The organism is Lentilactobacillus farraginis DSM 18382 = JCM 14108 (assembly GCF_000583655.1).
GTDB classification, from domain to species: domain Bacteria; phylum Bacillota; class Bacilli; order Lactobacillales; family Lactobacillaceae; genus Lentilactobacillus; species Lentilactobacillus farraginis.
In genome coordinates this window covers 1-184,662 of the sequence record NZ_BAKI01000001.1, presented here as the reverse complement: position 1 = coordinate 184,662, position 184,662 = coordinate 1, and the positions used below count along the sequence as shown (strand labels likewise).

The window sequence follows — 184,662 nt, the reverse complement described above, 5'->3', positions numbered from 1 at the left end:
CTTTAAAATTTGGTTTGACAAATCCGATTAATCTTTTAAGCCATGGCTTCGTCTTCTTCCAGTTCAAGCCAAAGGGCCAACGGACTGGGGTTGAAGTCCGGCCAGTTTGAAATATGCGTATAACCGCGCTCCAAAAGCGAACTGACTTTGCGTTTTTTTAAATCATTAAAGACACTGAGAGCGAATATATTATCTTCCAAATCGGTAATGACAGTGTCTAATTTATGCTGCCATTCAGCAACCAGGTCTTGATAGATCAGCAGCTTACGGGCATTCTTGATAGTGTAGTCGACGCCTTGGCGCCGCAACAGCTGCTTATAATCTTCATATTCTTCTAAAACCGCGTCCTTGGCCTTTTGCCATTGATCGTGGTTATAGGTTGGTAACTTATCGCTCATACACTGTTCCTCCTTATTCACACAATCGTCAATTTGTATTGACTGACGTTGCGGAGAAGAAAATTGTTTTGATCATCGAGGTCGAAAAATCTCTTCGAGAACAATTAAACAATAAAAAGAGGAATTTTGCAAAGGGCATTCTAAACCAATGGGTGAATCAGACTTGATTAGTCAACAACACTGGCACCCAAAACATTCTTGAAGTGGTCCAGTGCCCAAGTTTGGCCTTCTGGTCCTAAAGCTGCGACTCCCTTTTGATGAATCACAAGATTGTAGTTTAAATTATAGGCGTCAACGGCAGTATGCAGCACGCAAATATCGGTGCAGACACCAACCAGGTGAAGTGTATCAACGTGGCGTTCACGCATTCTCAAATCCAAATCTGTGCCGGCAAAAGCGCTGTAACGGGTTTTGTCATACATATAAACTTTTTCCTGGCCTTTATTTTGCTGATACCACTTTGCAACCGGGCCATAAAATTCTCGGCCCCAAGTGTTTCGGACGTTGTGGGGCGGAAAAAGCTTGGTTTCAGGATGATAAGGGTCGTTGGGTGTATGAACGTCGGTTGGGAAAATAACCCAGTCGCCATTCGAAACAAATTTATCAGCCAAGTCAACAATTTTTGGTGCCAGTTTTTGTCCTGGCAGCCCGCAGGATAACGCTCCCTTGTCAGCGACAAAATCATTTGTGTAATCAATTATTAACAGTGCGGTATGTGATGCCATTTTAATCGACCTCCCGAATATTAAAGTACCTTTTACTTTTATTGGTTCTAACCTACTATAATTTCGTTCGAATTTCAAATATCATGCGCTAAATATTCTTTGTCTATATATGCTTGACAATTGTTCATGAATCCGTATACTAAATAGTTAATGAAAAGAGAGTCGGCAACCGCTGAAAGTCGATACGATTATTATGGCGAATTACAAAGGCTGCATCCTTTATCTGCGTTGAAAGGCAATTCAAGGATGAATTGTAGAACTTGGGTGGAACCGCGTTTATGACAAACGCCCCTGGTACTTGTTTTTGCAGGTACCGGGGGCGTTTTTTACTGTCGATGAAAGTATTGGAGGAAAATGATGGAAAAGAGTAAAAATGCAACCAGTTTATCGCGCTCGTTAAAGAGTCGGCACATTCAAATGATTGCGATTGGTGGTGCGATTGGAACCGGACTATTTCTGGGCTCCGGAAGTGCGATTCATACGTCGGGTCCGTCAATTATTATTTCATATTTGGTTGTTGGGATATTTTGTTTTTTGTTGATGCGGGCGATCGGTGAGTTACTGCTATCGGATACGTCAAAGCATTCTTTTCTGGATTTCGTTAAGGAATATTTAGGTGATCGTTGGGAATTTGTTACCGGTTGGACATATTGGTTCTGCTGGATTAGTTTGGCAATGGCCGATTTAACGGCAACCGGAATCTATATTAAATACTGGTTTCCGGGAGTTCCCCAGTGGATTCCGCCGTTGGCGATTCTGCTTTGCCTTTTTGCCGCTAATTTGGTGAACGTTGGCCTATTCGGCGAATTGGAATCCTGGTTTTCGATGATTAAAGTAGTCGCAATTATTTTGCTGGTGATCGTTGGTTTTGGATTGGCAATTTTTTCAGTTAAGGTCGGCGCTTCCACTGCCTCATTCAGTAATTTGATCAGCCACGGTGGTTTATTTCCAAAGGGGGCCCACGGCTTTTTATTATCATTTCAAATGGTCGTTTTTGCGTTTGTCGGAATTGAAATGGTTGGGCTGACTGCCGGTGAAACCAATGATCCGGCAGAGAACCTGCCCAAGGCGATTAACAGTCTGCCAATTCGGATCGGCCTGTTTTATATTGGATCAATGGTTGCGGTTATGAGTGTCTATCCATGGAATGACATTACGACAACTGCCAGTCCGTTTGTCCAGGTCTTTTCCGGGGTTGGAATTGTTGGTGCGGCCGGTATCTTGAATTTTGTGGTTCTGACAGCGGCCATTTCGGCTACCAACAGTTGCCTATTTAGCACCAGCCGAACGATGTATGCCCTCAGTATGGGCGGCAATGCGTCCAACTTTCTTACCAAGCTTGGTCGAAATGGTGTGCCAAATATCGCACTCAACTTCTCAACAGCATTTTTATTAATTATTGTTGTTTTAAATTACTTCATTCCTGAAGGGGTGTTTAACTTGGTTTCCAGTGTTTCAACGATTAACTTTGTCGTTGTCTGGGTGGTTCTTTTGGTTGTCCACGTTAAATACCGTCGCAAACATCCTAAGGGAAGCAGTCATTTTAGGATGCCGGGTTATCCGATTACCGACTATTTAAGTCTGGCTTTCTTTCTGTTTATTTTGGGCTTTCTGCTGGTAAGTTCGTCTACCAGGGTGGCAATGATAATCTCGATTATTTCAATCGGTGTCATGCTAATTGCTTTCCAATTAATTAATCGCCAAAAAAGCCACTAAGGTTAAAAGTCTGTGAAAAATATTGAATTCATGCAATCCTTCATCTACAATTTGAACAGGATATTAGCGCAATTACATTTATGAGGAAGACGGCAATGGTAAGGATTCATCAATTAAAAAATTATATTTGGATTGAAGCGGCTAATCCCCGACAAGCGGAACTTGATCGCGTTATCGATAAGTACCAGCTGCCCGAAAAATTCAAGGGTTACATGCTTGATCGGCATGAACAGCCCCGAGCAACTTACGATGCCATGACGGGTACAGGTGTTGTGGTGATTCGGGCATTGGCAAGCGGCCTTGACAGTGCAATTACTGTGCCGATATTTTTAGGATTTAATGATGATATCATCATTACTGCCTGTCATAGTGAAGAACAAGCCAAGTTGATTAATCAGCAGTCTCAAACGGGCTTCTCATTAATTAGCGACCATATTTTTACAATCCTGAAAGGGATTCTTGGGCCTTACTTTCAAATGTTGGACGAAGTTAGTCAGCGAGCGGATAACTTGGCCAGTCATCGGTTGACGGCAATTACCAAACGGCGCTTGGATTCACTGACGATTTTGAAAACCCGACTTGTTTATCTAAGGTCGGCAACCGCCGGTAACTTGGTGGCTTTAGAAGAGCTGCAGGGCGTGCTTCGGCAAAGACTGGGAATGACAACCGATTTGGCGCGACAGGTAACCCAGCAGCTTTCCGATTTGGTTGTCGAGTATCGACAGTGTCAGACGATGTTTAGTGTTCAAGGAGACGTTATTAACGAAACTGAGGCGGCTTATGGCAATCTGTTGAATAATAAGTTGAATCAAACGATGAAATTTTTGACAGTGTGGTCATTATTATTAGCGATTCCGCCGATTGTCTCGGGTTTCTATGGCATGAACGTTAAATTACCATTTGCCGATCAGGAAGCGGCGTGGTTTGGTACCATTATCCTGACTATCGGGTTGATGATTGGCATGCTGGTTATTTACATTGGAAAAAATAAGCGTCATTAAAAACAGATTATTAAAAAAAACTCGTTGACGGCAGCCGTTTTAAACAGCTGTTATCAATGAGTTTTTTATTAGTCTGCCAAAATTATTTGTAAGGTCCAATGTCTAAGTATCTAAATGAAATTGTCTCAGCAATTCCAACACTTTCAAAACATTACCGCGAACCAAATCAGTGTGATCAATATCAATAATTCGATATTGGGACTGAACATTGGCTGGTAATAGATTTAGGATTCGCCGATCCACCAAGAGAAGGTCATCCGTTTGAATGGCCGGATTAAAAAAGTGTTCTGCAATGACGTTGACTTGAAGATTGGTTTTGCTAACCCGATCCTTTAGTTCGTTACAAAAGTTTTGAATTAGTGCGTCGTCTACAATGGCATTTCCGGTTAACGAAGGTTGAATTTTGCCGGTCCGAATGTCGCCGATTACTCTGATATTCAATGAATGATATCCCCCGTCGTTTTTTGATCAATAGTATATTAACACTTTAAAGACTTCGTTAATCAAAACGGCCGCTGATTTTGCACAAAATTAAAATAAGTAAAGAAAGATTTAACATTTGATTAGAGACAGGCAACCAGCGAAAAAATCAGTAGGCAAATCAGTGATGTATCACTTCGGGTATCGTATTTGTTAACGTTTACGCGCCATTCAAAAAATAGGTAGAACCCTAAGATTAATATGATAATTAAAATTTTTAGCGCTCCCAGCATCAAGGTAGCACAAATTGCCAAAATCAATCCCATAATAACAACTAGTGAGAGCCGGTTGCCCACTTTGATAAAAATTGAAAATGAAAAGAAAATATTGGCAAAAATAAGTAGGGTGATACTCATTAACGAAATCAGTGAAAAGTAATGATGAGCGGTAATGTTGAATAGAAAGGTCATACCACTACCGCTGATTACACCGTAGATAATCCATTGACAATGCGGTTCGTTAATTAGCCGCGTCAGGCTGAGTAGGTTGGCCAGGATGAAATCGAGCAGCAACAGCCAGCCGTTGAATGCCGAGGAGCTAAAAAATAGTTTGATGCCTAAAATTAAAAAAACGCTATCCCAGCCAATCAGGATAACCGGTTGTTTATTTTTTGCGGTTACTTGACTGAGAATTCCAGAAAAACTAAGGGCCAATAAAAGCAGGTAGCTTAGGTCGTGATTGGTTAAAAACAAACGAAAGCCAACTTTTGAAAAGAGCCCCCAGATTAGGACCGGGACAAGTATCCGGATGTCGGAGCGGATCAGATTGGTTTGCTTGACTGTCAAAGTTTCACGTCACCTCCGTTTTATCTTAGTTATGCGTTTATCATCTGCAGAAAAGGGTTTCATTCAAGTTAATGGTAATAAAATTATCTTAATGTTTTTTGGCAAACCGGTCAACGAGGTCTTTAAAATAAAGCTTCCAAAAATAAAAAAATTATGATAACATAGTGAAGTTATGAGTTCCCGATAGGATTCACGCTGGACGTGAAGAAGCCTTGTAACCTAAAAAATATATAGGGGGAAATAAAATGCGCGAAAAACATTTATTTACTTCGGAATCTGTATCAGAAGGACATCCGGATAAAATCGCTGATCAAATCAGTGATGCAATTCTGGATGCATTATTAGCAAAAGATCCTGACGCTCGGGTTGCTTGTGAAACTTCAGTAACTACTGGTTTGGTGCTGGTGTTTGGTGAAATTTCAACTAAAGCCTATGTCGATATTCAAAAAGTCGTCCGTGATACGATTAAGCGGATTGGTTATTGCGATGGTCGTTACGGCTTTGATGGCGATTCCTGTGCAGTGATCGTTGCACTCGATGAACAATCACCTGACATTGCGCAGGGGGTTGATGAGGCGTTGGAAGAAAGAAACGGCAACACGGATCCGTTTGATCAAATTGCGCCGGTGATCAGGGCTTGATGTTTGGGTATGCCATTAATGAAACGCCGGAATTAATGCCCTTACCAATTTCGTTATCGCATAAATTGATGCGAAAACAGGCTGAGCTGCGAAAGAATGGCACCATTAGTTACTTGGGGCCGGATGCAAAAGCTGAAGTAACGGTTGAATATGATGACAACAATCAACCGGTTCGAGTTGACACGGTTGTCTTGAGTACCCAGCATTCAGACGGCGTTGAGCTGGACCAGGTGCGTCAAGATGTGATTGAAAAAATCATTAAGCAGGTAATTCCAGCCAAGTATTTGGATGATAATACCCGGTACCTGGTTAATCCGACCGGCCGATTTGTAATTGGCGGACCGGAAGGCGATGCCGGCTTAACCGGTCGAAAGATTATCGTTGATACTTACGGTGGCTTTGCCCATCATGGTGGTGGTGCTTTCTCCGGGAAGGATGCCACTAAAGTTGACCGATCTGCCAGTTACGCTGCCCGATACATTGCTAAAAATATCGTTGCGGCTCACCTGGCTGATGAAGTTGAGATTCAATTGGCTTATGCCATCGGGGTTGCCAAACCGGTTTCCATTGACGTCAATACATTTGGTACCGGAAAGGTTTCAGAAGAAAAATTAGTTGAAGCGGCTCGGGCCTTGTTCGATTTACGTCCAGCCGGCATCATTAAAATGCTTGATTTGAAACGGCCAATCTATGAACAAACGGCTGCTTACGGGCATTTTGGCAGAACCGATATTGACCTGCCTTGGGAACATACCGATAAAGTTGATGCCTTAAAAGCTTATTTTAACAAATAATTTAATATTTAATTACGTATTCAATTACGTGGGATGGGGCTGGTACAAAATCTTTTTTGTACCGGTCTTTTTTTGTCTTCAGAAAACATTTTATCAAATCTATTTAATTTGAGAGGGGTTATTTAATGACTGCAGCAGCTTCAAAAAGAAACGTTATTTTTGTGACAATCGCGCTTTTTATCGCGACGTTTATGTGCGCGATTGAGGGGACAATTGTTTCGACCGCCATGCCGACGATTGTTGGCGACCTTCGGGGTGTCGCTTTAATGAATTGGGTATTTTCCATTTTTTTACTGACTAACGCGATTGCGACACCGATTTACGGCAAGTTGGCAGATAGTATCGGTCGTAAGCCGATCTTTATGGTTGGCACAACCATTTTTATTTTGGGATCGGTTATGTCCGGGTTCTCTCAATCAATGATGGGGTTGATCGCTTGGCGGGCAATTCAAGGAATTGGTGGTGGAGCCATATTACCCGTTGCCAATACGATTATCGCTGACATCTATCCCTTGGAAAAACGCGCCCAAGTATTAGGATTAAACAGTTCTGCCTGGGGAATTGCTTCGGTAATCGCGCCGTTATTGGGAGGCTTTATTGTCGACAATCTTAGTTGGCACTGGATCTTTTTTATTAACTTGCCGATTGGCGTGATTGTGTTATTGATGATTCAGTTCTTTCTTCAAGAAGAAAAACAGAAAATTGATAGTCATATGGATATTGGTGGGACCATTTGGCTGACAATTACGCTGCTGGCAATCATGTATGCATTTCAAATTATTGGTCAAACGGTAATTAACTGGCAAGTGGTTGCCGGATGCATTATTTTAACGGTCGTTGGTGGCATTATGTTTATCAGAAAAGAACGGCTGGCAAGTGACCCGCTGATTCCAATGGAACTTTTTAGCCAACGGACATTTGTTGTTCAAAATCTGGTAATTGCCTTAATGAGCGGTTTTTTGATTGCCTATGAAGTTTATTTACCGGATTGGACACAGGGTATTTTAGGACTGCGAGCATCGATGGCCGGCTTTGCGGTAACGCCAAGTTCATTAATGTGGATTGTCGGGTCATTTATTGCCGGTAAATTATTGGTGAAGCTTTCACCAAACCAGATTATCAATATTAGTTTGGCATTTATTTTGGTCGGGGCAATTGTCATGGTTCTCATTCCGGCTTATACGCCGTTTGTTGCGTTCCTGTTGATTTCAACAATTTGCGGGACCGGCTTTGGTTTAACCACAACGACTTCCATTATTAGTGTTCAAAACGTTGTGAAACCTTCAGAAATTGGTGTTGCAACCTCATTTAATACGTTATGCCGGACACTCGGGCAGACCCTGATGATTTCTGTCTTTGGGATTGTTATGAACATGACGATGTTAAGAGGCGTCTCTCAGACAAACGGAGCAACTTTGAAAATGATGGACAAGCTTATCAATCCACAGACTGCTAATCAGTTATCGGGTGAAATCCTGCCCAAACTACGGCTGATTTTATATCAATCACTTCATAATGTGTTTATCGTCGGCCTGCTTTTAATCTTGGCTGCTTACGTGATTAATTGGTTTGATCGAAAGCGAAACTAAAAAGCGTGTGCCAAAGGTCAGGAAGTTGCCCCTTGGCACACGTTTTCTCGGGATTACACAAAAGGGACTGGACAAAATTACTTCCGTCTCAGTCTCCTTAAAGATTTCAAAGTTATTTAATTTTTTGGATGGCCAACAAAAAGGGCGGCTCATGCATTTGATTGATAAACTGGTATTTTAAAACACCGTATTTTTCTTGTGGGAGGGTCTGACAGAAATGAAGCACGGCTTCTTTTTCAGTCTGGCCGCCGGGATGACCATAATAAACAACTACAATGACCAGACCGTTAACGGCTAAGTGATCAAGACAGGCTGTTAGAGCTGCCGTGGTAGCTTTACTTTTAGTGACAATCGCTTTGTCACCACCAGGCAGATAGCCCAGATTAAAAATAGCGGCAGTAATTTGTTGAGATTCGGGCAATACCTGATTAATATTTGCATGGCTCCGTTGGTAAAGGTGAATGTTCTTTAAATCAATTTTATGTCGTAGCAACCGATCGGTGGTATTTTGGAGCGCTTGTTTTTGAATATCGAAACCGTAGACTTGGCCGGATTTACCCACCAATTTTGCTAAAAACAACGTGTCATGACCGTTGCCGATTGTACCGTCGATCACCGAGTCATTTGGTGAAACCGCTGCTTTTAGCAATTGATGGCTGAACTGTAAGGCATTGGGTAAACGTTTTGTCATGCTGTCCCTCCTAAAAATTTTTCAAAAATAAATCGGCTGCTTAATAACAAGCTTAGGCCCAGGCTCCAGCCACCGACAACGTCACTGGCAAAGTGGACGCCGACATAAATTCTGCTTAGTCCGACCAGCAAAATCAAGCAGCCGACTAATAGATCAAAGATAAACCGGCGGCTTTGGCTTTTAAGAAAATGATTTCCAATAATGATCAGACTACCACCAAGCATCATGGCACTCATTGAATGACCGCTCGGAAAGCTGGTTGAGTGAACGCTGACTAAATGGTGAAAGGTTGGCCGTGGGCGGTTAATCAGGTATTTAAACAACGTATTAACCGGGCCTGCCAGCCCCAAACTATTGATTAGCAGGAAAAAGGCCGCCCGACTTTTTCGAAACAGGATTAAAATCAGTGTCATGCCCAGTGTAAATGCAATTACGGGTAAGACGTTGACCAGTTTAGTAAAATGAATTATCAGCAACGTCAATTGTGGGGTGGCTGTGCCTCTGATCAGGCTGGCGATTTGACTGTCAAAGCGACTGATCCAATTTGCATGGGTTAAAACGCCAGTCATAAAAACCAGAAAAACAAGTAACGCGCCGCACCATACCCAAAATAAATGATGACGTAAATATTTCATTGATTCCGCGGCTTTCTTTTTAGGTTGAATATAGTTATTATAGCACGTGTATGTATTGTTTTTTGGGGAATGATTTGTTATGATAATAGGCAACAATCTCAATATTAATGAAAATGAAGAGACGAATTAGTAATTATGAATCAATTTAAGAAACCGGATGGGTGTTGAAAATCCGGATTGATTAATGATGAACTCATCGTCGAATGCTTGATTGAAATTTAGTAGGTTAAGTCGGTTAATCGCCGTTATCAATGTTTAGAGTGCTCAACGCCCGTGGTCGGCGTTAAGAATATAGGTGGTACCGCGATTAATCGTCCTATAGGAAGTTGAATATGGCTTCCTGTAGGCTTTTTTTCGTTAATTTAAGAAATTGAAAGGTGGAAGTTACAGAAATGGCATACAATCATGATGTAATTGAGCGTAAATGGCAGCATTATTGGAAAGAACACAAGACATTTAAAACGCTGGATGATACCAACAAGGAGAAGTACTACGTTTTGGATATGTTCCCTTATCCATCAGGTCAGGGGCTTCACGTTGGGCACCCTGAAGGCTATACAGCAACTGATATTATGGCCCGAATGGCCCGGATGCAGGGTAAAAACGTGCTTCATCCAATGGGTTGGGACGCGTTTGGCCTGCCGGCAGAACAATATGCCTTAAAGACCGGCCACAACCCACGCAGTTTTACGGCTCAAAATATCAAAACCTTTAAGCGACAAATTCGCTCACTTGGTTTTTCGTATGACTGGGATCGGGAAATTAATACCACTGATCCGGCTTATTACAAATGGACGCAGTGGATTTTTGAACAGTTATATAAAAAGGGCCTGGCCTATGAAGATAATATCGAAGTTAACTGGGCGCCGGATTTCATGGGTGGGACAGTTGTTGCCAATGAAGAGGTTGTTGATGGAAAGACCGAACGGGGCGGCTATCCGGTTTATCGGGTACCAATGCGGCAATGGGTTTTGAAAATTACGGCCTATGCGGATCGGTTAATTGATGACTTGGATTTGGTTGATTGGCCTGAAAGCATTAAAGAGCAGCAGCGAAACTGGATTGGCCGGTCACGGGGAGCCAGTGTTTTCTTCAAAGTAAAAGGACATGAGAATGATCAAATCGAAGTGTTTACGACTCGTCCCGACACGTTATTTGGCGCTACATACATGGTTTTGGCCCCTGAACACAAATTAGTCGATCAGATTGCAACACCAGAACAAAAGGCAGCGGTTGCGGCCTATAAAGAAAAGGTTTCACGTAAATCCGACTTGGAAAGAACGGATTTAAACAAGGACAAGAGTGGGGTCTTTACCGGTGCTTATGGAATTAATCCGATTAACGGCAAAGAAGTGCCAATTTGGATTGGTGACTATGTGCTTGAATCATATGGAACGGGTGCGATTATGGCGGTCCCGGCTCATGATGATCGGGATTATGAATTTGCAAAAAAATTCGGCTTACCAATTGTCCCGGTGATTGAAGGTGGCGATGTTGCAGACGCAGCTTATACCGGCGATGGCCCCCACTTTAATTCCGGCTTTATGGACGGTATGAACAAAGAAGATGCCATTAAGGCAGCCATTGATTGGCTTAAAGATCATCATGCCGGTAAAGAAAAAGTCAATTACCGACTTCGGGATTGGATTTTCTCCCGTCAACGGTATTGGGGAGAACCAATCCCAGTAATCCACTGGGAAGATGGTGAAACGACGCTGGTTCCTGAAGATGAGCTACCGTTGCGGCTGCCCAAGGCCAAGGATATTCAAACGTCCGGCGGTAAGGAAAGTCCATTAGCTAATCTGACTGATTGGGTAAACGTTGTTGATGAAAATGGCCGTAAAGGAAAACGTGAGACAAACACAATGCCACAGTGCTGGTAGTTCGTGGTATTGGCTGCGCTACATTGACCCGCATAATGACCAGGCGATTGCTGCGCCGGATAAGTTGAAGTATTGGTCACCGGTAGATCTGTATGTCGGCGGTGCTGAACACGCGGTGCTTCACTTGTTATATGCCCGCTTCTGGCATAAATTCCTGTATGATTTGGGAGTTGTTCCAACACCGGAACCGTTCCAAAAGTTGGTTAACCAAGGAATGATTTTAGGTACCAATCATGAAAAAATGTCGAAGTCAAAGGGAAACGTCATTAACCCGGATGATATTGTTAAGGAATACGGTGCTGACACGCTGCGGGTTTATGAAATGTTTATGGGGCCGATTGATGCTGCCAAGCCTTGGAGCACTGAAGGAATCAATGGTGCCCATCACTGGTTGGACCGGGTATGGCGACTAATGATTGATGACAACAATCATTTGCGTGACCGGGTAACCACGATTGATGATGGTAAACTTGACAAAATTTATAATCAGACGGTTAAAATTGTTACGAATGACTTTGCGCATATGCGCTTTAATGTCGGTATTTCTCAAATGATGGTTTTTGTTAACGAAGCTTATAAGGTGGATGCCCTGCCAATCCAATATATGGAAGGCTTCGTTAAAATGCTGTCACCGGTTGCGCCGCATATTGCAGAGGAACTTTGGCAATTGTTGGGTCATGATGAAACAATTACGTACGAAAAGTGGCCAACTTATGATCCGGATAAACTAGTTGAAAATACCGTTCAAATGGTTGTTCAGGTTAACGGCAAAGTTCGGGCGCATTTGAAGATTGCTCGAGATGCTGCTAAAGATGATGTTGAAGCGGCTGCCAAAGCGGATGAACATATTAAGCATTATCTTGAAGGCAAGACGATTCGAAAGATGATTGTTGTGCCAAACAAAATTGTTAATATTGTTGTTAAATAAGCAGTTTTTAAATTATTGAAAATGGTGACCGGTTTCTTCTTGAAGAAGCGACCGATCACCATTTTTAATTGACTGAACTTAAAATTCTGAGAGTTAACCCGATTGGCTACCCATTGACGGGGATGTTTTTATGCCGGTTCTGCTTAAATCGGCGTTTTAAGTAAGCGTACAGCAGCGATAAGATGAATGAAATAATAACCGCCAGAATGGTTTCCATAATGGCACTCTTGTAGCCCATTTCATCAATAATATCAATGACTGCCTTGTGAAGATACATAATCCCAAGGGTTTGTTGGCCAAGCAATTGAATTGGCTTAATAACGAATTGTGGGAAAAATTGACAGAGGTAATAACTGAAGCTAAAGACCACCATACAAATTAGAATCGGGATAAACAAAATGTAGGATACCCGCGAAATTGGAATATGATGGAAAGTTGCGTGAATAATTTTGGACTTTAAGTAAAAAGCAAAATTAAAGCGATCCATATGCTGCATCCAGAAAATCCATAGTGTGATTAAGCCACATGGAATCATAATCCATAAATCTTTTACGAACTGCTGAATTTTATGGAAATATAAATAACCGAACAACATAAAGAACAACGCAATGAACGCAACGTCAAAATCCCAGGGAATATATTTCCAATTGAAGAACCAGACGTGTTTATAACTGGTCGAAACAATTAGCGAAATAAAAGCGATGATGATTTGGTACTCACGTGTTTTGACATATGTAATCACAATGGATGTGAGAACCAAAGCCAGTAAATAAACGTTAATGTACCAGAAGACACTTAGGTAGTGATTCAGTGTTCGGCCACCCCATAGTAGGCGGACAAAATAAAACGCCGTGTATGACCAGCTTTCACCTCTAATAAAGTGTGAAAGCAGGATTAAGCCGCTGCCGCAAATGAGATAGGAAATTAATAACGGGATAATTCGTTTTTTGATAAATCCCCACCAGTTATTATTAATAATGGGTTTTAAGAAAAAACCACCCATAATAAAGAAGATTGGCATATGCCACCAATATAGGAAGTGAAACATAGTCCCATGCCGAGTCATGGCGTGACCAAATACAACCGCGACAATCCCGATGGCTTTGGCCACGTCAATCCATTCGATTCTCTTTTTACTCACAAACTCTTCACCTCTACGATTTTTTAACACATATAACAATATTCTAGTGCATTTGGGGGTTGAATGACAATAATTTTTGATTACAGTTCTCACAATTAAAAGACTAATTGGATGTTATCGATTTAAACAAGAGTGAGACAAAAGGCGGTTAACTGCCTTTCGTCCCACTCTTGGCTTAAAATTGTAAATTAGTTGGTCCGCTGGTTTTTAAGCATGAATTTTGGCAGGGCCTCACTGATTTGGTGAGGTAACACAACGTACTGTTTTTTTGCCAATTTATCGGCAATCGCGCTGTGAGTGTAAACTGCGGCCAGGGTTGCGTTGGTTTTATTATCAAATTGAGCAGTAAAGCCACCGATTAACCCTGCCAGCGTATCGCCCATACCACCGGTTGCTTGCGCGGGTGTACCGCCGGTGTTTTGATAAATTTTACCGGCTGCATAAACCTCTGTTCGATGGGATTTGACAACCACAATTGCGTTTAGCTGGTTGGCAGCGGCTTGATTTTTCTCGGGCGTTTGATCGGCGATCTTAATACCCGAGACTCGCTGCCACTCCATTTGATGAGGGGTCAGAATATTCAGGGATGCTTCGGGCAGAGCCAAGTGGTTATGGGCAATCAACGTTAAAGCGGAGCCGTCAATGACCAATGTTTGTTTGTCATGGGCCAATTCAAAGGTTTTGGTTAGAATAGACAGCGCGTTGTTGTCGGTTCCCAGCCCCGGCCCGATGACAACCACGTCAGCGCTTTTAATAATTGGCGCCGCTGTTTTTAAATCGTGATAGTCGACAAACATAGCTTCCGGCAGCCAGTCGTGAAGGCTGGTTTGATTTGTGGGATCAGTTATTGTGGTAACCAGTCCGGCTCCGGAATAGACTGCGGCCAATGAAGCCATAATAATGGCACCGCCAAAGTTTTGACTACCGCCAATTAAGGCAATCCGACCATAAGTGCCCTTATAACTATCTGCAGGCCGCTTACGAATAACCTTTGCTAAAATATCGTTTGTAATTTCCTTCATCTTTAAAATCCCCTCCAACTCAAAGATCTTTTCAAACTCAGTATACCATTGCTCGTGACCTGCAAGCACAGTGAGATGTGCTAAAATATAAACATAAGATGACAGGAGTGAGAATCAATGACAATCGATTGGCAAAAGCAGGCTGAGAAGTATCGTGATCAGTATTTAAGTGATTTAAAGGAATTGATCAGTATTCCCAGTGTGCGGGACGACGAACACAAAACAGACGATTATCCTTTGGGTGAGGGCCCGGCCAAAGCCCTTCAAAAATTTTTATCATTTGGTGAACGGGATGGTTTTACAGTAAAAAATCTGGACAATCTAGTAGGGTATATTGAGTACGGTTCAGGCGAGCAGACGTTTGCGATGCAGTCACATGCAGATGTAATGCCTGCCGGTGACGGCTGGGAAACTAATCCCTTTGAAATGACCGAGAAGAACGGTAATTTGTACGGTCGGGGAACATCTGACGATAAAGGCCCCGGCTTAGCTGCCTACTATGGGCTGCGGATGTTAAAAGACAACGGGATTTTGCCAAAAATGAAGATCCGCTTGATTATCGGTACCGATGAAGAAAGTGATTGGACTGGTATGAAGCATTACTTTGAGGTTGAGCCGCAGCGACATTGGGATTTTCGCCGGATGCTGAATTTCCGCTTATCAATGGTGAAAAGGGAAATGCGGCTTACGAGACAACCTTTGGTAAAACGAATGGTGCTGAATACACCCTTAAAGAATTTGATTCAGGGCTGCGAACGAATATGGTGCCGGGAAACGCAACGGCTTTGATTGAAACGGATAACAATGAAAAATTTGTGGACGCCTTTACCGACTTTTTGGACAAACAGCCATTATCAGGTGATATTAAAGCGACTGGCGATGGGATTGCCGTGCATCTAATCGGCAAGCAGGCCCACGCGATGGCGCCTGAAAACGGTATTAACGCGGGAACTTATTTGGCTGCCTTTCTGAACCAATTTAATTTTGAAGGCGCCGCTAAACAATTTCTTTCGTTTATCGCCGAGTATCTTCATGATGATACGCGAGCTCATAAAATCGGTGTCAACCATGTTGACGATGTTATGGGTGAGTTGACGATGAATGTTGGGATTATGAAGTTTGACTTTCGAACGGGTGGTTTGGTCAATACAAATTTCCGCTATCCAAAGGGAATAAACGATACGCAAATTTTACAGGCATTATTAAAAGTTGCTGATAAGCTTGGTGGCGAGGTAAAGGAAATCAGCCATATGGTGCCACATTATGTTGATCCCGATGATCCGATTGTCAAAACCCTATTGGCAGTTTACGCCCAACAGACCGGTGCCAAAGATGTGAAACCTGAAGTTGTTGGCGGCGGCACGTACGCACGGATGATGCCCCGTGGCGTGGCATTTGGTGCGCTTTTCCCGGGAACTCAAGATACGATGCACCAGGCCAACGAATTTCAACCGATTAATGATTTACTGAAAGCAATGGCGATCTACGGCCAGTCCATTTATGAGTTGACAGCCAAATAACATTCGATTGGGGTGTTTCATATGTTGGAATTTAATTATCACCGGATTCTGGTAGGGGTTGACGGTTCCAAGACTGCCGCAAAAGCTGTAAAAAAGGCGATTGCGATCGCTCATCGAAATGCCGCCAAATTATATATTGTAGCGGTTATTAATAATCGAGACTTCATTGGTGTGTCCAAATCAGCTTCGATTGGGTTTGGCAACGTTGATCCGTCAACCATTGAAAATTTAAAAAATAATTTTGAGAATTTGGTTCAGGGTTACGTTGACGAAGCCAAGAAAGCAGGGGTGTCGGAAGTGGCAGGCTTTGTTTCCTATGGTGATCCCAAAACCCAATTAGCCACTGAAATTGTTGCTGATAAGAAAATTGACGCAATTGTGATCGGGGCAACGGGTGTGAATTTCTTTACCCGCCTGACATTGGGGTCAACGGCAGCCTTCGTTATCGCTCACGCCCCGTGTGACGTCTTTATCGTCCACCGGGATAAAAAGAAGCGCCTCTAAAAACTAAAAACGTCGGAATTATCATTAAAAAGATTGTGAAACCTGGCCGATTTTCAGCAGTTTCACAATCTTTTTTGAATTGGTTGATGATTTATTTGCAATTATGTACCGGAAACGTTTATAATTTTCAGAGTTGTCATTTCGAGGAAGTATCAAAATTTTGAAAAAATGAGGGATTTGCGTGGCTGATATAGTATTTAGCGATGGTTTTGCCGTAACTTTAAAACATTATTATACAACCCATCAGATTGACTGCCAGGTTATTTTGTTACCATTACTGTTGGGATTGGGGGATATTGCGCAAACCAATCTGCTTGAAACCCGAAAAACGCTATTGAAAATCCGCAATACCCATGAACGCCATGATGATACCGATGAATGGTATCAATCGATACTTGCCGGTCTTAAAGCATTGGATCAAGCTATTATTGAACAAAAGCCGCTGCGGATTTGGTGGACGGATCTGCCGGATGACAGCTGTGGCTTTGCCTGGTTGTGTGATTATTTAAGAGACGCACAAAATCAGGTAACATCGGTTCATGTTCCCCTGATTCTTTCTTATGAACAATTCTTATTTAGTATCCATAGTTTGGGTGAATTATCGACAGCTGATTTTGCCAAATACCATTTATTTAGTGGTGAACAGCCGTTGCTAAGGGATACGCGAATTGCTCACAGTTATCTGTGGCGGGATCTGCGAAAGGATAATACCCCGCTTAGAATTATGATTAATGGCCATTTGATGAGCCAGCCAATTAATTTTTACGACCGATTTTTGCTTTCCCATGTCAGTCCGGTTGATTTTAAAAAGATTCCTGAGGTAATTGGCGAAGTGCTGGGGGATGGGCCAAGTGGCGTACCCGCCTGGTGGTATCGACACCGGGTCGACTATTTAATTTCTAAAAAGGCACTTTGGTATGAAAAAACGCCGCAGCAAAAGTGGGGGCGGGTTAAATTGCGGAATCTTCAAAATTAACCGGTTGAAAATTGATCAAACAAATGAAATCAAGGCCTTGAAGCAGTCGTAAGCGGACGTTTCAAGGCCTTGTTTGATTAATATTGTGACAATATCGTGAATATAGATGATTTACATCGCTGCTTGACGGGGATCGCGGATCTCTGCTAACTTTTCATCAATCATTCCAAGTACCAGATCGACATTTTGGGGTTCTGAAAGGTCATACTTTTGAAGATCGATTTTAAGCTTTGGACTAACGTCATAGTTTTTAAACCATTGCTGATATGCCCGCCACATTTTGTAATAGTAATGTTCCAGTTCCGGATTATTTTCAAACTGTTCGTAATCCCGACCTCTTTTTTTGATGCGGTACTTAATTGTTTCAAAGTCACTGTCAGCATAGACCAATAAATCGGGCGCCTTCTTTGGAAGCTGATCCAATTCGGTCATCATGTTATCCAAAAGCTTCAGATAGACTGCCAGCTCTGTATCACTGATGTTGCCGTCCGCATTGTTTTCCCGGGTGAAAAGGGCATCTTCGTAAATCGAACGATCCAGGACGTTGTTATCGTCACTTAGCGCCTGTTTAATCATCGAGAAGCGTTTATTTAAAAAATAGATCTGTAATAAGAATCCATATTGTTTAGGATTTGAGTAGTAGAGCGGCAGGACAGGATTATCGCCAACCGGTTCAAAAAATGCCTTGGTCCCTAAGTGTGCTGCGATTTTGCCTGTTAAAGTTGTTTTGCCAACGCCGATCATACCTGCTGTAATTATCACCATGGTAGCCCCTCTTTTAATAAAATATACGATATCTAGTGTATCATAAATTTTGATACCACAACATCTATAAATCGGAATTTTCAGGTTGCTTTTTCCAAGTGCGGTTTAAATAAGTAGTACAATAAGATTAGTGAATCGAATGGAGGTAAACTAATGTATAAAGCGGTTGTATTTTTTGACCTTGACGGGACTTTTTTTGATAATGAAAAGAATGTTTCTAAGGAAAACATCGCGGCAGTCAATGAATTACGGGAAAATAATATTCTGCCGATTATTTCCACCGGTCGAAACATTTTTGAAATTCAGTATGTCATTGATGAGACCGGAATAGATTCATTAGTCAGCGCAAACGGCAGTTACGTGCAGTATGAAGGTAAAAAACTGAAAGCTGAAGAAATTCCGGATGACGTTATCGAAGAAATTTTGGCTTTTGCCAAAGAGCAGGGTGATGTGATTTCGTTCTATAATAATGCGGAATTTGCGCTAACTGCCGAAAACGAATTAACAAAGGTTAATTATCGTTTGCTGCGGTTGACACCACACGTTGACCCGACTTTCTATAAAACCCATCAGGTCAATTTCCTAAATGTTTTTAATTATGATAAAGATAAACTTTACCAAGATCATTTCAAGGGTAAATTATCGTTGGTTCGAAATAATCCGCGTTGTTTGGATACCATGAACTGGGGTGTTTCCAAACAAACCGGAATTCAGGCGATGCTGTCCGAAGCGCACTTGGATAAGATCCCATCGTATGCATTTGGTGATCAATTAAACGACCTGCAGATGTTCGAAGAGGTTGATTATCCAGTGGCAATGGGCAATGGGCATCCCGATGTTAAGGCAAAAGCCTCGTTTGTTACAACGTCCAATATTAATCATGGGATTGTGAATGGTTTGAGACATTACGGTTTGATCAAGTAGGACTGATTAGAAAATCAAAAACGGGATTGAATCCAAGGCATTACTGCGTTGGACTCAATCCCGTTTTTTAATTAAGTTATGATTAACAAATTATTCGGTCATTTGCTTTTTAATATTGGCTAAAGTCATGTCAGCCGTATTCTCAAAGTGAATGTCCGCATCTTTTAGAGTTTGTTTGTCACCAATGCCAATCGACGTTTCACCAGCCGCGTTAATTGATTCAACACCGGCCGCAGCATCTTCAACACCGATGCATTGTTCCGGCTTTAGATCAATTAATGCTGCGCCTTTCAGGTAAATCTCCGGATCCGGTTTACCTTTGGAAAGGATCTTTGGATCAACAATCTTTGGGAAGTAGTCTGTTAACTGCAGTTTCTGCAATACTTTCGGTGCGTTTTTTGAGGCGGAAGCCAATGACAGTAGGTAACCGTGATCTTTAATTTCGTCTAGGAAGGCTTTAATTCCCGGGAGGATGTTAGCTGGCGTCATTTGGTCAACCAACTTTAAATAGTTGGTATTTTTTTCGGTTGCCAAGGCGACTTTTTGGTCTTCCGTGTATTTATCAGAAAGATTCCCGGCCTTTAAGATCATCTCCAGTGAATCCATTCGGCTAATGCCTTTTAAGCCGTCTTCCAGTTCTTTAGACCATGGCGCGCCGACTTTATCGGCTACCTGATGCCAGGCTTGACTGTGAAAAACAGACGTATCCGTAATAACACCATCCAAGTCAAAAACAAATCCCTTAATGTCAGAAAATTTTGCCATTTCAAGTCACTCCTCGTTATTTGTAGGAAATTGTTGCCGCTTTATTTTTGGTTAGGGAATAATCTTTACCCGCTACTTTAACGTGTGTACCGGCATCTGCCGCGACGGTAACATCATGGTGGGTGATTTCAAATTGGTAATTGATTCCCCGATAGGCTTGTTTAAATGAAATTTTTTGCCAATTCTGTGGCAGATGCGGATTGATTGATACTTCGTTTGATTCCAGCCGAACACCTCCGTAGCAACCGGTCTCAATCTGGAGCGTGGCGCCCATAACACCTAAATGAATTCCTTCAGCCGTGGTCCCTCCTTGGATATCGTAATAATCGGAAAACAGGGCGGTTGAGAATAACTGCCAGGATTGATCCATGCTGCCGTCCATTTCATCCAGAACTGAGTAAACAATTCGTGACAATGTTGAGCCATGGGTGGTTCGATCCAAGTAGAACCGCAGATTGCTGGTAAAGTAATTTGCCGGCAGTTTGTAGCCCAAGCGGGTGATGACATCCTGAACCTCGGAAAACGGCAGTTCATAGTAGGCCATTAACGTGTCCGCCTGCTTGGCAACCTGATAAGAATCCGGTGATTTTCCTTCACCTTTAAGCAGGCGATCGATTCTGGAAATATCACCGTACTTTTTCCGGTAGGCATCGAAATTTAGCTTAGAGAGGTTGAAGTAACCGGCAAACTGACCGATGATGCCTCATCATTGATATCCAACCGAAGTTTGTGGGCAATATCATGCATTTGCGTTAGCAGTTTTTCATCCGTACCGGCTTTCTCATTAGCCGCCTTTAAAACGGCCGTCTTTTGATTGGAAACCAGGGTGGCAACTTTATCAAACAGCCAGGAAACCATGATATTGGTGTAGGCGTTGTTGGTCAGACCCTGCTCGTCCGCATTTGGATACTCTTCATGAAATTCGTCGGGCCCCATGACGTTATGGATATCATAGCGATCAGCTTTTTTATCATAAGAAGCCATGCTGACCCAGAATTTACAAATTGACAACAGCATTTCCAAACCATACTTGGCCATAAAACTATCGTCACCCGTAATCTGAACGTACTTCAAAACATCATAGGCTACGGAAATGGAAACGTGCCGTTGGAGCCGGCTGTTATCAGGGTCCCAGTTACCACTAACAGGGTTGAGGTGAACAAATTGTGATTGTTCATCACCATACATGCCGGATTGCCATGGGAACATGGCCCCCTGTTTATCTTCGGATTTGGCATATTTGCGGGCCTCGCCAATGCGATTATAACGGTAAAGCAGGCATTGCTTGGCAATTGCCGGATAGTGAATTGCGTAGAACGGCAGGTCAAACGTAACGTCCCAGAAAATGTGGCCACGATAAGCTTCACCATGAAGCCCCCGGGCACCTACAGAAGCGTCCAGTTTTCCGGATGCCAAGGCGGCTCCGGTTACCAATAAGTGATAAATATTTACTCGGGTCAGCTTCTGACTGGTAATATCATTGGTAATCTGAATGTCTGATTTCTGCCAAACATTTTTCCAAAACTTCTGACTGTCTGCCAGGGTATCTTGAAATGACGAAGCGTTCAGTTCTTTTTGCGCAGCTTCTTCAAGAGAATTATCACCGCTATCACCGGTGAAAATTGAAACATTTTTTTCAAATTCGTAACTGCTTTCCGGTTCGACATTCAAATTAAGTGTTTGGCGAATAATTTGGTTTTCGGTATCCGTATTAATAACTTTTGCCGGATCAAGATCTGGACTATCCAGTTTGGCGTTAATAACAAAAGCAACTTTGGAAGTCTTTGTCTGACCGGCCATTGAAATCTGGTTGTCGTGAGCCGACATGCCGATAATATCCAAATGGTGCTGGTTGAAATCGGCGTATCGTTCGACGTTGCCGTTGATAACGCTGCCGTCAATTTCAGAGTAAACCTGCAGGCTGCCGGAAAAGTTGATCGGCTTGATTTCGTATTTTATGGCATAGCGGTGCCAATTGGTCATGTTGGCTACTTTAGTTGCCCGGACTTGTAAAATGTGGCCGGTTGACAATTGAATATGAAGGGTCGTGGTTAAAACACCGGTTTTTAAATCAAGGCTGCGATAAATATCTTGAATGTCTTCCTTCTTGATTTTAAACGGCTTTTGGTGGTCAACACCAAAACTGATAAACTGTGAATTTGGCAGGTTAACCAAATCTTCATTAACAACGTCACGGCCGTTAATATTGGTTGTCAGTTGATTATAAACGCCGGCGACATACATGCCGGGATAATTATCCTGGTCGGCATTTGATTCAACATAGGCGCCTCGAAGGCCAAAGTAGCCGTTACCAATTGTCAGCATGGCTTCCTGACCATAGTTTCGTTTTCCGCTATACTCGCCATAGTAATCCAAGTGCCATTTCAAGTAATCGGCCTTTTCGGAAACGGCTTTTTGCAGACCAACGGCTTTGACTTTATTTAGATTAACAACCGGAATATTCATCATGTTGGCAATCGCCAAACCAATATCGATCTTTTGGTGATTGATTCCAATGATCGTATCTGAAAATTCGTAATTCAATGAATTTTCGATGATAGCGGCATCAACCGGGAGCCCGGTTAAAGCGGCTTTAATATTTTCAAGGTTATCGCCAATTGAAAATTTGGGGTTGTATGTGATCATAAACTTTCTAAAGGGCGGTTTGTTGGAATCTTCTGAATAATTTAATTCCATGACCCCGTCGCGGGCCCTGATAGCAAACGTTCTCATAACAAAACCTCTTCTCGAATTTTTGACATTATAAAGTTTTTCTAATAACTTAATTCTAGAACAAAGGCGTACGAAGCGCAATAAATTGGCGTTTCAAAGTCATTTGCGGTTGAATTGGGAACCTATTTTGGCGTTTGATTTTCTTCTTTCAGCAGGTCCCTGATTTCTTCCAGAAGCACCTCTTTTTTGTCCGGGGTTGGTTTTGCCGGTTCCTTTTTGACAAGGCGATTAATGGCTTTAATCAGGACAAAAACCACAAACGCGATAATTAAAAAGTTGATGATCGAATTCAGAAAGGCACCGTATTTAAAGGTTGTTCCACCGATTTTTACAACTAGATTGGATAAATCGATGCGGCCTAAAAACAGACCAATGAATGGATTGATCAAATTGGTCGTTAGTGAGGTGACGATGGCTGTAAAAGCACCGCCAATAATAACCCCGACAGCCAGGTCAATCACATTTCCTCTGGATATAAATGCTTTAAATTCTTTCAACATTTCCTTCACCTCCGAGTAATGCTTGTGTTATTGTATTCACATCAATTATACTTGACCAAGGAGTGGGTCACAAACCAGCGCTCTGAACGTTACTAATTTAGAATAGGATGTTTAATTTAAATTATGAAGAAAAAAGTCGGCTTAATTTTGCTATTAATTATTTTAATTTTAACAGGGGCATTTTACTTAACCAGGCAAATGGCCTGGAACTCGATTCGCTTTATTATCATTTGGATCGGTGCCATTGTTGTGATGCATTTGGTGATTACACCACTGGTCATTTCAATTGTTCGTGCAAGAGACCAACGCAAGGCTGCTTTGGAGAAAGCAGCTGCCAAGCACCGTTCGGAAGGGGCCTCCGAAGAATAAGCAAGCCAAATCCCAAAATAGTCTGATTCGAGGAGAAGTTTATGCGAAAAAAGATACTAAAGAAATTAATATTGATCGTTGCGACCAGTACTGTTGCTATAACGGCAGGCGTAATTGAAAGTTCTTCGGCTTCGGCAAAAACCAAAACAACGGCTGTTTCTGCTTCTAAACAGCAATTGATCGATGTGGTGCTAAAACCACGAAGCCAAAAGAAATTGGATCAATTTGTTTATCAATCAGTTGACCCGACAGCTAAAAATTATCGTAAATTTGTCACATCCGGCCAATTTGCCGACAAATTCGGTCAACCTACCAAAAACGTTCAAAAATTCCGTCACTATCTGAATCGATACCACCTAAAGACGGTTGTTTATCGTGGTAACTTGGTTATGGCCGTTAAGGGGTCAACTAAAAATATCCAGAAGGCATTTAAGGTTAAGCTGGTCAACGTTTCAAAGAATAAAACAACTTACCAAAAGACGACAAAAAAGCCAACCATTCCAAAATCATTTGCCAAGTCAATTCTGGCAGTCATGGGATTATCAACATACACGACCGTTTCTAAAAGCAGTCTTACCTACAAGCCGGCTTCCCTTTATACGCGGGCAGCGGTTGGTCTGAGCCAAACGGAGGTTGCCAAACGGTATTCGCCGGCTAAGTTTATCGGTCATTATGGGGTTTCAAAGCTTTATGATAATGGCTCAACCGGCCGTAGTAAGACGATTGGGATTATTTCTTTTGCCAATTATCATCCCAGCGATGCTTACCGGTTTTGGAACGGGATGGGAATTGATGTTAAATCTAATCGATTAAGTACTTATCGAACAAACGGCTATCGGGGTACTTGGGACGGCTATAACGAAACGACAACCGATATTGAGCAGGCTGGCGCGGTGGCGCCGGATAGTAATATTCGAGCTACATTGGCAAGCCCAATATTACCGGAATGGTTAACTCATTGGCAGCAGCCACCGGGCAGAATACAGTTGATGTCTTATCGTTGAGCTGGGGGCAGAGTGAAGCCCAGCTGGCGTATGAAATCAAGCAGGGGGTGACACCTGCCAAATACAATCAGATTATGAATTTATTATTTGAACAGGCGGCTGCCCAAGGAATCAGCGTGTTTGCAGCCAGCGGCGATAATGGCGCTTACGATGGAATCTCGGGTGGCAGTACTGCATTGAGCGTTGACACACCGGCTAATTCGCCTTTTGTGACAGCTGTCGGCGGAACAACACTGCCGCGAACTTATAACGTTAATAAGCAAACGGTTCAAATTAATAAGGAACGGGCCTGGGCTTCCGAATTTCTGTATCCGCAATATAAGAATCAGCAGTTCAACGGCTTTGAAGATTGGGTTCAAACTTTCTTTGCCGGCGGTGGTGGCGGATTCAGCCGCTATAATGCAGTTCCCAAGTATCAATCCGGCTTTAGTGGTGTTGGCACTTATGATGCCACTCGACTTTGGTCGTTTAAAAACGGCAAGGCCAAACTGCTGGATAAGCCGGTTGCTGTCAGTGGCAAAGCTAAGGGCCGTAATGTGCCGGATTTATCAGCAAATGCGGATCCGAATACCGGGTATGCCATTTTCATAACACCCAAGAAAGACTCCTCAGCTACGGGTGAGTGGGAAGTTTCCGGCGGCACCAGTGTCGTTGCCCCGCAGATGGCAGCTGCCAGTATTTTAATGTCAAATAATACTTCTGGCCGGTTGGGCTTTTGGAACCCGCAGATTTATCGCTTTGCCGCGCAGACCAATTCACCATTTACGGTTTTGGACAGTCGAACCAATAACACGAATTTATATTACACCGGTCAACCGGGAAAATTGTATAACCAGGCAACTGGTTTGGGAACGGTTGATTTTAACAAGCTGGACAAACTGTTCAATTCATAACATATTAACAGGAGGACTAAATGGATAAAAACAACCAACTAAGAGCAGGGGACTATTTTGAGCGGATTGCCGTTTTTGTTGGCTTGGTAGTACTGGTTTTAATTGTTCAATTACCATTGTCATTTATTATGTATGGGCACTATTCGGCAATTGGCCGGTACACTTGGGCAGGCATTTATTTATTGGGGTTTGCATTGGCAATCACGATTGCTGTCTACTGTTATCGAAAATACGCGCATCCTCAAAAATGCCATTAACCCGTCAAGATGTTTCGATGATTTTGGTGGCGTATGTGTCATTTTTTGTTATTCAGATTGGGCTTGGCTTATTGAACCAGGCAATTTATCATCAAACATCAACGGCAAACAACAAAGTAATCTATCAAATAATGGGAACCAATCACTTCACCTTGGTTTTAATGGGGTTTACGGCGGTCTTTTGTTCGCCAATCTTGGAAGAACTGGTATTTCGGGGCTTTCTGATTGGCGCCATGTTCACGACCAGGACCAAAGCATTGGCAGTTGTAATTAGTGGCGTCTTATTTGCGTTCCCACACATGGCAGATATCAACGTCATCAGTTTCTTAACGTATGCAATTTTGGGCGGTACGTTGGCTTATTTGTACGTTCATACCAATAATATCAAGGTGCCGATTGGCCTGCACTTTTTAAATAATTTAATCGCAATGGGTATGATGCTGCTTCAGGTAACATTAAACAGCCATTAGGACAACGATGTTGGGGGAAATTTGAAATGGGACTTGAACAACCACTTGTAAACGACTTATCTCAAGGGATTAAAGGCAGTTTAAACCTGATTACGGACGTGCCGGGCGTTCGGGTAGGGCAAATCACCATCGACAATGGCGATGTTCATACGGGCGTGACTGCAATTCGGCCGCATCCGGGAAATTTATTTCGAAAAAAGGTGCCGGCAGCCGCCTATGTCATCAATGGTTTCGGAAAAAGTGTCGGTTTGGTGCAGATTGACGAACTGGGAACAATTGAGACGCCAATTTTACTTACCAATACGTTCGGAGTTGGTACCGCCATTAATGCGTTGACAAAGCAGCTGCTGGCAGAGAACAAGGAAATCGGTGATACTACCAGCACCGTTAATCCAGTGGTCGCGGAATGTAACGATGGTGATGTGTCCAACATTCGCAAAATGGCATTAACCGAAAGTGACGTTTCCCGGGCATTAAGCATCACTGACGGTCAATTTGCCGAAGGGGCAGTTGGCGCCGGTCGGGGGATGATGTGTTACGATTTGAAAGGCGGTATCGGGTCTTCTTCCCGGATTGTTAAAGTTGACCAAGATCATCAGTATACAGTTGGTGCGCTGGTAATGACCAATTATGGCTTTTTGGATGACTTTATTGTTAATGGGATTCCCATCGGCAAGCCACTGGCTAAGTTAATTGCTGCCAATAAACAAAAAGAGGAGAAGGGCTCTATCATTACGGTGTTGGCAACGGATGCGCCTTTAAATTCCCGTCAACTAAAGCGGTTGGCCAAGCGCGCGACGGTCGGCATTAATCGAACCGGCGGCTTCATTGGCAATGGCAGTGGTGAAATTGTTTTTGCTTTTTCAACGACTAATCTGATTAATCACTTTGCCAAGCGTCAATTTGAGACGATCACCCGGTTTAACGATAACCAAATCGATTTATTTTTTAGAGCAGCCGCGGCTTCAGTAGACGAAGCTGTTTTAAGTTCACTGGTTCACGCTGAATCGGTGATCGATCGAAAGGGCCGATTGCGGTTATCCTTAACTGATGCTTTGCAGCAGCTTAAAGTCAGCCAGCCGCAGTATACTGAAATGGTTGACAACGTTAAATCACAATTAGGGGTTAAATGATGGCAGAACAGATTTTGTTGGGAGCAGAAAATATTCGTCAAATGGCTTGGGGAGCCGTCAATGGTTGCGAGGCGGCCAGTTTATTGATGGGGCTTCATTTTAAATGCCGCGCACTAAATTTGAGTTACGGCCAATTTTTAAAAACGATGCCGATCAATCAAGCCGGTAATCCTTATCGTGGTTTTGGTGGGTCTCCTTTTAAAAACCAATCGGGAAAGTTTGAAGCGATTTTTGTTCGGCCGTTGTTGAACTGGGGCCGACAATATGGCCGGCTGATTGATTTAAGCGGTGCAGCCCCCGCCTGGTTGTATGCTGAAGTCGCAAAACATAATCCGGTCGTTACTTATGTCACGGTTCATTTTGAGGCACCGGATTGGGAGATATATCCCTTTGGCAGGGTACCGGTAAATAACCATGCAGTTTTGTTGGATGGTTTTTCCGATCAAAAGGTTCATGTCAGTGATCCGATTGATGGCAAATATTGGCTGGCGAAGGAAAAGTTCGAAGCAATTTATAATACACGGCGAATGGCGGTTGCCGTCATTAATTAAATATGTAAATTTAACGGGCTTGATGAAAAATTCATTAAAAAAGCCTGTTTTTTTATAATATTTATGCTAAATTAGAGTTTAAGCGGGGTTCGTTAAGAATCGCACATATTTTGAGGAGTGATGATGATGCACATGTCTCGTAACATATCGATGTTAGCAAGTATTGCCGGCATTTCGTTAATTCTGGTTGGGTGTGGCCAAAAAACAGGCCAACAGAAAAAAACGATCACAACGTCGACTGATTCGGAATTAACAACGGTTGATCCGTCAAAGACAACGGCCGTTGGCACCTTTAACGTCTTAAACAACGTTGATGAAGGTTTGTTTCGGCTTGGGAAGAACAGCAAGGTGGAGCCGGGGATTGCCACTTCATCGACTATTTCAAAAGATGGGAAGACCTATACATTTAAGCTTAGAAAGAACGCTAAATGGAGCAATGGTGATCCGGTTACCGCTCAGGACTTCGTTTATTCCTGGCGGCGGACGTTAAATCCCAAGACAGCTTCCCAGTACGGCTATTTATTCTCGGGGATCAAAAATGCTGATAAAATCCAAAATAAAAAGGCCCCCGTTTCGTCGCTTGGTATTAAAGCAAATGGCAAGTATCAATTGACGGTGACGCTGGAACAGCGAATTCCGTACTTCAAGCTGCTGATGGGCTTTCCGGTATTCTTCCCGCAAAACGCCAAGACAGTTAATAAGTATGGCAGCAAATACGGGACATCATCCGGCACACAAGTTTATAACGGGCCGTTTACACTGAAAAAGTGGACCGGAACAAACTTGAATTGGACACTAAAGAAAAATAATACTTATTGGGATAAACAGCATGTCAAGCTAGATAATGTGAAGTTCAAAGTCGTTAAGGATCCGTCAACCGGGCTAAACTTATTTAATCAGGATAACTTAGATATGGCTCAATTGTCGGCCACCCAGTCCAAACAAATGAAGAAGAAGAAAGATTTAGTTTCACGGCAGCAATCGTCGAGTTATTATATTGCCGTTAATCAACGACTGAAGGCTTTTAAAAACCTGAAGATCCGCCAGGCAATGTCAATGATTATTAATCGGCCATTGTTGGCAAACCGAGTTGTTGCCGGCGGGGCAATCAGCACTGACAGCTTTGTATCGAAAGGACTGGCCGTTTCACCGAAGGATGGGACTGACTTTACCAAAGATGTAACGGCGCCTGCGTCCATGTCCTATAACCCGACCCGGGCAAAGCAGCTCTTTAAGCAGGGCCTTCAGGAAGTTGGGCTTAAATCACTGCACTTTACATTGCTGAATTCGGATACGTATGATCAAAAGCAGTTGAGTGAATACCTGCAAAGCGCACTTGAGAAGTTGCCAGGACTTCACGTAACTTTAAATAATATTCCCGGTCGGGTTATCTTATCCCGGCAGGCAAACCATCAATTCCAGGCAACGGTTGCCAATTGGTTTGCTGATTTTTCCGATCCGATTACTTTCCTGAATATTTTAACGTCTAAAAACCCAAGTAATATTTCAGGATGGAAGAACACGCAATATGATCAGTTGATCGATGCAAGTAATAATGATGACGGCAGCAATGCCCAGTCTCGGTGGAATGATATGGTCAAAGCACAAACCTTGGCTTTAAAGGACCAGGCGATTATTCCACTGTATCAATCCGGTGAAAAATGGTTAATTAAATCAAACGTTAAAGATGTGATTTACAACACTGCCGGCGCAAATTACAACTTTAAAGATGCTTACATCAAGTAGGGGGGCGCTTATAAGTGACGCCGGTTATTAAAAAAATCTTGGTTACCGAAGAAGCGGTTCCTTTAAAGCGACCGTTTAAAACGGCTTTACGAACGGTAACAACCGCCCAAACACTTATCATCAAGGTGATCGATAGTGATGGCTTGGTGGGCTTTGGTGAAGCAGCGCCCACACCGGTCATTACCGGTGACACCGTTTCAAGTATAAAAGAAGCGATTAATGATATTATCGGGCCCAAATTGATTGGTAAGTCCCTGATTAATTCCGAAGATATTAAGGCAACAATCGATCAGGCAATGGTGCATAATTCGAGTCCTAAAGCGGCCTTAAACATTGCGGTTAATGATCTGATTGCGCAGCACTATCACGTCCCATTGGTTCAAGTTTTGGGCGGTAACGCGGACCATATTACAACAGACTATACGGTCAGTGTTGATTCAACGGAAAAAATGATTCGTCAAGCGCAGGACTTGATTGCGGCAGGCTTTTCGACATTAAAAATTAAGGTTGGCAGTCAATCGGAACGCGCGGACGTGCAACGGGTAGCTGCCATTCGCCAAGCGGTTGGCCCGTCGGTTAAACTACGGTTGGACGCCAATCAGGGCTGGCATCATAAACAGGCAGTTGCCGCAATTAACCGGATGGCCCAAATGGGATTGGCAATCGAACTGGTTGAACAGCCGGTGCCGGCAGCTGATTTTGAAGGGCTGGCTTACGTGACCCGGCATACTCAAACCATGATTATGGCGGATGAAAGTGTTTTTTCAGTCGCAGATGCGCAGCGGTTAATTTCAATGCGGGGATGCGATTTGATTAATCTAAAGCTGATGAAAGCCGGTGGTATTGATAATGCCTTAAAAATCAATACTTTAGCGGAAACAGCCGGTATTTCCTGTATGGTCGGCAGTATGATCGAGTCTTCTGTTTCGGTAACGGCAGCGGCTCATTTAGCTGCAGCCAAACGCAATGTGAAGTATGTCGACTTGGATGCCTCAATGATGTTTTCAAGCAATCCCGTTCAGGGAGGCTTAATTAATCAAAAAGCGCGGATTCAACTGCCTGACGTCCCTGGATTGGGATTTCAGGACCGTCATTAAAATGACCATTAGTTGAATAAAAGATTTGGCGAAATGGAAGCGGCGCGATTTGGCGGCGCTTCTTTTTTTGATTAGGTTTATGGATTGGCATTGAAAAGTCGCTCTTATTTATTGAAAGTGATATTCGTGGTATCATAATTAAAAACGAATAGGGGGTGTCACGGTGGAAACAAGACGTGTTAAAGTACCTGTGGCAACTATCTGGAAATCCAAAACAGCACCGCGACAAGTGGATCAACCGGCGTTGGCCGGTGACGTCAAGAGCTGGGTTGCTCAAATGAGTGATGAAGCGTCCGTTCAACTGAGCGATGATGATCTTTTGGAGACACAGGCGTTATTTAATGATGAATTGATAATTGACCATTTTGATGGTGATTGGGCAAAGGTGTTTGTTGTCAATCAAAAAGACGATTCGGATTCCAGGGGGTATCCCGGCTGGGTACCGGCGAAATTACTGACTGATCGACAGATCACTTATCCACCCGTCACATCAACGGTTCGAGTTGCGGTTAAAACAGCTCAATTGTATGATGCAAATAAGGAACCCTTAATGGTTGTCAGCCTGGGAACCATTCTGCCGGAAACCGGAATTGACGGTGATTTTCTTGAGGTTGCGACACCGTTTGGGAAGGGCTACTTAAAAAAGGAAGCGGCAATTGTACCATTTGCGGAACAGAATGCTGGTGAAACAATGGTGGCAATGGCACGGCAATTTCTTGGAATGCGTTATTTGTGGGGCGGTATCAGCGCTTATGGTTTTGACTGCTCCGGTTTGGCCTACACGCTGCATCGGGTTTTGGGCTTTGAAATCCCCAGAGATGCTGACGATCAACGTGAAGGCGGTATGCCAATTGCGCCGGAGGCTATTTTGCCGGGTGACCTGGTCTTCTTTGCCTATAATCATGGCAAAGGTTATGTGCACCATGTCGGGATGTATATCGGTAACGGTAAAATGATTGAATCCAGGACACCGGGAAAAACAGTTGACATTGCCAGCTTAACTGAGCCCAAGTTTGCGGCTGAATTTGCAGGGTTTAGGAGATATTGGCGATGAAAGCGGACTTGATTCGTTCAATTCGTAAATTGATTACCAGTCAACCTTATGAAATCGGCATCACAATTAAAATTGACCGTCAACAGGAGCTGGCCATTAATGCTGATCGGCAATTTCGGTCAGCTTCTTTAATTAAATTGGCTGTTATAAATTACGTCTTGGCCAGTCATCAGGATTTATCTCGAGAAATTCAACTGAATCCTGATAAAATGGTTGGTGGCGCGGGTGTTTTGCAATTACTTTCAATTCCCCGACTCCGGTTAAGAGACTTATTGGCTTTGATGATTAGCGTTTCCGATAATGCGGCAACCAATTTTGTGATTGACAGTGTTGGCAAACCAAAAATTAATCAATATTTACAACAACGAGGATTCACTAAAACCCGACTTAATCGTAATTTGATGGATACAAGTGCTTTAAGAAACGGGCTTGATAATTATACATCGGTTAGTGAAAGTCAACGCTTATTGGAAATGGTATTGGCAAAGTATCCGATTGCCAAACCGTGGTTTTTGAATCAACAGTTTCGCTATAAGTTAGCCGGTGCTTTTGATGAATCGGGAAATGGTATTCAGGTGTTTAACAAAACCGGTGAGGGTTATCAAATTGACCATGACGTGGCTGAATTTGTATATGGCAACCACACTGTTTCGGTCGCACTGCTGACCTTTGGTTCGAGAGATCGTTCAAAAACAATTCAGTTGTTTAATCAGATTGGTGAAAAATGTGCTGATTATCTTTTAAATAGATAGTTAAGATGCACAGTCAGGTTTAAAATGATAAAGCAGTTTTGACAATCCTGGTTGTTTGCTGAAACGTTAAGTGGTAATATATGAGGCAACTAATGTTAGAAGATATAACATTAGTTGCCTTTTAATCATTTTAATTGTTTTTAAATTAAGAAAAGCAGGCGATATGTATGCAGAGAAGTGAAACTGTGACTACTTTTAAGGGAAACTATATTGATGGTCGTTGGCAGCCGGCGATGAGTGGAAAACAGCGAAATGTCTATAACCCAGCCACTGGCAGTTTAATCGGGATTGTGGCCGAAAGTTCCAGAGAAGATGCTGTTAGGGCAGTCTTAGCGGCCCAAAAATCATTTTATGTGACTCGGGAATGGCGAGATATGAACACGCAGGCTCGATCCGACATTCTGTATCAAATTGCTGAAAAAATTAGTGAGAATCGAGATGAATTAGCCTATTTGGATACTGTCGACAATGGGAAGCCATTGCGTGAGGCTGAAGGGGATGTTGATGATGCCTATCACTGTTTTTTATACTATGCTGGATTGATTAAGGCCCCGAGCGGCAGTAATTATGGTGTTAATGACGGCTTTGGCAGAATGGCCGCAAGTACTATTCATGAACCAGTTGGGGTTTGCGCTCAGATTGTGCCATGGAATTATCCGCTATTAATGGGCGTTTGGAAACTGGCGCCAGCGTTAGCAGCCGGTAATAGTGTTGTGTTTAAGCCTAGTGAAATAACACCGTTGTCCACTGTTAGATTATTTGACATCTTCGATGAAGTTGGGTTACCGGCAGGCACGGCCAATTTAGTAATTGGAACGGGAGAGCAGGTTGGTGCCGAATTGGCAAAAAATGAAAACGTTGATATGATTACATTCACGGGGAGTACCGCGGTTGGCCAATCAATTATGCGGGCTGCAGCTGGTAATGTTAAAAAAATCGGGCTGGAACTTGGTGGTAAATCTCCCAATATTATTTTTGCCGATGCTGATTTTGAAGGTGCAGTGGAATGGGCAATGCTGGGAATTTTTCTGAATCAGGGAGAAATTTGTTCAGCAGGGTCAAGGATTATTATTGAAGAACGTTTGAAAGATAAATTTATCAAGCGGCTAAAAGAGCGGGCCGAGGCTTTGACGATAGGCAACGGTTTGGATAATCCGGACATGGGGCCGGTAGTTTCCAAACGCCAGTTGAATCGGATCCTTGATTACATTCGGATTGGTAAGCAAGAAGGAGCCAAGTTGGTTTGTGGTGGTTACCGGCTGACGGATCCGCCTTATGGGCGGGGGAACTTTATTGCACCGACAATTTTCGACGATTGTACGTCACACATGCGAATTGTTCAAGAAGAAATCTTCGGCCCTGTTGTGACGATTCAAACATTTCAAACGGAAGAAGAGGCGGTTAAGCTTGCCAATGATACCCGTTATGGTCTTGCCGGAGCCGTCTTTACAAGCGATGGGGCAAAGGCGCTTCGAGTGATTAAGGAGATCCGTGCCGGTATTACTTGGGTGAACTGCTACAATCCAACTTTTAATGAAGCACCTTGGGGTGGTTATAAAATGAGTGGTATCGGTCGCGAGCTGGGAGAAGCCGGCTTAAGAGAATATCAGGAAACCAAACAGATTAATATCAATTTAACCCCTGGTCCGGTTGGCTGGTATCAACACGGCTAGTTGGCTATTCAAATGAATCATTTTTATAAGTTTAGATAAAAACAGAACCTCACTAAAAGTTAATTTAGCAAGGCTCTGTTTTTAATAATAGTATTTATATTGCCTCAAGCTGACATATCGCCCCTCTTTAGCAGTGAAAGTGGTTGAAACTCATTGAAATTAAATCACATTTTTTAAAACTAAGTAACAAATTATTTTTTTCCACAACCAATTTTTGCTTTTAATTCCATTTTTAATCACCTCGATATCTAATTACGATTAAAAAAGGTGAAAATTTTTAAAAAATTGCTTTATACGGTGTGTAAATTATATGATGTGCAAAATTTTGTGCAAAAAAAATTTCGGTTTCTTATGTTTTTTAATGCTAACTGAAAAATAAGAACCTCACTAAACGTTGATTTAGCAAGGTTCTTATTTTTTAAAAGTTCTTTATTCTTCATAAAAATGCCCCAAGCAGGATTCGAACCTGTACTTGATTACTCAAACAGCGACCTGAACGCTGCGCGTCTGCCAGTTCCGCCATTGGGGCATCAAAACAACATAGTTTATTTTACACTAAAAGTTGTAACTTGAAAAGATGTTTTGACGTTTTGATTTAAAAAATAAATAACGCCCCGCTTCCGGATTGTGTTTCATCAGTAAATAACCGATTAACGCCATTAGAAAAGCGCCGGTGACATCCGCAATCAAATCAGTCATCGTATCCATCAAAGCTGCCCGGCCAACCAGAAGTTTACCGGCTGCTTCGTAACGCTGCAGGTTCATACCGCCAAGGCCATCAGCGGTAAACTCGTAGAATTCCCAGAAAATACCGCAGGTGGCCCCAAACGTAAAGGAAAACAAACTCATTAAAAAGGGGTTTTCCCAAGCATTTCTTTTTGAGCGGGAAATGCCTTGAAAAATAGCGTATCCCAACCCGGCCAACATTACAGCAGACAAAACATGTTCATATTTATCCCAGTAGGCAACCCCGTAAAATTGAAGACCGGACCCCAGGAAAATAGACATATAAAGAAAAATATAAAAGAAAATCAGCTCAATCTGCGGGAAGTAAAAACGACCGATTTTTTCAATCAAGTAAGGCAATAGGGCGATTAGAATGCCAATTGCCACTTCAATGAGTAAAAGTGATTGATCTGAAAATTTGGGCTGACCTGTGAAAAACCAATAGCCATAATATCCCAAATAGCCAACCATCGAAACAATACTGATGACGCAGAGCCACGTACTCAATCTGATTTTATTTATTTTCATTATGTACAAAATCCCCCTTGACGAAGTTAGAAAATCGACTACAATTTAATCGTTATTGAAATAAATGCCTTGCTTTTAAAACAAAATAACCTACAATGTTATTATACACTACGCGAACGGAGTTGAACCAAATGCCAGAAACACAGCCAATTAGACTTGATTCACAGTTATGTTTTCAAATCTATACTGCTAATAAAAAGTTTAATAAATTCTATCAAGATGCTTTAAAACCCTTTAATTTAACTTACCCCCAATACATTGCTTTACTAACACTTTGGGAGAACGCACCCATGTCGGTTAAAAAAATCGGTAAGCATCTGCATCTTGACAGTGGAACGTTAACACCTTTGTTGAAGCGTCTTGAAAGTCATGGGTGGATTACCCGGAACAGGAGCCCGCATGATGAGCGGACGGTTATTATTCAATTGACAGATAAAGCATTGTCTCAGCGCGATGCAGTTTATGACCGCGTGAACAGCTGTCAAGACCTTTTGAACTTAACCAATGATCAAATTGAAGATTGCATGGCAACGTTGACCATGTTGGATGAACATCTTGATTCGTATAACAATCGCGACACAGATGAATAGTCAAAATTTTAATAAAAAGCCGTTTTAGTCAAGACTGCCGGGAATATCCGACAGAAATGACCGAGCCGGCTTTTTATTTTTAACAAAACTGACAGCTTGTGATTAATAGTATAATCGTTAAACTTCTTATTTGCTTTCCTTTTATAAAAAAGTCATTATAATAGTAATTGGAAGGATAATTACGCTTACATGGAAAGGGTGAGAGTTATGTACGAACACATTCTTGTACCACTTGATGGTAGTCGTAATTCAAAACAGGCGCTTGAAGAGGCTGTTAAATTGGCAAAGCAGTTTAAGTCAAAGATCAGCTTGCTGACGGTTATTAACAACACGAACTTTTATTATGGGACTGGTGCTGCCGGCATGCCGCCAAGTATGTACGATGATCAGAAACAGATGGCTGAAAAGATTTTGGCAGACGCCAAGAAATACGTTGAGACGCAGGGGATTGCTTATGAAGCAACTGCCGATATTGGCAATCCAAAGAATATCATTGCACATATTTATCCGGATCAACACGGTATTGATTTAATTGTCATCGGTAAATCCGGAGTTGATGCGCTGAACCGACTGTTGATTGGATCGACAACGGCATACGTTGTTCGAAATGCAGCCACTAAAGTATTGGTGGTTAACGCTAAGGATTAAGCAATCACGCTAAATGAAACTTGAACCATAAAAGAGTCGAAACCCACGAGAAAATTCGTTGGATTTCGACTCTTTTAAATTAATAAAGTTCACCAAAAGCTTAAAGCTTATCGGAAACCCGATAAGGCTTTTCGGTTGTATTATGATTGCTGACGGCTTCGTTGGTATGGGTAATAGCATCATCTGCCAGGAAGATATCGAATGATTGACTATTGGCGCCATGAACCACTAAAACTTTTTTGTCGGCTTCCTGTTTTTGCTTATAAATCTGAGCTGTTTTAACTGCCTCGTTATGATCGTGAAAGTTACCGATCGAATCCCCGGGATTGAAGAATACAATTTCATCCATAGGTACCGCTCCCTTCAATTGCTTTTTCATACTCTTAAGTCAAGTATAACTTATATTGGTGGTAAAATGAAATACAACGTCGGCTTAGACGCATAACGACGCCGTTTTTTAAGAAAGCATTATTCTACTGGTAGCTATGGAGGTTATCTGATAAAATAAAAACCGTTATGTTCGATATATTAGGCTAACAAAGTTAGATTTACAACAGAAGGGGAATTGATTATGTGTGGATTTGTTGGTTATGTTAACCAAAAAGATGTTCCTGAAGGTACGATTAATGACATGGCAGACAGAATCAAGCATCGTGGTCCCGATGACGAGGCTTATTTTGCAGACGAAAATGTATCAATGGGATTTCGACGACTTTCCATCATTGATTTAGCCCATGGCCGTCAGCCGATGTTTAATGCTGATCAGACAAAGGTATTAACTTTTAATGGTGAAATATACAATTATAAAGAAATCCGTGAAGAGTTGCGCGACCTTGGCTACGAGTTCCGAACTGACGTGGATTCCGAGGTGCTGGTTTATGGTTATGAAGAGTGGGGACCGGCACTGCTTGAAAAGCTAAGGGGAATGTTTGCGTTTGTCATTTATGATAAGAAGAAAAACGAGGTGTTTGGTGCCCGGGATCATTTTGGTATCAAACCGCTTTATTACTATGATGACGGCCAATCATTTTTATGGGGATCTGAAATTAAAGCGTTCTTGGAACATCCCAACTTTAAAAAGGAACTGAATTTAAAGCTGCTGCCGATTCACTTGAGCTTTGAATTTATTCCTTCACGGGAAACGATGTTTAAGCATGTTTATAAATTGCTCCCAGGTCAATATTTCCTTCATAAAGACGGCAAGACAGAAACTCACCGTTATTACAAATTTAATTATGATCATATTGATAACAGCCAGACGATTCAAGGGGATGCCGACAAAATTCAAAAGATTGTTGACGATTCCGTCAAGGCTCATATGATTGCGGATGTTGAAGTTGGCAGCTTTTTGTCCAGTGGGATCGACTCAAGCTACGTTTTAAATGAGGCTGCCAAATTAAAGCCAATCCAGTCATTTTCAATTGGTTTTCACCACTCCAAATACAGTGAGTTGGCTTGGTCGACTGAATTTGCTAAAAATATTAAGCAAAAAAATACCCCAATCTATATGGATGGGGATGATTATTTCAATTTTCTGCCGACAATGATGTACTACATGGACGAGCCACTTTCCAATCCGGCAGCGATTCAGCTTTATTATTTATCAAAAGAAACTTCCAAGCATGTTAAAGTTGCCCTTTCCGGCGAGGGTGCCGATGAGTTCTTTGGTGGCTATAACACTTACTTGGAATCAATTCCATTTGATCGTTATCAAAAGTATGTTCCAAAGCCGATTAGAAAAGGCTTGGCTGCCGTTGCCAACAAATTGCCGCGTTTCCATGGCAAGCGCTTCCTGGTTCGGGGCGCGCAGCGCTTAGCGAGCGCTACTATCGGGTAAACTATGTCTTTAATTACGATGATCGGAATAGGGTTTTAAAGGACCCGTCGATTAATGTCGACTCGGGCGCCTATACAAAGCATATTTTTGATGACGTTGCCGGTAAGGACGAAATGACGCAGATGCAATATTTTGACATTAACACCTGGTTGCCTTATGACATTCTGCATAAAGCGGATCGAATGAGTATGTGCAACTCCTTGGAAGTTCGGGTACCACTGGTTGATAAAAAAGTTGCGGAATTTGCTTCAACAATGCCGGTTAAAACCAGGATTACCCCGGAAGAAACCAAAATTGCGTTAAGAACCGCGGCTGAACGGGAGATGCCGAAGAAAACGGCTTTGAAAGAAAAGCTGGGCTTTCCGTCACCGATCGCCAGTTGGATTAATGATCCAAAATATCATGAAAGAATTGTTCATGAATTCCATTCGGATACGGCTAAAAAATTCTTTAACGTTGATCAACTGGACTTTCTTCTCAAGCAGCATGCTGAGGGCAAATCTAATATGCAAAAAATCTTCACTATCTATACCTTTATTTTGTGGTATCAGGTTTACTTCCCGGAAGATACGACCGAAGAGACGGTTAAATTAGTTCATCGAACCAAGATTTAGAATTTATATGAAACGGAAGGTGCATATATTGGCACAGATTACGGTTGATGAAGTTTTATTGCTTCTTAAGGAGCATGATTTACTCGTTAAGAGTCAATTTACTGATTTGAATCAAAGTTTTAAGGCGATTGCCTATAATTCCAAGGTTGTTTCTGCCGACTGTCTGTTTTTCTGTAAGGGCAACTTCCGGGAAGCTTATTTGCAGGATGCCGAACAGCGGGGCGCCGCCGGCTACGTTTCAGAAAAAGTGTACGGAAAAGCTACTATTCCGGGAATCATTGTTCAAAATATCCAAAAAGCAATGTCGCTCTTAAGTGCGGCATTTTTTGGGTTTCCACAAAATGCATTGCCGACAATCGCGTACACTGGAACGAAGGGGAAGACAACTTCCGCCTACTTTACCAAATCGATTTTGGATAAAGCTTATGACCGGCGGGTGGCACTATTTTCAACCATCAATACGGTGGTTGGACCCAATGCCACGGATGTCGTTAAATCAAGCTTAACAACGCCGGAGTCCCTGGATTTGTTTACCAACATGAATCAGGCTGTTCAAAATAACATGACCCATCTGGTGATGGAGGTTTCTTCTCAAGCCTATAAAAAACAGCGGGTATATAATCTGCACTACGATGTAGGGGTCTTTTTAAACATTTCACCGGATCACATTGGTCGAAATGAGCATCCAACTTTTGCGGATTATTTACACTGTAAGGAACAATTGTTGGTTAATGCAACTAAATGCGTGCTGAACGCGGATAGTGATCATATGGTCGACGTTTATTACGCTGCCAAAGCAACCAGTCAGCCAGAAGACATCTTTGTTTATCATCGTAAGGGATCGGCTATGAATCGTGAGCTGCCAAAAGATTTTGAATACGAATCATTGGTTGACTCGCTAAATGAAAATAAAATTTATTTGCGGTCCGTCAGTGACAAAGCCCAGCGGTTAGGAATTGACGGCACCTATGAAATCAGTATTCCTGGAGATTATAATGAAGGTAATGCCGTCTCAGCCGCGATTACCAGTGCCATGATGGGCGCCCGACCGGCTGAGATTGCTTATGGCTTGGCACATACAACGGTTCCCGGTCGAATGGAAATCTACCCAACCAAGACACATGGGACGATTTACGTTGACTATGCCCACAATTATGGCAGCCTACATTCGGTATTGGCGTTTTTGAAAAAGCAGTCCCCCAGCGGAAAGATTACCGTCATTACCGGTAGTACCGGTGATAAAGGTATCGATCGGCGTGAAGGCTTGGGAAAAGCAATTAATGAACTGGCAGATGTTGCCTATCTGACAACGGATGATCCGGCAACCGAAGATCCTAAAGTAATTGCCGATGAAATTGCTGCCCACATTGATGAAGACCGTGTTAAAACCAGTTACATTGCAGATCGTCGGGCCGCAATTGAAAAGGCGGTTTCAGGCAGCCGACAAGGCGACTTGGTAGTTGTAGCTGGAAAGGGACACGACGCCTTTCAGAAAATTAATGGGAAAAACGTTCCCTATGCAGGGGACGCGGCAATCGTTGCAAATTTAGTGAAAGGACTATGAGTTTAAATGACTAATCAAAGCATTGACTTCACCCCGGTTTTACTAGGCAGCGATTTTAATGTCTACGGTATGGCTCGAAGTTTATATGATATTTACGGTAAGCCGGTTAAGGCATTTGCCGAAGTGAGTTTGGCACCAACGAGATACACCAAAATTGTTGATTTGGAATTAATTCCGGGCTTTAGTGAAGACCCGGTTTGGATCAACGAGATGCAAAAGATTAAGCAACGTTACGCTGATCATCAGGAACCGGTTATTTTAATTGGTTGTGGTGACGGGTACGCGGAACTGATTTCTAAACACAAGGCGGAACTCGAGGACGTTTTTGTTTGCCCATACGTGGATTACGAGATGCTTCGGCATCTGAATAATAAAGAGAATTTTTACAAAATGTGTGACAAGTATGATTTGCCATACCCCAAGACTAAAATTATTACAAAAGCAATGTATGAATCCGGTGAGAAAATTACACAGCCGTTTGGTTATCCTGTTGCGCTCAAACCGGCTAATAGTGTTGAATGGCTGGATATTCATTTTGAAGGCCGTAAGAAGGCGTTTATTATTCAAAATGAGGCGGAATTTAGGGATGTCGTAGCTAAAAGTTATACTAACGGCTATACTTCTGACTTTATTCTTCAAGACTTCATTCCCGGTGATGATAGTAATATGCGGACTTTAAACGTCTACGTTGATAAAAATCATCAGGTAAAATTAATGTGTCTTGGCCATCCGCTTTTGGAAGATCCGGCACCGGCTGCCATTGGGAATTATGTGGCAATTATTCCGGAATTCAACCAGGATATTTATAATCGGGTTCAAACATTTTTGGAAGAAATTAAGTTTACCGGTTATTGTAATTTTGACATTAAATTTGATACCCGGGATCAGTCTTATAAACTATTTGAAATTAACCTCCGAACGGGGAGAAGCAGTTTCTTCGTAACGTTGAACGGCTATCACTTGGCAGACTGGGTGGTTCAGGACTACGTCTTTGATTCGCTAAAGGATCAGGACCCGGTTTACGCAAATAAGAATAAGCAGGATTATTTCCTTTGGTTGGGCGTTACACCGAAGATTTTTGAAAAGTACGCCCAAAATAATGCGGTCAAGAAACAGGCTATGCAGCTTATTCATGAAGGTCGCTATGGCACTACTTTCTGGTACGCAAAAGATAAGAATCTAAAGCGGTTTGCATTATACAAATGGATGATGCACAACTATTCTAAAGACTATAAACGTTATTTTGTTGCCAAATAAGGACTGATATTCAAATGAAAAACTTTTTTACAATTATTGGTGGCATGGGAACGGAAGCAACCGAGCTTTTTATTCATATTCTAAATGACCGCACACCCGCCAAGAAGGATCAGGATTATTTAAATTACATTTTGGTTAATCATGCGACTGTCCCGGACAGAACGGATTACATTTTGGATCACCAAAAACCGAATCCGTTTGTCCCACTGGCTGAAGATATTAAGCAGCAGAGCAGTCTAAAACCGGATTTCTTTGTTATTCCTTGTAACACGGCTCATTATTCCTTTGACGAGTTACAGGCTTTAACGACGATTCCTATCCTGCATATGCCAAGAGAGACGGTTAAAGATATTAAACAGTACGCGCCAAATGCCAAACGAGTTGGCTTGATTGCCACGCAGGGAACACTTCATGATGGTATTTACGATCGTGAAATTCGAAATGCCGGTTATGAGTTGGTAAAGCCCGATGAACAAACGGCCAACCAAACGATGACATTAATTTATGATAATATTAAAGAGAAAAATCAAGTAGATGGTGAATTATATCATCAGATTTTATCAACGATGGTGGACAAACTTTCGTGTGACATTGTCATTCTTGGCTGCACTGAGCTGTCAGTTGCCCAACAGCGGGCAGGTAACCATCCATACCCGGTAATTGACGCTCAGACGGTGTTGGCCGATCGAACAATTGAATTAGCCTTGAAGAACCGGAAAGCGGCTGAAAAAGCGTTAGATTGAGTTTTAAATAGGACTGTGCGTTGCGGACAGCTGAATTGAATTGTAAAGCAGTGGGGTGAGCGAAATGCTGAATGCCACTGTTTTTATTTTGACTTTTTGGTTATTTTTTCGTGAGGCGGTCGTATCATTGGACGCAAAAACAGCACATCCCACGCCTACGACAAGTTTAGGATGTGCTATTTCGTAAAAAATGGAGTAAATCTACTGAGTGGGTAGATTCACAGTTAAAATTATAATCCAACAGATTGCTGGGCGCAATATCTGTGATTATTGACATGTATCAACCATAAAAGTATGTGGCGATCGTTAGCCATGCCAAATAAAAAAACTGCTATTTTAATGATCAACGGCATTAAAATAGCAGTTCTTCTATAAATATATCGATTGGGTATACTGGGCTCGAACCAGTAAATTACGGATTCAGAGTCCGCTGCCTTACCAATTTGGCGAATACCCAATGAACAAATATCACAGTTAATAATATTATCGATTTTTCCTCGATTTGTCAACCAAAAATTTGATTTAAGTTGTTTGTTGACAAATTCATGAGATTTCGATACACTATTATTTGTGAGTTTGAGAGCATTGCCCGCTGGTCAAACTGGTTTAAGACGTCGCCCTCTCAAGGCGGAGTTACGGGTTCGAGCCCCGTGCGGGTGATAATTTAAAAGATGTGTGAATATAATAAGTTCCCAGGATGCTGATATAAAGGCATTCCGGGAACTTTTATTATGTCAAATTATTATAAAAAATTGAATATATTAAAAAGCCGGTCAAACCCACCTTAAAAGTGAATTTGACCGGTTTTCAAGCGGACATCTTTATTCGAGCTTGAAGTGAATTACCAATACCCCAAAATACCTGCTAATTTGGCTCTGTCAACGTCTCTTGAGGTGAGGGTAGCCGAGACATAGGCTCTATCATCGGAAGGGTCCTTTGCCTGCGTCCAAGCGTATTTTACAGGGCTGGGTGTTGCGTCCTGTTCACTGCTTGAGGAAGCATACATAACATCACTTCGATAGGGAGTGTGATACAGTCCAAGGCCGTGGCCCAATTCATGCATGATAACCGTTGTCCAGTAATTTTCGGTTGAGGCTTGGGAAATAGATGGCTGTTCTTGATTGTAGGCATCTTTAACGGCTTGCTGCAGTTGGGAAACTTCGGCATTATAATTTTCTCGAATTGCCTTATTTTGGGTGTCGTAGTTTGAAGTTAAGTCACTGATTTGTTTTTGAATAGCCGATTTGGTTGAAGAACTATTTGAACTATTGTATTTTCCTTGTAATGTCAGGTATTGGAGCTGATAGTTGATTCGCAGCTTGTTAAGTAGTGTGTTGGTTAAATCAAGCAGACTGGAAGCCTGATTTGAGATGTTGGTAAGTTTAGTTTCAAGTGCTGGAGAAGTGGTCAGATTGTTGCTTGCGTAGTTGGGATCCGTAAAATTAGTGGTATTTATCATGATTGTGTTTCCACTAAAGAGACCATCCCAGCCTTTCTCTGAATTATCTGACAATTTAATGGTTAGCGTGTGGTCCGAAGCACTGCCGATTGAAAAAACATTTTTTCCCAGTGCCGAATTCCAACGTTGAATAGCTGTGTTAACGTATGAATTTAATTGGCTGTCGGCTACGTATATTTTGGCGTGATTATTTTTAAAAACATCGGCAGCGGCGAATTGACCGAGATTATACTGCTGACTTAGAAGCGATTTGTATTTTGAATATACGTTTGTTTCAAATCCCAAAACAGTTAAGCTGGGGTCAAGGTCTGGCGCGTCGTTAACGTATGACATTAATTGAGATTGTGAATTAACGGTTGCCCCAATAATGCTGGTTGACGATTTGGAATTTGAATTTTTTTTGGTCAGGTAACCTCGCCAAACCCAACCGGCGATGCTTTTTTTGGTAGCACTTTTGACATAATAATAAATTCGGGATTTATTATTAATTTTTAATTTTTGATGATAGTAGGTCGTAAAAGTCCGATTTGTGTAATTTGAAAGTTTAAACAGCTTTTTTCCCAGTTTAGCAGAATAGGCATATGCGTGATTTGCTTTGGATGGATTAATCGTGTAGGTCCCATGGGTCATCTTTTGCCGCCAAACGACTTTTACGGATGCTTTTGCCTGGGTAACCGTGTGTTTTCCCGATGATAGGCCGACTGAAAGGGCCAGTGTCATGAGTATGAAACTCGGGAGAAGTTTTTTACTGATGGTCATTTTAGATTGCCTCCGAATATAATTGCTTTTCATTAATCGCCGTTTTGATTTACGGCTTAGGTTGCAGCCTGTTTCATTGCGTAAATGATATAAGGGCACAACTGTATATGCCCTTATTATAACGCGGGTTGGTTAATGATGCTGAAGAAACCAACGCCGTAATTACTGTCCCGCTTCATAATACTGATCGCTGAGTGCTTTTAAATGATCTGCGGACAGCTGTTGGGGATTTAATTTTCTAATGGCGGCTTGTCGGTAACGCGTTTTGAGTCTCATTTCAGGATTTGCTTTATCTGACTGAAAAGAGATCGTAAATTTCTGATATTTCTGATAGCGAGATTTCTTGATTGCTTTTAGCAGATCCACGGTTGTTAATTTAAGGGAATCGACAGTATCTCTATTATCGAGAATGGTCACGTTGAAATTTTTATTTTGAGTTGAAATAAAAGCCCGATGTTTAAACAAAAGCGTGGGTGATTTTAAGGCTTGTCTGACCTGCTTTTCAGTTGATAAAGTCGAAACCTTTTTGGTTGAGCGGGCAGTAGTCGTTTCGCCAGCGTTTCCCGCTTTTAAAACGGCTTTACCTTTCGGCGAGTTGAAAAAAAGCGTTCCAAAAACGGCAAACAAGAGTAGTGAAATCAGCGCGTAGCGGCCATAGGGGTATTTTTCGGGCTTTCGGGTGACCTTGCTGTAGCAAAAAGGGCCAAGAAAATAACCATTGCATACGAAGAAAGTTTCGTAATAACGTCCAGTAATTGACTAATCAAATTGAATCTCCTCACAGAATTAAAGATATTTAATTCTAATTGTATAGGAGATACTTATGATTTGCTAGATGGCAGCAGCAATCTTAAGGGTTGTTAAAAAGACCCACCCAAGCATGTATTGCCTCGGGGGGTCTTTAGCTGCCTGAAAATTAATTTTTGAGTGCTTGCAGGAGACTGAAGCAAAGCAGACCGATTCAGATAAAAATAATTATTCAAACGACAAATCAATTAAATATTTATTTTTATCAGCCAAATGCGACGTCGTAATCCACAAATCATGATAACTGCTGTCCTTGACGGCAGTTTTGTCGTGAAAATAATCTAACAGATCACTATTTGTCGATACGAAATCGGGGGCCATTCGGTTAACTTCCAATCGTTGGGTTGGAAAATAAAGTTCAGGGTTTCCAAGTTTTACGTCGTCATCCAAATACATTTCGACGACGTTATCGTATTTATCGGGCTCAATGATTACCTTGGCCGGATGTGCTTTAATGTATGATAAAACGTGATAAATCGTATCGGAATTACTTGCCAATGGCTAAATCCTCCCATCGTTAAAACTTTCACTCGAAATCCATTATAGCAAAAAATAAAGAAAAAAATCGTTAAGGGTGGTCAACCTGTAAAAATTGACGAGTAACTGACTTTTAATAATTGAAAAGACTGATAGAATAATGGTAACGGAAAGTACCCGGACGGTTGCTGCTTTCCGGATAAGCGCTGCTGCAAAGCGCTAATTCCAGCAGATAGAGAAAGGGACAATAAGATTATGAAGTATGCCAATACAATTTTAGAAATGCATCAATTTGTGAATGATCAGGTTGTTCCCGGTGTTACATATGGTATTATTGATGGCTCAGCGATTAAGACCGGCTATTTTGGTGATCAGGAACTGGTTCCGCAGAAATTACCTTTACAGCCAAACGAACTTTATGATTTGGCATCACTAACAAAGGTAGTCGGGACCACTAACTTGATTTTAAAACTGCTTTCAGAACGGAAATTATCATTGACTGATTCAATCAGCCAATATTTGCCGGCTTGGCAGTCGCCGCAAGTAACAATTCGACATCTGTTAACGCACACTTCTGACATTGTCGGTTATATTCCAAACCGAAATGAATTACCTAAGAAAGCGCTAGTGCCGGCATTGTTACAGTTAAAAAGCGGGCCAAATCTTGGGAAGGTCATTCGCTATCAGGATTATAATTTCATTTTTCTTGGATGGATTGCGTCCAAAATTTTAGGGGAACCCGTCCAGCAATTAATTACTGAAAAAGTATTGCAACCATTGGAGATGACGCAATCAACATTTCATCCCAGGCAGATTGAGCGGGTTGTTCCGACTGCTAATCTTCCGCAGATTGGCTTGCTGAGGGGGACGGTCCATGATCCCAAGACCCGAATTTTGGGAGCGGATTGTGGTGCGGCCGGCTTATTCGCACCGCTTCATGATCTGCTTCATTTTGCCCGTTGGCTGCTTGGTCAAATTTCTTATCCAAACTTTTTATCAGACAATTGGCTGGATCAATTATTTGTTGATCAAACACCAACACACATAGGGAACCGTTCGTTTGGCTGGATTTTAAGAAATTATCAGGGACATCCCTACATCCTTCACACTGGTTATACCGGTACGTTGATTATCGTTGACCGGGTTTGCCAGCAGGCACTGGTCTTTTTAACGAATCGGGTCCATCCGGATGCAGCCAATCAGCAGTTTTTACCATATCGGAGCCGCTTGATTCGAACGTTTATTAAAGAAGCCAATCAATAAAAGCCGGTAACAATAGCAAATAGCCTGCGACCACGCCGGATCACAGGCTATTTAATATGCTTTAAGCTGTTACTTGGATAATTGATTAAAAGGTACTGCCGACTTTAACGCTTTGAGCTTGACTCAGATCAGCATTCGGATATTTGCGCTCCAGGGCATTCATTAAGACATGTTTAGCGATTTCGTTGTTTCTTGCCAAAATCGGTCCATGAAAGTAGGTGCAGTAAACGTTTTTGTAGATGGCACCTTCTGTGTGATCCTGCCCGTTATTGCCGTGGCCTTCCAAAACTTTTCCAAGTGGCCGTTCGCCTTTTCCAAGGAAGGTAATTCCCTGGTGATTTTCAAAACCGTGGTACTTTTCACCGGTTTCTTCGTTTTGAATGACGACGTTACCAATAAAACGATGATCTTTTTGCTTATCAGTGTAGTGATCTAATGCGCCGATTCCTGCCAGTTTTTCACCGTTGGCACCAATATAGTAACGGCCCAGTAATTGATAGCCGCCGCAAATGGCAACTACCGAACCACCATTCTCAATGAATTGCGTGAGCCCTTTTTTCTTGGTTTGAATATCTTTGGAAACAATGGATTGTTCAAAATCCTGGCCACCACCAAAAACGACAATGTCAAATTTATCCGGGTCAAAGTCTTGCCCCAGACTGACAACTTCTGAAGTTAATTTAACGCCCATTTTATTCGCCAAATACTTGAGTACCAGAATGTTACCCAGATCACCATACGTGTTCATTAAATCGCCGTATAGATGGCAGACGTGTAACGAGTAGGTCATTAACCCATTCCTCCTTTAATAAAGCCTTTGGCCGCGAATGTTTTTCGTAAACTTAACATCGCGGTGTAGGTAGCCAATATATAAACTTTTTTAGTCGGTGCTTTGGGAATCATTTCAACGACTTTATCCAAATCAGGTTCAACAAGGTGTTTCTTGGGATCAACACCGGCTACCTGAAGGCGATACGTGATATCACGATAGCGCTGTCCGCCGGTAATGAATTGCTTGATAGCCATCATTGGCAGTCGTTCAAAATCACCGTCCCAGATCCAACTGGTGTCAATGCCATCCGCGTAGTTGGCATTCAACAGCCCGATAAATGTAAATGGATCTTTATCCGTTGAAATCATATCGATCACTTGATTCAAACCGACCGGATTTTTTACCAGAATCAGGGTAACCAGTTTACCACCGATATTGATCTCTTCCTGACGGCCAAAGATGCGTTTATCTTTTTCGAACGCCTGTCTGGTTTGTGCCGGGCTGACCCCCATAAAGCGGCCAACCGTATAGGCGGCTAATGCGTTGTAGATGTTGTAAACACCGCCTATGTCAATTTTAATAGGTTCACCGTCAATTTCAAAGCTGGACGACTTGGGTGTTAGATTGGTGATTTTGTTTAAAGCAAAATTCAATTTTGGCCGTTTGTATCCACAGTTTGGACAGAAATAATCGCCCAGGTTTGAATAACTGATAAAGTGGTAGTGAAGAATGTGCTGACATTGCGGGCATAGTACGCCGTCTGTATTTGGGGTTGCTTTAATGTCGCCACTTGGCTGATTATCAAAGCCGTAATAGATGATGGGGTTGGGTAACTGTTTGGAATGAAAAATCGGTGCATCGCCATTGGCAATAATGGTGGCGTTAGGTGCCAGTGCCACACCGTTAAGAATTTTTTGATAAGTCGTATAAATCTCGCCATAGCGATCCATTTGATCCCGAAAAATATTGGTAAAAACAAATGCTTTTGGCTTGATATATTGGGTCACTTTGATGACGTTGGCTTCGTCAACCTCCAAAACAGCTAATGGTCGCTTCCCCTTTACCTTGGCAGCGTGCAGAAACGTTGTAATGATCCCCTGTTCCATATTGGAGCCGGTTGGATTTGTTAAAATATTTTCGTACTTTTCTTTTAGTACTTGGACGGTTAATGCCGTGGTTAATGTTTTCCCGTTTGTACCGGTAATAACAATGACATCATAGTCTCGTCCGAGAGTTGCCAGGATGTCCGGATCGAGTCTTTTGGTGATTTTACCGGGCAGTGAACTGCCTCCTTTAAAAAAAGTGTGCAGAAACCAGTAAGACGACTTACCGGCTGCCATTGCAATTGAACTTTTCAAAGACATAAATGGTTACTCCTTTAAATGAAGTCTTTCGAATTCTTATAAACAAACTCTTAGTTTATCATATAGCGGTTAAATCGGGTAAAAATATGTGGAATCCAGCCAATTTTTAAGGTTGATATCGATATTCGGCCAAATATCTGTATAATAGAGGAGAAGCTTTCAAGGAAAAAGGTGGAAAATTTGGCTCAACTCTTTTATCGCTACGGCACAATGAATAGTGGCAAAACTATTGAGATTATCAAGGTTGCCCATAACTATGAGGAACAAAACAAAAGTGTTATTATTATGACTAGCGCGCTTGACACCCGAGAGAAGCAGGGGATGATCGAATCAAGAATCGGCTTGGAAAGAAAGGCGATTTCAATTTATGATGATACCAATGTTTTTAAGCGGGTTTTCGAAATCAATCCCCATGCCAGTTGTGTGTTGATTGATGAAGCACAATTTTTAAAACGGAAACATGTTTTTGAACTGGCCCAGATTGTTGACGAACTGCATATTCCGGTGATTGCGTTCGGCTTAAAAAATGATTTTCAAAATCATTTGTTTGAGGGATCCGAGAACTTGTTGCTGTATGCGGATAAAATCGAAGAAATGAAAACAATTTGTTGGTTTTGTGGTAAAAAAGCAACAATGAACCTGCGCTTGCACGATGGCAAGCCGGTTTATGAGGGTGAGCAGATTCAGATGGGGGGAAATGAATCCTATTACCCCGTGTGTCGGCGTCATTACTACAATCCACCGATGAAGTAACAAAGAGAGGAATTATCAATGGACGAAATATTTGATAAATTACAGGCCGTTGTGGACCGCTATGATGAATTGAACGAGTTGATCAGTGATCCGGAAATTATCGCTGATACCCAAAAATTTATGAAGCTTTCCAAAGAAGAAGGTGAGTTGCGGGACACGGTTGCGGCATACAATAAGTATAAACAAATTTCCAAGCAGCTTGACGATGACGAAGAAATGCTTCGTGAAAAGATTGACGATTCCGATTTGGAGACAATGGTCAAAGATGAAATTACCGATTTTAAAGATCAAAAAGCCAAGTTGGAAGAACAGTTGAAGGTCATGCTGCTGCCCAAGGATCCTAATGATGAGAAAAATATTATTATGGAAATCCACGGGGCTGCCGGTGGCGATGAAGGTAGTTTATTTGCGGCCGATTTATTTGGGATGTACTCAAAATATGCTGAACGGCAAGGCTGGAAAGTTGAAATTGTTGATAAAAACGAAACTGAGGTCGGTGGCTTTAAAGAAATTGTTTTAATGATCACCGGTGATAAAGTTTATTCAAAATTAAAGTATGAAAACGGTGCCCATCGGGTTCAACGGGTGCCGGTTACTGAATCGGCCGGCAGGGTTCATACGTCAACTGCAACTGTTGGTGTGATGCCCGAAGAAGAGGATGTTGATATTGATATCGATCCTAAAGACATTCGGGTGGATGTTTACCGTTCATCAGGGGCCGGTGGCCAGCATATTAACAAAACCTCTTCAGCTGTTCGGATGACGCATTTGCCAACCGGTATCGTCGTTGCGATGCAGGATGAACGATCACAGCAGCAAAATCGGGCAAAAGCCATGAAGATTTTAAAAGCCCGGGTTTATGATTATTACGCCCAACAGGAGCAGGACCAGTATAACGCTGAACGAAAATCGGCTATCGGTACCGGGGACCGCTCCGAGCGGATTCGGACTTATAACTATCCGCAAAATCGGGTAACCGATCATCGGATTGGGCTGACCCTAAATAAACTGGATAAAATAATGAACGGCGAACTCGACGACATTATCGACGCGTTGATTTTGTCCGACCAGGCTAAGAAACTAGAGAATCTAACGCATGAATAATTTAGAAGAACCAACTTTGTTTGAAGCCCGGAAATGGGCTTCTTTTCGTATTCAGTCGATTAAGCAGCTTGATATGTACGACATTGATTTCTTGATCCAAAAGCGGTTTGGCTTTTCCACAGCCGAAATGCTGGTTCATTATCATGATCGACTAACTGCCAAGGATTGGCGCCGGTTCCAAAATGATGTGAACCGATTGATTCATGGCGAGCCGGTTCAATATATTGTTCAACAGGCGGATTTTTATGGTATGACATTGAAGGTGACGCCGGCGGTATTGATTCCCAGAGTTGAAACTGAGGAATTAATTGACTGGATTTTAAAAGAAACAGAGTCAAATCGCATGCAACCCTTGAAAGTACTGGATATTGGAACGGGCAGTGGTGCGATTGCGATTGCCCTCAAAAAAAATCGACCGGCCTGGCAGTTGACTGCCAGTGACATTTCAGAAGCGGCGTTGGCGGTTGCTTCACAAAACGCTCGGAATCAAGGCGTTCATTTAAATTTGATTTTAAGTGACGTTTTTGAGACGATTAAAGACCGCTTTGACTTGATTATTTCAAATCCACCATATATTTCATCATCAGAAACGGCTTATATGGATGAAAGCGTGTTAAATAACGAACCAAAGCTTGCTTTATTTGCGGCTGATAATGGTTTGGCAGTTTATAAAAAAATAGCTGCCGGCATTGACATCCATTTAAAGCCGGGCGGTCGATTATTTGTCGAGATCGGCTTTCACCAGGAAATGGCGGTTAGTCGGTTATTTTCAACCGTTCCAAAGGCAGTTGTGACGACCAGACACGATGTCTCCGGGCACCAACGAATGATTGAACTTAGAAAGGAAAATTAATAATGAAAACACAAATGTTAACCAGGGACCAGCTGGATCAGGCCGCGGCATTTATTCGCCAAGGCGAGTTGGTTTCATTTCCAACCGAAACGGTTTACGGCTTGGGAGCCGACGCGACTAACGAAGCGGCAGTAAAAAAGGTATATGCTGCTAAAGGACGTCCGAGTGACAACCCACTTATCGTGACCGTTTCTTCAGAAGAAATGGTTAAAAAATATGCTGCGAATATCAGTGAAGATGCACAAAAGTTAATTGACAAATTTTGGCCGGGGTCTTTGACGATGATTTTTAATTTAAAGCCCAACGTACTTTCCAAAGCAGTAACCGGTGGCTTGAGTACGGCTGCTTTTCGATTTCCTAAGAATCAACTAACGCTTGACCTGATTACCAAAGCGGGGGTGCCAATTGTCGGACCGTCGGCAAACACTTCCGGTAAACCCAGCCCGACAACTGCCCAACATGTCTTTCACGATTTGAATGGGAAAATTGCGGCAATTTTAGATGACGGGCCAACAACTGTTGGGGTAGAATCAACGGTCCTGGATATGTCAGTTGAAACACCGTCAATTTTACGGCCGGGAGCAGTTACCAAAGCGGATATCGAAGCAGTAATTCATAGAAACGTGATGGATGAGCGACATCACGTAGGAACCGATCAGACTCCCAAGGCACCGGGCATGAAGTATAAGCATTACGCGCCCAATGCCCAGGTTTACATTGTTGATCCGGATGACAGTTGGTTGGATGTTGCCAAGTGGATTGAAAAACATCCCCAGCCAATTGGCGTAATGGCGTTCGATAATATTATCTCATCAATTGATTGGCCAATGAACGCTCAGATTATAACACTAGGCAGCAATTCCCGAACGGCAAGCCATGATTTGTTCGCAGATCTTCGGGAATTCGATAATCACCCTGAAATAAAAATTATTTTTACGCAAGGCCTTAAGCCGTCTGGGATTGCCGAGGCTTATATGAACAGACTTAATAAATCCGCTGGGCAAATGCATTTCAAGCAGTTATAATCAATATATACCAAATAAAAAAATGATGAGGTGTTGCAGTTGAATTACGATTACAAGCAGGAAGATCCCGAACTATGGGATGCAATCGCAAAGGAAGAAAACCGTCAGGAGCATAATATTGAATTGATTGCTTCTGAGAACATTGTTTCAAATGCCGTTCGGGCTGCCCAGGGATCGGTTTTAACCAACAAATATGCCGAAGGGTATCCGGGTCGCCGTTATTATGGCGGTTGTGAATTTATCGACGTTGTTGAGCAACTTGCTATTGACCGGGCTAAGGAATTATTCGGTGCTGAATATGCGAACGTTCAGCCACATTCCGGCTCTCAGGCAAACCAGGCGGTCTATGCAGCCTTATTAAAACCGGGAGATAAAATCTTGGGGATGGGCCTTGATGCAGGTGGCCATTTAAGTCATGGTGCCAAAGTCAGCTTTTCTGGAAAGCTTTATGATTCATACTCTTATGAACTGGATCCCAAAACGCAATTGATTGATTATGACCAAGTTGCCAAAATTGCACAGGATGTTCAGCCGAAATTAATTATCGCCGGCGCTTCAGCATATAGTCGGATTATTGATTGGGATAAGTTCCGCGAGATTGCGGATTCGGTTGGCGCTTATCTGATGGTTGATATGGCGCACATTGCCGGTCTGGTTGCGGCTGGTCTTCATCCAAATCCGGTTCCGGTGGCCGATGTTGTAACGACAACGACGCACAAGACCCTTCGCGGCCCTCGTGGCGGCCTTATTTTGGCTAAGCAAAAGTATGCCAAGAAACTTAATTCTGCCGTATTCCCCGGCAGTCAGGGTGGCCCATTGGAACATGTTATTGCCGGTAAAGCTGCTGCTTTTTACGAAGACCTGCAACCCTCATTTAAAGATTATGCTGCAAAGATTATTAAGAACGCACAAGCGATGGCTGCTGTTTTCCAAGCTGCCGATAATGTCTCTGTTTTAACCGGTGGCACAGATAATCATTTAATGACTTTAAATTTGACACAAGCTGGTCTAAATGGTAAAGATCTTCAAAATATTCTGGATACGGTTCATATTACAACTAATAAGGAATCGATCCCCAATGATCCATTGCCACCTTCGAAAACCAGTGGTCTGCGAATTGGAACACCTGCAATCACAACCCGTGGTTTTGATGAAGAAGATGCTCGTCAGGTTGCCCGATTGATTTTACAAGTTATTAAAGCACCTCAAGATGACAATAATTTAAAGGATGTTGCTGCAAAAGTTGAACAATTAACAGAAAAACATCCACTGGACTAACTTTGGCCTTTTTGAAAAGTTGGTTACAATGTTGTTGATAACTTTATTAAGATTATTTAAATAACTACCGGTCGTTAATTGGCCAAGCCCGAAACTAATTGTGGTTTCGGTCTTTTTTTATGAATTTGGGGCTTGCATGTGTGATACAATTATCTAGAAATAAAAAAAGGAGTGGGAATAATGGGTAAGTTTCAAGTCATGGATCATCCGTTAATTCAGCATAAATTGACAATTATCAGGGATAAGAATTGCGGAACAAAAGAATTTCGGGAAATTGTTAATGAAATTGCAAATTTAATGGCGTTTGAAGTTACTCGCGATATGCCTTTGGAAGACGTTGACGTTCAAACCCCAGAAGGTATCGCGCACGCAAAACAGATTTCTGGTAAAAAAGTCGCAATCGTTCCAATTCTGCGTGCGGGAATTGGAATGGTTGATGGCATTTTGGATTTAATTCCAGCAGCCAAGGTAGGTCACATCGGGATGTATCGTGACGAGAAGACACTGGAGCCTCATGAGTATTTTGTAAAATTGCCGTCTGATATTGATCAACGGCAAATTTTTGTGGTTGATCCAATGTTGGCAACTGGTGGCTCTTCAATCATGGCCATTGAAGCATTGAAAAAGCGGGGGGCATCAAATATCAAATTTGTTTGCCTGGTAGCCGCACCAGAAGGCGTTAAAGCGCTTCAAAAGGCACATCCGGATGTGGATATCTACACGGCTGCGCTGGATCAAAAATTAAATGAGAAGGGCTACATTGTTCCCGGACTTGGTGATGCCGGTGATCGCTTGTTTGGAACCAAATAATCACGAGGGCAGCGGCTTTTATCGCACAATTTTTAAAATTTTGTTGACGGGTTGAGAATGAAGTGGTAAAAAAATATTAGCTTTTTAAAGCTGACCGTTTATTCTGAAAAGTAATTAACGGTATGGGCCCTTTCATTTTGTTTTCAACTTTACGATGTGACAAGACGTTGTAAGTTAGGCTGATCCCTTAGTTTGACGGGATGCATAGCGTGTCAATATTGTTTTGAATTTTGTAATGAATGGTGGTATAGTTTCAATTGTATTTGGATGCTGAGATGTATTCATTACCATCGCAAAGTTCACTTTGGTATTAATGTCTTCCCGACCGAATAACCAGATTGATTAGCTTGCGTAGATTATGTCGTAGAAAGAGGTGAGATTTGAATGTCCATTGGAGGGTCTAATCATACTTTTACATTCTTAGGACTGACGTTTAACGCAGGTAACATGATTTCAATTTTACTCGCTTGTTTGATCGTTTTAGCGCTGGTCTTTGCCCTTTCCAGGCACATTACAATGAAACCCGGAAAGGCACAAAACGTTCTGGAATATGCCGTTGATTTTACCAACGGTATTGTGGGTAGTTCAGTTCCCGGAGAAGCAAGTAAAATGTTAGGCTTGTGGGGCTTTACATTGTTCATGTTCTTATTGGTTGCCAATAACATGGGATTGTTTTTGCACGTCGACGTCTCAGGCATTACGTATGTAAAAAGCCCGACTTCTGATCCGGTTGTGACGATGACCTTTTCTCTTATGACCTTGACACTTGCGCAATTTTTGGGTGTCCGGAAATTAGGTTATAAGAAACATTTTGAGAATTATCTCAAACCGTTTAAGCTATTCTTAATCGTCAATCTTTTTGAGGAATTCACCAACTTCCTAACACTGGGATTACGACTGTTTGGTAATATTCTGTCAGGGGAAATGCTTCTGACGATGATTACCGGAATGGCAACTGGTGGTGGACCGGTCATGTGGATAGGAATGCTGCCACTTGAACTGATCTGGCAAGGCTTCTCAGTCTTTATTTCATGTATTCAGGCATATGTGTTTGTAACGTTATCGTCTGTTTATATTTCCCAAAAGATTGAGGTAGAAGAAGTATAACAAGATATTTTTAAGGAGGATTATTAATTATGGGAGCAATCGCTGCAGGTATCGCTATGGCAGGCGCCGCAATTGGTGGTGCTATTGGTGATGGTATTTTAATCGCTAAGATGTTGGAAGGTATGGCACGTCAGCCGGAATTATCTGGTCAACTTCGTGGTAACATGTTCATCGGTGTTGGTTTGGTTGAAGCTATGCCGATCATCGCCTTCGTTGTTGCTTTACTGGTTATGAACAAGTAGTCAAGCTAGTATAGTTAAAATAACCCAGAAGGAGGTGCCAATTAATGTTTTCATATTCGGTAGTTGGAGCTCAGCTTTATACCGGTGACATGGTGTTTGTCATGATCAGTTTCTTAATTTTGATGTATCTGATCAAATTAGTCGCATGGAAGCCGATTACTAAGATGATGCAAAACCGTTCGGATAAGATTGCCAATGATATTGATTCTGCAAAAGAATCTCGTGACAAGGCAGCTGAACTTGCGCAAAAACGTCAGGCCGAACTGGCCAAGACGCGTGAAGATGCCAACAGCCTTATCAACACTGCCAAACAGAACGGTCAGAGACAACGTGAACAAATTGTTGAAGATGCTCGTCAAGAAGCATCCAATCTTAAGAGTTCTGCTGAAAAGGATATTGAACAACAGCGACAAGAAGCTTTGGCTAATTCTCGTAAAGATGTGGCAAGCCTTTCAATTGAAATTGCATCCAAGATCATTTCAAAAGAATTGAATGAACAAGATCAAAAAGGGCTGGTCGATTCTTATATTGAAGGGTTGGGTAAGCAGAAATGAAATCAACTAACGTAACAGCGGCTAAGAAATATGCCAAGGCAATGTTTGAAGTTTTAACAGATGCCAAGGAACTTGAAAATGGCTATGCTGATTTAATTGAACTTCGAAAAATTTTTGCTGCCAATCCCAAGTTGATTGATATTCTTGATGATATTCGAGTTTCCGATGATCAAAAAAATCATTGTTAACGCCTATCACTGAAAACGCGTCTGATTTTATCAATAACTTTCTTAAAGTTGTTGGCAGTTATCGACGATTCCCTGATATCATAACTATCATTGATCAGTTTCAGAAACTGTATGAAGATGACAAAAAAATCGTTCGTGCAGAAGTCGTTTCCGCAACTGAACTTGATAGTGATCAGCAAGATCGCTTGGCAAAAGCTTTTGAAAAACGAGTTGGTGCTGCCAAAGTTATCTTTGACACAAAAGTTGACAAGTCATTAATTGGTGGCATTGTTATTAAATCTTCTGATGTCATTATTGATGGTAGTGTCAGAACTCGAATTAATAAAGTTAAAGATTTACTGTTGAACTAACGATATCTATTTTAAAGAGGTGAAACTTATGAGCATTAAAGCTGAGGAAATCAGTGCTCTTATCAAGCAACAATTGCAAGGCTACCAAAACGAGCTTGATGTTAAAGAAACGGGTATCGTTACATATGTTGGTGATGGTATCGCTCGTGCACACGGTCTTGAAAATGCGTTGTCAGGAGAGTTGCTCGACTTCGGCCACGGTGTTTTCGGAATGGTCCAAAACCTTGAAACCAATGATGTTGGTATCATGATTTTAGGTGATGACACGAATATTCGTGAAGGAGATTCCGTAAAACGAACTGGTCGGATTATGGAAGTTCCTGTCGGGGACGAAATGATTGGACGGGTTGTTAATTCACTCGGTCAACCAATTGATGGTAAAGGACCTATTAAGGCCGATGATCATAAGGCAATTGAACACAAAGCACCAGGTGTTATGGATCGTCAATCTGTTTTTGAACCGCTTCAAACCGGTATCAAAGCGATTGATTCCTTGATTCCGATTGGTCGTGGTCAACGTGAGTTGATTATCGGTGACCGTAAAACTGGTAAAACGTCAATTGCCATTGATACAATTCTGAATCAAAAAGATCAGAATATGAAGTGTATTTACGTTGCAATTGGTCAAAAGGAATCAACTGTTCGTGCATCTGTAAGTACATTGGAAAAGTATGGCGCAATGGATTATACGACAGTTATTTCAGCTGGTCCTTCTGAACCGGCTTCATTACTGTATATTGCACCATATGCCGGCGCAACCATGGGTGAATATTTCATGCACAATGGTCAACATGTTTTGATTGTTTATGATGATTTATCAAAACAAGCTGATGCTTATCGTGAATTATCTTTGATTCTTCGTCGACCTCCTGGCCGTGAAGCTTATCCTGGTGATATTTTCTACACCCACTCACGTTTACTGGAACGGGCTGCCAAGTTGAGTGACAAGTTGGGCGGCGGTTCAATGACTGCTTTGCCAATTGTTGAAACGCAGGCTGGAGATGTTTCGGCATATATTCCAACCAACGTTATTTCCATTACCGATGGTCAAATCTTCTTGGACGCTGACAGTTTCTATTCCGGTGTTCGACCTGCCGTTGATGCCGGGACGTCAGTTTCTCGAGTTGGTGGAGATGCGCAGGTTAAAGCAATGAAGAAAGTTGCTGGTACATTACGACTTGATTTGGCTTCCTATCATGAATTGGAATCATTTGCGCAATTTGGTTCCGATCTTGATGAAGCAACTCAAGCTAAGTTAAATCGTGGTGCCCGAACGGTTGAAGTTCTAAAGCAGCCGCTTCACTCACCAATTCCTGTTGAAAAGCAGGTTCTTATCTTGTATTGCTTGACTCACGGTTTCTTGGATAAGATTGAGATTGACGATATTCTTCGTTATCAAAATGAGCTCTTTGACTACTTTGACCATTCACACAAAGACCTGTTGGAAGGAATTGCCAAGACTGGTAACTTACCTGACACGTCTAAGTTGGATGCTGCTATCAAAGAATTTGAAGAAACTTTCCAACCAAGTAATCAGGATGACGGGCAGGCAGCTGCCTCAAGTGATGATCAGAAGTCAACTGCAAAAAATGACTAGTTTTTAAGGAGGGTGAGATTACATGCCTGCTTCGCTAAACGATGTTAAACATCGGATTACTTCTACAAAGAAGACGCGGCAAATTACCAATGCGATGGAAATGGTTTCACAAGCTAAGTTAAATCAGATCCAAAAGCATACGGCAAGTTACGCGGAATATGCAAGCCAAGTAAAATCTGTAGTTATGCATTTAGCTCAATCCCATATTCTGGATGGGCTAAAATCCTCAGGTCATTCAGCAGATAATGATCAGTCTAAAGTCAAAAGAACTGCCTATTTAGTTATCACCTCCGATCGTGGGATGGTTGGTAGCTATAATGCCAATGTCATCAGAGAAACCAATGAATTTATCAGTAAACATTCTGGTGCTTCAAACGATTATACGATTATCGCCGTTGGCGGTAACGGCTCTGATTTTTATAAAAAGCGTGGTCAAAATGTTTCTTATGAATATCGGGGTGTGAGTGACGTGCCAACATTTAATGAAGTTCGTCAAATTGTCAAAATGATTACATCGATGTATGATAAGGGCGAATTTGATGAGTTGTATGTTTGCTACGAACATTTCGTTAATCGACTGATTTCCCGCTTCCGGCTGAGAAGATGCTGCCTATTGACAGTGAGGCTATTCAAAGCGAAGCCAGTCAGGAAATTAAAGCAAAAGAATTAACTGCTGAATATGATGTTGAACCATCTGAAAAAGAAGTATTGAATGTTGTCTTACCGCAATATTCTGAAAGTTTGGTTTATGGTGCGATTCTGGATGCTAAGACATCGGAACACGCTTCCAGTGCAACTGCTATGAAGTCGGCTTCAGATAATGCTGATGACTTGATTTCATCTTTGGAACTGCAATATAACCGGGCTCGTCAGGCAGCGATTACGACTGAAATTACTGAAATTACTGGTGGTCAGGAAGCTCTTAAGTCAGATAACAATTAGATGGAGGAATTAACTAACATGAGTACTGGTAAAGTTATACAAGTTATCGGACCAGTTGTTGACGTTGAATTCTCCTTGGACGACAAATTGCCAGAAATTAACACTGCCCTTAACATCCACGTAAGTGACACTGAAACACTTGTTGTTGAAGTGGCCCTTGATTTGGGTGATGGGGTTGTCCGGACGATTGCCATGGACGGAACCGATGGTCTTCGGCGCGGAATGGAAGTTGAAAACACTGAAGCTTCCATCAGTGTTCCAGTAGGTAAGGACACACTTGGTCGTGTGTTTAATGTTCTTGGAGAACCAATTGATGGCGGTCCAGAATTTGGCCCAGACGCAGAACGTTGGCCAATTCACCGTGATGCCCCGAAGTATGATGAATTGAATCCATCAACTGAAATCTTGGAAACAGGAATCAAAGTGATTGATTTATTGGAGCCATATATTCGTGGTGGTAAAGTTGGATTGTTCGGTGGTGCCGGTGTTGGTAAAACCGTTTTAATTCAAGAATTAATTCATAACATTGCCCAAGGTCACAACGGAATTTCAGTGTTTACCGGTGTTGGTGAACGGACCCGTGAAGGTAATGATATGTACTTTGAAATGAAAGGTTCAGGTGTTCTGGCAAAGACGGCCATGGTTTATGGTCAAATGAACGAACCACCTGGTGCCCGAATGCGGGTTGCTTTAACCGGTTTGACAATTGCTGAATACTTCCGTGATGAAGCGGGACAAGATGTGTTGTTATTTATTGACAACATTTTCCGATTCACGCAAGCTGGTTCAGAAGTTTCTGCTTTGCTTGGCCGAATTCCGTCAGCCGTTGGTTATCAGCCAACGTTGGCAACTGAAATGGGTCAATTACAGGAACGAATTACGTCAACCAAAAAAGGTGCGATTACATCAATCCAAGCAGTTTATGTGCCGGCCGATGATTATACCGACCTGCGCCGGCAACAACTTTTGCCCATTTGGATGCAACTACTAACTTGGAACGTTCATTAACGCAACAAGGAATTTATCCGGCCGTTGATCCGTTGGCTTCAACCTCTTCAGCGTTGGATCCACAAATTGTTGGTCAGGAACATTATGAAGTTGCAACTGAAGTTCAACACGTCTTACAACGATACCGTGAACTCCAAGACATTATTTCGATTCTTGGTATGGATGAATTGTCTGACGAAGAAAAGACAATTGTTAACCGTGCTCGAAGAATTCAATTCTTCCTTTCTCAAAGTTTCTCAGTTGCCGAACAATTTACCGGACTTCCTGGTAAATATGTTTCAGTTGATGATACTGTTAAAGGATTTAAAGAAATTCTTGAAGGTAAGTACGATGACATCCCCGAAGATGCATTCCGTAACTGCGGACCAATCGAAGATGTCATTGCAAATGCCAAGAAGATGCAGGGCGACACAAGTGATGAGAAGCAAAGTGCCGCAAACTAAGGGAGGGAGTTTAATTGGCTGATAGTTCAGTTATTAACATTAATATTGTGACTCCCGATGGAAAAGTTTACGAGCATAGTGCTGCTGACATGATAGTTGTTTCAACACAATCGGGACAACTTGGAATCATGGCTAATCATGTGCCAATCATTGCAACCCTTGATGTTGATGAAACTCGGGTTAAACATGGTAACGAGGAAGATGAAATTGCTGTTAATGGCGGTTTTATTGAATTCTCAAATAACACTGCAACGATTGTGGCTGATAGTGCCGAAAATCAAAGTGATATTGATGTTGCCCGGGCAGAAAGCGCTCGTCAACGTGCCCAGAGATTGATTGCCGAAGCTCGTCAAAAAAATGACAAAGCTGCGCTGGATCGAGCTCAGGTTGCGTTACGGAGAGCTGTTAACCGGATCAATGTTGCAAAAAAATAAATAAAATTATTTGTGTGACCGAAGCAATCATTATTCTTGCTTCGGCCTTTTTTTATCTGTTAATATATAGGAATCCGATTAGTCTTCGGCAAACGGGAACAATGTGTGTGGTTGAACAAATCCATCATCGTGGGTCATTTGTTGTGATGAACGGCTGTTGACAAGGGATTTCCTGGAGGATCGATATGATGAGAAAACGCACACTTTTTCTAAAAAAGCGCGGAAAAATGAGACAAGTTTCCGTCTTTATGATATAGTTGTCAGTGAATTGGGGGAATTTTGATGAAAATGATTGGCATCCAAGCCATCGTAACACTTGTTACGTATTTTCTATTTATTGCAATGGCGTTTAGGAGTGTTCAGGAAATCCATATTGAACGTTACATCCCTCTTCGTGCGTTGCCCGGAAAACTGTTGATCGTACTGTTATCAATCGCGATTGGTTATGCTTGCGCACAGTTTTTCCTCTCGGTAATCACTAATATTCAAAATTTAATTTATTTAATCAAATAACGTAGGAGGCGTTCTTGTGGAAAAAATTATTGTACATGGCGGGAAGCCGTTAAAGGGAAGAGTACATATTGACGGGGCAAAGAATGCGGTGTTGCCAATTCAAGCTGCTACGATTCTGGCGAGTGAAGATCAAACCACAATTTCAAACGTACCACTATTATCAGATGTTTACACGATGAATAACGTGTTACGGTTTTTAAACGTAAAAGTTGATTTTGATGAATCACGTAATCAAATTACTTTTGATGCATCTACCGGTCTTTCAAGCGAAGCACCGTTTGAATATGTTTCAAAAATGCGGGCTTCAATTGTAGTAATGGGGCCGTTATTAGCCCGTTTGGGACGGGCAAAAGTTGCCTTGCCAGGCGGCTGTGCAATTGGTTCCAGGCCAATTGATTTACATTTGAAGGGCTTTGAGGCACTAGGAGCAACAATTGAACAGCATGACGGCTATGTTGAAGCAACTGCACCTAACGGGCTTATTGGGACTGACATCTATTTAGATTTCCCAAGCGTGGGAGCCACTCAGAATATTATGATGGCTGCTACTTTAGCAGCTGGGAAAACGGTTATTCAAAATGCGGCCCGTGAACCTGAGATTGTTGATTTGGCTAACGTCCTCAATAAGATGGGGGCTAATGTTGTTGGAGCAGGAACCGAGCAAATTCGAATCCAGGGTGTCTCCAAACTACATGGAACCGACCACGCAGTTGTCCAGGATCGGATTGAAGCCGGAACTTTTATGATTGCTGCTGCTGTAACCAAGGGTGATGTCTTGGTTGAAGATGCCATTGCCGAGCACAACAAGCCATTGATTCTGAAGATGCGTGAGATGGGGGTTTCGATTACTGAAACAGATGCCGGAATCCGGGTGATTGGCCCGGAACATTTAAAGCCGGTTGATGTCAAAACGCTGCCACATCCCGGGTTTCCAACTGATATGCAGCCCCAGATGACAATTTTACAATTAGCGGCTGATGGTAATAGTTCGATGACGGAAACTGTTTTTGAAAACCGTTTCATGCATATGGAAGAACTTCGGCGAATGAATGCCAAATATACCATTTCCGGTAGAACAGTTGTAATGGACGGACCAACGGACTTCAATGGTGCGGAAGTTGCCGCTACTGATCTACGGGCCGCCGCTGCCTGGTAATTGCTGGTCTTGTCGCAAAGGGATACACCCAGGTCAGCAATCTGCAATACCTTGATCGGGGTTACCATAATTTCCATAAGAAGCTGGCAAGTTTGGGCGCCGAAATCAAACGAGTTGATGTTGAAGATGATGCCATTATTGTTAATCAACCATCTTCAGTCAATCATTTAAAATAAATAAGTTTAAAGCCGGGTGAAAACGAGACGAGTTTTGAACCGGCTTTTTTCTATAAGGTCGGCCGATTATGAATTGAGTTTAAATCTTTTCTAAAGTCCGGGCTGATTGTTGAGATTACTTAAGAACTGTTAGAAACTGGTAGTAGATGTGCTATAATTAATTTTTGAGATTAAAGTTTTTCAGGAGGAAGTTCACAGATGGCAAAAGACATAGGAATTGACTTAGGAACTGCCAACGTACTTATTTACGTTGCCGGCAAAGGGATTGTTTTAAACGAGCCTTCCGTTGTGGCAATTGATACGCGAACGGGTAAAGCTTTGGCAGTCGGAACAGAAGCATATCGAATGGTTGGCCGAACACCAAGTAATATTCGCGCGATCCGTCCATTAAAGGATGGGGTTATTTCCGATTTTGATATTACAGAAGAAATGCTGACTTATTTTATTAATAAACTAGACGTTAAGGGATTCATGTCCAAGCCAAAAATCATGATCTGTGCGCCAACAAATGTAACCGAAATTGAAAGAAATGCCATCGTTCAGGCAGCTGAAAAAGCGGGTGGCGGTCAGGTTTATCTTGAAGAAGAACCTAAGGTTGCCGCTGTTGGTGCAGGAATGGATATCTTCCAACCCCGTGGCAATATGGTGATTGATATGGGTGGCGGTACCAGTGACATTGCCGTCATTTCGTTGGGTGATATTGTTGCCAGCAAGTCAATTCGAATTGCCGGTGATAAAATGAATACAGAAATTGTAACCTATATCAAACAAAAACACGGGTTGATTATTGGTGAACATACTGCTGAAAAAATCAAAATCGAAATTGGAACTGCTAAAAAAGACCAGAAAGATGTTAAAAAGCTGGAGGTTCGTGGCCGAGACGCTGTTTCGGGCATGCCGCGCGCAATCACAATTGACAGTAACGAGGTTGCTGATGCAATTGCCGATACGGTTCAGTTAATCGTTGATGGTGCCAAAGAAGTTCTTGAAATTATTCCACCGGAATTAGCCTCTGATATTGTTGACCGGGGCATTATGTTGACGGGTGGCGGTGCTTTGCTTCGCAACATTGATCAAGTAATCGCCGATGCATTGACAGTGCCGGTTATTATTTCAGAAAATCCTTTGGATAATGTTGCCAAGGGAGCTGGCGTTCTTTTGGAACAATATATCAAAAACCCGAAGCTTAAAACAAAGTAAAAAGTGGGCGGTTGCGTGAAAAAAGTTTTAATGAAGTTGGTTCATGGTTATCAGCGCTTTATATCGCCTCTCTTTCCGCCTACATGCCGTTACTACCCGACTTGTAGTAATTATATGTTAACCGCTTTAAAGAAGCATGGTGCGCTTAAGGGAACGATTATGGGCCTTGCCCGAATTTTAAGGTGTCATCCGTTTGTCCGGGGCGGTTACGATCCGGTACCGGATCACTTTACAATTTTCAGGAATAAGGCGGCTCGCGATAAGTACCGCAAATCAATGCACTTAAAGTAGACTAACAGGAGAGATTTTATGAGTAAAGCTATTAAAAGTATTAATGTCGAAATTAAAGATTCCAAGGACCAAAATGGTAACCAGGTTTCCGATTTACTGATTGGCCGCAAGCGGATTGGCTCAATTACAAAAGTGAGTGATCAAAAGTTTCAAGCTGTCAATACACATCAGGAAAGTTATCACGTAAAAACGTTTGATGAAGGTGTTCAATTGTTGATTAAGGATTTTCACCTACATCATTAATTGTGATTTCGTGATAGGGAGGTTTAAATTTGGATACCAAACGCAGTACGGACAAAGATAAGGCGTCCAGAATTGACTGGGGAATTATTTTCTGCGTTTTGATGCTTGCATTAATTGGCTTGGCGTCAATTTACGTTGCCGCAACTCATGATTCAAGTGCTACCAGTGTTACGAGACAGGTTGCTTCGCAGCTGGTATGGTATGTTATTGGGGTTGTAGCAGTAGTAATCATTATGCAGTTTGATTCCGAACAACTCTGGAAAGTGGCACCACTTGCTTATTGGCTGGGGATCTTGCTATTAGCAAGTGTTCTGGTATTGTACAGTCGGACGTATTATATTAATACAGGTGCTAAAAGCTGGTTCTCCTTTGCGGGATTGACTTTTCAGCCTTCTGAGGTAATGAAGCCGGCCTATATTTTAATGATGGGCCGGGTGATTGTTGAACATAATGACAAACATCCGCTCAAAACGGCCAAAACGGATTGGCTGCTAATCGGTAAAATGATTTTATGGACGGTGCCGGTAGCCGTTCTTTTAAAGTTACAGAATGATTTTGGTACCATGCTGGTTTTCTTTGCTATTTTAGGTGGTATGATTATTGTTTCCGGGATTACCTGGAAAAATTATTCTGCCGTCGGTAATTACAATTTTTGGAATTGCCGGTACAGCACTTGCACTGGTTATTCCAGAATCCGGTCGTCAAATCTTGGAAAAAGTCGGCTTTCAATCTTATCAGTTTAACCGGGTTGATACTTGGCTTCATCCATCAGCAGATACTACCAATCAAGGGTATCAGTTGTGGCAAAGTATGAAAGCGATTGGTTCCGGTGGTATTTTCGGGACCGGTTTTGATAAGTCCCACGTTTATGTGCCGGTTCGTGAATCCGATATGATTTTTTCGGTGATCGGTGAAAACTTTGGCTTTATCGGCAGTTGTGTCCTGATTTTTCTGTATTTTCTATTGATTTATCAAATGATAAAGGTTACATTTGAGACACGGAATGTTTTTTATGCTTATATCTCCACTGGCGTTATTATGATGATTTTATTCCATGTGTTTGAAAATGTTGGTATGAGCATCGGGTTATTGCCATTAACGGGAATTCCACTGCCGTTTGTGAGTGCCGGTGGTTCAGCGCTGATTGGCAATATGATTGGAATTGGTTTGATTATGTCGATGCAATATCATAATAAGAGTTACATGTTTGGTGAAGATAAAGAATTTTCTTAAAAAGGATGGTTTGAAGATGGATAAAAAATATTATTGGACGGACGAAAGTAACGGTGTTGTGACGGTCGGCTTGACAGCAGACGGTCAAAACGAACTTGGTAACATTACGTTTGTTTCACTGCCAAAAGTCGGTACATCATTGACAACCCAAGATACATTGTTGAATGTTGAAGCTGACAAGGCTGTTTCAGATATTCCAAGCCCGGTTGCCGGTAAGGTAATTGCCGTTAATGATAAAGCCACTGATGATCCATCGTTATTAAATAAGACTGATAAGGCTGATTCATGGATTGCCAAGATTCAGAAGTAGCTTTGCTTGACGCTGGTATTGAATGTAAGTAAACTAGCAAATAGTTAAATGATAAAACGAAAAACAAGATGAGTAGGTAGTTGTGGTTAAAACAGAGAACTCCAGTTGGTGAAAAGGGGTTGAGCGTGGCTATTGAAGATGGTCTTGGTAATTTTAGGTGCTAATGAGCAGCGATGTAAATTGGCAATGGTTAACGCCCATTATTCCGTTGAGGCTCTTTTGTAGTGAGCCTCGTTGAGGTTGTTATTGCAAAATAGCAACGAATAAAGGTGGTACCACGGAAAAAGCTTTTCGTCCTTCAGGCAATTTTTAATTGTTTGGGGGACGAAAAGCTTTTTAATTTTTGGAGTTGGGAGTGAATTTAATTGATTCGGTTTAAAGATGTGTCGAAAGAATATACCACCAAAGATGGTGCTTTAACAGCCGTTTCGGATGTCAACATCGAAGTTGAAGATGGCGAAATTTTCGGCATAGTCGGTTATTCAGGGGCTGGTAAAAGTACCCTGGTCCGAATGTTGGACGGGCTTGAGGCACCGACGAAAGGTGTTATTGAAATTGATGGAACCGATATTGCAAAGCTTTATGGTCACAAATTACGGGTTCAACGACAGAAAATCGGCATGATTTTTCAGCATTTTAATTTGCTGTGGTCGCGAACGGTAATCGATAATATTGCTTTGCCATTGGAAATCGCAAAGGTCCCAAAAGCCAAGCGGTTGGCTCGGGCTAAGGAGTTGGTTAAGTTGGTTGGTTTGGAGGGCCGGGAGCATTCCTATCCCTCCGAACTTTCAGGTGGTCAAAAGCAACGGGTGGGTATTGCCAGAGCGTTAGCGAATGAACCAACCATTTTGATATCCGATGAGGCAACCAGTGCTTTGGATCCGGATACAACTAACGAAGTCTTAGATCTATTATTAAAAATTAACAAGCAAATGAATCTGACCGTTTTACTGATTACGCATGAAATGCACGCAATTGCCAAAATTTGCGAAAAAGTAGCGGTAATGGATTCGGGACAGGTGGTTGAAAGTGGGACAGTCTTTGATGTTTTTCGTCATCCCAAGGAAGAAGTCACCAAAAAGTTTGTCAGTGAAGAATTTTCACCACAGCAGGATGATACAACCATCACGCTGGATGAATTGATTAAAAAGTATCCTGAAGGCCAGATTATCAGATTGGTTTTCCATGGACCGCAGGCAGAATTACCAATTGTTTCGGACGTTATTAAGCATTATCCGGATTTGAAAATCAGTATCCTGGCCGGGGCAATTCGACAAACCCAAGAGGGTGCCTTGGGATCGCTTGATTTACAATTTATTGGCGATGAAGCTCAAATTGCAGCTGCCCTTGATTACCTTCAGAAGATGCGGGTTGGAACGGAGGTGATTCATCATGAGTAACGCGACAGGGCTTAAATCCTATTTTATTTTTAAAAATGTTGATTGGCCGTCAATGTGGGCTGCAACTTGGGAAACAATTTGGATGACCTTAATTTCCATGATTGCAGTCGTTATTTTTGGTATTATTCTGGGCTTGATTCTATATGAAACCAGAGTTCATAATGGTTCTTTATTCAAAGTTTTGAATTGGATTGTGGGGTTGTTTGTCGATATTTTTCGTTCAATTCCGTTTATTATCTTAATCGTATTATTACTTCCGGTCACAAAGGAAATGATTGGGACCATCATTGGGCCCCGCGCTGCGTTACCATCCTGGTAATTTCAGCATCACCATTCTATGCCCGAATGGTGGAGTCGTATTTTCGGGAAGTAGATTCAGGTGTCATTGAAGCTGCTGAGTCGATGGGGGCAACGACTTGGGAAATTATCATTAAAGTGCTGCTGCCGGAAAGTAAACCGGCGTTAATAGCCGGCGCAACGGTAACGACGATTTCGTTAATTTCCTATACGGCAATGGCTGGTGCGATTGGTGCCGGGGGCTTGGGTAACCTGGCCTATTTGGATGGTTTCCAGTCCAACAACAACACCGTCACCTTGGTGGCAACGGTCATTATCTGTTTGTTTGTCTTTTTGGTTCAATATATTGGGGACTTTTTAGTCAAAGTAACCGACAAACGGACACTATAATTTTATTTGGAGGGTTTCACATGAAGAAAAAATTATTAAGTATTTTCGCAGTTCTATTTACTGCTTTCTTACTGGTAGGTTGTTCATCTTCAAGTTCAAGCAAGAAGACAACGACTTTAAAAATTGGTGCTTCGAACGTGCCACATGCACAAATCTTACGACATGTTGCGCCACAGCTGAAAAAGGAAGGTGTTAACTTAAAGATTACGGTTTTCCAAGATTATGTAATGCCTAACAAGGCTTTAGCAGATAAAGAACTGGATGCCAATTATTTCCAACACGTTCCCTTCCTAAAGCAATGGAATAAAGAGAACCACGGTACCCTTGTAGACGCTGGCGGTGTTCATATCGAGCCGATTGCCGTCTTTTCCAAAAAGGCTAAAAGTTTGAAAGACTTAAAGAAGGGTGCAACGATTCTTGTAAGTAACAACACGCCTGATTATGGTCGAATCCTTCAATTATTTAAGAACGCCGGTTTGATTACCCTGAAGAAGGGCGTCAATATCGAATCCGCAACTTTTGATGATATTGCTTCAAATCCTCGCCATCTTAAATTCAAGCATAGCTATGAGCCTAAGTTGATGCCGCAAATTTATAAGAACGGCGAAGGTGATGCAGTGGTTATTAATGCCAACTATGCAGTTCAAGCCGGACTTGATCCAATCAAGCAGTCAATTGCAATTGAAGGCCGAGATACGCCATATGTAAATATTATCGCCACTCGTAAGGGTGATCAGAATAAACCGGCGATTAAAAAACTGGTTAAAGTACTTCAGTCGACAAGTACCCAAAAATGGATTTACAACAAATATAAGGGTGCTGTCTTGCCAATTAAGAACGTTAAATAAATTTTAATTAAAGGGCTTCCGCTTTATACTGGAAATAGCAGGGATGTTGCTTTTTTCAGCGAAGGGGGAGTCTTTTTTGAAAGAGAAAAATGTATTTCACGTTAATGGCTATGTTGGGTTAATCATTGCCTTGGTATTACTCGCGTGCGGCGGCTATCTTTTGTGGATTGGCAGCCAGAATTCATCTGTTGGGTCGATTATTTTGGGTACGGTGATTATTATTGTGGATTTACTATTTGCAAGTTCGTTAACGATCATTCAACCAAATGAAGCTAAAGTGCTGACGTTTTTTGGAAATTATATTGGGACAATTCGCACCGCCGGCTTGTTTATGACGATTCCTTTAACCAGCAAGCAACCGATTTCATTACGGGTTCGTAATTTTAATAGTCAAATTATTAAAGTAAACGATTCCAAAGGAAACCCGGTTGAGATTGCAGCTGTGATTGTTTACAAAGTAGTTGATTCGGCAAAGGCAATTTTTAACGTTGAAGATTATGAACAATTTGTGGAAATTCAAAGTGAATCTGCTATTCGTCACATTGCCAGTCAATATCCTTATGATAGTTTTGATGAGGAATCCGATACGTTAACGCTGCGTGGTAATTCAACCGAAGTTTCGGAAGCTTTGAAGCGTGAACTCCAAGAACGATTGGAAGTTGCGGGGTTAAATGTAATGGAAACCCGATTAACCCATTTGGCTTACGCAACGGAAATTGCCAGTGCGATGCTTCAGCGACAGCAGGCAACGGCAATTCTTTCGGCTCGAAAAATTATTGTTCAGGGTGCTGTAGAGATTTCAAAAGAGGCGGTTAAGCAACTTCAGCATGATATTAGCATCGAGATTCCGGATGAGAAAAAGATCCAAATGATTAATAATGTTTTGGTATCTATTATTACCGAACGGGGAACGCAAAACGTGATTAATACTGATAAGATGAATTAAATAAATCAATTAATGACCAAAAAGTTTGGCGGACAAATGCTAGACTTTTTGGTTTTTTTGTTGACAGAAAATGGATTTACATATATAGTTGCCTACATGAGTAATTAACTAACGTAGGAGGACAATATGACAACTGAAATTGTAAATACACAAAACCTGCACAAAATTTATGATCAAAACTCTGAAACACCTTATGAAGCATTAAAGGGCATCAGTTTTACTGTTAATAAGGGAGAATTTGTTGGGATCATGGGGGCTTCCGGTTCGGGAAAAACAACTTTATTGAATATTTTAGCGACTTTGGATAAGCCTACCAGCGGCTCGGTTCAAATTGGCGGTGACGATATAACCCAACTGACGCCTAATGAAATGTCTGATTTTCGATCAAAAAAATTGGGATTCATTTTTCAAGACTTTAACCTACTGGAAACATTAACAGTTTTTGAAAATATTGCTTTGCCGCTATCTTTACAGAACGTAAAGGGAAGTGTTTCCAAAGAAAAAGTTCAGCGGGCTGCCAGTCGGCTTGGTATTGACCAATTATTGACAAAATATCCAACCCAGTTGTCCGGTGGACAGAAGCAACGGGTTGCCGCTGCCAGAGCACTGGTTTCAGATCCGTCAATTATTTTTGGTGACGAACCGACTGGTGCGCTGGATTCAACCAATGCTCGAGAATTACTGGATACACTGCAGCAAATTAACCAAGCAGGCGTTTCAATCCTACTGGTAACGCATGATCCTTTTTCAGCCAGCTTTTGTAAACGAATCTTGTTTATTAAGGACGGTCGGATAGGAGAAGAAATTCAGATTGGCAACCGTAATCGAACTGAATTTTATCAGGAAATTTTAGAGAAACTGGGAACGTTTGAACAATAATTGGAGGGAAGCACATGCTGTTTAAAATTGCATTTTCCGGGGTAAGGGCGCGTTGGAAGGATTATCTGGTGCTTTTTTCCGGAATCATTATGGCTGCTGCCATTTTTTATATGTTTGAGGCAATTGCACTGAATAAAAAATTTGTTGCTTCAACAACTGTGGGTCAAAATGCTCGGGCTGTCTTTATCCTTGGAGCAGTGTTGTTGGTCATTATCACATTAGTGTACGTATTTTATGCCAATAATTTTTTGATGGGTATGCGAAAACACGATTATGGATTATTTATAATGTTGGGTGCCAAGAGTACCAAAATCAGTAAGCTGATCGCCTTTGAAACTTTAATTGTCGGTTTGGTTTCAACGATGGTAGGTGTTGTTGCCGGGATGGCTCTGACAAAAATTGTGAGTGGCTTTTTGGTTTCGGCACTGGAAATCCCCGTTAAATACTTTCAGGCTCTTTATGGACCAGCGGTTTGGGTGACCTTGATTTTGTTTATGGTCCTATTTCTAATAGCAAGTTTTATCAACGCAAGAATTTTTGCCAAAACGCCGGCACTTAAGTTACTTAAAGCAGAGAATCAAACTGATTGGAAGCAACCCAAAACAAGTCGGCTGCTCATTCAGGCGGTACTGGGAATTTTCCTATTAGTCGTTGGCTACTATGCGATGTATAATATTCAGTCATTAAAGCTTAACGCGATTTGGATTGGGCTGGTTACGATTGTTGTTGGGACGTATTTTATTGTCAACTCATTTTTCGTAATATTACTTCAGAAGATTCAAAGATCTGCGTTAAATAACCGGGGAATCAACAGTTTTACGATTGCTCAGTTGAAATTTAGAATTCGTGATTACACTAAAATTCTATCCGTTGTTTCGTTACTGTTTGCGTTGGCTTTGGGAGCTATTACGGTTGGTGTTGGTTTTCAAAGTGATATTCCGGAAATTGCCAATGGACAAAATGCTTATGCAATTTCCGCCACTAATCCTTCAGCTGAAATATCGGCTCGAATTGCCAAAGTTGGTGGTAAGAGTACGGTAAATTATCAACAAAAAATTAGCGGCAAAACGGTTTACTATCGAGCCGGTGAATTTCAGCAAAAGCCAATAAAGTACGCGGCTTTTGTAATGAAGGGCAAAAATGCCGGTTTTTCTCAGGTTAAAACCAGTTCATTAAATCAATTAAAGAATCCTGATTCATCAGCCTATCAACAACTGGTAGCCCTCCAAAATCCAAATTTACGTGCGTTTAAAGTGAAATGGGTTTCCGATGGCGTGTTCAATCAGCTTAAGGGACGGGTTAATCAATTGCAATTGGTGCGGGTGCGAGATATTAACAGCCAGTACAAATCTTTAAAAGCTGTTCTGGAACAGCAAAAGAAAGAATTTGGCCCTCAAGTTGTTCAGACAATGGGGGAATCGATTGTGATGTATACAATGGTCAAAAGCGCTTTCGCCAGTATGGAATTTATGGGTGTCTTTTTGGGAATCGCCTTTTTGGCCATGTTGGCAAGTTGTTTGATGTTTAAAATTTTAAGTGGTGCGGAAAGTGATAAAGTACGCTTTGAAATGTTAAATAAAATTGGCACTCGCCGGCGGGTCTTAAGGCAATCGATCATGCTTCAGATTTTAGGATTATTTGCTTTACCGGCAATTCTGGGACTGATCGATGTTGGCTTTGGCTTACAAATGTTTTCTCAAACACACCTGCTGTATCATGCGTATAATACATTTATGTATTCTGCAATTGCCTTTCTTGTGTTATATTTGATTTATTACGGTGTAACGGTACTGATTTATCAAAAGATAGTCATTCCCAAGACCAGAAGTGAAAAATAATAACAGAAATGGTGGCGTGGTATGCGATGCAATTTCAATTTAACAGTTCCGAACCGATTTACCGCCAGGTTGCCGAACAAATCGAGGATGCCATTGCCGCGGGCGGCTTTGAGGAAGGCCAACAGATTCCATCGACAACCGAAATTTCCAAGGAATTTCATATTAATCCGGCAACGGTTTTAAAAGGAATGAATATTGCAGTTGCCAAGAATCTGATTGAAAAACGGCGTGGCTTGGGGATGTTTGTTTCCCAAGGTGCCAGACAACGAATTGTGGCCGAAAAAAAAGACAGTTTTTTTGAGACATTTGTTGTGGGACTGGTTAAGGAAGCACAGAATTTAGGAATTTCCGAGTCAGAATTACTGGCATTGATAAAGCGAGGTTATGAACAATGAGCGTGTTGGAAGTCAGTCACATTTCGAAGTCGTTTGGGTCAAAAAACGTCCTTCAGGATGTCAGCTTAACATTTGAAGAAAACAAAATATATGGGTTGCTGGGTCGAAATGGTGCTGGGAAAAGTACGCTGCTGAACATTATAACGAATCGTATTTTTCCGGATACCGGCGAAGTAAAGATCGATTCGGAAAACGTTAATGATAACGATGCTAAACTTGGACTGATGTTTTTAATGAGCGAGGTAAATCTGTATCCGAATGGCAGTACCCTTAATCAAATTATTGCCGATACGGAATTGATTTATGGGAGCTTTGATTATGCGTTTGCCAAAAAACTGGCTCAAAAGTTTGAATTGGATTTAACATCCAAATTTGGTAAGTTATCGACAGGTTATAATTCAATTTTTAAATTAATTTTGGCTTTATCAGTGCCAGTTAAATTTGTTTTGTTGGATGAGCCGGTGTTGGGGCTTGATGCCAACCATCGTGAAATGTTTTACTCGGAATTGATCCAGTCCTATACGGATCATCCCCGGACCTTTATTATTTCAACTCACCTAATTGAAGAAGTTGCTAATTTAATTAGCGATGTAATTGTGTTGGATGAAGGCCGGACCATGCTTGACCAACCGGTTGAAGAAGTTCTTGCCAAAACACACTCAGTTGTCGGCCCGGAAACTGATGTGACTGCCTATACAAAAGGCTGAACGTAATCGGGCATGACAATATCGGTACAATTCGAGTTGACTATGTGTATGGTGATTTGGATGACCGTCAGCTACCTGACACGGTCAAAATTTCAAACTTTGATCTTCAAAAACTGTTTATTTTCCTCACAAATCAATTTGAGGGGAGCCGGCACTATGAAAACTAATAAAATTACTAAGTATTTATTTAAGAAACAAGTTGTAATCCTGGGAGAAATGTATTTAGTAACGTTTGCGGCTATTTATATTCTACCGCTGATTCTTTCACTCATTACGGGGACACTGCATGATTATTCGTTTGTTGATATTTTGAGAACTTCACCAATTACAGGTTTCTTTGGTTTCTTTATGTTTGTCATTGCAACGTTATCATATGAAAATTTTAAGTTTTTAATTCAAAATGGCATTTCCAGAAAAACATTTTTTGAAGCACAAATTACGGTTTATGGGCTGTTTCTTTTGATTGGTAACTCAATTAATCTTTTATACAACTACTTTGTTTATATACCAATGACTCACAAGACAACGTTTAACATTTTTATGGCTGCTTATGCTAAGTTCTTTCATAACGGATTGGTAGCTGTGCTCTTTAATTTTATTTTTAGTGCTTTGATATTGGCATTTGTTACGTTGGTTGGTATGACTATTGGCAGTTTTTTGTCACTCTTCTCTAAAACCTGGCAGCGGATTTTATTAGTCGCAACGCCGGTGATTGGTGGGGTCACTTTGATATACCTGGTTAACGCGTTGGAAACTTCATCACTTAAAATGACTTGGGTTGCGGATTTAGGCTCGTTTATTTTAGGGTATGACCGAAGTGGTATTTATAACCCGTTTCCAATGATTATTACGTTGCTGCTTATTTGTATCGGGTTGTTGTTGATTATCAGGTACCTGTTCTCAAAAAAGCAGCTAAAACAGGAATAATTGGCTGCTTTTGGATTAAGATGAACTGATTCGTATTTTATGAGAATGTTATTAAAAGGCGGCAAATGTATTTATTATCCGTTTTTTTAATGGTATACTTAGGTTTCCGAAATATATACGAATAGGATGGGAAATCATGGAAAATAATAAGAAAATTCATGTTGGCCTGATTTTTGGTGGAAACTCTTCCGAACATGATGTTTCGAAGCGTTCTGCCCACAACATTTATGATGCGATGGACAAGGACAAATATGACGTAAGTCTTTTTTTTGATGACCAAAGACGGTTATTTCTTAGGAACAAAAGCATCAACCGGGTTTTTAATGGTGAACCCGAGGATGATGTTGCGCGCCAGGAAATTGCAAAACTTGATAAAAGTAATCCCCTTGCACCGATTTTGAATTTAAGCGAGGATTCGAATATTGATGTTTTCTTCCCGATTATCCACGGCAATTTAGGCGAAGACGGTACGATTCAGGGACTGTTACGCTTATTGAACAAGCCATATGTTGGCAGTGGTGTTTTGGGATCCGCTATGTCGTTTGACAAGGATATCACCAAGAAGATTTTGAAACTGGCCGGGGTGGCGACAACTCGCTATGAGTTACTGACGCCATTTACAGTTGAGAACTATAGTTACCAATCTTTGAGCGCGGAACTGGGACAAATTTTATTTGTTAAGCCTGCTAATCAGGGGTCTTCAGTCGGTATTCACAAGGTTGAAAGTAATGACGATTATGAAGAAGCTATTCGAGATGCTTTTCGATATGACAGTAAGGTCTTGGTTGAAGAGGCAATCGAAGGGCCGGAAGAATTGGAAATTTCCGTTTTGGGCAACCATCATCCGATTGCTTCTAAAGTTGGTGCAATTAAGGTACCGGCTGATGATGCATTCTACACTTACGATAATAAATTTGTTGATGCCAGTCAGGTTGAGTTTGATGTTCCGGTTGACATCCCGGAAAGTCTCGCGCAACAACTTACTAAAATGGCACTGGATTCGTATCGGGCGCTCGGACTAAAGGGAATGGCCAGAATTGACTTTTTGGTTTCTCAGGATAGTGAGCCTTATGTAAGTGAAGTTAATACACTTCCAGGGTTCACCAACATCAGCCTGTATCCGCAGTTATTTGCGGCTTCTGGAATTTCATATAGCGAATTAATTGATCGATTAATTCAATTAGCTGGCGAGGAATATGAACGTCAATCCAAGATTCTATATGATTTTAAACCATTACCACCGCGGGACCAAAATATAAAATAAGTCTCGTAACTATAAATAACGATTTTTTAAAAGGCTGGCACCGGCTTATTTCAAAAGCTTGGACGGCCTTTTTATTTAGGGTGGGTTTAAAAATGAATCAATTGCAAAATCAAAAATTAAACCATTTTATAATCACTTTTGCAGTCATCATTTCGACATTAAAGTGGCTGATGATGCTAACCGCTAATCGCTTTTTGATATTTATAAGTGTCGTTATCTCGATCTATCTATTAGGGAGAATGATTTGGATCGGCCGGTTTAAGCATCTTAAAAGAAAACCAAGAACCATTGTGGCCTTTTGGGCCGATATCTTGTTATTGTGGGTTGCCTCACTGCCAGTGGGTCTATTTGGCTTAAGCAGCTTTTTTAAGGTCGCATTTCCCTTAACGGGTGATCAATTTACCTGGCTAACGGTTAACCGTCATTGGTTGGCACTGTTGGGTGCGGTTATTTATATTAGTTTATTTTGTTGGCTGCTTTTAATGAGACATTTTTTTGTCAACCTGCTGGCAGTGCCGGAAACACGTTTTGAAGCGGCTTTTAAAATAACGGCTAAATCAGTTTCCTTAAAGGATTTGTGGTTCAGCATTAGATTGATTTTACAGGCAATTGTCGTGATTACTGGTTTGATCATTGCCCTGGCAGGAGTGAATTATCTGTTACCTTTGAAAGCAACGTTGGTGATTTCGGAGGGAATTGCAAATCTTGTGGTACCAATTATCGAGGCACGGTTATTTTTACAATTATTTGCTTTAGCCAAGCCGGGACCAGTAGCGACTTTTAAGAACTGTTTTGGCTATTTAACGATTGCTTTTGGGTTGGTTTCGATTATGGGAATTAATTTTAATTCTCAGACAAGTAAACCGGCGCAGCAAACGATCATTGTTCATCGCGGTATTATTAATAATAACGGTCAGCCAAACACAATTGGTGCATTAAAAAGAAGTGCCCGTCATCATTTTCCGTTTGTTGAAATGGATGTTCAGGAGACAAAGGATCGGTTTTTTATTTGTGCACATGATGATACCATTTTGATTCCTCATCTGGGTCATCGGGAAATTAATCGTTTGAATCTGAGGACGATTCAAAAATATCACCATGTCGAACTCTTTCAGCAGTATTTGCAGACGGCAAATCGACTTGGTCAGCCATTAATAGTAGAACTAAAAGTAACTAACCAGTCGGATCGCCAAATGGGAAGCCGGTTTGCCAAGGCGTTTGGGGCGGAAATGTTAAAACAACCCAATATGGTTCATTCTACCGGTTATCGCTATCTTCGCCAGATTAAGGCGCAATATCCTGAAATTAAAGTCGGGTTGGTAACGATGCTGAATTTTTCCGATCTTTCCCGTTATAAAGTTGATTTTTATACCCTGCAGCATTGGACGCTGACACCGTTCCTGCTTCGGATGATTCAACCGCAGCGGCAAGTTTATGCTTGGACTCAGGATCATGCTTTTTCAATGCAGCGACTTGATATGATGGGGGTTAATGGCCAGGTGACGGATCAGGCGACCCAATTAAGTCGGCTGTCCATGAATCCATCTGAAAATAATTGGTTGCGCGTGTTAAATTTATTAATCATTTACCTGTAATTTTTCGTATATGATTAATAGAGGTGAAAATTAATGGTAATTAGATGTCCATGGGCGACCAAAAGTCCTATGTTGATGGTTTATCATGATACCCAGTGGGGAAAGCCAACTCGGGAAGTTCAAGAGTTGTTTCGGGCTTTGTGTTTGGAGGTGCTTCAGGCAGGGTTGGCCTTTCAAGTTGTTTTAAAACACGAAGAAGGAATGGATCAGGTGCTTCATCATTTTTCGATTGATTATTTAGCAAATCTGACGGCAACGGATATTTTAACATTGTGTCGGGATGAGCGGATAATTAGAAATCGGGTAAAAATTGCAGCATTGGTTGAAAATGCGGCAATCGTCGCAAAGAATCCGGGAAAATTTGTTGATCTCACTTGGGCGCCGGTTCATTACGTCCAGTTGGATCACTTACCGACTGCCAAATTGAAAAAGAAAGATTATGAGGCATTTGTGACGCCCTTTGTTGCAGCGTTCAAAGAGTTAGGCCTAAAGCGAATGGGACCGATAACCGTCTATAGTTATCTACAGGCTGTCGGGGTGGTTAATGATCATCAATTGAACTGTGATTTTAGATAAATATTTAGTAATTGATAGCAAAAATAACTTGACTTGTTTATTTATGTGTAATAAAATTAATGCCATCAGTTTTTAATTTAAATAGAAAAGTTCTAAATGAAGAAGGGGAGTATCATGGCAACTAAAATTACGGGAGCGGCGATTCGAAAGGCCCGAAAAAAGAAGGGGTTGTCGCAAAAACAACTGGCAGATGGCATTTGTACCCAAGCAACCATCAGTCTGATTGAAAATAAAAATGTTTGTCCAAACTTCAATATTCTTAACCAACTTTGCCAGCGACTGGGCGTAAACGTTACGGATATCTCCTTTAACCCCCGTTATGGTGAAAAATTATTCTCGTATATCGAAAGCGATATGCGGCGACATTGTTATCTCCAAGCCAAGAAACGGATGGCTGGTGTCTGTTTTAAAAAATTGGATTCCAAGGTATCCGAGGGAAAATATTATTGTTACCAGGGCTTTGCTGAACTTTACATTGATGATGATATTGAGGAAGCCATTTATCATTTTAATTGGATGTTGACGAAGTATCCAACTGAAAATTTAAATTTTTATCGAGCGTGGTCAAATTTAGGCTTGGGGCTGGCTTATCAAAAGCTTGGTAAGACAACCCGAGCACCTAAATTTATTGAAGAAAGTGTTCGCATTTTAGATAAAATCCAAAGTTATAAGGATCATCATCGGAAAGATGATCTGTTTGCGGTTACGGATTTATACATTGACATCATTGCAACCTATATTGAATTGGGAAAACACGATCGGGCATTGCAGCTTTGTACCTTAATTTTAAAACGTTTAACCGAAGCTAACTCGATTTATAAAGTAGACGTGTTGGAAGAATTAGCTTCCCGATGTTTATATGCAAGCGGTCAAATTATAGAAGCAACTATGAAGCAGTTTGCGGCAATGTTTGTAGCGGATCTTCGTGGAAATCATCAGCTTTGCGAAAAAATCATGACTAAAAATCAAAGACATATCATTGAATTGGTAAAAAAGGAACTTGATAAAAATGATGGCCATCAAACGTTAATTATGTAACGATTTTTGATGATATTAAAAGAAGAACAGATTGCTCAATTTCTCAATAGGCAACCTGTTTTTCTTTTCTTATTAAGTTAAGACTGACTAACCGACTCGTTTGCTGGGGTTCTTGGCCGGTTTATTGTCTAAGTCGGTTCGAACAACCAGTACGTCACAGACCGCGGTTCGGGTAACGTATTCAGTAACTGAACCGATTAGGAGCCGTTCAACGGCATTAAGACCGGTTGCACCAATCATAATCAGGTCAATGTTTAAGTTCCTTGGGATATCCCGAGCAATCACGGTTTTTGGGGCGCCGTATTCGATTGAGTAATCAACATCTGTTAAACCGGCTTTTTTAGCTTCATCGATGTATTTATCCAATGTTTGTTTTGCCGTATCGGTTACTTGTTCAACCATTGAGGTATCAAAACTTGAAATGTTTTGAAAAGCCCGTGTATCGACGACGTGAAGCAGGTGAAGGGATGCATGGTTTCTTAGTGCAACAGCGACGCCTTTCTTAAATGCTAATTCGGCTTCATATGATCCATCAACGGGAACCAGAATTTGATTATATTGTTGTATCATTGTGCCACCCTCATTTCATCTTTATACCTTAATTGTACGTTATTTTCCCATGAATAAAAAGCATTAGATATTTGGATTTTTAGTGGTGATTGATAATATTCATTATGACCATTTCAAGGATTGTTCCTGAAAAAGTTGTCGCGAGAAGAACAGCCAAAATGAAAATATCATTTTGAATGAAAATTGATAAGAGACTCAAAGCTCCTAACAAGATGAATGTCCAACCACCGACCTTTGCTGCGTGTAGCAACCTTGAATTATTTTGAACGTCAATTTCGAATAGGGTTTTGTTCAAATGGGACAGCAAATAATAGCCGATAAAAAAAGCAATCAGGACAGCAATGCTGACGAGAATAGTAATTATCAATTTTTTTCACTCCATCTTTTTAGTGGCCAAAAGACCGCCGTAGCTTTAAATACTGGTCTTTTAATGCCTTCTCAATTCTACCATTATCCTTAGGCTGATAATATTGTTTGTTTTTAATTTTATCCGGGAGATATTGTTGCTTGACCCAATCATTTGGAAAATCATGCGGATATTGATATGTGACACCACGCCCTAATTTTTTGGCCCCTTTGTAGTGAGCATCTTTCAGCCAAAGCGGAATTTCACCAAAGTTTCCGGATCGGACGTCACTGAGTGCATTATCGATGGCTGTCATAGCTGAATTGGATTTTGGACTTAAGCACAATTCAATGATTGCATTTGCCAAAGGGATTCGCCCCTCCGGCAACCCCAGCTGATTAGCGGCATAAACGGCATCTACCGTCCGTTCACAAGCGGCTGGGTTGGCCAGCCCAACATCTTCGTATGCAATTACTAATAATCTTCTAACTAATGAAACCAAATCACCGGCTTCAATTAACCGTCCTGCATAGTGAAGTGCTGCGTCCACATCCGATCCGCGAATGGATTTTTGAAATGCCGAGATGACGTCGTAGTGGGCATCGCCGCTTTTATCTGCACCTAACGATTTTCGTTGAAGGCACTCTTCAATAACGGAAAGTGAAATATCAATTGTGTCCTGATCATTTTTGGGCGTTGATTTAACTGCCAGTTCCAATCCATTTAGAGCGCTTCTAAGATCGCCGTTTGTTGCCGTTGAAAGGAACTGCATGGCCTCATCAGATAGATTAACTTTATACTGTCCAAGTCCCTTCTCAGAGTCTCCCAGAGCCCGCTGGATGGCTTGACAAATATCTGCTGGAGAGAGGGGGTGGACTTCAAAAATTTGAGTTCGGCTTCGAATGGCCGGATTAATATTGATGTAAGGATTCTCAGTAGTTGCACCAATTAGGATGATGGCACCCTTTTCAAGTAGTGGCAGTAAGAAATCCTGCTTGGTTTTATCCAAACGATGAATTTCATCCAGCAATAAGACGACAGTACCGCTCATTTTGGCTTCTTCCGCAACTACCTGTAGATCTTTTTTCGTGTCAGTAGCGGCATTTAAAACCCGAAAAGCATATTTGGTAGAACCGGCAATTGCACTGGCAATACTGGTTTTACCCGTTCCGGGCGGTCCGTATAGAATCATAGATGACAATAGTTTGGCTTTGACCATCCGATTAATGATTTTTCCCGGGCCGACCAAGTCTTGTTGACCAACAATTTCGTCAATTTTAGTGGGGCGCATTCGATAGGCTAAAGGCTGTTGCATTGTTTGAACCCTCCTTTACCAGGTTTTTAAGTTAAAAACGTCGTATAGAAAAAGACGTTTCGCTTTCGCAAAACGTCTTTTGATTGTCATGATGATATAAATTAACCCAACTTGTTGTAGTATTCAACAATTAGTGATTCATCAATATCAGCATCGAGTTCTTCACGTTGTGGAAGACGAACCAATGATCCTTCGAGTTTGTCCGCATCGAAGTTCACGTATTGTGGGCGACCCACAACTGCTTCGACAGCGTCTTTAATAACTTGAAGATCTTTGGACTTTTCACGTACTGAAACCACTTGTCCGGGTTTAACTTCATATGATGGAATATCAACTCGTTTGCCATCCACCGTAATGTGGCCATGGTTAACTAATTGACGTGCCTGACGGCGAGTAGTTGCCAAACCTAAACGGTAAACAACGTTATCCAAACGTCGTTCGAGCAGGATCATGAAGTTAACACCGTGTTTACCTTCACGAATTTTACCGGCACGAATGAATAAGTTGGCGAATTGACGTTCAGTCAATCCGTACATGTAACGAAGTTTTTGCTTTTCCTTTAATTGTAAACCGTATTCAGAAAGTTTTTGACGACGGCCTTGGCCATGATCACCCGGTGCATAAGGACGACGTGATAATTCCTTACCAGTACCGGAAAGTGAGATACCCAATCGACGTGAAATTCTCCAACTTGGACCTGTATATCTTGACATAAAAAAATCCTCCAATTATTTTTTGGAGTAAAATAAGCCATTGCAGGTTTAGTATTCGTGCATGTTGCTTTGCTCTTTCGCTCAAGCAGCCGAATTGAGTTACTTGCAGAACCTGAAACAGGCAACAACATGTTGACGAGCTTACCACCTACTGCTGCATTATTTTACACGCATTACATCGTATCAGTTGTTAGACGATTAGTCAATATGTTTAACGAAGATATCGATAAAATCATTAAGAAGGGCTTCATCTTTTTCGGAAAATCGATCCAGAATCGGAGAATCAATATCCAGGACACCCAACGGCCGGCCTGCTTTTATAATTGGAATAACAATCTCAGACTTTGAATCACCATCACAAGCAATGTGACCAGCAAATTGATGGACGTCAGCCACTCTCAAAGAATGCTTTTCCGCCAGCGCAGTTCCACAAACGCCCGAACCGTTTTTGATATGCATACAGGCAACTTTTCCTTGGAAAGGTCCCAAGATTAATTCATCATTTTCGGGGACGTAGCGATAAAAACCGACCCAGTTAATTTGATCAAGACTTTGATTTAAAAGGGCAGCCGCATTTGCCATATTGGCAACTAGATCGGTCTCTTCATAAAGCAGTGCGTCAAGTTGTTGGTTTACCAAATCTGTTACGTTTTGCATAAATTTTTTCCTCACTTAAAAATATTCTGGTGAAACGGACCTACTATGATATAATTCAGTTTAGGGCACTTTTATCAATTATTAATACATAATAGAATCTTTTGGCATTTTTTTCTACAATCTGGTTTTGTTTTTATATGACTTTTAATATCTATACTTCTGAAGGATGGGATCGAATGTTTATTTTGCTGGTAATAATTATTGTAGTAGTTGGAGCTGGTTATTTGGGGTTTGCCTTTTACCAACGACGAACAATTAAAATGGCAACGAGCGTGTATGAAAGTAAAAAGGAATTAAATAAAATTCCGCTTGATGATGAATTTGCGCTGGCCAAAAAGATGAATTTAACAGGTGAGTCCAAGAAAAAATATGGACAGCTGCACGATAAATATCAGCATTATCAAAATCAGATGTTACCGGATATTGAGCAGCAGATTAAAACCGTCAAGGCGGACGGCAAAGGGATTAACTTTATTAAGACCCGCAACGATTGGCAAAAAGCCAACCAAACAATAAAAACTGCCGACACGACATTAAAAGAAATTCAGGCTGGATTGGCACAACTATATGATTTAAATAAACAGCATCAACACGCAGTTTCTGAGTTGGAAAAAAAGTATCAACACTTGCGTGAAGATATTTTAAACGAAAACGCCTCATTTGGTCCCAGCATTGATGGGCTTGAAAAAATGTTGGCTGATATCGAGGGAACTTTTGACAAATTTACCAAGCTGACCAAGAGTGGGGACCCCAGCAGCGCAGACGAAGTGTTGACAGATTTAAACGCGGCAACAGATAAATTGGAAGATTATATGAAACGAATCCCCAAGTTGTTTGCGTCCCTAAATAAAGAATTCAAGGCTCAGTTAGATGAAATTCAAACCGGCTACACGGAGTTAAGGTCAAAGGGCTACCAATTTCCCAACGATCACTTTGACGTTGAATTAGCACAGCTGCAGGATCAGATTGATAACAATTTGGATTTGTTGACAAAGCTCAAAGTGGAAGATGTTACGGCTGCCAATGCTAAAATGGCAGCAGCCATTGATCGGCTGTACGCGGCTCTTGATGATGAGTTCAAGGCGCGACCACAAGTGGAGAAGCGAACCGGTATGCTTGGTGAATACATTAAGCACGTCCGTCGACAAAATGACGATCTTGCCAAACGATTGCAGGTTTTAAATGAAAGCTATGTTTTAAACCACCAGGAAATTGAGGATAATCATCAATATGATCGACAAATAACGGGATTGGAACGCGAATACCGCCGTCAGGTAGATGACATGAATGCGGGAGAAGCGGTGTATTCTCAAATTAATGCAACTCAAAAGAAAATGATGACTGACTTGAAAGAACTTGAAAATGCCCAAAAAGCATTATTCAGCAGCATTATCGATTTGCCTGAAAAAGAGCAGGCAGCCAGGGAAGCGTTGCGTAAATTTGATTTGGCAATGCGAAATAAAAAGCGGCGAATTGATAATCAAAATCTACCAGGACTGCCGGATTCTTATCAAAATAGTTTTGCTTCGGTTATTCGGGAAATTAATCAACTTGATGAGGATTTAAACAAAGCTCATGTCAACATTGATGATGTCAGTAAACAGGTAATTATTATTCAGGCGGATATGGACACACTGGAAGAGCGAACTGGTCAAATGCTGGATAATGCAAATTTAGCGGAGCAGACAATTCAGTATGCAAACCGATATATTGGATCAAATCCTGAGATTGCTTCTGCCAGTGTGAAGGCTCAAAATTATTTTGAGAAGCAGTATGACTATGCCAAGAGTCTCAAAACGATTTCTGAAGCACTGGAAAATCAGTCTACGGGCGCTTTTTCAAAGATTAAAAAGGATTACTTGGCAGCTAAAAAATCACGTGGCAATGTGAAACCAACGGCCGAAGACGCTGAAAACGATGACTAGTCAGCTTTAGCTAATTAAAGGTGGTCCAGTTAGCTAAGTGTGAGCAGAACTTCATTAACTGTTAAATATAAAGTTCAAGGGACTGAGACAAAGTAATTTTGCCCGGTCCCGTTTGTTTAATTACAGTTATTACCGTAGAAAAACGTGCGCTGAAGGGCAACCTTCTGTCACTCTTTGCCTGGTATGACATAATCAGGCTGGATGACTTGTTACAAAGCCTATTTGGGTGTATTATCGTGGAAGTTATATTTGTTGGAGTCGAACCAATAAATAAAGAGAAGAAGGTTTCAAATGATTTATTTTGATAACAGTGCGACAACGCAAGCGTTACCGGAAGTAGTTGACACATATGATAAAGTCAGCAAAAGTGTCTGGGGGAATCCATCAAGTCTTCATAACTTTGGTGAGCAGGCTTTTAACCTGTTAGAGCAGTCCAGAAAGCAAATTGCTGATTTATTGCATGTTCACGCGGACGAAATTTATTTCACGAGCGGCGGTACTGAAGGTGATAATTGGGTAACCAAAGGAACGGCGATTCAAAAGCGCGAATTTGGCAAGCACCTGATTACAACTGCCGTGGAGCACCCCGCTATTCACAATTCGATGGAGCAGTTAAAAAAACTTGGCTATGACGTTACTTATCTGCCTGTTGATGACGAGGGTCGAATCTCCATTGATGATCTGAAGTCAGCAATTCGACCGGATACAACGTTGGTTTCAATCATGGCGGTTAATAATGAAATTGGCACCATTCAACCAATCAAGCAGCCGCGGAGGTTCTAAAGAAGTACCCCAAAATTCATTTTCACATTGATGCCGTTCAGGGAATTGGTAAGGGGATTCAAGACAAGATTTTCAATGACCGGGTTGATTTTGTGACCATTTCCGGTCATAAATTTCATGCGCCCAGAGGCATTGGCTTTCTTTACGGCCGTCGCGGTCGTCGAATTGCCCAATTGATGAGTGGTGGCGGTCAGGAGAAAAATCAACGTTCCGGAACCGAAAACCTGCCGGCGATTGCGGCAATGGCTAAAGCCTTGCGCTTGTTGCTTGAAAAAGAGCCACAGGCAATAAAAACTGAGCAGCAAATTAAGCAGTTGATCAGTGACCATATTCGTAAGTTTGACAAAGTAACCATTTTTTCCAAAAATACAGATCAGTTTGCACCCCATATCTTATGTTTTGCAATCAACGGGGTGCGTGGCGAGACCATCGTGCACGCCTTTGAAAAATATGGGATTTATATTTCAACGACCAGCGCCTGCTCATCGAAGAAGCACGTTGCTTCCAGCACATTGACTGCCATGCACGTTCCTGAAGATGTTTCCACGAGTGCCGTCAGAATTTCTCTGGGCGACCAGAATACACTTGACGAAGCCAAAGAATTCATCCAAGCTTTTGACCGGTTATATGAAGAATTTGACAAATTAAGTTAGGAGTCACTTATGCACTATACTGAAATTATGGTTCGCTATGGCGAACTTTCCACGAAAGGGAAAAACCGTAAAGACTTTATCCGCCAATTAGGGAGAAATGTCCGAGCTGTTCTTCACCGGTTCCCGAGAGTAGAGGTTAAAGCACAACGGGACCGATTGCACGTTGCCTTGAATGGCGAAGATGATCAGAAGGTTATTTCAATACTTCAAGGCGTCTTTGGTATTGAGACGCTCTATCCGTCAATTCGAGTAGAGAAGGATATGGCTGTTGTAAAACAAACGGCATTGCAAATGGCCAAAGAACAGTATCATACCGGCGAAACGTTTAAGATCAATACCCGCCGGCAGGACAAACATTTTGAATATCATACGAATCAAATCAATAATATATTGGGAGACTATGTTTTGGAAAACATTGACGGGATTTCGGTTGATGTTAAGCATCCTGATATTGCGATTCGAGTTGAAGTTCGGATGAATGGTGTTTTCCTGTCTTCCGAAACGATTCATGGCGCCGGCGGCCTTCCGGTTGGAACTGGTGGTCGGGCAACAATGATGCTCTCTGGTGGGATTGATTCGCCGGTTGCGACTTATTTGGCAATGAAGCGGGGCGTTAAAATCGACATGATTCATTTTTACAGTCCGCCTTATACCAGTGAGCAAGCTTTAAACAAGGCTAAGCAGCTGACGTCAGTTTTGGCAAAATATTCGGGAAACATTCAATTTATTCAAGTCCCGTTTACTGAAATTCAGGAGACTATCAAAGAAAAGGTCCCCGAAGGTTATTTAATGACGATTCAACGGCGAATGATGCTGAGAATTGCGGCTGAAATCACCAAAAATCGGCATTGCACCGGTGTGTTTACTGGTGAAGCTTTGGGACAGGTGGCTTCGCAGACGCTTGAAAGTATGTTGGCAATTAACGATGTAACCAATATGCCGGTCTTACGGCCGTTGGTCTCAATGGATAAAACCGAGATCATTAAAATTTCCAAGCAAATCGGGACTTATGATCTTTCAATTATGCCGTTTGAAGATTGCTGCACGATTTTTACACCACCGGCACCAAAAACCAAACCAAACTTACAGCGTTCACGGGAATTTGAAAATTACATTGACGTTGCCGATCTTATGAAAAAGGCAATCGAACATATTCAAATTACAGATATCAAGCCTGGTGAAGAATTTATGAACCAAGATGCGGACGTTTTTGCAGAATTACTTTAAATTCGTCTGACTACTTGCTTAAAATACCGGAATGGGCTACATTATTTGTAAGCTTAAACTTACTCAATACACACCAAGGGAGTGTTTGTATGCAAGTCACAATCAATGGCAAAGATGAAAAATTGTTTGGTAATCCGCCGGAAGTTGGTGAACAGCTTCCAAAGTTTAAATTAGAAGACGCACAGGGCAATAAGGTTAAAACTGCCGATATTATTGGTCGGGTAACACTGATCTCAAGTGTTCCGGACATTGATACACCGGTTTGTTCCATTGAAACCCGTAAATTCAATCAGCAGGCCGATAAGTATCCGGATGCCCGTTTTTTAACGATTTCAAACAATACGCTCGAGCAGCAAAAAGATTGGTGTGCGGCTCAGGGGGTTCGTAATTTGCAATTGCTATCGGATGAGAGTTTATCGTTTGGCTATGCAATGAAATTGTATATGCCAAATTTCGGCGCACTGGCCAGAACCATTTTTATTGTAGATAAGACCGGAAAAATTGTTTATCGGCAAATTGTTCCTGAAATTACGGATGAACCGGATTATCAGGATGCATTATCTGCTTTGGAAAAATTGGCAAAGCGTGTTGACGATTAGCTGATTGTTGAGTAAGATTAGTATTAAATTAAAGTTAAAGCATTGATCAAGAGAGTAGTCGATTAGGACGTTTCAGAAAGAGAATTGTTAATGGAAGATTCTTACGTCTTAATAAGATGAAAGTAGCTTGTGAGCTGATCGTTCGATAGAAATTGAGAGCGAGCCGGTACTATCTGACCGTTATCAGGATACTGAGTGGGGGTTAAATACCCAATTTAGGTGGTACCGCGAAAACACTTCGTCCTAATAGTTATAATAATTAGGACGAAGTGTTTTATTTTTTTACATAAATCGAAGGGAGAATTGGCATGGCAGAAAAAGACGTGAAATCGACAGAAAGCACTGAAATGTCGACAAAATATGATCCAACCGCTGTTGAAAACGGCAGGTATAATGAGTGGCTTCAAGAAGGGGTATTCAGACCCAGTGGTGACAAGAAGGCAAAACCATTTTCAATTGTTTTACCGCCGCCAAATGTTACTGGAAAGCTTCATCTAGGGCATGCGTGGGATACGACGCTCCAGGATATGATTATCCGCAAGAAACGAATGGAAGGCTACGATACGCTCTGGCTGCCTGGAATGGATCATGCCGGAATTGCTACTCAGGCTAAGGTGGAAGCTAAACTTCGCGAACAGGGAATTTCCCGGTATGACTTAGGTCGGGAAAAATTCGTTCAAAAAGTTTGGGAATGGAAAGATACGTTTGCTGCTACCATTAAGCAGCAGTGGGCCAAACTCGGTTTGTCACTGGATTATGAGCGCGAACGATTCACTTTGGATAAAGGATTATCGAAAGCGGTTCGCCGAGTATTCGTTGATTTATATAACAAAGGTTTGATCTATCGGGGCGAGTACATCATTAATTGGGATCCCCAGGCACGAACAGCGCTTTCCGATATTGAAGTTATTCATAAGGATGATAAGGGTGCCTTTTACCACGTTAAGTATCCGTTTACGGACGGTACCAAATTTAACGGTAAGGACTATATTGAAATTGCGACTACCCGGCCGGAAACAATGATGGGTGATACAGCCGTTGCTGTTAATCCCGGTGATGACCGTTATAAAGAAATTGTCGGCAAAAAAGTTTTGGTGCCGCTGGTTAATCGTGAGGTACCAATTATTGCGGATCAATATGTTGATCCAGAAGAGGGAACTGGAATGGTGAAGATTACGCCGGCCCATGATCCAAATGACTTTAAGGTGGGTAATCGTCACAACCTCGAACGAATCAACACGATGAATCCGGATGCTTCAATGAACGAGAAAGCCGGCAAGTATCAGGGGATGGATCGTTTTGAAGCTCGAAAAGCAATGGTAAAGGATCTTCAGGACCAAGGTTATATGCTGAATATCGAACCGATTGTCCACTCGGTTGGTCATTCGGAAAGAACCGGTGTCCAAGTAGAAGCTCGTTTATCAACCCAGTGGTTTGTTAAGATGAAGCCACTGGCAGAACAAGCTGTTCAAAATCAAAGTACGGATGATAAAGTTAGCTTCTTCCCGCCGCGGTTTGAAGAAACCTTTACGCAGTGGATGGATAACGTTCATGATTGGGTTATTTCCCGACAACTTTGGTGGGGCCATCAAATTCCGGCTTGGTATAACAAAGAAACCGGTGAAACTTATGTTGGTATGGAAGCACCAAAGGATGCTGAAAACTGGGAGCAGGATCCGGATGTTTTGGATACTTGGTTCTCATCAGCACTTTGGCCGTTTTCAACAATGGGCTGGCCGGACGATACTGAAGACATGAAACGTTACTTCCCAACGGATACGTTGGTTACCGGATATGATATTATTTTCTTCTGGGTTTCCCGAATGATTTTCCAGAGTTTGGAATTTACTCACCGACGACCGTTTAAGGATGTTTTGCTTCACGGCCTTATTCGTGATTCACAGGGTCGGAAAATGTCGAAATCATTGGGTAACGGCATTGATCCAATGGATGTCATTGACAAGTACGGTGCTGATGCATTGAGATGGTTCTTATCAGTAGGCGGCACACCAGGTCAAGATCTTAAATTTAGTTATGACAAGATGGATTCAGCTTGGAACTTTATTAATAAGATTTGGAATGCCAGTCGGTACGTTATCATGAATTTAGATGGCGTTACAAAGCCGGAATTACCGGATCAATCTGAATGGCAGCTTTCTGATAAATGGATTTTGAGCCGGTTAAACACGACCATTTCTGAAGTGTCCGATCTTTTTGATAAATATAATTTTGGTGAGGCAGATCGCAAACTTTATGATTTCATTTGGAATGATTTTTGTGATTGGTATATCGAAATGAGTAAGGAAGCCTTGACAGGGTCGGATGAGAATCTGAAACAAAATACGCAGCATATTTTAGCATATGTGTTGGATAAGACACTTCGGTTACTCCAGCCGATTATGCCATTCGTTACTGAGTATATTTGGCAGAAAATGCCACATGAGGGCCAATCGCTGGTAACGGCTGCTTATCCAACGGCTGACAGTCAATTTGATAATCCAACTGCGGAACACGAGATGCAGTCGTTGATTGATTTGATTAAAGCAGTTAGAAACATTCGAAACGAGGCTAACGCGCCATTATCTTCGCCGATTGATTTATTGGTTCAAACTGAGAATCCAACACTTAAGCAGATCTTTGAAACTAATCGCGACTATATCGATCGTTTCTGTCATACGCAGGAATTGACGATTGGTGATCAGGTAGATGCACCCAAATTGTCGATGTCGGCAGTTATTACCGATGCCACGATTTATGTACCGTTGGCTGAATTAGTTGATTTAAATGACGAAAAGAAGCGGGTTCAAAAGGATGTTGCCAAGTTTACTTCGGAAGTAACCCGATCAACGAAAAAACTTGCCAATAGTAGGTTTGTTGAAAATGCGCCGGAAGCCGTTGTTAATGAAGAACGGGAAAAGCAAGCCGACTATCAATCCAAATTGGATGCTGCTAAGGAACGGTTACAGCAAATCAGTAATGAGTTATAAAACAAATTAGATTGAGATGAAAAGTTGAGGGGACCAGGGCAGTAACAATGTTGCTCATGGTTCCCTCGTTTTGTGAGGAGCAGACAAATTTATGATTGAAGCATATGATCAGGCAGTGGCTTTTATTCACGGTAGAACAAAGTTTAAAAAAATTCCAACTCTTAAAAGAATGCGGCGCTTTCTTGACGAACTCGGTGCGCCGGATAAGCGTGTTAAAGCAATCCACATTGCCGGGACTAATGGCAAAGGCTCGACACTGGCTTTTCTAAGAAACATGCTGCAACAGGATGGCATTAAAGTGGGAAGCTTTACGTCGCCTTTTTTAATTAAATTCAATGAGCGAATCAGCGTTAACGGGGTGCCAATTTCGGATAAGGATATTTTGCGGCTGGTTCAAACCGTCTATCCGATCGTGAAAAAATTGGATTTGGAACTTCCCGAGGGTGGGCCCACAGAGTTTGAGATCATTACGGCAATGATGTTTCGTTACTTTGCTGAAGGACATGCGGATCTTGTTCTCATTGAAGTCGGATTGGGTGGCTTGTTGGACTCAACCAACGTGGTGGTTCCCGAATTATCGGTTATTACGACAATTGGTTGGGATCACATGCACATTTTAGGTGATACACTGCCTAAGATTGCCTATCAAAAAGCGGGGATTATTAAACCGAACATACCGGTAGTGGTCGGTAAAATTCCCGAGGCCCCATTGAATGTTATTAAGCACGTAGCATCAGAGAAGAAGAGTCCTATTGCTATTCTTGGAAAAGACTTTACAGTTGAAAATGATGAAATCCGTAACTGGCAGCAATCGTTTACGTTTAAATCAAACGCGGTTTCACTAGCCGGTTTAAAAACGCAATTGTTGGGGGAATACCAAATCGATAACGCAGCCCTTGCTATTCAGGCTTACATTACGTATTGTCGAATAAATGAGCAGCCGATAATTGAAGCCCGAATTCGGCAGGGAATTTCGCAGACAAAATGGGCCGGCCGATTTGAAAAAATTAGTAATTCTCCTACAATTGTTATTGATGGCGCCCATAATATTTCCGCGGTGGACGAAATCGTAACACTCTTGAAATCGAATTTTGCGGGCGGCCGGGTTTACGTTTTAATGGGGATTCTTGCCGACAAACAGGCGGACAAAATGGTCGAAAAAATGGCGGCCGTAAAGAATGTTTCCGTTACGTTAACCAGTTTTAATGGCCCGGGGAAACGAACTGCCGCTGATCCAAGGTTACTTGAACAGCAGGTGGATGAACAAGAGAAAAAGCAAACCGTAACGGCTGTTATTGATGATTGGCAAACAGCTGTGAACCAAATCAAGCAAAGATTAACGGTGAATGATATGTTACTGATTACAGGGTCATTGTATTTTATTTCGGATGTTCGCAGGTACCTGCTTGCAGATAAACACTAAATTTCAAATAATATCTTAAATCATTCTTTCATTCCCGTGATTTGGTTCATTTTTACGTCCGTTATGATATACTTATTTCGTTAAACAATAATTAATTTATAAAATAACACCAAAAATCGAATTAACATGATAAAGCAATGAAGGGATGGATAACGTGTTCGGACTTGGGGAAAAAAACATAGGAATTGACCTTGGAACAGCTAACACAATTGTTTACGTTGAAGGAAAGGGAATTGTTCTTCGTGAACCGTCAGTTGTTGCCAAGAGTACAAAAAATGGTGATGTTATTGCCGTTGGAGAAGAAGCCCGTGCCATGATTGGTAGGACCCCTGCCAGTATTAATGCTGTCAGACCAATGAAAGATGGTGTCATTGCTGACTACGATACAACCGTTGCGATGATGAAGTATTTTATTCAAAAGGCGCTGGGACATTCATCTGGCAAACCGTACGTTATGGTTTGCGTTCCGACCGGCATTACCGCTGTTGAGAAACGTGCTGTTATTGATGCAACCCGAGTTGCCGGTGCCCGCGATGCATATGTCATCGAGGAGCCGTTTGCGGCTGCAATTGGTGCCGGTTTACCCGTAATGGATCCAACAGGTAGTATGGTTGTTGATATTGGTGGCGGTACCACTGATGTTGCAACAATTTCTTTGGGCGGGATTGTTTCAAGTCGTTCAGTACGGATGGCTGGAGACAAGCTCAATGAGTCAATTGCGCAATATGTTCGTCAAAAATATAATTTATTAATTGGTGAACGGACGGCTGAACAGCTAAAAATTGACATCGGTTCCGCTTCACCCAAAGCTGCCAAGGAAATTGAAGCCGTTCCTGTCAGGGGACGGGATCTGGTCACTGGTTTACCAACAACGGTGCAGGTTACTGGTTCGGATGTTAATGAGGCAATTAATGAATCTGTTACAGAGATCATTGCCACCATTAAAGAAACATTGGAAGAAACGTCTCCAGAAATTGCTGCTGATGTGATTGATCACGGGATTGTTTTAACCGGTGGCGGTGCATTGCTGCGAAATATCACTGATGTAATTGCCGAAGCAACGCAGGTACCGGTTTCAATCGCATCTGATCCTCTTGACTGCGTTGCAATTGGGACAGGTGAATCACTAAAAAGTATCAATGTTATGAAGAAGAAGCAGTAAGCAATAAACAATAAACAGTTTTTACCCGGGTGATGGCAAAACCGTCTCCAGGGTGATTTATGAAACGGATGGAGGCAATTATGCAAAAATTTTTCTCCAGTCGAAAACTTGTCATTGTTATTGTGTGTTTGATCATTAGTTTTGGCTTGATGTCGGTTTCAGTTGCTTTTAGAAATAATCGAAATACACCACCATTGGTTCAACAATTTGGAAATGACATTGTCGGCTTTGCTGATCGGGTTGTTGCAGTCCCAATGAATGGGATTCATCATGGCTTTACGTCGATTAATAACCTTTTGAACACGTATCAGGAAAATCAGAAGCTCAAGTCAAAAGTTGATCAACTTGCACAAACACAGGTTAAGGATCAAGTTTTAGAGAGAGAAAACAAACAACTCAAACGTCAGCTTAATGTTGGAAATACACTGACAGGTTACGAAAAAATTAATGCAGCCGTGATTACTCGAACACCCTCATCATGGGCCAGCCAGGTGATTATCAACAAAGGCCAAGCTGCCGGTGTGAAAAAAATATGCCGGTTATTGCCGGTCCTGGCTTGATTGGTACCGTTGCTGAAGTTAATAAAACAAATAGTAAAGTTGTTTTGATTTCAAACACTGCAGAAAACTCTAACCGGTTTGCCATTCAAATTATTGGCGAAGACTCAAAAGTGGTTAATGGCATTATTACATCATATGATTCCCAAAATAATCGAATTGTGATGGGAAATATTACGTCCAAAGCCAAACTTTCCAAGGGTGATCGGGTGACAACCAGTGGCTTGGGCGGTGTGATTCCAAAAGGAATATATGTCGGAACTGTTTCCAAGATTGCCGAAGATGACTACGGACTGGCGAAAAAAGTTTATATTAAACCGGCAGCCAACTTAAACGATATTGAAGTCGTTTCGGTTGCTGTTCGCGATTGATTGGGGGTCGTTTAAATGAGACGAAGAATGCCAATCGCGATTATTTTTGCCGTTGGTCAATTCATAGCATTCTTTTTAGACGGTTCAATTAGCCAAATATTATCGGGAACTTTATATAAGTATCCCAATTCACTGGTTCCGGCATTGACATTGCTATGGTTGGTATTAGCGGTTTTCTTTGGTAATAATAAGAAGTTACATTTGGGGATATGGGCTGCTGTGATCGGCTTTATTTTTGATATGTACTATACGGGCTTATTAGGGGTATATGTATTTATTTTTCCGCTCGTGATTTATATTTGCCGAACTGTTTACCAAATGTTACCGCCGAATTTTATGAGCGGCTTTTTGGTTTATTTTTTGGGGATCACAGTCTGGACAAGTCTTGGATTTATGGCAAATGCGTTCATCGGGCAAACTTCAGCTTCCGTTGCACAATTCCTGGTTAACACATTGGCACCAACGCTTGCAATCAATCTCGTGTTTATGGCGCTGGCCTATTTCCCAGTGGATTCGTTATATCGAAGCCACAGACGGTAAAAAGGGGAGAGTAGTATATGCAGGATGCAGCTGTTTTAAAAGGTACAAATGATGGATATGAAATTATCTTGGATGATGAAGCGGATTTGAACGATGTATTTGCAGCTTTAAGAAAACTGCTTAAAAAGCTTGAAACTCAAACAGCAACCGGTTCGTCCCAACCGATTGCTTTTGATATTCAAACCGGCCTTCGATTATGGTCGGCGGATAACCGTTCGGAGATCGAAAAAATCTTTTCTAAATTTCAACTTTTTTCGGTTCATAAAATTATTTCGGATGTGATCACAAAAGAAGAATCGGCTCGAATTTTAGAACAGGAAAGTGTTCATATTTTGGATCGCGTTATTCGAAATGGTCAGATTATTCACATCCAAGGGGATGTTTTGTTTTTAGGAAAGATCCATGAAGGCGGTAAGCTTATTGTGGGTGGTAATGTTTACGTTCTTGGCGATGTTCATGGTGTCATTCAAGCAGGCTATCCTGACTTGGAGGACAAAATGATCATCGGGGATGTACATAACGCTCAGCAGGTTCGAATTGGCGAGCAACATGAAATCCTAGATGACACCAACCAAAAGATTACTGAAAATACGGTGGTATACGTAAATGATTTACATGTCTTGGACTATGGAAAAGTTGAAGATCTTAAACAAATTAACCCAAAGTTCTTTAATCAGATAGGAGGAGTCATTAATGGGTAAAGCATATGTAATCACTTCGGGAAAAGGTGGAGTTGGTAAGACGACTTCTTCTGCCAATATCGGAACTGCTTTGGCAATGCTCGGTAAAAAAGTTTGTTTAATGGATTTGGATATTGGCTTAAGAAACTTGGACGTTGTTCTGGGATTGGATAACCGAATTATGTATGACATTGTGGATGTTGCTTCCGGTCGGGCCAGCCTTGGCCAGGCACTGGTTAAGGATAAGCGGTTTGATGATTTGCTCTACCTGTTACCGGCTGCCCAGAACACTGATAAAACAGCACTTACACAAGATCAAGTGGTTCAAATCGTAAATGAAATCAAACCGGATTTCGACTATGTTTTGATTGATTGTCCAGCCGGGATTGAACAAGGTTTCATGAATGCAATTGCCGGTGCTGATTGTGCTATTATTGTCACCACCCCTGAGATTTCTGCCGTTCGAGATGCTGATCGGGTAGTGGGACTGCTTGAACAGCATCCTTTGAAAGAAGAGCCACACCTAATCATTAACCGTATTCGTACGCACATGATGAAGGATGGGTCTGTGATGGATGTTGATGAAATAACGCATCACTTGGGAGTCGCGTTATTGGGGATTATTTTTGATGATGATGCTGTTATTACGACGTCCAATCAGGGAGAGCCGGTGGTTTTGCAGGCAGATGATCCAGCTGGTCAGGGATATCGGGATATTGCCCGTCGGCTGGAAGGCGAATCAGTGCCTTTGATGCAAATGAAAGATGAGGTTCACCCTTCGTTTTGGAAGAAAATCGGTAATTGGTTTAAAAAAGGTTAATTAATGGCTTGACGGATAGCCGTTTTGCGATTATGATTGTTAGCATAAATTAAAGAGCGTTAAAGACGAGGATCAGAACAGCGGGTCATTGGGTCATTTTAAATTACAGAAAGTCCACGGTGATGGAAAGTGGGCATTTGAGTGGTTTGCGACACATCTGGGAGTCATTTTTCTGAACAGAGTAGGAAAAAGCGGTGAGCACGTTATTGCTGAAGTTTAGTTTTCTAAACTCGTTGAGGCTTTTTGCATGAGCAAAAAGTAAAACTGAGGTGGAACCGCGATTAATAATCGTCCTCTTAAGTCTGTTGAGACTTAAGAGGCTTTTTTATTGCGATGGAAAATTAAACTTCCTGAGACAGTGAATGTGAATTTACTGTGAAATGAGGTGGCACCACGAAAACGATCGTCCTCTTGAGCTGTTTAACTCAAGGGGCTTTTTTATGGAGGGATTTATATGATTCAATATATTGAGCAGATTTTACCAGCATTACTTTCAGGGACCAAGATGACGTTATCAATTTTCTTTTGGACATTAATTTGTTCGATTCCCTTAGGTGCCATTCTGGCGCTGGGACTGGTTAGCAATTTTAAGCCGTTGGTTTGGGTTTTAAATGTATATGATTGGTTAATGCGGGGAACGCCACTACTGTTACAATTGATTTTTGTTTTCTATGGACTGCCGGTGATTGGGATTATTTTCGAACGTTATGACGCTGCTTTATTTGCCTTTATTTTAAATTATACCGCCTACTTTGCTGAAATTTTCAGAGGTGGGTTCCAGTCGGTACCGCGCGGTCAGTTTGAAAGCGCCCGAGTCTTGAGACTATCCTATGGTCAAACTATTCGGAAAATTATTATTCCCCAGGTGTTTAAAATTGTTCTGCCATCTATCGGCAATGAAGTCATCAATCTGGTTAAGGATTCTTCGTTGGTGTACGTAATTGGGCTGGGCGACTTGCTTCGAGCAGGAAACGTTGCGACTGCTCGGGACGTGACGCTATTACCACTGGTATTAGTGGGAATTATCTATCTGGCCTTAACAGCGATTTGTACGGTGGTGTTAAAAGTCATTGAAAAACGTTCAAGCGTTTGGCGATAGGGGGAATTAAAATGTTGGAGATTAAAAATCTTACCAAAAAATTTGGTAGTAAAATCGTTATTAATAACCTTTCAATGACGGTTAAAGACAATGAAATAATGGCAATCGTTGGTCCCTCGGGGGCGGGGAAGACGACGTTATTGAGATGTATTACCGGTCTTGAACGGGTCAATAGCGGTGCTTTTTATTGGGATGGCAAACAATTTGACCCGGCCAACCCAGGCAAGGAAGACACCATTATCGGTGTTGTCTTTCAAGACTACCAACTCTTCCCAAATTTGACGGTTATGGGAAATATTACGTTGGCACCAACGATGGTTAAAAAGGAACCTAAGCAACAGGTTATACAAGATGCCAAAGAGCTGCTGAAAAGACTTGGCCTACAGGGGAAGGAAGACCTATACCCATACCAGCTGTCCGGCGGCCAAAAGCAACGGGTGGCAATTGTCCGGGCTTTAGCGATGAATCCGAAAATTTTGTGTTACGATGAGCCGACTTCTGCTTTGGATCCAGCGTTACGGGATGAAGTGGCACAGATTATTTTAGATTTGAAAAAACAGGAAATGACTCAAATTGTGGTTACTCATGATATGGATTTTGCTAAAAATGTGGCAGACGAGATTAAACGGGTGGAACAAATTCAATAGGAGGGAAGGATTAACATGCCAAAATTTTTAAAACGATGTTTGTTTGTTATCGTAACCCTTCTGCTCATGATCGGCCTGTCAGGTTGTCGCTTTGAATCCAGACATAAATTGGAAACCAACCCGGATACGTGGTCCATTGTTTCAAAACAGAAAAAAATTGTTATTGGCTTGGATGACAGTTTTGTTCCCATGGGTTTTGAAACCAAAAGCGGCCGGATTGTCGGTTATGATGTTGATTTAGCCAAAGCCGTTTTTAAAGAATATGGCATTAAAGTTGATTTTCAGCCAATTGACTGGTCGATGAATGTAACGGAGCTGCGAAACGGGACTATCGATTTAATTTGGAATGGTTTTTCGATTAATCCCCAGCGTCAAAAGAAAGTAACGTTTAGCAAGCCTTATTTGGTTAATAAACAGGTTTTGATTTCTAAAAAGAAAAACCGGATAAACAGTTTTGCGGATATGAAAAATAAGGTTGCTGGTGTTCAAGCGGGTTCAGCCGGCGCAATGGATATTGACTCCCAGCCCAAGCTGTTGAAAGATCGAATTAAAAATCATACGCCGATTCTCTATGATTCGTTCACCGAGGCCTTCATTGATTTAAATTCCAATCGAATTCAGGGGCTGCTAATTGACAGCATTTATGCCGGTTATTATATTGGACATCAAAAAAACCGTGAGAGCTATCAAAGTATTTCGAGTCAATTTCCAAAGGAGTACTATGGCGTTGGCATGCGAAAAGGCGATACGGAACTGAAACAAAAAATTGATGCGGGACTTGATCGGCTTGCTAAAAACGGTCAGTTGGCAAAGATCAATCAAAAATGGTTTGGGACCAATGCCTACAGTCCGCTAATGAAGCGGTAACAGAAAATAAAAGTTTTGTAGAGTTTGGATGAATTGTTTAATTTGTTCAAACTCTTTTTATCAGCTGTTGAGATTTTAGCAATTTTCTATTATGATGAAAATTGTGACTAATTGAGGAGGAAATCGATTGAATATTCAGATTGCAAAGGGTGTCAATTTAAATGTGATTCAAACTGAACAGTTTAAAAATAATACAATCATGTTTAATTTTAGTGTGCCATCTCGGCACGAAAATTTTTCCAAATTAGCATTATTGGCCGATTTATTGGAAAATGCTGCTGATGCGTATCCAGGTGAAATGTTGGTGTCACGGAAACTTTCCGAAATGTATGGCGCCGGTTATGGTGTTACAGTTTTGCGTTACGGCGAGCAGCATACTTTAAGAATCCGTCTGACATTTCCTAATAATCGTTATTTACCCAACCAAGCTGACTTATTGGAGCAGGGCCTTGCGTTTTTAAGAGAAATGATTGAACGGCCTTTCATTAGGGGAAATCAGTTTGAGCCCCGTTATTTTAAGATCCACCAAAAAAATTTGGCTCGGTATATACAAGGGATTCCAGATAACCGGGAGTTTTTCTCGGTACTGCAGCTTCAGAAATTGTATTATGCAAACAATTTGGACGAGGGAACCTATCTTTTAGGTGATGTGGCTGGCATGCAACAGCTTCATGGCGATGACTTATATCATTTTTACCAGAATTTTCTGCGTCAGGCTCGGATTACAATTGTTGCTGCTGGTCGAATTAACGCAGAGCAGGTCGTTTCACAATTAAACCGGTTCTCTATTTTTAACGATCGGGATTATTCGGCACTGCGTTTATTTATTGAACCTCAATTACCAAATAACCCCCGTGAAGGAAAGGATACTTTCCCGGGTTCACAGTCGTTATTAAATCTTGCGTATCGGCTGCCGGTTTACTATGGCAGTTCTGAATACTTTGCGGCTAATGTTTTCAATCAACTTTTTGGTGCTTCAACCAGATCTTTGTTATTTACAAATATCCGTGAAAAATCAAGCTTGGCATACGACATTCACAGTAATTACAATTCACTTGCGGGAATGTTGAGTATTCAGGCAGGCATTAATGCGCAAAATTTGGTGCAGGTCATGCATATGATTAATACGCAAATTGAAGCTGCCAAGAGTGGTGCGTTTTCAGATGAATTACTTGCCGGCGTCAAAAAATCAATGATTAATCAACATCGGGCACAATCTGATTATCTGAACACTTTGGCTGAGAGGCAGTATGTGCGGCAAACTTCTCATGTTAATTATCAGCCCGCACAGTGGGAAGCATCGGTTAACGCTGTAACCAAAATGAAAATTGCTGAAATTGCTGATCAACTTCATTATGAAGCACGGTATGTTCTTCAAAGCCAGGAGGAAAATAATGAAAACAATTGACTACGCAGCGTTTAATGAACAACTCTTTGTTGAGAAATTGGCGAATGGGCTAACAGTTTATGTTCAACCTAAAAGCGGGTTTCAAAAAGCGATTGCCACTTTGGGGGTAAACTACGGATCAATCGATACGCAATTTACCGTCGACGGCAAATTGTTTGAACAGCCGGCGGGTATCGCACATTTTATAGAACATAAAATGTTTGATAAAAAGGATTATGATGTTTTCGAATTATTTAATCGAACAGGCGCTGCCGCAAATGCCTACACAAGTTTTACCAAAACTAATTATTTATTTTCGACAACCGAAGATTTAAAGGCCAATTTGGATATTTTGCTTGATTTTGTTCAAATTCCTTATTTTACAAAAGAAAAAGTTGAGCGGGAAAAGGGAATTATCGATCAGGAAATCAATATGTATTTAAATGATCCTGATAATCGACTTTATTTTCAGACAATTCATGATTTGTATCCAAATTCTCCTTTAGCGGAAGACATTGCCGGGACGGTTGCCAGTGTTGACCAAATTACACTGCCGGATATCGAGCAGGCTTATCAGTTGTTTTATCGACCTGAAAATATGACGCTGTTTATCACGGGAAAAGTGGTTCCGGAGCAGGCAATCGCTTGGGTCAAGGAGAACCAGCAGCAGAAATCGTTTCCGAAGGGGCCTACCGCTAAACGGATGTTGCGTTTGCCACCGATTGATCATAATGATATTCACTTTCATCAAATGGCAATTTCTCGTCCCAAAGCTGCGATTGGTATTCGGGGTAATGATGTGTGCCCCCATGGTCGCGATGGGCTGGCTTACGAGATTGCAATTTCGCTGGTCATGGATCTATTCTTTAGTGAGACGGCTGAAGATTATACTCGACTTTACCAGGAAGGGGTTCTTGATGACTCTTTTTCTTGGGAATTTGAAAATGAGCGGGGATTTCACTTTGCCTTACTAAGTGGTGATACTAATCAACCGGAAGAATTTATTAATCAAATTTTAACAATTATGCATCAGATTCCGGAAAGGCTACCGGAAATGCACTCGGCGTTTGCGCTTCAGAAAAAGGAATTACTGGGGAATTACATTGAAATGATGGACTCTGAAGAAGCAATTAGCGGCCAATTTGATGGGTTTACTGAGGCACCTTCAACTATTTATGATGAAGTAGCCGTCCTAAATTCATTAACTTTGCAGCAGGCTTTGGCTTTTGTAACTGATTATTTAGAAACTGCGTCTATTCAGCCGGAAATAATTCAGGAAAACCGGTAACTTATACTTTCTTTAAAATAACCGGGTCCTTTCGTATGATATACTGAAATTGGATGATTAATTAACTTTAATGGAGAAATGGTTATGAACGACGAAAAAGATAATTTAACAATTGGAAAAAAGCTTCATGATGCTCGGGTCGCAAAGGGTTATACATTAGATGACCTGCAAAAAAATACAAAGATTCAAAAGCGGTATTTAATTGCGATTGAGGATAACGATTTTGATTCGCTGCCGGGAGAATTTTACGTTCGGGCATTCGTTAAACAGTATGCGGACTCTGTCGGTTTGAACGGCAGTGAGCTGTTGGCGCAATTTGACAATAAATTGCCCGATACTGAAGATCCCGAGTATGTAAACCGGGTTAACAGTGACAATCCTAAGACGCGATCCGCACAGCGTCAGGTTGACCAACGAAATGAAAAGATCAGAAAATATATTCCGGTTATTTCAGTTTCCGTGGTTGTTTTAGTGATTTTAATTGCAATCTGGGTGGCTGCTGCTCACAGCACGCGTGATACTTCTAAAACTCAAATTGAAACCAGTAAAGTTTCAGTATCCAGTGATAAAAAAGCCAAGTCTTCCGCCAGTTCCAGTTCGAAACCGGCCAAGTCCACTAAAAAGAAAACCGCTTCAAAGAAATTAACATTTAAGAAGTTGACTGAATCCGGCAGTAACGTTACGTATCAGGTAACCGGTGCTTCAAGCAAGCCAAAGATTAAAATTGCTACCACGGGGTCAGGCAGTGCTTGGACTTCCGTAAGTGCAAATGGTTCAACTCTTTGGCAGGGTTCTCAAGCCGGTGGTAAATCACATACTGTCATGTTACCAAGCAACGTTTCAACTGCAACAATCAACACTGGCAATGCGCCGCAAACGGCGATTTATGTTGCCGGTAAACGCCTTAAGCTTTCTGATCCGAGTGACGGCAGTTCAAATCAAGTACGGGTTATTACCCTCCAATTTGGTAAGTCAGCCACAGCCAGTTCAACAACCGGCACGACTTCCAGCAGCACAACGGGAACTGGCAATACAACCGGAACAACGACCGGGTCCACACAGTCGTCATCAACAACCGGCACGACAACCGGCACTGATACGGGGACGACGACCGGTTCAACAACTGGGACGACAGGTTCTTATTAATTGGTGTTGGCTGGAGGCATTTTGATGAATTTACCTAATAAATTAACAATATTTCGAATTATCTTAATTCCGTTTTTTATTTTAATTTTGGCACTGCCGATATTTTCCGGCAGTACTGTAGTTGCCGGTACGGCGGTCAGCTATACGCGGTGGGCTGCAACAATTATTTTTATTGTGGCTTCGCTGACTGATTTTTTGGATGGCCAAATTGCCCGCCGACAGCACTTGGTAACCAATTTTGGCAAATTTGCTGATCCAATGGCGGATAAGATGCTGGTCATGACAGCATTTATCTTTTTAGTGCAGTTGAAGGAAGCACCGGCATGGGTGATTGTCATTATTGTTTGTCGAGAGCTGGCGGTAACCGGATTAAGGTTGATCGTTGTGGAAAATGACGGGAAAGTGGTTGCAGCTGCCTGGCCGGGAAAAATTAAAACCACCACTCAGATGTTGGCAATTATCTTTTTATTATTAAACAACATCTTTTTTGCGGCGATTAATTTTCCTTTTGCCCAGCTGATGTTATATATCTGCTTATTCTTTACGATTTACTCTGGTATTGACTACTTTGTTCAAAACAGAGATGTTTTTTCAGATTCTTTTTAAATCATAACTTGTCTGGACCGGGCGATTCATTTTATATCCCCGGTTTTTGTATTCTTTTGAGTTATTCTTTAAAATATTAGTAGGTTGTTTTCGTATTTAATTCTTGAAAGGGGAAGTTTATAAGTGACACTGGAGCAGAAATTAGTTGACCAGTTGCTAAAAAAGCATCTCACAATCACGGCGGCTGAGAGTTTAACCGCGGGGATGTTTCAGAGTACATTGGGAAATGTCGCCGGCGTTTCAGCCGTTTTTGAGGGTGGCTTTGTGACGTATTCTGACCGGGTTAAAGAGCAACTGTTACAGGTCCCGCATGATGTAATTGCTGAAAACAGCGTTGTCAGTGAGCCGACAGCAATTTGGATGGCTGATCAGGCAAGGCAGATAATGAAGAAAGATTTGGCAGTCTCCTTTACTGGCGTGGCCGGACCTGATGCACTTGAAGGTAACCCGGTTGGGACTGTTTGGATCGGAATTGCGCATGGGACTCAAATCAGTTATGCCAAGAAATTTCAGTTTGCGGGCGAGCGAAATCAAATTCGAAAAGCGGCAGTTGAAGCTGGTTTGAAATTAGCATTAGAAGAAGTTAAAAATTAACTTTGAATTTTGAACTTTCGTTCGTTTTGAATTGCATTTTTATTGCTTTTTCGATCGAACGTTTGTATAGTAATGTAAGTGTTTATTTCAGTTTGGAAAAGAGGGAGGACTTTTATGGCTGATCAAAGAAAAGTAGCTTTGGATAAGGCACTTAAAGATATTGAAAAAGAATTCGGTAAGGGCTCCATTATGCGAATGGGTGACAAAGCCGATACGCAAATTTCAACAATTCCGACCGGCTCGCTGGCACTGGATGAAGCGCTGGGAGTAGGCGGTTATCCTCGTGGCAGAATCGTTGAAATATATGGGCCGGAAAGTTCCGGGAAAACCACCGTTGCACTTCATGCGGTTGCAGAAGTTCAGAAACGTGGTGGGACAGCCGCTTATATTGATGCGGAAAACGCATTGGATCCGGTTTATGCGACCCATTTAGGTGTTAATATTGACGACTTGTTACTGTCACAGCCTGATACGGGTGAACAGGGACTTCAAATTACCGACGCACTGGTAACGAGTGGGGCAATTGACATTGTCGTCATTGATTCGGTTGCGGCATTGGTTCCCCGGGCAGAAATTGAGGGGGAAATGGGCGACGCGCACGTTGGCCTTCAAGCTCGACTGATGTCTCAGGCGCTCAGAAAGTTATCTGGAACGATTAGTAAAACCAAGACTATCGCGATTTTTATTAATCAAATCCGTGAAAAAGTTGGCGTCATGTTCGGCAGCCGGAAACGACTCCGGGTGGTCGTGCGTTGAAATTCTATTCGACAATTCGGCTTGAGATTCGGCGAGCTGAACAAATTAAAACCGGGACTAATATCGTTGGTAACCGGGTTCGAATCAAAGTTGTTAAAAATAAGGTTGCACCGCCATTTAAGCGTGCTGAAGTAGATATCATGTATGGTAAGGGAATCTCTCAGTCCGGTGAGCTGGTTGATATGGCGGTTGATAAAGATATTATTGACAAGTCCGGTTCATGGTATTCCTATGGTGAAGAGCGAATTGGCCAAGGCCGTGAAAATGCCAAGACTTATTTGGAAGAACACCAAGACATGTACCAGGAAGTGATGAAAAAAGTTCGGGATGCTTACGGTATTCCGGATGATGCAGATGATAAAAAAGTCTGATAATGAAAAAAGTACCGGTAAAAAGGCGACGGCTAAAAAGACGGATAAGCCCAAGAAAACATCAGCTGACGAAGCAAAATCGGTTGATAATATCGATTTAAATATTGGCAAATAAAATATCAAACAATTTTTTGAGATTAATAAATTCTGATTGAAAAATGAGAATTGTTGGTCTCTTTTTTTTAACCATTACTGATAATACAGGCGTTATTAAGAAGTAAATGATTGCGTTAAAGTTGATTTCTAATTTAATTTTTGGCTGTTTTTTTAATTGCTATATACAATTAATTGCGGCAATGCAATAAGATGATTGACACTGCCCGTAACAAACATTAAAATTAAGGTTGTGTCAATAATCAAATAACATCTTATAATTGGTTTAGAAAATAATCATTTTTATGATGATTTGGAGGTGAAGCCATGAGTATGGCTCAAATAATCCTCGCAATCATCGCTATTATTGTTGTCGGTTTTGTTGGTTTTTTAAGCTTTCTAATCGGGAAGTCTGCACAGAAAAAGATCCAGGAAACAAAGCTTGAAGGTGCAAAGGGTTCCGCAAAATCAATTTTGGCTGAAGCAAAGAAAAAGGCTGAAACGGTTGTTAAGGAAGCCACGTTATCTGCGCAAGAAAAGAATCATCGTTACCGTTCAAAGATTGAAAAGGAATTAAAACAACGGCGAGCGGAGATTCAAAAGCAGGAGGATCGGCTGTTGCAACGAGAGGAAGCTCTTGATCGAAAGGACAGTACTTTCGAGCGACGTGAAAATAGTTTGAATCGCAAAGAGCAAAAGATTAATCGTGAACAACAGAATCTAGTTACACAACAAGAAAAAGCAAACTCACTTATTGAAGCACGTCAGGCGGAAGTTCAAAGAGTTGCGGGACTTACTCAAGAAGAAGCCCGTAACGAAATTTTAAGGGAAACCAGTGATCAACTGGCGGAAGAAAAAGCCAAAATGGTTAAGGAAAGTTATTATCAGGCTCAAGCAGAGGCTGATAAGAATGCTAAAGAATTAATTGTTGAAGCTATTCAGCAGAGTTCTGCCGATGTTGTTTCTGAAACGACCGTTTCCGTTGTTAATCTGCCCAGTGAAGATATGAAAGGGCGTATTATTGGTCGTGAAGGTCGAAATATTCGAACATTTGAAACCTTAACAGGAATTGATCTAATTATTGATGATACTCCTGAAGCGGTTGTTTTGAGTGGGTTTGATCCAATCCGTCGTGAAATCGCCAAGATGACGTTGGAAAAGTTGATCAAGGATGGCCGCATTCATCCAGCTCGAATTGAAGAGATGGTTGAAAAGAGTCGTAAAGACCTTGATGAGCGGATTCAAGAGATTGGTGAAGAAACCTTATTCGACCTTGGCATTCATTCAATGAGCCTGAAATGATCAAAATGGTTGGCAGAATGAACTTTAAAATTTATCAGGGTCAGAACTTATTGGCACACGCAACGGAAGTTGCCAAACTGGCCGGTGCTTTTGCTTCAGAGTTAGGTGAGGATGTTACTTTAGCTAAACGCGCGGGATTATTACACGATATCGGAAAAGCTGTTAATAACAGTGTTGTTCAAGGCTCGCATGTGCAAGTTGGTGTTGATTTAGCCAAAAAGTATCACGAGAGCCCAGTCGTAATTGACACAATTCAAGGCTATGAGAATGAACATCAGCCGAAATACATTATTTCGGAACTGGTGGCAGTTGCTGAAAAGATTGCAATTTCTCGTCCTGGTGCCCACAGTGAGTCTCTCGAAAGCTTTGTTCACCGTTTGGATAACCTTGAAAAAATTACGGATAGTTTTGAAGATGTACAGAAGAGTTACGCAATTCAAGCCGGAAGAGAAATCCGTGTAATTGCAAAACCCGATAACATTACTGACACGCAGGCGATCGTGCTTGCTAGAAGGATTAAACAAAAGATTGAAGCTGAAATGAAGTATCCTGGTCACATTAAGGTTACGGTGATTAGAGAAGTTCGTTCAGTTGAATACGCAAAGTAAAAGATCAGGTTATCTGGTCTTTTTTCTTTTATAATAGATGATGTTAAAATTATTTAAATACAAATATTAGAAAGTGTAGGAAAGTTTGATGCGAGTTCTTTTTATTGGAGATGTAGTGGGGGATAAAGGTGTCTCAATGATTAGCCGTTATTTGCCCAAGCTTAAGCAGGAAATAAAACCGCAAGTAACAATTGTGAATGGTGAAAATGCAACTTCGTTTGGCCGCGGGATTAGCCGAAGCATTTATAAACAATTAATGAGTGATGGGGTTGATGTGGTAACATTAGGGAATCACGCTTGGAGCAATAATGAGATTTTGGACTTTATTGATGATACCAATCGCTTGATTCGGCCCTACAATTTCCCCCAAAATGTCACACCTGGCAAAGGCTATACGCTGATTAACGTGAACGGGAAGCAATTGGCCGTCCTAAATTTCCAAGGGCGGGTTTTTATGGATAATTTGGACGACCCATTTTCATTGGCTGATGCGTTGGTTGACCAGCTTCAAGCAACCACCAATTGTATCTTTATGGATTTTCACGCTGAAGCCACGAGTGAAAAGTTGGCAATCGCAAGATATTTGGATGGTCGGGTTTCAGCGGTGGTCGGGACACATACGCATGTTCAAACAAATGATGCCCGAATTCTACCGAAAAGAACGGCCTTTTTGACAGATGCCGGTATGACCGGCCCGGCTGATGGGATGTTGGGAATGAAACCGGATAATGTGATTGGTAGATTTTTAAATCAGCGACCGGCAAGATTTCAAGTGTTGGAAACTGGCCGGGGGATCCTTTCAGGCTGTGTTGTTGACATTGACGATAAAACCGGACACGCGACAGCTATCAAAACAATCCTTTATACGGATGACCAGGTAATGGGCTAGTAATGCTTTTATATAACAAGTAGCAGCAAAAATATTATAGAATGATGTTTATTTGCGATCTTTGAGGAGCGTTGGAATTGACAAAAACAAAAACAACACCAATGATGGTGCAGTATCAAAAAATTAAAGATCAGTATCCCGATGCATTTTTGTTTTATCGATTGGGTGATTTTTATGAATTGTTCAACGATGATGCGATTAAAGGGTCTCAACTATTGGAATTAACATTGACTAATCGGTCTCGAAACGCGGAGAACCCAGTGCCAATGTGTGGTGTGCCTCACAAAGCGGCTCAAAATTATATCGATATTTTGGTTGACCAGGGTTATAAGGTTGCTATCTGTGAGCAGATGGAGGATCCTCGGTTAACCAAGGGAATGGTAAAGCGGGCTGTCATTCAGCTGGTAACCCCGGGAACGCAAATCGATGTCGGGACGCAAAATGCGAAAAGCAATAATTATTTAACGGCATTGGTTTATGACACCGATCACCAAACATTTGGCTTTTCTTACGCAGATTTATCAACGGGAGAGCTTAAAACAGCCAAGTTGGACAATCAGGCCGAATTGGTTAACGAGCTGGTTTCATTGCAAACCAAAGAAACGGTGATCGACAGCGACGTTCCCAATACAATTCAGGAAACTATTCAAAAACTGGGAATTTTAATTTCCCACCAGGAACTGCTTCCTGTAAATGCCTCCGTCAGCTACCTCAGTCAAGACGTCGACAGTGGGCCGCTGAAGCGAGTTGTAAAGTTACTGTTGGATTATATTCAGACGACTCAAAAACGCAGCCTGCAGCATCTGAAGCGGGCTGTTGTCTACGAGCCGTCGGACTTTCTGGAGTTGGATCACAATTCCCAGTATAATCTGGAATTAACCCGAAATATTCGAACCGGAAAAAAGAGCGGCACCTTACTTTGGCTGCTTGATAAAACCAAAACAGCCATGGGAGGCCGAAAGCTCAAGCAGTGGATTGAACGGCCGTTGGTAAACCGTTCCAAAATTACGGCGCGACACGATGCGGTTGGTGTGCTGCTTGACCATTATTATGAGCGCAGCCAGCTTCAGGACGAGTTGATTAAAGTTTACGATTTGGAACGTCTGGCCGGTCGAATTGCTTTTGGCAGTGTAAACGGTCGGGATTTGATCCAACTGAAAACGTCATTGCAGCAAGTACCGAAAATCAAATATATTCTTGAGCAAATTGCAGACGATAGCTTTAAAGAGATTCTTCAAGATCTGATTCCCCTGGATGATATCGTGGATGAAATTCAAGACGCCATTGTTGATCAACCACCAATTTCAGTTACCGATGGTGGGGTTATCAAAGACGGGTTCAATGCCCAGCTTGATAAATATCGGGATGCTTCGAATAATGGTCAAAAGTGGCTTGCTGAATTGGAAGCTAAGGAACGCCAGGTTACCGGCATTAATAACTTGAAGGTTGGTTTCAATCACGTTTTCGGTTATTATATCGAAGTAACCAAGGTGAATTTAGATAAAATACCGGAAAATCGCTATCAGCGTAAACAGACTTTAGCCAATGCCGAAAGATTTTCAACGCCGGAACTGAAGGAAAAAGAAGCCTTGATTCTCGAAGCTCAGGAGCAGAGTAAGACACTTGAATATAAACTCTTTGTTCAAATTCGCGAGCATATCAAGAAGTCAATTAAGCGGATTCAGGCACTGGCTGATTCAATTGCCTCACTGGACGTCCTCCAAAGCTTTGCAAGTATTAGCGAAGAGTATCGGTTTGTCCGGCCAACCCTGACAAATGATCACCAAGTTAAAGTCATTGAAGGTCGTCATCCGGTTGTTGAAAAGGTGTTGGGACATCAGCAGTATGTGCCAAATGACGTTGACATGGGCCAAGCGACAAGTGTCCTGTTGATTACGGGACCCAACATGTCGGGAAAAAGTACCTACATGCGTCAAATGGCACTGTGTGTCATTATGAATCAAATGGGGTGCTTTGTGCCCGCCAAGAAAGCCGAATTACCGGTTTTTGATAAGATTTTCACGCGGATTGGGGCCGCTGATGACCTGATTTCCGGTCAAAGTACGTTTATGGTTGAAATGAAAGAAGCAAATGATGCAATTGAAAATGCGACACCCAACAGTCTGATTTTATTTGATGAAATCGGCAGAGGGACGGCAACTTACGATGGTATGGCACTTGCCCAGGCAATTATTGAATATGTGCATAATAACATTGGAGCCAAAACGTTGTTTTCTACTCACTACCATGAACTTACCGGTTTGGATGAGACGCTTAAACATCTTCAAAATGTTCACGTTGGAGCAACCGAATCAAACGGCGAGCTGGTCTTTCTGCATAAGATTCAACCGGGGCCGGCAGATAAGTCTTACGGGATTCACGTGGCCAAATTGGCCGGATTACCGAACGGCTTGCTGAAACGGGCCGATCACATTTTGGCCGGGCTGGAAAAGAAGGCTGAAGGATCAGGGAGCGGTGATCACGCGAGTCAGGCAATTTCCGGGCAACCGCAATTAAAGCACAGCCGAAAGAAAGCCGCGGGTGAAGAGGAACAAATCTCCCTCTTTCCGTTGGAACAGGTTGACGATAATCAAGCGGAGGTTGTGTCACAATTAAAAAACCTTGACCTGATGTCGAAAACGCCCATGCAGATTATGAACCAAGTTTATAAATGGCAGCAAAAGATTAACAGAGAATAAGGTGGTCTAGTTGAAACAAATTCATGAACTGCCGGCAATTCTGGCAAATCAAATTTCAGCGGGTGAGGTTGTTGAACGACCCGCTTCCGTTGTGAAGGAACTGGTTGAAAATGCGCTTGATGCGCACAGTACAGAAATTGATGTAACTGTAGCGGATGCCGGCCTTAAAACAATTAAAGTGGTTGATGACGGGGATGGCATCGACAGCTCACAGGTACAAACGGCTTTTTTGCGTCATGCAACCAGTAAGATAACCGAACAACGGGACCTTTTTCGGGTAAGGACGCTTGGCTTTCGTGGCGAGGCGCTGCCAAGTATCAGTTCAGTTTCAAACGTTGTCTTGAAAACTTCAACCGGTTCTGTCGGGACAGAAATTGAATATAAAGGTGGCAAACTGGTTTCTCAAAAGGCGGCGGAATCGCGAAAGGGAACCACCGTTATTGTAAATTCGCTTTTTTATAATACGCCTGCCAGGCTGAAGTATTTGAGCTCGCCAAATACCGAACTTGCTAAAATTTCAGATATTGTTAATCGGTTGGCACTTAGTCATCCCGAAGTTGCTTTTTCCTTTATCAGCAATGGTCGAGAACTTCTGAGAACTTCGGGTAGAGGAGATCTGCTTCAGGTTTTGGGCGCCATTTATGGTGTAAAGACCGTCTCACGCATGCAGCCGATCAAGTCGGAAAAACCTGATATTTCGATCAGCGGTTACGTCAGCCTTCCAGAGCTGACACGGGCAAGCCGCAACTACATTTCACTAATTCTAAACGGGCGCTACGTTCGAAACTTTCCGCTTACCAAGGCTGTTATTAACGGCTATGGTTCAAAATTAATGATCGGCCGATTTCCTATCGCCGTTATTAACATCAAATTGGATCCGGCTTTGATTGATGTTAATGTGCATCCTACCAAACAGGAGGTTCGGATTAGTGAGGAGCCCAGAATCGGTGATATGGTAGCGACTGCCATTCGTGATATGTTGGCCGATAAACAGCTGATTCCAGATGCCACCCGGGAATTTAAAAAGCCGTTTTCACCATCACAGCCAGCCAGACATCGTCAACCGGCAATAATGAGTCATGTCGACTCGAAGAACCAGCCCCTGTTTGAAGCTGATTCAACGCCAACAGTGGCCTTGCCGAAAAACGGTGATCAACAGCCAATTGAGCCGATCGTGGTTAAAAAACGGTCTGATTTGAATAGTCCAACTGTTGCCAAGTTCGATTCATTGTTGGCCGATGAGGCTTCAGCCGTGCCGGTATTTGATCAGCCAGCAAGTGTTGAGGTGGCTAACCAAAATTCTAAAGCAGTCACTGAGCATACTGTATCGCTTCAGCAGGAAGAGTTGGTAGGTTCGACTTCTCAAACCGGATTTCCGAATCTTCGTTACGTTGGCCAAGTTCATGGGACTTATTTAGTTGCTGAAACCCCTGATAACATGTATTTAGTTGACCAACATGCTGCCCAGGAAAGAATTAATTATGAATTTTATCGAAAGGCCATTGGTGAAGTTGGTCGTGATCAGCAGCGGCTCTTGGTGCCGATCGTATTGGATTATTCAACATCGGATTTTTTATTAATCAGTGAGAAAATACCGTTACTGTTGAAGCTTGGCATTCACCTTGAGCCCTTTGGTCAAAATAGCTTTATTATCCGCCAACACCCAATGTGGTTTAAAGCCGGCCAAGAGGAAGATACGATTAAGGAAATGATTGATTGGATTTTGGCCGATCATCGAATTTCGGTGGCTGCATTTCGAGAAAAGACGGCGATTATGATGAGCTGCAAACGGGCGATTAAAGCTAATCATCATCTTGACGAACGCCAGGCCAAAGCATTACTTCAGAAATTACCGGAATGTGAGAATCCTTACAATTGTCCTCATGGCAGACCGACACTCGTTAAATTTACCAATGCCGATATTGAAAAAATGTTTAAACGTATTCAGGACCCGCACCGAACGGACGAAGAAATTTTATAAATTAACCTCGAGTCTGACGGCAACTTGTGATACAATTTATTAGCAAACATACGTTTTAACAAAGAGGAATAATTATGTATGAATTTATGGATGGAAAAGTAGTTGAAGTTACGCCGGCCTATATTGTGTTGTTGGTTAACGGTATTGGTTATTTGATTTACACGGCCGATCCCTATCGATTTGAAGTTGATCAGGATAGAACGGTTCGGGTCTATATTTATCAAGCTGTCAGCGATTCGGCAATGCTGCTCTATGGGTTCTATGAAAGCGCGGATAAAAAGTTATTTGAAAAGTTGATTAACGTTTCGGGGATTGGGCCTAAAAGTGCGCTGGCAATTTTGGCTGGAAAAGATCGAGGCGGCTTAATTTCAGCGATTAACAATAAAGATGTTAAGTTTTTGACCAGATTCCCGGGAGTTGGCAAAAAACTGCGCAGCAGATTATCTTGGATCTTCAAGGAAAAATGGCGGATTTGATTCAGAATGCCGCAGTGGAGACTGAAACGCAATCGGATGAAGGCCAGTCTGTCGAGCTTAAGGACGCGCTGTCTGCTCTAAAGGCTTTGGGCTATCCGGCTAAGCAGGTTATGGCAATTGCCCCCGAGCTGGCGAAAAAAGATGGTTTGACAACTGACGAGTATCTCAGTTTGGGTCTTAAATTATTGATGCATTAATGTAAGGGGTGATTGGTTGGATAAAGACGATCGAATTGTATCACCGGATAATGTGTCCGGTGATGAGCACAACATTGAAAAAACACTTCGCCCTCAAACGTTGGCCGATTATATCGGTCAATCAGACGTCAAAAATGAATTAAAAGTTTATATCAAAGCTGCCAAACAGCGTGAAGAGTCTTTGGATCACGTTTTGCTGTACGGCCCACCAGGACTTGGCAAAACGACGCTGGCCATGGTGATTGCCAACGAGATGGGGGTTAACATCAGAACAACCACCGGCCCGGCGATTGATAAGCCGGGTGATTTATTGTCATTATTAAATGAATTAAACCCCGGTGATGTTTTGTTTATTGATGAGATTCACCGGCTGCCAAAAGTGGTTGAGGAAATGCTTTATTCGGCCATGGAAGATTTTTACGTTGATATTATTGTTGGTCAGGGATCGGGTGCACATCCCGTTCATTTCCCATTGCCGCCATTTACGTTGATTGGGGCAACCACGCAGGCCGGGATGCTTTCGGCACCCTTAAGAGATCGATTTGGAATCGTTGAACATATGAATTATTATCAAGTAGCTGATCTGGAAAAAATTGTTGAACGAACGGCTGATATCTTTCAGATTTCGATTTTAAAGTCCGGAGCTCATGAAATCGCGATGAGATCCCGAGGAACACCTCGGGTTGCCAACCGATTATTAAAGCGAATCCGTGATTTTGCCCAAGTCTTTGATAAAGACAGTATTGATTTGGAGATTGTGCAATACGCGCTTCAAAAGCTAAAGGTTGATAATTTGGGCCTTGACGCGACTGACATCAAACTTTTAAAAACAATGATTGACTATTATGATGGCGGCCCGGTTGGTTTGAAGACGTTGGCAGCCAATATTGGCGAAGAAACTGATACAATTGCGGAGATGTATGAACCCTACTTGCTGCAGATTGGGCTGATTAAGCGAACTGCCAGGGGAAGACGGGTTACGCCCAGAGGATACGAACACCTGCATTATCCGCAGACACCCCAGAATTTGGTATGAAAGGAACTGGAACGTTGAAAACAAATTATACTTTAGAGGATTTTGATTATGATCTGCCACATGAATTAATCGCACAGACGCCGATTAAGGATCGGGATGAATCACGCCTGCTGGTTCTGGATAAGAAGACCGGCGAGATGCAGGATCGACGATTCTACAACATTATTGATTATTTGAACCCGGGAGACGCCTTGGTAATGAACGATTCCAAAGTTATGCCGGCTCGCATTTACGGTGTCAAAAAAGAGACCGGTGCCCACATTGAAGTGCTGTTGCTGCACAATATTGAAGGTGACCGGTGGGAGACGTTGATGAAGCCGGCTAAACGAGCCAAGGTCGGTACCGTTATTGATTTTGGTGAAGGTCAGCTTCAGGCAGTCGTGACCAAAGAATTGGATCATGGTGGTCGGGAAATTGAATTTAAATATGACGGTATTTTTATTGAAATTCTTGAAAGATTGGGAGAAACACCATTACCACCGTATATCAAGGAAAAACTGGACGATCCCAACCGCTATCAGACTGTCTATGCGAAAGAAATGGGTTCAGCCGCAGCGCCGACTGCCGGTTTGCACTGGACAAAAGCGTTATTGCAGAAGGTTGCTGATAAGGGCGTTCACTTGGTCTATCTAACACTGCACGTTGGTCTGGGAACTTTTCGACCGGTCGAAGAGGACAACATTGAAGAGCACAAGATGCACAGTGAATTTTATCGCTTGTCTCAAGAAGCTGCCCAAACGCTGAATGACGTTCGGAAAAATGGTGGCAAGATAGTGGCTACCGGCACGACTTCAATTCGAACTTTGGAAACGGTTGGCACCAAATTTAACGGTGAAATTCATCCGGACTCCGGCTGGACGGATATTTTTATTAAACCGGGATATCATTGGCAGGTTGTCGATTCGTTCATCACGAATTTCCATCTTCCCAAGTCAACGCTTGTCATGCTGGTGGCTTCTTTTACCGGCCGTGAAAATATTTTAAACGCCTACCAGCATGCCATTCAGGAAAAATACCGATTCTTTAGTTTCGGGGATGCAATGTATATTCATTAGAATTTTAGGAGGATTTATATGCAACCAGCGATCAGTTATCGCTTGATTAAAAAAGAAAAGCATACCGGTGCCAGACTGGGTGAAATAACAACCCCACATGGTACTTTTCGGACACCGATTTTTATGCCTGTCGGCACACAGGCAACCGTTAAAACACTGGCACCGGAAGAATTGGATGAAATGGGTGCGACAATCATTCTTGCCAACACTTACCATCTTTGGCTGCGACCTGGTGAAGACATTGTGAAGCAAGCTGGTGGTCTTCATAAATTTATGAATTGGGATCACGGTATTTTGACTGATTCCGGCGGTTTTCAGGTTTTTTCATTGGCTAAAAATCGGGACATTTCTGAAAAAGGGGTCACTTTTAAAAATGAAATTAATGGCGACAGAATGTTTTTATCACCTGAAAAAGCCATTCAAATTGAAAATGATTTGGGCCCTGATATTATGATGAGTTTAGATGAATGCCCACCTTTTTTTGAAACGTATGATTATGTTAAAAAGTCGGTTGAACGAACCAGTCGTTGGGCAGAACGGGGACTCAAAGCCCATCGAAACCCGCAAACTCAGGGCCTCTTCGGAATTGTTCAAGGGGCTGGTTTCGAGGATTTACGGAAGCAGTCGGCAAGTGACTTAGTCAGCATGGACTTTCCCGGATACTCAATTGGCGGTTTGTCGGTAGGGGAATCAAAGGCTGAAATGAATCGGATCTTGGAAGTTACAACGCCACTTTTACCTGAAAATAAGCCCGTTATTTAATGGGGGTTGGTGTAACCGATTCATTGATTGATGGCGTCATCCGGGGAATCGACATGTTTGATTGTGTGTTACCGACTCGAATTGCCAGAAATGGGACTGTCATGACTTCTCATGGCCGTTTGGTTGTTAAAAATGCTGAATACGCACGTGATTTCGGACCGTTGGATGATCAATGCAGTTGCTATACCTGCCGCAACTACTCACGCGCCTACATCCGACATTTAATCAAATCGGGGGAAACTTTTGGCTTGCGGTTGGCAAGTTATCATAATTTATACTACCTGATTCATTTGATGAAACGGGTTCAGCAGGCCATTTTGGATGATAATCTACTGGATCTCAGGGCAGAAGTTTTTGAGCAGTATGGGTATAACAAACCTAACGCAAAAAGTTTTTAACTATGGACGGTTGACAAGTTATTTGGTAAAGTATTCTTATGGAAAGTGTGGGTGAAAAATATTGAACAGTTCTGTTTACTCAATCTTAATGATTGTTGTTTTGTTTGCGCTGATGTACTTTTTGATGATTCGGCCGCAAAAAAAGCAGCAGCAAAAGCGTCGGGAACAGTTATCAAAGATTAAACCAGGAGACCAAGTTGTAACAATTGGTCGGCTTCACGCGTCGTTGATGAAATCAATGAGGCGGATAAGACCGTAACACTTGATTGTGACGGCATTTACCTGGTCTTTGATTTGAGTGCGATTGCTCAGGTTAAGCAACCAGCTGTCACAGCGGCTGCAACTTCAGCTGAAGCATCTCAATCAGCCAATGCTTCAGAAAACCAATCCGATGAAAAAACAACTGACACAACTTCAGATTCAGCTGACCAAAAATCAACTGAATCAACTGATGATCAAAAGTCTGAGGATAAGTAAAACAAAGAACGGTTGGAGACAGAACCTGGTTTTGTGCCAACCATTTTTTTCGCTGGTCCATGAACATACGTTTGAAGTCTTTGATGGAGGTGGCTTGCAATGTCTCAGCATTTTCGCCATATTCTACACGTTGATATGGATGCCTTTTACGCTTCGATTGAAGAACGACAGGACCCTAGGCTGAAACGGCTGCTTTAATCGTCGCCAAAGATCCTAAAAGAACCGGTGGACGGGGTGTGGTAACAACTGCCAATTACGTTGCCCGAAAATACGGCGTTCATTCGGCGATGAGTGTTCAAAAAGCGCTCGAACTGTGTCCCCAAGCTGTCTTTCGTTTCTCGGGATTTAAACTTTATCGCCAAGTTTCGGCACAAATCCATCAAATATTTCATGAATATACAGATATTATTGAGTACGTTGCGTTAGATGAAGCTTATTTGGATGTCACCAACAATAAACGACATTTGGATGACCCGGTTCAGCTTGGTCGCATGATCCAGGCTGAAGTTCTGCACCGAACCAGCTTAACCTGTTCTGTCGGCATTTCTTACAACAAATTTCTTGCCAAAGAGGCCTCCGATTACGCCAAACCTTTTGGAATAACAATTATTCAGCCAAAGGATGCCTTAACTTTTTTGGCGAAATTACCAATTGAAAAGTTCCGGGGAGTCGGCAAAAAAACCGTCCCTAAAATGCATTCATTAAACATCAATAATGGCAGTGATCTGTTGGAGTGGTCACAAATGGATCTCATTAAACAGTTTGGAAAATTTGGCTATGTTCTTTATGAACGGGCTAGGGGAGTTGACAATCGGCCAGTCGAATATCAACGGGTTAGAAAATCAATCGGTAAGGAACGGACTTTTGGTCCCGAAATTACGAACCAGACGCAGGTCGACAGCGAATTAATGAAAATTGCGGAATTGGTTGCGGCTGAAATGGCCAAAAAGAAAAAACATGGCAAAACCCTCGTTTTGAAGGTTCGTTATAAAGACTTTTCAACTTTTACAAAGCGAACGACTTTTGACAATTTTATTCGAAATGATCCAAACGATTATTTTTCTTTGGCAGGTGACTTATTGGCCGAAATGCCGGATATTAAGTCCGGCGTGCGATTGTTAGGTATTACGTTAACCAATTTGGCCGACTTGAATTACGAAAATATTGTGTTGGATTTATTTCATACCAAGGGTTGTTTATAAGTATTGACATTTAGTGTATACTTAAGTGTTCGAGAAAAAGTGTTATCAAATAAAATCGATTAATCATAGCGTCACCCATTTTTTTGAAATTGAAATATGGTTATGACGATTATGTTGAAAATTAAAATTCATTAATAAGAGGTTATTGGTTATGTCCATTCAGAAGCAAATACTAGATCAGATCAAGCAAGCCAAAACGGTTATTATTCATCGGCACAAACGTCCAGATCCTGATGCAATCGGTTCACAGATGGGGCTGGCAGAAATTATCAAGGCGTCCTTTCCAGATAAAAGAGTTTTTTGTGCCGGGAAAAATTTTCCGGGCTTTAAATGGCTGGGAACCGCTGATGAAATTCCGGATGACCAGTATAAAGATGCTTTGGTGATTGTAGTCGACACGGCTAATCAGCCTCGGGTGGATGATGCCCGTTACACAAAAGGTAAGACGCTGGTTAAAATTGACCATCATCCAAACGATGATCAATTTGGCGACTTAATGTGGGTGATTCCTGAAGCCTCAAGTACATCTGAATTAATCTTTGATTTCTATGATATGTTTCGTTCCGAGCTCACGCTTTCAGATGAAGGCGCTCGACTGCTTTATGCCGGTATTGTTGGTGACACAGGCAGGTTTATGTATCCATCGACGTCATCGCATACATTTGAAGTTGCTTCAAAGTTGACCAAATATCATTTTTCCGCCAGTGACGTTAATCAAGCTGAGGATGAAATCGATATGCCGTTGGCCCGATTATCAGCATATGCTTATGAAAACTTAAAAATGTTGCCTAGTGGCGCCGCTTATCTGGTTTTATCCAATGAGATTCTAAAACCGTTTGGGCTTGGGGATGAAAGCACTTCATCAATTGTACCGTTACCTGGTCGTATCAAGGAAGTTATTTCCTGGGCAATCTTTGTTCAGCAAAAAGAGGGCGATTATCGGATTCGCTTACGATCGAAGGGACCTGCCATTAACGAACTTGCCAAAGCTTATGGCGGTGGTGGTCACCCATTGGCCAGCGGCGCGGTAATTGAGAGTGATGACCAGATTAAGGATTTTGTCCGTGATTTGGATAATTTAGTTAAGAAAAACAAATAGGAGAATTTATGACCAAATTTTCAGAATTTAATTTACAGCCATTTATTTTAAATGCGTTAAATGACTTAAACTTTAAAGAACCAACGCCAATTCAGGAAAAACTAATTCCGGTTATTTTGCAGCACCGGGATGTGGTTGGCCAATCGGCAACCGGCAGCGGGAAAACCCACGCTTTTTTATTGCCAATTTTTAATGAACTGGATCCTGATATTGATGAGGTGCAGGCAGTTATTACCACGCCCAGTCGGGAATTGGCTTATCAGATTTTAGAAGCGGCCAAACAAATTGCCAAGTTTAGTCCAAAACCAATTTCAATTGGCAGTTACGTGGGCGGAACTGATAAAAAGCGCCAGGAAGATCGTTTGAAAAAGGACCAGCCACAACTGATTGTCGGGACACCTGGCCGGGTTTGGGATCTGATTCAAAACGGTGGTTTGGATGTTCATACGGCTTCCAAGCTGGTGATTGATGAGGCGGATATGACCTTGGACATGGGCTTTTTGGACGTTGTTGATCATATTGCGGCTAGTTTTGGCAAACATGTTCAAATGATGGTTTTTTCAGCAACAATGCCACAAAAGATCACGGTTTTCTTGAAAAAGTATTTGGATAACCCGGTTATTGAGGAAATCCCGGTTTCTTCAATTATCAGCCCAACAATTGATAACTGGCTGATTTCAACGAAGGGGCAGGATAAAAATCAGCTTATTTATAAACTGTTAACAATTGGTGAACCGTATCTGGTTTTGATTTTTGCCAATACTCGAAAGCGGGTCGAAGAACTAACTGAATATTTGCGCGATCAAGGGTTGAAAGTGGCCATGGTTCATGGCGGTGTAAAACCTCGGGAACGAAAGCAGATTATGAAACGGATAAAAAATCTGGATTTTCAATTTGTGGTGGCAACCGACTTGGCAGCCAGGGGAATTGATATTGAAGGGGTTTCTCATGTCATTAATGACGATATTCCTACTGATGACTTAGAATTCTTCATTCACCGAGTTGGGCGGACCGGTCGAAACGGTATGCCGGGAACGTCGATTACACTTTACTCCCCAGATGAGGAAAAGGAAGTTGCAGAACTGGAAAGTATGGGGATTCATTTCAAACCCAAAGCGTTAAAGGATCATGAAATTATTGACACTTATGATCGTCGGCGTCGGCAAACGCATCGTAAGAAGAAAGATAAACTTGATCCGACGATGATTGGTTTGATTAAGAAAAAGAAGAAAAAAATCAAGCCAGGGTACAAACGTCAAATTAAGATGTCAATTGCCCGCAAGGAAGAAATGGATCGTCGCGTTTCCAAGCGGGAAGAGTCCCGCGCAAAACGAAAGCAGCGCAAGCAGAGTTCCAAGCGATATAAATAAAATTCAATTGACATTAAATTCACAAAAACGTATACTTTGAATGTCTTAAGAATATGCCAGGTTAGATTAATTTTCAGAAACGTTTTGGCTGATGTGAAAAACGATTTAATCGATTTGGTGCTCTCTTAACCGTTATACAATTAAACACAAACTCTAATTTTAGAGATAAAGTGGTTACGATCAAACATCGTTGCAATCAGAGTGGTACCGCGTCAATCGGCGTCTCTGTTAGCAACGGTGTTTTATTTTGTTTAAAGGAGAAATGGGAAATGAAGAATTTGAGCAGTGGTCAAATCAGACAGATGTTTTTGGACTTTTTTCAAGAAAAAGGGCACACCATTGAGCCCAGCGCTTCACTAATTCCAGTTGATGATCCAACTTTACTATGGATTAATTCTGGGGTTGCCACAATGAAAAAGTATTTTGATGGGACAGTTGTGCCAAAAAATCCACGGATGACAAGTTCTCAAAAGAGTATTCGAACAAATGATATTGAAAATGTCGGGAAAACACCTCGCCACCATACGTTATTTGAAATGCTGGGGAATTTCTCCGTTGGTGATTACTTCAAAAAAGAAGCGATTACGTGGGCCTTTGAGCTCTTAACTTCTCCAAAGTGGTTTGGTTGGGATAAAGATAAATTATATATGACTGTTTATCCAAAAGATACAGATGCTAAAAAGTATTGGGAAGCCGTTGGGGTTGCTCCGGATCACATCATTGAAATTGAAGATAACTTTTGGGATATCGGCCAGGGCCCTTCAGGACCGGATTCTGAAATCTTTTATGATCGCGGCGCTGATTTCGATGAATTGGCACCAGACGATCCGGAAAACTATCCCGGTGGTGAAAACGATCGTTGGTTAGAAGTCTGGAATATCGTCTTTTCACAATATAACCACACCCCTCAGGGGACTTATGAACCATTGCCCCGGAAAAATATTGATACGGGAATGGGATTGGAACGAGTGGTTTCCATTTTTCAAAATGCGCGAACTAACTTTGAAACAGATTTGTTTTTACCGATGATTAGACAGACAGAATCATTTAGTGATCATAAAAAATATGGTGTCAGCAAGCAGGATGACGTTGCGTTTCGGATTATCGCCGATCATGCCCGAGCAATTACGGTTGCGATCGGTGATGGCGCCCTTCCTTCAAATGTGGGTCGCGGGTACGTTATTCGTCGCTTAATCAGACGAGCAATCGTCAATGGTCAACGACTTGGGATTAAGTCGGCCTTTCTTTACAAGCTGGCACCGGTTGTTGGTGAAACGCTCAAATCCTATTATCCTGAAGTCCTTGAACAGCGTAATTATATTGAAAAAGTTATTCATTCAGAAGAAGACCGGTTTAATGAGACCTTAAATGATGGGTTGAAGTTGCTTCAAGATGTTATTAATAGCACTAAAGCAGCAGCCAAAAAAGATATTGACGGGGCAACCGCTTTTAAACTTTATGATACTTATGGTTTTCCATATGAATTAACTAAAGAAGAAGCCGCTGATGCCGGATTGGGTGTTGATAAAAAAGGTTTCCAAGCTGAAATGCAAAAGCAAAAGCAACGGGCTCGAAATGCTCGAAGCGGTGCCAAATCAATGAAGATTCAACGTGACTTGTTGGTTAAAGTGAAGGACGATAGTCAATACGTCGGCTATGATACTTTGGATGTCAAGGATGCCAAGTTGCTTGAAATTGTTGAAGATGAAAAGTTGGTTTCCGAATCAAAAGCAGAGACGGTGGAATTGATTTTTGATAAGACGCCGTTCTATGCTGAGATGGGTGGTCAAGTAGCCGACAGAGGCGTTATTTTAGACGACAATGGCGATAAGGTTGCTGATGTGATTGACGTTCAACATGCACCAAACGGTCAAAACCTGCACACGGTCAAAACTGAGGAATCATTGGTCCAAGGGCAGACTTATCACTTGGTAGTTGATCGATTGTTCCACAGTCGGGTAGAAAAGAACCATACTGCTACGCATTTGCTTGATCAGTCCTTGAGAAATGTGCTGGGTGGCCACACCCAACAAGCTGGTTCACTGGTTGAACCCGGTTATTTGCGCTTTGACTTTAATCACTTTGGTCAAGTAACGGATGAAGATTTACAAAAAGTTGAACAAATGGTCAATCAACAAATCTTTAAAGAAACTGATGTCAAAACGGTGGTAACCGATCCGAAGACTGGTAAGAAAATGGGCGCAATTGCGCTTTTCAGCGAAAAATACGGTGATAAGGTCCGAGTTGTCAGCATTGGTGATTTTTCGGTTGAATTTTGTGGTGGGACCCACGTTGCCAACACCCGGGATATCGGTTTGTTCAAGATTGTTTCAGAGTCCGGTGTGGGTGCCGGGGTTCGCCGGATTGAAGCAGTTACGTCAAAAGATGCCTTTAGGCTGCTCAACAATCAATCAAATGAGTTAAAGCAGATTTCGAATCGCTTAAAAGTTACGCAACTAAAAGACGTGCCAACCCGAGTTGAACAGCTGCAGGAAGAAATCAAAGACCTAAAAGCCAAGCAGGATTCACTGGAAGCCAAATTGGCTGGGCAACAGGCTGAAGCTGTCTTTGATAATAAACAAACTGCTGGTCAATTTACGATTATTACGGGTAATATCAAGGATGCCGGCATGCAGCAATTGCGTCAGTTGGCAGATACTTGGAGAAGTAATAATTTGTCCGATGTTTTAGTATTAGGGACGGGTAGCGGTCAAAAAGCCAACTTGGTGGTTGCCGTGGCTGACGAAAAGGTGAAGTTCGGTCTTAAAGCCGGTGACTTGATTAAAGCCATTGCGCCAAACATTAATGGTGGCGGCGGTGGTCGCCCGAATATGGCCCAAGCTGGTGGGAAAAATCCTGCCGGTCTGCAAACCGCATTACAGGCAGCGATTGAGTGGTTGGAAAATAAGTAATTATTACATCAGGATTACATGTCGGTTACATTCGTTCACTTGATTGTAGTTTCAACGATAATCAGTTAAAATTAATACAAATGACCTTACGTCATAGAGGTGAATTGTATGAGTTCGTTAGATAAAACCATGTTTTTTAATTTCAATGAAGATCAGCCCAAAGATGTTCGAGATACATTGTTGACGGTTTATAAAGCATTGGAAGAGAAGGGTTACAATCCATATAATCAAATTGTCGGATATTTAATTTCCGGTGACCCTGCCTATATTCCACGTAACTTGGATGCTCGGAACTTGATTAGAAGACATGAACGTGATGAAATAATCGAAGAATTGGTTCGGTTTTATCTTGATAACCATCCAAATGATTCAAAAAAAGGTGAAGAATGAGATTAATGGGATTAGACGTCGGCTCTAAAACAGTTGGAGTCGCGGTAAGTGATGCATTGGGGTGGACTTCTCAGGGAGTCGAGATTATCCCGATCGATGAAGAAGCCGGTGAATTTGGGCTAGAACGAGTAACCCAATTGGTTAAAAAATACGAAGTCGATGGGTTTGTTGTCGGATTGCCGAAGAATATGAACAATTCTTTGGGCCCCCGGGCAGAAGCTTCCGAACAGTATGGCAATCGGTTGAAAGAGAAATTCAACCTTCCTGTGGATTTTGAAGATGAACGACTGACAACGGTTGAGGTACAGCGAATGCTTACCGAGGAAGCAGACATTTCACGTAAGAAACGTAAAAAGGTCATTGACAAGTTGGCTGCAGGACTGATCCTGCAGAACTACTTGGACCGTAAAGGAAAATTAACTAGGATATGAGGTATGCAAAATATGGCAGAAGATCCAACACAACAACAAATTACGTTAGTTGATGATAACGGTGAGGAAACACTCTACGACGTTTTATTCACTTTCAAATCAGAAGACTTCAATCGCTCATACATCTTAATTTACCCAGCAGGTAAGAAGGATGACGAAGAAGTTGAAATTCAGGCATATGCGCTTCCTGCCGGTGATGATCCAAGTGACCCACAAGGTGGCGAACTTCAGCCGATTCAAACTGATAAAGAGTGGGATATGATCGAATCTGTTTTGAATACCTTCTTAGGCAAAGATGGTGACGATCAAAGCGATGCTGACAGCAATGCCGGTGATAATCAGTAATTAAGGATTTGGAAATATCATTTTTATGCAGGGATTGAGTACAAAGATTTGGGCTCAGTCCTTTTTAGTTGAATATTTTTAGGATGTGATTTAATGTCGGAAAAAGATGAAAAACGACGATTTAAAACAACAATTGGTGGTAAAAAATATATTTTGGTTGGTAAGGGATCAGATGAGCATTTGCAGTCGGTTTCCGATTTGTTAAACGAGCAGTTAACGCAACTTCGTCAGACAATCCCGGAAGCTTCTGATGAACAGCGGGCCATTTTAGTTGCGTTTAACGCAATTTCCAAACAGTTTGAACTGGCAGATCAGTTGACACAACGGTCGAAAAACATCGACCCACGGGAAGTGAAGTGAAACTGACGTGCTGTTAAACATTGCTATACTACTGATTCTGATAGCTGCTTTTTGGCGGGGAATGAAAAAAGGTGCTTTAAATGAGCTGTTGAACTTAGCTGGCGTAATTATTTCAATAACTGCCGGACTGTTATACACTGCACCGATAACGGCTTTTCTTAAAAATTGGCTGTTGGCACGGATTAACGGTGACCAAGGGCAATTGCCACTTGTCAAACTGATTGTGTTTATAGCCTTGTTTACTTTGGGATGGCAGGTCATTAGACTGATCCGCAGGCTGCTTTCGCCGATAGTCAAACTGCCGGTTATTAGCCAGGCAAATTCGCTTGCGGGTGGTGGTATTAACTTGGTGACCCACTATTTGCTTATTTTTGTTTTGCTAAGTTTTTTAATTCTGCTGCCAAATCAAAAGCTGCAGCAGGTTTATGATCAATCAGTCATTTCACAATGGATTGTTCGGCAGACGCCGGTTTTGTCAGAAAAATTGACAAACTTTTGGATTTCAAATTCAAATGAGGAAGGTTTATGAATAAAAAAGTTTTAGAAACACTTGAATATAATAAAATTAAAGAACAACTGAGCGCATTTCTAACAACTGATCGCGGTCAAGCGGTTGTTGACCAGTTGACACCCAGTGCCGATTTCAATGAAGTAAGCCGTCGACTTGCAGAAACTGAAGACGGTGCCAATATTGTGCGTTTAAGAGGTGAAATTCCTGTTCCAAAATTAACGGAAATCGCGCCCTATATGAAACGGTTACGGATCGAAAATGCCTCTTTAAGTGGTACAGAATTAGCACATATTACCAAGCTTTTAAGAGCTGTCAAAACGATTCATGACTTTTTTGAAGATTTTCAGGAGGAATCAGTCACATTGACGGTTGTTTCCCAAACGGTTGATCAGTTGACGCTGATGCCGGAAATTACCAAACGGATGATGCAGTCGATTGATGATGACGGCCGGATTTTGGACGATGCCTCTGCTGAATTGCGGGCAATTCGACGGACAATTGTCCGAACACAAAATGATATCCGTTCACGAATGGGGAAGTACTTGAAAGGCGCTGATGCCAAGTATTTGACTGAATCGATTATTACCATGCGCGATGATCGCTTTGTGATTCCGATTCGAGCAGAATACAAACAGCATTTTGGTGGCATTGTTCATGATCAGAGTGCCTCGGGACAGACGCTGTACGTTGAGCCGAGTAATGTTGTTGAAATGAATAACCAACTAAGGCGTGATCAATTGGCTGAACGGGCAGAAGAACGCCGAATTCTGGCTGAATTAACGGATCTTCTCCGGCCGTCCCGCCATGAACTGTTGGCAAACATGAATTTGGTAGGGCGACTCGATTTTGTAAATGCCAAAGCAAAATTGGCTCATCAACTTGGTGCGGTTTTACCGGAAGTATCTCAAGAAAATATTGTAAATCTGCGGCAGGCCAGGCATCCTTTGATTGCTCGGGAGAAAGTTGTTGCCAACGATATTCAACTTGGTAAGGATTACAACACCATCATCATTACCGGGCCCAATACGGGTGGTAAAACGATCACACTGAAAACAGTTGGCCTACTGCAGCTGATGGGCCAGTCTGGTTTGTTTATTACCGCAAATGAAGAAAGTCAAATTGGTGTATTTGATGACGTCTTTGCCGACATTGGTGATGATCAATCCATCGAAGCTAATTTAAGTACTTTTTCATCCCATATGGACAATATCATTTCGATTTTAAACAAACTGACTTCGCGAAGCTTAGTATTATTGGATGAATTGGGTGCCGGTACGACCCGAAAGAAGGGGCTGCTTTGGCAATGGCAATCATTGACGCAATTCATCAACGAAAATGTGAATTAATTGCGACGACCCATTATCCGGAACTGAAAGCCTATGCTTATAATCGTCCAGGCATCATCAATGCTTCTATGGAGTTTGACGTTGAAACGTTACAGCCTACCTATCGCTTCTTAATGGGGATTCCCGGGCAAAGTAATGCGCTTAACATTGCCAGCAAATTGGGCCTTTCTCCAAAAATTATCGAGCAGGCACGCGCCTTTACGGACTCCGAAAATCAAGATATTAATAACATGATCGCCGAATTAACTGCGCAGACTAAGCGGGCTCATGATGAGGCTGATCAACTCGACCAGGAATTAACGGAGTCAACGAAATTGCACACGGCCCTTCAAGATAAATTTGATCAATATCAAAATCAAAAAGATCGATTATTGGAGCGGGCTCGCGAGCAGGCCAACCAAGTGGTGGCGGAAGCTAAAAAACGTGCCGACCAGATTATTGCTGATCTGCACAAGAAGCAGCGACTGGTTGGTAAAAGCACGATTAAAGAAAATGAGTTGATTGATGCCAAGGGGGCACTAAATCAGCTTGAAGTAGCGCCAAGTCTGAAGAAAAACAAAGTTCTCAGAAAAGAAAAAGCCAAACATGATTTTCATCCCGGTGATGACGTAATGGTTAAATCATATGGTCAGCAGGGAACCCTCATTCGTCAAGAAAAAAACGGCAGTTGGGAAGTGCAGCTTGGGATCTTGAAGATGCAAATTGATGAAAACGATTTGGAAAAAGCTGCTCCGGAAAAGAAAGCCAAGCAAACTTACCAGACACGGGTTTCACGGACCCGTTCCAGCGGCATGTCACCAACGCTTGACCTGAGGGGCCATCGTTACGAGGAAGCGATGTATGAGCTTGACAGATATATTGATTCGGCTTTGCTGGCAGGGTATCCATCTGTTACAATTATTCATGGGAAAGGCACAGGCGCTTTACGAAAAGGCGTCAATGAGTATCTTAAATCAAACCCGCGGGTAAAGAGCTTTGGTTACTCTGCACCAAACGCTGGGGGCGACGGTTCAACTGTGGTTAAATTTAAGTAATCAGCAGCTTGTCTTTGATATTAATTGGCAAGAGCAAAAAGATATCGTGCAATTTGGTTGCTTTTTACTATAAAATTGTTAGTATAATAATATTGAAAGATTGGAGTGTTTGAAATGGTAAAAGAAACAACAGATCAAACTTTTGAAAATGATACTGCCAATGGTGTTACACTGACTGACTTTTGGGCAACTTGGTGTGGTCCCTGCCGGATGCAGTCACCAGTTGTTGAAGAATTGGCCGATGAATTGGACAATGTGACTTTCAACAAAATGGATGTCGATAAGAACCCAGAGACAGCTTCCAAGTTTGGAATTATGAGTATTCCAACCCTCTTAATCAAAAAAGACGGTAAGGTAGTCGACACGGTTGTTGGTTATCATCCTAAGGAACAATTGAAAAAGGTTTTAGCTCAGTATACTGACTAATGCTAATGGTTTTTGGCAATATGTAAAAAGAGCGGTACGATTTTTTCGTACCGCTTTTTTTATATTTGGAACTTATTTATCCGATGTTTCATCAGGAGTCGCCGATATTAGTTTAAAAATATCAGTTGCTTCCTGATCTTCACTGGGTTTATCCTTGCCAAGAAAGGTACTTATTAAAACAATCCCTTTCGATGGGTTGGTCTTTGTAATTTCAGCTTCTGCTGTTTGATCAGATATATATTGGCAGCTTTGCGCGATAAAGCCGCTTTCGAGGTAAAAGTCCGGATCATCAAATAAATCCAGTCGGTTTTTAACGATTTCACCACTTAGCTGCCAGTTAATTTGTCGGCCGACTTTTTTGACCAGCTTTAAATTTCCCAGTTTAAATTGGGTGAAAAAGGTTGCTAAATCATCAAATGTTGCCAATCGATGATTGCGGGCCAGATGTTTACCGGCCCAGTATGAAATTTCATGATTGTCCGAACCAAGAATACTGGGTAAAAGCTCGTCTCGGATCAGTTCCTGGCCCAACAGATCAGTCATTCGCGGGTTGTTTACGATTGCTTTGTATGATTCATTATCCATTTTTTAATCTCCATCAATGTAAATTGTCATAAATTTATTATACAATATATTCAGCAAATCTGTTTTGTTTGTCAAATATCGCAAAGAATAATTAACTTGATAATTGGCAAGAAGGAAGAAGGAATTAACGTGGATAATCGGCCAATTGGCGTAATGGATTCAGGAGTTGGCGGTTTAACGGTCTTAAAAGAGATTGTTAAGGTTCTCCCCAGTGAATCATATATTTTTGTTGGAGACCAAGCTAACCTACCATATGGCCAAAAAAGCCCAGCGACTGTCAGAAGACTAACAAAGCGAATTGCTGATTTTATGATGCGGCAGAATGTTAAAATGTTTGTCATTGCTTGTAATACATCAACTGCTGCTTCATTAGACTATCTGACGGCGCAATTGCCAATACCTGTAATTGGTGTGATTACACCCGGTGCAGAGTCGGCGGTTGCGGCTACTAAAAACAATCAAATAGGTGTTATCGCAACAAATGGAACGGTTAAGTCCGGTGACTATCAGCGGATCATTAAAGGGTTGAATCCGCATACAAATGTTTATTCCCTTGGGTGTCCGGATTTTGTAACGATGGTTGAGCACGGCGAGGCTGGCAGTCAAATTGCTCTGGAAAAGGTGCGTCAGCAGTTGGCTTATTTTAAAGGGAAGCCGGTTGATACCCTGGTTTTGGGTTGCACACATTTTCCAGTGCTGGAAAATGAAATTCGTCAGGCTGTGAATGCAAACGTTCAATTAATTGATCCCGGCATCTCAACAGCTCAAAATGTAGCTGCTTATTTAAGGTCGCATGATCAGCTTAGAGATCCCAACGTTGATTCTCAAATTAAAGAATTTTATACAACGGGAAATCAGAAAGAATTTACACAAATTGCCGATCAATTGCTTGGCAAGCAGATTCATGCCAAGCATCTTAGTTTGGGAAGGGAAGATGTTATCAGTTGAAAAAGCCATCAGTGATTGTTATTGCCTCGAAAAACGCCAATAAAGTAAAAGAATTTGAAGAGGCCTTTAAGAAAAGCGCAATTAAAGTTGAGTCTCTGAACGCTTTTGAAAACGTCCCGGATGTTGATGAAACCGGTCAGACGTTTGCGGAAAATGCCATGTTAAAAGCGGCTGCTATTATGGCCTTTACCAAATTACCGATAATTGCAGATGATTCCGGGTTGGTGGTCCCGGCTTTGAATGGCCGACCGGGTGTTCATTCGGCCCGTTATGCCGGCGATCATGACGACGATGCCAATAATGCCAAACTTCTTAAAGAAATGGAAAATAAATCAGATCGGACTGCCTATTTTGAATCAGTTCTGATATATTTAACACCAGAGGGAGACAAGATTACCGCCAATGGTCGTGTAGCTGGTCAGATCTTGCGAGCTAAGCGGGGAACTAATAATTTTGGCTACGATCCCTTATTTTACGTTCCAGAAAAGCAATTGACGTTAGCTGAAATGTCAACCCATGAGAAAAATGCGATCAGTCATCGTGGACGGGCAATTCGGCAATTAATTTTAAAATTACGTGAGCGGTGGGATAGTTGAAAATACTTGTTGTCAGTGACAGCCATGGTGACCGCCAGATAATTGCCTCGTTGGTGAAACGGTATGAACAACAGGTTGACGGCATCTTTCATTGTGGTGATTCAGAATTAAAACTTGATGATCCGTTAATTTCACATTTGCACATTGTCAAGGGGAATATGGACTTGGCAGATTTTGCGCCGGCTGAGGTTGAGGAAGTTGATAATCATCGAATTTTATTAACTCATGGTCATTTACAGGGAGTAAATGATGGGTTACTAAATTTGAAACTATACGCAAAAAGTAAGGCTGCTGACATTGTCTTATTTGGACATACGCATCAACTTGGTGTCGCCCTGGATCAGGGGATATTATTTGTAAACCCCGGCAGCATTTCGTTTCCTCGGGGCCAATATGCGGCGATTGGCGGTACTTATGCGATTATTAGTTCGGCGGGGCAGCAACTGACCGTTCAGTATTATGATCGACAGTTTAATGCGCTTAATAAGTTGAAGTTCAGCTTCTAATCGGTTGAAAGGCAGGTCATTTTTTAGATGATTGACAAACCAATTGAAGCGGTGATGCGGCAAAGCAACCGGGATATTTTAATTCCGGCTGATTTGGTTGCAACCGTGAATGAAGATAACAATTTACAACACGCGTTTCTTGTCTTGACAAAAGTTAAATATGCTAAAATTCCAGTACTTGATAATGATAATCATTTTAAGGGATTGATTTCTTTATCTATGATTACCGAACAGATGCTATTGGACACCGGGATTACAACCCGGCCCTTGGATAGCATGAAGATTAAAGAAGTTATGCAAAAAGATGTACCGACTATTTATGAGCGTGATAATCTGGAAGTGATTTTGCGGCATTTGGTAAATGAAAATTTCATTCCATACGTTGATCACAACAATAAATTTTTGGGAATTATTACCCGACGTGAGTTGTTTAAGGAGATTAATTATCTAGCTCATAACTTTTCTAAACGATATGTTGCTTTGTCGGCCTATCATGAAAAGAGTGTTCAGCAGACAGCTGTTCAATAAGTTGGATTGATTAAGTATTTTAAAAGCCCAAACCAGGCCGCCTGGTTTGGGCTTTTAAAATGGTAATAATTTCATTCTATATCACGATTGTTTTTGAAAAACAACCGGACTGGAAGGAAGTTGGATTCCCTTTTGATTAAGTTCTGAAAGATAGAGGGCTAAAAATTGGTGTGATATTTCGGCTTGAGCGCCGTTTTTAGTTGTGATGTTGACTTGAAAAACCAGCTACCATCAGGAAGGTTCATTGTGCCGATGATTTTTGGCTCGCCAATAATATCCGGATAGTTTTTAACTTCCCGTTGGTTTACCTGTTCAATAATTTTAATTAGTTTGGTGATTGGTGTTTCCGGTAAGATACTGATCTGAACCATGGCAGTCATATTATTACGTGACATGTTAGCGATCATCGTAACTGATCGGTTTGGGATAAAATTAAGTGTTCCGTCGTCAGAGACAATTTGTGTGGTTCTTAAACCGACGGCGGCAATTGTTCCCCGAATATTGTTAATTTGAACATATTCACCAACTTCAACCTGCTTTTCCAATAAAATGAAAAAGCCACTGACAATATCAGTAACGAAACTTTGGGCACCAAGTCCAATGGCCAAGCTGAAGACACCGGCACTGGCAATCAGTGTGCCTACTGGGACGCCCAGTGTTGAAAGAACCGAATACAGCCAGAAAAACCATAAAATATAACTTAAAATATTGATAGATAACGTGTGAAAAGTTCGAATTCGTTTTTCAGTAACGGTATCTTGATACTTTGCCCGATAGCGTTTGAAAAAGTGATTGATTAAAGCCTTGCCGATTCTTCTCAAGAGAAGCATGAGAACGGAAAAGAGAAAAATAATGCCAACCTTTTCACCAACGGTGATCAGCAGTTTTTGCCAATCAATAAAGTTTACGTATTTTTGCCAGTTAATGGCGCCTAGGATTAATTCATATAGTTGCATTTTTACCTGTCCTTATATTGAATCTATTTCATTCAATACTATCAAAAATCTAATATATAACACAAGTCGCTTTGAAATCTTGTTGGTAAAATAAACAATTTCATTGTCAAAGCCTTGCTATAATGCTATTCTAAAGTAAATCGTTGCACAAGGAGGAAGAACATGACAGCTGGACAAATTGCGGGACTGATTGCGGCAATTGCATTCTTACTTTTAGTCATTTTTATCGGAATGTTTCTTTTAAAGATAAGTCGAACAATTAGTGAGGTTAATTCATCAATTCGTTCGATGACGAGTAATATTGATGTGATTGCCAAACAAACTGACAAGATTATGGCAACTTCAAATACATTGGTAAAAGATGTCGATGAGAAATTAAATATCGTAACCCCCGTATTTCAAGCTGCCGCCGACCTTGGTGAGAGTGTTTCGGATTTGAACGAGGCAACTCATCACCTGACTGACAAGGTAAAAAATACCGGCAAGAAGGGGGCTGCCGCCGGTGTTGCCGGAACTGTTGGCAAAACGGCTTGGAAGATGTTTTCCAAGCATCGACATTCAAAGAAAAAATAATTTCAAAAATTTGAAAGGGATGGTTAATAATGGGTAAAAAATTAGTAGGTGGTTTGTTTGCAGGACTTTTAGGTGCCGGTTTATATGCGGCTTATCAGAAATTAGATGAAAACCGAAAACATCAGCTAAAACGGGACCTAAAAGAGAAGACGGATGAATTGCGTGACCGGGCGGTAGACTATGCTTTCTATGCTAACGACGCGGTTAGCGACTTTAAAGACGCTTTTAAGGATGAATTTGACCATACCAAGAGCACTGTTAAAGATGCTTCTTCCGACTTTGCCGAAAAAGCCAAGAACTTTAAGTCAGCTAAAGAAGCAGATGACGTTGATCATGCAGCTGAAGAGAAAGCTGACCAGGATGATATTATTGTTGATGCCCGGGATGCTTTTGGGGACTCGGACTATGCCAAGGCATCGACCGATGGAAAAAACGCGGCTGAGCACTCGAGTGAAAATGATTCGGTGGCTCCCACTGATTCAAACGGTCAGACAGATTCTGACAATTCGGATAAGCCAACTTCTGATTAACATTCAGGTAATCAAAACAATAAAAACGTGGGACTGTCGGCAAATTTACATACGGCAGGGACCCACGTTTTTTGTTCTGGAAAAATGTTCTGGAAAAATGGTTAAAGTTTAGCCAAAATATTGAAGCTCTTTAGTTGTATGCGTAAATGGCTCGTTGCCGTTCTCAGTAATGTGAATGCAGTCTTCAATTCGAACGCCGGCAACATCTGGAATATAAATACCAGGTTCAATTGAGAAGCACATCCCCGGCTGCAAAACAAGATCGTTTCCCGCCATGATTGATGGAAATTCGTGTTCACTCATCCCCATTCCGTGGCCTAGACGATGGTTAAAGTATTCGCCATAGCCGGCTTTGGTGATAATATCCCGGGCAACCTTATCAAGCTCCGCAGCTGTAATTCCGGGTTTGGCAGCATTTTGAGCGGCCAGCTGGGCCTCTAAACAGACTTTATAAATATCGAGCGATTTTGCATCCGGCTTACCGACAGCAATGGTTCTGGTTGCATCACTGATGTAACCGTCCCAAACCGTTCCCAAATCAAACAGGACCAGGGCGTTGTTTTCAATTTTTTTATCACTGGTAGCCCCGTGTGGTTCGGCAGCGTGAGTGGCAGATTGAATAAGCGCCGGGAAACTAAGTTCCATAATCCCGTTTTTCATTAGGCGTAAGACATTTCGGCTGCGACCCGTGATTCGGGAAGGCCTGCTTTAACAGCTTCAAAACAAGTTTTAAAAGCGAAATCATCCCATTTACCGGCAATCTTTAATTTTTCAATTTCGTCGGGAGTTTTAATCATTCTCATTTGATCAATCATTGGCGTTAGATTTGCCGAAAAATCACCATTTGGGAATTGAGATTTAGCTTGTTCAAGCCACGCCACGGACAAATTGGCTTTTTCAATTGCGAAAGCCGTTTGGTCGGTTTGCCGAGTGCGAATCTGGTCGGCAATCATCTGCCAAGGATCCTCATGATCTAAATAGCCATACACCGGCTGCGACCAGCCCGATTCTTTAATTGCCTCGGTTTCAAGCGCCGGGCCGAAGAGAAAGGGTTCCTTATTCTTGAAAACAACCAACACTAAAACCCGTTCGTTTGGGTCACTGAAAAATCCTGTGAGGTATTGAATGGTTTTGGGATCGCTAATCAATGCGATATCGCGGTTATTATCAGCAAGCCAGCGCTGTACCTTTTCAATTTTGTTCATTTATAATGCAACTCCTTTGTAGAATATCAACAGTATAGCATACATAAATAACGCATTTTGCCTTAATTTACCGTTTTCACTTGAATTTTCACAGATCTTAGTTTATGATTTACTTGAAAACGTTTTCAGTTTGCCGTAACTGCTTTTATTTGGTATATTGAATGATGTTTTGAAAATATATGAAAACTTACTATATTTGAAAGAAAGGGCTATTAAAATGGACAAACAAACAATTACAATTTACGATGTTGCCAGAGAAGCAGACGTTTCAATGGCAACAGTTTCAAGAGTGGTTAATGGAAATGCAAATGTAAAACCGGCCACGCGAAAAAAAAGTGCTGGACGTTATCGAAAAGTTGGATTATCGGCCCAACGCGGTTGCCCGGGGACTTGCCAGTAAAAAAACAACGACCGTTGGCGTTATCGTGCCTGATGTTACAAACATGTACTTTTCATCTTTGGCTCGGGGAATTGACGATGTCGCAACGATGTATAAATACAATATCATCTTAACCAATTCGGATGCTGACAGTGAGAAAGAAATTAAGGTTTTGAATACCTTACTGTCTAAACAGGTTGACGGAATTGTCTTTATGGGAAATGAAATTACCGATAAATTACGTGAAGAATTTAAACGAACCAAAACGCCGATTGTGCTTGCCGGCTCGGTTGATGAACAGAATCTAAAGCCAAGTGTCAATATTGATTATGTTGCGGCAGTACAGGAAGAGGTCAAAAACTTGATTGATCGCGGCAACAAGCGGGTTGCTTTTGTCTGCGGTCCATTGGAACAGGCTATCAACAGTAAGTTTCGACTTGAGGGATATAAAAAAGCGCTTAAGAGTGCGGGAATTCCTTATGATGACAAGCTGGTCTTTGAAACGGATGATACATACAAGACCGGTACGCTGCTGCAGCCTGCTTTGATGTCGGTAAACGCTACTGCTGCCATGGTCACCGATGATGAATTGGCTGCCGGGATTATGAACGGGATGTCCGATGCCGGGGTTAAAGTACCTGATCAATTTGAAGTTATTACCAGTAATGATACCAAGCTGACCGAAATGGTTCGACCAAAGATGTCTTCGATCACACAGCCGCTTTATGATATTGGTGCGGTAGCCATGAGATTACTGACAAAATTAATGAATAATGAAGAAGTCGACGAAAAGAACGTTTTATTACCATATGGATTGATGAAACGGGAATCAACCAAATAAGAAGGACGCTTGAAACCGGTCTTCTTATCTGGTAAGATATTGTCGTATGTTTGAAACTAGCTAATAAACTTTAGAAAAGAGGAGTCATTATGTCAGGACATTCAAAATGGCATAACATTCAGGGACGTAAAAACGCCCAGGATGCTAAACGTGGAAAGATTTTCCAAAAAATATCACGTGACTTGTATCAAGCCGCTAAAGCAGGTGATCCTGATCCAGAAAACAATCCTCAATTACGGTTGGTAATGGAAAAAGCTCGAGCTGCCAACATGCCGAAAGATAACGTTCAACGCGCAATTGACAAGGCTTCGGGAATCGGTGGCGCCAAATTCGAAGAAATCACCTATGAAGGTTATGGACCCGGTGGCACGGCAATTATGGTTTCTGCTTTAACAGACAATAAAAACCGGACTGCTGCCGCAATTCGTTCCGCTTTTACACACCATGGCGGTTCATTAGGGGCCAGTGGATCGGTTTCATATATGTTTGACCGCAAGGGATTTATTGAAATTCTTCGCGAAGGCTTGGACAAGAGCGAAGACGACGTATTGATGGATGCGCTGGATGCCGGTGCTGACGATATGAAGACAACTGACGAGACTTTTCAGATTTATACCGATCCTTCGGCAATGACGTCTGTTCGTGATGAATTGCAAAAGAAGGGGTATGATTTGGATACCGCCGAAGTCAGGTTGTTTCCAGAAACGACAACCGAAGTTCCGGAAGAAAAGATTTCCCAATATACCGGCTTGATTGACGAGCTTGAAAACAATGATGATGTTCAAGACGTCTATGAAGCTGCTGTATTGCCGGAAAACAGTTAAAGATCAGAATAATAACTTGTAGCTAAAAAAAGAAAGTCAACCAAAAGTAAAAACTTTTGGTTGACTTTTTTTCGAAAAAAAGCATTCACTTAATCGTATTTATTTACTGTGAGGTGAAAGCTAATGGAAATAGATGCACAAATTGCTAAATTATATGGTGAGGCGATTAAACGTCGTGCCAGCGATATTTACTTCTTACCATTTGGTAATCAGTATCAAATTAAAATTCGAGATGCTCAAACATTGACAACCTGGGCAACTGTTTCAGAAACGAGAGCCCGGCGAATGATTAATTACTGCAAGTATATGGCTGACATGGCGATAAGCGAGAATCGACGGCCGCAAGTTGGCGCGATGGCGTGGCAATTGGCAGATAGACATTATTCGTTAAGATTATCTTCAGTTGGTGACTTTTCAGGAACCGAATCAATGGTTATTCGGATTATTTATGATCTGCAAGAGATTAAAACCGCATTTCTTACACAGGAAGATTTATGGAAGGTTCATCAAGTATCCAAACGGCGGGGATTAATTATTTTTTCCGGGCCAACCGATTCCGGTAAGACAACCAGTATCTATAATTTGGTAAATCAAATTAAGGCTGACAAAGTTGTGATGACCATTGAAGATCCAGTTGAAATTAAGCAGCCTGATTATTTACAGCTCCAGGTAAACCATGAGGCCGGAATGGATTATTCGGATTTGATTAAAGTTGGTTTGCGTCACCGACCGGATATCTTTATTATCGGCGAAATTAGGGATGTCTTGACAGCCAAAGCAGCTGTTAGGGCGGCTTTGAGTGGCCATTTGGTTTATTCGACAATTCATGCGCAAAGCCCCAAAGGTGTTATTAACAGGCTGTTGCAATTAGGCGTTGCAGAATCATTTATCCTGCAGGCCGTAACGGCGATTTGCTATCAGCGTTTAATTCCGGTAAAGAGCGGTGAACGAAAGGCATTATTAAAATGCCATTTATTGGCCGAACTGATGGCTAAAACTTCTTATGATTGGAGCGAATGGCAGAATGAACTCGAAGAAGCAGTTATCAAGCAACAAATTTCCCGAAAAACTGCGATTGACTTTCAATTCGGATAATCGGTGGAATACGGCAACCCAGGCAGAATTTTTTAGCACGTTGGCAAATTTACTGAAAATCGGTTTTTCATTGACAGCTGCATTGAAATTTATTTGTCAGACCGATCAATCTTTGAAAAAAGGAACGGAAAAAATCATCCACGGGTTGCAAACCGGTTTGGACTTTTCGCAATGTCTTCAGCCACTGATTGCGCCGCAGGCATACTATCAAATTCTAATCGCCGAAAAACACGGCCAGCTTCAAAACGTTTTACAGGAGTTGGCGATGTTTAACCGCCTTAAGATCAAACAAATCCGCAAAATAAAAACGATGATGGTTTACCCGTTATTTCTTTGCTTGATTCTTTTGATTCTCATTGTTTTGATTCATGTGGTTGTCTTTCCACAAATTGAAACGCTGCTTCCCAGTGTTTCGGCAAACCGTTCCAACTTTTTTAATTTGTCGTTACTTAAATGGGGAGCAATGGGAGTATCCGGTCTGCTCATTGTGGCAGTTACCTATTTGCTTAAACAGCCACCTTTGGTCAGAGCATCAATTGCGGTTAAGATACCGATATTTGGTAGATTGTTTAAGAATTATCTAGCCTACTACTTGGCGAGTAATTTAGCTACGCTTTTAAAAAACGGTCTTAGTGTTAAAGAAATTTATGAAACCTTGTCGAGCCAAAAACAGGCGTCAATTATTTACGCATTGGGAAAACAGTTAAACAGCGCTTTGACTAAGGGAAATTCCCTTAAGAAAGTTATTGATACCCATCCGTTTATTCCTCGGGAGATTATCAAATTTCTAAATTCCGGCGACACGATTGAGGAGATGGCCAATTCGATGACGGCATATTCAAGATTGATGTTTGATGAGATGATTATGACAACAAATAAGCTGATTGCCGTTATTCAACCAACGATGTTTTTAATTATTGGGATTACCATTATTACGACTTATTTTCAACTGTTGTTGCCAATTTATAACTCAGTGAAAGGACTTTATTAAATATGGTTAAAAAAAGTAACAAGAACGTTCGGTCCGGTTTTACTTTAATTGAAATGACGATTGTGTTGTTTATTATTTCGTTATTAATCATGATTGTTATCCCTAATTTAGCAAATCAAAGAAACCACGCGCAAACCATTCACACTTCAGCTATGAAGTCAATGGTCAAGGCCCAAGTTGATGCGTATCAAAGTCAACATCCGAATAATGACCATATCTCATACGAAGCGTTGGCAAAAGATGGTTATTTGACAGCCAAACAGGTTGCTCAGGCCAAAAAAGCGGGCATTAAAATTTCAAAAAGCGATGGCAAATAGAAAGGGGTTTACCGTTCTGGAGCTGATTATTTATTTGGGGATTTTAGCGAGCGCCCTTCTAATTAATTTAATGCTGATTTCAATAATTAATCAGAAGCATCCGGATGAAGCGCTCTTTTGGCGTTCGTTTCAAACATGTTGGTCCCGGACACAACAGCAGGCGATTGCCAAGCACTGCAAGTACGAAGTGTTGATAGAAGCGGGGCAGGGTCAGATAGCGTTTATTCCTTATCAAGCATCTTTAAAAAAACAGATTTTGCAATGCCCGCGTCAGATACGGCCGCATAATACCAGACGGTTATTTATAAATCCGGATGGCTATTCCTCTCCGACGACGGTTTATTGGCAGGCTGACGGTGGCAAGCGAATCTACTTACAAAAAATTCAATTGGGATGGAGTGGCTTTAAAGTTGAGCAAAAATAATCACGACGGTTTTGCACTGGTTGATTCAATCATCGGTTTAACAATCATTTCGCTGTTCAGTATTTTTTATATTGGCATAACTCGACAAATGAATCGGCAAATTGATAATCATCAGCAAACGATGATGACAGAAAGGAATCGTTATGAAGATCAGCTTCATCAAAAATAACCGCCGACCTGGTTATCTATTAGTGGAAAGTATGATCAATCTATTTGTTTGCGTCTTGGCAATTTGGACGATTATCACGATGACAAACTTTATGGTTCGCACATTTAGTTCACAAACGACTGATTTTTATGCTGCCATTAATTTACTTGAATCCGATCACTTTGATTTTAAAGTTTTGCGGCTTCGAAATGATGATGTGCTATTGTACAGTTTAGCTACTAAGAAACGTTACCACATGCAGAAATATCAGGATATGCTACGGTTTACAGGGGATAATCTTGGTCATGTACCAACTCTGACCAATGTCCGGGAAGTACACTGGCAGAGAAGTGGAAGGGGGCTAATAACCAGTGTGGTCTTTAAAAACGGTGAAAAACATCAGGCGTATTCCAGGCTGGCGGTTAAATAACCACCGAAATGGTTCATTGACGGTGGTTGCAATTATTTTTATCAGTGTTATTTTTACCTGCTTGGTTTTTCAGTGTGTTTCCTACAAACAAAAAATTGAGACTATCGATACAATGACTCAAATTTACCAGAAAAAATATCGGCAGGTCGTTAAAATTAATAGGAAGTCGTTAAAAAATAGCTCAAATCAAGTCGTGAATCAAATCACAAAAGCACATCGTTAGTTAATATTATGATAAAGCCACTTGAATTAATGAAGCCTTTTCTGGTAGTATTTAGTAGTATTATAGTAATTTGTGAAAAGGAGTTGAGTGTTCTGGCAGAAGGACAAATCGAACGCTTCTTTAATATCCTTAACGAAGTCACCGAGATTGTTCAGAAACAAAAGGATCAGTCATACTTGGATTCGCTAATCGAGGTGTTGGATACAGTTCAAAGTGGCGATGTTGATGCTTTAGGATTGACTAGTGCTGATGCAAAAAAGGTTGACCATAAATATGCCGAGTTCAAACGGGATGATTATGATGCCGAAACATTGCGCAAATCAATTCAAATGGCTGTATTGAAAGCGACCCGAGTTGATAAGATTCAGGCAAATTATCAGATAACTCCGGACACAATAGCTGATATCATCGGTTACATCATTTCTGGAATTTTCAGTGGGCAAAAACAATTATCTCTGCTGGATCCGGCAATGGGAACGGGTAATTTATTAACTGCGGTTTATAATCAACTTGATAATAATCTTCATATCAAGCCCGCGGTTTCCGGAATTGAAAATGACGATGCGATGTTTGAGCTGGCTGCCAGTTCTTTTGACATTCAGCATATTCATGCGGAATTATTCCATGAAGACACCATTCAAAATGTTTTGGCACCAGTAGTGGACGTTGTCATCAGCGATTTACCGATTGGGTATTATCCAATTGATGAAAACACCAAGGGATTCCGTACGCGTTCCAGTAACGGCCACTCTTATGTTCACCATTTACTGATAGAATTTGCCATGGATCATGTTAGAAATGGCGGGTTTGGCTTTTTTCTCGTGCCTAGTCAATTGTTTAAAACGAATGAAGCCAAGCAACTGCTTAAGTGGATGCAGGGTAATGTATATTTACAAGGCCTTTTAAATTTGCCAAGTGAACTTTTTCAAAATAAAGCTTCTCAAAAAGCAATTATGATTTTGCAGAAGTCGGGTGGCAATGCCAAACAGGCTAGTCCGATTATGTTGGGAGAATTCCCTTCATTTAAGGATCGGTCGGCATTCCAAAAATTCTTAACTGAAATTGACGATTGGCAAAAGAAGGATCTTTTACAATAATAGATAGAGGAGTAATATTACGATGGGAAAATCGATTGCAATTAACGCTGGTAGTTCCACATTAAAGTACAAATTGTTCCAAATGCCTGAGGAAACTGTTTTATCAAGTGGGGCAATTGATCGGATTGGGTTGGGTTCATCATCTGTTTCAATTAAATATGATGACGGTAAGAAATACAAAGATACCCTTGACATTGACAATCATGAACAGGCCATTCAACTGGTGCTTGATAAGCTTTTAAGTTTAAACATTATCAAAGATTATAATGAAATTACCGGTGTTGGTCACCGAATTGTGGCTGGTGGTGAGGACTTTAAGGATTCAGTTGTTATTGATGATGATGTTATCAAGAAAATTGAAAGCTTAACAGAATTTGCGCCGCTTCATGAACCAGCAGCTATTCTTGGAATCAAAGCATTTAAGAAGATTTTACCCAACACGATTAGTATTGCGGTTTTTGATACTTCTTTCCATACGACATTACCTGAAATCAACTATATGTATAGCTTGCCTTATGAATATTACCAAAATTATAAAGTACGTAAATATGGCGCTCACGGAACCAGTTACCGTTATGTTTCCCAGCGAGCTGCTAAAATGCTCGGCAAACCATTGGCAGATCTGAAATTAGTTGTGCTTCATTTGGGGGCCGGTGCTTCAATTGACGCTATTAAAGACGGCAAATCTTTCGATACATCCATGGGCTTCTCACCAGTTGCCGGGATTACAATGGCAACTCGTTCAGGCGATGTTGACCCTTCGGCGCTTCAGTATGTGATGGAAAAAGCGCACATCAAAAACATGGACGATATGGTTGATATTTTGAATCATAAGTCCGGTTTGGTTGGCGTTTCGGGTGTTTCGGCCGATATGCGTGAAATCGAAGGCGTCATGCACGAAAATCATCGAGCAATGCTGGCTCGTGAAATCTTTAAGAACCGGATTATTCGATACATTGGGAGCTATGTTGCTGAAATGGGTGGCATCGATGCGCTGGTCTTTACAGCCGGGATTGGCGAAAATGATATTATGATTCGTCAAGAAGTAACTGATAAGTTGGGTTATTTTGGCATTAAGGTCGATCCTAAGAAGAATGACATTCGTGGCGAAGAAAGAGACTTGTCAGCAGAAGACGCAACTGTTAAAACGCTTTTAATTCCAACTGACGAAGAGTTAATGATTGTTCGTGATATTGAAAGATTACGTAAAGAATAATAAATTCAAAATTATGATCAAAACAAAGAATGGTATTTTTTAATTAATCTAATCATTTTTGTAGAGGCTGATTGCAAAACGGTTTGTGTTTTGTTTCGGCCTCTTTGTTTAAAAAGTTTATTTAACTATTTTCTAATTTAAGAAAAAGGAGGGCTTTTTTTGGAAAGCCAAAATGACGATCACCAACTCTCACGTGGCTTAAAAAATCGTCACGTTCAACTGATTGCTTTGGGTGGTACAATCGGAACCGGACTCTTTTTGGGCGCCGGGCAATCAATTCACCTTGCGGGACCGTCAATTATTCTTGCTTACTTATTGGCAGGCTTTGCTTGCTTTTTATTAATGCGTGCATTGGGGGAATTACTTCTATCCGACCTTGGCGGCAATTCATTTGTATTTTTTATAAAAAAATACTTGGGTGAAAAAGCCGGCTTTGTAATTGGGTGGACTTACTGGACCTGTTGGATATCAATTGCGATGGCGGATTTAACCGCAACGGGGCTATATGTTCAATTCTGGTTTCCAAAAATTCCAGTTTGGCTTACCAGCTTAGTTGTTTTGGTGATTTTATTTTTAGTCAATATTATTGCCGTTTCTGCGTTCGGAGAAACTGAATTCTGGCTTTCAATCATTAAAATTACAGCAATTGTAGCGTTAATCGTTATTGGGATTATTTTGGTATTGGTGCATTATAAAACACCATTCGGACATGCTGAGCTTGGTAATATTTTAAGCGGCGGCTTTTTTGCGAATGGTATTTCGGGCTTTGTTTTGTCTTTTCAGATGGTTCTTTTCGGCTTTGCCGGAATTGAAATGATCGGGATGACGGCCTCTGAAACTCAGGATCCGGAAGTGACAATCCCTAAAAGTATTAACGAGGTGCCAACCCGGGTATTACTATTTTACGTTGGTTCCCTTTTGGCTTTAATGAGTATCTTTCCATGGCAGCATGTATCACCATCATCCAGCCCGTTTGTGCAGGTCTTTTCCGGTATCGGCATTCGTTCGGCAGCAACCATTATCAACTTTGTTGTTCTGTCAGCTTCGATTTCTGCCTGCAACAGTTCGATTTTTACCACCGGAAGAATGATGTTTTCAATGACTTACAATGGTAAGTCAAAGTTTCACCAAACTGTTGGCCGATTGTCCCGTCGCCAAATTCCATTTAATGCGATTCTCTTTTCAACCTGTGTGATCGCACTAATTGTTGTTTTGAGCATTTTAATGCCCGGCGATGTGTTTAGCTTTATTTCAAGTGTGACAACGACCTGTTTTCTATTTGTTTGGGGAATGATCGTTTTAGCACATTTGCGATATCGAAAAAACTTAAAGAAAGGATCGACGACACACAAATCGACTTTTAAGATGCCATTTTATCCTTTTTCAGATTACTTTGTTTTGGCGTTTTTAACATTTGTAGGTGTTGTTTTGGTCTTAAAGACGGATACACTAATCGCGCTAATCGGTTCGATTATTTGGCTGTTGATCTTATTTATTGGTAAATCAATTACAAGTAAAGTTGCGTCACCAAAATAAGAATTGGTTTAAAGTAGGGGTTGAAGCAAGCATGATTTGTTTTCAACCCCTGTTATTTTCGCTATAATAGCGGGAAAATATTATCAAGCGGTGGTATCATAGAAAAAGTGACTAGCGCGTTTGAAAGAAGAATGTTAAATGCAATTTTTTACAGCTGATACGCATTTTTTTCATGAGAGGTTACTTGGCGTGAGTGAGTTTGCGCCCCGCCCCTTTTTGACGGTTGAAGATATGAACGATACGATTATAAAAAATTGGAATGACAGAGTCGGCAGAGATGACATTGTTTATCATTTGGGAGACATTGCCATTCTTCATATGAGACCGGAAAAAGAAGCTAATGAACGAATCTTTGATATTCTGAACCAATTAAATGGGCGGCTGATTTTGGTTAAGGGAAATCACGATTCCCGAAATTTATTTAAGTATTTGGCAAAACATAATTATACTATTGATGGGCATCCCAAGTTTGAATTTCACGACGTCGGTGTTTTAATTAAAATGAATCATCGACAGTATTATATGACGCATTATCCAATGATGATGGGAATTGTTAAGCAGATTATTAATCTTCACGGGCATATCCACCATTATGCGGTTCCGATAAAAGAAGATATTAATGTCGGTGTTGATACGCCCGAAGCCGATTATTTAAAGCACAAGCCGCCATTTGGGACGCCTTTTTCACAGCAGGAAATCGAAGAAATGGTGGTTCAAAAACAAATTGATTTTGCAAAGCGACATTGATTAGGTGGTCTTATGACGGAAAAAATAACGATTCTACACACAAATGATTTACATTCACATTTTGAAAATTGGCCGCGAATTCGACGATATATTCAGACAACTCGGAAAACATTGTTAAGTGAAAAAAATGCTGCCGTTTTAACGTTTGATTTAGGGGACGCTGTTGATCGGGTTCACCCTTTAACGGAGGTAACCAACGGCCAGGCGAATGTTGAATTGCTCAATCAGATTCATTACGATGCGGTGACAATTGGTAATAATGAAGGCTTGACCAATACGCACGAACAGCTCAACGAACTTTACCATGAAGCCAATTTTGACGTTGTTTTAGGAAATTTATTGGATATGAAAACAAAATTAATGCCGAAGTGGGCGCAACCTGCCAAAATTATCACTACGCCCAACAAAACCCGGGTATTGATCTTGGGGCTAACGGCACCTTATTTACTGACTTATCCTATTTTAGGATGGCGACCAATTGAACCGGAAAAGATTTTACCGAAATTGTTGAAAAAATATGCCGGCCAATATGACATTGTGGTTCTATTGTCACATTTGGGGTTGCCGGAAGACCAATTACTTGCTCGTAAATTCCCACAGTTAAATGTGATTATTGGATCGCATACCCATCATTTATTGGTGCACGGCCAACGGGTTAATAATTCTTTGCTGGCAGCGGCTGAAAAGTGGGGTCATTACGTTGGACGGATAACGCTTGAAGTTGATGACGCCCATCACTTGACGGCAAGTCAGGCACAAGTTGTTAAGACAGCAACTTTGCCCGAACTTTCGGCAGACAGAGAAGAAATTGATAATTATGAAGAGACTGGTGAAAAATTACTAGCCCGCAATAAATTAGCCAGAATTAAAACGCCGATGACCACTAACCTGACTGGCAATTCGCGGTTGGTTAATGAGGCTTTGCACGCCATTATGGAAAAGGCTGGGACCCAGGCAGGCATCTTAAGCTCCGGCCTGTTTCTCCGGGATCTGCCACAAGGAATTGTTGATCGAAATGAACTGCATCAAATGTTGCCACATGCAATGCATGTCATGCGGGTGACTCTGGGTGGTTACGATTTGTGGCGGTTAATCAAGGAGATGGAAAAGAATCGTAATTTCTTGATTAAGTTTCCCCAAAAGGGGATGGGGTTTCGGGGGAAGGTCTTTGGCGAGCTTCATTACAGCGGCCTTAGATATGACTCTGAGTCTGGCCGGTTATTTTATCGGGAAGAATTGGTTTCGCCAATTGAAAAATATCAGATTGCCATGCCCGATCATTATTTATTTATTCCGTTTTTTCCGACGTTGGAGATTGTTGGGCAAAATGAAATTCTGTACGATGAAAATTTAAGAGATGTTTTTGGGGATTATTTAGCAAAACATTATCCCATTAATGGATGAAAGGAGAATGTGTAGTGGATCGCAAACAACTTGATGCTCTAATTACCGAACAGGATGAAAAGCGGCATCCACTTGCCCAGATTCAGCACGAATCGGAGACTGAACTTTTAATCAATAATCACCAGTATAAAGTGGTCTTAAATTCACAAAACGGGTTTCAGTTTGATGAATTTGTTCGTCGATATAACCCGGCTTTAAGCAATATGATTATATTGTTGGTGATTGGGGATATGGGCAATTACGACTAAAGGGTTTTTATAACAATGATCGGGATGTTGCCAACGGCCCCTTTATTGCATCTTTAAACGATTATTTGCTGGAAGATATTAATTTTGGGGCAGCTTATTTTGTTATTCAGAACCCCGATGCCAGACCGATTATTCATAAGTCAAGAAATAATCGGAATTCACATTCCCGTAATCATCGGCGGTCAAATAAAAATTATTCGCGGAATAATAATCGGCGAAGCAATCATCATGCATTTGTCGAACAAAAAGTTGCGCCGGTCAAACCACCGCTTAAAAAACGAAATAATTTGGTAGTTAAAACGGAAGAAAAGTCGCATAAACACCATTTTATTATTCGTGAAAGTAAAAAATGATTATCGAAGGGAAAGAAAAATGAAACAGTATAAGGGCTATTTTATTGATCTTGACGGGACAGTTTATGCTGGTAAGAAAAAAATTCCAGCCGCTAAAAGGTTTATTGAGCGACTTCAGGAAAAAAAGATCCCCTTTCTTTTTGTGACCAATAACTCTACGCAGTTGCCGCGAGATGTGGTTAAAAATCTGAGTGAGAATCATGATATTCACGTTAAACCTGAAAATGTCTATACATCCGGGATGGCAACGGTTGATTTCATGAAAGCGGATAAAAAGACTGAGCAGCCTTCCGTTTATATTGTTGGCGAGATTGGTTTAAAACAGGTAATTTTAGCCAATGGATTTCGACTGGAGGCGGACCATCCGGATTATGTAGTAGTTGGCTTGGATTCGGATTTAACCTATGAGAAGCTCTCAGAAGCAGTTTTAGCTGTTCGGAGCGGTTCTCGGTTTATTGGCACGAATCCGGATACAAATATTCCAAAGGAACGGGGGATGATGCCGGGCGCAGGATCAGTTGTTAAGTTTGTTGAGTATGCGACTCAACAGGAGCCGATTATGATTGGGAAACCAAAAGCGCGGATCATCGAAAGTGCTTTACAAAAAATCGGTTTGAAAAAGGATGACGTTGTCATGGTTGGCGATAATTATAATACCGATATCAAAGCAGGCATTAATGCGGGCGTTGATACACTACTGGTTTATACCGGCTTGTCGACCAAATCGCAGGTAGCGGCTGAAAAAGTTTTACCAACTTATCAGATTGACACATTGGATGAATGGCGGCTGTAGCGTGAAATTAACGATTAAACAAATTTTATATGCGGTCGTTATTTTACTGGGATCCTTATCATTGGCGATCTTTTTAACGATTAATTCAGTTTGGCTTTTTAATATAAATATTCATTTGCTGCATTTGCCGGCAGTGACCGGTATTTCGGCAGGAAAGTTGCACGGTGAGTATCTTCGAATCGTTAATTATATTCAAAATCCATTTATTCACGAATTGAAATTGAAATATTTTATCAGTTCACCAAATGGTTTACAGCACTTTAAGGACGTCCGTCATCTGGTTATTTTTAATAATATAATGGCGTTAATTTTTGCGCCGATAGCTGGGGTACTTATTCACAAATTAAATAAACAATCACTAACATGGCTGTTGATGACACCGGTTAAAGTCGTCGCCATCTTAGCGTTAGTGATTGTTTCAATTATGTTCGTTAATTTTGAACAGCTCTTCGTATACTTTCACGAACTGTTGTTTAGGAACAATGATTGGATCTTTGATCCTAATTTGGACCCGGTTATCAATATGCTGCCGGATACATTTTTCTTTGAATGCTTTGGTCTGTTTTTTACCATTTTTCTGCTGCTGCAGTTCGGAGTTTATTTATTGGGAAGAAAATCCCTCATCAGGCAGGATCCTTCATTAAAATCATCAAAATCAGGTAAGCAATAATTCCCGGGAAAAAGGGGGTGAATGCTAATAGGACAAATACGACTCTGGCAAGAAATGGATTCCAGTCGTATTTCTCGCTCAATCCCCCAATAACACCGGCAATAACACGATTATTTTTTGAACGATGAATATTAATTTTCATCTTCGATTCCTCCTTATAAGGGTTTTAATAAACCCTTAAATTAACCATACCGAAATAGAAAACAGATTTCAATTATGATACACTATTATGTTAGATAATTGATTAACTAGGAGAATTTTATGCGATTAACTTTAAATATCAATGCAAATTTGGGAAATCAAGAGGTTGTCCTTTCAGACAACTCTTATGGCCAATTATCCGGTATCCGGGTCTTTGGGACACCAGCTGGTGGTGCTCAGGTTATTCAATGGACCTTTACGTCAACTGGTCATAAGCACGAAGGTTTTGTGTTTGCCGGGAATTTAACTGAAGGATTGGTTATTAATTCAATTAACGGCAAGGATCAATACAAGATCCATTTTGTTACTGAATAACGTTAGTGGTGGAAAAGCCACTGTACATAATGAGACGAAGATCATAACTTGAACGAATAAATTATGATTTTAGTCTCATTCTTTTATAAAAGGAGATTTAACGATGGCTATAGGGATTGATAAAATCGGTTTTTTTACGTCACCATATTATCTTGACATTGTTGATTTGGCACATGCGCGAAATGAGGAGCCAAATAAATTTTTAATTGGTATCGGTCAAAAAAACAGTCGGTTATCCCACCGACACAAGACGTTGTCACCTTGGCAGCCAATGCAGCTGAAAAAATTTTAAGCACTGCTGACAAGCAACAAATTGATATGATTATTTTTGGTACGGAAACAGGTATTGACAATTCAAAGTCCGCTGCGATTTACATTCAATCACTGCTGGGAATTTCCAATCAGGCGCGTTCATTTGAAATTAAGCAGGCATGTTATGGCGGTACCGCTGGTCTGCAAATGGGTGTAGAGCATATTCGATTACACCCTGACAGTAAAGTCTTGGTTCTTGCGGCCGATATTGCCAGATATGGTATTAATACGCCAGGTGAAGTTACCCAAGGAGGCGGTGCGGTGGCAATGTTATTGGCAGCAGACCCCCAAATTTTGGAAATTGAGGATAAGCGAACCTTTTATTCTGATAACATTATGGATTTTTGGCGACCACTTTATCGAAAAGATGCCGTTGTTGATGGTCATTATTCAAATGAGATCTATATTGACTTTTTTAAGCGGACTTGGGAACTATATCAGCAAAAGTATAATCGACAACTTGACGATTTTAGTTCACTAATTTTTCATTTGCCATATACAAAGATGGGATTGAAAGCTTTGCGATCGATTATTGATGAAAGTAATCATCCCCAAACATTGTTGGCTCAATTTGAAGCTTCTCGAGTCTACAATGCTTTGGTGGGCAATCTTTATACCGGTTCTCTATATCTCAGTTTGATTTCCTTGTTGGCAAATTCAAATCAACTTGCAGGTGGCAGTTTGATCGGCCTTTTCAGTTACGGATCAGGTGCTCAGGGTGAATTCTATAGTGCCAGAATCAGCAATCGATTTGATAATAAGAATTTAAAGCGTGAAATGACTGATTTACTAGCTAATCGGCAGCAACTAACAATTGACCAGTATCAAGATATGTACCGGTCCGCTCTGTCACTGAGTAATGAAAATCAAAAATTTGATCTGTCGAATGATTCGAGTGATTTTGTTCTGGCGGGGCGTCAAGATGATCAAAGATTGTATCAAAGTCAAAAATAGCTTTTAGTAAGCGAAGGCCCTTTTAGCCCAAAATAAAAGCCTGGGAATCATAATCCAATCCCAAGCTTTTATTATTAGCGATAAATAAGTTTAATCGATTTCGCCACGATATAAGCTAACAACTTTACCAAGAATGCTGACTTTTGTTAGAATAATAGGCGCCATTGCATCGTTTTCCGGTTGGAGCCGGAAGTGATCGCTTTCTTTGAAGAATCGTTTGCAGGTTGCTTCGTTTTCATCAGTCATAGCAATCACAATGTCACCATTATCGGCATACGCCTGTTTTCGGACAATCACATAGTCACCATTAAGAATACCGGCGTTAATCATACTTTCACCGCGAATTTGTAACATGAACAAACTTTGATCATCATGTGCCAGTTGTGGCGGCAGTGGGAAATAATCAGTTGCGTCTTCAACAGCTAAAATTGGCTCGCCGGCGGTGACTGTGCCTAAGATTGGAATCTGCTTTTGTTTAGGCGCAATTCCCAATAGATCCATTCCGGCAGGTGTTACTTCAAGCGCTCGGGGCTTTGAAGGGTCTTTGACGATATACCTTTCTTTTGCAGTCTGGCGATATGGCCGTGGACTGTTGAAGTTGATGAGAGATTAACCGCCTCGCCGATTTCTCTGACTGTGGGCGGGTATCCTTTTTCATTGACTCTTTCCCAAATATAGTGCAAAATCTTATACTGTTTGTTTTTAGCATCTTTTGCCATTGTCCGACACCTCATTAGTTACTTTAATTGTTGATTTAATCGTAACATAACTTGTTTAAAAATTCAAACACGTGTTCGTGATTTTTTAAATTTTTCTGTTATAATGATTTTATTGGAGGAATGTTTATGAATGAAAAAGAAAAAAAGGCACTGGAATCTAAAATCGGCGATCAGGTGCTCAAAAAAATTGTGCCGCGAATCAATGAATTAGCTCACAAAGCTAAAACAGAAGGTTTGACGGAAGTCGAAAAAGTGGAACGGGCTGAACTTCGTAAAAAATATGTTGCTCGGTTTCGAGAAAACTTTAAAAATCAAATTGAACTGATGAAAGTTTATGACAAAAAGGGTAAAGAAGTGACCCCAAAAAAGGTCAGGAAGATTCAACGTAAAAAGGGATTACGGGATGATTAGCCAACTGTAAGCGGCTTTTTTTGCAGCCTTTTTATGATTAACCTTTTATTTTGCTTAAGAATTGTGTAAAATTAACCAGTGAGACTATAGAAGGAGGCCTTGTTTTGGCAACTTGGATTTGGATTCTGATTGTTATTGTGGCCCTGGTCATTGGCTTAATTGGCGGCTTTTACGGTGCACGCAAATACATGGAAAAGTATCTTAAGGAAAACCCACCGTTTAACGAAGATCAATTGCGTCAGTTAATGTTACAGATGGGACAAAAACCTTCTCAAAAGAAGTTGAATCAGATGATGCACACCATGCAGAACAACATGGGAAAGAAATAGTATTCATTTGAATTCAAAATGAAAGGAGACCAGCTCAAAATGAAAGCATTTTGATTGGTCTCCTTATTCATTTTATTTTTACAACCAATTATTTCGTCGTTAATTGGCTTTTTTCTTGGAAATATCAACATACTTGAAATCAGGGTTGACGGCGAAGTCCAACGCATCAAAGGCCGTTTGCATTTGCTGTTCAACTTCTTTTTGATATTGTTCATCAAGTTTGCGTTTTCGGTCAATGTAAATGGGTTCACCAAACGCCACGGTTACCCGTTGCCGACTGAATAAGCGTTTAAAACTTAGTGGTCCTTGGTAAACGGTGGGAACCAGCGGTACTTTTGATAGTTGGGAAATTAACGCGGCCCCGCTTTTTAGCTGTTCAGAATGTCGGGTTCCTGAGGGAAAGAGAATTAGTGATAAATCTGATTTTCTCAGGATTTTTACTGGCGTTTTAATTGCTGATGGGCCAGGGTGATTCCGATCTACCGAAAAGGCGTTGGCATGATCTAAAATCCATTTTAAAATCGGATTGGCAAAAAGTTCTTTTTTGGCCATAAAGCTGAATTTCTTTGGACTGGCTGCCAGTGCAAAAAAAATCGGGTCAAACCAGGTTCGATGTGGTCCCACTAAAATGTAATTTCCTTTGGGAAGGCGTTCCTTGTTTAAAAAATGTGTATTTCCGTTGATGATAAAGACTAAGATCCGGACAAGTACACGGATGAACGAATAAAACAATCCCATTTCCTTCTTTCTTGTCTGATAGAATTATATTAACTTAAAACAGAAGCATTTGGCAAACATATTTGTGAGAGGTTTAAAGCATGCAGGTAAAATTGAATAAAGATGAACGAATTGATCAATTATACAGTAACAAAGTGTCGATTATCCAAAGTAGTCAGGTGTTTTCTTTTTCCCTAGATGCCGTTTTATTGGCTGATTTTGCACAGGTCGGAAATAAAAAGATTAAAAAAGTAGTTGATCTTTGCGCGGGTAACGGGGCGGTTGGCCTTTTTTTAAGTAGCAAGACGGCTGCTGATTTAGTCTTGGTGGAAATTCAAAGCAAACTGGCAGATATGGCGCGTCGAAGCGTTCAGCTGAATGATCTTCAAAGTCGGGTTCGGGTTATTAATGATGACTTAAAGAATACGACAGACTATTTGCCAAAGGATTCAATCGATATGATTGTATGCAATCCACCTTATTTTATTAATTATGACACCAGTGAAAAGAATCCCAATCGTTATTTGGCAATCGCCAGGCACGAAATTAAAACCAAACTTGATGATGTGACCAGGGTTGCCAGTGAACTGCTTAAGACAAATGCTAAACTTTTTATGGTCTATCGTCCCGATAGGCTGACGGATTTGCTGCTTAGCTTGCGTCAACATCGGTTAGAGCCAAAAAGGTTGAAATTCGTGCGGTCTAAAACGACATCAGAAGCAAATATGGTTTTGGTTGAAGCGATTAAAGATGGTAAGCCGGATGGCCTTCGGATATTAAGTGATTTGATTACCCACGCCGGTACTGAATACTCAAGCGAAGTGAAGCGAATTCTTTATGGACAAACCCGCTAAAAAATACTTTATGTATGTTTTATTATGCAATGATAATACCCTGTACACAGGGTTTACAACTGATGTTGAAAAGCGATTTCAAGCACATCAAACTGGAAAGGGCGCTAAATACACGCGTTCTCATCGGCCTGTTAAGGTCCTTTTTCAAAAAGCGTTTTCTCAAAAGCACGATGCCTTGAGTGCGGAATATCATTTTAAACAGTTATCCAGGAAGCAAAAATTGTACTATATTCAACATCCCGAAGCATTTAAATAAAGATCGGTGAATTGATACACAAACTTTTTGATTTTCACTAAAAAGGAAAACCAAAAGTGTTATAATACAAGTAACATGTTTAGGAGGTAGTATTCGTGAAAATTATTGCTTATGGCATTCGTGACGATGAAAAACCGTATTTAGACAAATGGAGTGAAGAAAATCCAGATGTTGAAGTTGCATCAACCGGTGAATTGTTGGACGAATCGACAGTTGATCAAGCTAAAGGTGCCGATGGGGTTGTAACATATCAGCAAAAGCCTTATACAGCTGCCGTTTTAGATAAACTAGGCAAGTTTGGGATTAAGTTCCTGTCGTTGAGAAACGTTGGTGTTGACAACATTGATGCTGATGCTGCTAAACGTAACGGCATCCAAGTTACCAATGTACCGGCATATTCACCAGAAGCCATCGCGGAGTTTACGGTAACGCAATTAATGAGATTATTGCGTCGGACAAACACTTTCGATCGTAAAGAAGCAAACGGCGACCTTCGTTGGGCACCGGATATTGCTGAAGAATTAAATCAATTGACAGTAGGTGTTTTTGCTACCGGCCGAATTGGACGGGCTGCAATGCGGATCTATAAAGGTTTCGGTGCTAAAGTCATCGCCTATGATATCTTTCATAATCCTGAACTGGAAAAGGAAGGCGTTTATGTTGACACACCTGATGAGCTTTATGCGCAATCCGATGTGTTATCAATTCATGCACCAGCAACCAAAGAAAATGAGCACATGTTAAATGACGAAGCCTTCAGTAAAATGAAGGATGGCGTTTATATTTTGAATCCGGCTCGTGGTGCATTAATTGATACCGATGCTTTAATTCGAGCACTGGATTCAGGAAAAGTTGCCGGTGCCGCCCTTGATGTTTACGAAGATGAAGTTGGAATTTTCAACACTGATTTTGGCAGTTTTGATAAGATTCCTGACGAACGTTTAAAGGGACTTATGAAACGTGAAAATGTTTTGGTTAGTCCACACATTGCCTTCTATACTAAACGTGCGGTTCGAAATATGGTTTACTTTGCAATGGATGCAAACAAATCATTAATTTCAACAGGTAAATCAGATAAACTTGTTAAACTATAAAATATATTTTTAACAAAAGACTCTCAGGTCAAATTGACTTGAGAGTCTTTTTAATATGGCAGTGAAATAGCCGTCAAACTTCAGCAGCCAGTTCCAACAGCAGTTCCTGCAACTGAAGACTATTGTTGACGGTTTGGTCCGGGATTATGGTCGGGTCGACTATTGAGCTGTCATGATTGTTGTACACACGGCTTGCCAACCAGCTTTCTTGGCGGGAACAATATCGTTTAGATAAGAGCTCCCCACGTACATCATTTCACTTCCTCGAAGCTTAAATTTTCGATTCATGAGGGTGAAAATCATTGGATCGGGCTTTTGTGCATTCACTTCTTCGGATGTAATGATATTTTCCCGGCTAAACCAGTGATGCAGATTTAAACGGGTAATTTTTGAAAGTTGGGTTTCTGTTTTACCATTCGTAATAATGCCAAGTTTGAACTTTTCAAATAGGCGATTAAAAACGGTTGCCAACCCATCAAATAACTGGATTCTTTGGCTCAGTTCACTGTACAAACGCCAAAATTCGGCAGCTTTTTGTCGGGTGAGACTCTCTGATGAAAAAGCTTTAAAAGAATGGTGTAAACAGTGAAAACTAATGTCGGCTTTTGAAAGCTGAAGTTGGTTATCAAGATTGTTTTTTGCCACAACTAATCGTTCTTGACGAACGTAGTTGGAAAAAATTTTAGCGATCAGGTTATTATCAAAGTTATTTGAAAATACTTGTTTAAAAGCGGCGTCAAATGACGGCTTTTGATCATATAAAGTATCGTCAACGTCAAAAACGATGGCTTTGAGCATATCGATTCCTCCTCGTCACGATAAAACATTTTAACACGTTTTAAAAAAATTTAACAATTTCACCAGGTTTTATAAAGTTTGGGTTTAATGTTAATGGTCTGAATTAGGATCAAAGTTCAAATTTTTTGAGATTGGTTTGCGGTTATTTTGGGGGTTAATCGGATTAAGTTTAAGTTAACGCTTGCTTTCAAGCCCAAATTTAGCTATACTCTTATAGGTGTTTTAATTACACACCCGATGTGATGTGGCTGGCGTTGCTGCAGTTGGAGTCCCAGTTGCAAATGACCGTCGGGGAGGAAAAAAACTTAATGGAGGCTATATCATGGCTGTAATTTCTATGAAACAATTATTGGAAGCCGGAGTTCATTTCGGTCACCAAACTCGTCGTTGGAACCCAAAGATGAAGCAATATATCTTTACTGAACGAAATGGGATTTATATCATTGATTTACAAAAAACTGTAAAATTAATCGATGTTGCCTATAACTTCATGAAGGAAGAAGCTTCAAAGGGCGCCGTTGTCTTATTTGTTGGTACTAAAAAGCAAGCTCAGGACTCAATTGCCGAAGAAGCTACCCGTGCTGGTCAATACTATGTTAACAACCGTTGGCTTGGTGGTACATTGACCAACTGGGATACAATTCAATCCCGTGTAAAGCGACTTAAGGATTTGAAGAAGATGGCAACCGATGGTACATTTGATGTTTTGCCAAAGAAGGAAGTTTCACTGCTTATCAAGCAACGTGACAAACTCGAGAGATTCTTAGGCGGAATTGAAGATATGCCTAAGCTTCCCGATGTGCTGTTTATTGTTGACCCTCGTAAAGAACAAATCGCGGTTCACGAAGCCCAAAAGCTGAATATTCCGATTGTTGCGATGGTTGATACCAACACTGATCCTGACCAAATTGACGTTGTTATTCCGTCAAACGATGATGCAATTCGGGCCGTTCGTTTAATTACTTCAACGATGGCCAACGCAATCATCGAAGGCCGTCAGGGTGAAGACGAAGTTAACGAAGAGACTTTCGAAAAAGATTCAAAAGATAACAAGAAAGATTCAAAAGAAGATTCAATTGAAGACATTGCTAATGCTGTAGAAGGCAAAGGCAATTCTGATAATCAGTAATAGCACTTAGGCTGACTCTATTGCTATAGACCTATTTGGCCTTAGTGTAGGGTCAGTTTTTATGTAAAGAATTAAGGAGGCCACTAAAATGGCAAAAATTTCTGCGTCACAAGTTATGAAATTACGTAAGAAAACAGGGGTCGGCATGATGGATGCCAAAAAGGCGCTTGTTGCCACTGAAGGCGATTTCGACAAAGCAATTGAAGTTTTACGTGAAAAAGGTGTCGCCAAGGCAGAAAAGAAGAGTGACCGTGTGGCTGCTAACGGTTTGGCAACAGTTGTTGTTAAGGGGAATACAGCTGCAATCATTGAAGTTAACTCCGAAACCGACTTTGTTGCTTCAAGCGATCCGTTTAAGGCTGCCGTTGCTCGTATCAGCGAGGCGATCGTTTCAAATAAACCAGCTGATGTTGATGCAGCTATGGCACTTAAAACAGATAAGGGAACGGTTAAGGACGATCTGATTGAAACAACCCAGGTTACTGGTGAGAAGGTAAGTTTGCGGCGCTTTTCGATTGTCGAAAAGAATGATGATGAGGTCTTTGGTTCATACCTGCACAATGGCGGCTTAATTGCTTCACTTGTTCAATTAAAGGGCGCCGATGAGACGACTGCTAAAGACGTTGCGATGCACGTTGCTGCTACTAATCCTGAGTACTTGAACCAAGCAGAAGTTCCTGCGGATCGTTTGGCTCATGAAAAAGAAATTTTGACCCAGGAAGCTTTGAACGAGGGTAAACCGGAAAAGATTGTTGAAAAGATGGTTGAAGGTCGTTTACACAAGTTCTTGGCAGAAATTTGCCTGGAAGATCAGGAATTTGTTAAGGATCCGGATCAAACAGTTGCGCAATACGTTGCTTCCAAGAATGGTTCAATTGTTAAATTTATTCGCTATGAAGTTGGCGAAGGCATCGAAAAGAAGCAGGAAAGCTTTGAAGATGAAGTTCGCGATCAATTAGGTAATTAATTTATTACTGAAGAACTGGGACAACGAAGGTGGTTTGTTCCAGTTCTTTTTTTGTGAATTTTGGAAAATGATAATTCAGGTTGGTACTAATTATATTTAAAAGCTTTTAAGAATCCGTTTAAGAATTGCTGAATTTATCAGTTTTATTGTTGCAGCTAACTTGAGTATGCTAAAATTGATGTTAATGATTAACTATGGGAGGCACTTTGATGTCCAAAGTAAAATACAACCGAATTATTTTAAAACTAAGCGGTGAAGCTTTAGCTGGTGACAGAGGTTTTGGAATTAACCCACCGGTTATAAAAGACGTCGCAAAAGAAATCAAAGATATTTTCGAGATGGGTGTTCAAATCGGAATTGTCGTTGGTGGTGGAAATATGTGGCGTGGCGAAGCTGGCGCTGAAATGGGGATGGAGCGCGCCCAAGCTGATTACATTGGGATGTTAGGAACAACAATGAATGGCTTGGCACTTCAAGACAATCTTGAGTCCTTGGATGTACCAACTCGGGTTCAGACATCAATTGAAATGCGTCAAATTGCAGAACCGTATATCCGTCGTAAAGCTGTTCGACACTTGGAAAAGGGTCGCGTAGTTATTTTTGCGGGTGGCACGGGAAACCCATATTTTTCTACTGATACGACAGCTGCTTTGCGGGCTGCGGAAATTGGTGCCGATGCTATTCTAATGGCTAAAAACGGTGTTGACGGCATCTATACTGCCGATCCGCGCACTCACAAAGATGCTAAAAAATATGAAACTTTAACCTATATGGATATTCTGGAAAAAGGTCTTAAAGTAATGGATTCGACCGCCAGTTCATTGTCCATGGATAACCACATTCCATTGGTAGTCTTTAATTTGAATAAACCGGGAAATATTCGTAAAGTAGTATCTGGAGACAGCATTGGAACAACTGTAGAGGAGAAATAGAAAATGGCAGATTCGCAGAAAGTCTTAAACGAAGCAAAGTCAAAAATGAAAAAGGCCCAAGAGGTTCTGGAGCACGAATTGGGTAGTATCCGGGCAGGCCGGGCAAATGCAAGTTTGCTAAGCGGGGTTACCGTTAATTATTATGGTGCGCAAACACCGCTGAACCAAATTGCGTCGATTTCAATTCCCGAAGCAAGAGTTATCTTGATTACACCGTATGATAAATCTTCCCTTGATGATATCGAAAAGGGAATTTATGAGGCGGACCTCGGCTTAAGCCCGGCAAATGACGGGTCGGCAATTCGGTTGGCAATCCCAGCTTTAACCGAAGAGCGGCGAAAAGAAGTCGCTAAGCAGGTAAAAGCAACCGGTGAGAAGAGTAAGGTTGCTGTCCGAAACGTTCGTCGGGAAGCGATGGACACCTTTAAAAAGGGTCATAAAAATGACGAAATTACTGATGATGAGTTGCATCGCTTAGAAGAACAAGTTCAAAAATTAACGGATAATTCGATAAAAAATGTTGACAAAATTGTTGCCAGCAAAGAAGACGAAGTCATGAATGGCTAGAAAGCAGGTTCAATAATGGCAGATAATAATAACAATCATAACGATGATGAAGTTTCTGTAGTACCGGGTACACCGGAATTTGAAAAGATGTTGTTTAAATTAAACAAACCGGTGACCGACGATAATTTAGGCGATTTAGATTATAACGAAGGTCGATTACAGGCTGTTCAAGATGGCCTTTATGCGATGCCGGCATACGTTACGGATGATTTTAATCTATTTTTTATCGTTTCACAGTTGGTTGAAGATGATTGGGTAATTGCCTTTTCACACGCAACGATTGAAAATGATCATGAGATTACCGATTTGTCTGAACCAATGACGACAGGCAAGGGCTTGAATGAACTTGGAGAAAAAAGCCCTGCCGATGCCAATAAACTGTTGAAATACTTCAATACTTTAGCAGAAGCAAATCGTGGCGAATGGCGAATGGTTGAACGTCCGGATGGTGCAGAAGATTAACAAGTAAGTGCATTTTTAGGATGAGTTTAACTTCTCATCCTTTATTTTTTCCTGAATTGTTTAGAGGAGAATTTGATGTTTAACAATAATAAGAAACAAATTGATTCAGCCAGTCAATTGGACCTTGACCGAATTCCAAAACATATTGCAATTATTATGGATGGTAATGGTCGATGGGCAAAAAAACGGCATTTACCAAGAGTTGCCGGCCATAAGCAGGGAATGGAAACAGTTAAAACGGTGACCGTGGCAGCAAGTAAATTAGGTGTTAGGGTCTTAACCCTGTATGCCTTTTCAACTGAAAACTGGAAACGGCCGATGGATGAAGTTAATTTTTTAATGGGCTTACCGGTTAAATTTTTTAACAATTTTGTCCCGGAATTAATTGAAAACAATGTTAAAGTTTCAGTAATGGGACTAATTGACCAACTCCCCGAGAAGACTCAAAAAGCTGTTCGGGATGCGGTTGCTCAAACCAGCCAATGTACTGGCATGATTTTGAATTTTGCTCTAAACTATGGCAGTAGATTGGATATTCGAACGGCGATGCAGCAGATTGCCAGAGAAGTTGAAAACAAAACGATCACAGTTTCTGAAATTGATGATGCGTTAATATCCCGCCATTTGATGACAGGTTTCTAGGGGAAAATGCTGACCCTGATTTACTGATTCGAACAAGTGGTGAGCAACGGATTTCAAATTTTCTGCTTTGGCAAATCGCATACAGTGAATTGGTCTTTACGGAAACGCTTTGGCCCGATTTTGATGGTGATACTTTAAAGGAAATGATTTTAACTTATCAACATCGAAATCGGCGGTTTGGTGGTTTAAAAAATGAAGAGTAGGAGCAAATTCAAGTGAAACAGCGTGTAATAACTGCAGTCGTTGCATTGATTATTTTTATTCCGATTATTGTGTTGGGCCATGTATGGCTTGATATTGCTGCACTCGCTTTGGGCATTGTTGCAGTTTCGGAGATTTTGGTTATGAAGAAGCGGATCCTGGTTGCCGGCGAGTCAATCATTGCCTATTTAGGTGTTAGCGCACTGATTTTACCGGATAATTGGACTGGCTTTTTACCAAATAATGTTAATCAAACCTTTATTTTTTTCTTGTTTGTCCTAATGCTGTTGCTGGTTACGGTTTTGAGCAGAAACCTGTTTACGTTTGATGATGCCGGCGTGATCGTCCTGGGAATGTTATATATTGGCATAGGTTTTCATTATTTCATCGCCGCACGAGCCGTGTCGTTAAGTGTATTGTTATATGCACTGTTTATTGTATGGATAACTGACAGTGGTGCTTATATTTTCGGTAGATTATTAGGTAAGCACAAATTGGCACCTCGAATCAGTCCGAATAAGACTTGGGAAGGTTCCATTTGCGGGTCGCTATCGGCCATTATCCTCTGTTCAATTTTTGTTGTCTTTTATCCGATTGCCGGTTACTCATTGGTTGAAATGATTTTTATTACAGCTTTTCTATCGATTGCCGGTCAATTTGGTGATTTGATTGAATCGGCATTAAAACGCTATTACGGTGTCAAAGATTCTGGGAAGGTTTTACCTGGACACGGTGGTATTTTAGATCGATTTGACAGTTTACTTTTAGTGATGCCAATGCTGCATTTGGTCGGTATTATTTAGTCTGAAGTTTAGGAGGAAAGTGCCACTTGATAACTACAATTATAGTTTTTGTCATCGTCTTTGGTATTTTGGTTATCTTTCATGAATTTGGTCATTACATTATGGCCAAACGTTCTGGAATCTTGGTACGTGAGTTTTCTGTTGGAATGGGACCAAAGGTTTTCTTTCACAGAAGCGGCAGCACGACCTTTACTTTGCGGCTGTTACCGTTGGGTGGCTATGTCCGAATGGCCGGTGAAGTTGACGATGGCGAAGAAGAACTCAAACCGGGAACGCCCGTTACATTACAATTAAATGATCAAGGCGTTGTTACCCGAATTAATACGAGTAATAAGCATTCATTGTTTCAAGGGATTCCGTTAACTGTAACGGCAACCGACCTAGCCCATGATTTGTATATTAAAGGTTATGAAAACGGTGATGAATCCAACGTTAAATCATATCCTGTTGATCATGATGCCATTATTATTGAAACTGATGGTACCGAGTTACAGATCGCACCAGAGGACGTTCAGTTTCAGGCCGCACCACTTGGAAAAAGGATGATTACCAACTTTGCCGGTGTTTTTAATAATTTTATCTTGGCAATTTTGGTTTATACAATTTTAGGGTTTGTCCAAGGCGGTGTTCAGTCAAATACCAATAAAATCAATGTAATGCCGTCTGATTCAGTCGCCCGCCAAGCTGGTATAAAATCAGGTGATCAAATTGTTGCCGTTAACGGTCATAAAACGGCAAACTGGGATCAACTGGCGGTCCAAATTCAATCGAATCCCAATAAAAGAATTACTGCTAAAGTTGTCCGAAATGGGCAGGACAAAACAATTCAACTGACACCCAAATCAAGTAATCAGGGTGGCAAGCGAATTGGGATGATTGGCATTACCCAGTCATTGGACACCAGCTTTAAGGCAAAGGCCTTATCCGGATTTACCCAAACTTGGACAATGACAAAGACGTTATTGGGGGCGCTTTGGTCAATGGTAAGCGGCCACTTTAGCTTAAATGATCTTGGCGGGCCGGTTGCAATTTTTGCAACAACCTCTCAAGCTGCTTCAATGGGAGTTTCTGGCGTCTTGACATTTTTGGCTTGGCTGTCGTTGAACCTGGCGATTATTAATTTGATTCCAATTCCCGGACTTGATGGTGGTAAACTAGTTTTAAATATCATCGAAGCTATCAGGAGAAAACCGGTTTCTCAACGAACTGAAACGATTGTGACGTTGATTGGGTTCGCCTTCTTAATGATTTTAATGATTTTAGTGACGTGGAATGATATTGAACGTTATTTTCTACACTAAAAATTAAATTTTTAATAACAATAATCAAAATAGATATTTGACGCAAAGGAGCAGTTGATTAGATTATGAAGCAGTCTAAAATGTTAGTACCTACCTTGAAGGAAACGCCCAAGGGAGCGGAAGCACTCAGTCACAAGATGCTGGTTCGAGCCGGTTACATTAAACAAATTTCGGCGGGGATGTATGCTTATTTACCGCTGGCTTATCGAGTGTTGTCCAAAATTGAAGAAATTGTCCGCCAGGAAATGGCCAAAACATCGGCTCATGAAATGTTGATGCCGGATATTTTGCCTGCAGATTTGTGGAAAGAATCCGGTCGGTATGAAACATACGGCCCGGAATTGTTCAAATTTAAGAATCGGCATGATACAGATTTTATTCTTGGACCAACTCATGAAGAGACCTTTACAGAGTTGATTCGGGATTCGGTTAAGTCTTATAAGCAATTGCCGTTAATTCTTTATCAGATTCAAAATAAATATCGGGATGAAGATCGTCCACGTTATGGCTTATTGCGAAGCCGTGAATTCATTATGAAAGATGCTTACTCGTTTGCCGCTAATGAAGCTGACCTTGACACTGCCTATCGGGCAATGGAAAAGGCCTACCGGGCTATTTTTGATCGAATTGGATTGAAATACCGGGTAATTATTGGCGATGGCGGTGCAATGGGCGGCTCGGACTCAAAAGAATTTTCAGCCATGGCAGCTGTTGGTGAGGACACCATTGTTTACTCGGACGAGAGTGACTATTTTGCAAATCTCGAAATGGCTAAGGCTAAAGTAACGGATGGCCCATCAACTGAGGCTGATGAAGAACTTAAAAAGGTTGCAACCCCAAATATCAAATCCATTGACGAAGTTGCCGACTTTTTGGGAGTTACTGCAAAAAAGACAATCAAATCAATGTTATACATTGCGGACGAAAAACCGATCTTAGTTTTGGTTCGTGGTGACTATGACGTGAACGAAGTAAAGCTTAAAAATTATTTGAAAGCGGATTTCCTCGATCTGGCAACTGATGAACAGGCTGTTAAATACTTAAAAGCTGATTTTGGTTCGCTTGGCCCGGTAGGTGTCGGTGAGGATGTCAGGATTCTGGCGGATACGCGGGTTGCGAATATGAAAAATGCAGTGGTTGGTGCTGATGAAGATGGTTACCATTACGTGAATGCCAACTCTGGTCGAGATTTTCGGATTGATGATGTAACTGATTTAGTAGTTGTTAAAGAAGGCGAGTTGTCCCCGGATGGAAAGGGAAAGCTGAAGTTTACGCGCGGTATTGAAATCGGCCACATCTTTAAATTGGGAACCCGATATTCCAAGAGTTTAAATGCAAACGTGTTGGACGAAAATGGACGGTCAATTCCGGTTATCATGGGTTCTTATGGGATCGGTATCAGTCGACTGCTTTCAGCAATCTCCGAGCAAAACGCTGATGAAAATGGGTTGGTATGGCCAGTAGCCGTTGCGCCATTTACGGTTCATGTCATTCCAATTAATGCAAAAAAAGACGTTCAGATGAATTTGGCAAATCAGATTGAAAAACAACTAACCGAAAGTGGCCTTGAAGTGTTGGTTGATGATCGAAAAGAACGCCCAGGGGTTAAATTTGCCGATTCTGATTTGATGGGAATTCCGTTAAGAATTACCATCGGTAAAAAGGCTGATGAGGGAATTGTTGAAATCAAAATTCGACAAAACGGCGAAACGGTTGAAAGTAAAGTAACGGAATTAAGCGAAACCGTAAAAATTCTGTTAAAGAATCTCAATTAGTTTTATAACTAATCGACCGTCTATTTGTTATGATAATGGCTGTCAAGAAGGTGGGATCGAAAGTTACTTTTGTTCTCAGCTTCTTTTTGCACTAGATGAGGAGGATGCTCTTTGAGTTTGGATCAGAAGGCTTTATTTGAGAAGTTATTGGAGCAACTTCAATGGGAGGAGGCGAAGCGCTCACCATTCTTTCAAGACGCTAAAATTGATCGTCTGGAAGTTCATGAGCAGAGTCTTCGCTGGCAATTTGATATCTCTGTACCTAAAATACTACCCTTCGAAATTTTTAAGGATTTTGACGCTCGTTTAAAAGCGGCTTTTCAGCAAATTGCCAAAGTTTCTTTAAATATAACTCCTAAAAACGACCATTTTAATGAACAGCTGCTGCGGCAATACTGGCAATGGGTAGTTGTTAATAGCGGGGTGACGTCACCGCTCATTCAAGAACTTTGCGGCAATCGGGCCCCTTCGATTGTCGATTCGAGAATTGAGTTTATCGCGGAAAATGAAATTGTAAAGAATTTTATGACCAATACGGCGCTTGGCCCAATCGAAGAAATGTATCAAAAAGCAGGTTTCCCGAATTTTTCAATTCACACAATTGTTGATGAAACTTCATCACAGAAAAATATCGAAGCCTTACAGAAGAAGAATGAGGCCCAAAACGCTGCGTTAGTTAAAAAAGCCAATGAGGCAATTAAGGAAAATGCAAAAAAACGGGCCAGCCATCCCAGTGGTGGATCCAGTTCAGCTGTTATCGGTAAAAAAATCAGTAACGATGCGCCGGTCACAAAGATGGAAGAGATTGTTGAAGAAGAACGTTCGATTGTTGTTTCAGGGTACATTTTCAACAAGGAAGTTCGTTCACTAAGGTCTGGCCGGCAATTACTGATGATGAAAATTACCGATTACACATCTTCGATTCAAGTCAAGAAGTTTTCCAATCGAGGAGATGAAGCGTTATTTGATGAAATTAACGAGGGTGATTGGGTAAAGGTTCGGGGAAGTGTTCAGGAAGATAACTATTCTCATGAGCTAACCCTAAATGCATATGACATTAACCCGGTCAAAAAAATTGCCCGCAAGGATACCGCACCGGAAAATGAAAAGCGGGTTGAATTGCATCTTCATACCTCAATGAGCCAGATGGATGCTACTAACAATATTACCGATTTTGCCAAGCAGGCCAAGGCCTGGGGGCATCCAGCCCTGGCAATTACCGATCATGCAGCGGTTCAAGGATTTCCGGATGCCTTTCACGCGGGCCAAAAAAATGATTTGAAAATGCTGTATGGGGTTGAAATTAACTTAGTCGATGATGGGGTTCCAATCACCTATAACGATAAGCACATCCCCTTAAAGGACGCCATTTACGTCGTTTTTGATACTGAAACAACCGGCCTTTCGGCTATCTATGATCGGGTGATTGAGTTATCGGCTGTTAAAATGAAAAATAATAACGTGATTGATCAATTTGAGGAATTTATTGATCCTGGTTTTCACCTTTCCGAACAGACAACGAATTTAACTTCCATTACTGATGAGATGGTGCAGGGATCCAAATCTGAAGAAGAGGTATTCAAATTATTCCGAGAATTTTGTGGTGACGCAATTGTTGTTGGGCATAACGTTACTTTTGATATTGGGTTTATGAATACCGGCTATGTTCGCCATGGGATGTCGGAAATTAAGAATCCCATTATCGATACATTAACGTTGGCGCGCTTCTTGTATCCCAATATGCGGGGATATCGATTGAATACGTTGGCTAAAAAATTTGATGTCAATTTGGAACATCATCACCGGGCGATTTATGATGCCGAGACGACCGGGCATCTTAACTATCTGTTTTTGAAAGATGCCGAAGATCGTTACGGAATCGTTTATCATGATGAGTTAAATGACCACATGACTGAAAACGATGCTTATAAGCATGCCCGTCCGTCTCACGCAATTATTTTAGCGAAGACTCAGACTGGGCTGAAAAACATGTTTAAGATTGTTTCCTTATCTAATGTTGATTACTTTTTCAGGGTGCCGCGAGTGCCACGAACCCAACTGGAAAAGTATCGGGAAGGTATCATTGTCGGTTCAGCCTGCGCCTCTGGCGAAGTCTTTACGGCGATGATGCAAAAAGGCATGGATGAAGCCCGGCAAAAAGCCGGTTTTTACGATTATTTAGAAGTCCAGCCAAGACGGCTTATGCGCCATTGATTGAAAGTCACTTAATTTCCGATGAAACTAATTTGGAAGAAATTTTGAGCAATATTGTGAAACTGGGAGAGGAACTTCAAAAGCCGGTGGTTGCTACTGGTGATGTTCACTATCTTAATCCGGAAGATTATATCTATCGAAAGATTTTAATTAATTCGCAGGGGGGTGCCAACCCGCTAAATCGTCAGGAATTACCGGATTTACACTTTTTAACTACCAATGAAATGCTTGATGATTTTTCATTTTTGGGGCCTGAAAAGGCAAAGGAAATTGTCGTTGCAAACACAAATAAGATTGCTGATGCAATCGAAGATGTTCATCCATTGAAGGACCGTCTTTATACACCGAAAATGGCAGGCGCCGAAGACGAAATTCGAGAACGAACAATGACAACTGCCCACCAATGGTATGGCGATCCATTGCCTAAAATTGTTGACGATCGTTTAAAAACGGAACTTAAAAGTATTATTGGAAATGGGTTCTCGGTAATTTATTTGATTGCGCAACGGTTGGTAGCTAAAAGTAATAAAGACGGTTATTTGGTTGGTTCCCGAGGTTCGGTTGGGTCCAGCTTGGTTGCCACGCTAACGGGGATTACAGAAGTTAACCCGTTACCGCCGCACTATCGTTGCCCGCACTGCCGTCATACGGAATTCTTTACCAAGGGTGAATACAGTTCCGGATACGATTTACCAAGGAAAAAATGCCCGGAATGCGGCACGCAAATGATTGGTGACGGCCACAACATTCCGTTTGAAACCTTCTTGGGCTTTACCGGTAATAAGGTACCGGATATTGATTTAAACTTTTCCGGTGACTATCAACCAATTGCCCATAACTACACAAAAGTGTTGTTTGGTGAGAAAAATGTTTTTCGGGCCGGAACAATTGGAACAGTTGCCGATAAAACGGCGTATGGCTATGTTAAGGCCTATGAACGTGACAAGGGCAGAACTTACCGCCAGGCGGAAGAAGACCGGTTAGCCAAGGGTGCCACGGGCGTCAAACGAACGACCGGGCAACACCCGGCTGGAATTATTGTTGTCCCGGCAGATATGGATATTTACGATTTTACACCAATTCAATATCCGGCCGATGATCAGTCGGCAGCCTGGAAAACGACCCACTTTGATTTCCATTCAATTCACGACAATATTTTAAAAATTGATATTTTGGGACATGATGATCCAACGATGATTCGGATGCTACAGGATTTATCGGGCATTAATCCGAAGACAATTCCAATGGATGACCCAGGGGTTATGTCAATTTTCTCAAGTCCTAAAATCCTTGGTGTCACAGAAGATCAGATTCAATCTAAGACAGGTACACTGGGTGTTCCGGAATTCGGGACTCGATTTGTTCGGGGAATGCTTGAACAGACCCATCCAAGTAATTATTCAGAATTACTGCAAATTTCCGGCTTGTCTCACGGGACTGATGTTTGGCTGGGCAATGCAGATGAGTTGATTAAAAACGGGACTGCCACAATTGCCAATGTGATTGGTTGTCGTGACAACATTATGACTGATTTAATTCAGTGGGGCTTGGATTCTGAGCTGTCGTTTCAAATTATGGAAAGTGTTCGTCACGGCCGGGGAATTCCGGATGATTGGCAGGAAGAAATGCGAAAAGCCAAGATCCCGGAGTGGTATATTGACTCCTGTTTAAAAATTAAGTATATGTTCCCAAGAGCCCATGCCGCTGCGTATATTTTGATGGCATTACGAATCGCTTACTTCAAGGTTTATTTCCCATTGGTTTACTATGCCGCTTATTTCTCTGTTCGGGCAGACGATTTTGATATTGTGTCAATGTGCCGGGGAAAAGAAGCCGTTAAAAATGCGATGAGACAAATCAACGATAAAGGTATGGAAGCTTCCGCAAAAGAGAAGAATTTATTGACGGTTCTTGAATTAGCTAACGAAATGTTGGAACGTGGTTTTGATTTTAAGATGGTTGATTTAAAGAAGTCGGCTGCCAATGAATGGTTGATTGATGGAAAGAATTTAATTGCACCATTTAATTCTGTTCCCGGACTTGGCTTAAACGTTGCCAAACAGATTGTGGCTGCTCGGGAAGATAAGCCGTTTATTTCAAAAGAAGATTTGTCCAAGCGGGGAAAAGTTTCAAAGACCCTGATTGACTTTATGACTGAAAATCATGTATTAGATGGTCTTCCGGATGAAAATCAACTAAGCTTATTTGACATGATGTAACCAGTAAAAATCACTGTTAACGGGCAACCGATTGAATAATGGTTGTACAAGTGATTGGTTTATGGTATACTTTATTTACTAAATAACTTGTAAGGAGTGAGCAGAAATGCTCGCTCTTTTTAATGGATAATTTTAGGAGGCCTATTTTTTGAGCAATGTCGTTGAAACGGTCAAACAAGTTGTGAAGCCGATTTTAGAAAAACATGCTTTTTATTTATTTGATGTTGAATTTGTTAAAGAAAACAAAAGTTGGTACCTACGGGTATACATTGATAAAAAAGGCGGCATCACAATTGATGACTGCGTTTTGGTCAGTGATGAGTTGAGCGAAAAGCTTGATGAGATGGATCCGGATCCAATCCCGCAGCAGTATTTTTTGGAAGTTTCGTCTCCGGGTGCTGAGCGTCCGTTGCGAAACGATCAGGAGCTTGAGCAGGCAGTGGGTGAGTACGTACACGTTTCCCTGTATCAAAATTTAAATGGTGAGAAGGTTTTTGAAGGCTTCCTTCAATCCATTGATTCAGATCAGCTTGTCTTGCAGAATGACAAGTGGGGTAAAAACGATACCGTAACTATTCCGAAAAATCTAATTGCCAAATCACGACTTGCAATTCAATTTTAGGAGGAGACTTAATAATGAGTAAAGAACTTTTAGGTGCCCTGTCGGCCCTTGAAGAAGAAAAAGGAATTAAAAAAGAAGTCGTTATAGAGGCATTGCAGGCGGCGCTGGTTTCTGCCTACAAGCGAAACTATGGTCAGGCCCAAAACGTTGAGGTTTCCTTTGACGGTACAAAGGGTGAGATGCACGTTTATGCAGTTAAAACAGTTGTTGAAACGGTTACCGATGATCAAATGCAGGTATCTTTGGATGATGCCCTGCAGATTAATAAGGGTTATGAAATTGGTGATGAAATTAAATTTGAAGTGACCCCTAAGAATTTCGGCCGAATTGCTGCCCAAACGGCCAAGCAGGTGATCATGCAGCGAGTCCGAGAAGCCGAACGGGAAAACATTTTTGATGAGTATTCAAAGTATGAGGATGACTTGGTAACCGGGACCGTCGAGCGTCAGGATACCAGATTTGTTTATATTAATTTGGATAAAGTCGAAGCCGTTATGGGTCCCCGAGATCAGATGCCAAATGAAGTTTATCGGCCACAGGAGCGTCTAAAGGTTTATGTAACTCGGGTTGAAAATGCGACAAAGGGTCCTCAGGTGTTTGTGAGCCGAACGGATCCCGGCATGTTGAAACGCTTGTTTGAACAGGAAATTCCTGAAATCTATGATGGCACTGTTGAAATTGTTTCAATTGCCCGGGAAGCCGGCGACCGTGCCAAAGTAGCTGTTCGCTCCAACAATTCGGATATTGATCCGGTGGGAACAGCAGTTGGTCCCAAGGGTCAACGAGTCCAAACAATTGTGAATGAACTTCACGGTGAAAATATGGATATTGTTGAGTGGGATGAAGATGATGCCCGCTACATCGCCAATGCTTTGAATCCTGCTGAAGTAATTGATGTTATCTTTGACGATGATAATGAACGGGCATGCACGGTTATCGTTCCGGATTATCAATTATCACTTGCAATTGGTAAACGAGGTCAAAACGCGCGGTTGGCTGCAAAATTGACCGGCTTTAAAATTGATATCAAATCAGAAACTGAAGCCAAAGAATTTTTGGCTGAAAAAGCCCAAAAGGCGCAAGAAACGGTAGCAGCGGATGATTCTTCGGTTGATGCCGAGCCTACTGAGAATGATAACAATGATGTTGACAGTAGCAACCAAGAAGTGCAAACTGAATCCGATGAAGATCTTCAAGACGATGTTCAAGATGATGAGTCAACAACGGATGAGAACTCATCCAGTGAGACAAGTAATGATTCATCAAATGAAGATTCGTCATCGGATCAAGATTAACTCTTAGGAGGCGATCATTATGAAAAAACGAAAAATTCCGATGCGAAAAGATATTGTGACGGGTGAAATGGCTCCTAAAAAGGAACTGATTAGAATTGTCCGTGACGCTGAAGGCCAGGTTTCAATTGATGAAACCGGGAAAAAATCGGGCCGTGGGGCTATATCTCCATTAATGTGGAGGTCGCCAAAAAAGCCAAAGCAGAACATGTTTTTGAAAAGGTCTTTTCAACGGAATTAGCAGATAACTTTTATGATGACTTAATTGCTTACGTTGATCATAAACAGGCTCGAAAAGAGTTGTTTGAGAATGGAAAGTAAACAAGCCGTTTTAAACTTTCTGGGAATTTCCCGCAGAGCGAATCAACTGGTTTCGGGTGAAGACACCCTTTTGACCGAAATTAGAAGCGGAAAGGTCCATTTCTTGTTTATTGCGGCCGATGCCGGTGCGGCAACTCGTAAGAAATTCTTGGACAAGTCAAATTACTATCATGTACCTGTCAATTCAATGTACACTAAAGAAGTGTTAAGTAACGCTATTGGTATGAAAAGAACAATTATTGGGATCAAGGATCCTGGTATTTCAAAAAAAATGATTGAATTAACAAATAGGATAAAGGGAGAGTGATGATATGGGGAAAAAGCGAATTTATGAATTAGCCAAAGAACTCAATATCTCCAGCAAAAAGATGATCGACGAAGCTAGTAGACGTGGAATTGATGTGAAGAATCATATGTCGACAGTTGATGAAAATCAAGAAAAACAAATTCGACAAATTTTTCAGAAGCGTCATCAATCTACTTCAACCAATCGGCCTCGAAATAATCATAATAATCAGTCAAGTTCTCAACATGGTTCGCAAACGAATCGTCAGGGCGATCATCAAAAACAACATAACGAGCAATCCAATCATTCTCGAAGCGAAAGCCGTAATCAACATTCAAACGGTCGCTTTGAAAATCGGAACAGTTCCTCGCAGGGGCGTCACACTAATAATCAAGGGACTGCCAATGAGCGAAATCATCAAAATCGAAACAACCATTCCCAAAGAAACAATGATAATCGCTCGCGGACTGGTAATGTCCAAACCAACAATTCGACTTCACAAAGTCAATCAACAAACCGGACTGGTAACAGCAGCCAGCCAAACCGTCAGAATCATTCAAATACCAGTAATGAAAATCGCAGTAATAATAATCGAAATACCGGCAGCGGCCGATTTGGCGGCAGCCTAAATCGACGTGGTGGCTCACGCAAGGCCAATAAAAAGCGAAACAAGAAGCAGCGTAAGCAACAGAATCAACGACTTCGCCAGGTTGAACATCATGGTGCACCGGAACGAAAATCCCGACCACTGCCATCTGTGTTGGAATATGAAGATGGTATGAATGCTCAGGATCTCGGAAAGATTTTGCACCGGGAGCCGGCTGAAATTGTTAAAAAGCTGTTTATGCTTGGCGTGATGGTTAATCAAAATCAATCCCTTGATAAGGATACGATTGAAATTTTAGCTGCTGATTATGGGATTGATGCCAAAGAAAAGGTTCATGAAGATCTTTCCAATTTGGATGAAATTTTTGAAAAGGAAATGAAGAATGCCAAGCATTTGGTACCACGACCACCGGTTGTAACAATCATGGGTCACGTTGATCATGGTAAGACTACGCTGTTGGATCATTTGCGCCATTCTCACATTACTGCCGGTGAAGCTGGCGGGATTACCCAGGCAATTGGTGCTTATCAGGTTCGTCACGGTGATAATGTCATCACATTTCTTGATACTCCGGGGCATGCTGCCTTTACTGAAATGCGAGCCCGTGGTGCCAACATTACGGATATTACGGTTTTGGTGGTTGCAGCCGACGATGGTGTTATGCCACAAACAATCGAAGCAATCAATCATGCTCGGGCAGCAAAGACACCAATTATTGTCGCAATTAATAAAATTGATAAGCCCGATGCCAATCCGGATCACGTTACGGAACAGTTAAGCAAGTATAATTTAATTCCGGAGGATTGGGGCGGCGATACCATTTTTGTTGATATTTCTGCTAAATTTGGTAAAAATATTGATGAGCTGCTGGATATGATTATTCTGGAGTCTGAAATGCTCGAATTAAAGGCTGATCCGGATCAGCCAGCCGTTGGCTCCGTTATTGAAGCCCGGCTTGATCAAGGTCAGGGACCAGTCGCTACTTTGCTTGTTCAGCAGGGGACACTGCGGGTTGGTGATCCGATCGTTGTTGGGAACACCTTTGGCCGAGTGCGGACAATGACCAATGAACGTGGCCGCGATCTTAAAAAGGTTACGCCATCAATGCCTGTCTCCATTACCGGCTTAAACGATGTTCCAGAAGCCGGTGACCGGTTCGTTGTCTTCTCAGATGAAAAGACAGCCCGTTCGGTCGGTGAAGAACGAGCTGAGGAAGCCCAGATCGAAGAACGCCGAAAGACGAACCGAGTTACGTTGGATAACTTGTTTGATTCACTTGAAGAAGGTGAAATGAAGGAAGTTGACATCGTTATCAAAGCAGATGTTCAGGGGTCTGTTGAGGCATTGGCAAACAGTCTCAAGAAAATTGAGGTTAAGGGTGTTAAGGTTAACATTATCCATTCCGGAGTTGGTGCTATTAATGAAAGTGATGTTGCGTTAGCCGAGGCAAGTAACGCGATTATTATTGGCTTTAACGTTCGGCCAACGCCACAGGCCAAATCTCAAGCTGATAGCGATCATGTTGATATTCGGCTTCATCAGGTTATCTATAACGCAATCGATGAGGTTGAGTCCGCGATGAAAGGTATGTTGGCACCGACTTATAAAGAAGAAGTTACCGGTGAAGTTGAAGTTCGCCAAATTTATAAGGCATCCAAAGTCGGCACAATTGCCGGTGGGATGGTTGTCAGTGGTGTCGTCAATAAAAACAGTAAAGTCCGGTTGATTCGTGACGGTGTCGTTGTATATACCGGCGAATTAAACAGTTTAAAACGGTTTAAGGACGATGTTAATCAGGTTAAGCAGGGCTTTGAGCTTGGTTTAACAATCAAAGACTATAACGACGTCAAAGTCGGCGATGTGATTGAGGCTTACGTAATGAAAGAAGTACCTGTTAAGTAAGCCAACGATTAACTGAAAGAAGTTGATTTAATCATTTGATGAATACGGATGATTAAGCAATCTATTTTGGGATGATGGAGGTGTTTAGATGGCTCATTATCGCGTTGGCCGCTTGGAACAGGAAATCCAGCGGGAAGTTAATGACATTTTACTCAAGCGGGTTCGGGATCCCAGAGTTCAGGGTGTTACTTTAACTGGGGTTGAAGTAACCGGTGACTTACAGCAGGCAACGATTTATTATAGTATTCTTTCGGATGATAAAGCCGATGAAGAAAAAACTGCGCAGGGATTGACAAAAGCAACCGGTTTAATCCGGGGCGAACTTGGTTCCCGTTTAAGTATTTACAAAACGCCTGAAATAAAATTTGAATTAGATACGTCTGTTCAATATGGTGATAAGATCGACCGCTTGATTAATAAATTAAAGCGTGAAGACCAATAGGAAATTCGAAAAAAACTGTCTCAGCCGTTAATAGTTGGGCAGTTTTTTGTGATATAATTTGAACAATTGAACTTTTTAGGAGAATTAAAAATGGATGGCGTAATTGCACTGTATAAAGAACGTGGGATGACAAGTCACGATTGCATTAGTCAACTGCGAAAAATTTTGCACATGAAAAAAATTGGTCATACCGGGACGCTTGACCCCGGTGTTGATGGCGTTTTACCGATATGTATCGGCCAAGCCACTAAAATTAGTGAATTGTTGATGGGATCCGGTAAGGTCTATCGTGGTTCAATCACGCTTGGCGTTGCTTATGATACGGAGGACTTGGATGGCCGGCTAATTGCGAAACGGCCGCTTAATGAACCATTGTCGGCAGAAAAAATCGATGAATTATTGGCAAAACTGACGGGCGACATTATGCAAACCCCGCCAATGTATTCAGCAGTAAAGGTAAATGGCCACAAATTATATGAATATGCGCGGAAGGGTGAAACAGTCCATCGGGATCCCCGTCCGATTCATATAAAATCTTTCAAACAGATTAAGCCGGCTGTGTTTGATACACAGGCGCAAACCCAAACAATTTATTTTGAGGTAGCTTGTTCAAAGGGGACTTATGTGCGGACATTGGCTGTCGATTTTGGCAAATTAATTAATATGCCGGCTGTTATGTCGTCTTTAACCCGAACGAAAAGCGGTGGCTTTGATATTTCACAATGTGTAACGTTGTCTCAAGTGGCTCAGGCAGCTGCTGATGGTCAGCTTAAAGAAATTGTTGAATCTTTAACAACGGCGCTGGACCAGTATCCAGTGTATCAACTGGACGATCGTCATTGGCAGATTGTGTCAAACGGTGGTTTCTTGGATCAAGAACTTTCCCCGTCAAGGCGCCGATTGTCAGGTTGGATTATCAACAGCAAACCAAAGCACTTTATCAACTTGACGATCAAAAACAGGTTTATCGACCATTTAAAATGTTTTTAGCAAATAATTGATAAGGAGAATTCAAATCATGAAGATTCTAAGGCTTCACTATCCACTTGCTGCCGATACCGGTTATCCGGAGAAGACGGTTATTGCAATGGGGTTTTTTGACGGCTTTCATAAAGGCCACCAGGCTGTTTTACAGCGGGCTAAAGATGAAGCAGCCCAACGTGGTGCCAAGCTGGCAGTTCTGACCTATGATCATCATCCAGCGCTGGTTTATAAAAAAATGACGTCGCATGAAAAAAGGTATCTGACTTTGCTGGACTATAACTGGCGTTATTCAAAAAGTTCGGTGTAGATGTGGTTTTATTAGTAAATTATTCTTATCTTTTTCAAAGCCAAACGCCTAGTGATTTTGTGAAAAAATTTTTAAGCCGCTTTAATCCGGTCGCGGTAGTTGCTGGCTTTGATCACACTTATGGGGGCGCTTCCGATGACAATATGGCAAATCTGCCAAAATACGTCGGCGATACATTTGATGTTATTACAGTACCCGCCCAAAAAAGCAATGATCAAAAAATCAGCTCAACAAAAATTCGCCAAGAATTGGATAACGGTAATATTGAAACGGTCAATAAATTACTGGGGCGGCCGTTTCAAACAAAAGGTGTCATTGTTCACGGTGAAGAGCGGGGGCGACTGTTGGGGTATCCCACTGCTAACGTTGAGCATTCGGAGTATCAGTGGCTGCCGACGATCGGTGTTTATGTGGTGACAGTGGCATTTGGCGGTAAGAAATACTTGGGAATGGCTTCCATCGGAAAAAACGTGACATTTTCCGAGGATGGGCCGATGACCGTTGAAATCAATCTGATCGATTTTAAACAAAATATATATGGTGAAGTGGTTCGAGTTAATTGGTTGGCGCATGTCCGTGGTGAAATTAAATTTCAAACAGCGGATGAATTAATTGAGCAGTTGGATCGGGATGAACAGCTCACCCGAAACTATTTAAGCGTTCATCCTGATATTTTGGATTAGCACCATTAGCACTCAAATGAATTTATTGCTAAAAAGCGCCCGTATTCCCTTGACTTATAACATAGGGTTTGTTAAATTATAAATGTGCCTTAGCACTCAGGTACTTCGAGTGCTAAAAAGAGGTGATGTTAGTGCTGACGGATAGGCAAAAGGATATTCTTAAAATAATCATTCGCGATTATACAAGGACAGGAATGCCAGTTGGTTCCAAGGCATTAGCTTCCGAGTTTCCAACCCACGTGAGTTCCGCGACGGTTAGAAATGACATGGCTGCACTTGAATCAAAGGGCTTAATTACAAAAACGCATTTTTCATCAGGACGGGTGCCGTCGATGCAAGGTTATCGGTACTATGTTGACAACTTGGTTCAGCCGGATCCTTTGGATGACAGTGCGGAAGACTTAATTAAAAGTTCTTTTAACAGTGAGTTCAATCGAATTGACGAAATCATTCAGGAATCGGCAAAGGTGCTTTCGGACTTGACCAGTTACATGGCCGTTACGTTTAATCCTGAACCGGGAGATAATCTCAAGCTGGGTGGTTTTCGGCTGGTCAAGTTGGATGATCGGCAGGTAATGGCGATTATCGTTACCAATACCGGTCATGTTGTTGACAAAATTTTTCGATTGACAAATGTTTCTTCTGAACAATTGGAGACAATCGTGAATATCATCAATTCCGAGCTGGTTGGTAAGCCGATTTCTCAGGTTGCTGATAAGCTGCGGCTTGATATTCCGATGCTCATGACCAAGTATATTCAGACACCGGAAGGCTTTTTAAAGATTTTTGGTGAAATGCTGAATGAAGCCGGTCGCGATCGAGTTCATGTCGATGGCAAGCTTAATCTGTTGAAGTTTGCTGAGCGGCAGAATATTGATCGGCTAAAGCCGCTTTACAACTTGCTGGATACGGAAGATACGGTTCAAAAGATTATTAATCCAAGTTCACAAGATGTCCAGGTTCGAATCGGCAGTGAGCTGAGAAACGATTTGTTAAAAGACTATAGCATTATTACCGGAACGTATGATTTAAATGAGTATGGACATGGTGTGATCGCTGTTATTGGCCCAACGAGAATGCCTTACTCAAAAATCATTGGCATTGTTGGTGCGCTAAGAGAAGAGTTAACCAAAAAACTTTTGGGGTACTACGATGATGAAAACTGATTTTAAGGAGGCGATTGTTTGGCAGATAAAAAAGATGATTCATTGAAGTCGAAACGTGAAAAATCAACGGATGATCAAACATCACAAACGGCTGACGATCAAAGCAAGAAAGCCAAGGATGCCAACACTAAAGAAAATAAATCAGCTAAAAAGGCAAAAACAGCATCCAAGGCTGAACATGCCGAATCCGCGGAAGTCGTTAAGTTGAAACAAACGGTCGTTGATCTGCAGAAAAAGCTGGATGATATGGAAAATCGATATTTGAGAGCTGAAGCGGATATGAAGAACATTCAGACCCATGCGAAAAAAGAGCAGGCCGATTTGATTAAATATGATGGTCAACAGCTTGCTCATGATGTATTGCCGATCGTTGACAATCTTCAGCGGGCTTTAGCCGTTGAAGCAACTGACGAAAACGGCAAGCAACTGAAAAAAGGGGTTTCGATGGTCTTCGAACATTTAACGAAGGCGTTGGCGGATAACGGTGTTGAAAAGATCGAGGCATTGAACAAACCGTTTGATCCGAAGTTTCAACAGGCAATTCAGACAGAAGCCGCGGATGATGAACATCCGGCTGATACTGTGACAAAAGTCTTGCAGGATGGCTACCGTATGAAAGACCGGGTACTTCGACCGGCAATGGTAGTCGTTGCAAAATAAATCTTGAAAGAAAAAGAGGATTATCTATGGCAAGTAATAAAATTATTGGTATTGATTTAGGAACAACCAACTCTGCAGTTGCCGTATTGGAAGGCAGCGATCCAAAAATTATTCCAAACCCGGAAGGCTCAAGAACAACGCCATCCGTTGTTGCGTTTAAAGATGGTAAGCCTTCGGTTGGTGAAGTGGCAAAACGTCAGGAAATTACCAATCCGAACACAGTTCATTCAATTAAGAGTCATATGGGTGAACAAGGTTACACAGTAGATATTGATGGTAAAAAGTATACGCCACAGCAGATTTCGGCAATGATCTTACAGTACATTAAGGAGTTCGCTGAAGATTATATTGGTGATAAAGTTGAAAATGCAGTTATTACGGTTCCGGCCTACTTTAACGATGCGCAACGTCAAGCCACCAAGGATGCCGGTAAAATTGCCGGTTTAACCGTTAAGCGAATCATTAACGAACCAACTGCCGCTGCTTTGGCTTACGGCCTTGATAAGCAGGATAAGGATGAAAAAATCCTGGTTTATGACTTGGGTGGTGGCACGTTTGATGTTTCCATCCTTGAATTAGGTGACGGTGTTTTCCAAGTACTTTCGACAAATGGTGACACCCATCTTGGTGGTGACGATTTCGATCAACGAATCATGGATTGGTTAATCGATGGTTTCAAGAAGGAAAACGGGGTTGACCTTTCAAAGGACAAGATGGCACTGCAACGATTGAAGGATGCTGCTGAAAAAGCCAAAAAGGATCTTTCCGGTGTAACCGAATCCGAAATCAGTCTGCCATTTATTTCAGCTGGTGAAAACGGCCCGTTGCATTTGCAAACAACTTTGACCCGGGCTAAATTCAACGAATTGACTTCTGACTTGGTTGCCAAGACCAAGACACCGTTTGATAATGCTTTAAAGGATGCCGGTTTACAAGTTTCCGATATTGATCAGGTTATCCTAAACGGTGGTTCAACTCGAATTCCAGCCGTCCAGGAAGCAGTTAAGTCATGGACTGGTAAGGAATCCAATCATTCAATCAACCTGATGAAGCGGTTGCTTTGGGTGCTGCCGTTCAAGGTGGGGTTATCACCGGTGATGTTAAGGACGTTGTTTTACTTGATGTAACGCCGTTGTCACTCGGAATTGAAACCATGGGTGGTGTCTTCACGAAGTTAATTGATCGAAACACGACAATTCCAACTTCCAAGTCACAGGTCTTTTCAACCGCTGCTGATAATCAACCAGCCGTTGATATTCACGTTCTCCAAGGTGAACGACCAATGGCAGCTGATGATAAGACGCTTGGCCAATTCCAATTAACGGATATTCCGCCTGCACCAAGAGGTGTTCCTCAAATTGAAGTAACGTTTGATATTGATAAAAACGGTATCGTTAACGTTTCGGCTAAGGATAAGGGAACCGGTAAGCAGCAAAAGATTACGATCAAAGATTCCTCGGGACTTTCTGATGAAGAAATTCAAAAGATGATGAAGGAAGCCAAGGAAAACGAGGAAGCTGATAAGAAGCGTAAGGAATCAGCCGATTTGAACAATGAAGTTGATCAATTAATCTTCCAAACTGATAAGACACTTAAAGAAGTAAAGGGCAAGGTTTCCGATGACGAAATCAAGAAAGCTGAAGATGCTCGTGATGCTTTGAAGAAAGCCAAGGAAGATAATAATGTTGATGACATGAAAGCCAAAAAAGACGATTTGAACAAGATTGTTCAGGATTTGGCTGTTAAACTTTATCAACAGCAGGCCCCAAAGGGTGACCAGGCTCAAGGTAGTCAACAAGCCCAAGGCGGAAATGCCGGCTCTTCTGATAAGGGCAATGATGATGGAACGGTCAATGGTGACTTCCACGAAGTTCATAATGATGACGACGACAAAAAGTAATCTTTAGAAACTTGTTAGGACAAAAAGTCAAGGCCAACTGGCTTTGGCTTTTTGTTAAAATATGGTATTCTAACATGGTATAGATTTGATTGAAGATGGGAGTTTCTAATGGCAAAAAAAGATTATTATGATGTCCTCGGGGTCTCTAAGGATGCCAGCGACGATGAAATCAAACATGCCTATCGTAAATTGTCCAAGAAATGGCATCCGGATATTAATAAGGCCCCGGACGCTGAAGAAAAGTTCAAGGAAATTAATGAAGCATATGAAACGTTAAGCGATCCGCAGAAGCGGGCTAACTATGACCAATATGGATCTGCAGAAGGGGCTGCCGGTGGCTTTGGTGGTGGCGCCGGTGCTGGCGGCTTCGGTAATTTTGATAGCGGTGGCTTTGGTTTTGATGATATTTTCAGTCAATTCTTTGGCAACCGGCAGCAAAGTGCTGATCCGTCTGCACCCCGGCAGGGCCGTGATCTACAGTATCAAATGACGTTGGAATTTGAAGAAGCAATCTTTGGCAAAACAACCCGAATTAAGTATAATCGTGAGGCTGAGTGTCAAACTTGCGGCGGATCCGGTGCTAAGCCGGGGACTTCGCCGGTTACTTGTTCTCGTTGTGGCGGTCGTGGCTTTGTTGTGACGGAAACCAATACACCACTGGGCCGGATGCAGTCGCGTCAAACCTGCCCAGTTTGTCATGGTACGGGTAAAGAGATCAAAGAAAAGTGCCCAACCTGTGGTGGTAGTGGTCACGTCGACGAGCGTCATGAAGTTGAAGTTAAGGTTCCTGCTGGAATTGACGATGGTCAGCAAATGCGGCTGCAGGGACAAGGAGAAGCCGGTGCTAATGGTGGCCCTTATGGTGATTTATATATTGTTTTCCGGGTTAAACCAAGTAAGGTTTATACCCGTGATGGGTCAACCATTTATGTGGATCAAAAAATCAGCTTTGCCAGAGCTGCACTTGGCGGTAAAATTAAGGTTAAGACGGTCCATGGTGACGTTGAACTGAAAATTCCTGCCGGCACGCAAACCGGGACGACTTTTCGACTAAAAGGCAAAGGTGCTCCCAGATTGCGTGGTAACGGCAATGGTGATGAACGGGTAACTGTTACCGTTACAACACCTAAGACCTTGAATAAGGAGCAGCGAATCGCAATGGAGGCCTTTGCAAAGGCAAGTGGTGAAAATATCGGCAGTGGTAAAGGTGCCAGCAATTTTTTTGATAAAGTAAAGGATGCTTTTGATAAAAAATAGCGGCTGGTTTCCCGAACCTGTGGATTGCGCAAATAACCTATTTGAATAGCGTTGGAAACGGACTGTTGGCAAACATCAACTTTGTCATGGTCCGTTTTTTCGGGTTAAGTAATGTGTTGCGCCCACACCATTTTTTCATTACACTGGAATGGATAAGTTAAATTTGTTAGATAATGAAAGCGAGAGAACAACATGGATTTAAAAAAAATGAAAGAGCATCAAAAATATATTCGGAATTTTTCAATTGTTGCTCACATTGACCATGGGAAGTCGACACTTGCCGATCGAATCCTCGAAATGACCGATACTGTGGCTAAAAGGGATATGAAAAATCAGTTGTTGGACAACATGGACCTGGAACGTGAGCGGGGCATTACCATAAAGCTGAATGCGGTTGAATTAACCTATCATGCCAAGGATGGTCATGATTATGAATTTCACTTGATTGATACGCCGGGCCACGTTGATTTTTCTTATGAAGTTTCAAGAAGTTTGGCTGCCTGTGAGGGCGCAGTGCTGGTTGTTGATGCTGCCCAAGGTGTTGAGGCTCAGACACTGGCAAACGTTTATTTGGCAATTGATGATAATTTGGAAATTGTACCGGTTATCAATAAGATTGATTTACCATCTGCCGAACCGGAAAAAGTTCGCCAAGAAATTGAAAACGTGATTGGCATTGACGCCTCGGATGCTGTTTTAGCCAGTGCCAAGAAAGGGGTCGGGATTGAAGAGCTGCTTGAGCAGATTGTCCATAAAGTACCCGCCCCAAGTGGTGACGTTCAGGGACCGTTAAAAGCGCTGGTTTTTGATTCGGTTTACGATGATTATCGTGGGGTTGTCCTGAGTGTTCGCTTATTTGAAGGCACGGTCAAACCAGGTGATCGGATTCGCATGATGAATAGCGGTAGTGAATACGAAGTAACTGAAGTTGGCGTGAATTCGCCCAAACCGGTTAAACGAGATTATTTAATGTCTGGGGATGTTGGTTACATTACAGCCAGCATTAAAGACATCACAACCACGCGAGTCGGTGATACAGTAACCAACGCAGATGAGCCGGCCGAAAAAGAATTGCCGGGCTATCGTGAAATGCACCCGATGGTTTATGCCGGTCTTTACCCAACGGATAATGCCAAGTTTGATGATCTGCGGGAAGCACTTGAAAAATTAAAGTTGAACGATGCGGCTTTGGAATTTGAACCTGAAGTTTCTCAAGCACTGGGATTTGGCTTTCGTTGTGGCTTCTTGGGCCTGCTTCATATGGATGTTGTGCAGGAACGCTTGGAGCGGGAATTTAACCTTGAATTGATTACCACAGCCCCGTCAGTTACTTACAGAGCCCAGTTAACGGATGGGACGGTTAAAACCGTTGAGAACCCTTCGGAAATGCCTGACAGTTCATCAATTAAGCAGATTTCCGAACCCTACGTCAAGGCTACCATTATGGTGCCAAACGACTATGTTGGCCCCGTGATGGAACTTTGTCAGCATCGGCGGGGGATTTTTGAGACAATGGAATACTTGGATGAATACCGGGTTAACGTGGTCTATCACATGCCGCTTTCTGAAATTATTTTTGACTTTTTTGATAAGCTGAAATCGGCAACCCATGGCTATGCTTCCTTGGATTATGAATTGGAAGACTATCGGCCAAGTGATTTAGTTAAGATTGATATTCTGCTAAATGGTGATAAAGTGGACGCATTAAGCTTTATTTCCCATCGTCAGTTTGCTGCAACCAGGGCCAGAGATATTGTTGGCCGATTAAAGAACATCATTCCAAGACAAAACTTTGAAATACCGGTTCAGGCTGCAATTGGTGCCAAGATTATTGCCAGAACGAACATTAAAGCTTACCGGAAAGATGTAACTGCCAAGTTGTATGGTGGTGATCGAACCCGGCGAATGAAGCTGCTTGAAAAGCAAAAAGCGGGTAAGAAACGGATGAAAGCAGTTGGAAAGGTTGATATTCCGCAA

At 41.6% G+C, this 184,662-nt stretch carries 154 protein-coding genes, 3 tRNA genes, 32 pseudogenes, 1 riboswitch and 2 other annotated features; of the genes and pseudogenes, 156 read left to right on the top strand and 33 right to left on the bottom strand.

What is annotated here, in order from left to right; genetic code table 11:
• Window positions 1-35: 35 nt before the first annotated feature.
• Both JCM14108_RS00935 and JCM14108_RS00930 read right to left on the bottom strand, forming a co-directional pair.
• The gene (locus JCM14108_RS00935) at window positions 36-398 is read right to left on the bottom strand and encodes a hypothetical protein (RefSeq protein WP_035177477.1); all 363 of its coding nucleotides are present in this window, start codon (window positions 396-398) and stop codon (window positions 36-38) included.
• A gap of 167 nt (window positions 399-565) precedes the next feature.
• Window positions 566-1,123, bottom strand: coding sequence for a cysteine hydrolase family protein (locus JCM14108_RS00930; RefSeq protein ID WP_035177473.1), 558 nt, complete (start codon window positions 1,121-1,123; stop codon window positions 566-568).
• A 357-nt stretch (window positions 1,124-1,480) separates the two neighbouring features.
• On the opposite strand from JCM14108_RS00930, the gene JCM14108_RS00925 reads away from it, so the two are divergent.
• Both JCM14108_RS00925 and JCM14108_RS00920 read left to right on the top strand, forming a co-directional pair.
• Window positions 1,481-2,839, top strand: coding sequence for an amino acid permease (locus tag JCM14108_RS00925; protein WP_035177471.1), 1,359 nt, complete (start codon window positions 1,481-1,483; stop codon window positions 2,837-2,839).
• Between the two features lie 95 nt (window positions 2,840-2,934).
• A complete protein-coding gene (locus JCM14108_RS00920) occupies window positions 2,935-3,840 on the top strand; it encodes a magnesium transporter CorA family protein (RefSeq protein WP_035177469.1) in 906 nt (301 codons plus the stop codon).
• 102 nt (window positions 3,841-3,942) lie between these two features.
• On the opposite strand, the gene JCM14108_RS00915 is transcribed toward JCM14108_RS00920, so the two are convergent.
• Window positions 3,943-4,281, bottom strand: a complete 339-nt coding sequence (locus JCM14108_RS00915) for a hypothetical protein (RefSeq protein WP_035177466.1) — start codon at window positions 4,279-4,281, stop codon at window positions 3,943-3,945.
• Between the two features lie 122 nt (window positions 4,282-4,403).
• Window positions 4,404-5,105: a hypothetical protein gene (locus JCM14108_RS00910; protein ID WP_235807105.1), complete on the bottom strand. Its 702-nt coding sequence runs from the start codon at window positions 5,103-5,105 to the stop codon at window positions 4,404-4,406.
• A 165-nt stretch (window positions 5,106-5,270) separates the two neighbouring features.
• Window positions 5,271-5,353: riboswitch (SMK box riboswitch) on the top strand.
• Here JCM14108_RS00910 and metK point away from each other — a divergent pair.
• Window positions 5,351-6,540 (top strand): annotated as a pseudogene (gene metK, locus JCM14108_RS00905) (methionine adenosyltransferase). Its footprint overlaps the riboswitch before it by 3 nt.
• Before the next feature lie 125 nt (window positions 6,541-6,665).
• Complete coding sequence (locus JCM14108_RS00900; protein WP_035177463.1) at window positions 6,666-8,129, top strand: MDR family MFS transporter; 1,464 nt, start codon at window positions 6,666-6,668, stop codon at window positions 8,127-8,129.
• Window positions 8,130-8,241: 112 nt separating this feature from the next.
• On the opposite strand, the gene mnmM is transcribed toward JCM14108_RS00900, so the two are convergent.
• Window positions 8,242-8,820: a tRNA 5-(aminomethyl)-2-thiouridylate-methyltransferase MnmM gene (gene mnmM / locus JCM14108_RS00895; RefSeq protein ID WP_035177461.1), complete on the bottom strand. Its 579-nt coding sequence runs from the start codon at window positions 8,818-8,820 to the stop codon at window positions 8,242-8,244.
• Window positions 8,817-9,455, bottom strand: a complete 639-nt coding sequence (locus tag JCM14108_RS00890) for a phosphatase PAP2 family protein (protein ID WP_051995946.1) — start codon at window positions 9,453-9,455, stop codon at window positions 8,817-8,819. Before JCM14108_RS00890 ends, mnmM begins: the two co-directional genes overlap by 4 nt.
• Window positions 9,456-9,562: 107 nt before the next feature.
• Window positions 9,563-9,777 (top strand) — a binding site (T-box leader).
• A 70-nt stretch (window positions 9,778-9,847) separates the two neighbouring features.
• Between JCM14108_RS00890 and leuS the strand changes: the two are divergent.
• Window positions 9,848-12,266, top strand: a pseudogene (gene leuS, locus JCM14108_RS00885) (leucine--tRNA ligase).
• A 106-nt stretch (window positions 12,267-12,372) separates the two neighbouring features.
• On the opposite strand, the gene JCM14108_RS00880 reads toward leuS, so the two are convergent.
• Both JCM14108_RS00880 and JCM14108_RS00875 read right to left on the bottom strand, forming a co-directional pair.
• A complete protein-coding gene (locus JCM14108_RS00880; RefSeq protein WP_035177458.1) occupies window positions 12,373-13,437 on the bottom strand; it encodes an acyltransferase family protein in 1,065 nt (354 codons plus the stop codon).
• 158 nt (window positions 13,438-13,595) lie between these two features.
• Entirely contained in the window at window positions 13,596-14,429 is an 834-nt protein-coding gene (locus JCM14108_RS00875) for an NAD(P)H-hydrate dehydratase (RefSeq protein WP_035177456.1), read from the bottom strand.
• A 117-nt stretch (window positions 14,430-14,546) separates the two neighbouring features.
• Here JCM14108_RS00875 and pepV point away from each other — a divergent pair.
• The 3 genes and pseudogenes from pepV (at window position 14,547) to JCM14108_RS00860 (ending at window position 17,429) form a co-directional block, all read left to right on the top strand.
• Window positions 14,547-15,949 (top strand): annotated as a pseudogene (pepV, locus tag JCM14108_RS00870) (dipeptidase PepV).
• A gap of 21 nt (window positions 15,950-15,970) precedes the next feature.
• Entirely contained in the window at window positions 15,971-16,453 is a 483-nt protein-coding gene (locus tag JCM14108_RS00865) for a universal stress protein (protein ID WP_035177453.1), read from the top strand.
• Window positions 16,454-16,634: 181 nt separating this feature from the next.
• Entirely contained in the window at window positions 16,635-17,429 is a 795-nt protein-coding gene (locus tag JCM14108_RS00860) for a DUF3658 domain-containing protein (protein WP_235807102.1), read from the top strand.
• Window positions 17,430-17,540: 111 nt separating this feature from the next.
• Here the strand turns inward: JCM14108_RS00860 and JCM14108_RS00855 are convergent, their stop codons facing one another.
• The gene (locus JCM14108_RS00855; RefSeq protein WP_035177450.1) at window positions 17,541-18,194 is read right to left on the bottom strand and encodes a deoxynucleoside kinase; all 654 of its coding nucleotides are present in this window, start codon (window positions 18,192-18,194) and stop codon (window positions 17,541-17,543) included.
• 153 nt (window positions 18,195-18,347) lie between these two features.
• On the opposite strand from JCM14108_RS00855, the gene JCM14108_RS00850 reads away from it, so the two are divergent.
• Window positions 18,348-19,118, top strand: a complete 771-nt coding sequence (locus JCM14108_RS00850; protein ID WP_035177448.1) for a Cof-type HAD-IIB family hydrolase — start codon at window positions 18,348-18,350, stop codon at window positions 19,116-19,118.
• Between the two features lie 90 nt (window positions 19,119-19,208).
• Here JCM14108_RS00850 and pgmB read toward each other — a convergent pair whose 3' ends face one another.
• The 3 genes and pseudogenes from pgmB to mscL all read right to left on the bottom strand — a co-directional run bounded on the left by pgmB (window position 19,209) and on the right by mscL (window position 23,116).
• Entirely contained in the window at window positions 19,209-19,883 is a 675-nt protein-coding gene (gene pgmB / locus JCM14108_RS00845) for a beta-phosphoglucomutase (protein WP_035177445.1), read from the bottom strand.
• A gap of 16 nt (window positions 19,884-19,899) precedes the next feature.
• Window positions 19,900-22,616: pseudogene (locus JCM14108_RS00840) on the bottom strand (glycoside hydrolase family 65 protein).
• Between the two features lie 122 nt (window positions 22,617-22,738).
• On the bottom strand, window positions 22,739-23,116 hold the full coding sequence (gene mscL / locus JCM14108_RS00835) for a large-conductance mechanosensitive channel protein MscL (protein ID WP_035177444.1): 378 nt from the start codon (window positions 23,114-23,116) through the stop codon (window positions 22,739-22,741).
• 123 nt (window positions 23,117-23,239) lie between these two features.
• Here mscL and JCM14108_RS00830 point away from each other — a divergent pair, with 123 nt between their 5' ends.
• The 12 genes from JCM14108_RS00830 to JCM14108_RS00785 all read left to right on the top strand — a co-directional run bounded on the left by JCM14108_RS00830 (window position 23,240) and on the right by JCM14108_RS00785 (window position 34,115).
• Window positions 23,240-23,485, top strand: a complete 246-nt coding sequence (locus tag JCM14108_RS00830) for a hypothetical protein (RefSeq protein WP_051995944.1) — start codon at window positions 23,240-23,242, stop codon at window positions 23,483-23,485.
• 41 nt (window positions 23,486-23,526) lie between these two features.
• Window positions 23,527-24,489 (top strand): protease pro-enzyme activation domain-containing protein, encoded by a 963-nt coding sequence (locus JCM14108_RS14940; protein ID WP_237745662.1) that lies wholly within the window; start codon window positions 23,527-23,529, stop codon window positions 24,487-24,489.
• Window positions 24,444-25,382 carry a S8/S53 family peptidase gene (locus tag JCM14108_RS14935; RefSeq protein ID WP_237745661.1) on the top strand — a complete coding sequence of 313 codons (939 nt, stop codon included), beginning with the start codon at window positions 24,444-24,446 and terminating at the stop codon, window positions 25,380-25,382. The genes JCM14108_RS14940 and JCM14108_RS14935 overlap by 46 nt, the downstream gene beginning before the upstream one ends.
• A 20-nt stretch (window positions 25,383-25,402) precedes the next feature.
• Window positions 25,403-25,639, top strand: coding sequence for a hypothetical protein (locus JCM14108_RS14930; RefSeq protein ID WP_237745660.1), 237 nt, complete (start codon window positions 25,403-25,405; stop codon window positions 25,637-25,639).
• Complete coding sequence (locus JCM14108_RS00820; RefSeq protein WP_237745659.1) at window positions 25,630-26,109, top strand: CPBP family intramembrane glutamic endopeptidase; 480 nt, start codon at window positions 25,630-25,632, stop codon at window positions 26,107-26,109. Before JCM14108_RS14930 ends, JCM14108_RS00820 begins: the two co-directional genes overlap by 10 nt.
• A 26-nt stretch (window positions 26,110-26,135) precedes the next feature.
• Window positions 26,136-27,242 carry a P1 family peptidase gene (locus JCM14108_RS00815; protein ID WP_035177441.1) on the top strand — a complete coding sequence of 369 codons (1,107 nt, stop codon included), beginning with the start codon at window positions 26,136-26,138 and terminating at the stop codon, window positions 27,240-27,242.
• Complete coding sequence (locus JCM14108_RS00810; RefSeq protein WP_035177439.1) at window positions 27,242-27,793, top strand: C39 family peptidase; 552 nt, start codon at window positions 27,242-27,244, stop codon at window positions 27,791-27,793. Before JCM14108_RS00815 ends, JCM14108_RS00810 begins: the two co-directional genes overlap by 1 nt.
• 126 nt (window positions 27,794-27,919) lie before the next feature.
• Window positions 27,920-29,539 carry a peptide ABC transporter substrate-binding protein gene (locus JCM14108_RS00805; protein ID WP_035177436.1) on the top strand — a complete coding sequence of 540 codons (1,620 nt, stop codon included), beginning with the start codon at window positions 27,920-27,922 and terminating at the stop codon, window positions 29,537-29,539.
• Window positions 29,540-29,553: 14 nt separating this feature from the next.
• Window positions 29,554-30,636, top strand: a complete 1,083-nt coding sequence (locus JCM14108_RS00800; RefSeq protein ID WP_035177432.1) for a dipeptide epimerase — start codon at window positions 29,554-29,556, stop codon at window positions 30,634-30,636.
• A gap of 163 nt (window positions 30,637-30,799) precedes the next feature.
• On the top strand, window positions 30,800-31,690 hold the full coding sequence (locus tag JCM14108_RS00795; RefSeq protein WP_035177430.1) for a C40 family peptidase: 891 nt from the start codon (window positions 30,800-30,802) through the stop codon (window positions 31,688-31,690).
• Window positions 31,687-32,442: a serine hydrolase gene (locus tag JCM14108_RS00790; protein WP_035177427.1), complete on the top strand. Its 756-nt coding sequence runs from the start codon at window positions 31,687-31,689 to the stop codon at window positions 32,440-32,442. Before JCM14108_RS00795 ends, JCM14108_RS00790 begins: the two co-directional genes overlap by 4 nt.
• 167 nt (window positions 32,443-32,609) lie before the next feature.
• Window positions 32,610-34,115 carry an aldehyde dehydrogenase family protein gene (locus JCM14108_RS00785; protein WP_051995942.1) on the top strand — a complete coding sequence of 502 codons (1,506 nt, stop codon included), beginning with the start codon at window positions 32,610-32,612 and terminating at the stop codon, window positions 34,113-34,115.
• A 445-nt stretch (window positions 34,116-34,560) separates the two neighbouring features.
• Here JCM14108_RS00785 and JCM14108_RS00780 read toward each other — a convergent pair.
• Both JCM14108_RS00780 and JCM14108_RS00775 read right to left on the bottom strand, forming a co-directional pair.
• Window positions 34,561-34,644, bottom strand: a tRNA-Leu gene (locus tag JCM14108_RS00780).
• Window positions 34,645-34,670: 26 nt separating this feature from the next.
• A complete protein-coding gene (locus JCM14108_RS00775) occupies window positions 34,671-35,369 on the bottom strand; it encodes a DUF2238 domain-containing protein (protein ID WP_035177425.1) in 699 nt (232 codons plus the stop codon).
• Window positions 35,370-35,500: 131 nt separating this feature from the next.
• On the opposite strand from JCM14108_RS00775, the gene JCM14108_RS00770 reads away from it, so the two are divergent.
• Together JCM14108_RS00770 and JCM14108_RS00765 are read left to right on the top strand one after the other, a co-directional pair.
• Window positions 35,501-35,959, top strand: a complete 459-nt coding sequence (locus tag JCM14108_RS00770) for a MarR family winged helix-turn-helix transcriptional regulator (protein ID WP_035177423.1) — start codon at window positions 35,501-35,503, stop codon at window positions 35,957-35,959.
• A 207-nt stretch (window positions 35,960-36,166) separates the two neighbouring features.
• On the top strand, window positions 36,167-36,607 hold the full coding sequence (locus JCM14108_RS00765; protein WP_035177421.1) for a universal stress protein: 441 nt from the start codon (window positions 36,167-36,169) through the stop codon (window positions 36,605-36,607).
• A gap of 100 nt (window positions 36,608-36,707) precedes the next feature.
• Here JCM14108_RS00765 and JCM14108_RS00760 read toward each other — a convergent pair whose 3' ends face one another.
• On the bottom strand, window positions 36,708-36,956 hold the full coding sequence (locus JCM14108_RS00760; RefSeq protein ID WP_035177419.1) for a hypothetical protein: 249 nt from the start codon (window positions 36,954-36,956) through the stop codon (window positions 36,708-36,710).
• A gap of 222 nt (window positions 36,957-37,178) precedes the next feature.
• Between JCM14108_RS00760 and asnB the strand changes: the two are divergent.
• From asnB to JCM14108_RS00740, 4 genes and pseudogenes are all read left to right on the top strand, one after another.
• Window positions 37,179-39,058, top strand: a pseudogene (gene asnB, locus JCM14108_RS00755) (asparagine synthase (glutamine-hydrolyzing)).
• Between the two features lie 7 nt (window positions 39,059-39,065).
• Window positions 39,066-40,622, top strand: a complete 1,557-nt coding sequence (locus JCM14108_RS00750) for a UDP-N-acetylmuramoyl-L-alanyl-D-glutamate--2,6-diaminopimelate ligase (RefSeq protein WP_051995939.1) — start codon at window positions 39,066-39,068, stop codon at window positions 40,620-40,622.
• Between the two features lie 6 nt (window positions 40,623-40,628).
• On the top strand, window positions 40,629-41,879 hold the full coding sequence (locus JCM14108_RS00745; protein WP_035177415.1) for a carboxylate--amine ligase: 1,251 nt from the start codon (window positions 40,629-40,631) through the stop codon (window positions 41,877-41,879).
• Window positions 41,880-41,893: 14 nt separating this feature from the next.
• The gene (locus JCM14108_RS00740) at window positions 41,894-42,622 is read left to right on the top strand and encodes an amino acid racemase (protein ID WP_035177413.1); all 729 of its coding nucleotides are present in this window, start codon (window positions 41,894-41,896) and stop codon (window positions 42,620-42,622) included.
• A gap of 384 nt (window positions 42,623-43,006) precedes the next feature.
• Here JCM14108_RS00740 and JCM14108_RS00735 read toward each other — a convergent pair.
• Window positions 43,007-43,079 (bottom strand) — tRNA-Gln (locus JCM14108_RS00735).
• Window positions 43,080-43,208: 129 nt separating this feature from the next.
• Between JCM14108_RS00735 and JCM14108_RS00730 the strand changes: the two genes are divergently transcribed.
• Window positions 43,209-43,282 (top strand) — tRNA-Glu (locus JCM14108_RS00730).
• A 181-nt stretch (window positions 43,283-43,463) separates the two neighbouring features.
• On the opposite strand, the gene JCM14108_RS00725 is transcribed toward JCM14108_RS00730, so the two are convergent.
• The 3 genes from JCM14108_RS00725 to JCM14108_RS00715 form a co-directional block, all read right to left on the bottom strand.
• On the bottom strand, window positions 43,464-44,840 hold the full coding sequence (locus JCM14108_RS00725; protein WP_035177411.1) for a matrixin family metalloprotease: 1,377 nt from the start codon (window positions 44,838-44,840) through the stop codon (window positions 43,464-43,466).
• 162 nt (window positions 44,841-45,002) lie between these two features.
• The gene (locus JCM14108_RS00720) at window positions 45,003-45,467 is read right to left on the bottom strand and encodes a hypothetical protein (RefSeq protein WP_051995937.1); all 465 of its coding nucleotides are present in this window, start codon (window positions 45,465-45,467) and stop codon (window positions 45,003-45,005) included.
• A 348-nt stretch (window positions 45,468-45,815) separates the two neighbouring features.
• Window positions 45,816-46,145 (bottom strand): hypothetical protein, encoded by a 330-nt coding sequence (locus JCM14108_RS00715; RefSeq protein ID WP_035177409.1) that lies wholly within the window; start codon window positions 46,143-46,145, stop codon window positions 45,816-45,818.
• Between the two features lie 234 nt (window positions 46,146-46,379).
• Here JCM14108_RS00715 and JCM14108_RS00710 point away from each other — a divergent pair, with 234 nt between their 5' ends.
• Window positions 46,380-47,387 (top strand): serine hydrolase domain-containing protein, encoded by a 1,008-nt coding sequence (locus JCM14108_RS00710; RefSeq protein ID WP_035177406.1) that lies wholly within the window; start codon window positions 46,380-46,382, stop codon window positions 47,385-47,387.
• 85 nt (window positions 47,388-47,472) lie between these two features.
• Here the strand turns inward: JCM14108_RS00710 and JCM14108_RS00705 are convergent, their stop codons facing one another.
• Window positions 47,473-48,177: a type 1 glutamine amidotransferase gene (locus tag JCM14108_RS00705; protein WP_035177405.1), complete on the bottom strand. Its 705-nt coding sequence runs from the start codon at window positions 48,175-48,177 to the stop codon at window positions 47,473-47,475.
• Complete coding sequence (locus tag JCM14108_RS00700; RefSeq protein WP_035177403.1) at window positions 48,177-49,523, bottom strand: Mur ligase family protein; 1,347 nt, start codon at window positions 49,521-49,523, stop codon at window positions 48,177-48,179. The genes JCM14108_RS00705 and JCM14108_RS00700 overlap by 1 nt, the downstream gene beginning before the upstream one ends.
• Before the next feature lie 180 nt (window positions 49,524-49,703).
• Here JCM14108_RS00700 and JCM14108_RS00695 point away from each other — a divergent pair, with 180 nt between their 5' ends.
• The 34 genes and pseudogenes from JCM14108_RS00695 to JCM14108_RS00535 all read left to right on the top strand — a co-directional run bounded on the left by JCM14108_RS00695 (window position 49,704) and on the right by JCM14108_RS00535 (window position 80,433).
• Window positions 49,704-50,276 carry a thymidine kinase gene (locus JCM14108_RS00695; protein WP_191978515.1) on the top strand — a complete coding sequence of 191 codons (573 nt, stop codon included), beginning with the start codon at window positions 49,704-49,706 and terminating at the stop codon, window positions 50,274-50,276.
• Between the two features lie 18 nt (window positions 50,277-50,294).
• The gene (prfA, locus tag JCM14108_RS00690) at window positions 50,295-51,380 is read left to right on the top strand and encodes a peptide chain release factor 1 (RefSeq protein ID WP_035177399.1); all 1,086 of its coding nucleotides are present in this window, start codon (window positions 50,295-50,297) and stop codon (window positions 51,378-51,380) included.
• Window positions 51,373-52,233, top strand: a complete 861-nt coding sequence (gene prmC / locus JCM14108_RS00685) for a peptide chain release factor N(5)-glutamine methyltransferase (RefSeq protein ID WP_035177397.1) — start codon at window positions 51,373-51,375, stop codon at window positions 52,231-52,233. The genes prfA and prmC overlap by 8 nt, the downstream gene beginning before the upstream one ends.
• 2 nt (window positions 52,234-52,235) lie before the next feature.
• Window positions 52,236-53,258 (top strand): L-threonylcarbamoyladenylate synthase, encoded by a 1,023-nt coding sequence (locus tag JCM14108_RS00680; RefSeq protein ID WP_035177395.1) that lies wholly within the window; start codon window positions 52,236-52,238, stop codon window positions 53,256-53,258.
• Between the two features lie 30 nt (window positions 53,259-53,288).
• Window positions 53,289-54,536, top strand: a complete 1,248-nt coding sequence (gene glyA, locus JCM14108_RS00675) for a serine hydroxymethyltransferase (RefSeq protein WP_035177393.1) — start codon at window positions 53,289-53,291, stop codon at window positions 54,534-54,536.
• A 180-nt stretch (window positions 54,537-54,716) separates the two neighbouring features.
• On the top strand, window positions 54,717-55,346 hold the full coding sequence (upp, locus tag JCM14108_RS00670; RefSeq protein WP_035177391.1) for a uracil phosphoribosyltransferase: 630 nt from the start codon (window positions 54,717-54,719) through the stop codon (window positions 55,344-55,346).
• A gap of 384 nt (window positions 55,347-55,730) precedes the next feature.
• Window positions 55,731-56,453, top strand: coding sequence for a F0F1 ATP synthase subunit A (gene atpB / locus JCM14108_RS00665; protein WP_035177389.1), 723 nt, complete (start codon window positions 55,731-55,733; stop codon window positions 56,451-56,453).
• A gap of 29 nt (window positions 56,454-56,482) precedes the next feature.
• A complete protein-coding gene (gene atpE / locus JCM14108_RS00660; RefSeq protein ID WP_003553570.1) occupies window positions 56,483-56,695 on the top strand; it encodes a F0F1 ATP synthase subunit C in 213 nt (70 codons plus the stop codon).
• A gap of 44 nt (window positions 56,696-56,739) precedes the next feature.
• Window positions 56,740-57,249 carry a F0F1 ATP synthase subunit B gene (gene atpF / locus JCM14108_RS00655; protein WP_035177387.1) on the top strand — a complete coding sequence of 170 codons (510 nt, stop codon included), beginning with the start codon at window positions 56,740-56,742 and terminating at the stop codon, window positions 57,247-57,249.
• Window positions 57,246-57,787 (top strand): annotated as a pseudogene (atpH, locus tag JCM14108_RS00650) (ATP synthase F1 subunit delta). Before atpF ends, atpH begins: the two are co-directional and overlap by 4 nt.
• A gap of 28 nt (window positions 57,788-57,815) precedes the next feature.
• On the top strand, window positions 57,816-59,384 hold the full coding sequence (atpA, locus tag JCM14108_RS00645) for a F0F1 ATP synthase subunit alpha (protein WP_035177385.1): 1,569 nt from the start codon (window positions 57,816-57,818) through the stop codon (window positions 59,382-59,384).
• A gap of 22 nt (window positions 59,385-59,406) precedes the next feature.
• Window positions 59,407-60,326 (top strand): annotated as a pseudogene (locus JCM14108_RS00640) (F0F1 ATP synthase subunit gamma).
• Window positions 60,327-60,344: 18 nt separating this feature from the next.
• Window positions 60,345-61,777: pseudogene (atpD, locus tag JCM14108_RS00635) on the top strand (F0F1 ATP synthase subunit beta).
• Window positions 61,778-61,791: 14 nt separating this feature from the next.
• Window positions 61,792-62,211: a F0F1 ATP synthase subunit epsilon gene (locus JCM14108_RS00630; protein WP_035177383.1), complete on the top strand. Its 420-nt coding sequence runs from the start codon at window positions 61,792-61,794 to the stop codon at window positions 62,209-62,211.
• Window positions 62,212-62,493: 282 nt separating this feature from the next.
• Complete coding sequence (locus JCM14108_RS00625; protein ID WP_035177380.1) at window positions 62,494-62,724, top strand: DUF1146 family protein; 231 nt, start codon at window positions 62,494-62,496, stop codon at window positions 62,722-62,724.
• A 16-nt stretch (window positions 62,725-62,740) separates the two neighbouring features.
• A pseudogene (gene murA / locus JCM14108_RS00620) lies at window positions 62,741-64,056 on the top strand (UDP-N-acetylglucosamine 1-carboxyvinyltransferase).
• Between the two features lie 198 nt (window positions 64,057-64,254).
• Entirely contained in the window at window positions 64,255-65,256 is a 1,002-nt protein-coding gene (locus JCM14108_RS00615; protein ID WP_035177377.1) for a rod shape-determining protein, read from the top strand.
• A 15-nt stretch (window positions 65,257-65,271) separates the two neighbouring features.
• A complete protein-coding gene (yidD, locus tag JCM14108_RS14200) occupies window positions 65,272-65,547 on the top strand; it encodes a membrane protein insertion efficiency factor YidD (RefSeq protein ID WP_053359522.1) in 276 nt (91 codons plus the stop codon).
• Window positions 65,548-65,565: 18 nt separating this feature from the next.
• A complete protein-coding gene (locus JCM14108_RS00610; RefSeq protein WP_035177374.1) occupies window positions 65,566-65,790 on the top strand; it encodes a DUF2969 domain-containing protein in 225 nt (74 codons plus the stop codon).
• Window positions 65,791-65,819: 29 nt separating this feature from the next.
• Window positions 65,820-67,023: pseudogene (locus tag JCM14108_RS00605) on the top strand (FtsW/RodA/SpoVE family cell cycle protein).
• A gap of 16 nt (window positions 67,024-67,039) precedes the next feature.
• On the top strand, window positions 67,040-67,333 hold the full coding sequence (locus JCM14108_RS00600; protein WP_035177371.1) for a glycine cleavage system H family protein: 294 nt from the start codon (window positions 67,040-67,042) through the stop codon (window positions 67,331-67,333).
• A 365-nt stretch (window positions 67,334-67,698) separates the two neighbouring features.
• Complete coding sequence (locus JCM14108_RS00595) at window positions 67,699-68,733, top strand: methionine ABC transporter ATP-binding protein (RefSeq protein WP_035177368.1); 1,035 nt, start codon at window positions 67,699-67,701, stop codon at window positions 68,731-68,733.
• Window positions 68,726-69,420 (top strand): annotated as a pseudogene (locus JCM14108_RS00590) (methionine ABC transporter permease). The gene JCM14108_RS00595 and the pseudogene JCM14108_RS00590 overlap by 8 nt, the downstream one beginning before the upstream one ends.
• 20 nt (window positions 69,421-69,440) lie before the next feature.
• Window positions 69,441-70,268: a MetQ/NlpA family ABC transporter substrate-binding protein gene (locus tag JCM14108_RS00585; RefSeq protein WP_035177365.1), complete on the top strand. Its 828-nt coding sequence runs from the start codon at window positions 69,441-69,443 to the stop codon at window positions 70,266-70,268.
• A gap of 76 nt (window positions 70,269-70,344) precedes the next feature.
• Window positions 70,345-71,214 carry an SPFH domain-containing protein gene (locus JCM14108_RS00580; RefSeq protein WP_035177360.1) on the top strand — a complete coding sequence of 290 codons (870 nt, stop codon included), beginning with the start codon at window positions 70,345-70,347 and terminating at the stop codon, window positions 71,212-71,214.
• Window positions 71,215-71,340: 126 nt separating this feature from the next.
• Window positions 71,341-72,093 (top strand): ABC transporter ATP-binding protein, encoded by a 753-nt coding sequence (locus JCM14108_RS00575; RefSeq protein WP_035177356.1) that lies wholly within the window; start codon window positions 71,341-71,343, stop codon window positions 72,091-72,093.
• A 14-nt stretch (window positions 72,094-72,107) separates the two neighbouring features.
• Window positions 72,108-73,931: an FtsX-like permease family protein gene (locus tag JCM14108_RS00570; protein WP_035177353.1), complete on the top strand. Its 1,824-nt coding sequence runs from the start codon at window positions 72,108-72,110 to the stop codon at window positions 73,929-73,931.
• Between the two features lie 26 nt (window positions 73,932-73,957).
• Entirely contained in the window at window positions 73,958-74,326 is a 369-nt protein-coding gene (locus JCM14108_RS00565; RefSeq protein WP_035177350.1) for a GntR family transcriptional regulator, read from the top strand.
• Window positions 74,323-75,200: pseudogene (locus tag JCM14108_RS00560) on the top strand (ATP-binding cassette domain-containing protein). The gene JCM14108_RS00565 and the pseudogene JCM14108_RS00560 overlap by 4 nt, the downstream one beginning before the upstream one ends.
• The gene (locus tag JCM14108_RS00555; RefSeq protein ID WP_035177347.1) at window positions 75,190-75,960 is read left to right on the top strand and encodes a hypothetical protein; all 771 of its coding nucleotides are present in this window, start codon (window positions 75,190-75,192) and stop codon (window positions 75,958-75,960) included. Before JCM14108_RS00560 ends, JCM14108_RS00555 begins: the two are co-directional and overlap by 11 nt.
• Before the next feature lie 136 nt (window positions 75,961-76,096).
• Entirely contained in the window at window positions 76,097-77,224 is a 1,128-nt protein-coding gene (locus JCM14108_RS00550; protein ID WP_035177344.1) for a D-alanine--D-alanine ligase family protein, read from the top strand.
• 92 nt (window positions 77,225-77,316) lie between these two features.
• On the top strand, window positions 77,317-78,819 hold the full coding sequence (locus JCM14108_RS00545; RefSeq protein ID WP_035177341.1) for a glycerophosphodiester phosphodiesterase family protein: 1,503 nt from the start codon (window positions 77,317-77,319) through the stop codon (window positions 78,817-78,819).
• Between the two features lie 33 nt (window positions 78,820-78,852).
• Entirely contained in the window at window positions 78,853-79,395 is a 543-nt protein-coding gene (locus JCM14108_RS00540) for a DNA-3-methyladenine glycosylase I (RefSeq protein WP_081759821.1), read from the top strand.
• Window positions 79,396-79,509: 114 nt separating this feature from the next.
• Entirely contained in the window at window positions 79,510-80,433 is a 924-nt protein-coding gene (locus JCM14108_RS00535) for a helix-turn-helix domain-containing protein (protein ID WP_035177337.1), read from the top strand.
• Window positions 80,434-80,520: 87 nt separating this feature from the next.
• Here JCM14108_RS00535 and JCM14108_RS00530 read toward each other — a convergent pair whose 3' ends face one another.
• From JCM14108_RS00530 to JCM14108_RS00510, 5 genes are all read right to left on the bottom strand, one after another.
• A complete protein-coding gene (locus JCM14108_RS00530; RefSeq protein WP_035177334.1) occupies window positions 80,521-81,003 on the bottom strand; it encodes a universal stress protein in 483 nt (160 codons plus the stop codon).
• A gap of 79 nt (window positions 81,004-81,082) precedes the next feature.
• Window positions 81,083-81,370, bottom strand: coding sequence for a hypothetical protein (locus JCM14108_RS00525; RefSeq protein ID WP_035177331.1), 288 nt, complete (start codon window positions 81,368-81,370; stop codon window positions 81,083-81,085).
• A 19-nt stretch (window positions 81,371-81,389) separates the two neighbouring features.
• Window positions 81,390-82,664, bottom strand: a complete 1,275-nt coding sequence (locus tag JCM14108_RS00520; protein WP_035177328.1) for a replication-associated recombination protein A — start codon at window positions 82,662-82,664, stop codon at window positions 81,390-81,392.
• A gap of 101 nt (window positions 82,665-82,765) precedes the next feature.
• Window positions 82,766-83,377 carry a 30S ribosomal protein S4 gene (gene rpsD / locus JCM14108_RS00515; protein ID WP_035177326.1) on the bottom strand — a complete coding sequence of 204 codons (612 nt, stop codon included), beginning with the start codon at window positions 83,375-83,377 and terminating at the stop codon, window positions 82,766-82,768.
• Window positions 83,378-83,575: 198 nt separating this feature from the next.
• Window positions 83,576-84,034 carry a free L-methionine (R)-S-oxide reductase MsrC gene (locus JCM14108_RS00510; RefSeq protein WP_035177323.1) on the bottom strand — a complete coding sequence of 153 codons (459 nt, stop codon included), beginning with the start codon at window positions 84,032-84,034 and terminating at the stop codon, window positions 83,576-83,578.
• Between the two features lie 176 nt (window positions 84,035-84,210).
• Here JCM14108_RS00510 and ezrA point away from each other — a divergent pair, with 176 nt between their 5' ends.
• The 40 genes and pseudogenes from ezrA (at window position 84,211) to trxA (ending at window position 129,921) form a co-directional block, all read left to right on the top strand.
• A complete protein-coding gene (ezrA, locus tag JCM14108_RS00505) occupies window positions 84,211-85,959 on the top strand; it encodes a septation ring formation regulator EzrA (RefSeq protein ID WP_035177320.1) in 1,749 nt (582 codons plus the stop codon).
• A gap of 291 nt (window positions 85,960-86,250) precedes the next feature.
• A pseudogene (locus JCM14108_RS00495) lies at window positions 86,251-87,395 on the top strand (cysteine desulfurase family protein).
• A gap of 9 nt (window positions 87,396-87,404) precedes the next feature.
• A complete protein-coding gene (thiI, locus tag JCM14108_RS00490) occupies window positions 87,405-88,622 on the top strand; it encodes a tRNA uracil 4-sulfurtransferase ThiI (protein ID WP_035177315.1) in 1,218 nt (405 codons plus the stop codon).
• A gap of 89 nt (window positions 88,623-88,711) precedes the next feature.
• The gene (tpx, locus tag JCM14108_RS00485; RefSeq protein ID WP_035177313.1) at window positions 88,712-89,221 is read left to right on the top strand and encodes a thiol peroxidase; all 510 of its coding nucleotides are present in this window, start codon (window positions 88,712-88,714) and stop codon (window positions 89,219-89,221) included.
• A 33-nt stretch (window positions 89,222-89,254) separates the two neighbouring features.
• Window positions 89,255-89,470, top strand: a binding site (T-box leader).
• Window positions 89,471-89,529: 59 nt separating this feature from the next.
• Window positions 89,530-92,208: a valine--tRNA ligase gene (locus tag JCM14108_RS00480; RefSeq protein ID WP_035177310.1), complete on the top strand. Its 2,679-nt coding sequence runs from the start codon at window positions 89,530-89,532 to the stop codon at window positions 92,206-92,208.
• A gap of 91 nt (window positions 92,209-92,299) precedes the next feature.
• Window positions 92,300-93,631, top strand: a complete 1,332-nt coding sequence (locus JCM14108_RS00475; protein WP_035177306.1) for a bifunctional folylpolyglutamate synthase/dihydrofolate synthase — start codon at window positions 92,300-92,302, stop codon at window positions 93,629-93,631.
• Window positions 93,632-93,785: 154 nt separating this feature from the next.
• Window positions 93,786-94,793, top strand: coding sequence for a rod shape-determining protein (locus tag JCM14108_RS00470; RefSeq protein ID WP_272944501.1), 1,008 nt, complete (start codon window positions 93,786-93,788; stop codon window positions 94,791-94,793).
• A gap of 80 nt (window positions 94,794-94,873) precedes the next feature.
• Window positions 94,874-95,721, top strand: a pseudogene (mreC, locus tag JCM14108_RS00465) (rod shape-determining protein MreC).
• Window positions 95,722-95,736: 15 nt separating this feature from the next.
• Complete coding sequence (gene mreD, locus JCM14108_RS00460) at window positions 95,737-96,261, top strand: rod shape-determining protein MreD (protein ID WP_035177300.1); 525 nt, start codon at window positions 95,737-95,739, stop codon at window positions 96,259-96,261.
• A gap of 17 nt (window positions 96,262-96,278) precedes the next feature.
• Entirely contained in the window at window positions 96,279-96,962 is a 684-nt protein-coding gene (locus tag JCM14108_RS00455) for a septum site-determining protein MinC (RefSeq protein WP_035177297.1), read from the top strand.
• Window positions 96,955-97,761 (top strand): septum site-determining protein MinD, encoded by an 807-nt coding sequence (minD, locus tag JCM14108_RS00450; protein ID WP_035177294.1) that lies wholly within the window; start codon window positions 96,955-96,957, stop codon window positions 97,759-97,761. The genes JCM14108_RS00455 and minD overlap by 8 nt, the downstream gene beginning before the upstream one ends.
• Window positions 97,762-98,215: 454 nt before the next feature.
• Entirely contained in the window at window positions 98,216-98,860 is a 645-nt protein-coding gene (locus JCM14108_RS00445) for an amino acid ABC transporter permease (RefSeq protein WP_035177290.1), read from the top strand.
• 11 nt (window positions 98,861-98,871) lie between these two features.
• Window positions 98,872-99,507, top strand: a complete 636-nt coding sequence (locus tag JCM14108_RS00440) for an amino acid ABC transporter ATP-binding protein (RefSeq protein ID WP_035177288.1) — start codon at window positions 98,872-98,874, stop codon at window positions 99,505-99,507.
• Between the two features lie 15 nt (window positions 99,508-99,522).
• Entirely contained in the window at window positions 99,523-100,374 is an 852-nt protein-coding gene (locus JCM14108_RS00435) for an amino acid ABC transporter substrate-binding protein (RefSeq protein WP_035177286.1), read from the top strand.
• 127 nt (window positions 100,375-100,501) lie between these two features.
• Entirely contained in the window at window positions 100,502-101,782 is a 1,281-nt protein-coding gene (gene yfmF / locus JCM14108_RS00430; RefSeq protein WP_035177282.1) for an EF-P 5-aminopentanol modification-associated protein YfmF, read from the top strand.
• A complete protein-coding gene (gene yfmH / locus JCM14108_RS00425) occupies window positions 101,769-103,049 on the top strand; it encodes an EF-P 5-aminopentanol modification-associated protein YfmH (RefSeq protein WP_035177279.1) in 1,281 nt (426 codons plus the stop codon). The genes yfmF and yfmH overlap by 14 nt, the downstream gene beginning before the upstream one ends.
• An 84-nt stretch (window positions 103,050-103,133) precedes the next feature.
• The gene (locus tag JCM14108_RS00420) at window positions 103,134-104,195 is read left to right on the top strand and encodes a helix-turn-helix domain-containing protein (RefSeq protein WP_035177276.1); all 1,062 of its coding nucleotides are present in this window, start codon (window positions 103,134-103,136) and stop codon (window positions 104,193-104,195) included.
• A gap of 24 nt (window positions 104,196-104,219) precedes the next feature.
• Window positions 104,220-104,801 carry a CDP-diacylglycerol--glycerol-3-phosphate 3-phosphatidyltransferase gene (pgsA, locus tag JCM14108_RS00415; RefSeq protein WP_035177273.1) on the top strand — a complete coding sequence of 194 codons (582 nt, stop codon included), beginning with the start codon at window positions 104,220-104,222 and terminating at the stop codon, window positions 104,799-104,801.
• Between the two features lie 123 nt (window positions 104,802-104,924).
• Entirely contained in the window at window positions 104,925-105,395 is a 471-nt protein-coding gene (locus tag JCM14108_RS00410) for a CinA family protein (protein ID WP_051995935.1), read from the top strand.
• A gap of 114 nt (window positions 105,396-105,509) precedes the next feature.
• Window positions 105,510-106,637 (top strand): annotated as a pseudogene (gene recA / locus JCM14108_RS00405) (recombinase RecA).
• 305 nt (window positions 106,638-106,942) lie between these two features.
• Window positions 106,943-108,525, top strand: a pseudogene (gene rny / locus JCM14108_RS00400) (ribonuclease Y).
• A gap of 88 nt (window positions 108,526-108,613) precedes the next feature.
• Window positions 108,614-109,414 (top strand): TIGR00282 family metallophosphoesterase, encoded by an 801-nt coding sequence (locus tag JCM14108_RS00395; RefSeq protein ID WP_035177272.1) that lies wholly within the window; start codon window positions 108,614-108,616, stop codon window positions 109,412-109,414.
• Between the two features lie 77 nt (window positions 109,415-109,491).
• Window positions 109,492-112,113 carry a DNA mismatch repair protein MutS gene (mutS, locus tag JCM14108_RS00390; RefSeq protein WP_081759820.1) on the top strand — a complete coding sequence of 874 codons (2,622 nt, stop codon included), beginning with the start codon at window positions 109,492-109,494 and terminating at the stop codon, window positions 112,111-112,113.
• Window positions 112,114-112,123: 10 nt separating this feature from the next.
• Window positions 112,124-114,094, top strand: coding sequence for a DNA mismatch repair endonuclease MutL (mutL, locus tag JCM14108_RS00385; RefSeq protein ID WP_035177270.1), 1,971 nt, complete (start codon window positions 112,124-112,126; stop codon window positions 114,092-114,094).
• A gap of 74 nt (window positions 114,095-114,168) precedes the next feature.
• Window positions 114,169-114,767 (top strand): annotated as a pseudogene (gene ruvA, locus JCM14108_RS00380) (Holliday junction branch migration protein RuvA).
• 16 nt (window positions 114,768-114,783) lie between these two features.
• The gene (gene ruvB, locus JCM14108_RS00375; RefSeq protein WP_035177265.1) at window positions 114,784-115,803 is read left to right on the top strand and encodes a Holliday junction branch migration DNA helicase RuvB; all 1,020 of its coding nucleotides are present in this window, start codon (window positions 114,784-114,786) and stop codon (window positions 115,801-115,803) included.
• Window positions 115,800-116,858 carry a tRNA preQ1(34) S-adenosylmethionine ribosyltransferase-isomerase QueA gene (gene queA / locus JCM14108_RS00370; RefSeq protein ID WP_035177262.1) on the top strand — a complete coding sequence of 353 codons (1,059 nt, stop codon included), beginning with the start codon at window positions 115,800-115,802 and terminating at the stop codon, window positions 116,856-116,858. The genes ruvB and queA overlap by 4 nt, the downstream gene beginning before the upstream one ends.
• 18 nt (window positions 116,859-116,876) lie before the next feature.
• Window positions 116,877-118,018 (top strand): annotated as a pseudogene (tgt, locus tag JCM14108_RS00365) (tRNA guanosine(34) transglycosylase Tgt).
• 88 nt (window positions 118,019-118,106) lie between these two features.
• Window positions 118,107-118,495: pseudogene (yajC, locus tag JCM14108_RS00360) on the top strand (preprotein translocase subunit YajC).
• Between the two features lie 99 nt (window positions 118,496-118,594).
• A pseudogene (gene dinB / locus JCM14108_RS00355) lies at window positions 118,595-119,697 on the top strand (DNA polymerase IV).
• A gap of 151 nt (window positions 119,698-119,848) precedes the next feature.
• On the top strand, window positions 119,849-120,796 hold the full coding sequence (locus JCM14108_RS00350; protein ID WP_035177260.1) for a DHH family phosphoesterase: 948 nt from the start codon (window positions 119,849-119,851) through the stop codon (window positions 120,794-120,796).
• A gap of 8 nt (window positions 120,797-120,804) precedes the next feature.
• On the top strand, window positions 120,805-122,166 hold the full coding sequence (locus JCM14108_RS00345; RefSeq protein WP_035177257.1) for a DEAD/DEAH box helicase: 1,362 nt from the start codon (window positions 120,805-120,807) through the stop codon (window positions 122,164-122,166).
• 269 nt (window positions 122,167-122,435) lie between these two features.
• Window positions 122,436-125,078: an alanine--tRNA ligase gene (gene alaS, locus JCM14108_RS00340; RefSeq protein ID WP_035177255.1), complete on the top strand. Its 2,643-nt coding sequence runs from the start codon at window positions 122,436-122,438 to the stop codon at window positions 125,076-125,078.
• 108 nt (window positions 125,079-125,186) lie between these two features.
• Window positions 125,187-125,468: an IreB family regulatory phosphoprotein gene (locus tag JCM14108_RS00335; RefSeq protein WP_035177252.1), complete on the top strand. Its 282-nt coding sequence runs from the start codon at window positions 125,187-125,189 to the stop codon at window positions 125,466-125,468.
• Window positions 125,465-125,899, top strand: a complete 435-nt coding sequence (ruvX, locus tag JCM14108_RS00330; RefSeq protein ID WP_035177249.1) for a Holliday junction resolvase RuvX — start codon at window positions 125,465-125,467, stop codon at window positions 125,897-125,899. The genes JCM14108_RS00335 and ruvX overlap by 4 nt, the downstream gene beginning before the upstream one ends.
• A 3-nt stretch (window positions 125,900-125,902) precedes the next feature.
• On the top strand, window positions 125,903-126,244 hold the full coding sequence (locus tag JCM14108_RS00325) for a DUF1292 domain-containing protein (protein WP_035177246.1): 342 nt from the start codon (window positions 125,903-125,905) through the stop codon (window positions 126,242-126,244).
• Window positions 126,245-126,337: 93 nt separating this feature from the next.
• Window positions 126,338-126,604, top strand: a complete 267-nt coding sequence (locus JCM14108_RS00320; protein ID WP_035177245.1) for a cell division protein ZapA — start codon at window positions 126,338-126,340, stop codon at window positions 126,602-126,604.
• A gap of 7 nt (window positions 126,605-126,611) precedes the next feature.
• A complete protein-coding gene (locus JCM14108_RS00315) occupies window positions 126,612-127,133 on the top strand; it encodes a CvpA family protein (protein ID WP_235807101.1) in 522 nt (173 codons plus the stop codon).
• A pseudogene (locus tag JCM14108_RS00310) lies at window positions 127,130-129,495 on the top strand (endonuclease MutS2). The gene JCM14108_RS00315 and the pseudogene JCM14108_RS00310 overlap by 4 nt, the downstream one beginning before the upstream one ends.
• A gap of 114 nt (window positions 129,496-129,609) precedes the next feature.
• Window positions 129,610-129,921: a thioredoxin gene (trxA, locus tag JCM14108_RS00305; protein WP_035177241.1), complete on the top strand. Its 312-nt coding sequence runs from the start codon at window positions 129,610-129,612 to the stop codon at window positions 129,919-129,921.
• Between the two features lie 72 nt (window positions 129,922-129,993).
• On the opposite strand, the gene JCM14108_RS00300 is transcribed toward trxA, so the two are convergent.
• Entirely contained in the window at window positions 129,994-130,506 is a 513-nt protein-coding gene (locus JCM14108_RS00300; protein ID WP_035177238.1) for a DUF2507 domain-containing protein, read from the bottom strand.
• Window positions 130,507-130,659: 153 nt separating this feature from the next.
• Here JCM14108_RS00300 and murI point away from each other — a divergent pair, with 153 nt between their 5' ends.
• The 4 genes from murI to cbpB are packed head-to-tail and all read left to right on the top strand — an operon-like array spanning window position 130,660 to window position 133,084.
• Window positions 130,660-131,454, top strand: coding sequence for a glutamate racemase (gene murI / locus JCM14108_RS00295; RefSeq protein WP_035177480.1), 795 nt, complete (start codon window positions 130,660-130,662; stop codon window positions 131,452-131,454).
• On the top strand, window positions 131,451-132,050 hold the full coding sequence (locus JCM14108_RS00290; protein ID WP_035177236.1) for an XTP/dITP diphosphatase: 600 nt from the start codon (window positions 131,451-131,453) through the stop codon (window positions 132,048-132,050). The genes murI and JCM14108_RS00290 overlap by 4 nt, the downstream gene beginning before the upstream one ends.
• Window positions 132,047-132,556 carry a metallophosphoesterase gene (locus JCM14108_RS00285; protein ID WP_035177234.1) on the top strand — a complete coding sequence of 170 codons (510 nt, stop codon included), beginning with the start codon at window positions 132,047-132,049 and terminating at the stop codon, window positions 132,554-132,556. Before JCM14108_RS00290 ends, JCM14108_RS00285 begins: the two co-directional genes overlap by 4 nt.
• A gap of 27 nt (window positions 132,557-132,583) precedes the next feature.
• Window positions 132,584-133,084: a cyclic-di-AMP-binding protein CbpB gene (gene cbpB, locus JCM14108_RS00280; protein ID WP_035177232.1), complete on the top strand. Its 501-nt coding sequence runs from the start codon at window positions 132,584-132,586 to the stop codon at window positions 133,082-133,084.
• 81 nt (window positions 133,085-133,165) lie between these two features.
• Here cbpB and JCM14108_RS00275 read toward each other — a convergent pair.
• Window positions 133,166-134,040, bottom strand: a pseudogene (locus JCM14108_RS00275) (mechanosensitive ion channel family protein).
• Window positions 134,041-134,202: 162 nt separating this feature from the next.
• Between JCM14108_RS00275 and JCM14108_RS00270 the strand changes: the two are divergent.
• Window positions 134,203-134,613: a DUF948 domain-containing protein gene (locus JCM14108_RS00270; protein WP_035177230.1), complete on the top strand. Its 411-nt coding sequence runs from the start codon at window positions 134,203-134,205 to the stop codon at window positions 134,611-134,613.
• Window positions 134,614-134,642: 29 nt separating this feature from the next.
• On the top strand, window positions 134,643-135,143 hold the full coding sequence (locus JCM14108_RS00265; RefSeq protein WP_035177228.1) for a prolipoprotein diacylglyceryl transferase: 501 nt from the start codon (window positions 134,643-134,645) through the stop codon (window positions 135,141-135,143).
• Window positions 135,144-135,251: 108 nt separating this feature from the next.
• Here JCM14108_RS00265 and JCM14108_RS00260 read toward each other — a convergent pair.
• Window positions 135,252-136,348, bottom strand: a pseudogene (locus JCM14108_RS00260) (M24 family metallopeptidase).
• Between the two features lie 217 nt (window positions 136,349-136,565).
• Between JCM14108_RS00260 and ccpA the strand changes: the two are divergent.
• The 17 genes and pseudogenes from ccpA (at window position 136,566) to JCM14108_RS00175 (ending at window position 150,084) form a co-directional block, all read left to right on the top strand.
• Window positions 136,566-137,568, top strand: a pseudogene (gene ccpA, locus JCM14108_RS00255) (catabolite control protein A).
• 89 nt (window positions 137,569-137,657) lie between these two features.
• The gene (locus tag JCM14108_RS00250) at window positions 137,658-138,392 is read left to right on the top strand and encodes a YebC/PmpR family DNA-binding transcriptional regulator (protein ID WP_035177225.1); all 735 of its coding nucleotides are present in this window, start codon (window positions 137,658-137,660) and stop codon (window positions 138,390-138,392) included.
• A 123-nt stretch (window positions 138,393-138,515) separates the two neighbouring features.
• Window positions 138,516-139,487 (top strand): competence type IV pilus ATPase ComGA, encoded by a 972-nt coding sequence (gene comGA, locus JCM14108_RS00245; protein WP_035177222.1) that lies wholly within the window; start codon window positions 138,516-138,518, stop codon window positions 139,485-139,487.
• Window positions 139,417-140,478 (top strand): type II secretion system F family protein, encoded by a 1,062-nt coding sequence (locus tag JCM14108_RS00240; RefSeq protein ID WP_035177220.1) that lies wholly within the window; start codon window positions 139,417-139,419, stop codon window positions 140,476-140,478. The genes comGA and JCM14108_RS00240 overlap by 71 nt, the downstream gene beginning before the upstream one ends.
• A gap of 2 nt (window positions 140,479-140,480) precedes the next feature.
• Complete coding sequence (comGC, locus tag JCM14108_RS00235; protein ID WP_035177217.1) at window positions 140,481-140,795, top strand: competence type IV pilus major pilin ComGC; 315 nt, start codon at window positions 140,481-140,483, stop codon at window positions 140,793-140,795.
• Window positions 140,785-141,219 (top strand): prepilin-type N-terminal cleavage/methylation domain-containing protein, encoded by a 435-nt coding sequence (locus JCM14108_RS00230; RefSeq protein WP_035177215.1) that lies wholly within the window; start codon window positions 140,785-140,787, stop codon window positions 141,217-141,219. The genes comGC and JCM14108_RS00230 overlap by 11 nt, the downstream gene beginning before the upstream one ends.
• A complete protein-coding gene (locus JCM14108_RS00225; protein WP_035177213.1) occupies window positions 141,206-141,388 on the top strand; it encodes a hypothetical protein in 183 nt (60 codons plus the stop codon). The genes JCM14108_RS00230 and JCM14108_RS00225 overlap by 14 nt, the downstream gene beginning before the upstream one ends.
• On the top strand, window positions 141,363-141,797 hold the full coding sequence (locus JCM14108_RS00220; RefSeq protein WP_035177211.1) for a ComGF family competence protein: 435 nt from the start codon (window positions 141,363-141,365) through the stop codon (window positions 141,795-141,797). The genes JCM14108_RS00225 and JCM14108_RS00220 overlap by 26 nt, the downstream gene beginning before the upstream one ends.
• Window positions 141,798-142,103: 306 nt before the next feature.
• Window positions 142,104-143,117: a class I SAM-dependent methyltransferase gene (locus JCM14108_RS00210; RefSeq protein WP_035177206.1), complete on the top strand. Its 1,014-nt coding sequence runs from the start codon at window positions 142,104-142,106 to the stop codon at window positions 143,115-143,117.
• Window positions 143,118-143,139: 22 nt separating this feature from the next.
• Window positions 143,140-144,333: an acetate/propionate family kinase gene (locus JCM14108_RS00205; protein WP_035177203.1), complete on the top strand. Its 1,194-nt coding sequence runs from the start codon at window positions 143,140-143,142 to the stop codon at window positions 144,331-144,333.
• A gap of 159 nt (window positions 144,334-144,492) precedes the next feature.
• Complete coding sequence (locus JCM14108_RS00200; RefSeq protein ID WP_035177201.1) at window positions 144,493-145,869, top strand: amino acid permease; 1,377 nt, start codon at window positions 144,493-144,495, stop codon at window positions 145,867-145,869.
• A 138-nt stretch (window positions 145,870-146,007) separates the two neighbouring features.
• On the top strand, window positions 146,008-146,616 hold the full coding sequence (locus JCM14108_RS00195) for a metallophosphoesterase family protein (protein ID WP_035177198.1): 609 nt from the start codon (window positions 146,008-146,010) through the stop codon (window positions 146,614-146,616).
• A 12-nt stretch (window positions 146,617-146,628) separates the two neighbouring features.
• Window positions 146,629-148,020: a bifunctional metallophosphatase/5'-nucleotidase gene (locus JCM14108_RS00190; RefSeq protein ID WP_035177195.1), complete on the top strand. Its 1,392-nt coding sequence runs from the start codon at window positions 146,629-146,631 to the stop codon at window positions 148,018-148,020.
• Between the two features lie 14 nt (window positions 148,021-148,034).
• Complete coding sequence (locus JCM14108_RS16260) at window positions 148,035-148,268, top strand: YutD-like domain-containing protein (protein WP_237745655.1); 234 nt, start codon at window positions 148,035-148,037, stop codon at window positions 148,266-148,268.
• The gene (locus JCM14108_RS16255) at window positions 148,232-148,621 is read left to right on the top strand and encodes a YutD-like domain-containing protein (protein ID WP_237745663.1); all 390 of its coding nucleotides are present in this window, start codon (window positions 148,232-148,234) and stop codon (window positions 148,619-148,621) included. Before JCM14108_RS16260 ends, JCM14108_RS16255 begins: the two co-directional genes overlap by 37 nt.
• A gap of 19 nt (window positions 148,622-148,640) precedes the next feature.
• Entirely contained in the window at window positions 148,641-149,414 is a 774-nt protein-coding gene (nucF, locus tag JCM14108_RS00180) for a 5' nucleotidase NucF (RefSeq protein ID WP_035177192.1), read from the top strand.
• A gap of 1 nt (window position 149,415) precedes the next feature.
• Window positions 149,416-150,084: a TIGR01906 family membrane protein gene (locus tag JCM14108_RS00175; RefSeq protein WP_338034171.1), complete on the top strand. Its 669-nt coding sequence runs from the start codon at window positions 149,416-149,418 to the stop codon at window positions 150,082-150,084.
• On the opposite strand, the gene JCM14108_RS00170 is transcribed toward JCM14108_RS00175, so the two are convergent.
• Window positions 150,038-150,226 (bottom strand): PspC domain-containing protein, encoded by a 189-nt coding sequence (locus JCM14108_RS00170; protein WP_035177189.1) that lies wholly within the window; start codon window positions 150,224-150,226, stop codon window positions 150,038-150,040. The two genes, JCM14108_RS00175 and JCM14108_RS00170, sit on opposite strands and share 47 nt — an antisense overlap.
• A gap of 119 nt (window positions 150,227-150,345) precedes the next feature.
• On the opposite strand from JCM14108_RS00170, the gene JCM14108_RS00165 reads away from it, so the two are divergent.
• A complete protein-coding gene (locus tag JCM14108_RS00165) occupies window positions 150,346-150,600 on the top strand; it encodes a hypothetical protein (RefSeq protein WP_035177187.1) in 255 nt (84 codons plus the stop codon).
• Window positions 150,601-150,703: 103 nt separating this feature from the next.
• A pseudogene (locus JCM14108_RS00160) lies at window positions 150,704-151,866 on the top strand (hydroxymethylglutaryl-CoA synthase).
• Between the two features lie 90 nt (window positions 151,867-151,956).
• Here JCM14108_RS00160 and lexA read toward each other — a convergent pair.
• A pseudogene (lexA, locus tag JCM14108_RS00155) lies at window positions 151,957-152,585 on the bottom strand (transcriptional repressor LexA).
• 162 nt (window positions 152,586-152,747) lie between these two features.
• Here lexA and JCM14108_RS00150 point away from each other — a divergent pair.
• Both JCM14108_RS00150 and JCM14108_RS00145 read left to right on the top strand, forming a co-directional pair.
• On the top strand, window positions 152,748-152,996 hold the full coding sequence (locus JCM14108_RS00150; protein WP_191978516.1) for a DUF896 domain-containing protein: 249 nt from the start codon (window positions 152,748-152,750) through the stop codon (window positions 152,994-152,996).
• A gap of 104 nt (window positions 152,997-153,100) precedes the next feature.
• Window positions 153,101-153,325 (top strand): YneF family protein, encoded by a 225-nt coding sequence (locus JCM14108_RS00145; RefSeq protein WP_035177182.1) that lies wholly within the window; start codon window positions 153,101-153,103, stop codon window positions 153,323-153,325.
• 99 nt (window positions 153,326-153,424) lie between these two features.
• Here JCM14108_RS00145 and JCM14108_RS00140 read toward each other — a convergent pair whose 3' ends face one another.
• Window positions 153,425-154,057: a lysophospholipid acyltransferase family protein gene (locus JCM14108_RS00140; RefSeq protein ID WP_035177179.1), complete on the bottom strand. Its 633-nt coding sequence runs from the start codon at window positions 154,055-154,057 to the stop codon at window positions 153,425-153,427.
• A gap of 86 nt (window positions 154,058-154,143) precedes the next feature.
• Between JCM14108_RS00140 and JCM14108_RS00135 the strand changes: the two genes are divergently transcribed.
• The 3 genes from JCM14108_RS00135 to JCM14108_RS00125 all read left to right on the top strand — a co-directional run bounded on the left by JCM14108_RS00135 (window position 154,144) and on the right by JCM14108_RS00125 (window position 156,246).
• Window positions 154,144-154,896, top strand: coding sequence for a tRNA1(Val) (adenine(37)-N6)-methyltransferase (locus JCM14108_RS00135; protein ID WP_035177177.1), 753 nt, complete (start codon window positions 154,144-154,146; stop codon window positions 154,894-154,896).
• Window positions 154,880-155,152, top strand: a complete 273-nt coding sequence (locus JCM14108_RS00130) for a GIY-YIG nuclease family protein (protein ID WP_035177175.1) — start codon at window positions 154,880-154,882, stop codon at window positions 155,150-155,152. The genes JCM14108_RS00135 and JCM14108_RS00130 overlap by 17 nt, the downstream gene beginning before the upstream one ends.
• Before the next feature lie 95 nt (window positions 155,153-155,247).
• Window positions 155,248-156,246, top strand: coding sequence for a D-2-hydroxyacid dehydrogenase (locus JCM14108_RS00125; protein ID WP_035177173.1), 999 nt, complete (start codon window positions 155,248-155,250; stop codon window positions 156,244-156,246).
• A gap of 159 nt (window positions 156,247-156,405) precedes the next feature.
• On the opposite strand, the gene JCM14108_RS00120 is transcribed toward JCM14108_RS00125, so the two are convergent.
• Window positions 156,406-157,044: an HAD family hydrolase gene (locus tag JCM14108_RS00120; protein ID WP_237745654.1), complete on the bottom strand. Its 639-nt coding sequence runs from the start codon at window positions 157,042-157,044 to the stop codon at window positions 156,406-156,408.
• 322 nt (window positions 157,045-157,366) lie between these two features.
• On the opposite strand from JCM14108_RS00120, the gene rpsB reads away from it, so the two are divergent.
• The 23 genes and pseudogenes from rpsB to lepA form a co-directional block, all read left to right on the top strand.
• A complete protein-coding gene (gene rpsB, locus JCM14108_RS00115; RefSeq protein WP_035177170.1) occupies window positions 157,367-158,173 on the top strand; it encodes a 30S ribosomal protein S2 in 807 nt (268 codons plus the stop codon).
• Window positions 158,174-158,261: 88 nt separating this feature from the next.
• The gene (gene tsf, locus JCM14108_RS00110) at window positions 158,262-159,140 is read left to right on the top strand and encodes a translation elongation factor Ts (RefSeq protein ID WP_035177167.1); all 879 of its coding nucleotides are present in this window, start codon (window positions 158,262-158,264) and stop codon (window positions 159,138-159,140) included.
• Window positions 159,141-159,349: 209 nt separating this feature from the next.
• Window positions 159,350-160,072 (top strand): UMP kinase, encoded by a 723-nt coding sequence (gene pyrH, locus JCM14108_RS00105; protein WP_035177165.1) that lies wholly within the window; start codon window positions 159,350-159,352, stop codon window positions 160,070-160,072.
• A gap of 3 nt (window positions 160,073-160,075) precedes the next feature.
• Window positions 160,076-160,639: a ribosome recycling factor gene (frr, locus tag JCM14108_RS00100; protein WP_035177162.1), complete on the top strand. Its 564-nt coding sequence runs from the start codon at window positions 160,076-160,078 to the stop codon at window positions 160,637-160,639.
• A 15-nt stretch (window positions 160,640-160,654) separates the two neighbouring features.
• Window positions 160,655-161,101: a hypothetical protein gene (locus JCM14108_RS00095; RefSeq protein WP_035177159.1), complete on the top strand. Its 447-nt coding sequence runs from the start codon at window positions 160,655-160,657 to the stop codon at window positions 161,099-161,101.
• Between the two features lie 75 nt (window positions 161,102-161,176).
• Window positions 161,177-161,946: pseudogene (gene uppS, locus JCM14108_RS00090) on the top strand (undecaprenyl pyrophosphate synthase).
• 12 nt (window positions 161,947-161,958) lie between these two features.
• Window positions 161,959-162,747, top strand: coding sequence for a phosphatidate cytidylyltransferase (locus JCM14108_RS00085; RefSeq protein WP_035177156.1), 789 nt, complete (start codon window positions 161,959-161,961; stop codon window positions 162,745-162,747).
• Window positions 162,748-162,773: 26 nt separating this feature from the next.
• The gene (gene rseP, locus JCM14108_RS00080; RefSeq protein WP_035177154.1) at window positions 162,774-164,048 is read left to right on the top strand and encodes an RIP metalloprotease RseP; all 1,275 of its coding nucleotides are present in this window, start codon (window positions 162,774-162,776) and stop codon (window positions 164,046-164,048) included.
• A gap of 65 nt (window positions 164,049-164,113) precedes the next feature.
• Window positions 164,114-165,823, top strand: a complete 1,710-nt coding sequence (locus JCM14108_RS00075) for a proline--tRNA ligase (RefSeq protein WP_035177152.1) — start codon at window positions 164,114-164,116, stop codon at window positions 165,821-165,823.
• A gap of 111 nt (window positions 165,824-165,934) precedes the next feature.
• Window positions 165,935-170,256: pseudogene (locus tag JCM14108_RS00070) on the top strand (PolC-type DNA polymerase III).
• Between the two features lie 148 nt (window positions 170,257-170,404).
• A complete protein-coding gene (gene rimP, locus JCM14108_RS00065) occupies window positions 170,405-170,878 on the top strand; it encodes a ribosome maturation factor RimP (RefSeq protein ID WP_035177149.1) in 474 nt (157 codons plus the stop codon).
• Between the two features lie 14 nt (window positions 170,879-170,892).
• The gene (gene nusA, locus JCM14108_RS00060) at window positions 170,893-172,173 is read left to right on the top strand and encodes a transcription termination factor NusA (RefSeq protein WP_035177146.1); all 1,281 of its coding nucleotides are present in this window, start codon (window positions 170,893-170,895) and stop codon (window positions 172,171-172,173) included.
• A gap of 19 nt (window positions 172,174-172,192) precedes the next feature.
• A pseudogene (gene rnpM / locus JCM14108_RS00055) lies at window positions 172,193-172,491 on the top strand (RNase P modulator RnpM).
• Window positions 172,481-172,798 carry a L7Ae/L30e/S12e/Gadd45 family ribosomal protein gene (locus JCM14108_RS00050; protein WP_035177144.1) on the top strand — a complete coding sequence of 106 codons (318 nt, stop codon included), beginning with the start codon at window positions 172,481-172,483 and terminating at the stop codon, window positions 172,796-172,798. The pseudogene rnpM and the gene JCM14108_RS00050 overlap by 11 nt, the downstream one beginning before the upstream one ends.
• Before the next feature lie 4 nt (window positions 172,799-172,802).
• A complete protein-coding gene (infB, locus tag JCM14108_RS00045; protein WP_035177142.1) occupies window positions 172,803-175,286 on the top strand; it encodes a translation initiation factor IF-2 in 2,484 nt (827 codons plus the stop codon).
• A gap of 88 nt (window positions 175,287-175,374) precedes the next feature.
• The gene (gene rbfA / locus JCM14108_RS00040) at window positions 175,375-175,728 is read left to right on the top strand and encodes a 30S ribosome-binding factor RbfA (protein ID WP_035177139.1); all 354 of its coding nucleotides are present in this window, start codon (window positions 175,375-175,377) and stop codon (window positions 175,726-175,728) included.
• Between the two features lie 90 nt (window positions 175,729-175,818).
• Window positions 175,819-176,729 (top strand): annotated as a pseudogene (truB, locus tag JCM14108_RS00035) (tRNA pseudouridine(55) synthase TruB).
• 17 nt (window positions 176,730-176,746) lie between these two features.
• Window positions 176,747-177,702, top strand: a pseudogene (ribF, locus tag JCM14108_RS00030) (riboflavin biosynthesis protein RibF).
• A 125-nt stretch (window positions 177,703-177,827) separates the two neighbouring features.
• Window positions 177,828-178,868, top strand: a complete 1,041-nt coding sequence (gene hrcA / locus JCM14108_RS00025) for a heat-inducible transcriptional repressor HrcA (RefSeq protein WP_035177137.1) — start codon at window positions 177,828-177,830, stop codon at window positions 178,866-178,868.
• Between the two features lie 18 nt (window positions 178,869-178,886).
• Window positions 178,887-179,528, top strand: a complete 642-nt coding sequence (gene grpE / locus JCM14108_RS00020) for a nucleotide exchange factor GrpE (protein WP_035177135.1) — start codon at window positions 178,887-178,889, stop codon at window positions 179,526-179,528.
• A 26-nt stretch (window positions 179,529-179,554) separates the two neighbouring features.
• Window positions 179,555-181,428 (top strand): annotated as a pseudogene (dnaK, locus tag JCM14108_RS00015) (molecular chaperone DnaK).
• A 108-nt stretch (window positions 181,429-181,536) separates the two neighbouring features.
• On the top strand, window positions 181,537-182,685 hold the full coding sequence (gene dnaJ / locus JCM14108_RS00010) for a molecular chaperone DnaJ (protein WP_035177132.1): 1,149 nt from the start codon (window positions 181,537-181,539) through the stop codon (window positions 182,683-182,685).
• A 192-nt stretch (window positions 182,686-182,877) separates the two neighbouring features.
• The coding region (gene lepA, locus JCM14108_RS00005; RefSeq protein ID WP_035177130.1) for a translation elongation factor 4 at window positions 182,878-184,662 on the top strand (1,785 nt) is incomplete at its 3' end.

Excerpts from the sequence above, each read along its gene's own strand:
- JCM14108_RS00300 (WP_035177238.1), bottom strand. The coding sequence starts at position 130,506 with ATGGATAATGAATCATACAAAGCAATCGTAAACAACCCGCGAATGACT.
- JCM14108_RS00530 (WP_035177334.1), bottom strand. The coding sequence starts at position 81,003 with ATGATACAACAATATAATCAAATTCTGGTTCCCGTTGATGGATCATAT.
- JCM14108_RS00565 (WP_035177350.1), top strand. The coding sequence starts at position 73,958 with ATGCAATTTCAATTTAACAGTTCCGAACCGATTTACCGCCAGGTTGCC.
- JCM14108_RS00455 (WP_035177297.1), top strand. The coding sequence starts at position 96,279 with ATGCAGGATGCAGCTGTTTTAAAAGGTACAAATGATGGATATGAAATT.
- JCM14108_RS00320 (WP_035177245.1), top strand. The coding sequence starts at position 126,338 with ATGTCGGAAAAAGATGAAAAACGACGATTTAAAACAACAATTGGTGGT.
- JCM14108_RS00480 (WP_035177310.1), top strand. The coding sequence starts at position 89,530 with ATGGCAGAAAAAGACGTGAAATCGACAGAAAGCACTGAAATGTCGACA.
- infB (WP_035177142.1), top strand. The coding sequence starts at position 172,803 with ATGGGGAAAAAGCGAATTTATGAATTAGCCAAAGAACTCAATATCTCC.
- JCM14108_RS00750 (WP_051995939.1), top strand. The coding sequence starts at position 39,066 with ATGAAACGGAAGGTGCATATATTGGCACAGATTACGGTTGATGAAGTT.
- JCM14108_RS00120 (WP_237745654.1), bottom strand. The coding sequence starts at position 157,044 with ATGCTCAAAGCCATCGTTTTTGACGTTGACGATACTTTATATGATCAA.
- tpx (WP_035177313.1), top strand. The coding sequence starts at position 88,712 with ATGCAAGTCACAATCAATGGCAAAGATGAAAAATTGTTTGGTAATCCG.
- JCM14108_RS00570 (WP_035177353.1), top strand. The coding sequence starts at position 72,108 with ATGCTGTTTAAAATTGCATTTTCCGGGGTAAGGGCGCGTTGGAAGGAT.
- JCM14108_RS00335 (WP_035177252.1), top strand. The coding sequence starts at position 125,187 with ATGAGTTCGTTAGATAAAACCATGTTTTTTAATTTCAATGAAGATCAG.
- atpA (WP_035177385.1), top strand. The coding sequence starts at position 57,816 with ATGAGCATTAAAGCTGAGGAAATCAGTGCTCTTATCAAGCAACAATTG.
- JCM14108_RS00205 (WP_035177203.1), top strand. The coding sequence starts at position 143,140 with ATGGGAAAATCGATTGCAATTAACGCTGGTAGTTCCACATTAAAGTAC.
- JCM14108_RS00510 (WP_035177323.1), bottom strand. The coding sequence starts at position 84,034 with ATGCAAAACGTAACAGATTTGGTAAACCAACAACTTGACGCACTGCTT.
- JCM14108_RS00930 (WP_035177473.1), bottom strand. The coding sequence starts at position 1,123 with ATGGCATCACATACCGCACTGTTAATAATTGATTACACAAATGATTTT.
- JCM14108_RS00610 (WP_035177374.1), top strand. The coding sequence starts at position 65,566 with ATGAGTAAAGCTATTAAAAGTATTAATGTCGAAATTAAAGATTCCAAG.
- queA (WP_035177262.1), top strand. The coding sequence starts at position 115,800 with ATGAAAGGAACTGGAACGTTGAAAACAAATTATACTTTAGAGGATTTT.
- upp (WP_035177391.1), top strand. The coding sequence starts at position 54,717 with ATGGGTAAGTTTCAAGTCATGGATCATCCGTTAATTCAGCATAAATTG.
- pgmB (WP_035177445.1), bottom strand. The coding sequence starts at position 19,883 with ATGGCAAAATTTTCTGACATTAAGGGATTTGTTTTTGACTTGGATGGT.
- JCM14108_RS00270 (WP_035177230.1), top strand. The coding sequence starts at position 134,203 with ATGACAGCTGGACAAATTGCGGGACTGATTGCGGCAATTGCATTCTTA.
- JCM14108_RS00550 (WP_035177344.1), top strand. The coding sequence starts at position 76,097 with ATGGAAAATAATAAGAAAATTCATGTTGGCCTGATTTTTGGTGGAAAC.
- JCM14108_RS00165 (WP_035177187.1), top strand. The coding sequence starts at position 150,346 with ATGCGATTAACTTTAAATATCAATGCAAATTTGGGAAATCAAGAGGTT.
- tsf (WP_035177167.1), top strand. The coding sequence starts at position 158,262 with ATGGCAAAAATTTCTGCGTCACAAGTTATGAAATTACGTAAGAAAACA.
- JCM14108_RS00075 (WP_035177152.1), top strand. The coding sequence starts at position 164,114 with ATGAAGCAGTCTAAAATGTTAGTACCTACCTTGAAGGAAACGCCCAAG.
- JCM14108_RS00540 (WP_081759821.1), top strand. The coding sequence starts at position 78,853 with ATGGTAATTAGATGTCCATGGGCGACCAAAAGTCCTATGTTGATGGTT.
- mreD (WP_035177300.1), top strand. The coding sequence starts at position 95,737 with ATGAGACGAAGAATGCCAATCGCGATTATTTTTGCCGTTGGTCAATTC.
- JCM14108_RS00810 (WP_035177439.1), top strand. The coding sequence starts at position 27,242 with ATGGCAGAACAGATTTTGTTGGGAGCAGAAAATATTCGTCAAATGGCT.
- JCM14108_RS00805 (WP_035177436.1), top strand. The coding sequence starts at position 27,920 with ATGCACATGTCTCGTAACATATCGATGTTAGCAAGTATTGCCGGCATT.
- JCM14108_RS00435 (WP_035177286.1), top strand. The coding sequence starts at position 99,523 with ATGCCAAAATTTTTAAAACGATGTTTGTTTGTTATCGTAACCCTTCTG.
- rbfA (WP_035177139.1), top strand. The coding sequence starts at position 175,375 with ATGGCTCATTATCGCGTTGGCCGCTTGGAACAGGAAATCCAGCGGGAA.
- yfmH (WP_035177279.1), top strand. The coding sequence starts at position 101,769 with ATGAAAACAATTGACTACGCAGCGTTTAATGAACAACTCTTTGTTGAG.
- JCM14108_RS00420 (WP_035177276.1), top strand. The coding sequence starts at position 103,134 with ATGAACGACGAAAAAGATAATTTAACAATTGGAAAAAAGCTTCATGAT.
- JCM14108_RS00900 (WP_035177463.1), top strand. The coding sequence starts at position 6,666 with ATGACTGCAGCAGCTTCAAAAAGAAACGTTATTTTTGTGACAATCGCG.
- JCM14108_RS00170 (WP_035177189.1), bottom strand. The coding sequence starts at position 150,226 with ATGAAAATTAATATTCATCGTTCAAAAAATAATCGTGTTATTGCCGGT.
- JCM14108_RS00855 (WP_035177450.1), bottom strand. The coding sequence starts at position 18,194 with ATGGTGATAATTACAGCAGGTATGATCGGCGTTGGCAAAACAACTTTA.
- JCM14108_RS14940 (WP_237745662.1), top strand. The coding sequence starts at position 23,527 with ATGCGAAAAAAGATACTAAAGAAATTAATATTGATCGTTGCGACCAGT.
- JCM14108_RS00520 (WP_035177328.1), bottom strand. The coding sequence starts at position 82,664 with ATGCAACAGCCTTTAGCCTATCGAATGCGCCCCACTAAAATTGACGAA.
- alaS (WP_035177255.1), top strand. The coding sequence starts at position 122,436 with ATGAAGAATTTGAGCAGTGGTCAAATCAGACAGATGTTTTTGGACTTT.
- JCM14108_RS00790 (WP_035177427.1), top strand. The coding sequence starts at position 31,687 with ATGAAAGCGGACTTGATTCGTTCAATTCGTAAATTGATTACCAGTCAA.
- prmC (WP_035177397.1), top strand. The coding sequence starts at position 51,373 with ATGAATAATTTAGAAGAACCAACTTTGTTTGAAGCCCGGAAATGGGCT.
- trxA (WP_035177241.1), top strand. The coding sequence starts at position 129,610 with ATGGTAAAAGAAACAACAGATCAAACTTTTGAAAATGATACTGCCAAT.
- JCM14108_RS00440 (WP_035177288.1), top strand. The coding sequence starts at position 98,872 with ATGTTGGAGATTAAAAATCTTACCAAAAAATTTGGTAGTAAAATCGTT.
- JCM14108_RS00130 (WP_035177175.1), top strand. The coding sequence starts at position 154,880 with ATGGACAAACCCGCTAAAAAATACTTTATGTATGTTTTATTATGCAAT.
- cbpB (WP_035177232.1), top strand. The coding sequence starts at position 132,584 with ATGATTGACAAACCAATTGAAGCGGTGATGCGGCAAAGCAACCGGGAT.
- hrcA (WP_035177137.1), top strand. The coding sequence starts at position 177,828 with ATGTTAGTGCTGACGGATAGGCAAAAGGATATTCTTAAAATAATCATT.
- mscL (WP_035177444.1), bottom strand. The coding sequence starts at position 23,116 with ATGTTGAAAGAATTTAAAGCATTTATATCCAGAGGAAATGTGATTGAC.
- JCM14108_RS00770 (WP_035177423.1), top strand. The coding sequence starts at position 35,501 with ATGCCAGAAACACAGCCAATTAGACTTGATTCACAGTTATGTTTTCAA.
- JCM14108_RS00700 (WP_035177403.1), bottom strand. The coding sequence starts at position 49,523 with ATGTCTTTGAAAAGTTCAATTGCAATGGCAGCCGGTAAGTCGTCTTAC.
- JCM14108_RS00830 (WP_051995944.1), top strand. The coding sequence starts at position 23,240 with ATGAAGAAAAAAGTCGGCTTAATTTTGCTATTAATTATTTTAATTTTA.
- mnmM (WP_035177461.1), bottom strand. The coding sequence starts at position 8,820 with ATGACAAAACGTTTACCCAATGCCTTACAGTTCAGCCATCAATTGCTA.
- JCM14108_RS00850 (WP_035177448.1), top strand. The coding sequence starts at position 18,348 with ATGTATAAAGCGGTTGTATTTTTTGACCTTGACGGGACTTTTTTTGAT.
- JCM14108_RS00475 (WP_035177306.1), top strand. The coding sequence starts at position 92,300 with ATGATTGAAGCATATGATCAGGCAGTGGCTTTTATTCACGGTAGAACA.
- JCM14108_RS00680 (WP_035177395.1), top strand. The coding sequence starts at position 52,236 with ATGAAAACACAAATGTTAACCAGGGACCAGCTGGATCAGGCCGCGGCA.
- frr (WP_035177162.1), top strand. The coding sequence starts at position 160,076 with ATGGCAGATTCGCAGAAAGTCTTAAACGAAGCAAAGTCAAAAATGAAA.
- pgsA (WP_035177273.1), top strand. The coding sequence starts at position 104,220 with ATGAATTTACCTAATAAATTAACAATATTTCGAATTATCTTAATTCCG.
- JCM14108_RS00325 (WP_035177246.1), top strand. The coding sequence starts at position 125,903 with ATGCAAAATATGGCAGAAGATCCAACACAACAACAAATTACGTTAGTT.
- comGC (WP_035177217.1), top strand. The coding sequence starts at position 140,481 with ATGGTTAAAAAAAGTAACAAGAACGTTCGGTCCGGTTTTACTTTAATT.
- JCM14108_RS00555 (WP_035177347.1), top strand. The coding sequence starts at position 75,190 with ATGAAAACTAATAAAATTACTAAGTATTTATTTAAGAAACAAGTTGTA.
- ezrA (WP_035177320.1), top strand. The coding sequence starts at position 84,211 with ATGTTTATTTTGCTGGTAATAATTATTGTAGTAGTTGGAGCTGGTTAT.
- JCM14108_RS00615 (WP_035177377.1), top strand. The coding sequence starts at position 64,255 with ATGGCAAAAGACATAGGAATTGACTTAGGAACTGCCAACGTACTTATT.
- ruvX (WP_035177249.1), top strand. The coding sequence starts at position 125,465 with ATGAGATTAATGGGATTAGACGTCGGCTCTAAAACAGTTGGAGTCGCG.
- JCM14108_RS00135 (WP_035177177.1), top strand. The coding sequence starts at position 154,144 with ATGCAGGTAAAATTGAATAAAGATGAACGAATTGATCAATTATACAGT.
- JCM14108_RS00890 (WP_051995946.1), bottom strand. The coding sequence starts at position 9,455 with ATGAAATATTTACGTCATCATTTATTTTGGGTATGGTGCGGCGCGTTA.
- pyrH (WP_035177165.1), top strand. The coding sequence starts at position 159,350 with ATGTCCAAAGTAAAATACAACCGAATTATTTTAAAACTAAGCGGTGAA.
- JCM14108_RS00710 (WP_035177406.1), top strand. The coding sequence starts at position 46,380 with ATGAAGTATGCCAATACAATTTTAGAAATGCATCAATTTGTGAATGAT.
- JCM14108_RS00395 (WP_035177272.1), top strand. The coding sequence starts at position 108,614 with ATGCGAGTTCTTTTTATTGGAGATGTAGTGGGGGATAAAGGTGTCTCA.
- JCM14108_RS00350 (WP_035177260.1), top strand. The coding sequence starts at position 119,849 with ATGTCCATTCAGAAGCAAATACTAGATCAGATCAAGCAAGCCAAAACG.
- JCM14108_RS00230 (WP_035177215.1), top strand. The coding sequence starts at position 140,785 with ATGGCAAATAGAAAGGGGTTTACCGTTCTGGAGCTGATTATTTATTTG.
- JCM14108_RS00935 (WP_035177477.1), bottom strand. The coding sequence starts at position 398 with ATGAGCGATAAGTTACCAACCTATAACCACGATCAATGGCAAAAGGCC.
- JCM14108_RS00625 (WP_035177380.1), top strand. The coding sequence starts at position 62,494 with ATGAAAATGATTGGCATCCAAGCCATCGTAACACTTGTTACGTATTTT.
- JCM14108_RS00740 (WP_035177413.1), top strand. The coding sequence starts at position 41,894 with ATGAAAAACTTTTTTACAATTATTGGTGGCATGGGAACGGAAGCAACC.
- thiI (WP_035177315.1), top strand. The coding sequence starts at position 87,405 with ATGCACTATACTGAAATTATGGTTCGCTATGGCGAACTTTCCACGAAA.
- JCM14108_RS00745 (WP_035177415.1), top strand. The coding sequence starts at position 40,629 with ATGACTAATCAAAGCATTGACTTCACCCCGGTTTTACTAGGCAGCGAT.
- rpsD (WP_035177326.1), bottom strand. The coding sequence starts at position 83,377 with ATGTCAAGATATACAGGTCCAAGTTGGAGAATTTCACGTCGATTGGGT.
- JCM14108_RS00775 (WP_035177425.1), bottom strand. The coding sequence starts at position 35,369 with ATGAAAATAAATAAAATCAGATTGAGTACGTGGCTCTGCGTCATCAGT.
- JCM14108_RS00195 (WP_035177198.1), top strand. The coding sequence starts at position 146,008 with ATGCAATTTTTTACAGCTGATACGCATTTTTTTCATGAGAGGTTACTT.
- nusA (WP_035177146.1), top strand. The coding sequence starts at position 170,893 with ATGAGTAAAGAACTTTTAGGTGCCCTGTCGGCCCTTGAAGAAGAAAAA.
- comGA (WP_035177222.1), top strand. The coding sequence starts at position 138,516 with ATGGAAATAGATGCACAAATTGCTAAATTATATGGTGAGGCGATTAAA.
- JCM14108_RS00220 (WP_035177211.1), top strand. The coding sequence starts at position 141,363 with ATGAAGATCAGCTTCATCAAAAATAACCGCCGACCTGGTTATCTATTA.
- JCM14108_RS00250 (WP_035177225.1), top strand. The coding sequence starts at position 137,658 with ATGTCAGGACATTCAAAATGGCATAACATTCAGGGACGTAAAAACGCC.
- JCM14108_RS00445 (WP_035177290.1), top strand. The coding sequence starts at position 98,216 with ATGATTCAATATATTGAGCAGATTTTACCAGCATTACTTTCAGGGACC.
- JCM14108_RS00820 (WP_237745659.1), top strand. The coding sequence starts at position 25,630 with ATGCCATTAACCCGTCAAGATGTTTCGATGATTTTGGTGGCGTATGTG.
- JCM14108_RS00875 (WP_035177456.1), bottom strand. The coding sequence starts at position 14,429 with ATGAAGGAAATTACAAACGATATTTTAGCAAAGGTTATTCGTAAGCGG.
- JCM14108_RS00725 (WP_035177411.1), bottom strand. The coding sequence starts at position 44,840 with ATGACCATCAGTAAAAAACTTCTCCCGAGTTTCATACTCATGACACTG.
- minD (WP_035177294.1), top strand. The coding sequence starts at position 96,955 with ATGGGTAAAGCATATGTAATCACTTCGGGAAAAGGTGGAGTTGGTAAG.
- JCM14108_RS00785 (WP_051995942.1), top strand. The coding sequence starts at position 32,610 with ATGCAGAGAAGTGAAACTGTGACTACTTTTAAGGGAAACTATATTGAT.
- JCM14108_RS00050 (WP_035177144.1), top strand. The coding sequence starts at position 172,481 with ATGGAAAGTAAACAAGCCGTTTTAAACTTTCTGGGAATTTCCCGCAGA.
- murI (WP_035177480.1), top strand. The coding sequence starts at position 130,660 with ATGGATTCAGGAGTTGGCGGTTTAACGGTCTTAAAAGAGATTGTTAAG.
- JCM14108_RS00920 (WP_035177469.1), top strand. The coding sequence starts at position 2,935 with ATGGTAAGGATTCATCAATTAAAAAATTATATTTGGATTGAAGCGGCT.
- JCM14108_RS00345 (WP_035177257.1), top strand. The coding sequence starts at position 120,805 with ATGACCAAATTTTCAGAATTTAATTTACAGCCATTTATTTTAAATGCG.
- JCM14108_RS00705 (WP_035177405.1), bottom strand. The coding sequence starts at position 48,177 with ATGACCTACTCGTTACACGTCTGCCATCTATACGGCGATTTAATGAAC.
- JCM14108_RS00095 (WP_035177159.1), top strand. The coding sequence starts at position 160,655 with ATGGCAGATAATAATAACAATCATAACGATGATGAAGTTTCTGTAGTA.
- dnaJ (WP_035177132.1), top strand. The coding sequence starts at position 181,537 with ATGGCAAAAAAAGATTATTATGATGTCCTCGGGGTCTCTAAGGATGCC.
- JCM14108_RS00760 (WP_035177419.1), bottom strand. The coding sequence starts at position 36,956 with ATGGATGAAATTGTATTCTTCAATCCCGGGGATTCGATCGGTAACTTT.
- JCM14108_RS00925 (WP_035177471.1), top strand. The coding sequence starts at position 1,481 with ATGGAAAAGAGTAAAAATGCAACCAGTTTATCGCGCTCGTTAAAGAGT.
- JCM14108_RS00545 (WP_035177341.1), top strand. The coding sequence starts at position 77,317 with ATGAATCAATTGCAAAATCAAAAATTAAACCATTTTATAATCACTTTT.
- JCM14108_RS00865 (WP_035177453.1), top strand. The coding sequence starts at position 15,971 with ATGTTGGAATTTAATTATCACCGGATTCTGGTAGGGGTTGACGGTTCC.
- nucF (WP_035177192.1), top strand. The coding sequence starts at position 148,641 with ATGAAACAGTATAAGGGCTATTTTATTGATCTTGACGGGACAGTTTAT.
- atpF (WP_035177387.1), top strand. The coding sequence starts at position 56,740 with ATGTTTTCATATTCGGTAGTTGGAGCTCAGCTTTATACCGGTGACATG.
- JCM14108_RS14930 (WP_237745660.1), top strand. The coding sequence starts at position 25,403 with ATGGATAAAAACAACCAACTAAGAGCAGGGGACTATTTTGAGCGGATT.
- JCM14108_RS00765 (WP_035177421.1), top strand. The coding sequence starts at position 36,167 with ATGTACGAACACATTCTTGTACCACTTGATGGTAGTCGTAATTCAAAA.
- JCM14108_RS00575 (WP_035177356.1), top strand. The coding sequence starts at position 71,341 with ATGACAACTGAAATTGTAAATACACAAAACCTGCACAAAATTTATGAT.
- atpB (WP_035177389.1), top strand. The coding sequence starts at position 55,731 with ATGTCCATTGGAGGGTCTAATCATACTTTTACATTCTTAGGACTGACG.
- JCM14108_RS00600 (WP_035177371.1), top strand. The coding sequence starts at position 67,040 with ATGGATAAAAAATATTATTGGACGGACGAAAGTAACGGTGTTGTGACG.
- JCM14108_RS00265 (WP_035177228.1), top strand. The coding sequence starts at position 134,643 with ATGGGTAAAAAATTAGTAGGTGGTTTGTTTGCAGGACTTTTAGGTGCC.
- prfA (WP_035177399.1), top strand. The coding sequence starts at position 50,295 with ATGGACGAAATATTTGATAAATTACAGGCCGTTGTGGACCGCTATGAT.
- JCM14108_RS00585 (WP_035177365.1), top strand. The coding sequence starts at position 69,441 with ATGAAGAAAAAATTATTAAGTATTTTCGCAGTTCTATTTACTGCTTTC.
- JCM14108_RS00190 (WP_035177195.1), top strand. The coding sequence starts at position 146,629 with ATGACGGAAAAAATAACGATTCTACACACAAATGATTTACATTCACAT.
- atpE (WP_003553570.1), top strand. The coding sequence starts at position 56,483 with ATGGGAGCAATCGCTGCAGGTATCGCTATGGCAGGCGCCGCAATTGGT.
- rpsB (WP_035177170.1), top strand. The coding sequence starts at position 157,367 with ATGGCTGTAATTTCTATGAAACAATTATTGGAAGCCGGAGTTCATTTC.
- JCM14108_RS00240 (WP_035177220.1), top strand. The coding sequence starts at position 139,417 with ATGAACTCGAAGAAGCAGTTATCAAGCAACAAATTTCCCGAAAAACTG.
- JCM14108_RS00535 (WP_035177337.1), top strand. The coding sequence starts at position 79,510 with ATGGCAACTAAAATTACGGGAGCGGCGATTCGAAAGGCCCGAAAAAAG.
- JCM14108_RS00815 (WP_035177441.1), top strand. The coding sequence starts at position 26,136 with ATGGGACTTGAACAACCACTTGTAAACGACTTATCTCAAGGGATTAAA.